At 71.9% G+C, this 230686-nt stretch carries 179 protein-coding genes and 7 pseudogenes (1 of these 186 cut by a window edge); 98 read left to right on the top strand and 88 right to left on the bottom strand.

Features of this window, described 5'->3' with window-relative positions; genetic code table 11:
* The 8 genes from ACFWRT_RS09895 to ACFWRT_RS09860 all read right to left on the bottom strand — a co-directional run.
* Window positions 1-493, bottom strand: the start of a protein-coding gene (locus ACFWRT_RS09895; protein ID WP_380951481.1) for a sugar transferase. It extends 1061 nt beyond the left edge of the window; 493 of the gene's 1554 nt are visible here — the first part of the coding sequence; it begins with the start codon at window positions 491-493; the stop codon falls past the left edge of the window.
* A 376-nt stretch (window positions 494-869) separates the two neighbouring features.
* A complete protein-coding gene (locus ACFWRT_RS09890) occupies window positions 870-3146 on the bottom strand; it encodes a hypothetical protein (RefSeq protein ID WP_380951482.1) in 2277 nt (758 codons plus the stop codon).
* A 112-nt stretch (window positions 3147-3258) separates the two neighbouring features.
* Window positions 3259-3795, bottom strand: a complete 537-nt coding sequence (locus ACFWRT_RS09885; protein WP_380951483.1) for a hypothetical protein — start codon at window positions 3793-3795, stop codon at window positions 3259-3261.
* 133 nt (window positions 3796-3928) lie between these two features.
* Entirely contained in the window at window positions 3929-6451 is a 2523-nt protein-coding gene (locus ACFWRT_RS09880; RefSeq protein ID WP_380951484.1) for an ATP-binding SpoIIE family protein phosphatase, read from the bottom strand.
* 140 nt (window positions 6452-6591) lie between these two features.
* Window positions 6592-7221 carry an alpha-ketoglutarate-dependent dioxygenase AlkB gene (locus ACFWRT_RS09875; protein WP_380951485.1) on the bottom strand — a complete coding sequence of 210 codons (630 nt, stop codon included), beginning with the start codon at window positions 7219-7221 and terminating at the stop codon, window positions 6592-6594.
* 56 nt (window positions 7222-7277) lie between these two features.
* Window positions 7278-8870 (bottom strand): GMC family oxidoreductase, encoded by a 1593-nt coding sequence (locus ACFWRT_RS09870; RefSeq protein WP_380951486.1) that lies wholly within the window; start codon window positions 8868-8870, stop codon window positions 7278-7280.
* Window positions 8871-8885: 15 nt separating this feature from the next.
* The gene (locus ACFWRT_RS09865; RefSeq protein ID WP_380951487.1) at window positions 8886-10466 is read right to left on the bottom strand and encodes an APC family permease; all 1581 of its coding nucleotides are present in this window, start codon (window positions 10464-10466) and stop codon (window positions 8886-8888) included.
* Window positions 10463-11932 carry an aldehyde dehydrogenase family protein gene (locus ACFWRT_RS09860; RefSeq protein WP_380951488.1) on the bottom strand — a complete coding sequence of 490 codons (1470 nt, stop codon included), beginning with the start codon at window positions 11930-11932 and terminating at the stop codon, window positions 10463-10465. Before ACFWRT_RS09860 ends, ACFWRT_RS09865 begins: the two co-directional genes overlap by 4 nt.
* Window positions 11933-12351: 419 nt before the next feature.
* Between ACFWRT_RS09860 and ACFWRT_RS09855 the strand changes: the two genes are divergently transcribed.
* From ACFWRT_RS09855 to ACFWRT_RS09835, 5 genes are all read left to right on the top strand, one after another.
* A complete protein-coding gene (locus ACFWRT_RS09855) occupies window positions 12352-12816 on the top strand; it encodes an anthrone oxygenase family protein (RefSeq protein WP_380951489.1) in 465 nt (154 codons plus the stop codon).
* Window positions 12817-12943: 127 nt separating this feature from the next.
* A complete protein-coding gene (locus ACFWRT_RS09850) occupies window positions 12944-13771 on the top strand; it encodes an NAD(P)H-binding protein (RefSeq protein WP_380951490.1) in 828 nt (275 codons plus the stop codon).
* 140 nt (window positions 13772-13911) lie between these two features.
* Window positions 13912-14547, top strand: coding sequence for a hemerythrin domain-containing protein (locus ACFWRT_RS09845; RefSeq protein ID WP_380951491.1), 636 nt, complete (start codon window positions 13912-13914; stop codon window positions 14545-14547).
* Window positions 14548-14674: 127 nt separating this feature from the next.
* Window positions 14675-15187: an anthrone oxygenase family protein gene (locus tag ACFWRT_RS09840; RefSeq protein ID WP_380951492.1), complete on the top strand. Its 513-nt coding sequence runs from the start codon at window positions 14675-14677 to the stop codon at window positions 15185-15187.
* A gap of 184 nt (window positions 15188-15371) precedes the next feature.
* Entirely contained in the window at window positions 15372-16364 is a 993-nt protein-coding gene (locus ACFWRT_RS09835) for an AraC family transcriptional regulator (RefSeq protein WP_380951493.1), read from the top strand.
* Here ACFWRT_RS09835 and ACFWRT_RS09830 read toward each other — a convergent pair.
* The 6 genes from ACFWRT_RS09830 to ACFWRT_RS09805 all read right to left on the bottom strand — a co-directional run bounded on the left by ACFWRT_RS09830 (window position 16354) and on the right by ACFWRT_RS09805 (window position 22781).
* The gene (locus ACFWRT_RS09830) at window positions 16354-17121 is read right to left on the bottom strand and encodes a 4'-phosphopantetheinyl transferase family protein (protein ID WP_380951494.1); all 768 of its coding nucleotides are present in this window, start codon (window positions 17119-17121) and stop codon (window positions 16354-16356) included. The genes ACFWRT_RS09835 and ACFWRT_RS09830 overlap by 11 nt on opposite strands.
* A 208-nt stretch (window positions 17122-17329) precedes the next feature.
* Window positions 17330-18211: an alpha/beta fold hydrolase gene (locus tag ACFWRT_RS09825; RefSeq protein WP_380951495.1), complete on the bottom strand. Its 882-nt coding sequence runs from the start codon at window positions 18209-18211 to the stop codon at window positions 17330-17332.
* A complete protein-coding gene (locus ACFWRT_RS09820; protein ID WP_380951496.1) occupies window positions 18208-18762 on the bottom strand; it encodes an SRPBCC family protein in 555 nt (184 codons plus the stop codon). The genes ACFWRT_RS09825 and ACFWRT_RS09820 overlap by 4 nt, the downstream gene beginning before the upstream one ends.
* A 68-nt stretch (window positions 18763-18830) precedes the next feature.
* Window positions 18831-20339: an FAD-binding protein gene (locus tag ACFWRT_RS09815; RefSeq protein ID WP_380951497.1), complete on the bottom strand. Its 1509-nt coding sequence runs from the start codon at window positions 20337-20339 to the stop codon at window positions 18831-18833.
* A 40-nt stretch (window positions 20340-20379) separates the two neighbouring features.
* Window positions 20380-21891 (bottom strand): flavin-containing monooxygenase, encoded by a 1512-nt coding sequence (locus ACFWRT_RS09810; RefSeq protein ID WP_380951498.1) that lies wholly within the window; start codon window positions 21889-21891, stop codon window positions 20380-20382.
* A 5-nt stretch (window positions 21892-21896) separates the two neighbouring features.
* A complete protein-coding gene (locus tag ACFWRT_RS09805) occupies window positions 21897-22781 on the bottom strand; it encodes an SAM-dependent methyltransferase (protein ID WP_380951499.1) in 885 nt (294 codons plus the stop codon).
* A 203-nt stretch (window positions 22782-22984) separates the two neighbouring features.
* On the opposite strand from ACFWRT_RS09805, the gene ACFWRT_RS09800 reads away from it, so the two are divergent.
* From ACFWRT_RS09800 to ACFWRT_RS09790, 3 genes are read left to right on the top strand one after another with little or no spacing between them, the layout of a single operon-like run.
* On the top strand, window positions 22985-23245 hold the full coding sequence (locus ACFWRT_RS09800) for a hypothetical protein (RefSeq protein ID WP_010064097.1): 261 nt from the start codon (window positions 22985-22987) through the stop codon (window positions 23243-23245).
* A 9-nt stretch (window positions 23246-23254) separates the two neighbouring features.
* Window positions 23255-24238, top strand: a complete 984-nt coding sequence (locus tag ACFWRT_RS09795; RefSeq protein ID WP_380951500.1) for a 3-oxoacyl-ACP synthase III family protein — start codon at window positions 23255-23257, stop codon at window positions 24236-24238.
* Window positions 24235-24990, top strand: coding sequence for an SDR family NAD(P)-dependent oxidoreductase (locus ACFWRT_RS09790; RefSeq protein ID WP_380951501.1), 756 nt, complete (start codon window positions 24235-24237; stop codon window positions 24988-24990). Before ACFWRT_RS09795 ends, ACFWRT_RS09790 begins: the two co-directional genes overlap by 4 nt.
* A gap of 146 nt (window positions 24991-25136) precedes the next feature.
* Here ACFWRT_RS09790 and ACFWRT_RS09785 read toward each other — a convergent pair.
* Window positions 25137-25499, bottom strand: a pseudogene (locus tag ACFWRT_RS09785) (AfsR/SARP family transcriptional regulator); the annotation flags it as partial.
* Between the two features lie 717 nt (window positions 25500-26216).
* Between ACFWRT_RS09785 and ACFWRT_RS09780 the strand changes: the two are divergent.
* The 14 genes from ACFWRT_RS09780 to ACFWRT_RS09715 all read left to right on the top strand — a co-directional run bounded on the left by ACFWRT_RS09780 (window position 26217) and on the right by ACFWRT_RS09715 (window position 41666).
* Window positions 26217-27431 carry an aminotransferase class I/II-fold pyridoxal phosphate-dependent enzyme gene (locus ACFWRT_RS09780; RefSeq protein ID WP_380951503.1) on the top strand — a complete coding sequence of 405 codons (1215 nt, stop codon included), beginning with the start codon at window positions 26217-26219 and terminating at the stop codon, window positions 27429-27431.
* Between the two features lie 230 nt (window positions 27432-27661).
* Window positions 27662-28921 carry a beta-ketoacyl-[acyl-carrier-protein] synthase family protein gene (locus ACFWRT_RS09775; protein WP_380951504.1) on the top strand — a complete coding sequence of 420 codons (1260 nt, stop codon included), beginning with the start codon at window positions 27662-27664 and terminating at the stop codon, window positions 28919-28921.
* Window positions 28918-29850 (top strand): MaoC family dehydratase, encoded by a 933-nt coding sequence (locus tag ACFWRT_RS09770; RefSeq protein ID WP_380951505.1) that lies wholly within the window; start codon window positions 28918-28920, stop codon window positions 29848-29850. The genes ACFWRT_RS09775 and ACFWRT_RS09770 overlap by 4 nt, the downstream gene beginning before the upstream one ends.
* Window positions 29847-31391, top strand: coding sequence for an AMP-binding protein (locus ACFWRT_RS09765; RefSeq protein WP_380951506.1), 1545 nt, complete (start codon window positions 29847-29849; stop codon window positions 31389-31391). Before ACFWRT_RS09770 ends, ACFWRT_RS09765 begins: the two co-directional genes overlap by 4 nt.
* Before the next feature lie 80 nt (window positions 31392-31471).
* Window positions 31472-31735 (top strand): acyl carrier protein, encoded by a 264-nt coding sequence (locus ACFWRT_RS09760; protein WP_380951507.1) that lies wholly within the window; start codon window positions 31472-31474, stop codon window positions 31733-31735.
* Between the two features lie 3 nt (window positions 31736-31738).
* Window positions 31739-32764, top strand: a complete 1026-nt coding sequence (locus ACFWRT_RS09755) for a hypothetical protein (RefSeq protein WP_380951508.1) — start codon at window positions 31739-31741, stop codon at window positions 32762-32764.
* Window positions 32754-33593, top strand: a complete 840-nt coding sequence (gene trpA / locus ACFWRT_RS09750; protein ID WP_380951509.1) for a tryptophan synthase subunit alpha — start codon at window positions 32754-32756, stop codon at window positions 33591-33593. Before ACFWRT_RS09755 ends, trpA begins: the two co-directional genes overlap by 11 nt.
* Window positions 33580-33954: an ectoine synthase gene (locus ACFWRT_RS09745; protein ID WP_380951510.1), complete on the top strand. Its 375-nt coding sequence runs from the start codon at window positions 33580-33582 to the stop codon at window positions 33952-33954. Before trpA ends, ACFWRT_RS09745 begins: the two co-directional genes overlap by 14 nt.
* A gap of 142 nt (window positions 33955-34096) precedes the next feature.
* Entirely contained in the window at window positions 34097-35242 is a 1146-nt protein-coding gene (locus ACFWRT_RS09740; protein WP_380951511.1) for an acyl-CoA dehydrogenase family protein, read from the top strand.
* Window positions 35239-36060 (top strand): phosphoribosylanthranilate isomerase, encoded by an 822-nt coding sequence (gene trpF, locus ACFWRT_RS09735; protein WP_380951512.1) that lies wholly within the window; start codon window positions 35239-35241, stop codon window positions 36058-36060. Before ACFWRT_RS09740 ends, trpF begins: the two co-directional genes overlap by 4 nt.
* Window positions 36057-36902 carry a beta/alpha barrel domain-containing protein gene (locus ACFWRT_RS09730; RefSeq protein WP_380951513.1) on the top strand — a complete coding sequence of 282 codons (846 nt, stop codon included), beginning with the start codon at window positions 36057-36059 and terminating at the stop codon, window positions 36900-36902. The genes trpF and ACFWRT_RS09730 overlap by 4 nt, the downstream gene beginning before the upstream one ends.
* Window positions 36899-37825 (top strand): alpha/beta hydrolase, encoded by a 927-nt coding sequence (locus ACFWRT_RS09725; RefSeq protein ID WP_380951514.1) that lies wholly within the window; start codon window positions 36899-36901, stop codon window positions 37823-37825. The genes ACFWRT_RS09730 and ACFWRT_RS09725 overlap by 4 nt, the downstream gene beginning before the upstream one ends.
* 150 nt (window positions 37826-37975) lie before the next feature.
* The gene (locus ACFWRT_RS09720; RefSeq protein WP_380951515.1) at window positions 37976-38548 is read left to right on the top strand and encodes an anthrone oxygenase family protein; all 573 of its coding nucleotides are present in this window, start codon (window positions 37976-37978) and stop codon (window positions 38546-38548) included.
* Window positions 38549-38825: 277 nt separating this feature from the next.
* Window positions 38826-41666, top strand: coding sequence for a tetratricopeptide repeat protein (locus ACFWRT_RS09715; RefSeq protein ID WP_380951517.1), 2841 nt, complete (start codon window positions 38826-38828; stop codon window positions 41664-41666).
* Here ACFWRT_RS09715 and ACFWRT_RS09710 read toward each other — a convergent pair.
* A complete protein-coding gene (locus tag ACFWRT_RS09710) occupies window positions 41635-42072 on the bottom strand; it encodes a hypothetical protein (protein WP_380951518.1) in 438 nt (145 codons plus the stop codon). The two genes, ACFWRT_RS09715 and ACFWRT_RS09710, sit on opposite strands and share 32 nt — an antisense overlap.
* Window positions 42073-42449: 377 nt before the next feature.
* Here ACFWRT_RS09710 and ACFWRT_RS09705 point away from each other — a divergent pair, with 377 nt between their 5' ends.
* The 4 genes from ACFWRT_RS09705 (at window position 42450) to ACFWRT_RS09690 (ending at window position 47234) form a co-directional block, all read left to right on the top strand.
* Window positions 42450-42560, top strand: a complete 111-nt coding sequence (locus tag ACFWRT_RS09705) for a class III lanthipeptide (protein WP_380951520.1) — start codon at window positions 42450-42452, stop codon at window positions 42558-42560.
* A 109-nt stretch (window positions 42561-42669) separates the two neighbouring features.
* Entirely contained in the window at window positions 42670-42780 is a 111-nt protein-coding gene (locus ACFWRT_RS09700; protein WP_380951521.1) for a class III lanthipeptide, read from the top strand.
* A 114-nt stretch (window positions 42781-42894) separates the two neighbouring features.
* A complete protein-coding gene (gene lanKC, locus ACFWRT_RS09695) occupies window positions 42895-45591 on the top strand; it encodes a class III lanthionine synthetase LanKC (RefSeq protein WP_380951522.1) in 2697 nt (898 codons plus the stop codon).
* On the top strand, window positions 45588-47234 hold the full coding sequence (locus tag ACFWRT_RS09690) for an ATP-binding cassette domain-containing protein (protein WP_380951523.1): 1647 nt from the start codon (window positions 45588-45590) through the stop codon (window positions 47232-47234). Before lanKC ends, ACFWRT_RS09690 begins: the two co-directional genes overlap by 4 nt.
* 71 nt (window positions 47235-47305) lie before the next feature.
* Here the strand turns inward: ACFWRT_RS09690 and ACFWRT_RS09685 are convergent, their stop codons facing one another.
* From ACFWRT_RS09685 to ACFWRT_RS09675, 3 genes are all read right to left on the bottom strand, one after another.
* Window positions 47306-50461, bottom strand: coding sequence for an ATP-binding protein (locus tag ACFWRT_RS09685; RefSeq protein ID WP_380951524.1), 3156 nt, complete (start codon window positions 50459-50461; stop codon window positions 47306-47308).
* A gap of 395 nt (window positions 50462-50856) precedes the next feature.
* Window positions 50857-51510, bottom strand: a complete 654-nt coding sequence (locus ACFWRT_RS09680) for a response regulator (RefSeq protein WP_380951525.1) — start codon at window positions 51508-51510, stop codon at window positions 50857-50859.
* The gene (locus tag ACFWRT_RS09675) at window positions 51498-52592 is read right to left on the bottom strand and encodes a sensor histidine kinase (RefSeq protein ID WP_380951526.1); all 1095 of its coding nucleotides are present in this window, start codon (window positions 52590-52592) and stop codon (window positions 51498-51500) included. Before ACFWRT_RS09675 ends, ACFWRT_RS09680 begins: the two co-directional genes overlap by 13 nt.
* Window positions 52593-52903: 311 nt before the next feature.
* Here ACFWRT_RS09675 and ACFWRT_RS09670 point away from each other — a divergent pair, with 311 nt between their 5' ends.
* The gene (locus ACFWRT_RS09670) at window positions 52904-53305 is read left to right on the top strand and encodes a TetR family transcriptional regulator (protein ID WP_380951527.1); all 402 of its coding nucleotides are present in this window, start codon (window positions 52904-52906) and stop codon (window positions 53303-53305) included.
* An 830-nt stretch (window positions 53306-54135) separates the two neighbouring features.
* Here ACFWRT_RS09670 and ACFWRT_RS09665 read toward each other — a convergent pair.
* A complete protein-coding gene (locus ACFWRT_RS09665; protein ID WP_380951528.1) occupies window positions 54136-54765 on the bottom strand; it encodes a prefoldin domain-containing protein in 630 nt (209 codons plus the stop codon).
* A 40-nt stretch (window positions 54766-54805) separates the two neighbouring features.
* Here ACFWRT_RS09665 and ACFWRT_RS09660 point away from each other — a divergent pair, with 40 nt between their 5' ends.
* Together ACFWRT_RS09660 and ACFWRT_RS37615 are read left to right on the top strand one after the other, a co-directional pair.
* Window positions 54806-55330, top strand: coding sequence for a restriction endonuclease (locus ACFWRT_RS09660; RefSeq protein ID WP_380951529.1), 525 nt, complete (start codon window positions 54806-54808; stop codon window positions 55328-55330).
* Window positions 55331-55437: 107 nt separating this feature from the next.
* Window positions 55438-56372 (top strand): annotated as a pseudogene (locus tag ACFWRT_RS37615) (transposase).
* A 7-nt stretch (window positions 56373-56379) separates the two neighbouring features.
* Here the strand turns inward: ACFWRT_RS37615 and ACFWRT_RS09645 are convergent.
* The 4 genes and pseudogenes from ACFWRT_RS09645 to ACFWRT_RS09630 form a co-directional block, all read right to left on the bottom strand.
* Window positions 56380-56748: a hypothetical protein gene (locus tag ACFWRT_RS09645; RefSeq protein ID WP_380951533.1), complete on the bottom strand. Its 369-nt coding sequence runs from the start codon at window positions 56746-56748 to the stop codon at window positions 56380-56382.
* A gap of 142 nt (window positions 56749-56890) precedes the next feature.
* The gene (locus ACFWRT_RS09640; protein WP_380951534.1) at window positions 56891-57220 is read right to left on the bottom strand and encodes a hypothetical protein; all 330 of its coding nucleotides are present in this window, start codon (window positions 57218-57220) and stop codon (window positions 56891-56893) included.
* 155 nt (window positions 57221-57375) lie between these two features.
* The gene (locus ACFWRT_RS09635) at window positions 57376-57492 is read right to left on the bottom strand and encodes an Lsr2 family DNA-binding protein (protein ID WP_380951563.1); all 117 of its coding nucleotides are present in this window, start codon (window positions 57490-57492) and stop codon (window positions 57376-57378) included.
* A 320-nt stretch (window positions 57493-57812) separates the two neighbouring features.
* Window positions 57813-58154 (bottom strand): annotated as a pseudogene (locus ACFWRT_RS09630) (DUF3732 domain-containing protein); the annotation flags it as partial.
* Window positions 58155-58229: 75 nt separating this feature from the next.
* On the opposite strand from ACFWRT_RS09630, the gene ACFWRT_RS09625 reads away from it, so the two are divergent.
* The gene (locus ACFWRT_RS09625; protein WP_380951535.1) at window positions 58230-58391 is read left to right on the top strand and encodes a hypothetical protein; all 162 of its coding nucleotides are present in this window, start codon (window positions 58230-58232) and stop codon (window positions 58389-58391) included.
* A gap of 47 nt (window positions 58392-58438) precedes the next feature.
* Window positions 58439-58633 carry a hypothetical protein gene (locus ACFWRT_RS09620; protein WP_380951536.1) on the top strand — a complete coding sequence of 65 codons (195 nt, stop codon included), beginning with the start codon at window positions 58439-58441 and terminating at the stop codon, window positions 58631-58633.
* Window positions 58634-58687: 54 nt separating this feature from the next.
* Here ACFWRT_RS09620 and ACFWRT_RS09615 read toward each other — a convergent pair whose 3' ends face one another.
* Entirely contained in the window at window positions 58688-61309 is a 2622-nt protein-coding gene (locus ACFWRT_RS09615) for a hypothetical protein (protein ID WP_380951538.1), read from the bottom strand.
* Window positions 61310-61457: 148 nt separating this feature from the next.
* Between ACFWRT_RS09615 and ACFWRT_RS09610 the strand changes: the two genes are divergently transcribed.
* The 3 genes from ACFWRT_RS09610 to ACFWRT_RS09600 all read left to right on the top strand — a co-directional run bounded on the left by ACFWRT_RS09610 (window position 61458) and on the right by ACFWRT_RS09600 (window position 63331).
* Entirely contained in the window at window positions 61458-61661 is a 204-nt protein-coding gene (locus ACFWRT_RS09610; RefSeq protein ID WP_380951539.1) for a hypothetical protein, read from the top strand.
* 590 nt (window positions 61662-62251) lie between these two features.
* Window positions 62252-62554, top strand: a complete 303-nt coding sequence (locus ACFWRT_RS09605) for a WhiB family transcriptional regulator (RefSeq protein ID WP_380951540.1) — start codon at window positions 62252-62254, stop codon at window positions 62552-62554.
* A gap of 345 nt (window positions 62555-62899) precedes the next feature.
* On the top strand, window positions 62900-63331 hold the full coding sequence (locus ACFWRT_RS09600; RefSeq protein ID WP_380951541.1) for an integrase: 432 nt from the start codon (window positions 62900-62902) through the stop codon (window positions 63329-63331).
* A gap of 136 nt (window positions 63332-63467) precedes the next feature.
* Here the strand turns inward: ACFWRT_RS09600 and ACFWRT_RS09595 are convergent, their stop codons facing one another.
* The 3 genes from ACFWRT_RS09595 to ACFWRT_RS09585 all read right to left on the bottom strand — a co-directional run bounded on the left by ACFWRT_RS09595 (window position 63468) and on the right by ACFWRT_RS09585 (window position 66302).
* The gene (locus ACFWRT_RS09595) at window positions 63468-64997 is read right to left on the bottom strand and encodes a helix-turn-helix domain-containing protein (RefSeq protein WP_380951543.1); all 1530 of its coding nucleotides are present in this window, start codon (window positions 64995-64997) and stop codon (window positions 63468-63470) included.
* Between the two features lie 151 nt (window positions 64998-65148).
* Window positions 65149-65346 (bottom strand): DUF4236 domain-containing protein, encoded by a 198-nt coding sequence (locus ACFWRT_RS09590; RefSeq protein WP_380951544.1) that lies wholly within the window; start codon window positions 65344-65346, stop codon window positions 65149-65151.
* 119 nt (window positions 65347-65465) lie between these two features.
* The gene (locus ACFWRT_RS09585) at window positions 65466-66302 is read right to left on the bottom strand and encodes an alpha/beta fold hydrolase (protein WP_380951545.1); all 837 of its coding nucleotides are present in this window, start codon (window positions 66300-66302) and stop codon (window positions 65466-65468) included.
* Between the two features lie 236 nt (window positions 66303-66538).
* On the opposite strand from ACFWRT_RS09585, the gene ACFWRT_RS09580 reads away from it, so the two are divergent.
* The 3 genes from ACFWRT_RS09580 (at window position 66539) to acnA (ending at window position 73010) form a co-directional block, all read left to right on the top strand.
* Complete coding sequence (locus ACFWRT_RS09580; protein WP_380951546.1) at window positions 66539-69334, top strand: alpha/beta hydrolase; 2796 nt, start codon at window positions 66539-66541, stop codon at window positions 69332-69334.
* A 200-nt stretch (window positions 69335-69534) separates the two neighbouring features.
* Entirely contained in the window at window positions 69535-70068 is a 534-nt protein-coding gene (locus ACFWRT_RS09575; RefSeq protein ID WP_380951547.1) for a hypothetical protein, read from the top strand.
* A gap of 221 nt (window positions 70069-70289) precedes the next feature.
* Complete coding sequence (acnA, locus tag ACFWRT_RS09570; RefSeq protein WP_380951548.1) at window positions 70290-73010, top strand: aconitate hydratase AcnA; 2721 nt, start codon at window positions 70290-70292, stop codon at window positions 73008-73010.
* A gap of 93 nt (window positions 73011-73103) precedes the next feature.
* On the opposite strand, the gene ACFWRT_RS09565 is transcribed toward acnA, so the two are convergent.
* The 5 genes from ACFWRT_RS09565 to ACFWRT_RS09545 form a co-directional block, all read right to left on the bottom strand.
* Window positions 73104-74282, bottom strand: a complete 1179-nt coding sequence (locus ACFWRT_RS09565) for an amidase domain-containing protein (protein WP_380951549.1) — start codon at window positions 74280-74282, stop codon at window positions 73104-73106.
* A 149-nt stretch (window positions 74283-74431) separates the two neighbouring features.
* Window positions 74432-75718 (bottom strand): polysaccharide deacetylase family protein, encoded by a 1287-nt coding sequence (locus tag ACFWRT_RS09560; protein WP_380951550.1) that lies wholly within the window; start codon window positions 75716-75718, stop codon window positions 74432-74434.
* A 50-nt stretch (window positions 75719-75768) separates the two neighbouring features.
* Window positions 75769-78033: a transglycosylase domain-containing protein gene (locus tag ACFWRT_RS09555; RefSeq protein ID WP_380951551.1), complete on the bottom strand. Its 2265-nt coding sequence runs from the start codon at window positions 78031-78033 to the stop codon at window positions 75769-75771.
* Window positions 78034-78688: 655 nt separating this feature from the next.
* Window positions 78689-84772, bottom strand: coding sequence for a DNRLRE domain-containing protein (locus ACFWRT_RS09550; RefSeq protein ID WP_380951552.1), 6084 nt, complete (start codon window positions 84770-84772; stop codon window positions 78689-78691).
* 539 nt (window positions 84773-85311) lie between these two features.
* Entirely contained in the window at window positions 85312-85926 is a 615-nt protein-coding gene (locus ACFWRT_RS09545) for an FxLYD domain-containing protein (protein ID WP_380951553.1), read from the bottom strand.
* A 95-nt stretch (window positions 85927-86021) separates the two neighbouring features.
* Here ACFWRT_RS09545 and ACFWRT_RS09540 point away from each other — a divergent pair, with 95 nt between their 5' ends.
* Window positions 86022-86639: a histidine phosphatase family protein gene (locus tag ACFWRT_RS09540; protein ID WP_380951555.1), complete on the top strand. Its 618-nt coding sequence runs from the start codon at window positions 86022-86024 to the stop codon at window positions 86637-86639.
* Between the two features lie 98 nt (window positions 86640-86737).
* Here the strand turns inward: ACFWRT_RS09540 and ACFWRT_RS09535 are convergent, their stop codons facing one another.
* Complete coding sequence (locus ACFWRT_RS09535; protein ID WP_380951556.1) at window positions 86738-90610, bottom strand: GH92 family glycosyl hydrolase; 3873 nt, start codon at window positions 90608-90610, stop codon at window positions 86738-86740.
* A 507-nt stretch (window positions 90611-91117) separates the two neighbouring features.
* Between ACFWRT_RS09535 and ngcE the strand changes: the two genes are divergently transcribed.
* From ngcE to ACFWRT_RS09490, 9 genes are all read left to right on the top strand, one after another.
* Window positions 91118-92563, top strand: a complete 1446-nt coding sequence (gene ngcE / locus ACFWRT_RS09530; RefSeq protein WP_380951558.1) for an N-acetylglucosamine/diacetylchitobiose ABC transporter substrate-binding protein — start codon at window positions 91118-91120, stop codon at window positions 92561-92563.
* A 49-nt stretch (window positions 92564-92612) separates the two neighbouring features.
* Window positions 92613-93533: a carbohydrate ABC transporter permease gene (locus tag ACFWRT_RS09525; protein WP_380951559.1), complete on the top strand. Its 921-nt coding sequence runs from the start codon at window positions 92613-92615 to the stop codon at window positions 93531-93533.
* A complete protein-coding gene (locus tag ACFWRT_RS09520; protein ID WP_380951561.1) occupies window positions 93533-94462 on the top strand; it encodes a carbohydrate ABC transporter permease in 930 nt (309 codons plus the stop codon). Before ACFWRT_RS09525 ends, ACFWRT_RS09520 begins: the two co-directional genes overlap by 1 nt.
* A 234-nt stretch (window positions 94463-94696) precedes the next feature.
* Window positions 94697-95896, top strand: a complete 1200-nt coding sequence (locus tag ACFWRT_RS09515) for an ROK family transcriptional regulator (RefSeq protein ID WP_380951668.1) — start codon at window positions 94697-94699, stop codon at window positions 95894-95896.
* 120 nt (window positions 95897-96016) lie between these two features.
* On the top strand, window positions 96017-97129 hold the full coding sequence (locus ACFWRT_RS09510; RefSeq protein ID WP_380951667.1) for a sugar ABC transporter substrate-binding protein: 1113 nt from the start codon (window positions 96017-96019) through the stop codon (window positions 97127-97129).
* 318 nt (window positions 97130-97447) lie between these two features.
* The gene (locus ACFWRT_RS09505; protein ID WP_355868765.1) at window positions 97448-98236 is read left to right on the top strand and encodes an ATP-binding cassette domain-containing protein; all 789 of its coding nucleotides are present in this window, start codon (window positions 97448-97450) and stop codon (window positions 98234-98236) included.
* On the top strand, window positions 98233-99546 hold the full coding sequence (locus ACFWRT_RS09500) for a sugar ABC transporter permease (RefSeq protein WP_380951666.1): 1314 nt from the start codon (window positions 98233-98235) through the stop codon (window positions 99544-99546). The genes ACFWRT_RS09505 and ACFWRT_RS09500 overlap by 4 nt, the downstream gene beginning before the upstream one ends.
* A 165-nt stretch (window positions 99547-99711) precedes the next feature.
* Window positions 99712-101625, top strand: a complete 1914-nt coding sequence (dxs, locus tag ACFWRT_RS09495) for a 1-deoxy-D-xylulose-5-phosphate synthase (RefSeq protein WP_380951665.1) — start codon at window positions 99712-99714, stop codon at window positions 101623-101625.
* 217 nt (window positions 101626-101842) lie between these two features.
* On the top strand, window positions 101843-103345 hold the full coding sequence (locus tag ACFWRT_RS09490) for an amino acid permease (RefSeq protein ID WP_380951664.1): 1503 nt from the start codon (window positions 101843-101845) through the stop codon (window positions 103343-103345).
* Here the strand turns inward: ACFWRT_RS09490 and ACFWRT_RS09485 are convergent.
* The gene (locus ACFWRT_RS09485; protein WP_380951663.1) at window positions 103342-103758 is read right to left on the bottom strand and encodes a PIN domain-containing protein; all 417 of its coding nucleotides are present in this window, start codon (window positions 103756-103758) and stop codon (window positions 103342-103344) included. The two genes, ACFWRT_RS09490 and ACFWRT_RS09485, sit on opposite strands and share 4 nt — an antisense overlap.
* A 37-nt stretch (window positions 103759-103795) precedes the next feature.
* Window positions 103796-104875 carry an LCP family protein gene (locus ACFWRT_RS09480; RefSeq protein ID WP_380951662.1) on the bottom strand — a complete coding sequence of 360 codons (1080 nt, stop codon included), beginning with the start codon at window positions 104873-104875 and terminating at the stop codon, window positions 103796-103798.
* A gap of 179 nt (window positions 104876-105054) precedes the next feature.
* Here ACFWRT_RS09480 and galE point away from each other — a divergent pair, with 179 nt between their 5' ends.
* The 7 genes from galE to ACFWRT_RS09445 all read left to right on the top strand — a co-directional run bounded on the left by galE (window position 105055) and on the right by ACFWRT_RS09445 (window position 116369).
* The gene (gene galE / locus ACFWRT_RS09475) at window positions 105055-106065 is read left to right on the top strand and encodes a UDP-glucose 4-epimerase GalE (RefSeq protein WP_380951661.1); all 1011 of its coding nucleotides are present in this window, start codon (window positions 105055-105057) and stop codon (window positions 106063-106065) included.
* Between the two features lie 148 nt (window positions 106066-106213).
* Window positions 106214-107311, top strand: a complete 1098-nt coding sequence (locus ACFWRT_RS09470; protein WP_380951660.1) for a PLL family lectin — start codon at window positions 106214-106216, stop codon at window positions 107309-107311.
* Complete coding sequence (locus ACFWRT_RS09465; protein WP_380951659.1) at window positions 107308-108834, top strand: hypothetical protein; 1527 nt, start codon at window positions 107308-107310, stop codon at window positions 108832-108834. Before ACFWRT_RS09470 ends, ACFWRT_RS09465 begins: the two co-directional genes overlap by 4 nt.
* A 184-nt stretch (window positions 108835-109018) precedes the next feature.
* A complete protein-coding gene (locus ACFWRT_RS09460; RefSeq protein WP_380951658.1) occupies window positions 109019-110278 on the top strand; it encodes a CDP-alcohol phosphatidyltransferase family protein in 1260 nt (419 codons plus the stop codon).
* A 10-nt stretch (window positions 110279-110288) separates the two neighbouring features.
* Window positions 110289-114821 (top strand): bifunctional glycosyltransferase/CDP-glycerol:glycerophosphate glycerophosphotransferase, encoded by a 4533-nt coding sequence (locus ACFWRT_RS09455; RefSeq protein WP_380951657.1) that lies wholly within the window; start codon window positions 110289-110291, stop codon window positions 114819-114821.
* Window positions 114811-115611: a rhamnogalacturonan acetylesterase gene (locus tag ACFWRT_RS09450; protein WP_380951656.1), complete on the top strand. Its 801-nt coding sequence runs from the start codon at window positions 114811-114813 to the stop codon at window positions 115609-115611. The genes ACFWRT_RS09455 and ACFWRT_RS09450 overlap by 11 nt, the downstream gene beginning before the upstream one ends.
* 14 nt (window positions 115612-115625) lie before the next feature.
* Entirely contained in the window at window positions 115626-116369 is a 744-nt protein-coding gene (locus ACFWRT_RS09445) for a hypothetical protein (RefSeq protein WP_380951655.1), read from the top strand.
* A 68-nt stretch (window positions 116370-116437) separates the two neighbouring features.
* On the opposite strand, the gene ACFWRT_RS09440 is transcribed toward ACFWRT_RS09445, so the two are convergent.
* The 5 genes from ACFWRT_RS09440 to ACFWRT_RS09420 all read right to left on the bottom strand — a co-directional run bounded on the left by ACFWRT_RS09440 (window position 116438) and on the right by ACFWRT_RS09420 (window position 122993).
* Window positions 116438-118567 (bottom strand): 3-hydroxyacyl-CoA dehydrogenase NAD-binding domain-containing protein, encoded by a 2130-nt coding sequence (locus tag ACFWRT_RS09440; RefSeq protein ID WP_380951654.1) that lies wholly within the window; start codon window positions 118565-118567, stop codon window positions 116438-116440.
* The gene (locus ACFWRT_RS09435) at window positions 118564-119790 is read right to left on the bottom strand and encodes a thiolase family protein (RefSeq protein WP_380951653.1); all 1227 of its coding nucleotides are present in this window, start codon (window positions 119788-119790) and stop codon (window positions 118564-118566) included. Before ACFWRT_RS09435 ends, ACFWRT_RS09440 begins: the two co-directional genes overlap by 4 nt.
* Before the next feature lie 276 nt (window positions 119791-120066).
* Window positions 120067-121341 carry an HRDC domain-containing protein gene (locus ACFWRT_RS09430; RefSeq protein ID WP_380951652.1) on the bottom strand — a complete coding sequence of 425 codons (1275 nt, stop codon included), beginning with the start codon at window positions 121339-121341 and terminating at the stop codon, window positions 120067-120069.
* Between the two features lie 116 nt (window positions 121342-121457).
* Complete coding sequence (locus ACFWRT_RS09425) at window positions 121458-122120, bottom strand: helix-turn-helix transcriptional regulator (protein ID WP_018491682.1); 663 nt, start codon at window positions 122118-122120, stop codon at window positions 121458-121460.
* A 213-nt stretch (window positions 122121-122333) separates the two neighbouring features.
* On the bottom strand, window positions 122334-122993 hold the full coding sequence (locus tag ACFWRT_RS09420) for a DUF3000 domain-containing protein (RefSeq protein ID WP_380951650.1): 660 nt from the start codon (window positions 122991-122993) through the stop codon (window positions 122334-122336).
* Window positions 122994-123085: 92 nt separating this feature from the next.
* Between ACFWRT_RS09420 and hemE the strand changes: the two genes are divergently transcribed.
* On the top strand, window positions 123086-124171 hold the full coding sequence (hemE, locus tag ACFWRT_RS09415; RefSeq protein WP_380951649.1) for a uroporphyrinogen decarboxylase: 1086 nt from the start codon (window positions 123086-123088) through the stop codon (window positions 124169-124171).
* 33 nt (window positions 124172-124204) lie between these two features.
* On the opposite strand, the gene ACFWRT_RS09410 is transcribed toward hemE, so the two are convergent.
* Together ACFWRT_RS09410 and ACFWRT_RS09405 are read right to left on the bottom strand one after the other, a co-directional pair.
* Window positions 124205-125584, bottom strand: coding sequence for an FAD-dependent oxidoreductase (locus ACFWRT_RS09410; RefSeq protein WP_381121251.1), 1380 nt, complete (start codon window positions 125582-125584; stop codon window positions 124205-124207).
* A 73-nt stretch (window positions 125585-125657) separates the two neighbouring features.
* Window positions 125658-126656: a DUF4349 domain-containing protein gene (locus tag ACFWRT_RS09405; RefSeq protein WP_380951648.1), complete on the bottom strand. Its 999-nt coding sequence runs from the start codon at window positions 126654-126656 to the stop codon at window positions 125658-125660.
* 127 nt (window positions 126657-126783) lie between these two features.
* Here ACFWRT_RS09405 and hemG point away from each other — a divergent pair.
* Window positions 126784-128285: pseudogene (hemG, locus tag ACFWRT_RS09400) on the top strand (protoporphyrinogen oxidase).
* A gap of 4 nt (window positions 128286-128289) precedes the next feature.
* Complete coding sequence (gene hemQ, locus ACFWRT_RS09395; protein ID WP_380951647.1) at window positions 128290-129018, top strand: hydrogen peroxide-dependent heme synthase; 729 nt, start codon at window positions 128290-128292, stop codon at window positions 129016-129018.
* Between the two features lie 168 nt (window positions 129019-129186).
* Here hemQ and ACFWRT_RS09390 read toward each other — a convergent pair whose 3' ends face one another.
* The 5 genes from ACFWRT_RS09390 to ACFWRT_RS09370 all read right to left on the bottom strand — a co-directional run bounded on the left by ACFWRT_RS09390 (window position 129187) and on the right by ACFWRT_RS09370 (window position 135162).
* Window positions 129187-130752: an alpha/beta hydrolase gene (locus ACFWRT_RS09390; protein ID WP_380951645.1), complete on the bottom strand. Its 1566-nt coding sequence runs from the start codon at window positions 130750-130752 to the stop codon at window positions 129187-129189.
* 148 nt (window positions 130753-130900) lie between these two features.
* Window positions 130901-131950: a TIGR04222 domain-containing membrane protein gene (locus tag ACFWRT_RS09385; RefSeq protein WP_380951644.1), complete on the bottom strand. Its 1050-nt coding sequence runs from the start codon at window positions 131948-131950 to the stop codon at window positions 130901-130903.
* A gap of 5 nt (window positions 131951-131955) precedes the next feature.
* Window positions 131956-133323 (bottom strand): MbnB/TglH/ChrH family RiPP precursor modification enzyme, encoded by a 1368-nt coding sequence (locus ACFWRT_RS09380; RefSeq protein ID WP_380951643.1) that lies wholly within the window; start codon window positions 133321-133323, stop codon window positions 131956-131958.
* A 141-nt stretch (window positions 133324-133464) separates the two neighbouring features.
* Window positions 133465-134211, bottom strand: coding sequence for a DUF4142 domain-containing protein (locus ACFWRT_RS09375; protein WP_380951672.1), 747 nt, complete (start codon window positions 134209-134211; stop codon window positions 133465-133467).
* Between the two features lie 153 nt (window positions 134212-134364).
* Window positions 134365-135162, bottom strand: coding sequence for a peptidyl-tRNA hydrolase (locus tag ACFWRT_RS09370; RefSeq protein WP_380951642.1), 798 nt, complete (start codon window positions 135160-135162; stop codon window positions 134365-134367).
* A gap of 71 nt (window positions 135163-135233) precedes the next feature.
* On the opposite strand from ACFWRT_RS09370, the gene ACFWRT_RS09365 reads away from it, so the two are divergent.
* Both ACFWRT_RS09365 and ACFWRT_RS09360 read left to right on the top strand, forming a co-directional pair.
* On the top strand, window positions 135234-135908 hold the full coding sequence (locus tag ACFWRT_RS09365; protein ID WP_317816775.1) for an AIM24 family protein: 675 nt from the start codon (window positions 135234-135236) through the stop codon (window positions 135906-135908).
* A gap of 26 nt (window positions 135909-135934) precedes the next feature.
* Window positions 135935-136117, top strand: a complete 183-nt coding sequence (locus ACFWRT_RS09360; protein WP_380951640.1) for a hypothetical protein — start codon at window positions 135935-135937, stop codon at window positions 136115-136117.
* A gap of 265 nt (window positions 136118-136382) precedes the next feature.
* On the opposite strand, the gene ACFWRT_RS09355 is transcribed toward ACFWRT_RS09360, so the two are convergent.
* The 6 genes from ACFWRT_RS09355 to zapE form a co-directional block, all read right to left on the bottom strand.
* Complete coding sequence (locus tag ACFWRT_RS09355) at window positions 136383-137204, bottom strand: barstar family protein (RefSeq protein WP_380951639.1); 822 nt, start codon at window positions 137202-137204, stop codon at window positions 136383-136385.
* Window positions 137205-137274: 70 nt separating this feature from the next.
* A complete protein-coding gene (locus ACFWRT_RS09350; protein WP_380951638.1) occupies window positions 137275-137922 on the bottom strand; it encodes an HD domain-containing protein in 648 nt (215 codons plus the stop codon).
* A 393-nt stretch (window positions 137923-138315) separates the two neighbouring features.
* A complete protein-coding gene (locus tag ACFWRT_RS09345) occupies window positions 138316-139161 on the bottom strand; it encodes a polysaccharide deacetylase family protein (protein ID WP_380951671.1) in 846 nt (281 codons plus the stop codon).
* A 99-nt stretch (window positions 139162-139260) separates the two neighbouring features.
* Entirely contained in the window at window positions 139261-140664 is a 1404-nt protein-coding gene (locus ACFWRT_RS09340; RefSeq protein WP_380951637.1) for an alkaline phosphatase PhoX, read from the bottom strand.
* 138 nt (window positions 140665-140802) lie between these two features.
* Window positions 140803-141228: an OsmC family protein gene (locus ACFWRT_RS09335; protein ID WP_380951636.1), complete on the bottom strand. Its 426-nt coding sequence runs from the start codon at window positions 141226-141228 to the stop codon at window positions 140803-140805.
* Between the two features lie 153 nt (window positions 141229-141381).
* Window positions 141382-142476, bottom strand: a complete 1095-nt coding sequence (gene zapE / locus ACFWRT_RS09330) for a cell division protein ZapE (RefSeq protein ID WP_380951635.1) — start codon at window positions 142474-142476, stop codon at window positions 141382-141384.
* Window positions 142477-142513: 37 nt separating this feature from the next.
* Between zapE and ACFWRT_RS09325 the strand changes: the two genes are divergently transcribed.
* The 4 genes from ACFWRT_RS09325 to msrB all read left to right on the top strand — a co-directional run bounded on the left by ACFWRT_RS09325 (window position 142514) and on the right by msrB (window position 145889).
* Window positions 142514-143281, top strand: a complete 768-nt coding sequence (locus tag ACFWRT_RS09325) for a pyrimidine reductase family protein (RefSeq protein ID WP_380951634.1) — start codon at window positions 142514-142516, stop codon at window positions 143279-143281.
* 216 nt (window positions 143282-143497) lie between these two features.
* Window positions 143498-143950 carry an indole-3-glycerol phosphate synthase gene (locus tag ACFWRT_RS09320; RefSeq protein ID WP_380951633.1) on the top strand — a complete coding sequence of 151 codons (453 nt, stop codon included), beginning with the start codon at window positions 143498-143500 and terminating at the stop codon, window positions 143948-143950.
* An 80-nt stretch (window positions 143951-144030) separates the two neighbouring features.
* Complete coding sequence (gene murC / locus ACFWRT_RS09315) at window positions 144031-145431, top strand: UDP-N-acetylmuramate--L-alanine ligase (protein ID WP_380951632.1); 1401 nt, start codon at window positions 144031-144033, stop codon at window positions 145429-145431.
* Between the two features lie 50 nt (window positions 145432-145481).
* Window positions 145482-145889: a peptide-methionine (R)-S-oxide reductase MsrB gene (gene msrB / locus ACFWRT_RS09310; protein ID WP_380951631.1), complete on the top strand. Its 408-nt coding sequence runs from the start codon at window positions 145482-145484 to the stop codon at window positions 145887-145889.
* 106 nt (window positions 145890-145995) lie between these two features.
* Here msrB and ACFWRT_RS09305 read toward each other — a convergent pair whose 3' ends face one another.
* Window positions 145996-146142 (bottom strand): hypothetical protein, encoded by a 147-nt coding sequence (locus tag ACFWRT_RS09305; RefSeq protein WP_010072536.1) that lies wholly within the window; start codon window positions 146140-146142, stop codon window positions 145996-145998.
* Between the two features lie 88 nt (window positions 146143-146230).
* Window positions 146231-146701, bottom strand: coding sequence for a hypothetical protein (locus tag ACFWRT_RS09300; protein WP_380951630.1), 471 nt, complete (start codon window positions 146699-146701; stop codon window positions 146231-146233).
* Window positions 146702-147058: 357 nt separating this feature from the next.
* On the opposite strand from ACFWRT_RS09300, the gene ACFWRT_RS09295 reads away from it, so the two are divergent.
* The 5 genes from ACFWRT_RS09295 (at window position 147059) to ACFWRT_RS09275 (ending at window position 154172) form a co-directional block, all read left to right on the top strand.
* Window positions 147059-147820 (top strand): DUF3159 domain-containing protein, encoded by a 762-nt coding sequence (locus tag ACFWRT_RS09295; protein WP_380951629.1) that lies wholly within the window; start codon window positions 147059-147061, stop codon window positions 147818-147820.
* 55 nt (window positions 147821-147875) lie between these two features.
* Window positions 147876-149261 (top strand): mycothione reductase, encoded by a 1386-nt coding sequence (locus ACFWRT_RS09290; RefSeq protein ID WP_380951628.1) that lies wholly within the window; start codon window positions 147876-147878, stop codon window positions 149259-149261.
* A 158-nt stretch (window positions 149262-149419) separates the two neighbouring features.
* Complete coding sequence (locus ACFWRT_RS09285; protein ID WP_380951627.1) at window positions 149420-149953, top strand: hypothetical protein; 534 nt, start codon at window positions 149420-149422, stop codon at window positions 149951-149953.
* A gap of 5 nt (window positions 149954-149958) precedes the next feature.
* Window positions 149959-152745 carry a vWA domain-containing protein gene (locus ACFWRT_RS09280; RefSeq protein ID WP_380951626.1) on the top strand — a complete coding sequence of 929 codons (2787 nt, stop codon included), beginning with the start codon at window positions 149959-149961 and terminating at the stop codon, window positions 152743-152745.
* The gene (locus ACFWRT_RS09275; RefSeq protein WP_380951625.1) at window positions 152742-154172 is read left to right on the top strand and encodes an extracellular solute-binding protein; all 1431 of its coding nucleotides are present in this window, start codon (window positions 152742-152744) and stop codon (window positions 154170-154172) included. The genes ACFWRT_RS09280 and ACFWRT_RS09275 overlap by 4 nt, the downstream gene beginning before the upstream one ends.
* A gap of 38 nt (window positions 154173-154210) precedes the next feature.
* On the opposite strand, the gene ACFWRT_RS09270 is transcribed toward ACFWRT_RS09275, so the two are convergent.
* From ACFWRT_RS09270 to ACFWRT_RS09260, 3 genes are all read right to left on the bottom strand, one after another.
* Window positions 154211-154432 carry a hypothetical protein gene (locus tag ACFWRT_RS09270; protein WP_380951624.1) on the bottom strand — a complete coding sequence of 74 codons (222 nt, stop codon included), beginning with the start codon at window positions 154430-154432 and terminating at the stop codon, window positions 154211-154213.
* Between the two features lie 322 nt (window positions 154433-154754).
* Window positions 154755-155000, bottom strand: coding sequence for a DUF397 domain-containing protein (locus ACFWRT_RS09265; protein WP_380951623.1), 246 nt, complete (start codon window positions 154998-155000; stop codon window positions 154755-154757).
* On the bottom strand, window positions 154997-155872 hold the full coding sequence (locus ACFWRT_RS09260) for a helix-turn-helix domain-containing protein (RefSeq protein ID WP_380951622.1): 876 nt from the start codon (window positions 155870-155872) through the stop codon (window positions 154997-154999). Before ACFWRT_RS09260 ends, ACFWRT_RS09265 begins: the two co-directional genes overlap by 4 nt.
* A 154-nt stretch (window positions 155873-156026) precedes the next feature.
* On the opposite strand from ACFWRT_RS09260, the gene ACFWRT_RS09255 reads away from it, so the two are divergent.
* Window positions 156027-156491: an ATP-binding protein gene (locus ACFWRT_RS09255; RefSeq protein WP_380951621.1), complete on the top strand. Its 465-nt coding sequence runs from the start codon at window positions 156027-156029 to the stop codon at window positions 156489-156491.
* 21 nt (window positions 156492-156512) lie between these two features.
* On the opposite strand, the gene ACFWRT_RS09250 is transcribed toward ACFWRT_RS09255, so the two are convergent.
* The 6 genes from ACFWRT_RS09250 to ACFWRT_RS09225 form a co-directional block, all read right to left on the bottom strand.
* Complete coding sequence (locus ACFWRT_RS09250) at window positions 156513-156872, bottom strand: hypothetical protein (protein WP_380951620.1); 360 nt, start codon at window positions 156870-156872, stop codon at window positions 156513-156515.
* Window positions 156873-156989: 117 nt separating this feature from the next.
* Entirely contained in the window at window positions 156990-159218 is a 2229-nt protein-coding gene (locus ACFWRT_RS09245; protein WP_380951619.1) for a SpoIIE family protein phosphatase, read from the bottom strand.
* Window positions 159215-159625: an STAS domain-containing protein gene (locus ACFWRT_RS09240; protein ID WP_380951618.1), complete on the bottom strand. Its 411-nt coding sequence runs from the start codon at window positions 159623-159625 to the stop codon at window positions 159215-159217. The genes ACFWRT_RS09245 and ACFWRT_RS09240 overlap by 4 nt, the downstream gene beginning before the upstream one ends.
* A 76-nt stretch (window positions 159626-159701) precedes the next feature.
* Window positions 159702-159983 carry an STAS domain-containing protein gene (locus ACFWRT_RS09235; RefSeq protein WP_380951617.1) on the bottom strand — a complete coding sequence of 94 codons (282 nt, stop codon included), beginning with the start codon at window positions 159981-159983 and terminating at the stop codon, window positions 159702-159704.
* Window positions 159983-164155 (bottom strand): SpoIIE family protein phosphatase, encoded by a 4173-nt coding sequence (locus ACFWRT_RS09230; protein WP_380951616.1) that lies wholly within the window; start codon window positions 164153-164155, stop codon window positions 159983-159985. Before ACFWRT_RS09230 ends, ACFWRT_RS09235 begins: the two co-directional genes overlap by 1 nt.
* 285 nt (window positions 164156-164440) lie before the next feature.
* Complete coding sequence (locus ACFWRT_RS09225; protein WP_380951615.1) at window positions 164441-166882, bottom strand: GTPase-associated protein 1-related protein; 2442 nt, start codon at window positions 166880-166882, stop codon at window positions 164441-164443.
* 230 nt (window positions 166883-167112) lie between these two features.
* Between ACFWRT_RS09225 and ACFWRT_RS09220 the strand changes: the two genes are divergently transcribed.
* The 3 genes from ACFWRT_RS09220 (at window position 167113) to ACFWRT_RS09210 (ending at window position 169842) form a co-directional block, all read left to right on the top strand.
* Window positions 167113-168591, top strand: a complete 1479-nt coding sequence (locus ACFWRT_RS09220) for a hypothetical protein (protein WP_380951614.1) — start codon at window positions 167113-167115, stop codon at window positions 168589-168591.
* 113 nt (window positions 168592-168704) lie between these two features.
* Window positions 168705-169034, top strand: coding sequence for a hypothetical protein (locus tag ACFWRT_RS09215; protein ID WP_380951613.1), 330 nt, complete (start codon window positions 168705-168707; stop codon window positions 169032-169034).
* A 1-nt stretch (window position 169035) separates the two neighbouring features.
* Window positions 169036-169842 (top strand): inositol monophosphatase family protein, encoded by an 807-nt coding sequence (locus ACFWRT_RS09210; protein ID WP_381121249.1) that lies wholly within the window; start codon window positions 169036-169038, stop codon window positions 169840-169842.
* A gap of 18 nt (window positions 169843-169860) precedes the next feature.
* Here ACFWRT_RS09210 and ACFWRT_RS09205 read toward each other — a convergent pair whose 3' ends face one another.
* The 9 genes from ACFWRT_RS09205 to ACFWRT_RS09165 form a co-directional block, all read right to left on the bottom strand.
* The gene (locus ACFWRT_RS09205) at window positions 169861-171195 is read right to left on the bottom strand and encodes a protein kinase domain-containing protein (RefSeq protein ID WP_380951611.1); all 1335 of its coding nucleotides are present in this window, start codon (window positions 171193-171195) and stop codon (window positions 169861-169863) included.
* A complete protein-coding gene (locus ACFWRT_RS09200; protein ID WP_380951610.1) occupies window positions 171192-172091 on the bottom strand; it encodes a protein phosphatase 2C domain-containing protein in 900 nt (299 codons plus the stop codon). Before ACFWRT_RS09200 ends, ACFWRT_RS09205 begins: the two co-directional genes overlap by 4 nt.
* Complete coding sequence (locus tag ACFWRT_RS09195; RefSeq protein WP_380951670.1) at window positions 172088-172750, bottom strand: vWA domain-containing protein; 663 nt, start codon at window positions 172748-172750, stop codon at window positions 172088-172090. Before ACFWRT_RS09195 ends, ACFWRT_RS09200 begins: the two co-directional genes overlap by 4 nt.
* Before the next feature lie 118 nt (window positions 172751-172868).
* Entirely contained in the window at window positions 172869-173015 is a 147-nt protein-coding gene (locus tag ACFWRT_RS09190; RefSeq protein WP_380951609.1) for a hypothetical protein, read from the bottom strand.
* A 61-nt stretch (window positions 173016-173076) separates the two neighbouring features.
* Entirely contained in the window at window positions 173077-174726 is a 1650-nt protein-coding gene (locus ACFWRT_RS09185) for a TRAFAC clade GTPase domain-containing protein (protein WP_380951608.1), read from the bottom strand.
* Window positions 174723-177395: a GTPase-associated protein 1-related protein gene (locus tag ACFWRT_RS09180; protein WP_380951607.1), complete on the bottom strand. Its 2673-nt coding sequence runs from the start codon at window positions 177393-177395 to the stop codon at window positions 174723-174725. Before ACFWRT_RS09180 ends, ACFWRT_RS09185 begins: the two co-directional genes overlap by 4 nt.
* Before the next feature lie 32 nt (window positions 177396-177427).
* A complete protein-coding gene (locus ACFWRT_RS09175; RefSeq protein ID WP_380951606.1) occupies window positions 177428-178693 on the bottom strand; it encodes a TRAFAC clade GTPase domain-containing protein in 1266 nt (421 codons plus the stop codon).
* A gap of 1 nt (window position 178694) precedes the next feature.
* A complete protein-coding gene (locus ACFWRT_RS09170; RefSeq protein ID WP_380951605.1) occupies window positions 178695-180995 on the bottom strand; it encodes a hypothetical protein in 2301 nt (766 codons plus the stop codon).
* A gap of 155 nt (window positions 180996-181150) precedes the next feature.
* Window positions 181151-184195, bottom strand: a complete 3045-nt coding sequence (locus ACFWRT_RS09165; protein ID WP_380951604.1) for a 3-keto-alpha-glucoside-1,2-lyase-like domain-containing protein — start codon at window positions 184193-184195, stop codon at window positions 181151-181153.
* Between the two features lie 740 nt (window positions 184196-184935).
* Here ACFWRT_RS09165 and ACFWRT_RS09160 point away from each other — a divergent pair.
* The 6 genes from ACFWRT_RS09160 (at window position 184936) to ACFWRT_RS09135 (ending at window position 192296) form a co-directional block, all read left to right on the top strand.
* Window positions 184936-186348 carry a family 2B encapsulin nanocompartment shell protein gene (locus ACFWRT_RS09160; protein ID WP_380951603.1) on the top strand — a complete coding sequence of 471 codons (1413 nt, stop codon included), beginning with the start codon at window positions 184936-184938 and terminating at the stop codon, window positions 186346-186348.
* A gap of 79 nt (window positions 186349-186427) precedes the next feature.
* Entirely contained in the window at window positions 186428-187756 is a 1329-nt protein-coding gene (locus ACFWRT_RS09155) for a family 2 encapsulin nanocompartment cargo protein terpene cyclase (RefSeq protein WP_380951602.1), read from the top strand.
* Window positions 187757-187773: 17 nt separating this feature from the next.
* Window positions 187774-188661, top strand: coding sequence for a geranyl diphosphate 2-C-methyltransferase (locus ACFWRT_RS09150; RefSeq protein WP_380951601.1), 888 nt, complete (start codon window positions 187774-187776; stop codon window positions 188659-188661).
* A gap of 375 nt (window positions 188662-189036) precedes the next feature.
* Entirely contained in the window at window positions 189037-190065 is a 1029-nt protein-coding gene (tdh, locus tag ACFWRT_RS09145; RefSeq protein WP_380951600.1) for an L-threonine 3-dehydrogenase, read from the top strand.
* A gap of 64 nt (window positions 190066-190129) precedes the next feature.
* Window positions 190130-191329 carry a glycine C-acetyltransferase gene (locus ACFWRT_RS09140; protein WP_380951599.1) on the top strand — a complete coding sequence of 400 codons (1200 nt, stop codon included), beginning with the start codon at window positions 190130-190132 and terminating at the stop codon, window positions 191327-191329.
* A 43-nt stretch (window positions 191330-191372) separates the two neighbouring features.
* The gene (locus tag ACFWRT_RS09135; RefSeq protein WP_380951598.1) at window positions 191373-192296 is read left to right on the top strand and encodes a LysR family transcriptional regulator; all 924 of its coding nucleotides are present in this window, start codon (window positions 191373-191375) and stop codon (window positions 192294-192296) included.
* A 22-nt stretch (window positions 192297-192318) separates the two neighbouring features.
* Here ACFWRT_RS09135 and ACFWRT_RS09130 read toward each other — a convergent pair whose 3' ends face one another.
* Window positions 192319-193569, bottom strand: a complete 1251-nt coding sequence (locus ACFWRT_RS09130; RefSeq protein WP_380951597.1) for a low temperature requirement protein A — start codon at window positions 193567-193569, stop codon at window positions 192319-192321.
* Between the two features lie 62 nt (window positions 193570-193631).
* Window positions 193632-194024 carry a VOC family protein gene (locus ACFWRT_RS09125; RefSeq protein WP_380951596.1) on the bottom strand — a complete coding sequence of 131 codons (393 nt, stop codon included), beginning with the start codon at window positions 194022-194024 and terminating at the stop codon, window positions 193632-193634.
* Window positions 194025-194092: 68 nt separating this feature from the next.
* Between ACFWRT_RS09125 and ACFWRT_RS09120 the strand changes: the two genes are divergently transcribed.
* Complete coding sequence (locus tag ACFWRT_RS09120) at window positions 194093-194758, top strand: nucleoside/nucleotide kinase family protein (protein WP_380951595.1); 666 nt, start codon at window positions 194093-194095, stop codon at window positions 194756-194758.
* 148 nt (window positions 194759-194906) lie between these two features.
* Window positions 194907-196046, top strand: coding sequence for a M24 family metallopeptidase (locus tag ACFWRT_RS09115; protein ID WP_380951594.1), 1140 nt, complete (start codon window positions 194907-194909; stop codon window positions 196044-196046).
* Window positions 196047-196065: 19 nt separating this feature from the next.
* Here the strand turns inward: ACFWRT_RS09115 and treZ are convergent, their stop codons facing one another.
* Window positions 196066-197826 carry a malto-oligosyltrehalose trehalohydrolase gene (gene treZ / locus ACFWRT_RS09110; RefSeq protein WP_380951593.1) on the bottom strand — a complete coding sequence of 587 codons (1761 nt, stop codon included), beginning with the start codon at window positions 197824-197826 and terminating at the stop codon, window positions 196066-196068.
* 220 nt (window positions 197827-198046) lie between these two features.
* Between treZ and ACFWRT_RS09105 the strand changes: the two genes are divergently transcribed.
* Entirely contained in the window at window positions 198047-199444 is a 1398-nt protein-coding gene (locus ACFWRT_RS09105; protein WP_380951591.1) for a GH1 family beta-glucosidase, read from the top strand.
* A 14-nt stretch (window positions 199445-199458) separates the two neighbouring features.
* A complete protein-coding gene (locus ACFWRT_RS09100) occupies window positions 199459-200589 on the top strand; it encodes an alpha-L-fucosidase (RefSeq protein ID WP_380951590.1) in 1131 nt (376 codons plus the stop codon).
* Here the strand turns inward: ACFWRT_RS09100 and ACFWRT_RS09095 are convergent.
* Window positions 200561-201490, bottom strand: a complete 930-nt coding sequence (locus tag ACFWRT_RS09095) for a GNAT family N-acetyltransferase (RefSeq protein ID WP_380951588.1) — start codon at window positions 201488-201490, stop codon at window positions 200561-200563. The two genes, ACFWRT_RS09100 and ACFWRT_RS09095, sit on opposite strands and share 29 nt — an antisense overlap.
* 295 nt (window positions 201491-201785) lie before the next feature.
* Between ACFWRT_RS09095 and ACFWRT_RS09090 the strand changes: the two genes are divergently transcribed.
* Together ACFWRT_RS09090 and ACFWRT_RS09085 are read left to right on the top strand one after the other, a co-directional pair.
* Window positions 201786-202352 carry a DUF1707 and FHA domain-containing protein gene (locus ACFWRT_RS09090; protein ID WP_380951587.1) on the top strand — a complete coding sequence of 189 codons (567 nt, stop codon included), beginning with the start codon at window positions 201786-201788 and terminating at the stop codon, window positions 202350-202352.
* Window positions 202353-202608: 256 nt separating this feature from the next.
* Entirely contained in the window at window positions 202609-203676 is a 1068-nt protein-coding gene (locus tag ACFWRT_RS09085) for a cytochrome P450 (RefSeq protein WP_380951586.1), read from the top strand.
* Here the strand turns inward: ACFWRT_RS09085 and treY are convergent, their stop codons facing one another.
* Complete coding sequence (treY, locus tag ACFWRT_RS09080) at window positions 203677-206076, bottom strand: malto-oligosyltrehalose synthase (protein ID WP_380951585.1); 2400 nt, start codon at window positions 206074-206076, stop codon at window positions 203677-203679.
* Window positions 206077-206156: 80 nt separating this feature from the next.
* A complete protein-coding gene (gene glgX, locus ACFWRT_RS09075) occupies window positions 206157-208286 on the bottom strand; it encodes a glycogen debranching protein GlgX (RefSeq protein WP_380951584.1) in 2130 nt (709 codons plus the stop codon).
* Between the two features lie 490 nt (window positions 208287-208776).
* On the opposite strand from glgX, the gene ACFWRT_RS09070 reads away from it, so the two are divergent.
* Both ACFWRT_RS09070 and ACFWRT_RS09065 read left to right on the top strand, forming a co-directional pair.
* A complete protein-coding gene (locus tag ACFWRT_RS09070; RefSeq protein ID WP_381121247.1) occupies window positions 208777-209916 on the top strand; it encodes an SAV2148 family HEPN domain-containing protein in 1140 nt (379 codons plus the stop codon).
* A 163-nt stretch (window positions 209917-210079) separates the two neighbouring features.
* Window positions 210080-210793: a 3'-5' exonuclease gene (locus ACFWRT_RS09065; RefSeq protein ID WP_380951582.1), complete on the top strand. Its 714-nt coding sequence runs from the start codon at window positions 210080-210082 to the stop codon at window positions 210791-210793.
* A 38-nt stretch (window positions 210794-210831) separates the two neighbouring features.
* Here the strand turns inward: ACFWRT_RS09065 and ACFWRT_RS09060 are convergent, their stop codons facing one another.
* On the bottom strand, window positions 210832-211188 hold the full coding sequence (locus ACFWRT_RS09060; RefSeq protein WP_380951581.1) for a hypothetical protein: 357 nt from the start codon (window positions 211186-211188) through the stop codon (window positions 210832-210834).
* A 66-nt stretch (window positions 211189-211254) separates the two neighbouring features.
* Complete coding sequence (locus ACFWRT_RS09055; RefSeq protein WP_380951580.1) at window positions 211255-212121, bottom strand: phosphotransferase enzyme family protein; 867 nt, start codon at window positions 212119-212121, stop codon at window positions 211255-211257.
* 126 nt (window positions 212122-212247) lie between these two features.
* Between ACFWRT_RS09055 and ACFWRT_RS09050 the strand changes: the two genes are divergently transcribed.
* The 12 genes and pseudogenes from ACFWRT_RS09050 to ACFWRT_RS08995 form a co-directional block, all read left to right on the top strand.
* On the top strand, window positions 212248-213186 hold the full coding sequence (locus ACFWRT_RS09050) for a carbohydrate ABC transporter permease (RefSeq protein WP_380951579.1): 939 nt from the start codon (window positions 212248-212250) through the stop codon (window positions 213184-213186).
* Window positions 213183-214022, top strand: coding sequence for a carbohydrate ABC transporter permease (locus tag ACFWRT_RS09045; protein ID WP_380951578.1), 840 nt, complete (start codon window positions 213183-213185; stop codon window positions 214020-214022). The genes ACFWRT_RS09050 and ACFWRT_RS09045 overlap by 4 nt, the downstream gene beginning before the upstream one ends.
* Window positions 214023-214057: 35 nt before the next feature.
* Window positions 214058-215359 (top strand): ABC transporter substrate-binding protein, encoded by a 1302-nt coding sequence (locus tag ACFWRT_RS09040; RefSeq protein ID WP_380951669.1) that lies wholly within the window; start codon window positions 214058-214060, stop codon window positions 215357-215359.
* Between the two features lie 18 nt (window positions 215360-215377).
* Window positions 215378-216614, top strand: a pseudogene (gene mgt / locus ACFWRT_RS09035) (macrolide-inactivating glycosyltransferase); the annotation flags it as partial.
* A gap of 579 nt (window positions 216615-217193) precedes the next feature.
* Complete coding sequence (locus ACFWRT_RS09030) at window positions 217194-218399, top strand: S8 family peptidase (protein ID WP_380951577.1); 1206 nt, start codon at window positions 217194-217196, stop codon at window positions 218397-218399.
* Window positions 218400-218573: 174 nt separating this feature from the next.
* Window positions 218574-219122 (top strand): DUF1697 domain-containing protein, encoded by a 549-nt coding sequence (locus ACFWRT_RS09025; protein WP_380951576.1) that lies wholly within the window; start codon window positions 218574-218576, stop codon window positions 219120-219122.
* A complete protein-coding gene (locus ACFWRT_RS09020) occupies window positions 219115-219498 on the top strand; it encodes a nuclear transport factor 2 family protein (protein ID WP_380951575.1) in 384 nt (127 codons plus the stop codon). Before ACFWRT_RS09025 ends, ACFWRT_RS09020 begins: the two co-directional genes overlap by 8 nt.
* A gap of 116 nt (window positions 219499-219614) precedes the next feature.
* Window positions 219615-220283, top strand: a complete 669-nt coding sequence (locus ACFWRT_RS09015) for a hypothetical protein (RefSeq protein ID WP_380951573.1) — start codon at window positions 219615-219617, stop codon at window positions 220281-220283.
* A 72-nt stretch (window positions 220284-220355) separates the two neighbouring features.
* Window positions 220356-221156, top strand: coding sequence for a DUF1775 domain-containing protein (locus ACFWRT_RS09010; protein WP_380951572.1), 801 nt, complete (start codon window positions 220356-220358; stop codon window positions 221154-221156).
* Window positions 221157-221368: 212 nt separating this feature from the next.
* Entirely contained in the window at window positions 221369-223060 is a 1692-nt protein-coding gene (locus ACFWRT_RS09005; protein ID WP_380951570.1) for an ABC transporter ATP-binding protein, read from the top strand.
* On the top strand, window positions 223057-224886 hold the full coding sequence (locus ACFWRT_RS09000) for an ABC transporter ATP-binding protein (RefSeq protein ID WP_380951568.1): 1830 nt from the start codon (window positions 223057-223059) through the stop codon (window positions 224884-224886). The genes ACFWRT_RS09005 and ACFWRT_RS09000 overlap by 4 nt, the downstream gene beginning before the upstream one ends.
* Window positions 224887-224996: 110 nt before the next feature.
* Window positions 224997-225377, top strand: a pseudogene (locus ACFWRT_RS08995) (mycothiol-dependent nitroreductase Rv2466c family protein); the annotation flags it as partial.
* A 16-nt stretch (window positions 225378-225393) separates the two neighbouring features.
* On the opposite strand, the gene ACFWRT_RS08990 reads toward ACFWRT_RS08995, so the two are convergent.
* From ACFWRT_RS08990 to ACFWRT_RS08965, 6 genes and pseudogenes are all read right to left on the bottom strand, one after another.
* Window positions 225394-226149 (bottom strand): sirohydrochlorin chelatase, encoded by a 756-nt coding sequence (locus ACFWRT_RS08990; protein ID WP_380951567.1) that lies wholly within the window; start codon window positions 226147-226149, stop codon window positions 225394-225396.
* Between the two features lie 8 nt (window positions 226150-226157).
* Window positions 226158-227084, bottom strand: a complete 927-nt coding sequence (locus ACFWRT_RS08985; protein WP_380951566.1) for an ABC transporter permease — start codon at window positions 227082-227084, stop codon at window positions 226158-226160.
* Window positions 227071-227862 (bottom strand): ABC transporter ATP-binding protein, encoded by a 792-nt coding sequence (locus ACFWRT_RS08980; protein WP_018514603.1) that lies wholly within the window; start codon window positions 227860-227862, stop codon window positions 227071-227073. Before ACFWRT_RS08980 ends, ACFWRT_RS08985 begins: the two co-directional genes overlap by 14 nt.
* Window positions 227863-227910: 48 nt before the next feature.
* Complete coding sequence (locus ACFWRT_RS08975; RefSeq protein WP_380951565.1) at window positions 227911-229026, bottom strand: aliphatic sulfonate ABC transporter substrate-binding protein; 1116 nt, start codon at window positions 229024-229026, stop codon at window positions 227911-227913.
* Between the two features lie 230 nt (window positions 229027-229256).
* Window positions 229257-230591 (bottom strand): sulfate adenylyltransferase subunit 1, encoded by a 1335-nt coding sequence (locus tag ACFWRT_RS08970; RefSeq protein ID WP_380951564.1) that lies wholly within the window; start codon window positions 230589-230591, stop codon window positions 229257-229259.
* Window positions 230592-230686, bottom strand: a pseudogene (locus tag ACFWRT_RS08965) (sulfate adenylyltransferase subunit CysD); the annotation flags it as partial.

Below are 230686 nucleotides of genomic sequence, written 5' to 3'. Positions count from 1 at the left end.
CGGCGGCGGCGACCAGCAGCCCCGGCGCCACGGCCACGACGGCCGTCGCCGGGTCCACGGAGCCGCCCGCCGCCGCGTGCAGGACGGCCAGCACCCCGAGCAGCACCAGCCAGTCCCCGAGGGCTCCGGACGCGCCGCCCGGCTCGGCCCGCACCGGGTCGGCGTACCGCCCGCGCGCACCGCGTAAACCGGTCCAGAGCACTCCGGCGACCGTGGCGGCCAGCCACGGGCGGGGCTGCTCGCCCAGGTGCAGCAGCAGCCAGGCCGGCCCGGTCAGGGCCAGCAGGTCGGTCAGCGCACCGACCGACGCGCGGTGCACCGGCTTCCGGCGGGCCGGAGTCCGCTCGGCCGGATCGCGCGGTGCTGTCGGGGCCCTCCACAGCTGTTCCAGGGCCGCCGTACGATTCCGGGAGGCGGCGGTGCGGGGACGCGGCGCGCCCCGGAGCCCCACCGGCCCGGATATGTCAGTTTCCGGTATTTCGACATGCCCCATGAACCCCCCAGTCACAGTCGCACCCCCACAAACGCGACGCATCCGCCGATCCCATGGACTGACGGATGCGCCCTCGCTCGGTGCACGATATCCACACACGTGCCATTTCGCTGGAGTTCTCGTGAAGTTCAGGCGGCTCGGTCCAGAGCCCCGCGATCCGGCGTATCTCGCCGATCTCGCCAGCAGGGGGCGGTAGTTGACGGCTCAACAGGTCGGCAAGCGCTTGTGGGGCGGGGCCGACGGTGGTCCTGCGCGGAGGTGTTCACTCCGGCGCACGCCGGAGTGAACGTACGCACCCCCTGGCGGCGACCTGCGCTGCCAGGGGGTGCGTGGTCCGTGGGCGGCCCACCCGGGGTGGAAGGGGGCGCCCACGGGGTCAGGTGAGCGAGGTCGTGCGCCTCCTCGCCTGGCGGTGGAGCAGCAGCCCGCCGCCAAGGAGCGCCGCCGCAAGGAGAGTTACCGAGATCACAGTGAGCCCGGTCGCCGCGAGGCTGCCGCCGGACGTCGTCTCCGTACCGGAAGAGCCCCCGACGCCACCGCCGACCGTCGAACCTGCGCCGCCCGCCGATGAGCCGGCGGAACCGGAGGAGCCGGACGTGCCGCCGGAGGTGCCGGCGGTGGACCCGCCGTCGCCGCTACCGCCGTCGGAGGAACCACCTGTCGCAGCGTCACCGCCCGTTCCGCTGGCACCACTTGACGCGTCACCGGAGCCGCCACTGCTGTCACCGCCGCTGTCGCCGCCCACGGCTCCGCCGTTCTGGCCGCCGTTCTCCCCGCCTCCGGTCGCCTCGGTGACCGTCAGCGTGACGGGCGCGGTCCGCGTGGTGCCGACGTCGTTGCGGAACTCGGCGCGGTAGCGGTAGCCGTCCTGGGTGCTCTTCGCGGTGAACGTCAGCACGGGCTCGGTGGCCCCCTCCACCTCCCGCCAGGTCTGCGAGCCGTCGGTGCTGACCTGCCAGCGGACCGAGGGCTCCGGGGTGCCCTCCGCGCGTGCGGTGAGGGCCACCTCCTCCCCGGCCTTCACCGAGCGGTCGGCGGGCGCCTGGGTGACCAGGGGCGAGACCTGCCGGGTGAGCCGGGTGATCTTCCCCTCGGCGGGGCTGGTCACGAAGACCGTGGCCCCGCCGGGCACGACGGCGAGCGAGGCGGCGCCGAGCTGCGACTGGTTGCCGGGCAGCGAGAGGTCCTTCGCCGCCGGGGTGAACTTCGCGCTGTCGTAGACGGTGAGCGTGCCGTTGTTGTCGTTGGCCGGGTCGGAGAGGTCCCCGCCGTCCTGCCGGACGACGAAGGCGCGGCCGCTCTCCGCGTCGAAGGCGGCGTCCCGGGCCAGGTCCTTGCCGATGAGCGTCTTCACCAGCTTGCCGGCGGCGTCGAAGACCAGCACGGACCGGTTGACGCCCACCCACACGGCACCGCTCGCCGGATCGGCCTGGATGAACCCGGCCAGGCCGTCGGCGGCCGGCAGGTCGAAGGTGTCCGACACCGTGAAGGAGACGAGATCGACCCGGTGCAGCTTCCCGGCCGCGACATCGCTGAACCAGACCGCGCCCCGGGCGTGGTCGGCGGCGAACCGGCTGCCGCCCGGCACCGTGACGCTCCGGGTGGCCGTCCCGGTCGCCGTCACGATCTCGGAGAGCTTCGCCCCCTGGGCGACCAGCACCGTGCCCGCCGCCGTACCGGGCGCGATGTCCGTGACCGTCGACCCGGCCAGCCAGACGCCGGAGGCGGCCTTGTCGCCCGTCTTGGCGCTCCCGACGCCCCGCAGCGGATAGTTGTAGACCACGCCGTCGCCCGGCAGCGGGCCGGAGATCCGTGCCGCCGTCGAGGCGCGCGGCTCACCGGTCGGCCCGGGGGCCTGGCTGATCCAGCTCTCGGCCTTGCCGTCCTCCGGGTTCAGCACGTACAGGCCGCGCTCGTCGGCGTCGGCCGTGTCGGGGAGGTTGTCCGCGCCGACGTACAGCTTCTTCGAGTCGGGGTGCAGCAGCAGGTCCAGCGGCTTGCCCGCCGAGGTGAAGTCGGCGACGGGCTTGTAGGAGACGGTCCCGGCGGGTACGTCGACACCCTCGCCGCCCGGTTCGCCGGGTCCCTGGCCCGCGAAGGTCACGGGTATGCGCACGTCCTGCGTACGGTCGCCGCTCGACCGGTGGTCGGCCCGGGTGACGACGGAGCACGGCACGTCGGCGCAGTCCAGGCCGTCGCCCTTGGACCGGATCTCGATCTCCACGTCGAAGGTGCCGCCGGCGCCGAAGGGCAGGGCGAGCTCACCCTCGTACGGATCGCCCGGAGGCACGATCCACTGCGAGGTCTTCGAACCGCCGCTCATGTCGGCGCCGCCGAGGCAGGGGGAGGGGACCCGGTTCGCCCCGTTGTCCTTGCAGAGCGCGACGTAGATGCCGCCCTTCTGCCCGTACCCCTCGCCGGTGACCCGGATCTTCTCGCCCGCCGGGTCGAGCCCGGTGGTGGCGGAGACGGTGAGCTTCTGGCCCTCGGGGCCGGTGGCGCTCTTCGGGGTGGCGGCGTCGGCGCCCGTCGCCGCGCCCGCCGGGACCGCGGCGAGGAGCAGGGCGGCGACGGCGGCCGCGGAGAGGCGGCGCGGGCCGGGTCTGCGGGGTCTGCCGGGGCCGGTCGGCGGGGTGCCCGGGGTGGGTGTCATGTCATTCCTCGTCACGACGCGGGGAACCCGGCCCCGGCGAGGAACGCCGGGGCCGGGCCGATGGCTGGGTGGTGCTGTCCTGCGGGAGGGGTGTCCCGCACGGACCGGGGTCCTACACGAAGTCGATCGGCGTGTGGACGTCGTACTTGCGGTCGTTGGTGTCGGTGTGGTCGGCGCGGGTCACGATGGCGCACTCGACGGTGTCGCCGCAGATGTTGCCGCCGCCGAGGTCGGCCTTGACGTGTATCCGCACGCTGAAGGTGCCACCGGCGCCGAACGGCGAGGTGTTGGGAAGGCCGCCGCCGAGGCTGGACACCCAGTGGGACGCTCCGGTCGTGCCGGACTCGTCCTGGCCGCCGAGACACGGGGAGGGCTTGTTGGCGCCCTGTGCCCCGTTCACCACGCAGAGGCTGACGTAGACGCCCTGGCCGGGGTTGTAGCCGCTGCCGGAGACCGTGATGTTCTGCCCGGTGGCGGTCGCCGTGTTCGGGGCGGTCAGCGACAGGTTGTAGGTGGTGCCGCCGTCGGTGATCGTGCGGGTCCCGGTCGCCGCGGCGGCGGGGGAGGCGAGGGAGAGCGCCAGGGCGGCGGCGGAGAAGAGGGCGAGGCCCGTGCGGGCGACGGTACGGGTGGAGGGAACAGCACTCATCGAATGAGCACCTTTCTCGGCATCGGAACCAGAACCACGGACACCCAGTCGACTTAGGTAAGGCACACCTAAGTCCAAAGATGTTGAGGTTGTCAACAAAGTGGCTCAGGAGGACCGGTCGAAGCGATCGGATTCAGCCGAACTCGACCGGCGGAAAGGCCTGTTCCGTCCAGATGGTCTTCCCGCCCGGGGTGTAGCGCGTCCCCCACCGCTGGACGAGCTGGGCGACGATGAACAGCCCGCGCCCGCCCTCGTCGTCCTCCGCGCTGTGGCGCAGATGCGGCGAGGTGTGGCCGGTGTCCGCGACCTCGCAGAGCAGGGTCCGGTCCCGGATGAGGCGCAGCCGCAGCGGCCCGCCCCCGTACCGGACCGCGTTGGTGACCAGCTCGCTGACGACCAGTTCGGTGGCGAAGGACAGCTCCGCCAGCCCCCAGGCGTCCAGTTGGCGGGTGGCCAGTTCGCGCGCCCGCCCCACCGCCACCGCCTCCGCCGGCAGCTCCCACTCCGCGACCCGTCCCTCGTCCAACTGCCGCGTCCTGGCCAGCAGGAGGGCGGTGTCGTCGGCGGTCGTGGCGTCCGGCACCAGCTCGGAGACGGCCCGGTCGCACAGCTCCTCCAGCGAGGCGGACAGGCCCCCGAGCACCCGGCCCAGCGCGTCCAGCCCCTGGTCGATGTCGTGGTCGCGGGCCTCCACCAGACCGTCCGTGAACAGCGCCAGCAGGCTCCCCACCGGCAGCTCGATCTCCATGGACTCGAAGGGCAGGCCCCCCAGCCCCAGCGGCGGCCCGGCCGGCAGGTCAGGGAACGTGACCCGCCCGTCGGGGTGCACGACCGCCGGCGGCAGATGTCCGGCGCGCGCCATGACGCAGCGCCGCGAGACCGGGTCGTACACCGCGTACAGACAGGTCGCCCCCGTCGTCAGTTCGTCGTACGCGTCGAAGGCCGCGCCGTCCCGCGCGCCCGGCCGCTCGTCCAGCGGCTGCCCCACCAGGTCGTCCAGCCGGGTCAGCAGCTCGTCCGGGGCCATGTCGAGCTGGGCGAAGGCGCGCACGCTCGTGCGGAGCCGGCCCATGGTGGCGGCCGCCTGGAGGCCGTGGCCGACCACGTCCCCGACCACCAGGCCGACCCGGGTCCCGGAGAGCGGGATCACGTCGAACCAGTCGCCGCCGACCCCCGTCACATCGTCCGACGGCAGATAGCGGTAGGCGATCTCGACCGCGGACTGCGGCGGCACGTGGTGGGGCAGCAACTGGCGCTGGAGGGCGAGGGAGGCGGAGCGCTCACGGGTGAAGCGGCGGGCGTTGTCGATACAGACTGCCGCCCGGGCGGCCAGCTCGTCCGCCAGGGCGACCTCACCGTTGTCGAAGGTGTTGGCGGGACCGCGGGCGAGCGGCCGCTCCGACACCTCGGGGCGCGGACTCCGTACGAAGGTGACGAGCCCCAGCACGCTGCCGCCGACGCGCAACGGCACGACCAGGACGTTGTCGTGGAGCACCAGACCGCCGGAGGCCAGGGAGCGGTCCTGCGGCGAGCCCGGCGGATAGGTGACCGGGGGATAGCGGTCGGCCCGGCTCCCCGGCGCCCCCGGATACAGCGGCTCCGCCGCGTCCGCCGCCGCCGGGTCCACGGAGTGCTCACCGACCCGCAGCAGGTCCATGGCCGCCGAACTCCCGGTCGCCGGGAGCTCCCCGCTCAGCACCGTCACCCGCGCGATGTCGACCCGTACGGCGGCGGCGAACTCCGGCACGGTCACCTCGGCGATCTCCTCGGCGGTGGTGACCACGTCCAGGACCGTGCCGATCCGGCGGCCGACCTCCACCAGCAGGGCCAGGCGCTGCTGGGCGCGCTGGCGGTCGGAGATGTCGAAGGCGTCCTCGCAGACCCCGAACACGTGCCCGTTCGCGTCCTGCAGCCGGTAGTAGGAGCAGGACCACAGGTGCTCCGTACCGGGGTCGCTCGGCGGAATCCCCTGGAAGTGCAGGTCCATGACGGGTTCGCCGGTCTCGATCACGTGGTGCATCACGGCGTCGAGCGTCTTCGGGTACCCGGGGGTGACGAAGGTGCCCCCGGAGTACAGCTCGTCGGCCCGCATGCCCCGGTACTCGGCGAGCGGCTTGCCGATCTCCCGCTCGTAGGCGGTGTTGCTCCAGGTCAGCCGGAGACCGGTGTCGTAGATCGCGAGGCCGACGGGCGACTGGGTGGCGAGCCCCTGGAGCAGGGCGAGCCGGGACTCCCACTGCCGCAGCGCCCCGAGCTCGGCCGCGACCAGCACCCGGCCCGGGGAGCCGGCGCCGGGCCCGTCCGCCCCGCCCGCGCCGCCCGCGAGCGGGCACACCGTCGTCGCCACCAGCAGCTCATGACCCTCCCGGTGACGCGCGAGCCGGATCTCGTTGGCGCCGGACGGCGGGTCGGGCCTGGACCCGGGGCCGGGGCGGTCCGAGGCGGCCGGGAGGGGCCCCTCGGCCGGCAGCGGCGACAGGAACGCGCTCAGGGGCCGTCCGACGGCCTCGTGGGCGCCGAAGCCCAGCAGCTCGGTGGCGGCGGGACTCCAGCCGACGACCGTGTCCCGGCCGTCCAGAACCACCGTGGCCGCCCTGGCGATGTCCAGGGGGCCACGGAAGTCGTCGGCGGCATCCGCCGCTCCGGACGCGCTCACCGCGCCACACCGGCCTGGTCCATGGTCTTCAGAATCCGCCCTGGCCACGGCGGGCACAACTGCGGTACGCCCGCGCCACGGCCGATCGGGGCGCGATCCGGCACCCGCCGGGGCGGCCGGCGGTGAGGTCGGAGGTGAGGTCAGCGCACCCCGTCGGGCCGGAACTGGACGCTGATCCGCGGCCCCGCCGCACGGGCCGTCTTGGGGATCGCGTGCTCCCAGGTGCGCTGGCAACTGCCGCCCATGACGATCAGGTCGCCGTGCCCGAGCGACCGGCGTACGGGGACGGGGCCCGGGCGGCGGGGCCGCAGCGCCAGGTGCCGGGGGGCTCCCACGGAGAGGATCGCCACCATGGTGTCCTCGGTGGAGCCTCGGCCGATCGTGTCACCGTGCCAGGCGACCCCGTCCCGGCCATCCCGGTAGTAGCAGAGCCCCGCCGTGGTGAACGGCTCGCCGAGCTCGGCCGCGTAGTGCGCGCCCAGCGCCGTACGGGCCGCGTCCAGCGCGGGGTGCGGCAGGGGATCGCCGCCGCCGAAGAAGGCCAGCAGGCGCGGGACCGCCACCACCCGCTCGTACATGACCCGCTGCTCCGCACGCCAGGCCACGTCGCGTGCCAGCGTCTCGAACAGGGCGTCGGCCCCCTGGAGCCACTGCGGCAGGACGTCGATCCAGGCGCCGTGGCCGAGATGCTCACGGCGCACCCCGGCCAGGGGGCGGACGGCGACCTCGTCCCCCTGGTCGAAGAGCGAGGTCTGGAGGTGTACGGACATGGGACGAGCCTAACGTTATTCGTACGAGTGTGCGAATGACGTTCGACGGGAGCGGCTCAGCTCTCCTCGATGAGGTGCTCCCTGATCAGATCGGCGCACTTCTCGCCGATCATCATGGTCGTGATGCACGGATTGGCCGTGGTGAGCACCGGCATCACCGACGCGTCGGCCACCCGCAGCCCGGTGACCCCCTTGACCCGCAACTGCGGGTCGAGCGGGGAGTCCGGGTCGCCGGCCGGGCCCATCCGCACCGTCCCCGCCGGGTGGTAGACGGTGTTGTGCGTCTCGCGGATGTAGGCGAACAGCTCCTCGTCCGTGGTCGCGCCCGGTCCCGGGGCCAGCTCGGTGCCCGCCCAGGCGGCCATCGGCGGCTTCGCCACGATCTCCCGGGCGAGGCGGAGCCCGTACGTCATCACCCGTACGTCGTGCTCGTCGGTGAAGTAGCGCGGATCGACCCGGGGCTTGTCCCGGAAGTCCCGGGTGCGGAGGCGGACCGTGCCCCGGGAGCGGGCCCGGGTGACGTTCGGGGTGAGGCAGAACGCGTTCTCCGAGGTCGGGTAGCCGCGCCGGTAGGTGTTCAGGTCGAACGGCACCGAGCCGTAGTGGAACATCAGGTCCGGCCGGTCCAGGCCCGGTTCCGTGTCGGCGAAGATGCCGATCTCCCACCACTGGGTGGAGGCGGTGACCATGGGCTGCTTCGCCTCCCACATGATCACGCCCTCCGGATGGTCCTGGAGGTGCGAGCCGACGCCGGGGGAGTCCACCCGGACCTCGATCCCGGTCTCCCGCAGATGGCCGGCCGGGCCGATGCCGGAGAGCATCAGCAGCTTGGGTGAGTCGATCGCCCCGCAGGCGACGATCACTTCGCGCCGGGCGTGCACCCGGCCGCTGTGGACGGTGTCGGGCTCCAGGTACTCCACTCCGGTGCACCGCTTGCCGTTCGCGCCGTTCTCGCCGTCGAACAGCAGCCGCTTCGCCTGGAGCCCGGTCCGCAGCTCCAGGTTGGGCCGCTTCCCGAGGACGGGATGGAGGTACGAGACCGAGGCCGAGGAGCGGGTCCCGTCCTCGCGGGCGTTGATCTGGAACCAGTGCGCGCCCCGGACGACGGTGGTGCCCGTGTTGAACGGGGTGGTGGGGATCCCGGCCTCCGCGCACGCCGCCAGCAGCGCCGTACCGCACGGGTCGTCGGCCGGGACCGTCCGGAGGGTGACCGGGCCGGACCGGCCGTGGTGGTCGCCGGGCGCGTCGTTCGTCTCCAGCCGCTGGTAGAGCGGGAAGCAGTCCGCCGCGCTCCACCCGGTGCAGCCCAGCGCGCCCCACTCGTCGAGGTCCTCGGCCGGGGCCCAGAAGGCGATGCACGAGTTGTGCGAGGAGCAGCCGCCGAGCACCTTGGCGCGGGCGTGCCGCATGAAGCTGTTGCCGTACTCCTGCGGCTCCACCGGATAGTCCCAGTCGTAGCCGGACTCCAGCAGCTCCATCCACCGGTCCAGCCGCAGGATGCTGTCGTCGCCGACGTCCGAGGGGCCGGCCTCCAGGACGCAGACGGTGACGTCCGGGTCCTCGGTGAGCCGGGCGGCGACGACGGCACCGGCCGTACCGCCGCCGACCACGACGTAGTCGTACGTGGGCGCAGTGCTCTCTTCGGGCATCGGGATCTCCAGGATTCAGGCGGCCGGCGGGGGCGGGGGAGCGGTGGGGTCGGCGGGCTCCGCGCCCTCGGAGCGGTGCTCGGCGAGCACGCCCGTACGGTGCCGCTGGACGAACCAGTAGTAGGCGAAGCCGCCCAGCGCGACGACGCCGATGAAGAGGAAGGCGCCCCACCGCAGGTACCAGTGCTGCGGGCCCGTCGCGTTGTAGACCTCGGCACGCGGCCAGGCCAGGTTGAGGGACATCGCGGTGCCCCAGAGCACGGCGAGGATGTTGACCGGCAGCCCGAGACGGCCCAGCGAGAAGGCGCCCTCACGCGGCTCCCACGTGCCGCGCAGCCGGCGCAGCAGCATGGGCACGGTGACCAGCAGATAGGCCACGTAGATCATGATGATCGCGATGCTGGTGATCACCGAGAAGATCTGCGGCTGGTTGATGTTGACCACCAGGATGACGACGCCCACCACGCCGATCAGCACGGCGGGCACCACGGGCGTCTTGAACCGGGGGCTGACCCGGGCGAGCACCGACCCGGCGGGCAGGTTGTTGTCCCTGGCCATGGCGAACATCAGCCGGATCCCGGCGGCCTGCACGGCCAGCACGCAGACCGTGATCGCGACGACCACCGCCCAGAGGAAGATCTCCCCGATCGTGTCGCCGAGCGTCGCCAGCACCACGTACTGAAGTCCGCCGGTGGACAGCTCCTCGGCCTTCAGGTCCGGCACCGAGAGCAGTGCGAAGAGCAGGATGAACGCGCCGATCAGGAACGAGGCGATGAGCGCCCGCAGGATGGCGCGGGGCGCGTTGCGGCCCGGGTTGTGCGACTCCTCGCCGAGCGAGGACGCGGTGTCGAAGCCGTACATCACGTAGGCGGAGGCCAGCGACGCGGTGAGGAACGCCCCGAAGTAGCCCAGCGACTGGCCGCTTCCGAGGCCGTACGTCTCCGTCAGCGCGGTGCTGGGGCCCCGGGTGATGTGGGCGGCCAGGAAGATGATCAGGGCGACGGCGGCGACCAGTTCGATGAAGACGCCCGCGGAGTTGATCCGGGCCATCAGCTTGACGCCGAACGCGTTGACCAGCGTGGAGAACAGGATCAGCACGGAGCCGAGCAGCACGGCGTTGGCCGCCTGGTCGTTCTTTCCGCTGCCGTCACCCACGAACTGGAACCAGCCGTCGATCTGCGGCAGCGTGATCTGGTACGCCAGCGCCACCGCCGAGAGCGTGACCATGGTGGCCGTCATCATCATCCAGCCGCCGAGCCACCCCACATGCGGGCCGCCCATCTTCTTGGCCCAGTTGTAGACCGAACCGGCCACCGGGTAGCGGGCCGCCAGCTCGCAGAAGCACAGGGCCACCATCAACTGCCCGCAGAAGACCATCGGCCAGGACCACCAGTAGGCCGGACCGCCGAAGCTGACGCCGAAGTAGAAGAGCTGGAAGGTGCCGGTGAGGATCGAGATGTAGCTGATCCCGGCGGCGAAGGTGTGGAAGTTGCCGAGGGTGCGCTTGAGTTCGGGTCTGTAGCCCAGCTCACCCAGCGCGGCGTCGTCGTGGCCGCTGTCCGCCACCCGGTCCTCGGATCCCCTGGCCCGGCTCATTCGAACCACCGCTGCGGGGTCGCGGCGACATTGCGCCAGATGTGCTTGGCCTCCTGGTACTCCGCGAGCCCCGCCGGTCCCAGCTCACGGCCGAAGCCGGACTGCTTCATACCGCCCCACTCCGCCTGCGGTACGTAGGGGTGGAAGTCGTTGATCCACACGGTGCCCGCCCGCAACCGCGAGGCCACCCGGTGGGCGCGCCCCGCATCCTGGGTCCAGACCGCGCCCGCCAGCCCGTACACGGTGCCGTTGGCGAGCCGTACGGCCTCGTCCTCGTCCCGGAACCGCTCCACCGTGAGCACCGGCCCGAACGACTCGTCCCGCACCACCGACATGGAGGACGTGCACGCGTCCAGCACGGTCGGCGGGTAGTAGAAGCCGTCCGCCAGCGCCGGATCGTCGGGCCGCACACCCCCGCAGCGCAGTACGGCGCCCTCCGCGATGCCCTCGGCCACGTACGCCTCGACCTTGTCGCGGTGGGCGGCGGAGATCAGCGGGCCGCTCCGGGCCTCCTCGTCGAAGGGGCCGCCGAGTCTGATCCGGCGGGCCCGCGCCACCAGCTCGTCCACGAACCGGTCGTGCAGCTCGTCCTGGACGAGGAGCCGCGCCCCGGCCGAGCAGACCTGGCCGGAGTGGAGGAAGACCGCCATCAGCCCGTAGTCGACGGCGGTCTCGAAGTCGGCGTCGGCGAAGACGATGTTCGGGTTCTTGCCGCCCAGCTCCAGGGCGACCTTCTTCACGGTGGGCGCGGCCGCCGCCATGATGGCCCGCCCGGTGGCGAGACCGCCGGTGAACGACACCATGTCCACCCGCGGGTCCTCGGTGAGCGGCGCGCCCACGGCCGCGCCCGCCCCGAGCACCAGGTTGGCGACCCCCTCCGGCAGTTCGGCCTCGACGAGCAGCCCCATGAGCAGGACGGCGGTGTGCGGGGTCAGCTCACTGGGTTTCAGTACGAAGGTGTTGCCCGCCGCGAGCGCCGGGGCGACCTTCCACGCGGTCTGGAGCAGCGGATAGTTCCACGGGGTGATGAGCGCGCAGACCCCGACGGGCTCGTGCGTGATCCGGCTGTCCACATCGGCGAGCCCGGTGTCGACGACCCGGTCGGTGGACCCGGCGGCGACGAGGTTGCCGAAGTACCGGAAGCAGTTCGCGATGTCGGCCATGTCGTACGTGCTCTCGACCAGCCGCTTGCCGGTGTCCAGCGACTCGGCCCGCGCGAAGACGTCCTTGTCCCGCTCCAGCAGCTCCGCCACCCGCAGCAGCAGCCGCCCGCGCTCGGCCGCCGGCGTACCGGGCCAGGGCCCGTCGTCGAAGGCGGCCCGGGCGGCGGCGACGGCGGCCTCGGCGTCCTTGCGACCGCCCTCGTCGACGGTGGCGACCAGGGTGCCGTCGGCCGGGCAGCGGATCTCGCGCGTGCCCCCGTCGGCGGCGGCGGTCCACCGGCCCCCGATGAACAGCTCCGGCATGGGCTCCTCCTGTACGGGTTCCTGTGCGGGGGTCTGGCGCCGGCCGCCGGGCTTCGGTGGGCCCGGCGGCCTCGTCGTGGCGGTCTCGGGCATCCGGTGGTGCCGGTGGGCCCCGGGAGCCGGTGGTGCCGGTGGGCCCCGGGAGCCGTCCGTGGCTGCTCCAGGACCGACAGTAAGGCGGGTCGGACGGACCCGCAGCGCGGACGTGGCCCCGGTGCGCGCTCCGCGCCGGTGGCGTTACGCCGAAGGGGTGCCCGGGCCCGCCGGGGTGCGCCGGTCCGCCGTCCCCGTCGGCGAGGGCAGGCACCGAGCGGATGCACCACCGGCGGGTCGCCGGAGGCCGAGAATTGGCCGCGTGCCCCCGGCTCGTCTCAAAGATGGCCTGCGAAGGGGCGCCCCGGGCGGCGATGATGATCGCCATGCCGGAAGCTCTGGAGATCCTCGCCCTCGCCTGTACCGGTCTGTACGCCGGGTACATGCTCTCTTTCCTGTCGGGTGTCATGCCCGCTCTCAAAGAGGTGGACGACGCGTCGTTCACCTCCGTCATGCGGACGGTGAACCGGAAGGTGCCCGGTCCGCTCTTCCTGTTCCTCTTCCTCGGATCGCTCGCGTTCCCCGCGGTCTCGTTCTTCGTCGCGCCGGACGGCCGGGCCGGTGGCGACACGACCCTGGTGGGCGCCGCGGCGCTCTGCGCGCTGGTGGGCCATCTGATCACCTCGGGCGGCAACGTCCCGCTGAACAACGCGCTGGAGTCGTCGAAGGGACGGGGCGACGAACGGAGCGCCCGTGCGGCGTTCGAGGGCCGCTGGAACGCCCTGCACGCCCTGCGCACCCTGTTCGCCCTCGCCGCCTTCGTCCTGGTGGCGGTGGCCGTCACCGGTTGAGCGGCTGCCGATGTGGCGCCGAGGCGACCGCGTACCTACGTGAAGCTTCGGGAGAATGAGACGATGGCGAATGAAACTGAGTCTATGAGCTATTCACCGTCTGAGTTCCGGAGACTTTAATGAAGTCATGAGCACTCACGGACAGAACACAGCGCCCATCCTCGTCATCGGCGGCACCGGCAAGACCGGGCGGCGCGTCGTGGAACGACTGGAGACCCTGGGCCGCCCCGCCCGCGTCGGCTCGCGCTCCGGCGAGACCCCCTTCGTCTGGGAGGACGAGAACACGTGGGAGGCCGCTCTCGACGGAGTCTCCGCGGCCTACGTCACCTACTACCCGGACCTGGCGTTCCCCGGCGCCAAGGAGGCCGTCGGACGGTTCGCCGCCGTCGCGGTGGAGCGGGGCGTCAAGCGCCTCGTCCTGCTCTCCGGCCGGGGTGAGGAAGGGGCGGTCGCGAGCGAGGACGCGCTCAAGGCGTCCGGCTGCGACTGGACCGTCGTCCGCTGCAACTGGTTCAACCAGAACTTCAGCGAGAGCTTCTTCCTCGACCCGGTCCTCTCCGGCGAGCTGGCGCTGCCGACCGGTGACGCCGTCGAGCCCTTCGTGGACGCCGACGACATCGCCGACGTCGCGGTCGCAGCGCTCACCGACGACCGCCACATCGGCAGGACGTACGAACTGTCCGGACCGCGGCTGCTGAGCTTCCACGACGTGGCCCGCGAGCTGTCCGCCGCCACCGGCCGGACCATCACCTACATCCCGGTCGGCATCGACGACTACCGTTCGGCGCTGCGGCAGTTGGGCGAGCCGGAGGAGTTCGCCGACCTCTTCACCCTGATCGTCGACGGCCGCAACGCCAGCATCGTGCACGGCGTCCGCGAAGCGCTCGGGCGGGAGCCCAAGGACTTCGCGGACTACGCCAAGGAGGCCGCGGCGGGCGGCGCCTGGAACGCCTGACCGCCCCTGTCCGAGCAGGGTGGTCCGCGGACCGGGAATGCCGGTCCCCGGACCACCCTGCCGACCGGGTGTCGCCACATACCGACGAGTCGGGGGTCCGGCAGCACAGCGCCGGAACGCCCGGAGAAAAGAGGGACGCGATGGACGGGCCGGCGTGGGAGGGCAGAGGGGTGGACGCGTTGCCCCGCCACCTCCGCGGATTCGCTCAGACGCATCTCGCGCTGCGACGCGACTCCCGCCGCCTGGTAGCCGCGGCACCGCTGCTGACATCGGCCGGCCTGCCCGCGGTCGCGCAGTGGTGGCGGCAGTTCCGGGCCATCGTCGACTGGCACCACCGCACCGAGGACGAGATCCTCTGGCCGGGGCTGATCGAGCACGCGCCCCAGATAGCCGCCGGATCCCACCGCATGGTCCAGGACCACGTGGCCCTGGACGACTCGATGCTCCGGGTGACCCGGGCGCTCGAAACGGGCCGGGCCGAAGCGCTCGCCGGACCCGCCGGGATGTTCGACTCCGTCCTCCACCAGCATCTGCACGAGGAGGAGGAGCTGACCTTCCCGGTCTTCGCCCGGGTGCCGCCCGACGTCTTCGCCGCCCTGGAACGCCGGGTCCTGGCAGCGGCGCCCTTCGCCGTCAAGCGGATCCTGCCGCCCTGGCTGCTGGACGGACTCCCCGACCCGGACGGAGTGATGCCGGGACCGGTGCGGCTGATCGGCCGCACGCTGCTCCTGAAGTCCTACCGCCGCTCCGTCACCGGGCTGCTGGAACCCACCTGACCCCGGACCCGCGGCCGCCCGGACCTGCTGCCGCCCGGACCTGCTGCCGCCCGGACCTGCGGCCGCCCGGAGCCGGCGGCCCGATCCACCGACCGACCCGACCGACCCGACCGACCGGAGAGACACCATGAGCCCCACCTCCCCCCGACCCGACCCCGCGCTCCTCGCGGCCACCGTCGGCACCGGTCTGATGGCCGGGCTGTACCTCGCCTTCGACGTCGGTGTGATGCCCGCGCTGGCACGCCGCGAGGACGAGCGGTTCGTCAGCACGATGCGCCGGGCCAACGACGCCCTCGACGACAGCGCCTCCTTCGGGGCTCTCTTCCTCGGGGTGTTCGTGGCCACCGGGGTCGCGGCCCGTCGGCTCCGCCGCACCGAGCGGGGCGAAGCCGCCCGGCGCGCCCGGGCCGCCGCGGTGCTCTACGGCCTCAGCATCGCGGTGACCCTCGGCGCCAGCCTGCCGCTGAACCGTCGCCTCCGTAACGCTCCCGTGGCCACATCGGCCGCGGCCACCGCCGCCAGGACCGCCTACGAGCGGCCCTGGCGCACGGCCAACGCCGTCCGCACGGCCGCCTGCCTGGGAGCCCTCGCGCTGCTCGGGGACGCGGCCCGGCGGCGGACGGTTGCCCGGGCCCGGTGACGGGAAGTGTCGTGCGGAGCGTCGGGAACCGCCGCCGGGTCCGGGCCGTTGGCAGGACGACCCGGGAGCGTGACCGGGCTCCCGGGACCGGTCCGCGCGGGGGCCGGCGATCCGTACGAGGGCGGCGGCCGGAGCTGTGCCGGCTCGCGGGGCCACGATGGCGAAACGGTATGAGGTGACTGTGGTGGATGCGTTCAGCGGCCTGCTGGGAAGTCCCAAGGCACGGGGGGCCTTTCTGCTGAAATCCGTGTTCAACCCCCCGTGGGGCCTGCGCATCGAGGACCGCGCCCCGCTGTCGCTGGTCACCCTGCTGCACGGGTCGGCGTGGGTGCTCCGCGAGGGCGGGGAGCCGGTCAAGCTGGCCGCCGGGGACGTCGCGGTCCTGCGCGGCCCCGAGCCGTACACCCTCGTCGACGACCCGGCCACCCCGCCCGGCGTCACGGTCGCCGCCGAACAGCGGTGCAGCACCGCCGACGGCGAGGACGTCACGGAGACGATGTCGCTGGGCGTCCGCACCTGGGGCGAGCCCCACCGCTCCGGCTCCACGGTGATGCTGAGCGGCACCTACCAGGCGCCCAACGAGGTCGGCCGCCGGCTGCTCGCCAGTCTGCCCGCCCTGCTGGTGCAGCCCGCCTCGGCCGCCCGGACGCCGCTGATCGGCATGCTGGCCGCCGAGATGGACCAGGAGGACGTCGGCCAGGAGGTGGTCCTGGACCGGCTGCTCGACCTGCTGCTGATCAATGTGCTGCGCTCCTGGCTGGTCGAGCCCGGCACCGGTGCGCCGCTCTGGTTCCGGGCCCAGAGCGACCCCGTCGTCGGCCGGGCGCTGATGCTGCTCCACGACCGGCCGGGCGAGCCCTGGACGGTCGCCTCGCTCGCCTTCGCCGTGGAGGTCTCCCGGGCGAAGCTGGCGCGCCACTTCACCGAGCTGGTCGGCGAGCCGCCGATGTCCTACCTGACCGGATGGCGGCTCACCCTCGCCTCCGACCTGCTGCGCGACCCCGATCTGTCGGTCGCCAAGATCGCCGAACAGGTCGGCTACTCGGGGCCGTTCGCGCTGAGTGCCGCGTTCAAACGCGAACGTGGCGTCAGCCCTCAGGAGTACCGCCGGGGGAAACGCTCGGAGGGGGTCCCGGCCACCGGTTCCGACGGCCGGACCGTGATGCTCAGGCGCTGAGTCGCGCCGTCGGCCGCGACGGAGCGTCCCGTGCCCGTGCGCCGCTCCCGGTGCCGGGCACGGCCACGGCCGTGAGCAGCAGTCCGCCCCCGACGTGCCAGCGGCCCGTGTAGGGGTACGCGCCACGCACCGGTCGCGGCAGGCCGCTGCCGGGCGCGGTCGCGGCGGGCCGCCGGACCGCCGGGGGCGGCTGGGTGCGCTCAGGACGCACCGAGGCCGTGAGCAGGCCGTCGGCGGTGAACGCCACCTCGACGGCGCGGGTCCCGATCCAGCGGCCCGTGGCCGGGTGCCAGGCCTTGTAGACCGATTCCTTCGCGCTGAACAGCAGCCTGTCCCAGGGGACTTCGGGAACCCCTCGGGACAGCTCGGCCACCATCCGCCGCTCCGGTTCCGTCGCCACGAGGCCCAGCACCCCCGGCGGCAGCGGCAGGGCCGGCTCGGCGTCCACGCCGAGCGCCGCCCACACGTCCGCGCGCGCGGCCACCGCACCCCGGTACCCGGCGCAGTGCGTGATGCTCCCGACGACGCCGGACGGCCACGCCGGGCCGCCGTCCGGGGTACGGAGCAACGGACCCGGCGTCACCGAGAGTTGACCCAGGCACCGGTGGGCACAGGCTCGTGCGGCGGCGAACCGCCGCACGGTCGCCTCGGGCCGCCCACGCAGCAGCGCGAGCTCCCGGGGGTCGGGCAGGCGGGGCAGCGCGTCGTCGAACGCCTCCGCCCGCGCGACCCCTTCCGGGAGGACGCGCCCGATCACGGCGCGCCGCCCGCTCGGAGCACCCCGAGGGCGTGTGCCGGGCGGCGCGGACCGGGCGTGCCCGCCTGCGGCGTTCCGAGGGCGTGCCCGGCGAGCCGCCTGCCGGGCATGCCCACCCGGAGCACCCCGGGGCCGGGTCCGGAAGGGGGCCTGCCAGGCGCGCGCCTGCGGGCCCGGCCCCGGGGCACCGGGCGCTGCGGGGCACCCGTCACCGGGAGCCCGCCCGCTTCACTGTCCCCTCGCCCCGGGGCTGCCCGGCGCTCTCCCCGTACACCCGGAGGACCGCCGAGACCACCGCGTCCGGGCTCTCCAGCGGCAGGACGTGTCCGGCGCCGGGCACCGGCGTGAACACGGCGTCCGGCAGCGCGGCGGCCAGCTCCCTGCCCAGCTCCGGCCGGATGACCTTGTCCTTCTCCCCGGCCAGGACGGCGGCAGGCACCCGGACGGAGGCCAGTGCCGCCCGCAGGTCCATGCCCCGGGAGGACCGGAAGCAGGCGGCCCGCACCGCCGGCGAGGTCCCCGCGAACACCTGGCGGTTGACCTCGCGGAGCCGCGGATCCAGCGCCGTACCCGTCATCTGACCGAGCAGCAGCCGCCCGAGCGCGGGCCGCCGCAGCGCCCACGAGAACAGCGGCGCCTCCATCATCCGGGCTTCCTTCTCCGGCGTGTCCTGGTCGTATGCGGCCGAGCCGGCCAGCACCAGGCCCACCGGTCCGCCGCCCGGCCCGGACGCGGCCGCCAGCGAGAGCGCCGCGAACCCGCCCCCGGAGTGGCCGACGACGATCGACGCGCCGCCGGCGTACTCGACGACCGCCGCCAGGTCGGCGGTCATCGCCTCGGCGCTCACTCCCAAGGAGCCCACGGTCGAGGCGCCGTGGCCGCGCAGATCGTAGGCGATCACCGGGAAGCCGCCGCGCAGCAGCCGGTCGGTCACCGGGCTCCAGACCCGGCGGCTCCCGCCCCAGCCGTGCGCCAGCACGACCACGGGCAGCTCCCCGCCGCCGTGTTCCAGCGGGCGCAGCGCGGAGACCGCGATCCGCCCGCCGTCTTTGGTGGTGAGGAGGACCTCCCCGGCGGCGGGCGCGGTCACCGCGAACCCCCGGCGGCCGGAGCGGCGGGCGCGGCCGGAGCGGCGGGGGCCGTGGACGCGGCAGGCGCGGCAGGCGCGGCCGGAGCGGTGGCGGTCAGCAGCCGGTCGAGCCTGCCGAACGCCGCCCGGGTGGCCCGGGTGTGCATCGCCCCGACGTCCACCAGGCGTGCCAGAAAGGCGAGTTGGCCCTGCGGCACGGCCCGGAAGGACATCGCGAGCCGGGTGCCGCCACCCTCCAGCGGGGTGAGCGTGAACTCCGCGGTTCCGCGGAACGCCCCCTCCACGTACTCCAGCGCCAGCCGTTCCGCCCGCTGTACGGCGGTGGTGCGCGCGGTGAACCGCAGCTTCTTGCCGCCCCTGTCGACGCCCTTGGTGTGGACGGTGACCCGGGTCAGCGCGCCGACCCGGTCCGGGGCGCCGGCCACCGGCTCGAAGGTGTTGTCCGGCACCCACCACCGCGCCTGGCCCGCGAGTTCGCCCAGCAGGGCCTCCCAGACCGCGTCCGGACCGGTGGCGAGCAATGCCTCGTCGACGAGCTCGTACTTCTTCAACTGCTTCTCCTCCTGCGGATGAACGGGAAGGGGCCGCTCCCGTAGGAGCGGCCCGGGGCCGTGCTCGGTCAGCCGAAGAATCCCTGGCCGGGGGTGAGGACGTTGCCGGGGTCGAAGCGGCGCTTCGCGTCGCACAGCTCCCCGTAGCTGCCGCCGAAGTGGCGCCGCCAGTCCGCAGCGGTCAGGTCAGGCACCGCCCCGACGAGGTAGCGCTTGGCGCCCAGCTCCACGGCCCGGTCGTACAGCCAGCGGTTCTGCTGGACCATGCGCGCGATCTCGGTGTCGCCGGTCCCCGGGTTCGGGAAGCGCAGCAGGTCGAAGAGGTAGCCGGTCCGGTCCTTCGGCTGGACCGCCATGGGCGCGGTGATCTTGGACGTCGGGTACGGGTAGGTGAGCAGCACCCCGGCGCCCAGGCTCTCCGTGGTGAGCTGGCTCTCCACCAGGCGCAGGAAGCGGGCGGCCGAGGAGCGCGGCAGAAAGAGGCTGAGCCACGGCTTCGCCTCGAACCAGTGACCGGCCTCCTTGAGGAAGGCCTCGTAGCCGTCCAGCCGGAAGAGGTAGTCGCGCAGCGCGTAGTCCTCCATGTGGGCCTCGGCACGCAGATCCCTCAGGCCCGACAGCAGCCGTGTCCGGTTGGGGACGCGCCCGCCGGAGTACGTGGCGACCGCCTCGATCTTGTAACGCCAGCCGCTGTCGTCCGGCTTGCGGACCATCTCGCCGCCCTGCATCTGGAAGCGGCGGTCGGCGAGCAGGATCTCCGAGTCCTGCATGAAGGCCGTGACGTCGCTGTAGAACAGGCTGAAGACGGTGGCCCGTTCGGCTGACGGCACGGTCCGCAGCGTCACGCTGACGATGACGCCGACCTGGCCGCCGCCGGCCAGCGCGGCCCGGAAGAGGTCGGAGCGCCGCGTCCTGGACGTGGTGACCACCTCGCCGGTGCCGGTCACCACGGTCATCGCGGTCACGGTGTCCGCGATGAGGCCCTCGGTGCCCATGGTCAGGCCGATGCCGCCGACGCTGATCGTGCCGCCCACCGAGAGCGGCAGGTAGTCGGGCAGGGCCGGCAGGGTGCGGCCGCGGGGCAGCAGGTGGTCGGTGATCTCCGCCCAGGTCGCCCCGGCCTCCACGGTGATGGAGTCGCCGCCGGTCGACAGGATGCGCGCCATGCCCCGGGCGTTGACCGATATGCCCCCCGGTACGGCGGCCTGGCCGTAGCAGGAGTGGGACTCCAGGTCGCCGCCGGTGCCGCTGCGCCCGTTGACCGCGAGCTTCAGCCGGTTGGTCCGTGCGTAGCCGATCATCTTGGCGATGTCCTGGACCGAGCCGGGGGTGAGGACCGCCCAGGGCACGGTGTCGTTGACCAGCCGTCCGAAGTCGTGGCTGTAGGAGCCGAACTGGCTGGTGTCCGTGGTGAGCGTGCCGTCCAGCGGCGGCACGGCCACGACGCGGTCGCCGGGGCGGCGCGCGGGATCGGCGGCGAAGGCCCAGCTTCCGGTGGTGGCGTTCCAGCCGATCACCGTGGCGGCGGCGCCGACCGTGCCGAGCACTGCTCTTCGGGAAGGGGTGTGCAGGTTCACGAGGAAGGACTCCAAGTCTCGTCGGTCACGCGTACGGCGGTCAGGAAGCGGCGGGCACGCCGGCCCGCAGGTCCTCGCTGGTGGTCAGCAGGTGCTCGGCGGGGTCGAAGCGGCTGGTGGCCCGCCGGAAACGCCAGGTGTAGGTCGGCCAGATGGACGGGTTGCGGCCATGCTCGTCGAGGTACCAGCTACGGCAGTTGCCGGCGTTCCACACGGTGCCGTCCAGCCGCCGGTCGAGCTTGTCGTTGTAGGCGCGCTGCGCCTCGGGCAGCGGCTCCACGCCGGCCAGACCGCGCTTCTCCATCGTCGTCAGGGCGTCGAGGAGGTAGGCGATCTGCGCCTCGATCATGATCACCTGGGACGAGTGGCCCAGGGTGGTGTTCGGCCCGAGCAGCATGAACAGGTTCGGGAACCCGGCCACGCCCGTACCGCGCAGCGCGCTCATGCCCTCGCTCCAGGCGTCCTTGAGGCAGACGCCGTCCCGGCCGAAGACGCGCTCCGCGATCGGGCGGCGTACCGCCTCGAACCCCGTCCCGAGCACGATGGTGTCCACCGGGCGCTCCCGGCCGTCGGCCGTGACCACCGCGTCCGCGGTGACCTTGGCGATGCCGTCGGTGACCAGCTCCACGTTGGGCTGCTGGATCGCGGGATAGTACGTGTTCGAGAAGAGCAGCCGCTTGCAGGCCATCACGTAGTCCGGGGTGAGCCTGGCCCGCAGCGCCTCGTCCGGCACGCTCTTGCCGAGGTGGTCGGACGCCATCTTCTGCATCTTCCCGGCGACGGCGGGACGCGCCATCACGAAGGCCAGGATCTCCCGGCCCCACATGTTGAAGTTCCGGCGGAAGCGCTGGTAGCCGGGGACGGAGGTCAGCAGCCTGGTCTGGAGGGCGCTGTTGGCCTTGTCGTTCTTCGGGCCGATCCAGGGCGGGGTGCGCTGGTAGAGGTCGAGCCGGCCGACCTCCGGCTGGATGGCGGGGACGAACTGGATGGCGGACGCCCCGGTGCCGATGACGGCGACCCGGCGGCCGGTGAGGTCCAGGTCGTGGCGCCACCGCGAGGAGTGGAAGACCTCGCCCTGGAACTCGGGGAGACCGGGGATGCCGGGGATGGCCGGCTCGCTGAGGTAGCCGGTGCCGGTGACCAGGACCCGCGCGGTGTAGTCGCCGCCCGTGGTGGAGATCAGCCACCGCTTGCGCAGGTCGTCCCAGCGCGCCTCGGTCAGCTCGTGCCGGAAGCGGATGCGCGAGCGCACCCCGAACCGGTCGGCGCAGTCACGCAGGTAGTCCAGGAGCTCCCGCTGCTTGCCGAAGGTGCTCTTCCACTTCGGGTTCGGCGCGAAGGAGAAGGAGTACAGGTGCGACATCACGTCACAGGCGCAGCCCGGGTAGGTGTTGTCGCGCCAGGTGCCGCCGACCTCGTCGGCCCGCTCGAAGACCAGGAAGTCGTCGATGCCCTGCTGCGTCAGCCGGATCGCGGTGCCGAGCCCGGAGAAGCCGCTGCCGATCACCGCCACCCGCAGATCGCGGGCCGGGTCCAGGGATTCCTGAGCCATCCCGGTCACCCCTTACGGGCCAGCGTGAGGCGGAAGTTGTTGAAGAAGCGGTCCTCCAGCGTGTACGCGAAGATGTCCAGGTAGCGCTCGAAGCGGGCCACCACCTCCTCGCTCTCCAGCGCCACGGCCTCCGCGCGCCGCTCGGCGAGCAGCACCAGCCAGGCCCGGCAGGCCCGGGCGAAGGCCTCACGCTCGTTGACCAGCTCCACCACCTCGAACAGGCCCTCGGCGGCGGCCGCCAGCTCGTGCAGGTGCGGGATGTGCATCCCGGCGAACTCGGAGCGCTGGAGGAACTTCAGGTCCGCCAGGATCTTCCGGCCGATCGGCTGGGCCTCGGCGGTCATCGTGTGCAGGACGAACCGGCCGTCCGGCACGAGCGCCTCGTGCACCTGCTGGAAGAAGAACCGGTAGCGCTTGGTGCGCTCCTTCGGCGACAGGCTGGAGGGCACGAAGTGCTCCAGCGCGTTGACGCAGAACGCGGCGTCGTACGCGCCCGGGGCGCTGTGCTCCGACCAGCTCTCCACCCGGGTGGTGAGGGCCGGGTTGTCCAGGCCCGCGATGAAGTCGGCCTGGGTGCGGCTCAGCGTCAGACCGACCGCCTCGCGTACGCCGTGCTTCCGCGTCAGCCGGTCCATCAGGGTGCCCCAGCCGCAGCCGATGTCCAGCACCCGGCCCTTGCCCGCCGCGTCGGCCAGCTCGGCGAACGCGTCGAGCTTGCGCTCCTGCGCCAGGTCCAGGGCCTCGGTCAGGCCCTCGCCCTCCTGCCAGTAGCCCCCGCTGTACATCATGCTGGGGCCCAGCAGCAGACGGTAGAACTCGTTTCCCACCTCGTAGTGGTGGCGGACTGCGTCCACCTCCGGCTCCGCGGTGTGGGAGGCAATCGTCGCCATCCTCGCCCTCTCCTCGCAGCTTCTGCCGACCGGGCGCTGGAGCGCCGTACGGCTGTCCGGTCCTGAACCGTGCTGAGAGGGAGCCAAGCGGACCTGTGCAATCCACCCGCAACAGCGGCGTGTGACCGCCCTGTTGCGGTCCGATTGCGAGCAGCGGCTTGCATGCCGACTCGACCGTCCGTCGCGTTGAGAGAGGAACAATCATGGCACTGCCGACTGTCGAGGTTCTCTCGGAGCAGCTCGCCGCCGTCTCCGGAGCCACCGAGGTGACGCCCGACGCGCCGATCCGGCACATCCCGGGTGTGGACTCGCTGGACCTGATGGAGTGGCTGTACAACTTCCAGAACGAGCACCCCGACATCCCCGCCGACGAGTCCCTCTTCGCGGAGCTGGACGACAGCACGACCATGCGGGACGTGTACGCGAAGCTGGTCGACCTGGCGCCGCAGCCGGCCGAGGCCTGAGGCGGACCCATGAGTGGATTCGCCATCGCCGGGTGGGGCAAGGCCCTGCCCGAGCGGGTCGTCACCAGCGCCGAACTCGCGGCACGCTTCGGGGTCGACGAGCACTGGGTGGTCAGCCGCTGCGGGATCCATGAGCGGCGGGCCGTCGACCCGGGGCAGACCACCGCCTCCCTGGCCGCCGACGCGGGCCGCGCCGCCCTGGCCAGGGCGGGGCTGACCGGCGCCGACATCGCCCATCTGATCGTGGCCACGGCCACACCCGAGCAGCCGTCCCCCGCCACCTCCGCCTTCGTCCACCATGAACTGGGCATCGGCGGCGGGGCGATGGACGTCAACTCCGAGTGCGCGGGCTTCGTCTACGGGCTGGTCGCGGCCATGGGCATGCTGCGCATGGACCGCCGTCCGATCCTGCTGATCGGCTCGGACACGCACACCCTGACCGCCAACCCCGCCGACCGGGACCTCTCCATCCTGGTCGGCGACGGTGCGGCCGCGGTGGTGCTCGTACCGGGTCCGGAAGATCCCGTTCTGGCCTGGAACCTGGGCGCGGACGGATCGTGTGCAGATGCACTCAAGGTCCCGGCGGGCGGAAGTCGGATGCCCACAACACCGGAAACGGTCGCGCAGGGGCTCCACTATGCCCGGATCAAGGGCAACGAGATCTACCTCAACGCCGTCCGCTACACGGTGCGGACCGTGCGCGAGACGCTGGAGAGCGCGAAGGTCGCCCCGGCGGAGGTGGATCACGTCATCCCGCACCAGGCGAACATCCGCATCATCAACTCCGTGGTGCAGCACTCGGGTCTGCGCCCGGAGTCCCTGATCACCAACCTGGACCGGTACGGCAACACCGCGTCGGCCTCCATCCCGCTGGCGCTCACCGAGGCGCTGGACGCGGACCGGATCAAGACCGGGGAGCTGGTGCTGCTCGCCGGGTTCGGGGCGGGGATGACCTGGGGATCGGTCCTGATGCGCTGGGGAGGCGCCGCGTGAGCGGAGGGAAGCAAGCGGGCAAGCGGCCCGACGCGCCGGTGGCCCTGGTCACCGGCGCGTCGGGCGGGCTCGGGCAGGCACTGGCGGTCGAACTGGACGCGCTGGGCTGCCGGGTGGCCGTCCACTACCGCAGCTCGGCCGGCCAGGCCCGGGCGGTGAGCGGGAAACTGTCGAACGACTCGGTCGTCGTCGGCGCGGACGTCGGCTCCTGGGAGGAGACCCAGCGGCTCTACCGGGAGGTCGAGGAGTCGCTCGGGCCCATCGACGTGGTGGTCAACAACGGGGCGGTCCGCAAGGACGCCCTGATGGCGATGCAGTCCCCGGACGACTGGCACGAGGTCATCCGTACCAACCTGCTGGGCTCGTTCCACACCAGCCGGGTGGCGCTGCCGTCCATGCTGCGCAGGCGCTGGGGCCGGATCGTCAACGTGGTCTCGCCGTCGGGTCTCATCGCCACGGCGGGGCAGACCGCGTACTCCGCCTCCAAGGCCGGCGTCATGGGGATGACCCGTGCGCTGGCGGCGGAGTGCGGCCGACGCGGGGTCACGGTGAACGCTCTGTCACCGGGATTCATGATCACCGGTATGACCGATCAGCTACCGGAGAGCATCGTCTCCGACATGGCGCGCAAGGCGCCCGTTCCGCGGTTCGTCACGGTGGAGGAGGTCGCCCGCAGCGTCTCCCTCTTCCTCGACCAGGACTGCATGACCGGGCAGGTGGTCAGCATCGACAGCGGTGTCTCCATCATGTGAGCCGGTACACGGCGGTGGGTCGACATCGCCTGCCGCTCCGCCCGGACGGGGGCCACCGGGAGCCGGGTCCGGTCGAGCAGGCCGAGGTAGGCGGCCTCGCTCTCCGGACTCGGGTCGCAGCCCAGCTCCTCGGCGAGGACGACGCGCAACTGCTGGTATATCCGCAGGGCTTCGGCCCGGTTGCCGGCCAGGCGGTGCGCGGTCATCTGGCAGCGGTAGGCGCTCTCCCGGAACGGTGCCTGGCGCACCGCCTCCTCCGCGTACCGCAGGGCGTGGTGGGTGTCGCCGAGCGCGGACGAGGAACTGCTCGCGGTCTCCAGGGCCGAGACCCGCAGCTCCTTGAGGTGGCGTCGTACGGACTCCACCCACTCGCCCTCGTGGGAGGCGAGGAACGGTCCCCGCAGCAGGGACACGGAGGTGGTCGCGAGCCGTTGCGCGGTGCTGTGGTCGCCCTCACGGTGGGCGACGGCGGCGGTGAAGGCGGCCTGCTCCGCACGCTCGACGTCCACCTGCGCGTCCTTCGACAGCCGCAGCAGATAGCGGCCGCCTCGTGCGATCACCGCGGGCTCGGCGTCCTCTCCCTCCGAGAGGAGCGCCCGAAGGCGGCTGACGACGCTGCGTAACGCCGAGGCCCAGGTGCTGGGCAGGCCGTCCGGCCATATGGTGTCGGCGAGTTGCTCCCGGCCTATGCCGGACGGACGTTCCACGCAGAGCCGGGCCAGGGCGATCTGGGCCTGATGACTGGCCAGTACCCGCGGGGCTTCGGATTCATGTTCGATGGAGACAAGGCCGACAAGCCTGATGAGCACGGTGGATCCCCCCAAGAAAAGGTTGAGGCGACTTCCTCGGCGGCATGGATGACGGAAGTCGACTTTCTGACGTGCGTGCGGTTCCGTGCGCAGGGCCCAGGACGTGACTCATGGACCGAGTGGCGCACGTGAGGATCCCGTGCGAGGCCTGCGGTCGTCCGGAACGAGCTTGGTCAAATCTTCTCCACGGCTGAGTAAACAGCATTCTCGTTCAAAAATTAGGTGTGTCAACTACACCATAAAGTTGCATCAGTTAACGCTTGGTGAATCGGAGTTCCTGGCACATGCCAAATCCAATGGTGACTGTTTGATCTTGCTCCCGTGTTGCGCCTCGATTGCGAGCGGGCCGTTGAATTCGGGGCGCGTCAGATTCGTTGCACTTGTGTGCAATGGCGGTCACGAATGAGAGGACGGCCGATGGCATCCGCAGCGTGGGGGAGAATCACGCACAAACTGGAGGCGACGGAGCGCCGCGTGGCCTCCCTGGAGTGGGAGCCCGAGCGCCGCAACAGCTTCGTCCCCTACACCGCCGAGCGCGACACGGCCTACGTCGACCTCGACGGCCGGCGGCTGCTGATGATGTCCGGCTACAGCTACCTGGGCCTGGCCGGCGACGAGCGCGTGGTCGCGGCGGCCCAGGCCGCCGCCGGCCGCTACGGCACCGGCAACCACGGAGTGCGCGCGCTGGCCGGGTCGATCCCCCTCCACGAGGAGCTGGAGGCCGAGGTCGCCGCCGTCGCCGAGCGCGAGCGGGCCATCGTCTTCGGCTCCGGCTACGCGGCCAACGTCGGCACGATCGGCGCCCTGGTCGGCCCCGGCGACACCGTCTTCGTCGACAAGTACGCCCACGCCAGCATCGTCGACGGCTGCCGCCTCAGCGGGGCCACCGTGGTCCGCTTCCGGCACAACGACACCGAGCACCTGGCCCGCCGCATGGAGGCCGCGGCCCCCGGCGGGGTGCGGCTGGTCATCGTCGACAGCGTCTACTCCATGGACGGCGACATCGCGCCGCTGCCCCGGCTGCGCGAGGTCTGCGACGCCCACGAGGCGCTCCTGATGACCGACGAGGCCCACGCCCTCGGCGTCATCGGCCGCACCGGCCTGGGCATCGAGGAGCACTTCGACCGCCGGGTACGGGTGGACGTCAAGCTCGGCACCCTGTCCAAGGCCATCCCGTCCATGGGCGGCTGGGTCGCGGGACCGGCCGAGCTGATCGGCCACCTCCGTTACGCCGCACGGCCGTTCCTCTTCTCCGCCGCCCTCGCACCCGCCTCGGCGGGCGCCGCCATGGAGGCGCTGCGCGTGCTGCGCGCCGAACCCGAACGTGTCGCCCGGACCCAGCGCCACGGTGTCCGGTTCCGCGAGCTGGTGACCGCGGGCGGCCTGCGGACCGGCGACAGCGAGACCGCCGTCGTCCCGCTCATCGCGGGCAGCGACGAGGCGGCGTACGACCTGGCCACCGCCGCCCGCCGACTGGGCGTGATCGGGCTGCCCGTGGTGACCCCCGCGGTCCCGCGCGACCTGGCCCGGCTGCGGATCGCCGTCACCGCACGGCACACGGACGCGGACGTGGACCTCGCCGCCGAGGCGTTCCTCAAGGCCGCGGGGGAGTGCGGCCTGCTGACGGGCTGAGCCCCGTCGCCGCCCGCGCACCCCACGCGGGGGCGGCCACCGCTTGTACGGCCCACGGCCTCCGCTGCTCACGGCCTCCGCGGCCCACGGCCGGGGCGGCCACCGCTTGTACGGCCCACGGCCGGGGCGGGCACCGCCTGTACGGCTCACAGCCGGGACGGCCAGCGCCGTCCCGGCCGTCCTCCACGGCCCACGGCCGGCCACCGGAACGGGAAGGAACCCCACGGACCATGCGCACCGAAGCGGAACGCTCCGCCCGGCCGGACGTCGCCATCAGCGGGATCGGCGCCGTCACCCCGGCCGGACTCACCACCGAAGACCTGTGGACCGCGGTGTCGGCGGGCCGCTCCCTCGCGGTCGCCCTCACCCACTTCGACACCGCCGCCCACCGCATCCGGATCGGCTGCCGGGTGCCGGAGCTCACCGGCCACGGCCTGCCCTGGCAGGAGGCCCTGGCGAGCAAGGCCGCCCGGCGGCTGGACCCCTTCGCCCGCTACGGGCTCGCCGCCGCGCTCGCCGCCCACGCCGACGCCGGGCTGCCGCAGGCGCCTGCCGCCCGCTGCGCCATCGTCGTCGGCAACGCCGTCGGCGGGCGCGCCACCAGCGACGCCGAGTCCGTCAACTTCGCCGCGAAGGGCCCCGGCGGCGTCCGCCCGCTGATGCCCCTGATGACGATGCCGAACGCGGCCGCCGCCCAGATCGCCCTCCAACTCGGCTGGCACGGACCGGCCATCACCGTCTCCACCACCTGCGCCAGCGGAGCCGACGCCATCGGTCTCGGCGCGGCGATGCTCCGCGACCACCGCGCCGATGTCGTGATCGCCGGGGGCTGCGAGGCGACCCTCACCCCGATCACGCTCGCCGGGTTCGGCAACCTCAACGCCGCCTCCCTCCGTACCGAGGCCGCCACCGCGTGCCGCCCCTTCGACGAGAGCCGGGACGGCTTCGTGATGGGGGAGGGCGCCGCCTTCGTGGTGCTGGAGAGGGCGGCGGACGTACGGGCCCGGGGCGCCCGGACGCACGGCCTGGTCGCCGGGTACGCCGCCACCTCCGACGCCCACCACCTCTCGGCCCCGCACCCCGACGGGGCGTATGCCGCCGAGGCCATGGCCGGAGCGCTCGCCGATGCCGGACTGACGCCCTCCGACATCGCGCACATCAACGCCCACGGCACCGCCACCGTGCACAACGACCGTGCCGAAGCCGCCGCCCTCGCCAAGGTGTTCGGGCCCGACGGCCCTCCGGTCACCGCCAGCAAGGGCGTGCTCGGCCACCTCATCGGAGCGGCCGGAGCCGTCGAACTCGTGGTGGCCCTGCTCTCGATGAACGCCGGTGCGGTGCCGCCCACCGCCAACCACACACGAACGGAACCCGAGATGGAGATCGACGTGGTCCACGGCACCCCGCGGACCATTCCCACCGGCCCCGCGCTCACCAACTCCTTCGGCTTCGGCGGCCACAACAGCAGCCTGGTGGTGACCCCCGCATGACGACAACGCCCGGCTCCGCACTCGACCCGGCCGGTCGGCTTCTCGACCCGGCCGGCGCCGCTCTCGACCCGGCCGCACCGCTCCTGGACCGGCCCGGCTCCGCACTCGACCCGGCCGCACCGCTCCTCGACGCGGACGCCGTCCGCCGCTACCGCACCGTCACCCGCCGGGCGCTGGGCCGGCCGGCGCCCGACCGCGCCGGTGCGGGCCCCCTCGCCGCCTTCGTCCTCACCCACCCGCTCGCCGAACGCACTGTCGCGGGCCTCGCCGCCGGGCACGGCCCGTACTCCCTGGTCCACCTCGCCCAGGAGATCGAGCTGCACCACCCGCCGCTCCCCGGCACCCCGCTCGACGCCGTCGCCGGAGTGGAGGCCGTACGGGTCGAGCCCAAGGGCACCCGGCTCGTCCTGACCACCACGCTCACCGACCGGGCGACCGGCGCCGAACAGGCCCGGCTCACCGCCCACATCCTGCTCGTCGGCATCCGGGCCGCCGAACCGCACGGCACGCTCCGGCCCACGACCGCGCCCCGTCAGGAGGCGCCGGGCGCCACGATCACCCGCGGCCTCCGCGTCGACCGGGAGTGGATAGCCGACTACGGCCACGCCGCCGGAGACCTCAACCCGGTCCACCTCGATCCCGGGGCCGCCCGGGAAGCCGGGTTCGCCGACGTCATCGCCCACGGCATGGGCCTCGTCTCGCTCGCCGTGGAGGAGGCCGCGGAGCGCTACGCGGACGGGGACGCCGACCGGGTCCTGGCCGTCGGTGCCCGCTTCGCCCGCCCCGTCCTGCCCGGCGAGGAGACCACCCTCGACCTCACGCCCTCCGCCGCCGGGGACACCGTCGCCTTCACCGTACGGTCCCAGGGCGCCGCGGCCGTCAAGGGCGGCCTGCTCCGCCTCGGCCCCGCGACGGGAGCGGGCCGATGACGACCGGGACCGATCGGTACGGCCGGACAGCCGACTCCGTGCTCCGCTGGGCCGGGAAGACCCCCCACGCACCCGCCCTCTGGTGGAACGGCGCCCCCACCAGCTACCGGGAACTGGCCGACGCGACCGCCGCCGCCCGCGCCCGGCTCGCCGAGCACGTCCCCGTCGGCGCCACCGTCGCCGTGCTCGACGACAAGTCGCCCGGCACCATCGCCACCGTCCTCGCCTGCCTGGCCTCGGGCCGCCCCGCGCTGCTGCCCTCACCCACCCTGCCGCCCGACCACCTCGCGGCGGTGATGGCGGAGGCGGGCTGCCGGTACGCGCTCACCGGGGCGACCGTCACGGCGACCGGCACCGAGCGCCCCGGGGCGGCGGTGCCGCCGGGCACCGCGCTCGTCCTCACCACCTCCGGCTCCACCGGCATCCCCAAGGCCGTCCCGCTGCCGCACCGGGCCGTGGACGCCTTCACCGACTGGGCCGCCGAAGCCTTCGGCATCACCGGGTCCACCCCGGTCCTCAACTACGCCCCGCTCAACTTCGACCTCTGCCTGCTCGACGTCTGGACCACCCTCGCCCACGGCGGCCAGGTGGTCCTGGTGGACGCGCCGACGGCGGCCGCCGGCCCCCGGCTGCTCCGCCTGCTGCGCACCCACCGGGTCGAGGTGGTCCAGGCGGTGCCCCTCTTCTACGCCCTGGTCTGCGCCCAGGCCCGCGCGGAGGGCGGCGGCCCGCTGGAGACCGTCCGGCACGCGGCGTTCACCGGCGACGTGCTGCCCGAGCAGGTGCTCGCCAACCTCGCGGAACTCGCCCCCGGGGCCCGGCTGCACAACATCTACGGCTGTACGGAGACCAACGACAGCCTGATCCACGAGGTCGACCGGAGCCTGCCGTCCCCCGTCCCGATGCCGCTGGGCCGCGCCCTCCCGGGGGTACGCCTGCGGCTGCGGGAGCCCGACGGCGGTCTGCTGACCGGGCCCGGACGCGGCGAACTGGAGGTCTCCACGCCTTTCCAGAGCACCGGGTACGCCGATCCGCGCCGGGCCGCCGAGAAGTTCGTCCCGGACCCTGTCCCGGACCCTGCCCCGGACCCGGATCCTGCCCCTTCCCCTGCCCAGGACGGCGGCGCGGGCGCCTGGTGGTTCCGCACCGGGGACCTGGTCGAGAGGGACGCCGACGGCACCCTCCGGCTCGTCGGCCGGCTGGACCACCAGGTCAAGATCCGGGGCGTCGCCGTCAACACCGGCGAGGTCGAACAGGTGCTGCTGGAACATCCCGAGGTGCTGGAAGCCGGGGTGACCACCGTCCCCGACCCGGTCGAGGGCCGCCGCCTGGTCGCCGTCGTCCGGCTGGCGGCCACCTCCACCGCCACCAGCCTCGACCTCAAACGGCACTGCACCGCCCGGCTGGCCCGGGGCTGGGTGCCGGGTGTCCTCACCCCCCTACGCGAGCCCCTGCCGCGTACCAGCACCGGAAAGGTGGACCGCCGCGCGCTCGCGACGGCGGCCCGCCCTGCCGGTGCCGTATCGGCCGCCGCTCCCTGACCGGCTCCGCCCCGCCGCCCCCCGTCCGCAGGTCCGACGGTGTCCGACACCCGTACGAGCAACCCGCCAAGGAGTACCCCGTGAGCAACACCGACCAGATCAGCCAGTACATCGTCCGGGAGTTCCTGCCCGATCTCACCCCCGCCCAGCTCCCGCACGACCTGGACCTCCTGGCCGACGGCGCGATCGACAGCCTCGGCGTCCTCAAGCTGATCGCCTGGGTCGAGCACCACTTCCGGCTCGCCGTCGGCGACACCGACCTCGACCCCGACAACTTCCGCAGCGTCAACGCCATCGACGCCTACATCGCGCGCTCCCGGAGCGCCGCCGCCACGGGCGGCTGAGCCGTGCACCCGGCCCTCGTCCCGATCGTCGACCGGCGCGCGCCGGCCGACGCGGACCAGTGGGACGCGCTGTGGCAGGCGCTGGCCGACGGCGCCCTGGACCGCGGTGACGCGCTGGCGCTCCTCGCCTCGCTCACCGCGGCCCTGCCCGAGCCCGACGGCCTGCTCGCGCTGCTCGACGCCCTGGACCGGCGGCGCCCGGCGCGGCCCGCGACGCCGTGGCCCGGCACCGTCAACGTGGTGGGCACCGGCGGCGGTCCGCCCACCGTCAACCTCTCCACGGCCTCCGCGCTGGTCGCCGCCGCCTGCGGGGTCCGGGTCGTCAAGTCCGGCTCCCGCGCCCACACCGCGCGCACCGGCTCCATCGACCTCCTGGACCGGCTGGGCGTCCCGCTCGCCGCCTCCCTCGACCAGACGTACGGCCGGCTCGACGCCCACGGCATCGCCTTCACCGGGCCGTTCGTCTACCCGGTACAGCTGGCCCGGCTCGCCCTGCTGGCCGTCCCCACGCCGATGCGGGTGTTCGGCCGGTTCCTCAACACCGTCGGCCCCTTCCTCGCGGCGGTCCCGGTGGCCGCCCAGGTCACCGGGGTCAGCGGGGCCGACGGCGGTGGGCTCCTGCCCGCCCTGCGGGCCGTCGCCGCCCGCCCGGGCGCCCCGACGACGTGGCTGGTCACCAACCCGCTCGGCGCGGACGAACTCCTCAGCATCTGCGACAACACGGTCCACCTCCCCGACGGCACCACGCTGACGCTCCGCGCGGGCGACCTGGTCCCCGCCGACGGAAGGCTCGACGACCTCGTCCCGGTCTCCCGGGACGCGGCCGCGGACCACTTCCGTACCGTCCTCGCCGGCCGGGCGGGCGGCCCCCTGCGCGCCACCCTCCAGCTCAACGCGGCCGCGCTCACCCTGGCGTCCGGCCACCGGGACGACTGGGCGAAGGCGGTCGCCGAGGCGGGAGCCGCACTTGACGACGGGGCGGCGCTCGACCTGCTGGAGCGCCTGAAGGGGGCGGACCGTGCCCGCTGACTTCTTCGCCGAAGCCCGCGCCCGCCAGGAGCTGGGCCTGGCGTTCTTCCTGAACGCGGGGGACCCGCCGCTGCCCGTCCTCACCGACCTCGTCGCCCTCCTGGACGAGTCGGGCGTCGACTGCCTCGAACTGGCCGTCCCCTTCCCCGACTCGCCCACCGACGGGCCCGTCGTGCGCCGCTCCGCCGACCGGGCGCTGGCCCAGGGCGTCGGACTGGACGAGACCCTGGCCTTCGTCGCCGCCGTACGGCCCGGCCTCAAGCGGCTGCGCATCGCGGTGCTCGCCGACTGGAGCCACAGCCTGCGCACCGCCCCGCCGACCGAGTACGCCCGCGCCGTCGCGGACAGCGGCGCCGACGCCCTGCTGGCCCACGGCCTGCCGCCCCGGCTGCGGCAGGCCCACCACGAGGCGCTGCGCGCGGCGGGCCTGCCCGAGGTCACCACCTGCTACCCGGCCAGCTCCGCGGCCACCGTCGCCGAGGCGGCGGCCCACGCCACCGGCTACCTCTACCTGGTCGCGCGCTACGGGCGCAGCGGCGCCGGAACGCCCGACGGCGGCCACGCCGGCCTGGCGCCGTTCGTCGGCTCCCTGCGCGACCTCACCGCCTCCCCGATAGCCGTCGGCTTCGGGGTGTCCACCGCCGGGGATCTCGCCTCCGTCGCCCGCAGCGGCGCGGACGCGGCGATCGTCGGCTCCGCCGGAGTGGCCGCGCTGGAACGGGGTCTGGAGGCCGGGTCCGACCCGGTCGAGGGCTACCGCTCCTTCGTCGCCGCGCTCGGCCGTCCCACCACCGCCCGTCCGAAGGAGGACACCCGTGCTCATCCGTAACATCGAGACCGTCAAGACCGTCGACTGGGGCAACGGACTCAGCCGCAGATTCGTCCTGGACGCCGACGGCCTGGGGTACAGCGTCACCGACACCACGGTGCGGGCCGGGACCAAGTCCCGCCTGGAGTACCGCAACCACCTGGAGACCTGCTACTGCATCGAGGGCTCCGGCGAGGTGGTGGAACTCGACGGCACCAGTCATCCGCTGACGCCGGGCGTCCTCTACTCGCTCGACAACAACGACCCGCACTTCCTGATCGCCTCACCCCACGAGGACCTGCGCCTGGTCTGCGTCTTCGCCCCGGCGCTCCGCGGCGACGAGGTGCACAGCCTGGACGAGAACGTCTCCTCGGCCTACTAGACGGCCCAGCCGCCCACCCGACGGGCGCCTGAACCACGGGCGCCCGCCGACCTGACGACGACGGAACACCGAAACACCGCCGTCACCCCTCCGCCCGTCATCGACCGAGGCCACCCGCACGGCCCGTACGGAAGGCTCCGCCATGAGGAACCGCGACGCTGACCAGCAGGCGCTCTGCGCCGGCATGGCCCAGTGGGGCAAGATCCTGAGCGAAGGACACATCGACGCGGACGCCCGGTCCGCGTTCGAACCGGACCGCTGGCGGTCCCTCGCCGGCAGCGGCGTCCTCGGGCTGCCCTTCCCCCGGCAGTGGGGAGGCGCGGACCAGTCCCTCCTCACCACGCTGCACGTCCTGGAGACCCTCGGCGAGACCTGCCGGGAGTCCGGTCTGAACTTCTGCGCCACCACCTCGATGGCCAGCACCGGCGTACCGCTCACCGCCTTCGGCAGCGACGCCCTGCGCGAGCGCTACCTGCCCGGCATCTGCTCGGGCGAGCTGATCGGCGCGCACGCCATCACCGAACCCGACAGCGGCTCCGACGCCATGGCGATGACCACCCGAGCCGAACGCGACGGCACGCACTTCACCCTCACCGGCGGCAAGGCGTTCGTCAGCAACGGCCCCATCGCCGACGTCTTCGTCGTCTACGCGCGTACGCGCCCGGAGGGCGGCCCCCTCGGCACCACCGCCTTTCTCGTGGACCGGGACACCCCCGGGCTCTCCGTCGGCGGCACCACCGCCAAGATGGGCCTGCGGACCGCCCCGCTGTCCACCCTCCACCTCGACGGCTGCCGGATACCCGCCGACCGGGTGCTCGGCCGGGTGGGCGGCGGACTGCTCGTCCTGGACCACGTGATGAAGCGCGAGATCCTGTTCGGCTTCACCGTCCAGCTCGGCGAGATGCGCCACCGGCTGGAGCGCACCGTCGCCTACGCCCGGGAACGCAAGGCCTTCGGCCACCCCATCGGCGACTACCAGGCGGTCTCGCACCGCGTGGTCGACATGAAGATCCGCACCGAGACCGCCGCCAAGTGGCTCTACGACACCGCCGAGCGGCTCGCGGCGGGCGAGGACGTCACCGCCGACCTCGCCATCACCAAGATCCTCGCCAGCGAGGCCGCCCTCGCCACCAGCCTCTCCGCGGTCCGGGTCTTCGGCGGCGCGGGCTACCTCACCGAGGTCGGCCTGGAGAAGGAGGTACGGGCCGCGGTCGCGGGCACCCTCTACTCCGGCACCAACGACATCCAGTACAACCACGTCGCCTCGGCCCTGGGGCTGGGCGGATGAGCGCCCCGGCCCTGCGGCCACGGCCGCTGCTCAAGGTGTGCGGCGCCACCGCCCCCGACGAGGCCGCCGCCGTGGCCGTACGGGCCGACCTCGTCGGCCTCTGGTACGGGGTGGAGAGCGGCGCCCGCGACCTGACCGGCGCTCGGCTGGCCGAACTGGCCGACGCCGTCCGCGCGTCGGGCCGGGCCGAGCCGGTGCTCGTCACGTTCCTGCACGACGCCGAACGGATCGCGGCGGCCGCCCGCGCCGCCCGGGTGCGCTGGATCCAGCTCCACGCCTACCAGCCGCCGGCCGCCGTCACCGCCCTGCGCGCGGCCCTCCCCGAGGCGGTGCTGGTCAAGGCGGTACACGTGCTCGACGGGGCGTGCGTCGAGCGGCCCTTCCTGACGGCGTACGCCCGTGCCGGGGTGGACCTGTTCCTCGTCGACGCGGCGACCCGGGGCGGGGCGGTCGGCAGCACCGGCCACCGGGTGCCGGCCGAGGCGCTGGATCCCCTGCTGCCCGCACTGCCCCTGCCCTTCCTCCTCGCCGGCGGCCTCACCGAGGCCGACGCCCCCGGCCACGCCTTCGCGGCCCACCCCGGATTCCGGGGCGTCGACATCGACAACGCCGCCCGCTTGGGCGGCGGCCCGCTCGACCCCGCCCGGGTCGCCGCGCTCGACCGAGCCTGGACCGGAACTCCCGCTCCCAACTCCATGAGCAACGCCGGCCACTACGTGAGCAACGCCGGCCACTACGTGAGCAACGCCACGCCATTCCACGAGCAACATCCCCACTCCGCGAGCAACCCCCGCCACTCCGTGAGGAAAGCCCGATGACGCAGTCCTTCCTCTCCGCGCTCCTCGGCGCGGAGCGCCCCGTGATCATGGAAGTGAAGTCCCGCGACGCGCACGGCGCCGACCTGTTGCGGGGCCGCGCCCCCGGCGACGTCGCCGCCGCCTACCAGCGGGCCGGGGCCCCCTGCGTGTCGGTCGTGACCGGCCGGTGGTTCGGCGGGACGGCCGCCATGCTGGACGAGGTGACCGCCCGGGTCGATGTCCCGGTCCTCCTCAAGGACTTCGTGACCCGGCACGACCAGATCGCCGCCGCCGCCCGCTCAGGCGTCTCGGCGGTCCTGCTGACCGCGGCCCTGCTGCCCCGCGAGTCCCTGCACGGCCTGGCCCGCGCGTGCCAGGAGCACGGGCTGACCCCGTTCGTGGAGGTCACCCGCGCCGATGAGGCGGTCGGCCTGCCCGACCCGCAGGGTTGTGTCGTCGCGGTCAACAACAAGGACATCACCGCCCGCGAACGGGACGCCGGGGACCTGGACCGCAGCCGGGCGCTGCTGCCCGCCGTGCGGGCCGCTGGCACCCTCTGCCCCGTCAGCGCCAGTGCGGTGAGCGACCCCGCCACCGCCGCCGGTCTGCTGGAAGAGGGGTACCGGGGCCTGCTCATCGGCACCTCGCTCCTACGCGCCCCGAGCCTGGAGGCCTGGCTGGCCGAGTTCGACGCCCACCGGGCCGTGAGCACCGAGGCGGCCGGGCGCAGCGTGGTCCCGCTGACCGTCGACGCGCTCTCGATCCTGCCGCACCCCGCCCCCGTACGCACCACGGCGACCACCGGGCCCGAACGCCCGGCCGGTCCCGTCGGCGAGGCCGAGGCCGAGGGCGTGCCCGCGTGAGCACCGCGCCGACGGAGCCGGCGGCCCCGCAGACCACCCCCGTCCCCGCGGGCGTCGAGCAGATCGTGCTCGGGCACGGCCCCCACCGCCTCGGCGCCTGGCGGAGCGAACCGGCCACCGGGGCGCCCAGGTCCGTGCTCGTCGCCGTCCACGGCCGGGCGATGTCGCCCGGCTACTTCGCCGGACCGATCGCTCCGCACACCTCGCTGCTCGCGCTCGCCACCGCCCTCGGCCATACCGTGCTCGCGGTGGAACGGCCCGGCTACGGCCTCTCCCGCGCCACCCTCCCGCGCGGTCTGCCACTCGCCGAACAGGCGCGGTTGCTGCGCCTCTCGCTCGCCGACTACGCCGAACCGAACCCCGTCGGGGCCGGGTTCTTCCTCCTCGGCCACTCCGACGGCGGCAAGACGGCCCTGCACCTGGCTGGAGAGCCCTGGCCCGGAACGACGCCCGCCGACCGCCTGCTCGGGCTCGACCTCAACGGCTGTGGCTGGCACTACGCACCGGCCGCCGCGCACTTCCCGGACACGCTGGGCGATGGTGCCGGGGAGCTCAACTGGGGTCCGCTGCGCCTCTACCCGGGCGGCACCTTCCGGGCCAGCCGCGCCCTGCTCCGCGAGGTCCCGGCCGCCGAGGAGGAGGAGACGGCCCGGTGGCCCGCCCGGTTCCCGGCCGCCGCCGCCCGGGTCCGCTGCCCCGTCCGGCTCACCTTCGGCGAGCACGAGGGCTGGTGGTGCCTGGACCGGGACGAACTGGGGGCCGTGGCCGCCTGCTTCACGGGTACGCGCCGCCCTGTCGTCGAACGCCTGGCGGAGGCCGGGCACAACCTCAGCCTCGGACTGGCCGCCCCGCTCTACCACGCGCGGGCCCTGGCGTTCCTCGAGGAGTGCCTGGCGGCTGCCCCCTCCGACCGCCCGGGATGACGTTCTCGTATGCGCGTGAGCGTGTGAGATATGGACCTGGGCGCCCTGAACCTGCTGGGATGATCGCGGGCGCCATGCGCATGCTCTCTTCAGCCGTGTGCACCCGACGCCACCGCCCGGGAGAGTCCATCCGATCGACAGGACCGCGACATGAGCCACCACCCTCCCCATGCCGCTCCGCACTGGTCGGGCCCGGCCCGGCCCGCAGGTGATCGGCCCGCCCGCGACCGGATCACCGTGCCGTTACTGGTGGGTTCGGTGCTCTGCACGGGGCTGATGGCCGGGCTGTTCTTCGCCTACGACATCTCCGTGATGCCGGGCCTCGCCGAGCTGGACGACGCCTCGTACGCGGCGGCCATGCGGCGGTTCAACGCGGCGATCGACGGCAGCGCGCTGTTCGGCCTGGTCTTCCTGGCCACGCTGGCTCTGACGGCAGCCGCCGCGATCGTGGCCTTCCGCCGCAAGCGCCGAACGGTGGCCCTGCCGCTGACCGTCGCGGCCGCCTGCTATCTGCTGGTGCTCGTCGTCACCGTCGCGGTCAACCTTCCCCTCAACGCGGACCTGGCGGCGCTGGGCGACCCGGCGTCGGCCGAGGACCTCCACGCGGTGGTCGACGACTTCAAATCCGTCTGGGTGCCGGCCAATGTCTTCCGAACCCTTTTCTGTGTACTGAGCCTGGGCGCTCTGTGCGCCGCGCTGCTCCGGCACGGACGGGCGGAATAGTCCGCGGCGCCCCGATGGAAAGAACCTCGGAACCGCATTTTATTTGACGGTCGCCGTCCCTCGGTGAAGTAACGCCACCGTGCTTTCTTCTCTTTGCGTTCGCACAGAGTGAGAGCTCTCGTCGTGGTCCGCGTCGGATGACCTGCCGGCGGCGGCTGCGGGACTGGAACGGGACCCTGTGCGGTAGGGCGTGCGGCAGTCCTTTCTGCTGCGGACCTCCGGTCGCATCGGTCATAGTTCTTCCAAGGACAGCGGTGACGAGGTGACAGGGCGCCAGATGCCGGACAGTGCCGAGCGGGGATTCGACGACGCGCAGTGGTCAGGCCAGAGCATCCGCTCCGGCCGGGACTCCTACGGCGCTGCGCGCGACGTCAACGTCTACACGGCCGGCCCGCTCCGTCGAGTCGGTGGCCCGGGGCTCTTCTCGGTGCGGCCTCCGTACGGACGCCTGCCGACCGAGGTGCGCGGGCGGGACGCATTGATCGGACTTCTGTGCGCTGAGCTGTCCGCGCCGAACACCCGTATGTCCGTGCTTCACGGCCTCGGCGGCTGCGGAAAGTCCACCGTGGCGCTGAGCGTCGGGATGCGGGCGGCGAAGGAGGGCCGTCAGGTGTGGTGGGTGTCCGCCTCCGACCCCACCACGCTCCACAGCGGACTGCGGCAACTGGCGATCGAGCTCGGCGTCGAGCCCGCGCTGGTCCAGGCCGCCTGGGAGGGCGAGCTCAGCGCGCCGGACCTGCTGTGGCGGAGCCTGGACGCGCAGGACCGGCCGTGGCTGCTGGTCGTCGACGAGGCTGACGATCCCGGTTCGCTCGCCGCCCCGGACGGACTGCCGACCGACGGCAACGGCTGGCTCAGGGAGAGCCCCCTCGGAGCCGTCCTGGTCACCACGCGTGACGGGAACCCGGACCTGTGGCGGCGCGCCGCACTGCATCCGCTGCGGGAGCTCCCCACATCGCAGGCGGCTCACATCCTCCTCGACCAACTGCGCACCGCCGGGGTGGAGCACGCGTCCGACAACGCTGGGCCGGTCCCTCCCGAGGGCGACCCGCCGACGGGTGACGGGCTTTCGGAGACCGCGCTCCGGCTGGCCGACACCCTGGGTGGGCTGCCACTGGCGCTCGAGATGGCGGGCAAGTACCTCGGGGTCCAGTGCCGCCGGCAGTTCCGCCGGGCCGGCCTCGCGGACACGGCCGGCTTCGCGGCCTCCGCGGTGGAGGAGTACGACGCGCAGGTGCGGGTCAACGTCGCCCTGCTCGACAACGCGACCGGCCGCCGCACGGCCGGCGTGCGGCACTCGGAGAACGCGGGGGAGGTCCGTGTGACGGCGACCTGGGAACGGTCTCTGCAACTCATCGAGGACCGCGGCCTTCCGGAGGCCCGGCGCCTGCTGCAGATCCTGGCCTGCTACGAGTCGACCCCGGTCCCGTTACGGACTCTCGATCCCGCCATCCTCGCGAGGTCGCGGCTGTTCCCGGCCGACACGGACGCGCTGCGCAGGGACGACGCCCTGGAGGCCCTGGTGGACCTCGGCCTGGTGGAGGAGCGCCTGGTGCCGTCCGACCGGGGCACCATCGCGTGCGTGAAGCTGCACCGGCTCGTCGCGGAGACGGTGGCGGCGCAGACGGCGGCGGGCGAGGGACACGGGGAGGTCTGGTCGCTGGCGGCGTCGCTGCTGGCGGAGGCGGCATCGGGTGCGGAGGATGTCGAGGGCGAGGTGGCGTGGTGGACGCTGGTCGCGCCGCACTGCCTGCGGCTGCTGGCGAGGTGCCCGGAGGGGGCGGAGGTGCTGCCGGGGCTGCTCGGCAGTGCTCGGACGGCGGCCGGGGTGCTACGGGAGGCCGGCTCGTTCGTGAGCTCGATGGCCCTCTCCACGGCGTCCTACGAACTCGCCGCCCGGTTGCTGGGACCGGAGGACCGGGAGACCTTGCTCTGCCGCTTCGCGTACGCGCGGGCCCTGGGCTTCGACAGCCGGGGTCCGGAGGCCACCGTCGAGATCCGAGCCACCTGTCAGGTACAGGAATCGCTGCTCGGCCCGGAGCATCCGGACACACTCGCCAGCCGTTCCCTGTATGGGGACCGCATCTGCCTGGAGGGTCACTACACGGAGTCGGAGCGGCTCCTCGCCGACACCGCGGAAACCTGCACCCGTGTCCTCGGGCCGGATCACGCCGTCACGCTCCAGACCCAGAGCCGGTACGCGATCACGCTTCGCGCCCTCGGTCGCTGCGAGGAGTCCATAGCCCTGCATCGGCAGGTCCTGGCCGGACGCGAACGGACCCTCGGCAGAGACCATATCGAGGTCAGCCGCAGCCGGAACAACCTCGCCTACACGCTCGCCTACACGGGCCGCTTCCGTGAGGGGGAGGCTGAGCACAGGACAACTCTGGAGGCCCGGCGCCGGCTCCTGGGCCCGGAGCACGCGCTCACCCTGGTCACCGAGTCCAATCTCGCGATGCTCCTGCGCGACACCGGCCGACTGGAAGAGGCGGAGCCGCTCTTCCGGAAGGTGATCGAGGTTCGCTCCAGAACGCGCGGCGCGGACCACACGGCCACGCTCATCGCGCGCAACGGCATGATCGGCCTACGACTGCGGCAGCGACGTGCCCCCGACATCCTTGGAGAGGCGCGCGAGGTTCTCGCACTGCGGCGTCGCAAGCTCGGCCTCACACACCCGTCCACTCACTTCTCCGTGCGAGCCCTCGGAGCTGTCCTTCTCGCGCTCGGTCACCTGGCGGAAGCAGAGACGCTCCTCACGGAACTCCATGCACAGCGGCTGAGCACACTCGGCACGGAGCACCATCTGACGCTCACCAGCGCGCTGGAGATGTCCCGGCTGCGCGACGCCCAGGGCCGCCACGCCGAGGCCCTCGACCTGGCCCGCTCCGCGAGCGAGGTCTGGGCACGTAGCGAGCGGACGACCTACTTCACCGCCTTCGAACTCCGGTTTCAGGTCGTCGCCTTGGAGCACACCACCGGCGAACTCCATCCGCCCGCCCATGCGTCGGCGCTGCGCGCCCTCCTCACCGAGATCGAGGCCGCCGACCTCGGAGAGGCGGAGGTGGCGCGGTCCGTACGCCACGAACTCACGCGTCCCGGCTCCCGTCACGCTCCCTGACACCGACGTGGAGATCCCGCGCGGCGGTGTACGCGTCCCGGCCCGCGCGAACGTTCTGCACCACGGAGCCCGCACCGGACGCGGTCAGCCCGGAGATGACCTCAGCCGTGGCCCGGAGGTCCGCCGCCACCCTCCCGGACTCCGCGGCCTCTTCCAACAGCCGCTCCAGCCGCCCCTGCCACCGGCCCTCCATACGCGCCCGCAGCAGCTCCTCGGACTCCGCGCCCGCAGCCAACTCCGCCTGCGAGGAGACCAGTTCGGCTTCGACCGCTTCCGCCTGGGCGGGACGGTGCCGACGCCACAGGCCGACGGCCTGACCCCGGGCCTGCGCCCAGGCATCCGTCACCATCGCGCCGACGAGCGCGCTCGCGCCGCTCGCCGCGAGCGCCACCAACTGTGCGTCCATACGATGCCCCCTCATTGCCCGATCGTCTTCAGGGAACCACATCGCTCCGGGCAACGGGGGCAGGTCAGCCGTCCGGGCTGCGCCGTGGTCGGCCGCCGGGTGCGGTCACGGGCGGCTGACCGCCTCGTGAAGCTGCGGCCGATGTCCTTGATGCCGGCCGCCACCGCTAAGGCGGGATGGGGCACCCGCCCGCCGGAGGCGGGTGGGTCGTTGGTACCCACATTCGTGGGTGGGGAAGAGGCGGCCGGGTGGGGCTGGGGGGACCGGATTACGGGGGCGAAGCTCCCATGTGGCGGGCGGTCGCCGGGCGTTGACTCGGGATCGCCGCCCGCCCGGGCGGCGATCCCACCGCAGCCGTACCCCAAAGGAGGAGTCCCATGAGTGTGCTCAAGCTCCAGACCCTGCAGCCGTCCACCTCGGCGGCGAACCGCGGCCCCGTGAGCCTCACCAGCAGCAGCAGCACCTGCTGCACCACCCAGCCGAACTGATCGCGCGCGGTCCGGGCGGAGCCGCACGGGCGTCTCCGCCCGGACCGCCACAGCCGGCGATCCGGGGGTGTCCACCCCCGCCCCCATCCGTACTCCGGGAGGAATCCAGATGAGTGTGCTGAAGCTCCAGACCCTGCAGCCGTCCACCTCGGCCTCGGCCCGTGGCCCGGTCAGCCTCACCAGCAGCAGCAGCACCTGCTGCACCACGAAGCCGAATTGATCCCCGGGCGGTCCGGGCGCGGGCGTCGACTGCCCGTGCCCGGACCGCTTCGCCCGTGCCCCGCCGGCCACCGCTTCGACCCGCGGCCCCCGGACGACGACCACAGAGGCTGACATGCGTGACGAACGTTGGATCAACCGCTTCCTCTTCGCCTGGAACGACACCCTGTTCTTCGACCCGCTGGACGTCTACTACCACCCGCGGGAGGACCACTTCCTCGCCGGGTTCGACGAGCGGACCCGGGCGCGCTTCGTCCGCAGCGGGATCTGGTGGAGCCACCGGCACAACCCCGAACTGCCCGCGCAGGGCTGGAAGATCCACGTGTCGGCGGACCACCGCAGCGTGTACCGGGTGGCGAACGAGGTGATCCGCCATCTGGTCGACCGGGAGGCCGACTTCAAGATCGCGCTCGACCTCAACGTGTACGAGATGCTCAACTCCAAGGGCATGTCCCGGGGCAGCGGCGGCAAGCTGGTCACCGTCTACCCGCGCGACGACGCGGAGTTCCGGTCCTGTCTGGCCGACCTGGCCCGGCTGCTGGACGGCGTCGAGGGCGCGTACGTGCTGTCCGACACGCGCTACCGGGACAGCCGGGCGCTGTACTTCCGCTACGGCCAGTTCCTGCACTCCCGGGCGGTGGACGTGCTCGGGCGGCCGGTGGCGCACATCGAGGGTCCGGACGGGCCGGTGCCCGACGACCGGCAGCCCGGATACGCCCAACCCTGGTGGGTGGAGTGGCCGTTCGCCGACTGGAAGCCGGCCGAGGAGCCGGAGGACGACGGGCTGCTGGGCGGCCGCTTCCGGGTGACCGGGGCGATCCAGTTCTCCAACAGCGGTGGGGTCTACACCGCCGAGGACACCGCGGACGGGGACCGCAAGGTGGTGCTGAAGGAGGCCCGCCCGCACACCAACCCCAATCCGCGGCAGGGCCACGACGCGGTGGACATCCTGGCCCGGGAGTGGATGTTCCTGAACCGGCTGGCCGACGTGGGGGCCTATCCGCGGCCGATCGCGTACTTCGAGCACTGGGAACACCACTACATCGCGGAGGAGTTCGTAGAGGGCGCCGACATCCGTACGGTGCTGCTCGCCGACAACCCGCTGGCCCGGCCCGGTTTCGACCTCGAGCGGTCGCGCGACTTCCTGCGGCTCTTCGTGGACGTCTTCCGCGCGCTGGCCCGGGCGATCCGCGCGGCCCACGAACACGGTGTGATCCTGGGCGACTTCACCCCGGCGAACCTGCTCATCGACACCACCACCCACGAGGTGACCATCGTCGACCTGGAGGCGTGCCGGCTGATCGAGGCGCCGGGCCCGGAGGCGGGCGACGACGCGGCGCTGGCGAAGCCGGTTGAGCTGTTCACCCCGGGGTTCAGCCTCTCCGGGCACCACTACCGGGCGGCGGGTCCCGAGGGCGACCTGTTCGGCCTGGCGACCACCATGGCGTACTTCGTCTTCCCGATCGCCGCCATGTCCTATCTGCGCACGGACATCCTGGACAGCTACCGGGTCTTCGTCGACGCGCTGGGCTGGCCGGAGCGGATCCACACCCTGATCATGGACCTGGCCGCGAACCGGATCACCCTCACCGACGTACTGGAGGAGCTGGGCGACGGCTCGGAGCTGGTCGACCGGGTGACGGTCGCGCCGTCACCCCCGGCGCTGCCGGAGCCGGCGCGGCTGGTGGAGGCGGAGGCCGGGGTGGCCGCGTTCGTCACCGCGGTGGCCGACCCCGAGCGCGCCACGCTCTTCCCGGTGGACCCGTTCGCGCACGTCACCAACCCGCTGAGCCTGGGCTTCGGGGCGGGCGGGGTGCTCCGGGCGCTGCACGCCTCGGGTGTGCCGGTACGGCCGCGGTGGCGCGACTGGCTGGCCAAGCGGATCGCCGACCTGGACGTACGCGACTACCCGGACGGGCTGATGGCCGGTCTCGCGGGCATCGCCTGGGCGGCCGACGATCTCGGACTGGGCTCGCGAGCAGGGGAGTTGCTCGGCCACGCCAACCGGCGGGCGCTCGCGGTCGGTGACCACACCTTCTACTACGGCCTCAGCGGCCTGGGCGTGACCAACCTCCGGTTCTTCCACCACGGCCGGGACCCGGGCGACCTGGCCGCCGCCCGGGAGTGCGCGCGGGCGCTGCGCGAGCGCGCGGTGCGCTCGGACGGACTGGCCCACTGGCGCAACGAGTTCACCGGGGAGGAGCCGCTGACCGGGCTGGGCTTCGGCCAGGCCGGGGTGGCGCTCTTCCTGCTGCGGATGCACCAGGTGACCGGCGAGGAGGAGTGGCTGCGGCTCGGACGGGAGGCGCTGGCCTGGGAGATGAGCCGGCTCAAGGAGCTGGACGACGAGGGCCGGAAGATGTTCGAGCACGAGGGCACGATGGAGCCGTACGTGGAGGTGGGGTCGGCGGGCGTGGCGCAGGTGCTGCTGCGCTACGGCGACCTGGACGCCGCCCGGGAGGTGCTGCGCGGTCTGGAGGTGCGCTTCTCGGTGCTGCCGGCGTACTGCTTCGGGCTCACCGGAGTGGCCGACGCGCTGCTGGATGCGGCCGAGTTCACCGGCGACCGCGCCTACCGGGACACCGCGTTGCGCCAACTCGACTACGTACGGTCGGTCTTCCTCTTCGAGCCGGCCGAACGCTTCGGGGTGCCACGCGGGGACGACGGTCCGGTGCCGCTGGGCGTCCCCGGCGAGGGGCTGCTGCGCTGCTCCACCGACTACCTGACCGGCTCGGCCGGGGTGCTGCGGGTGCTGCACCGGGTCAACCACGGCGGTCGGCCCGACTTCCTGCTGGACGAGGTGGCGCCGTGAAGGAGCTGTGGGAGACCCTGCGCGGGCACCGCCCGCGGTTCCTGGCGATCCTCATCGCCGAGGCGAGCACCGGCGGGATCGAGGCGCTGCTGCACCCGCTGTTGCTCAAGGCGCTGTTCGACCAGGCGATCATGACCGCCGACCTGCACCGCTTCGTCTTCCTCGGCGGCTGCTACCTGGTGCTCGGCATCAGCCTCAACCTGGCGGCGTTCTGGATCTCCGCGTGGCGCAGGCGCTTCGAGAACGCGTTCATGCTGACGCTGGAGACCGAGCTGCTGGACCGTACGCTCGGCCTGGACAGCCGCAAGCTGACCGGGCCCGGGAACGCCTCGTACGTCAGCCGGATCCACAACGACGTCAGCGAGGGCGTACTGCCCGCGATGGACGTCTGCATCCGGATCGGCCGGACACTGGTCTCCTCGCTGGTCTTCGTCGGTGTGCTGCTCTACCTGTCCTGGCAGGCCAGCCTGATCCTGCTGGTGATCGTGCCGCCGCTGGTGGTCGTGAGCAACCGGCTGGCCAAGCGGATCGAGGACAACACCGAGCCCGAGCGGGAGGCCGAGGCCGGCTACGTCAGCCGGCTCACCCGCACCCTGGAGTCCTTCCACGCGCTGCGCGGCCTGCCCGCGCTGCTGCCGGGCACCCGGGCGGTCAACCGGCGGGCGCTGGGCGGCTTCCTGGACCTCACCTACGTCAACTACCGGCTGTCGCTGAAGCAACGGACCCTCAGCGACCTGGTGATGAACCTGTCGGACACCGCGTCGATGGTGGTCGGGGCGTTCTTCGTGTTCACCGGCCGGATGTCCTTCGGCAGCTTCCTCGCCTTCGTGAACTCGCTGTGGCGGGCGGTCTCCGGGATCTTCGACCTGATCAACATGATTCCGCAGGTCCGGCGGAGCAACGCGGTGCTGCGGCGGATCCGGTCGCTGCGCGACTCCCCCCGGTCCGGCTACGCCGACGAGGGCCCCGCGGTACGGCTGCGCGAGGTACGGGTCCGCTACGACGGCACCGCGGAGGTGCCGGACACCGAGGAAATGCCGGACGCCAAGGAAGTGCGGGTCGCCGACTTCGACCTGGGCACCGGTGAGCGCGTCCTGCTCCGCGGCCCCAACGGCTGCGGGAAGACCACCCTGCTGCACGTCGTCGCCGGGACCCTCGCCCCGGACGCCGGTACGGTCGTCCTCCCGCCGCGGGTGGCGAGCCTGACCGCGCCGGTGAACCTCCCGCCGCTGCCGGTGGGTGAGTTGGTGCCGGACGAGGAGCTGCGGGCCGCGCTCGGCCTGGACGGGCTGACCGGCCGGCTCCCCTCGCACCTCTCCTCCGGACAGCGGCAACGGGTCGGGGTGGGCGCGCTGTTGAGCGAGGACGCGGACGTCTACCTCGCCGACGAGCCGTTCGCCAACCTCGACGAGCTCGGCCGGGACGTGGTGTTCCGGGCGCTGAGCGGGCGGACCGAGGGGCGGGCGCTGCTGGTGGTGCACCACGGCGACGAGGGCCTGGACAGCCACTTCGACCGCGTGGTCACCCTGACCCCACCGCCGAAGCCGGGCCCGGCACCCGGGCCGGCGCCGGGCACGGGGGCGGCGGAGCAGCCCACCCCGCGCCGGCTGACCTCCGCCCACCCACCGGTCTCCTCCCCGTGAACCGGCCGGCACCACAGCACCCCGAGCCGGTGTCCGGGCTCCCCGGGGGGCCTGGGTCCGGGCGTGGGCTGTCAGCAGCCGTCGGCGGTGGTGACCGCCGGGCGGGCGGGCGGGGTGAGCCGGACCGTACCGGTCCCCGTACCCGTGCCACTGCCGGTCCCTGCGCTGATGCCTATACCCGTGCCCGTGACGAGGGTTGGGGTGGTGCGGGTGGCGGTGGCGAAGGCCGTGCGGTCGGGGTGTCCGGTCTTCTGAAGCAGGCTCGCCACGTGCTTCTCCACGGTGCGTGGGGAGATGTGCAACAGAACGGCGATGTCCTTGTTGGCGACCCGCTCGGCGAGCAGCCTGGCGACCTCGAACTCCCGGGCGGTGATCCCGAACCGGCGCAGCACCGGCGGCACCTGCTCGGTGCCGGTGCGCCGCTGCCGGACCGTGGCCCCCATGCCGCGCAGCAGCGCGCGGCAGGCGCCGGCGGGGGCCCGCAGCCCGGCGCCGTGGAAGTACTCCTCGGCCTCGCGCAGCCACTCCACCGGGGCACCCCAGCCGTCCCGGTGCGCGGCCGAGGCGACCAGGCGCACCGCCAGGTGGCGGGCGACGGGGTGGGCGGCGGCGGCCTCCAGCGCGGCCGCCGCCGCGGCGGTCGCCTCTCCGGCGCGGCCTTCACGGCCCAGCAGTACGGCGTGCGCCAGCCCGGCGAACTGACGGTTCCAGCGGGTGCCGCCGGCGCCTGCGGTGCCAGGCAGGTGTTGCCGGCCCAGCCGCCCGGCCAACACGCCGAGCAGCACCGCCAGTCCGTAGCGGCCGAAATCGGCGGTCGCGGGGTTCTCCGCGTCGAGGGCGAGAGCCTGGGCGAGTTCCCGCTCGGCGTCGCCCGGCCGTTCCTCCAACAGTGAGCAGACGGCGCGCGCCAGCCCGAACGCCACCTGGCGCAGGCCGGGGGCGGCGTCAGGGGCCAACTCCATCCGCTCCAGGGTGTCTTCCAGCTCCAGGCGGCGGCCCTGGTGGGCCAGGCGCACCGCCTCGGCCATCCGCAGCTCGGCCAGCGCCCCCGCCAGGCAGAGCCGTTCGGCCTCGGCGGTCGCCGCGCGGATCCGCTTCCCGGCGGCCGCGAACTCGCCGCGCCGGATCTGCTCCAGGGTCAGCGCCAGACCGAGGCGCTGTGCCAACGGGGGTAAGCCCCGGCGGACCGCCTCCCGGTGGGCGTGTTCGAGCGGGGGCAGATGGCCGTCGCGGTCCGCGGCGAGCCGGGCCAACTCGGCCTCCGCGGCCAGCCGGAGCACCGGGAGGCGGTGGGCCCGGGCCAGCGTACGGGCCTCCTCCAGCCGCGCCCGGGCACCCGACTCGGCGTGTTCCTCGGCGAGTCGGGCGAGGAGGAGCAGTGCCCGGCAGGCGAGGGCGGGCAGTTCGGCGCGCTGGGCGGCGGCCCGGGCGCGTTCGGCGAGTTCGGCGGCGCTCCGCAGTCGCTCGGGCGCCAGCCGGTGGAGCTGCGCGTGCGCGGCGGCAAGGTCGACCGCAGCGGTGTCGGCGTCGGCCGGTTCACCGCCGAGCAGCCAGTGGGCGGTGTCGAGGTGCCGGGCGGTGGCCGCTAACCGGCCGGTGAGCAGGAAGAGTTCGGCCAGTCGGGCGTGGAGCCCGGCCCGGGACGAGGCGGGGAGGTCCTCGGCCGGCGCCTCCTCGCCGGTGAGCAGCGCTGCCACCGGTTGGAAGCGGGCCGCGCAGGCCGTGGCGTCCAGCAGCCGGGCCAGTACGGTGGCCCGCAGCTCGGGCGGGGTGTCCGGACCGGCCAGCCGGTGCGCCCGGTCCAGCAGGACGACCGCGCCCCCGACCCCCGTCGTACGCTCGCCCGCCGTACCGCCCCCGACCTCCGTACCCTCACCCGCCGCATCTCGGTCAGCCCCCGCACCTCGCTCCGCCCCCGCGCTGCGCTCCGCCGCGGCGCAGTACAGCCGGACGGCCTGCGCGGTGTCGCCGGCCTGGGCGTGGAGGTCGGCAGCGAGTACGCCCCAGCCGCCGGGAAGTTCCGGGTGGAGTGCCACCAGGGCGGCGACGACCCGGCGGGCGTGGCCGACGCGGCTGCCCGGTCCGAGATCGGCCAGCAGCGCGTAGCCCACCAGCGGGTGCCGGAAGGCGTACCACCGCGGGTCGTCGGCGTCCGGCACGATCAGGTGGGCGGCGGTCGCCGCCCGTACCACCGCAGTGAGTTCGGCATCCGTACAGCCGAGCGCCCGGTGCAGCACCGGCAGCGGGAAGCGCGGGCCGCAGAGTGCCGCCGCGCTCAGGAACTCCGTACCGAGCGGGGCGAGCCGGGCGGTGCGACATCGGATGCTGTCGGCGACCGCGGCGGGCGCCGCCGGTCTCCCGTGGTGGTGATGGTGGAGGTGGGGCCGGCGGAGTCGGTGGTCGTCGTCGCCACCGGGCTGCTGGAGCAGTTCGACGGCGACGAACGGGATGCCGCCGCTGTACTCCCGTACCCGGTGGGCCATTTCGGCGTCGACCTCGGCCGGGGGGATCCGGCGTACGGCGGCGACCAGCCGTCGCACCTCGCCGAGGTCGAGCGGGGCCAGGTCCAGGACGACCGCGGCGCCGCGCTGCCGCGCCCGGGCGGCGAGTTCGGTCGCCACGCAGGGCTCGCGTCGGGCGGTGAGCAGCAGGACGGCGGGCAGTTGCCCGAGGTGGTCCAGCAGGTACTCGACCACCGCCAGGGTGCCGGGGTCGGCGTCGTGCAGGTCGTCGAGGACCAGCAGCAGTGCCCCGTGCCGCCGTCCGACGACGGCGATCAAGCGCAGTACGGCCTCGGCGACCGCCAGCGGGGAGCCGGCGCCGACTCCCCGGGCACCGGTCAGCAGCCCAGTCAACACCCGGCCGTAGCCGCCGAGTTCGTCCTGCTCGGGCAGGAGTCCGGCGCGGGCCAGCGACAGCAGCGCCTCGACCAGCGGGCGGTACGGGACGACCGAGCCGACCGTGCTGGCCCGGCCGCTCGCGGTGGCCAGGTCGTGGCCGGCCGCGGCGAGCGCCACGGCGGCGAGCCGGGTCCGCCCCGCACCGGGCTCGCCGGTGACGAAGAGCGCCCCGCCCCGGCCGGCCCGCGCGGCGACCAGGGCGGCGGAGATATACCCCCGTTCGGCCTCCCGGCCGACGAACTCCGGTTGCCCGGACGGAGGTTCACCACCGCCGGAGACGGCGGGGACAGCGGGGACAGCGGCGGGGCGGACGTGGAGCTGCGTCATCTGTCTCTCCTGGGGTGGGGAAGAGAGGGCTCGGCCCGATCGGCCGTGCGGTTCCGCGGACGCGCGGGCGCGGCGCCGGGCGGAGCGAAGCGGAGGAAGCAGGCGGTACGGACGGAACAGAGCAGCGGGACGTCAGGGCGGCAGGGGCGCCGCGGGCGGGCGCCTCCCGTACCGTCGGCGCGAGGCCGGACACCGGCTCGCCCTCCCGTCGCCCCGGTGCACCGAACAGCCGGGACCGACAATAGGAGCGACGGACAGGCACTCTGTAGCCATCCGTTTGGGGGGCTTGCACGCCCCCCTCGCCCACGTAGCCCGGAACCGGAACCGACGCCAACGCCGGAACCGGCACCACCACCGGAACCGGCACCACCACCGGAACCGGCACCACCACCGGCTCACTGCCCGTCCAGGCTGTCCTCCCGCACCAGCCGGGCCAGGTCGATCTTCGTGTACGCCGGCCGGCCCGCCTGCCGGTATTTGGCCTTGACCCGGTCCAGGTAGTCCTTGGCCGTGTGCACCGTGATGCCGGCGCGCCGGGCGGCGGACTTCAGCGTCATCCCGGACGCGTAGTCGAGCAGGATCTGCCGCTCCCGGGGCGAGAGCCGGGGGCGGGTGGGGCTGTCGTCGTGCGCGCAGGCGAAGGCGAGTTCCGGGGAGTGGGCGCCGCGGCCGGCGGCGACGTCCTCGATCGCGGCGACCAGGGTCGGCAGGTCGTTGTCCTTGGTCAGATAGCCGTCCGCGCCGGCCCGTACCGACTCGATGATCCGGACCCGGTCCGGGACGGTGCTGATCACCAGCACCCGGCTCCCGGAGCTCAGCAGCAGCCGGATGTTGTCGACCGGGTCGGACCCGTCGCCCAGCCGGAGGTCGAGCAGGACCACGTCGGGCGGGGCGTACGGCAGCTCCGGGTCCGGCGGGCGTAGCAGCTCCGCGGGGGTGGTCGCGGTGGCCACCAGCCGCAGTCCCGGCACCCCGCCCAGCCAGACCCGCATGCCGTCGGTGAGCATCCGGTCGTCGTCCACCAGCGCGAGCGTGATCACCCGGGCCATCTCAGCTCCACCCGTACGCCCTCGCCGGGTTCGGTGTCCAGCTCGGCCCGGCCGCCCACCGCGGTCATCCGCTTGCAGACCGAACGGCGCAGCCCGAGGCCGGGTTCGCACCGCTCGGGATCGAATCCGCATCCCCGGTCGACGACGGTGACCACGACGGCCCCGGGCCGTTCGGGGTCCCCGGTGGCGGTGAGGTAGGCGTGGTCGGTTCCCGCGTGCCGGTGCACGTTGTTCAACGCCTCCCGGACCGCGTCCGCGAGGGCGACGGAGACCTCCGGCGGCACCTCGGGCAGGGCGTGGTAGCGGACGGTGACCCGCAGCCGCAGGCTCTCCGCGGCACCGACCACCTCCTCCAGGGCCTCGCCGATCCCCCGGTGGTGGACCTCGTCGGCGGTCTGTTCGATCAGCCGGCGTAGATACGCCGCCTCGCGGGCGCAACGCTCCTGCACCTGGGGGGTGTTGGCGTCCACCCCGCCGGTGGCGAGGGTGGTCAGGGTGGCGAGGACGGTGTCGTGCAGCAGCCGGTGGTGTTCCAGCCGCTCGACATAACGGGCCCTGGTCGCCTCGGCGGCCAGCGCGCGGGCGTTGGCGTCGTCCAGCAGGCGGCCCTGGCGGCGCAGGTACCACCAGAAGACCCAGGCCATCGCGGCGGAGGACAGCAGCGAGTTGGTGTGACCGAGGACGACCGCGGTGCTGGCGTCCACCAGCCGGTAGCCCAGCAGATGGGTGGCGGCGAGGAGGACGACCACGCCGATGACCTGGAGCCGGTCCAGGACGAGTGCGGCGGTGGCGCACCCCGAGCCGCCGAGCAGCATCGCCCAGCCGAGCGCGGCGGAGTCCTCGGCGCCGCCCCAGGCGTACAGGGTCAGCGGCAGCGCGACCCCGTTGACCAGGACGTCCGCCCAGATGTGCCGCCGCTCGAACCAGCCGCGCCGCAGCGCCGTGCCGTGGACGAGCGCGCTCAGCCCCAGGGCGAGCGCGAGCAGCGCGTACGGTACCGGCTGGTCGCGTTGGTGCTGCAGGACCGCGACCAGGCCCACCGCCAGATGGCTGACCCGGTAGAGCAGGGTGGCCAGCACCATGAAGGACCTGGCCCGCTGCAACCCCGAGCCCGCCGCGGTCCGTTCACGCGGCAGTCCGGGTCGCCGTAACCATAAGGGCACCGCCGACAAAGCCATGCCACGCCTCCCTCTCCGTGGCGCCGCGCGGCCCGGTGCGGGACGGGACGGGGGCCGCGGCGCCGGTACGTGTCCACGACGCCACGTATTCTGCCCCAGCATGTCCATGCCGAGCGCATTCCGTCGGGGACCGGCCATGTCCGGAAGATCCACTTCCGCAACGCTGCCGTAAAACGCCGGCGGTAGCGGCGACGGGAGCAGCCGGCGCAGCGGCGATGGCGGGCACCGCGACAGGCAGCGCGGCGGCACGGCGTACGCAGGCCGAGCGCCGGGCGCACAGCCGGGACGCGCTGCTGGCGGCCGCGGCGCGCGGCCTGGCACACCACGGGTACGCCGAACTCTCCCTGACCCGGGTCGCCGCGGAGGCCGGCTACACCCGCGGCGCGCTCCACCACCAGTTCGCCGGCAAGGAGGATGCGGCGCCGGCGGTCGTGGGCTGGGTGCGGCAGACCTGGTGGGAGAAGGTCGGCCGGGTACTCGACTCTCCCGCCGGCCCGGGTGGCCCCGGCGATCCCGGTGCCCCGCCGAGGTCACCCTCACCGAGCGCGCCGTACGAGGTGTCCCTCGGACTCCCCCCGGCCACACCGTCCTCGGCCGCACCGCGCTCCGGGGCGTGACCGCGCCCTGCCCCGGGGGCGTAACCGGACCGCCCTCCGCGGCCTGCAGTGGGGAACAGGACTGAGAACGGGGGCGGCGCGGCGATGGAGCGGGTGGAGCCGATCGGCCCGTGGGGCGCGGTGTTCGTGGCGACCTTCGGGCTGGGGAAAGACCGGCCAAGGTGTACGAGGTCGTGTCAACGTAGACGACTTTGCAAGAAATGCCAGGTCAGAGAGGTGATTACCCGTGGCCGTGGCCCTTGCCAACGTTGGTTTCTCCACCGCTGTCGAAGCCCTGCGGCTGCGCGAACGGCAGCCTGCCCCGACAGCCCTCACTCCGGCCGCCGCACCCCTCCCTGACCCGCTGAGTAGCAGGCCGAACGGGGTGCGGCGGCATCCTCACATCAAATGTCGCGGAAGAGACCAGCGAGCGCTGTGACCTGCCGTGATGAGTGCGCAATGGTCGCTGACCTGCGTGAATGGTCTTTCGGTTCTTTCACGCTCGTGCCGGTTGATGGAGCTGGAAGTCCCAGAAAAGTCCCAGAGGGATCCCACTACTGACGGGTGCCTTTCGGCTCTATACGGCACTACGGGCTCGTCGGCCGCCTCCTTCGCCACGAGAGCGAACCTGCTCGTCGAGCACCGGCGCTCATGATGCCTTGTGGGATCGTCCTGATGATCGACGACAACTCCCCGGCCGCCGATGGCAGTGAGCCGACAGTGTCGGTCGACCCTCGCGCGACCTGGGGACGAGCGGCCTGTCGCGCGAGCCCGGCGAGCGAAGGCACAGGAGCTGACGGAGCGGGCTATCGCCGAGGGCTGCGTGCGCAGAACTCCCAATGAAATGATCTTTAGGGGGTCAGGCGCCGAACCGGGCGGCGATGGCGTCGCGCGGGGGAGCGGACCGGCGCTCGCCCGTCGGGGCGTCGTTGCGCTCGGCGCCGCCGCGCGGCGGTCCGGTCGGGGCCGCGTGTTACAGGTGGGGGCGTCCTCAACCGCAGCATTGTTCGCAGCGCCGAGCGTGCCGTCTCCTCGGCCAGATCAAGTTCGGAGATTGCCGGGACGAAAGAGTGGCTGTTCAGCAGCCGGTCGGCGCGGGGGCCCTGCTCGCCCGCGGCCCGGTAAGCGGCGAGCTTGACCGGGTCCTGCCCGGCCTCGGCCCCGTCGGGGTTGAGCGCCTTGTTCACGGGTTCGAGCGCTGCCTGCAATTGGTCGCGCTGCTCGGCTGCCTCGGGCGCCTGCTGCTGCGCGGTGACGAGCTGCTGCTCGTCGGCCGGGTCCGCGGTGGGCGGTGCGGGCGGGGCGTCTCGTTCCGTGTTCGGCAGGTGCGAGCCCTGCTCGCCGGACGGGGCTGGCGGTGCGCTCGGGTCACCGCCCGTGCTCGAGCCGCCCTTGATCGGCCAGATCGGGCGGCTGTCGCGGCGGAAATCGAGGGCACTCCCGCCCGCGCGGGCGTGGACGGGCAGAGCGGAAGTGTTCATCTGAACAGTTCCTGTCAGAGGGGCGGGGTACCTTCAGCCCGTGCGAGATGCAACGGGACAAGAAGCAGAAGCCGAATGGCTGCGGTTCGAAAAGCAGATTGCGGAAGAGGCGCGCCGCATGTACCCGGATGCGCGGGTGGAGCACAACGCCAACGTCATGGGGCGGATCAGCAGGAAGCCGCGGCAGATAGATGTTTTGGTGACAGCGAACGTCGGGCCGCACGAGATCATGATTGTGATCGAGTGCAAGTGGCGTCGCCGACGGGTCGACGTCGGTGTCATCGACGGGCTGATCGGCAAGCTGGAAGACGTTGGCGCCGACCGAGGTGTGCTGTTCGCGAACCTCATCCCGACAGAGGCGGCGCGTCAACGCATGGAGAATGCGACCCAACCGCGCCTTGAGGGCTATGTCTTCAGGCTTGAGCCGCGCCTCTCAAGAGCTGAGGCAGAAGAGATTGTGTTTCAACATGACCTGTACCATTTCGACGATGATTCGATCCCGTCGGCAACTGAGGCCAAGCTCAAGGATGCCTTTGAACGGTTGCGGTTCGACGCTACTTGGTGAACGGCTTACGTGGCCGAGCGTCTCGGTCCGGGTGGCGTGCTACTGAGGTTGAACTCGTGGAGTCGTAGGGGCTGACGAGTGGTTGTCGGCTGGGGTATCACCGATGTATGCGGTATCCACAAGGGGGCGGGTTGACCGCCGAACGGCAGCGGTTTCGCGAGGAGTTACGGCTTCAGGCGGGCGAGAGGTTCGCCGGCGGTGAGTCGAGTTCGGCCATCGCCAGAGACTTGCGGGTCAGTGTGTGGTCGGTGCAGCGGTGGCGGCAGATATGGGAGGGCGGTGGTCCGCGGGCACTGCGGTCGCAGGCGCCGGCGTCGCTGCCGAGGCTGAGCGAGCGGCAGTTCGCCCAGCTGGAGGGGGAGCTGGCCAAGGGGCCGGCCGCGCATGGCTGGGAGGATCAGCGCTGGACCCTGAGCCGGGTGAAGACGGTGATCGGCCGACGGTTCCACCTCACCTACACCATCCAGGGTGTGCGCAAACTGCTGGTGCGTAACGGCTGGTCCTGCCAGGTCCCCGCCCGGCGGGCCATGGAGCGTGACGACGAGGCGGTCGCCGGGTGGGTCAAGGAGGTTGGGAAAACGAGCGCGTGACCTGCCCGAATGGTCGCACCAGTAGATCGTGGGCCGTTCACAACTCACAGCGGCGGATGCCTGTGCTCCGGGTCGGCTTCTCGGTCCTGGACTGCCGCCCCTGCCCGCACCGGCGTGACTGCCTGAGCACACCAACAACGCAGCGACGACAGATCACGCTCCGGCCACGCGCAGAGTACGACACCCTCCGGCAGACTCGTGTTCTCCAGCAGACCGACGAGTGGAAAGAGCGCTACAAGATGCGTGCCGGCGTCGAGGGCACCATTGCTCAAGGCGTCCAACGTTGCGATATGCGTAGGTCCCGCTGTCGCGGCCTGACCAAGACCAGCCTCCAGCACCAACTCACGGGCGCCGCCATCAACCTCGCCCGCATCGACGCCTGGCTCTCCGGTACCAGCCATGCCCGCACGCGCGTCTCACACTTTGCGGCTCTTCAGCAGAGTGAGGGCTGAGCAGTGCTCACGGATTGATGGCTCCAGTACCGCTTACGGCTTTGCCGATGTCGGATGGCCAATTGGGCCTGTATCGGGCAACGAAGTCGGCGAAGTCCTCGCACAGGAACCGCGGGTCAGAGGGCTTCAGCCGTATCTGCTGGTGACCGCTGTGCACCCACCAGACCTCGAACTCGGTCACTGTTCCCTCGACAGGCCAGTCTTCGCTTCGCCGACGAGGCAAGAGCACGACGTCGACGAACCCTCCGACACTGAGGCCAATGTCCACGAAGACACCAATCGCCCCCGGCCTGGGCACCCGGACGACAGTGCCCATGAAGACCTGACCGAAGCGCAGCTCACCTTGAACTCGCTCCCACTCTGCTTCCGTCACCACTTACGCATCCTCGCACCTCAGCACTGGCCTGGACAGGAGAGCCCGGTGCGAGCTTCAACTCACACCGGGCTCAACTTCTGAATTCGCCAACAGCGTCCTCTCGGTCGGGGCACGGCGCTGGGGTTGGTCGGGTGTGGGTGGGTCACTCGCCGCTGGTGGACTGGCGCTGCTCGAACACGTGGAGGAGGTCGTCGATCTCATCCGGTGCGGGCGCGGTGCCGACCCAGGTGCCGGTCTCGGTGAAGACGTCCGCGGCGTCGGTGCCGGCGTCGAACCAGCAGACGTAGAGGCCGTACCGCTCCAGCACCGCCGTGAAGGCGCCCGGGTCGGTGAGAAGGGGCGCGGTCTCCAGTACGGCGAGTGTGCTGACGGCCAGCCACACCGGATCGTCCGGTGTGCGGGGAAGGTGGAGGTGGCCGGTGACGCGGAGCTTGTCGCCGGGGACCAGGTCGTGGAGGACGTGACCCCGCACGGCAGCACCATCTCGTCGGTGCGCTCGTCGGTGCGCTCGTCGGTGGGGGAGACGGTGTTTACGGAACCGGGCCGTGCTGCCGTGCAGGTTGGTTGCCGGGCACGGAGGCCTCCTCCAGGAAGCCATCCAGGACTATCGGTTCGGTGTCCACGAGGTCAGCCGCCCTTCCGGGAAGGGGCCGGGTGGGTGGCGTCGTACGCCTCCTGGACTCGCTTGGGCACCTTGCCCTGGTCGGCGACCTGGTGGCCGTTCTCCCGCGCCCAGGACCTGATGGCGGCGAACTCCTGGCGGCTGCGGCCGCTGCCCGATCCCGTACGCGGCGGGGGGACCGGGGGCCGTGGTGCAGGTTCCGGTCTTCACCGTGCGCAGTTCGTGCTGCGCCTTCTCCAGGTCGGCCTTGGCCCTGGCGACCTTGTCCTCGGCCTGGCACCGTGTGGCTTCGGTGTCGCGGCGCTCGCGGTTGGCGCGGTTGCGTACGACGGCAGCCAGGTGGGCGGTGGCCCACTCCAGGGGTTCCGGCACCGCGTTGGAGACGCTCCCTGACGACTTGATGCATGAGTTCGAAGAGGCGGGTGACGGTCACGCGGTCTTCGTCCAGGGTGGTGTCCTCCAGGCGTCCGCGCTGCTTGGCCGTGTCGGAGGGGTAATAGGGCTGGGCCGGCTGGTCGAGCATGAGGAAGCGGGGGACGGGCCGGCTGTTGGCGACGAAGTACTGGTGGAGAGCGAGGTGGGCGGCCACGTGGTAGCCGCCGTGGTTCTTGCCGCTGCCGATGCGGAGCAGTTCGGTGATGCCCTCGAGCGTGTTGGCGACTACGGTGAGCTTCTTGAGGTCCAGACGGATGAGACGGTCGCCGTGTTCGAGTTTCAGGATGCGGGCGTGGCCGGTCATCTGGCCGCCGAGGTAGCTGAGACCGTGAGTGAGTCTGTCGTCGATGGTCTCGGTGTCGAGCTGCTCCTCGAGGCCGTCGACGAGCCGCCGGGCGGCGGCATCTGATTCCAGGCGCTGCAGGTGTCCGCTATCGGAAGCGACGCCTATCTGGCCCAGGTAGGCACTGATCCTGCCGCGGGTGTAGGCCAGGGCTTCGGCCTGTCCTTGAAGGCCGACCAGCTGGTTGCGCCGTTCGGCGATGATGCTGAGGGCGCCTTCGATGCCGCGGAGGTGTTCGCGTAGGCGCGTCGCCGTCTGCTCGATCTCGCGGAGGGCCTGCTCGCGGCGGGTTGGACGGTCTGGACGCTGTCGAGCTGCCCTCGGAGGTCTGCGAGCCCTACCGGGGCGTGCGCCCGATGTACTTCCCCCTGCTCACCCACGAGCCGGTCGACGTCCGGCTCCTCGCCCTCGGGCTACACCGCGACCCGACGCTGCGCTGGATCGGCATGATCCCCGCCGACCCCCACACCGCCACCTTTGCCTGAGACGCTGCGAGGCTTCTGCCGTCCGTCAGATGGCCGCTGGGCGACAGGACGGGGTCACTCCCACGGGGGAGTGGCTGTTCCGTCTGGCTCAAGACCCCAGGGTCCCAGCGCGCGCAACACATCAATGAGCACTTGCGAGTCGCCGTCGAGCCCGCGGTCGGCGGCTTCGAGGGCCAGAGTCTCGGCGCCCACCTGGTCTCCTGCCTCCACCCGCCATTCGGCCAGGAAAGCCAAGGCATCGGTGTTACCACGGTCGGCGGCTTCCCGCATCATGGTTTCGGCGCCCGCCAGGTCCCCGTCCCTCGCCAGCCATTCGGCCAGGCGCGTCAGAGCGTCGGTGTTGCCGCGGTCGGCGGCTTCGCGGGCCAAGGTTTCGGCGCCCACCTGGTCCCCGGCCTCCGCCAGCCAATGAACGACGAAGACCAGGGCTCTGGTGTAACCGTGGTCGGCGGCTTTCCGCATCATGGTTTCGGCGCCCACCAGGTCCCCGGCCTCCGCCAGCCATTCGGCCAGGACGGTCAGGGCGAAGGGCTCACCGCGGTCGGCGGCTTCGCGGGCCATGGCCTTGGCACCCGCCAGGTCCCCCTCCTTCGCCAGCCATTGGGCCACGAAAGCCACGTGTCTGGTGTCGCGGTGGTCGGCGGCTTTCCGCATCATGGTTTCGGCGCCCGCCAGGTCCCCGTCCTTCGCCAGCCATCCAGCCAGGAAAGCCTGGGCGAAGAGGTCGCCGCGGTCGGCGGCTTCGCGGACTAGGGCCTTGGCACCCGCCCGGTTCCCCTCCTTCGCCAGCTCTACGGCCCGAACAACCAGATGTAAGGAGTCGCCAAGTTCAGCGGCTTCGCGGGCCAGGTTCTCGGCGCCCGCCAGGTCGCCGTCCTTCGCCAGCGATACGGCCAGGACGGTCAGGCCGAAGGGGTCACCGTGGTCGGCGGCTTCGCGGGCCAAGGGCTCGGCGCCCGCCCAGTCCCCGAATAGCCCCCGCCGGACTGCCAGGACGGCCAGGACGTTGGCGTCGCCGCGGTCGGCGGCTTCACGGCCCAGAGCCTCAGCCCCCGCCCGGTCCCCTGCATCCTCCCGCCATCGGGCCAGGAGGCCTAGGGTGCCGGTGTCGCCGTGGTCGGCGGCTTCGAGGGCCAGGGTCAGGGCGCCCGCCCAGTCCTCGGCATCCTCCCGCCATTCGGCCAGGGAGGTCAGGACGTCGGTTTTGGCGCCGTGAGCGGCGGCGCGTAGGCCGAGGTGGCGGGCCCATCGAAGGCGGTGACGCTTGAAGGCTGCGCTGGTGAGGGTGTTGAGATCGTCGGGGTCGGTGAGGTGGGTGTGGGCGGCGTGCCAAAAGGAGGCGGGCGGGCAAAGGCGGTGGCGGTGGGTGCGGCCGTGCTGTTCGAGGTAGTCGGCGAGACGCAGCAGCGGTCCCGCGAGGGACGGAGTAGAGCGGGCGGCGGGGGCTGGCACGGCGGGGTTTCGCGGGGGACGGGTGTTGGTGTGGCGCAGGGGAGCTTGTTTGCCGTGGACGGGTTCGGCGACTTCGGCGTAGGCCTGTTCGGCCCAGTCGTCGGCGAGGTGGTCGTAGTCGGTGTCGCTGAGGTAGTCGGTGGCCGCGTCGGTGAGGAACGCCTGGGGCAGGTGCAGCCCGACATCGAGGCGGCGCGCGTCCATCGCCGCCTCCAGCAAGGCCTTCCCCCCTGGGCTTGCGTTGTTGTACCGGTCCAGCAGAGCGGGGGCGCCCGCGAGGTCCTGGGTGACGCGACCGTGATCGCGGGCGCGGGTGAGGGCATCGGTGAGGAGTTCATCGCCCGCCTCCGCGAGCCTCGTGGCTGCGGCAAGGGCAGGACCGTCGAACATTTCGGGGACGGTCAGGGTGCGGCCGGCGAGGAGTTCCCGCACCCGGCTGAACGGATCCCGCCCACCCGGCGCGGGCAGAGCCGTGTACTCCTTCGCATACTCGGTCCAGAGCGTCCCCAGCACGAGGACCGGCCCGCGTTCCGGTGCGACGAGGAGATTGTGGAGGGCGGCGGCGATCCGTTCCCCGGCTTCGCGGTCGCCCAGGTAGTGCTGGGCTTCGTTAAGCCATACGACCGTGCGGGGCGCGACCTGGTGCAGGTCCTCCAGCGCGGCTTCCGCGCGGGTCGGGTGGAACGGATGCCACAGCCGCCACCCCGACTCAGCAGCGAGGGGCTGCACGGCCTCCCAGCACGCCCGGGTCTTGCCCGTCGACGAGCTGCCCACCAGCAGTACCAGCCTGCTGCGCCCGGCCCTCACGTCGGACACCGCGGCGGCGAGCACCTGGTCGTGTGCGCGCGGCACGTATCCGGGCAGTCCGTGCGCGGCCCGCGCGGCGCCGCCGGATCGTGACACCGGCTCGCCAGGGCCCGCAGGGTGGACCTCCAGGTCGTGGGGATTCCAGTCTCCGACCGGCCGCCCCGGCCCCTCCGCCGGTGGGGCCCCAGCCTCCTGAGCAGCCGTCCGACGGAGGTCCAGCAGTTCGTCGACCGGGAGCTTCAAGACGCGGGCGATCCCTGCGACCGTCTCCGCGGACGGGACCGGTTTCCCGGCCGAGAACGCCTCCGACACAGCTGTGCGCTTCCGCCCTGACCTGGTGCCCAGTTGGCTCTTGGTCAGCCCGGACTTGGCCAGTCCGTCTTCCAGCCGCGCACGCAGTTCGTCGAGTGCCGACACGCGGCTGCTTCCTTCGTCGTCCATCGATCCGCCCCCGGGGGTGCCTGTCTGTTCGTCGTTGTTCATCTTCGTCCCTGCGGCCCACGGCGAACACCGTTTTCGCGACCTTCGAGCACGTCAGCACCCCACCACGTTCAAGGAGTCCGCCGTGCTCGCCACCGTCGTCATCGCCATCGTCCTGGTCACCGTCATCGCGCTGCTGATCGCCGCCGGCGCGGCCAAACTCGCCCGCCTGGACGGCGCCACCTACCCCGCCGCCCTCACCCGCGCCGCCGCCGCGTTCGCCACCGTCCTCACCCTCGCCGCCGCGGTCACCGCTGCCCTCGCCGCTCTCGCGGCGTTGCTCGGCTGACGACGAGGCGGGGCCACCCCGTCGTGGATGCGCCGGAAGGTCCGAGCCTTCGGTGCTCGGCGGGTTCAGCCACGCCGCAGATCGCGGCGCCGCACCCAGCCGCCGCAGCCCGCGGGCGGGGGAGAGGTCCTCCCGGCAGGCGTCGAGGAACACATTCCGGGCGGCGACCACGGCCTCAGCGAGTTGCTGGAAGCGCGCACGGTTCTTGGTCGCCAGGTCGATGTCGCTGGTCGCCGCGACCACAGTTTCCGCCGCCGCGATGGCGGGCTCCGTCGCGCACAGTCGGACCCCGTGGAGGGTCACCCTCAAGCTGGTCGGTCACCTCACCTGCCGGCTGCGGCTGATCGCGATTCTCGCGAAGGGTCCACAGCGATCTGTCACAGAGGTGTAGCGGGGTTGTTGCTGCCGGAAGCTATCGCTGAAAGGAGTAGGGGCACACCCTTGCGATCACCACCCGAGTGGTGATCGCGGAGGATGTACGTTCGCTGACCGGGTACTGGGGGTGCCTGGCGGTACGGCGTGGGCGTTTCTTCGCCCGATCCGCCGACGACTACGCATCACGCCGAAGCTGCCCCCGGGAGAGAAAGAACGTGACCTACGCAAGGACATCGTGGAGCGAGAACGCGGCTTGCCGTAACACCGACCCGGAGGCACTGTTCGCGGACAGTGCCACACAGAACCGTGCCAAGGCGATTTGCTTGGGCTGCTCGGTGCGCGCCGAGTGGCTGGCCGAAGCGCTCGACAACCGCGTGGAATTCGGGCTGTGGGGCGGCATGACGGAACGCGAACGCCGGGCCCTACTGCGGCGCCGACCCGATGTCGAATCCTGGCGGCAGCTCCTGGAGATCGCACACTACGACCACGACCGGCCACGAAGGCCGCAAGCCTGCTGACTCTCGAGCCACCACTGCGAGCCGGTGCGCGCTCACAGACGCGGCCCAGCTGCGCGCACGGCGCAGTTCCCGTTGCCGAAGTGCCGTACCGCTGTCCCCAAGAGGCCGAAGCGGGGCACCACCGCCGTTCTTCGCCGTGACGGCCGACGGGCAGAAGGTGATAAGCAGAGGAGTGGACCCCTCGGCCCGAAGCGACGCTTGGTCTCTCGACCTGCCCATCTACAGGCCACGGCATGAAAACGGTCCGCCAACTCCGTCGGCGGACCATCGTGAACCTTCGAACTGAGCCGTGCTTTTCAGGACGGGCCACTGCCGGCCAGCGTGGCCCGGGCCATCCGGCAACACATGGAGCAGTTCGCGCCGGTCCCGGTCACGCTGCCCTGGGACGACCCGACTCCTGCCGAGAGGCCGGTGGAAGCCAAGCACCGACGGCCCAGGGCCCACAGCCTCCTGGTGACGGGACGCGAGCGGAAGGCCATCAGCCAGGACTACTTCAACTCCCACGTGTGGAAGCCCGCTCTGGCCACGGCCGGTGTGATCGCCGCGCTGGACGAGGGCACCGATGGTGCTCGCGTGTGGGAACCGTCCCGAGAACACGGCTTCCACGCCCTGCGCCACTTCTTCGCCTCCGCGGAGCTGGCGGCCGGCGAATCGGTCGTCTCCCTGGCACGCTGGCTGGGGCACTCCGACCCCGGGTTCACGCTGCGGAAGTACTCCCACTTCCTGCCCCGCGCCGGCGCACGGGGAAGCGCCGCCATCGACGCGATCTTCGCGTAGCCGCGACCGGTCCGCTGGGCCCGTGGCTCGTAGCCCGCCGCAGGCCCAAAGTCCCGGAGAAGTCCCAGACATGCCGCCCCACCCCTCCCTGACCCGCTAAATGTCAGGTCAGATGGGGTGCGGCGGCATCGTCGTGTCAAATGTCCCGGAAGATCTCGATCTGCGCCCCCACCGAGTTGAGCCGCTCCGCCAGCTCCTCGTACCCCCGGTTGATCACATAGACGTTGCGCAGTACGGAGGTGCCCTCGGCCGCCATCATCGCCAGCAGCACCACCACGGCGGGCCGCAGTGCGGGCGGGCACATCATCTCGGCGGCGCGCCAGCGGGTGGGGCCTTCGACCAGGACCCGGTGCGGGTCGAGGAGTTGGAGGCGCCCGCCGAGGCGGTTGAGGTCGGTGAGGTAGATCGCGCGGTTGTCGTAGACCCAGTCGTGGATCAGGGTCTGGCCGTGCGCGGAGGCCGCGATGGCCGCGAAGAACGGGACGTTGTCGATGTTGAGGCCGGGGAACGGCATCGGGTGGATCTTGTCGATCGGCGCCTCCAGCTTGGAGGGCCGGACCGTCAGGTCCACCAGCCGGGTGCGGGTGTTGTCGGCCGCGTACTCCGGGGTGCGGTCGCAGTCGACGCCCATCTCCTCCAGGACCGCGAGCTCGATCTCCAGGAACTCGATCGGCACCCGCCGGATGGTGAGTTCGGACTCGGTCACCACTGCGGCGGCCAGCAGGCTCATCGCCTCCACCGGGTCCTCGGAGGGGGAGTAGTCCACGTCCACGTCGATCTGCGGGACCCCGTGCACGGTGAGCGTCGTCGTGCCGATGCCGTCGACCCGTACGCCCAGCGCCTCCAGGAAGAAGCACAGGTCCTGGACCATGTAGTTGGAGGAGGCGTTACGGATGACCGTCGTGCCGTCGTGGCGTGCCGCGGCCAGCAGGGCGTTCTCGGTCACGGTGTCGCCGCGCTCGGTCAGCACGATCGGCCGGCCGGGGGAGACCGAGCGGTCCACCTGTGCGTGGTACAGCCCCTCCGTGGCGGCGATCTCCAGGCCGAACCGGCGCAGCGCGATCATGTGCGGCTCGATCGTGCGCGTACCCAGGTCGCAGCCGCCCGCGTACGGCAGGGTGAACTGCTCCATCCGGTGCAGCAGCGGGCCCAGGAACATGATGATGGAGCGGGTCCGGCGCGCGGCGTCGGCGTCGATCGCCTCCATCTCCAACTGCGCGGGCGGCACCAGCTCCAGGTCCACGCCGTCGTTGATCCAGCGGGTGCGCACCCCGATGGAGTTCAGCACCTCCAGGAGCCGGAACACCTCCTCGATCCTGGCGACCCGGCGCAGGACCGTGCGGCCCTTGTTGAGCAGCGAGGCGCACAGCAGCGCGACACAGGCGTTCTTGCTGGTCTTGACGTCGATGGCGCCGGAGAGCCGGCGGCCGCCGACGACCCTCAGGTGCATGGGACCGGAGTAGCCGAGCGACACGATCTCGCTGTCGAGGGCTTCGCCGATGCGGGCGATCATCTCAAGACTGATGTTCTGGTTGCCGCGCTCGATGCGGTTGACGGCGCTCTGGCTCGTGCCGAGTGCCTCGGCCAACTGCGTCTGTGTCCAGCCCCGGTGCTGCCGGGCGTCACGGATGAGCTTGCCGATGCGTGCGAGGTAGTCGTCTGACATGGCGGCAGGTTATCTCAGATATGAGATGAGGCTGATGCGGGGGTGTGCTGTTCGAGTGAGGCGAGTGCAACGATCGCCCCGCGCCGCCATCGTCCCCCGAACGGGGCGGTGAGGCGCGGGGCGATCGGCCGTACGGGGGGCGCGGCCCGGCTCAGCTCCGACGCTTACGGGTCGTCTTCCGCCAGCCGAACGGGCCCGGCAGGTCCATGGACGTGGTGCGCCGGCCGGTGCTGCTGACCGTGCGCCGCGGACCGCGACCGCCGCCGGTGGTGACCGACCAGGAGCGGCGGTTGATGTTGAGCCGCACCCCGGGAAGGATCTGGAAGCTCTTACGGAAGGTGATCGCCATGTGGGTCTCCTTGTGTCAGAACCCACAGGTATCCCGAAGCGGCGGGGATATGCCTGCCCGCCCCTACGAGGCCCTGGCTGCCCCCGCCCCGGCCGCCCCCGCCCCGGCCGTCCCCGACCTCAGCCCGCCCGGGCCGCCAGCCACTCCAATGCCTCCGCGCCCGCCCCGAGCACGGAGATGTGCCCGTCCGCCGGGCGCACCCGCAGCTCCGCCGTCGGGCAGCGCTCCGCGAGCCAGCGGCTGTGGGCGGCCGGTGCTATCCGGTCCTGGCCGCCGTGGAGCAGGAGCAGGGGCGCGGTGATCCGTGCGGGGTCGAAGCCCCAGGGTGCGACGTACGCCAGGTCATCGGTGATCAGGCCGTCCGGCCCGGCCTCCAGAGCGGGCCCCACCACCTCGTCGAACCAGGACCAGTCACCGGCCAGCGCCTCGTGGTCGGCGTCCGTGAACATCTCCGGGCTGTAGCCTGCGGCCGCCTCGTACGCCTCCTTCGCCGCACGCCCTTGGGCGGCCGCCCGCAGCGAGGCGGCCGAGGACGGCACCATGCCCGCGAACCAGTCAAGCCCCTCGGCGCCGTACGGGGCGAGTCCCGCAGCCGTCACCACAGCGAGGACCCGGTCGGGCAGCAGGGCGCCGCAGGCCAGTGCGTGCGGGCCGCCGCCGGAGTGGCCGAGGGTGGCGAACCGGTCGATGCCGAGCGCGTCGGCGACCGCCCGCGCGTCCGCTGCCGCCGACGCGACGTCCCGGCCGGGGAGCGGGGACGAACCGCCGTAGCCGGGACGGTCGTACGACACCCAGCGGACGGACAGCCTCTCGGCGGCGGCGAAGAGCGGCGCGGGCGGCGAGCCGGTGTTCGGCGTGCCGTGGTGCCAGAACACCGCGAGTCCGTCGCCGCCGGTGTCGTACACATGGAGCGTGCGGCCGTCCTCCAGCCGTAGATCGCTCTCCGTGACCCTCACTCCGCCACCCCTCCGCCGCGCAGAACATTCCCGGCGCACGACCTTATCGACCGGCTATGACAACACCGACCGGCTGTGACTACACCGACCGGCTACGACGACAGAGGTCTCGCCGATCACTCCGCCCGCAGAGGCAACCCACAGGTTCGCCTCCCCGTCTCGATCTCCGAGAGCGCGTTCGAACCGGTACAGACCGCCGGAACGGACGTGCGCACGACCAGGGTTGAGGAGGAGCTTTGATACGTGGCCGGAGAGCATGGGCCACCGCGATAGCGGTGCTGACGGTGGCGGGGGTGGCGCCGACGGGGGCGTACGCCGCCCCGGTGCCGCCGGAGATACCCGGCGCCACCGCGCCGGCCCAGCCCGGCGACGCGCTGCCGCCCGGCTGGCGCATCGCGGGTGAGGCCGGGCAGAACCACCTGGAGTGGCGCGCGCCCGAGCAGGTCCCCATGGGCGACGCCCGCGTGGAGTTCCGCGCGAACGGCGAACTCCTGGGCGTACCCGAACCGCAGGACGACGGCCGGACCTTCCGGCTCCCCATGGACGAGGTCCGTACCGCCGACCTCGGCGACCTCGCGGTCGAGGCGGCCGGGCGCCGGCTCGACGAGGCCCCGGACGCGGACGCGGGCGCGAGCCGCCAGGCCAAGCCGCCTGCCCCGAAACTCCCGCCCAAGCTGCCCGCCGGCACCGTCGACCCGGGCAAGGCCGGCAAGTACGCCACCACCACCGGCGAGTACAGCCTCGCCTCCGTCAAGCTCCCCGGCTTCCCCGCACCGGTCGAGATGCGCGGTGTCGTCGTCGCCCCGAAGAAGGCACCCGGCAAGCGTCCCGTCGCCCTCTTCCTGCACGGCCGCCACGCCACCTGCTACGTCCCCGGCAAGAAGGACGAGGTCTCCGGCGACTGGCCCTGTGCCAAGGGCTACAAGCCGATCCCGAGCCACCGGGGCTATCTGCGCGACCAGAAGCTGCTGGCCTCGCAGGGGTATGTGACCGTCTCCATCTCCGCCAACGGCATCAACGGCCAGGACTGGAACGCCGAGGACGGCGGCGCACAGGCCCGCTCCTCGCTGATCCGCAACCACCTCGGCCGCTGGGCCGACTGGGCCGCCAAGCCCTCCTCCGCGCCCGCCGCCGTACGCAAGGGCCCGAAGACCGACCTGTCCAAGGTGCTCCTCGTCGGGCACTCGCGCGGCGGCGAGGGCGTCAACCGCGCGGTGATGGACAGCCTGTACAAGCCGCCGGCCGCCCAGGACGGCTACCGGTCCAAGGCTCGCTGGAACATCCGCGGCACGGTCCACATCGGCCCCACCATCTTCGGCCAGAACCCGGTGCCGGACGTCCCCTCGCTGACCATCCTGCCCGGCTGCGACGGTGACGTCTCCGACCTCCAGGGCCAGGTGTTCACGGACGGCACCCGAGGCGTCAGCGGCGGCAAGGCCCTGCACAGCTCGGTCTACATGATCGGCGCCAACCACAACTACTTCAACACCGAGTGGACGCCCGGCCAGGCCCAGGCCCCGGCCGACGACGACTTCTGGCACGACCCCGAGGCGCGCGACCCGCTCTGCTCGCCCGGCGCCGCCGGCCGGCTCTCCGCGAACCAGCAGCACAAGGCGGGTGCGACCTACATCGCCGCCGCCGCACGGCTGTTCGTCGGCGGCGACGACCGCGTACGCCAGCTCGTCGACGGCACCGGCCGCCGCGCCCCCTCCGCCGACCCCGCCCGGGTGCTCACCCACGCGGTCGGCGGCAACCGCGGCGCGGCCTTCCTCCCCGACAACCCCCAGGGCTCACCGAAGGTCAGCGGCGCCAGGCTGTGCGACGCCATCGCCCCGGGCCGGTCGGCCTGCATGGGTGAGAAGGACCCCGGTTCCTCGCCGCACTTCGCCTCCTGGCGCGCCGAGCACGAGGCCGGCCGCCGCGCGGTCGCCCTGGACTGGAAGAAGCCGGGCACCATCGCCCGCGTCACCCCGAAGAAGCCGGTCTCGGTCAAGGGCGCCCAGAGCCTCGCGCTCCGTGTCGCCGTCCCGGCGAACACCCGCGGCACCCGCTTCGACGTCCATGTCAAGGACGCCACGGGCAAGCGGGCCAAGCTGGGCAGCGTGAAGATCGACGGCCTCCCCGGCACCGACCGCACCGCCTCGTACTGGGCGCAGGAGGTCCGCGTCCCGCTGACCGCCGCGACCCGCGCCAAGCTGAACCTCGCCAAGATCGCCTCCCTGGAGCTGACCCCGAAGTCCTCCTCCGGCAAGGCGTGGCTGATGGACGCCTGGTCGTGGAAGCCGGGCACCCCCGCGGTGAGGGCCGCCGCGCTCGCCCGCGTCGACATCGGCAGCCTCACGGTCAAGGAGGGCGACTCCGGCTTCCGTACGTACCAGGTGCCCGTCCGCACCACCGGCAGGAACGCGGGCGCGGTCCGGCTGTACGTCGACGACCCGAAGACCGGCAGGTCGACCGGCCGGCTGGTCGAGGTCGGCCCCGGCACCGCCGGGATCAAGGTCACGGTGAAGGTCGAGGGCAACAAGCGCTACGGCTGGGACAAGACCCACGGGGTCGCGGTCAAGGCGGTCCGCGGCACGGTCGTCGGCGCGGACGCCGGTGGCGTCATCGCCGAGAACGACGACCCGATGCCGAAGGTGAGCATCGAGCCGGTGGCCGACGACGTCACCGAGGGGGAGCCGCTGACCTGGCGGATCTCGCTCTCGGAGGAGGCGGACGTCGAGATCTGGACCGTGGCCCAGCTCGTCCCCGTCCCCGACGGCCGCCCGGAGCTCTCCACGGCCGACGTCGACCAGGAATGGCTCTCCCAGCACGTGGAGAAGATCCCGAACCCGGCTGTCCCGCTCTCGCAGGTCGACTACAACACGCTGTGGACGGAGGTCGAGGCGGGCCGGAAGTACACCGACCTGACCGTCCCGACCATCCGTGACCAGGTGAAGGAGCCGGCCGAGTACGTCCGCTTCGAGGTCACGGACAGCGACGACGCGCCGCTGGGCCCGCCCTTCGAGGGCACGGTCCGCGACACGCCGTAACCCCCGTCCGCTGTACCGCGTCCGGCCCCTCCGCGACCCTGCGGAGGGGCCGGACCGCTTGCCGGGACGCGGGGCTGCCCGGGCTGCCGGAGGACGACCGCGCCTCCGCCGCCCGGCCGACCCCTCCGCGTCCCCCTCGTACCGGAGGCTCATGAGGTCCGCCGCACGGGCTGATGAACGTCGCCGGCACGGCGGCCAGGATGAGCCGCATGACCTTGGAAGCAGTCCCCAGCGCCTCCGTACCGCCCCCGCCCCGCTGGGCGGTCGTGGCCGCGCACCTCACCGCGCTGGTGGTCCTGCCGAGCGGGCTGTGGCGTATCGCCTTGGTCCTCGGTCACCCCGCCGGCTACACGGAGGCGGGCTTCGAGCCCTTCACGGCGGTCGACGACAAGGTCTGGATGCTGGCCCTCAGTGTGGTCAGCGAGTTGGTCGCCCTCCTGACCCTCGGGCTGGTCCGCCCGTGGGGCGAGGTCGTACCGCGCTGGATCCCGCTGATCGGCGGGCGGAGGGTCCGCCCCCTGGCCGCCGTCGTCCCCGCCGCCCTCGGCGCGGCGGGTCTGACCCTGATCTGGGCAACCGTCCCCCTCTGGTGGGCCTACCCGCACGAAGACCTGACGGCCACCGGGAACCTGGTCGTCGGCATCCTCTATCAGCCGCTGTTCCTCTGGGGCCCGCTGACCGCGGCCGTCACGGTCTCCTACTACCGCCGGCATCGCGTACGAGGGCGCGGGTAGGAGCGGGAGAGGGCACCTGGGCATGACCGAGCGGCGGCTATGTACTAGAGTTATCTCGACATCGAGATATCTGCCGAGGCGCACCGCAGCCGCCGCCCGGTAAGGCATACCTAACTAAGCCTTACCTTAGCGGATGGTCGGGGCCGTAGGCGGCACAACGCGGCGCCCGCTGCCAATGAGGCGCGGCGCGGCAGACGCGCACATCGAAGAAGGAGACTGTCGTGTCGGCGAACAGCTTCGACGCCCGCAGCACGCTGCGCGTGGGCGACGAGTCGTACGAGATCTTCAAGCTGGACAAGGTAGAGGGCTCCGCGCGCCTGCCGTACAGCCTGAAGGTCCTGCTGGAGAACCTGCTCCGTACCGAGGACGGCGCGAACATCACCGCCGACCACATCCGTGCCATCGGCGGCTGGGACTCCCAGGCGCAGCCCAGCCAGGAGATCCAGTTCACGCCGGCCCGCGTGATCATGCAGGACTTCACCGGCGTGCCCTGTGTCGTGGACCTCGCCACCATGCGTGAGGCCGTCAAGGAACTCGGCGGCGACCCGGCGAAGATCAACCCGCTGGCCCCGGCCGAGCTGGTCATCGACCACTCCGTCATCGCCGACAAGTTCGGCACCAACGACGCGTTCGCCCAGAACGTCGAGCTGGAGTACGGCCGCAACAAGGAGCGCTACCAGTTCCTGCGCTGGGGCCAGACCGCCTTCGACGAGTTCAAGGTCGTCCCCCCGGGCACCGGCATCGTCCACCAGGTGAACATCGAGCACCTGGCGCGCACCGTCATGGTCCGGGGCGGTCAGGCGTACCCCGACACCCTCGTCGGCACCGACTCGCACACCACCATGGTCAACGGCCTCGGCGTGCTCGGCTGGGGCGTCGGCGGCATCGAGGCCGAGGCCGCGATGCTCGGCCAGCCGGTCTCCATGCTCATCCCGCGCGTCGTCGGCTTCAAGCTGACCGGGGAGCTGACCCCCGGCACCACCGCCACCGACCTGGTGCTGACGATCACCGAGATGCTGCGCAAGCACGGCGTCGTCGGCAAGTTCGTCGAGTTCTACGGGGAGGGCGTCGCCGCCACCTCGCTGGCCAACCGCGCCACCATCGGCAACATGTCGCCGGAGTTCGGCTCCACCGCGGCGATCTTCCCGATCGACGACGAGACGCTGAACTACCTGCGCCTGACCGGCCGCGACGCCCAGCAGGTCGCCCTCGTCGAGGCGTACGCCAAGGAGCAGGGCCTCTGGCTGGACCCGGCCGCCGAGCCGGACTTCTCCGAGAAGCTGGAGCTCGACCTCTCCACGGTCGTCCCCTCCATCGCCGGCCCGAAGCGCCCGCAGGACCGCATCGTCCTGGCCAACGCCGCGCAGCAGTTCGCCTCGGATGTGCGCAACTACGTCTCCGACACCGGTGTCGACGAGGCGGGCAAGGAGTCCTTCCCGGCCTCCGATGCCCCGGCCGTCTCCAACGGCATCCCGTCGAACCCGACCACCGTCACGGCCCCCGACGGCTCGACGTACGAGATCGACCACGGCGCCGTCACCGTCGCCGCGATCACCTCCTGCACCAACACCTCGAACCCGTACGTCATGGTCGCCGCCGCGCTCGTGGCGAAGAAGGCGGTCGAGAAGGGCCTGACCCGCAAGCCGTGGGTCAAGACCACCCTCGCCCCGGGCTCGAAGGTCGTCACCGACTACTTCGACAAGGCGGGCCTGACCCCGTACCTCGACAAGGTCGGCTTCAACCTCGTCGGCTACGGCTGCACCACCTGCATCGGCAACTCCGGCCCGCTGCCGGACGAGGTCTCCAAGGCGGTCAACGAGAACGACCTCGCGGTCACCTCGGTGCTCTCCGGCAACCGTAACTTCGAGGGCCGGATCAACCCCGACGTCAAGATGAACTACCTGGCGTCGCCGCCGCTGGTCGTCGCGTACGCGATCGCCGGCTCGATGAAGGTCGACATCACCAAGGACGCCCTCGGCGTCGACCAGGACGGCAAGCCGGTCCACCTGACCGACATCTGGCCCACCGAGGCCGAGGTCAACGACGTCGTGGCGAACGCCATCGGCGAGGACATGTTCAACAAGTCCTACCAGGACGTCTTCGCGGGCGACGCCCAGTGGCAGGCGCTGCCGATCCCGACCGGCAACACCTTCGAGTGGGACTCCGAGTCCACCTACGTGCGCAAGCCCCCGTACTTCGAGGGCATGACGATGGAGACGACCCCGGTCGAGGACATCACCGGCGCCCGCGTCCTCGCCAAGCTCGGCGACTCGGTCACCACCGACCACATCTCCCCGGCCGGTGCCATCAAGGCCGACACCCCGGCCGGCAAGTACCTTAACGAGCACGGCATCGAGCGCCGTGACTTCAACTCCTACGGCTCGCGCCGTGGCAACCACGAGGTCATGATCCGCGGCACGTTCGCCAACATCCGCCTGCGCAACCAGATCGCGCCGGGCACCGAGGGCGGCTACACCCGCGACTTCACCCAGGCCGACGGCCCGGTGTCGTTCATCTACGACGCCTCGCAGAACTACCAGGCCGCCGGCACCCCGCTCGCGATCCTCGCGGGCAAGGAGTACGGCTCCGGCTCGTCCCGCGACTGGGCCGCCAAGGGCACCGCGCTCCTGGGCGTCAAGGCCGTCATCGCCGAGTCCTACGAGCGCATCCACCGCTCGAACCTCATCGGCATGGGCGTCCTCCCGCTCCAGTACCCGGAGGGCCAGAACGCCGAGACCCTCGGTCTCACCGGCGAGGAGGCCTTCTCCTTCACCGGCGTCACCGAGCTGAACAACGGCACCACCCCGCGCACGGTCAAGGTCACCACCGACACCGGTGTGGAGTTCGACGCGGTCGTCCGCATCGACACCCCCGGCGAGGCGGACTACTACCGCAACGGCGGCATCCTGCAGTACGTGCTCCGCAGCCTGATCCGCAAGTAGGCGCACCGGCGGCCGAGTGAGAAGGCCGGCCGAGACACCACAGCGCCCCTCGTCCACGGACGAGGGGCGCTGTGGTTCGGGGGTGGCCGACCGTCAGGTGCGGTAGGCGTAGTACGCGGCGTTCGGGTAGGACGAGATGATGCTCGTCACCGAACGGCGCAGGGTGTTGGTGGAGTGGTACGTCAGGTACGGCACGCCGTTGCGGCGCGACGTGACGATCATGGTGTGGTCCTTGGACCCGTCCTTGTCGAAGTCGACCTGGAGGACGTCTCCGACGTCCATCTGGTAGACGTTGGCAAGGCTGGTGGTGCGCTTGGAGTTCTGCGCGAACCAGGACCACTCGTTGACGCCGACGAAGGAGTGCGACTGGATGTCGGCGGTGCCGAACCAGCGCGTGTAGTCGTAGACGTAACCGGGCACGTGCTTCCAGCCGCCGGCCTTGAGCGATTGGCTGACGAAGTTGGTGCAGTCGCCGCCCGCGCCGGCCCCGTTGAAGTTGGGGTAGGCCGGGTTGTAGTTCGTCCAGTACTTCTCCGCGTACGCGGCCATCGCCTGGTAGTCGTACTCGCCGCCGGTGAGCTTCTTGGGGACGGCCGTCGGGCGCTTCGTGATGGCGGCGCGGGGCGCGGCCGGAGTGGTGGTGGTGGTCTTGGCCGCCACGGTCGTGGTCTTCGGCTGGGCGAGCTGGTTGACCGCGAGGTAGCCGTCGCCGGTCTCGCGGATCTTCGTGACCTTCCAGGTGCCCTGCTTGTCCGCCTTGAAGGTCAGTTCGTGGTGGGCCTGGAAACCGGTGGTGCCCGGCTCGCCGCCGGTGACCTTCGCGTAGGTCAGGGTGGTGTTCTCGGTGACCACGACGACGGCGGTGCGGCCCTTGACCTCGGTGCGGTCCAGGGTGACCGTGGTGCTGCCGGCGCTGTACTTCTCGCCGTTGCTCGCCAGCCGGTTCCTGCGGTCGTCGAGCTGCTTCCGGGCGGCGTCCTCGGTGCGGCCGATGCCGGAGGAGAGCTCCACCTTGCCCGAAAAGCGTCCGGCGAGGGCCTTCTTGCCGCCGTGGCGCGGCTGGTCGACCAGCGCGTTGGTGCGGTCGGTGAAGACCGCGTCGGCCAGACTCTGGAAGGCGGCCTTGGTCTTGGCGTCGACCTGGGGCTCGGCCGCCGTGGAGGCGCCCGCGTTCCAGTTGGGCAGCAGTGCGACGCCCGCGACGGCCGATGTGGCGGCCGCCGTGAGTATCGTCGCCCGGCGTCGCGTGTGCTTCAGTTTTCTTGACTTCACTGGCGTTCTTCCCTCTTTTCCCGGCATGGGACCGCCGAGCTAAGCGGCATCTTCGCATGCCTTGTGCGGCTGGTGTGAAGGAGGTGGGCGACTGTTGCAAGGAGGATTTCGGACTGTCACCGCCCGTGAGGTTGACGGCCGTTGGCCGGTCACTTCACGACGGTGGACCAGTCCGGGGACTGGGCGGGGTCCAGGCTGCGCAGCCGCTCCAGGGTGGCGGGCTTCTGGACGTCCATCCAGTCGGCGAGCTCCTTGAAGGAGACGCACTTGACGTCTTTCTTGGTGCACACGGTCTCTATCATCCGGTCGACGGCCTTCATGTATATGCCGCCGTTCCACTCCTCGAAGTGGTTGCCGATGAACAGCGGGGCGCGGCTGCCGTAGTAGACGCGATTGAACCCGGCTATGTAGGTGTCCAGGGTCTCCTGCTGCCACTTCGGGTGCATGGCCGGGTCGCCGTCGGTCTTGCCGTCGGACTGGTTGTAGAGGAAGTTGAAGTCCATGGACAGGCCCTGGTACTTGCCGCCCTCGTACGGGAGCATCTGGAGCGGGAAGTCCCATATGCCGTTCTTCTTCTGCGGCCATATCTGGAAGTCACCGGCGGAGCTGGCGTCGTAGCGCCAGTTGTAGCTCTTGGCGGCCTTGAGGAGGTTGGCCTGGCCTTCGAGGCAAGGAGCCCGGCCGCCGGTGACCTCGCGGCGTATGTCGAACGGCAGCGGGTCGAGGTCGGTCCTGCCGGTGTTCGTCTTCCACTTCTCGACGAAGTCGTAGAACTGGTCGATCTCGCTCTTCCACTCCGGCACGCTCCAGTCGCCGCCGCCCTTCGGGCCGCAGAAGTGCCCGTTGAAGTGGGTGCCGATCTCGTTGCCGTCCTTCCAGGCCCCGGCGAGCTGCTCCAGGGTGGTGTAGACGTGCTCGTCGGTGGGGAAGCTGATGGCCGCGCTGCCCCGGGAGTGCTGCGGCGGGTCGTACAGATCCTTCTTGCCCTTGGGCAGCAGGTAGATGCCGGTGAGGAAGAAGGTCATGTGGGCGTCGTGCCGGTTGGCCATCTCCCGGTAGTGCGCGAACAGCCCGTCATCGCCCTGGAGGGCGCCGTCCCAGGAGAAGACCACGAACTGCGGCGGCTTCTCGCCGGGCTTGAGGGGCCGGGGCTTGAGCTGTCCCTTCTGCGGGCCGGTGTAGGAGGTCGAGCCGTCGCCGATCACCTCGACCTTGCCGTCCCAGGCCGGTTCCCGCGAGGCCCCGGACAGCGGCTGGCGCTCCGAGCGGTTCGTCGCGGACGCGGTCGGGGTGGTGTCGTCGGTGCCGGACAGGACCAGGTAACCGCCGAGGGTGGAGGCGACGACGAGGACCGCCGCCACGGCGAGCGTTCGGGGGTGGGCGGGGAGACGGCGGGGTGCGGGGTCCTTGCGACGTCGGCCCGACGGCTTGTTCATCTGCGGCTCAATCTCTCGGGGGCGTGGACGGTGCCGGTCGGCGCCGGTGGTCAGCCGAGCGGTCTCAGGGCTTCCGACCAGATGCCGTAGGGGACGCTGTCGGCGATCGTGCCGCCCAGTCCCTCCAGCGGTAGGGGTTCGAGGCTCTTGGCCAGGTCGATGCGGTAGACGACGACCGCGGTGGAGACCTTCTTCTCGGTGCCGACGTACCAGGCGGCGGTGTCGCCCTCGGTGGTGCCCCGCTTTCCGGCGACCTCGCCGCCGGCCTTCGCGGCGGTCTCCGGATAGGCGGTACGGAAGGCGTCCGTCAGGGCGGACTGCACCTCGGCGGCGGTGCCGGCGTCCATGGCCCGGCGCGGGTCCGGGGTGTCCGTGGCGACCTTGTGGCCGTTGCGGGTGACCTTGAGGATCGTGTACGGCTCGGTGTGCCGGCCCTCGGCGGCGAAGGTGGTGTAGCCGCTGGCCATCCGGATGGCGCTGGGTGTGGAGCTGCCGGCGGCCAGTGCGGGGACCTGGGCGCCGAGGCTGGAGCGCAGCAGTCCGGCGGACTGGGCGGTGGCGCGGACCTTGTCCAGTCCGGTGTCCAGGCCGAGCTGCATGAAGGTGGTGTTGACGGAGTTGGCGAGGGCCCGGTGCAGGGATATCTGCCCGTAGGACCGCCCGCCGTCGTTCTTCGCGGCGACCTTGCGGCCGCCGCGGTCCCAGTAGGGCCCTTCCGGCGTGGTGACGGGCACCTTGTCGTCGCCTACGTACACCGTCTCGCCCGTCACCGGCTCGGGGGCGCCGTCCCGGCTCTTGCGTACGCCGTGTTCCAGGGCGGCGGCGTAGACGAACGGCTGGAACGCCGAGCCGGCGGGCACAGTGGTCGCGTTGGACTCGTTGTAGCCCTGCTTACGGTGGTCGGGCCCGCCGTGGATGGCCAGGATCCGTCCGTCCACGGCGACGGAGGCGGCGCCGTAGTGGACGTGCTTCGCCGCCTTCGGGTTGTCCTTGCGGGCCTTGTCGCGGGCCGCGCCGACGGCCTTCGTGAGCTGGTCCACGCGCTTCTTGTCGAACGTCGTGTAGATCTGGTAGCCGCCGCGGTCGAATTCCTTGTCGGAGATGTCCGCCGCCTTCTTGGCGTGCTGGGTGGCGAGTTCCACCAGGTAGTCGCTCTGCTCACCGGTGTTGTAGAGCGGGTTGCTCTCCAGCGTCTCCGGGAAGGTCCGGTAGCCGGCGCGCTCCTGCGGCGACAACTTGCCGATCTTCACCATCCGGTCGAGCGTCCACCGCCACCGCTCCTGCGCGCGCGTGCGGTTGGCCGCGCCGAGCGTCGGATCGTACAGTCCGGCGCCCTTGAGGAGGGTGGCGAGGAAGGCGCCCTCGCTGGCGTTGAGCTCGCTCACGTCCTTGCCGTAGTACGCCTGGGCGGCGCGCTGGATGCCGTAGGTGCCGCGGCCGAACCAGCTGGTGTTGAGGTACCCCTCCAGGATCTCGTCCTTGCTCATCTTGTTGTCGAGCTTGAGCGCCATCATGGCCTCGGTGAACTTGCGGCTGTAGGTCTGCTCCTGGCTGAGGTAGACGTTCTTGACGTACTGCTGGGTGATGGTCGAGCCGCCCTGGGTGCTGCCCTGTCCGAAGGTGCGCAGGATGGCGCGGGTGAGACCCTTGGCCGAGATGCCGGGGTCGCTGTAGAAGCTCTCGTTCTCGGCGGCGAGCACCGCCCAGCGCACATCCTCGGGAACGTCGCCCAGCTCCATCTCCTGCCGCTGCACCCAGCCGGCGCGGGCCATGGGGGTTCCGTCGGCCCAGAAGTAGACGGTGTCCTGCTGGGTGGCGTAGGAGTTGAGGTTTTCCGGGATGTCGGTGGCGGCGTAGGCGACGGTCAGGGTCAGGACACTGAGCCCGAACGAGGCGAGGGCCGCGCCTCCGGCCTGCCGCCAGGTGGGCACCCAGCGCTTCCAGCCGGTCCGGCCGGGCCGGGGGTAGTGCGGCCGCACGCGGCGAAGCCAGGGGCCGAGCACGGCGACGACGGCGGCGGTGGCGGCGGTGACCGCGGCGGTGAGGCGGGCGGCGGGCGCCGACTCGGGCGCCTTACGGCGGCGCCGGGTACCCGGCCGGCCGGGCAGGGCGGCTTTGGTGTCCGCGCGGCGGGAGGCGCGGGATCCGGAGGCGGTCGTCGGGGAGTCGCCGGTCGGTGCGGCCCGTCCGGCTTCATCCGGTTCGGAGGGTATGCCGGCGATGTCGTCGGATATCTCGCGCCGCCCTCCGCCGGGTATCGACGGCTCTCCGGAGGGGGCGGTGGGTATGCCGCCTTCGGGTACGCGGAGCTGCATCGTCTCGTCGGGTACGAGCCGCTGCCCGAGGGAACGCCTGCTTGCCGAGGGACGGGACTCCGAGGGGTCTCCCTCACCTCCCTGAGCGTGCGCTCCCTGCCCTGCCTGGGTCACGATCGGCCTCTCTCCGTACTCCCTGCGCGCGCTTAGGCAGGCAGGTATTACAGACGTACGAGGGCTTGATCCGGTTGCCGTACGGCGGTCGCAAACCCTGACTTCCCCCCGACCTCACGGGATCGCGGCTCTCAAATTACCAGCGTGCTTCGCGCGATCTCCACATGATGCTCGGGCGAATCCGGTCACATCATGGCTGAGCGGCGCCTGTCGGGCCCGCGCGGCGCTCTCCTCCGGTGGGGCGAGCGGTCCTGCCGCCCCCCTGGCCGGGCCGGATCGTCCACAGCAGGCCGGCTTCATGAGGAAGCCGGCCTGCCGTGATCGGATGTGAGTTAAGCGCGCCGTCTCTTTCGGGCTCTACGCAGGATGTCTCCCACGTACGTCGCACTTCCCACCCCGAAGATGACCGCGAGGACGGCTTCTCCCCGTACGGCCAACCACAGGGTGAGGGCGGCCAGGAGGATCGCCATCACGGCTTCCCCTAGGGGCTGGACCCTGCCGTTCTTGAGGTCCACCATCTTTCCCCTCCCGATGAATTCTCTCAGCACTTGACCGTGTAGACGTTCCACGTGGCAAGCACGGTCGCTTTCACCGCGCCGGCGTATATCTTGGTGCATCTACCACGGGCGACGGCGATGGCCGAAACACTGGCGATATACCAGGCCACTGCTCGCAGGGCGTATATGACGTGCTTGAAGCTCTTCGGGAGATTGTCCTTGATGACGCTCAGATAGGTTCCGACAACCCCTCCGCCCAGCGCCATGGCCTTCGTTTCCTTCCTATTGAATTTCACGGTCACGTAGTAGACCGGCGAGTACCACGGACTCCACCGCGAGATCTTGTAGGCACCGGTCAGGTCGGTGCAGCCGATGGGATCCGCTGCGCAGTACTCGTAGGCGGTGGCGTTACCGTTCGGTACGGGGTCCACCGACAGGAATCGCCCGATGGCGGGATCGTAGAGGCGCACGCCCATGAGCGTCGCACCGCTGGGAGTTTCGCTGGAGCGCTGCTTGCCACCGAGCCAGCCGTAGCGGGTGGGGTCGGTGCCGGGCAGCAGGTTGCCGTACTCGTCGTAGGCATTGACCACCGGGGTGGAGCCGGAGACCAGCGGGATCTGCGTGGCGACGTCTCCGTGAAGGTTGGTCAGCTGCAGGACGACGTCCCCGGTCGCGCCGGTGGTGGCGATCAGATCGCCGGTCAGGTCCTTCACGCTGCGGCTGACGCCGCCGTTGTCTCCTGCGGTCCAGTCCGGGCTGTCGCTGCCGTTGCCGTAGTGGTTGGTCAGGGTGGCGGAGTTGCTCCAGGTGCCGCTGTCCGCCTGTTCCTCCGTGGTCCAGGAAGCGAGGCGCCCAGCAGGGTCCAGGTTCCAGGTCGTGCGCTTGGAGTTCGCCGTGCTCTGGCGAACCATGTCGTTGGCGTAGTAGGCGTACTGGGCCCCGCCGGCCTGGGAGGTGGTACGGCCGAGGGCGTCGTAGGCGATGCCCGTGCCGATCAGCCGGTCCGCACTGTCGTATCCGTGGTTGACGGTCTTCGTGTCCGCTGTGCCTCCGTCGACGTCATCGACCGTGGTGGTCAGAGCGGTGCGGTTGGTGTTGTCGTCGAAGGTGTACGCCCGGTGGGTGGTGACGCCCGCCCGCGAGTCGTCCACGCGAGTGAGGCGGCCGGCCGCGTCGTAGGTGTGCTCCTGATAGGCGCCACCGCCGGTGTAGGTGGTGCGGTTGGCGATTTGGCCGTGGATGCTCCGGCTGGTGGTTTCGCCCTGGACGGTCCAGCCGGACTCCCAGTGCCAGTAGCGGGAGGTTTCGGCGCCGGTGGGGTCGATGTTGAACTCGACGTCCATGTTCCACGGCAGCTTCTGCTTGTAGAGGCGGCCGTCGGAGTCGTAGAAACCCGTGACGTCGCCGATGGTCCCCATCACGGAATCGTGGATGCGCGTGGGCATACCGCCGAGGTCGTCGTAGTCGTAGGAGACCGTCGACGGCGCCGAGTCGTGCACCCGGATCTTGCGGTCGCGGTTGTCGTACTCGGTTCGGGTGGTGTTGCCCGATCCGTCGCCGTAGCTGATCTCCCGGCCGAGCAGGTCGATCGTGTGCCGGATGGTGCTGGTGCCGTCGGAGGCCGTGGCCACGGCACCGCTGGCGGGGTCGTACGTGGTGGTCTGGGGCGCCACCGCCGTGCCCACGCCGCCGGTGATCTGGGTCTGCGTCGCACGCCCTGCGGCATCGGAGGCGTGGACGGTCGTGCGGGTCACACCGTTGGCGGTCTCGGTGATTTTGGCGGGGTTGCCCCACCGGTCGTACTCGATGGTGCTGGTCGGCAGTTCATTCGGGTTCGAACCGCCGCCGGTGATCTGGCCGGCCGGACCCGTCGAGCAGACCAGGTCCGCCCATTCCGGGCGCCCCTCGCACGTACCGGTTCCGGTGCCGGACCAGTAGCGCGTAACGGTCGCGCCGGCGTCCGCGCCGTTGGACTTCGGTGCCGTCGTCCTGACCGTGCGGCCCTGGGCGTCGTAGCTCGTGGCCGACTTGAGCTTCAGACCGCTGGGGTCCACCACGACGGCGGTCTGCAGTCCCTTCGCCCAGTCGTGGACGATGGCTGTGCTGCGGGTGTCTCCGTCGGTCGGGTAACCGTCGATCGCCGCTCCGACCGTCGTGCTGGTGATCTGGTCGGACACGGTGGCAGTGCCATCGGTGGGACGGCCTTCGTCGTACTTGTTGTTGGTGTGAGCCCGGGCCGCCACCTGGACTCCGGCGGGAAGGGCGGGGCTGTCCACGTCACCGTTGAGGGCCTTGGCCAGAGTGACCAGGTGCAGGGGCCCGTACTCCTCCAGCTTGCGCATTCCGTCGGCGGAGTACACCGAGACGGTACCGAGCTGGCGGGCGCGTTCCGCCGGGGAGTCGGCGAGGATGCCGAGTTCGCTCTGCTCGTTGACCTGGTAGTCCTCGCTGCCGGTGGCCAGCTCGAGGTTGGTGGCGGGCAGTTCGAAGACGGTGTTGCCGAACCGGTCGTACTGCGTCACGGTCAGGTGCCTGCCGGGCAGTCCGGTGTTGACCGCTCGCCCGGAGGCGTTGGTGTAGGTGATGGTGGCCTTGCCGTAGTTGGTGGCCGCCAGATCACTTCCGAGGTGTGAGGCGGGAACCTGGTCGACCGGGAAGACCGCGGTGGCGTCCGTCGGCGCGTCCGTCTGGCCCCACTTGGCAGCCTGGTTGGGCGAAACCGCGTTCGGTGCCTTGTCACCCGAGAGCGGGACTTCGTAGACGAGGGAGGTGATCGCCTTGCCGCCGTCCTGCTCGTCCTTGGTGCCGGCCTTCAGCGTGGGACGGGAGAGAGCCAGCAGCATGCCGTCGCCGGCCACCGCGTTGGAACCGGCCTTGCCGTACGTGAACGTCCACGGCAGTTCGCCGGGAGGGGTCTGGGTCAGCACGCGGCCGGCGCTGTCGTACGTGTACGCGGTCTTGAGCGCGGGGGAGATGCGCGGGTCCCACTGCTCGCGCAGTCGGCCCTGGCTGTCGTACGCGTACTGGGAGACAGCCGTTGCGGTGGAGGTGGACGCCCCCGGGAGGGTGGTCCAGAGACGAAGCCCTGAGACCTGCCCGGCGACCGTGCCCAGCGAAGTGGCGCTCGCCGTGGTGGCGGTGGCGTACTGGTACTCCAGGATCCGGCAGCCCTTGGTCGACGGTGTGGCCGCACACGTGGGTGCCGACACGGCCGAGGACGGAGCGATCACATACTTGGGGCGGGCCAGGGTCTTGCCGCCCACGGTGACCTTCTCCGAGATCACGGTCGTGGTCGAGTTCTCCGTGGGAAGGAAGGTCCGGGACAACTGCCAGGCGGTTGCGGCCGGATCGACCTTGGTGAACACCGAAGTGGACCCCTCGGTGTCCTTCAGGGTGAAGGAGCCCGCCGGCGTACCGGTCAGCGTCAGGCCGTTCGCACGTGTCTCCGGCTTCCATCCGCCACCGGTGGTCGCGGTGAACCCGATCTCCGTGCCTGCCACGTCCACCACGGCCAGCGAGGTCGCCGAGGTGGCGCGCACGTACGCCCAGTCGCTGTCGGAGAGCTTGGCCAGGGTTCCCGCGGTCCACTGCGGACCGAAGATGGCCACCTGCCCCTCCTGCTGAGAGCCGTTGGCAGGCCGCCGGGAGGAGAAGGAACGCGTGGCGGTCAGGTCGAAGCCGGAGGCGTCGGTCGCGGAGAGACCGAAGTCTCCTGTCAGCGTGTTCACGCTGCCGGGGCCGACATCCTCGCTGGGAGCCTCGCCGGCATTGCGGTCCACCGTGATCGTGGTGGGCGGGGACGTGTCGGTGGTGGTGGCGTCGGTGAACACCGCGCGCAGGTCCACCGGACCGTCTTCGCCGAGGGTGTCGGTGATGTTCCAGATCAGCGCCTCGGCGTTCCCGCCGGTGACCGTCGCGGGCCAGGCCGGCAGCGCCGAGCCACCCGCCTTACGCCGCACATCCTGGGCGGGAACGTTCTTCCAGGTGTCCGTCTCGCCACGGCGGTACTGGTAGCTCACCCCGGTGTCGCTCGTCTTGCCCTGGCCGGTCAGCTCGGTACGGCGAGCAGGGCGGTCACCTTCCCCGGGGGTGAGCAGAGCCGCACCGGACCCTGCCGAGAAGGTGTAGCCCGTCTCCGCCGAGACATTGCCGGCCGCGTCCTTGGTCCGGGCGGTCACGGTGTGCTTACCGGCCCGGAAGACCGGCTTCGTGGTGACGGCAGCGCCCGTGGTGGGCACCGACTGCCAGGCGCCCGAATCCAGCTTCCACTGGACTTCCCTCACATCGCTGGTGGGCGGGGTGAAGCGGAAGGTTCCGGTGAAGTTGCCGTCGCCGTCGGGCGTACCGGACCATTGGCCGGCGGGGAAGTCGGTGGAGGACACCGCGGTTGCGGCAGGTGCGGTGGTATCGACCGTGAGGGTGCGGAACGGGGAGTAGGCGCTGTTCGCCGTGGCGTCGGAGGAACGCGCACGCCACTTGTAGCTGCCCACCGGCAGGGCTGCCGGCTTCCAGGACGCCTGCGCGCCTGAGGCCACGTATGCGCTGGTGCCTGTGCGCAGGGCTGAGGTGCCGTTGGAGGTCCAGACCTCGAAGTCGAACTTCACCTGCGAACCGTCGCCGTCCAGAGCCTTCGCCGACAGCGTGGGTGTGGTGACGTTCGTCGCGGCCGCGGTCGCGGGGGATATCAGGGTCGGGACATCGGGAACGGAGTTGTACGTCACCGAAAGGTACGGGGTGTTGCTGGCGGCGTTACCCGAGTTGAACCGCTTCCACCCATAGGGGTCGGACTCGTCGGAGGCACGCAGTCCCAGGTGGTTGGTGGTGTTGCCGTTGGCAGCCCAGGCCTGTGCCAGCGACGTCGCGTCGACATTGACCCAGCCGTCGTTGCACGAACTGGAGAAGCCCTTGGTCTGTGTGCTGGTGGCGTGCTTCGTGCCCCAGCTCGGCTGGGCCGTCCACCGAGTGCTCGTCGAGGCGGCACCCGTGCTGTACAGGTCCCAGCCCTTGGCCGTGCACGACCACGAGTGGTACGCGAACAGGTTGAGCTTCGCGGCGGTGACCTGCTTCCCGGTGATGTTCTTCATCGGGAAGGACAGGAGGGAACGGGCGACCTGACTCGACCCGTTGTTGCCGATCTTCAGGTCGGTGGAGGTGGACTGGTCGGTGGTGTATCCCTCCTGGACGAAGGTGTCGAAGCTGGCTCCGACGTTGATCGACGGATCGATCGTGACCGGGAACCGGGTCTTCTCGTCGGCCAGGAACCCTGCGTCCGGCGTCAGGACGAGGGTGATCCTGTCACCGTCCTGGGTGACCTTCACTCCGACCTTCGCGGTGCGGGTGTGCTCACCGGAGTTCTTGTCGACACGGGCGTCCCACATCACCGGCGACGGCAGAACCCCTGCGGCCTTGCCCTTCGAGTCGGTGAAGGTGACCGATCCGTCGTCGTGCGCCTCGGCCTTCAGGCCCTTGGCCTGCAGGCTGTAGGAAACCTGGCCGTTGGCGTCGACGGCGGAGCGGTCCTTCAGCTCCAGGAACTGCTCGTAACCGGTCCGCGTGGACTCGATGAGCATGTCCGTCGCCGGCATCACGTTCTTGTACCGGGCAACCGTGTCCTCGGCACCTTCGACGGTGGGCGTCGGCAGAGCCCCGTACCAGCCGAGTTCCATGGGCCGGCCGGAGCGGTCCTCCACCTTCACCAGCGGCACGCCCGCAGATGCGTTGGCCACCCCGGTGGCCCTCAACGCCTTCGGAGCAGCCTTCCTGCCCGCGAGAGTCAGCCCGTGCGGATGTCCTTTCGCACTGATCGAACCGTCTGCGGACACGGTCAGCGACGGGTCGACGTCGTGCCACGAGCCGTCGTCCCCCTTGAAGCGGATCGGGCCCGAGTACATCTCAGCCGTGACCGTGCCGTCGGCGTTCACGAAGGTGGACGACGTCTCCGAGCGAGCGTCAGTGACCTCGATCCTGCGGTTCTGGATCTTGGCCTTCAGCCGGGCAGCGGCCTCCGAAGCGGCAGTTGCCGGGCCCAGGTCCTCGGACTTGACCGGCGGCTTCGCCCCCTCGGTCTCCTTCGCCAGCGCGATCGCCACACCGGTGCCCTCGACGAACACACCCGCCTGCACGGCCATCAGGAGTGTCACCGCCAGGGCAACAGGCCGCAGGCGCTGCTTGGGCGGGCGGAGTGGTTGGCCGGAGTCCGCGGGTCTGAGTCGCGTTCCCTTGTTGAAGCTAGACAACATGTGAAGTCCCTTACTGGTGTAGACGGTCTGCACCAACGAGTGATCTTCACATGTTCATTACGCCATGTCATTACCTTTCCATGGGAACTGCTCAGGCTCTATTTACCGAATCTGGCCATTTAGGCTGAAAATCAACGCACGGGTTGTAGCCGATGTCTTGGGGAGGGGAGGGGAGGGGAGGGGAGGAAACTTCGCATAAGTGAGAAAAATTCCGACAGCTGACAATTTTGCCGCGACCCCCTTCCGGGCGAAAGGTGATGGGTCACAGGTTTTTATCGACCCTCGTGACCTGCTTTGTGCAGCGGCTCGACAGTGGTCTTTTCGGGGTGATGTGCCGGAAGCGCCCCTGTCGCACCGCGGGTTGCGCGAGTCGGTGCCTCTTGCGGCCCTTTCCGCGTACCGGCGGCACCGGACACGGCACCGGAGCGCTACATCGCGTCCCGTGTCACCTGCTTGACGCGGCACTTCGTGCCCGTCGGCACCTCGCCGACGCCCTGCGCCTTCACCTTCACCGACGCGCCGGGGGCCAGGTCGTCGGTGGTCGCGATGCCGTCGGTCAGCACCGCGCCCTTCGCATCCAGGAACTCGACGAACACGACGTAACCCGCCGGGCTCCGGCTCCCGTTCACGATCGTCAGCTCGGCGTGCTGCCAGCCGATCAGCGAATCCCGCGCGCACGTGGTGATGGTGACGTCCTTCTCGGCGGCCGGCCCGGACACGACAGGCTCGGGCTCCTCCTCCACCGGCTCCTCCTCCACCGGCCCCTCTTCGTACGGCCCGTCTCCGTACGGCTCCTCCTCGTACGGGTCGGAATACGGTGCGTCCGACCGCGCGGGCGGCAGCGCGATGGAGTCCGAGGCCGAGTCCAGCAGGGAGTAGACGAGCGCCACCAGCGCCCCCGCCACCACCAGCCCCCCGCCCACGGCGAGCGACACGATCAACCCCGTACGCTGCTGCCTGCCCGGCGGCGCGGCGGGAGGCGCCCACGGCGACGGGGACGGCTGCGGCTGTTCGGGCGGCGGAGGCGGCAAGTTGTCGGACATGAGGTCCCCCCACGGGAAGTCGGCCAGGTGAGGGACTTACGGTACGTGGCTCCACCCCCGCCACCACCACCCGTACCGAGAGTGAACGGACCACCATGGGCGAGCTGATCCTCATCCGGCACGGCGAGACCGAATGGTCCCGCTCCGGGCAGCACACGAGCTGGACCGACCTCCCCCTGACCGCCACCGGCGAGCGCCAGGCCCGCGCCCTCGTGCCGCTGCTCGCCGACCGGAACATCGGGCTCACCCTCGTCAGCCCCTCGATCCGGGCCCGCCGCACCGCCGAGCTGGCCGCTCTCCACGCCCCCCGGGTCACCCCCGAGCTGCGGGAATGGGACTACGGCGGCTACGAGGGCATCACCACCCAGGCGATCCGCCGCACCCGCCCCTTCTGGAACCTCTGGACCGACGGCGTCGACCCCGGCTCCGACGAACACCCCGGGGAGAGCCCCGCCGATGTCGGGCAGCGCGCCGACCAGGTGCTCGCGGGCGTCCGGTCGGCCGCCGAGGGCATCGGGAGCGCGGACATCGCGCTCGTCGCCCACTCGCACTTCCTGCGCGTGCTCACCGCCCGTTACCTCGGACTGACCCCCGCCGAGGGACGGCTCTTCCAGCTCGCCACCGGGGCCGTCTCCCGGCTCGGCACCGAACACGGCCGGCCCGTCGTCGCCGCACTCAACGTGGCCCTGCCCGAAAACCTGCAGGAGGCCTGAGACGCCAAGGGCGCCGGAGCCGCCCGGACGCCTGGGACGCCGACGGCCGGCACCCCGTACGTTCGGGGTACCGGCCGCCTGCGTGCGTCAGTCACGGATCAGGAGAGCAGCTCCACCTCCGCCAGCGTCGCCGCACCCGTCAGCACCAGCCGGTACGTGGCGTACGTGCCGGACCGGTCCACCGAGAAGGCCCGGGTCTGCTTGTCCCAGGCGAAGGACTGGCCGGAGCGGCGGTCCAGGTCCGTCCACTTCGTGCCGTCCGCCGAACCCTGGAGCGTCCACCCCTTCGGGGCCTTGTCCGCCGCCGCCGACGTCAGCGTGTACTGGACCCCCTTCGTGGCCGAGTCCACCGGCAGCTCGACCGACGTGACCTCCGCCGACGTCGCCGACGTGTTGTCGAACAGCGCGCCGTCACCCTTCAGCACATCGCCCTTGGGCGCCGGGGCCCGGTCGTCCTGCTGGATGGAGACCGGTGCCGCGTCCTTGCCCGTACCCCAGGCCGACGGCTTCGGACCCATGTCGAACTCCAGCGTGCCGCCCTTGGCCAGCACGTCGTGCGGGAGCGCGGTGGAGGTCCACTTTTTGCCGTTGACCTTCACGCCCTGCACGTAGATGTTCCGGTCGCTGTTCTTCGGGGCCTTCACGGTCAGCTTGCGGCCGTTGTCCATCCGGACGGTGACCTTCTTGAAGAGCGGTGAGCCGATCGCGTACTCCCCGCTGCCCATCACCAGCGGATAGAAGCCGAGCGCGGAGAAGAGGTACCAGGCCGACTGCTCGCCGTTGTCCTCGTCGCCGTGGATGCCCTGCCCGATCTCGCTGCCGACGTACAGGCGGCCCAGCACCTCGCGGACCTTCTCCTGCGTCTTGTACGGCTGCGAGGCCGCGTTGTACATGTACGTGGCGTGGTGGGCGACCTGGTTGCTGTGCCCGTACTGGCCCATCCGCACGTCACGCGCCTCGGTCATCTCGTGGATGACCCCGCCGTAGCTGCCGACGAACTCCGGGCCCGCCGTCTCCGGCGTCGAGAAGTACGTGTCCAGCTTCTTGCCGAGCCCCGCGCGGCCGCCGTACAGGTTGGCCAGGCCCCGGCTGTCCTGCGGGGCGGTGAAGGCGTAGCCCCAGCCGTTGGTCTCGGTGTAGTCGTAGCCCCAGACGCGGGGGTCGTAACTGTCCGAGGGGAGACGCCAGTCGCCGTTCGGCTTCCTGCCCTGGAAGAAGCCCGCCTTCTCGTCGAAGAGCTTGACGTACTTCTGCGCCCGGTTCAGGAAGTAGGCCGACTCCTCCTTGTACCGCGCCTTCTTCGTCTTCTTGTAGAGCTCCTGGCCCATCCGCGCGATGCCGTAGTCGTTGAGGTATCCCTCCAGCGACCAGGACAGGCCCTCGTGCGTCGCGGTGTTCGCGTAACCCGTGAAGACCGAGGTCTCCATGCCCTTGCGGCCGACGCCGGAGGACGGCGGGGCCACCGTGGCGTTCTTGACCGCCGCGTCGTACGCCGCCTCCGCGTCGAACTTCACGCCCTTGACGTACGCGTCGGCGAAGGCCACGTCCGAGCTGGTGCCGGTCATCAGGTCCGCGTAACCGGGGGAGGACCAGCGGGAGGTCCAGCCGCCGTCCTTGTAGTGCTGGACGAAGCCGTCCACCAGCTCGCCGGCCTTCTTCGGGGAGAAGAAGGAGTAGGCGGGCCAGGTCGTGCGGTAGGTGTCCCAGAAGCCGTTGTTGACGTACACCTTGCCGTCGACGATCTTCGCGCCGGTCTGCGTCGGGGTGTCCGTGCCGGTCGGCTTCGAGAACGGGCTCGCGTACTTGTTCTTCCCGTCGACCTTCTCGTGGCCGGAGTTCGGGTAGAGGTAGAGGCGGTAGAGGCTGGAGTAGAGCGAGGTGAGCTGGTCCTCGTTCGCGCCCTCGACCTCGATCGTGCGCAGGATGTCGTCCCAGGCCGACTGCGCCTTGCGCTGCACCTTCTCGAAGGAGGTGGACGCCGGGATCTCCATCGCCAGGTTCTTCTTCGCCTGGTCGACGCCGATCAGCGAGGTCGCCAGCCGCAGGTCGACCGTGCGGTCCTTGCCCGCGTTGAAGCGGAAGAAGCCGGTGACGTCGTCGCCGCCTCCGCCCTTCAGCTTGCCGCTGTCCGTCACCGGCGCGTCGAAGACGCCGTAGACGAACATGCGGGTGGCGCCGGTGGAGAGGCCGCTCTTGACGTCCGTGTAGCCGGAGAAGGAGCGGGTCGCCGGGTCCAGGGTCAGACCGCCGGCGTTCGACACGTTGTCGAAGACCAGGCTGGCGTCCTTGCCGGGGTAGGTGAACCGCATCCGCGCCGCGTGGTCGGTCGGCGCGATCTCGGTCCTGAGGCCGTTCTCGAACGTCACGCCGTAGTAGTGCGGCTTCGCGACCTCGTTCTCGTGCCGGAACGGCAGCGCGCGGGCGGTGCGGGCGGCGTCCGGGGTGCCGGAGGCGGCCGAGGGCATCACCTGGAAGGTCTGCCGGTCGCCCATCCAGGGGCTCGGCTCATGGCTGGCGCTGAACGCCTGGAGCGTGGGCAGGTTGTCCTCGTTGTTGCCCCGGTGGTAGTCGTACAGCCAGCTCAGCGAACCGGCGTTGGTCACCGGCGTCCAGAAGTTGAAGCCATGGGGGACGGCGGTGGCCGGAATGTTGTTGCCGCGCGAGAAGCCGCCGGAGGAGTTGGTGCCGCGGGTGGTCAGCGCGTAGTCGGAGAGGTGCGCCTTGCGCTTCGCCGGCTTCTTCGGCTCGATCACGATGTCGTCGACCCAGCCCTGGAACTTCGCCGGGCCCTTGGGGGAGTCGTACGCCACCAGGATCCGGTCCACGGTCTTGCCCGCCGCGACCGTGCCGATGCGGGAGGCGACCTTGTTCCACTGGTTGACGTAGAGGCGCTTGGCCTCCGCCTGGCCCTGCGGGGTCAGCAGCCCGCCGTGGCTGTCGGTGGCCTTCAGCCCGCTCAGGTACGTGCCGTCGGTGAAGGCCAGGTCCACCGCGATGTGCGTGGCGGGGTAGTTGAGGTCGCTCTCGCCCATCTGCGGGTAGACGAGGTAGGAGAGCTCGGTGTCCTTGGTGACGGCCGTGTTCACGTCGAAGACCTTGTTGTACGCGTACGCCCGGCCGTCCGGCTTGTGCGTACCCGCGTAACGCAGTGCCTTCTTTCCGGTGAATCCCGCGCCCGCCTTCGCGGTGGGTGAGCCGGAGGGGCCGCGGTCGGGCTGGCTGCGCATCTCGTCGGGGACGGGCGCGGAGGTGTCACCGTTCGAGAACTGAACGTCGGCGAGCTGGATGATGTCCGACGCGCCGTTGTTGGCGGTGATCTCCAGCCGGAAGTGCCGGTAGGCGGTGTCGGAGGCGAAATCGTACGACTTGGTCTGGTGCCGCTTCTCGAACGTCTCCCCCTTGCGGGTGTCGAGGTCGGTCCACTCCTTGCCGTCCGCCGAGCCCTTGAGCGTCCAGTCCTTCGGATCGCGCGGGGCGTGGTCGTTGGCGGAGGTGAGCGCGTACGTCACCACCTTGACCGGCTCGTCCAGGTCGAACTCGACCCAGCCGGTCTTCGCGAACGCCAGCCACTTGGAGCCGGGTTCGACGTCGACCAGGTTCTCCTTGACCTCGCCTCCCGCGGTGTTCTCGGCGCTGGCGCGGACGTCGGTCACCCGGTCGGTGACATTGCCCGGTATTCCGGTGGAGAATCCGCCGTCGACGCCCGACGAGCGCTCGGTGCCGTCCGGTCCTTCTTCTACCGTGTTGCGCCAGTCCGGCTGCTTCTCGTCCGCCTCGAACGAGGAGCGGAACGTCCGCTCACCCGAGGGCTTCTGCGGCGCCTGGGACGGGCCGGCGACGGCGGCCGTGGGGGCCGCGAGGGCCAGGGCGAGTGATGCCGCGAGGACGGCGGCCGTGCGGCTCCGTCTCGTACGGGCGGCGCTGCTGAGGACCCTCTCAGCGCCATGGTGGAGACCTCGTGGTGGCTGCATACCGAGCCATTCCTCCCCGGAGCGTGCTTGGACAACGTTGTCATAGCGGGATGCAAGGTCCAGTAGGGAGCCAAGTGACAGGGCGTGTCAAGGGTGTTGCCGCAGGTGCGGCGCGCGAATCGGCCGAATGGGGAGAAAGTCTCCCCTGGGTGAGGGCGCACGGTGCCGAGCAGTCCGCGAGGTCTCAACTCGGGAAAGACTGCCCTTCCAACCTGCATTCGATCTTGCCCAGTTGGCGGCAAGTGGACTATACCTGTCGCCATCCGCGCAGCCGTTTCGACGGAGGTGCGAGGGGGAAGAAGGGGTGGCCCGCGAGCGCGTCATGGACGCGCTGGCGGTACGGTTCCCCGACCACCCCCACTCCGCCGGTTCTTCATCTCCGGTACACCTGCATATCTGCACCACCCAAGCGCAACTGACCGCGGTGGCGGGGCCCTTCGCCTGAGGCGAATTTTCGACGGGTGACCGGTACACCGCCTGAGTCCTGGAGAAGGCGAGGACTTGAGCATGGGATCCACCTCCGCTCAGAACAATGAGGGCCTTGGCCGTCGCGATCTGATCAAGCGTTCTGCCGCACTCGGCCTGATCGCTGTTCCGACGATGAGCTTCCTGTCCGCCTGCGCGAGCGGCGACAGCGGCACCGACGACAAGGTCGAAAAGGGCGAGAAGACCGACAAGAACCCGCTGGCCGTCAACGGCAGCGCCCCGCTGGAGATCGTCATCTTCGACGGCGGGTTCGGCACCAAGTACGCCGAGGACGCCCGGGACGTCTACAAGAAGACCTACCCCGAGGCGCAGATCAAGTTCTCGGCGACGCAGAAGATCCAGTCGGTCCTCCAGCCGCGCTTCAACGGCGGCACCCCGCCGGACCTGATCGACAACTCCGGCGCCCAGCAGATGGACATGGGCGTCCTGGTCGGCAAGAAGCAGCTCACCGACCTGACCCCGCTGCTCGACGCCCCTTCGGTCGACGACCCCGCCAAGACGGTCCGCGACACCCTGCGGCCGGGCATCGTCGAGATGGGCCAGTTCGACGGCGACCCGGTCTGGATCATGTACTACGCGTACACGGTCTACGGCGTCTGGTACTCCCAGACCGCGCTGGACAAGCTCGACGCCACGTACCCGGAGACCTGGGACGACATGCTCGCGCTCTGCGCGAAGGCGAAGAAGAAGGACATCGCCGGCTGGACCTACCCCGGCAAGCACCCTTACTACATCCCGTTCTCGCTCTACCCGTTCATCGGGAAGATCGGCGGCGTCGAGGTCCTCGACGCCATCGACAACCTGGAGCCGAAGGCCTGGGAGCACCCCGCGGTCAAGGCCGCCTTCGAGGCGTACTACGAGCTCGTCGCCAAGGACTACATCCTCAAGGGCTCCCCCGGCCTGGACCACCGCGGTTCGCAGGGCGCCTGGGCCCGCGGCAAGGCGCTGTTCATCCCGAACGGCTCCTGGGTCGAGAACGAGGAAGCGGCGATCATCCCCAAGGACTTCAAGCTGTCCGTGGGCGCCCCCTCCTCCCTCGACTCCTCGGACAAGCTGCCCTTCGGCACCATCTGGGCGTCCGGCGGCGAGCCGTTCATCGTCCCGGCCAAGGCGAAGAACCCGGCGGGCGGCATGGAGCAGCTGCGCATCATGCTCAGCGAGGCCTCCTCCAAGTCCTTCACCAGCAACACCAAGTCGCTCTCCGCCTTCAACGGCGGCACCGACGGCATCGAGCTCTCCGACGGCCTGAAGTCCGGTGTCGCGGCTCTGGACAAGGCGGGCACCAATGTGGTCAACCCGCGCCTCCAGGACTGGTACGTGAAGCTCCAGAAGGAGCAGATCGGCGTCGCCGCGATCGGCGAGATGATGGCCGGCCGCGCCACCCCGGCCGAGACCATCAAGAAGATCCAGGCGTTCGCCGACGCGGCCGCCAAGGACCAGTCCATCAAGCACTTCAGGCACCAGTGATCACGCGTCACCAGCGGCGGCAGCTCGGGGAAGGTCGGAGTCGGTAACGATGCAGCACGGTAAATACCGGTTCATAATCGGGTTCCTGGTGGTCCCGATGACGTTGTACGTCGTCTTCGTCATCTGGCCGTTCATCCAGTCCATCTACTACTCGTTCACGGACTGGACGGGTCTGAGCCCCGACTTCAAGATGGTCGGGTTCGACAACTACACCAAGATGCTCGACGACGACATCTTCTGGAAATCGCTCCAGCACAGCGTGCTGCTGGCGATCCTGCTGCCGCTGGTGACGCTGGGCCTCGCGCTCTTCTTCGCCTTCATGCTCAACGTGGGCGGCCGGCGCCGCAAGGGCGCCGCCATCGCGGGCGTACGGGGCTCGGGCTTCTACAAGATCGCCTACTTCTTCCCGCAGGTGCTCTCGATCGCCATCGTGGCCATCCTGTTCCAGTTCGCCTTCGACCCGGCCCAGGGCATGATCAACGGCACGCTCAAGGCCGTGGGCTTCGACGACGTCCCCGACTGGCTCGGCGACCCGGACCTGGCCCTGTGGGTCATCATGGGGGTCCTCGTCTGGTGCACCGTCGGCTTCTTCGTGGTGCTCTTCTCCGCGGGCATGGCCTCCATCCCCAAGGACTTCTACGAGGCCGCCCTGCTGGACGGGGCGAGCCGCTTCACGACCTTCTTCCGGATCACGCTGCCCCTGCTGTGGGACACGGTCCAGTCCGGCTGGGTCTACATGGGCATCCTGGCGCTCGGCGCCGAGGGCTTCGCCATCGTCCACATCATGAGCGTCGGCCCCGGCGGGCCCGACTACTCGACCACCGTCCTGCCGCTGTACGTCTACCAGTCGGCGTTCCGTGACGGACAGGCGGGCTACGCGACCACGATCGGTGTCGCCCTGCTCATCGTGACCCTGGCGTTCGCCGCCATCGTCATGCGGGTGGGCCGGCGCGAGCGGCTGGAGTTCTGATGAAGACCACTGACACCCCCGCGTCCGGCGCCGACGTGTCCAAGGTGCCCGGCCAGCGCACCGGCACGGCCCCCACGCGCCCGTCCGCCCCCGCGAGGAAGAGCGAGGGCCAGGTCCTCAACGTCTTCTCGCACGGGATGCTGATCCTGTGGGCGATCATGGTCGTCCTGCCGCTGTTCTGGGCGGTGATGTCCTCGTTCAAGACCGACGCGGACATCTTCAACACCCCCTGGTCGCTGCCGAGCTCGCTGAGCTTCGACGCCTGGGGCCGGGCCTGGACCCAGGCCCATATGAGCGAGTACTTCCTGAACACCATCCTGGTGGTGGGCGGGTCGCTCACCGGCACCCTGGTCCTGGGGTCGATGGCCGCCTACGTGCTGGCGCGCTTCGAGTTCCCGGGCAACCGCTCCATCTACTTCCTGTTCGTCGGCGGCATGAGCTTCCCGGTCATGCTGGCGCTGGTCCCGCTGTTCTTCGTCATGGACAACATGGGGCTGCTGAACACGATCCACGGTCTGATCCTCGTGTACATCGCGTACTCGCTGCCGTTCACCGTCTTCTTCCTGACCTCGTTCTTCCGGACGCTGCCGACCTCGGTGGCGGAGGCGTCGATCATCGACGGGGCCTCGCACACCCGGACGTTCTTCCAGGTGATGCTGCCGATGGCCAAGCCCGGCCTGATCAGCGTCGGCATCTTCAACTTCCTGGGGCAGTGGAACCAGTACATGCTGCCGACGGTGCTCAACACCGACCCGGAGAAGCGGGTGCTCGCCCAGGGCCTGGTGGAGCTGGCCTCCAGCCAGGGGTACAAGGGCGACTACTCCGGCCTCTTCGCCGGCCTGGTGATCGCGATGCTCCCGGTGCTGGCGGCGTACATCATCTTCCAGCGCCAGGTCGTCTCCGGTCTGACGGCGGGTGCGCTCAAGTAGGTCACGCGTGAGCCTGAGAAGGTCACATATCCACAACGGCCCGGTGCCCCGGCGGACTCGATCCGCCGGGGCACCGGGCCGTTGTGGGTGCGCCGGTGCTCAGGTCTTGACGGAAGGTACCCCCGAACGGTCAGCTTAGAGTTCACATGTTGGAGGAAGCCGGGGTGTCGTCGCTGCTGCCCCGGCCGGGGCGGTCCTCTGGACCGCCCGCCAAGGGCAGGAGTGGATGAGTCGATGGAGACTCCCGGGTCGCAGACATCGCTGCACAGGGCCAATCTGGAGCGGGTCGTACGCGCCGTACGGATGGCGGGCTCGCTCACCCAGGCGGAGATCGCCCGGAGCACCGGGCTCTCCGCGGCCACGGTCTCCAATATCGTCCGGGAGCTGAAGGACGGCGGAACGGTCGAGGTGACGCCCACCTCGGCGGGCGGCCGCCGGGCCCGCAGCGTCTCCCTCAGCGGGGACGCGGGCATCGTCATCGGCGTCGACTTCGGCCATACGCACCTGCGGGTCGCCGTCGGCAACCTGGCCCACCAGGTGCTGGCCGAGGAGTCCGAGCCGCTGGACGTCGACGCCTCCTCCGCGGAGGGGTTCGACCGGGCCGAGGTGCTGGTCAACCGGCTGATCGCGGCGACCGGTATCGGCCCGGACAAGATCATCGGCATCGGCCTCGGCGTGCCGGGCCCCATCGACGTCGAGTCCGGAACGCTGGGCTCCACCTCGATCCTGCCGGGCTGGACGGGCATCAACCCCAGCGAGGAGCTCTCCGGCCGCCTCGGCGTCCCGGTGTACGTCGACAACGACGCCAACCTGGGAGCCCTCGGCGAGCTGGTCTGGGGCAGCGGTCGGGGCGTCAAGGACCTCGCGTACATCAAGGTCGCCAGCGGCGTCGGCGCCGGTCTGGTGATCGACGGGACCATCTACCGGGGCCCCGGCGGCACGGCCGGCGAGATCGGCCACATCACGCTCGACGAGTCGGGCCCGGTCTGCCGCTGCGGCAACCGCGGCTGCCTGGAGACCTTCACCGCCGCGCGCTACGTCCTGCCCCTGCTCCAGCCCAGCCACGGCCCCGGCCTCACCATGGAACGGGTGGTCCAACTGGCCCGTGAGGGCGATCCGGGGTGCCGCCGGGTCATCGGCGACGTCGGCCGCCACATAGGCAGCGGTGTCGCCAACCTGTGCAACCTGCTCAACCCCAGCCGGGTCGTGCTCGGCGGCTCGCTGGCGGAGGCCGGAGAGCTCGTCCTGGGGCCCATACGGGACTCCGTGTCGCGTTACGCGATCCCCAGCGCCGCCCGGCAGCTCTCGGTGCTCCCCGGGGCCCTGGGCGGCCGTGCCGAGGTGCTGGGCGCCCTGGCCCTCGTACTGAGCGAGATGGGGGATTCAACCCTTTTGGAGAGCACCCTCCCCACAGCGACTCCTGCCTTCACTTAGATAACGAATGGCACCGTTGTCATCTCGTTAAGGATTTACTCCTTGACGCTGGCGCTGCGGCCGAGTTGACTTCCAGCCACCTCGGCCGCAACGTCGCGGCCTCGTCAGGGAGGTTCGAGAATGAACACGCGTATGCGTCGTGCCGCCGTTGCCGTTGCCGCCACCACGATGGCGATCTCGCTGGCCGCTTGCGGGAGTGCCAAGGAGTCCGGCGACAAGGCCGAGCAGGGCTCGGAGAAGAAGGGCGACGACCTGAAGATAGGTCTGCTCCTCCCCGAGAACCAGACGGCCCGTTACGAGAAGTTCGACCGCCCGATCATCGAGAAGAAGATCGGCGAGCTCACCGGCGGCAAGGCGAAGGTCATCTACGCCAACGCCAAGCAGGATGCGAACACGCAGTCGCAGCAGGTCGACACCATGATCACCAACAAGGTCGACGCCCTCATCGTGGGCTCGGTCGACTCCAAGGCGATCGCCAACAGCGTCAAGAAGGCCAAGGACGCCGGCATCCCCGTCGTCGCCTTCGACCGCCTCGCCGAGGGCCCCATCGACGCCTACACCTCCTTCGACAACGAAGAGGTCGGCCGGGCCCAGGGCAAGGCCCTGCTGGAGGCCCTGGGCGACAAGGCCGACGGCGGCACGATCGTGATGATGAACGGCGCGATCACCGACCCGAACGCCGCGCTCTTCAAGAAGGGCGCCAAGTCCGTCCTCGACGGCAAGGTGAAGTACGGCAAGGAGTACGACACCAAGGAGTGGAAGCCGGAGAACGCCAACGCCAACATGGAAGCGGCGATCACCGCGCTCGGCAAGGACAAGATCGACGGCGTCTACTCCGCCAACGACGGCATGGCGGGCGGCATCATCACCGCCCTGAAGGCCGCCGGCCTGCCGAAGCTCCCCCCGGTCACCGGCCAGGACGCCGAGCTGGCGGGCGTGCAGCGCATCGTCACCGGTGAGCAGTTCATGAGCGTCTACAAGTCCTACCCGGCCGAGGGCATCGTCGCCGCGGAGATGGCCGTCGCCCTCGCCAAGGGCGAGAAGCTCGACTCCATCGCCACCTCGAAGGTCGACAGCGCCACCACGAAGGGCATCCCGACGGTCCTCGTCCCGGTCATCTCGCTGACCAAGGACAACATCAAGGACACCGTCATCAAGGACGGCATCTGGACGCTGGACGAGATCTGCTCGGGCAAGTACAAGGCCTCCTGCGACAAGATCGGCCTGAAGTAGGCCCTGGGGGCATCCGGCGGATCTTGACCGGGTCCACGACGCCTGGACCGGCCGCCCGCGCGGCCGGTCCAGCCGGCCCCCCCGCCGTACCGCCCGACGCGTCCGCGCGAAGGCGCCACGGCACCCCTGCCGCGCACGCGCCCGCCGCACAGCCGGCCCGCGCGCGCCACGAAGCCTGTCCGGTGTCCCGCCCACCAACCGTCCCGCTACCGGGCGGGGCGCCGGACGGAACGCTTCACCCCCTTTTTCTTTTCTTCTGCTCGACCGCCGCGCCTTCCCCCGGGCGCGGCATCCCCCGCCGGTCAGGCGGCGAAGGAGATGGTTCACGTGACCGCTACGCCCGTGTTGGCGTTGCGAGGGGTCTCCAAGCGATTCGGTGCCGTCCAGGTACTCACCGATGTAGAGCTTGAGGTCCACGCCGGTGAGGTGGTCGCCCTGGTGGGCGACAACGGCGCCGGTAAATCAACGCTGGTCAAGACGATCGCCGGAGTGCACCCCATCGATGAGGGAGTCATCGAGTGGGAGGGCAGGGCCGTCCAGATCGACAAACCGCACGACGCCCAGAACCTCGGCGTCGCGACCGTCTATCAGGACCTCGCGCTCTGCGACAACATCGATGTCGTCGGCAACCTCTACCTGGGCCGGGAGCTGCGCAGGTTCGGCATCCTGGACGAGGTGGAGATGGAGCGCCGCTCCCGCGAGCTGCTCTCGACGCTCTCCATCCGCATCCCGAGCGTCCGCATCCCGATCGCCTCGCTCTCCGGCGGCCAGCGCCAGACGGTGGCCATCGCCCGGTCCATGCTCGGTGAGCCCAAGCTCGTCATCCTCGACGAGCCGACCGCCGCCCTCGGCGTCGAGCAGACCGCCCAGGTCCTCGACCTCGTCGAGCGGCTGCGCGAGCGCGGCCACGCGGTCATCCTCATCAGCCACAACATGGCCGATGTGAAGGCCGTCGCCGACAAGGTCGCCGTGCTCCGGCTGGGCCGGAACAACGGGGTCTTCGATGTGAAGACCACCTCCCAGGAAGAGATCATCTCCGCCATCACGGGCGCCACGGACAACGCCGTGACCCGACGTGCGGCGCGCAACGCGGAGGTTTCCAAGTGACCACCGACAAGTCCGGGACCTCGCTGGACAAGACCCCCGCCCCGGCGGACGCGCCGCCGGTCGGCAACCCGGACGCGGCCGAGGGCGCCGCCACGGTCGTCGACCCCCGCCTCCTCATCCGTGAGCAGGGCTTCGCCGGTTACCTCACCGAGTTCAAGCGCAAGATCAGCGGTGGCGACCTGGGCTCGATCCCGGTCGTCGTCGGCCTCGCGATCATCGCCATCGTCTTCCAGAGCATGAACTCCGAGTTCCTCTCCGCGAAGAACATCAGCGACATCGCCACCACGATGGTCGCCACCGGCATGATGGCCGTCGGCATCATCTTCGTGCTGCTGCTCGGTGAGATCGACCTCTCGGTCGGCTCCGTCTCCGGTGTCTCCGGCGCCCTGGTCGCGGTGCTCAGCGTCACCCAGGGCATGAACGAGTGGCTGGCGATCCTCGTCGCCATCGTCAGCGGCGCCGTGATGGGCGCGATCCACGGCTTCTTCTTCGCCCGGATCGGCGCACCCGCCTTCGCCGTCACCCTGGCCGGCCTGCTGTTCTGGCTCGGCTTCATGCTCCAGCTCCTCGGCGACTCCGGCACCATCAACCTGGACGGCGACGGGGTGGTCGGCAAGCTGACCACGTACTACTTCTCCGACGTCGCCGCCGCCTACGGGCTCGCCGCGATCGCGGTCATCGGCTACTTCGCCGCCGCCTTCCTGGACACCCGCCGCCGCGAGGCCGCGGGCATCCCGTCCCGGCCGATCGCCGACATCGCCGTGCGCACCGGCGTCCTCGCGGTGTTCGCGTTCGCCGCCGCGTACATGTTCAACCAGTACCGCGGCCTGCCGCTGGCCCTGGTCCTCTTCCTGATCGTCCTGGTCGGCACGGACTTCCTGCTGCGCCGTACGGCCTACGGCCGGAAGATCTTCGCGCTCGGCGGCAGCGTCGAGGCCTCCCGCCGCGCCGGTATCAACGTCACCGCGATCCGGATCTCCGTCTTCTCCATCGCGGGCACCTTCGCGGCGATCGGCGGCCTCTTCTGGGCCTCCAAGATCGCGGCGGCCAACCAGGGCTCCGGCACCGGCGACCTCCTGATGAACGTCATCGCGGCGGCCGTCATCGGCGGCACCAGCCTCTTCGGCGGCCGCGGCCGCACCTGGAACGCGCTGCTCGGTGTCATGGTCATCGTCTCCATCCAGTACGGACTGTCGCTGGAGGGCATCGCCACGCCGATCCAGTACATGGTCACCGGCGCCGTGCTGCTCGCCACGGTCGTCATCGACTCCGTCACCCGTAAGACCCAGAAGACCGCAGGCCGCGCCTGACCCGCGGATCCGCGCAGGTGCCCGGTGCCCCGAAGGGGGTGGCCGGGCACCTGCGCATGTCCGGGTACGGCTACGAACAGGGCCGCCCGCTGCCCACGTCCGGTAGCGGAACATTAGACTCATCGGATCGGCACGCTCGATCAGCTCAAACGCAAGGAGGCACGGGTGGATCTGCTGACCCGCATCAAGGGACCGCGCGACCTGGACCGGCTCAGCCTCGACGAGCTCGACCAGCTCGCGGAGGAGATCCGCACCTTCCTCGTGGACGCGGTGTCCAAGACCGGCGGACACCTCGGCCCCAACCTGGGCGTGGTGGAGCTCACGATCGCCCTGCACCGGGTCTTCGAGTCGCCCCGCGACAAGGTGCTGTGGGACACCGGCCACCAGGCCTACGTCCACAAGCTGCTCACCGGCCGCCAGGACTTCTCCCGCCTCAAGATGAAGGGCGGCCTCTCCGGCTACCCCTCCCAGGCCGAGTCCGAGCACGACATCATCGAGAACAGCCACGCCTCCGGCGTCCTCGGCTGGGCCGACGGCCTGGCCAAGGCGAACGAGGTCCTGAAGAGGGACGACCACGTCGTCGCGGTCATCGGTGACGGCGCGCTCACCGGCGGTATGGCCTGGGAGGCGCTGAACAACATCGCCGCCGCCAAGGACCGCCCGCTCGTCATCGTCGTCAACGACAACGAGCGCTCGTACGCGCCGACGATCGGCGGCCTGGCCAACCACCTCGCCACGCTCCGTACCACCGACGGCTACGAGCGGTTCCTGGCCCGCGGCAAGGACATCCTGGAGCGCACGCCGGTCGTCGGCCGCCCGCTCTACGAGACGCTGCACGGCGCCAAGAAGGGCCTCAAGGACTTCATCGCCCCGCAGGGCATGTTCGAGGACCTCGGACTGAAGTACGTCGGCCCGATCGACGGCCACGACATCGAGGCCCTGGAGTCCGCGCTCCAGCGCGCCAAGCGCTTCGGTGGCCCGGTCATCGTGCACTGCCTCACCCAGAAGGGCCGCGGCTACACCCCGGCCCTGGAGGACGAGGCCGACCGCTTCCACGCCGTCGGCAAGATCCACCCGGACACCGGTCTGCCGATCTCCACCTCCGGCCTCGACTGGACCTCCGTCTTCGGCGAGGAGATGGTCAAGCTCGGCCACGAGCGCGAGGACATCGTCGCGATCACCGCGGCCATGCTCCAGCCCGTCGGCCTCGGCAAGTTCGAGGAGGCCTTCCCGGACCGGATCTACGACGTCGGCATCGCCGAGCAGCACGGCGCGGTCTCCGCGGCGGGCCTGGCCACCGGCGGCCTCCACCCGGTCTTCGCGGTCTACGCGACCTTCCTCAACCGTGCCTTCGACCAGGTCCTGATGGATGTGGCCCTGCACAAGTGCGGCGTCACCTTCGTCCTGGACCGGGCCGGCATCACCGGCACGGACGGCGCCTCGCACAACGGTATGTGGGACATGTCGATCCTCCAGTGCGTGCCCACCCTGCGCATCGCCGCCCCGCGCGACGCCGACCAGGTCCGCGCCCAGCTCCGCGAGGCCGTCGCCGTGGATGACGCGCCCACCGTGGTCCGCTTCTCCAAGGGCGCGGTCGGCCCGGCGGTCAAGGCCGTCGGCAAGGCCGGCGGCATGGACATCCTGCGCGAGCCGAAGGCCGCCCGCCCCGACGTCCTGGTCGTCTCGGTCGGCGCGCTCGCCCCGATGTGCCTGGAGATCGCCGACCTGCTGGACGCCCAGGGCATCTCCTCCACCGTCGTCGACCCGCGCTGGGTCAAACCGGTGGACGAGGCGCTCGCCCCGCTCGCCGAGCGCCACCGCGTCGTCGTCACCGTCGAGGACAACAGCCGTGCCGGAGGGGTCGGCTCCGCCGTGGCCCAGGCGCTGCGCGACGCGGGCATCGACGTACCGCTGCGCGACTTCGGCATCCCGCCGGTCTTCCTCGACCACGCCTCGCGCGGCGAGGTCATGGCCGAGATCGGACTGACCGCCCCGGACATCGCCCGCCAGGTCACCGGTCTGGTCGCCAAGCTGGACGGCCGGTTCGAGAGCCGCGCGGTGGAGCCCGCCCGCGACTGACCTGCAATTGAATTGACCGGTACTGAGCGGTACCGAACTGTTTTCGGGCCGATGGGCCGGGAAGACGACCCCTGTCCGGGTGGTTCTCCCGGCCCATTCGCATGAAACGGGCCAGATGGCGTGTTCCTGCGTATTCCGGTCCTCATCATTGCGTTCACAACGAGTGCGTGGAGGTACGCAGGTGAGCGCGCAGGTCACACCACCCCGCGGAAAAGGTATGTTCCGCACCAAATCCGTCGAGCAGTCGATCCGCGACACCGAGGAGCCGGAACACGGCCTCAAGAAGACCCTCTCCGCCCTGGACCTGACGGTCTTCGGTGTCGGCGTCATCATCGGCACCGGCATCTTCGTCCTCACCGGCCAGGTGGCCAAGGAGACGGCGGGCCCCGCCACCGCGATCGCCTTCGTCGTCGCGGGCGTCGTCTGCGGTCTCGCCGCGCTCTGCTACGCGGAGTTCGCCTCCACCGTCCCGGTGGCCGGGTCCGCGTACACCTTCTCCTACGCCTCGCTGGGCGAACTGGTGGCCTGGATCATCGGCTGGGACCTGGTGCTGGAGTTCGCGCTCGGCACCGCGGTGGTCGCCGTCGGCTGGTCCGGCTACATCCGGTCCCTGATGGACAACGCAGGCTGGGCGCTGCCCGACGTGCTCTCGGGGACGGACGTGGCGGAAGGATTCGGCTTCGACATCCTGGCCTTCGCCCTGGTGCTGGTGCTGACCGTCATCCTGGTCATCGGCATGAAGCTCTCCGCCCGGGTCACCTCGGTCGTGGTGGCCATCAAGGTCGCCGTGGTCCTCATGGTGATCATCGCCGGCCTCTTCTTCATCAAGGCCGAGAACTACAAGCCGTTCATCCCGCCGGCCGAGAGCCAGGAGACGGGCGGCGGCTGGGACGCCCCGCTGGTGCAGCTGATGTTCGGCTACGAACCCACCAACTTCGGCGTGATGGGCATCTTCACCGCCGCCTCCATCGTGTTCTTCGCCTTCATCGGCTTCGACGTGGTCGCCACCGCCGCCGAGGAGACCAAGCTTCCCCAGCGCGACATGCCGCGCGGCATCCTCGGCTCGCTCGTCATCTGCACGGTGCTCTACGTGGCGGTCTCGATCGTGGTCACCGGCATGCAGAACTACAAGGACCTGTCCGTCAGCGCCCCGCTCGCCGACGCCTTCAAGGCCACCGGGCATCCGTTCTACGCGGGCCTGATCAGCTTCGGCGCGGCGGTCGGGCTCACCACGGTCTGCATGATCCTGCTGCTCGGCCAGACCCGGGTCTTCTTCGCCATGAGCCGCGACGGCCTGCTCCCGCGCTTCTTCTCCAAGACCCACCCGCGCTTCCACACCCCGTACCGCCCCACGATCCTGCTCGGTGTGCTGATCGCGATCATCGCCGGGTTCACCAGCATCGAGGAGCTGGCGACCCTGGTGAACATCGGGACGCTCTTCGCGTTCGTCGTCGTCGCCCTCGGTGTGCTGGTCCTGCGCCGCACCCGCCCGGACCTGCCCCGCGCCTTCCGCACCCCGCTGGTCCCGCTGCTCCCGATCGTCTCCGTGGCGGCGTCGGTCTGGCTGATGCTGAACCTGCCGGTGGAGACCTGGGTGCGCTTCGGCGCCTGGATGGTGCTCGGCGTGGTCATCTACCTCGTCTACGGGCGCACCCACAGCCGGATGGCCAAGGAGGAGCGCCGGGGCGTGTCCGGCGGATCAGGGCCGGACACCCTCTAGGGCGTGTCCGGCGAGCGCTCGTCGTTCGAAGCCGGCCGTACCGAACGGGGCCCGACGCACCGGGCCCCGTACGCCTCGACCCGCTGCCGCAGCCCGCGGTCGGCGGTGACGACGACGCACTCCCGGTCCGGGCCGGCGGCGGCCGCCAGCCCGGCGATCAGGTCGTCACCGCTGCCGGGGGCCGACTCGACCCGGACCCCGGCCACGGACGCGACGCCCCGGGCGGCTCCCTCGACCACGAGCACGATCTCGACCGGGCCGGCCACCCCCGGCAGCCCGGCCGCCGCGTACGGGACCAGCGAGTCCCGCAGCCGCTCCGCCGCCCCGCGCCGGTCGCGCCACCAGCCGTCGGGCACCGACCCGACCACGTTGGCCCCGTCCACGATCACCAGTACCGCCGCGTCCTCGCTCATCTCGGCAGGGTGTCACGAGGAGCGGCGGGACAGGCCGTCAGCCGCCGGTGGCGGGGGACTTCTTCGCTTCCTCGGGGATCGCGGTGTCCTCGCGGATCGCCTTCCACAGCTGACCGGCCCGCGGTTCGGCGGCGACCACACGGTTCGGGTCGGCCTTGTCGTACGCCACCGGCAGCATGATGGTCTCCATCGAGGCCGGGTCGACGCCGTTCATCGAGCGGCCGAACTCCGCCAGCGAGGTCAGCGAGGCGAGCCCCGAGTCGGTGGTGAGCGACTTGGTGGCCGACTTGGCGATCTTGTACGAGTTCGCCGGACTGCCCAGCAGGTCCTGGGACTTGACCTCGCTGAGCAGGGCGATCAGGAACTGCTGCTGGAGTCCGATGCGGCCGAGGTCGCTGCCGTCGCCGATGCCGTGCCGGGTCCGGACGTACGCGAGGGACTCGGTGCCGTCCAGCTTCTGCGGCCCGGCGGTGAGGTTCAGCCCGCTCGCCTTGTCCTGGATGTCCTGCGGTACGTCGACGGTGACGCCGCCGATGGCGTCGACCAGGTCCTTGAACCCGGCGAAGTTGATCTCCAGGTAGTGGTCGATGCGGACGCCTGACATCTTCTCCACCGTCTTCACCACACAGGCCGGACCGACCTGGGAGTAGACGGAGTTGAACATGACGCGGTCCTTGGCGGGCACCGTCGATCCGCCGTCCTCGACGCACTCGGGCCGGGTCACCAGGGTGTCCCGCGGTATGGAGACGGCGACGGCCTTGGCGCGGCCCTCGGGTATGTGGACGACCAGCGCGGTGTCGGAGCGGGCGCCGGCCACGCTCCCGCCGCCGCCCAGCTCCTCGTTCTCCGCCCCGGCCCGCGAGTCCGAGCCCAGGACCAGCAGGTTCTGCCCGCTGGTGGGGAGCTTCTCCGGACGGTCCTCGCCGAGCGCCGTGTCGATGTCGACGCCCTTGATATTGCCGTCGAGCTGACTGTAGAGCCAGTAGGCGGTGCCCCCGCCGGCGAGCAGGAGGACGAGCAGGACACCGAGGGTGATCTTCAGGCCACGGCGGCGCTTGGGCGGCTTCGCCGCGCGTCGGGAGGCGCGGGGGCCGGGTGTCGTCTCGTCATGGCTCATCGTGCTCGAGTCCTCAAATCTCTTCGCCCAGGGCAGCAGGGGAGTGCGGGGGACTCGGGTGGGGGGTGTGACCGGTCCGTGAATGTTCGACTGACCGAGCACTATAGAACAGATGAGCGCTGGCGCGGATGGGTCGACGCGGATAGGGGACCGTGGGCGCGTCGAACTATTATTCGCTCATGACTTGGTTGATAACGGGCGGTGCAGGTTACATCGGGGCCCATGTCGTGCGCGCCATGACGGCGGCCGGTGAGCCCGTCGCCGTCTACGACGACCTCTCCACCGGAGACCGTGCGCGCGTTCCCGACGGCGTGCCCTTCGTGCACGGCTCCACCCTCGACGCCTCCTGCCTGCGGCGCGCGATGAGCGATCTGTCCGTGCGCGGAGTGGTGCACCTCGCGGCGAAGAAGCAGGTCGCGGAGTCCATGGAGCGGCCCCTGCACTACTACCGGGAGAACGTCCAGGGGCTCGGGACGCTGCTGGAGGCGGCGGCGGACAGCGGGGTGCGCGCGTTCCTGTTCTCCTCGTCGGCCGCCGTGTACGGCATGCCGGATGTGAAGCGGGTGACGGAGGAGACGCCGTGCACCCCGGTCAACCCGTACGGGGAGACCAAGCTGGCCGGTGAGTGGATGGTGCGGGCGGCGGGGCGGGCCCACGGCATGGCGACCGCCTCGATGCGCTACTTCAACGTGGCGGGCGCGGCCTCCCCCCACCTCGTCGACCCCGGGGTCTTCAACCTCGTGCCCATGGTCTTCGAGAAGCTCACCCAGGGCGCGGCGCCGGTGGTCTTCGGCGACGACTACGACACCGCGGACGGCACCTGCGAGCGTGACTTCATCCACGTCGAGGACATCGCCTCGGCTCATCTGGCGGCGGCGCGGGCGCTCCTCGGCCGCGGTCCCGGAACGGACCTGACGGTCAACATCGGCCGTGGTGAGGGCGTTTCGGTACGCGAGATGATCGACCTGATCGGCGAGGTGACCGGGTACGGCCCCGCCGCCGAGCCGGTCTCCGCCCCGCGCAGGCCGGGCGACCCGGCCCGGGTCGTCGCCTCGGCGGACCGCATCGGGCGGGAGCTGGGCTGGTCGGCCCGCCACGACGTCCGCGCGATGGTGACCTCGGCCTGGGAGGGCTGGTGCGGGCTCCACCCGGCCGCGCGCCGGACGTCCGCCGAGCCCCCCTCCGCCTGAACGCCCCCGGCCTCGGCTTCGCGAAGAACGCCCCCCGCGACCTGACCCCGCCCGGCCCCCACGACCTACCTGCCCCCTCGCCCGGCCCCACGACCGAACCGCCCCCTCGCCCGGCGAGGACCACCAGCCCCGGAGGGTGACCACCAGCATGCCAAGCGCCTCCCCGCGCCTCGCCGGACCCCGGACCGCCTCCGCCCCGACCGGCTCCGCCCGCCCCCTGGGCGGCCCGTGGCTGGTGACCGGATACGACGGCAGGCTGACGGCCTACGTCCATGCCGAGGACACGATCCTGCGGTGGACGCAGACCGCGGCGGGCGGCTCCCGGTGGCAGGGCCCGGAAACCCTCCCCGCACCGGGGATCACCCACCTCGGCGTGGTGCACGGGCAGAACCGCTACGTGCACTTCCTCGGGCTCCGGACCCGCCCGAGGGCCGACGGCTGGTCGCACGTCGACGTCATGTACGCCACCCAGTACCAGACGGGCCGGCCCATGACCCCGTGGCGCTCGCTCGGGAACCCCTTCAAAGAGATCGGGAAGGCCGCGGAGGTGGGGGCGCCGGCGGGCGCCGTCCGGACCGACGGCGCTCTCTACGTCTGTGTCCCGACGGGCCCCGGCGGTGTGGCGCTGCGCCGGGAGAACCGGAAGGGGGCCTGGGTCCCCTGGACCGTGCTCGACGCGGCCGGGGCGACGGACGGCCCGGCCCCGGCGGCGACCTCCGACAGCGTGGTCGAGCTTCTCGTGCCCACCCGGGTGTCGGCTCTGCACCTGCGCCAGGCGAAGCTCGGCGGGCCGATGGAGCGGGGGGACGAGGCGCGGGTGGTTCCGGTGCCGGGTTCGGTGACCCCGCTGGAGACCGCGGCCGGCCGGATCACGTACTACCTGACCGACGCGGCCGGCGGGGGTGTGGTCGCGCTGCGGCCCGGTTCGTGGCCCCTGCCGCTGGGCGGAGCCCCGGCGGACGGCCGTATCGCCGCTCTGCGCACCGAACTGGACGGCCTCGACTGCACGGTGCTCGCCGTCAGGGGGATCGCCGGGACCGTCACCCTCGGGGTGTGCGCGACCGAGGGCGAGCAGTCCGGTGTGTGGTGGACCGACACCGCGATGCGCTGCCAGGGGGATCCGTCGCTCGCCCGCGATGGCCAGGGGCGCGTGGTGGTCGCGGCCCTGGACGCCGAGGGCCGGCCGGCGGTCGCCCGCCAGGAGGACGGCCAGGGTCTGACCCTCAGCGACTGGAGGCGGATATGAGTACCGCCGCTCTCCCGAGGGTGACGGTCGTCGTCGCGAAGCACCGGGACGCGGTGCCGCTCGTCGCCGGGCAGCGTGCTGTCGCCATCGGTGTGATCTGCTCCGAGGAGGACGACAAGGAGGGCCGGGCGGCCCTGGGCCGGGCTCTCGCCGAAGCCGAGGGGCGCGGTTGCCGGGTGGTCCACGCTCCGCGCACGCTCGGCGGGCAGCAGGGGCGTGGCCAGGAGAGCCTGCTGAAGGAGTTCCACGAGGTCCGCCCGCAGCGGCTGCTCGTCCAGGACCCCGACCCGGTCCGGTCGGCGTACGACGAGAGCACCGGCGTCCCGGCGTACGACGTACCGCCCGGCCACGCCACCACGGCTCTCGACGCGCTCGCGGCCGCCCGTGACCACCAACTCGCCACCGGGGAGCCGGTCTTCGTCGAATGCCGCAGGGCCGGTGCGGACGAGCGGGGCGACCTCCTCGCGCCGCTGCGCCACCCGCGTACGGTGAACTGGCTGGCCGAGGGGTTCGACGGGAGGCTGACCGCCTTCCTGCCCTCCGCGGGGGGAGTGCTGCGCTGGACCCAGGCCGAGCCGGGCGGCGGCGTCTGGCAGGGACCCGAGACCCTGCCCGGCCCCCGGCTGATGCCCGCCCTCACCGTCTGCCGTGACCCGCACGGATTCGTGCACCTCTTCGCGCTCCGCAGGACGCGGCGGAAGGGCGGCGGCGAGGACGTCTCCGTCGTACGGGCCGCGCAGTACCGCACCGGCGGCCCCCTCACCCCCTGGCACTCCCTCGGCAGCCCCAACCCCGGGGACCGGTACAAGAGCCGCGAGGGCGGGTTCCCGGCGGCGGGCTTCGACGCGTCCGGCGCGCTCCTCGTCTTCGCCCGGAACTTCGGACACAGCGTCAGCTACCGGATGCAGGGGGCGGACGGGGAGTGGACGCCGTGGCAGCACCTGAGCGGTGTCCGGATCGCGGACGAGATCGTGACCGTCGTCACGGCCCGGGGAGACGTCGAGGTCTTCGCCCGCGCCCGGGACTCCGCCGCCGTGGTGCGGTGGTTCCGGCCCGGGGCCGGCGCGGCCTGGACCGAGGACCGGAGCCTCGCGCTCTCCCCGGCGCCGGGATCGCTGGCGGCCGGTCCCGAGCCCGGCACGCTCCTCTTCCGGGACCTGCGTACGAACGAGCCCTGCGTCTGGCAGCCGGACACCGCGTCCGTGCTCCCGCTCGGCGGCGCCGACGGCGTGGGGCCGGTCACCGGGGTGCCGGGCGTCGAGTCGGAGGGCTGGGCCTACTCCGCTCTCGTACGCTCCGGGCCCGACGGCACGTGTGTGGTGGGCGCCCACGCCCAGGGGCGGCCCGACGCGGGGGTCTGGTGGAACGACCTCGGCGCCCCCTCCCGCCTGATGCCCGCGATGGTCCGCGACCGCACCGGGGGAGTGACGTTGGCAACCGCCGGCGAAGGGGGCCGGCTGTCGGTGGCGCACCGTCTGTCACCGACCGGGGCCTTCCACTTCGGCGCGTGGAACACAGTGTGACGACGGCTCTACATTCTTGATCCTTCGGAAATCTTACTGATAACAAACCTGGCGGTTTTCTGTTCAGGTTTTGATAAAGTCCACGTGTCTCTCATGTGAAGAGCCCACGGGGGTTACGTGAACATGGAGGCCCCCTGTGCGAGGCCCGGGGGGTGTTCGCCGTCGTTCTCGTGACTGAGGGGTCATGGCCAAACTCTCCCTGCGTGCTGTCCAGAAGCTCACCTGCAAGAAACGTGATGCCTGGTGGACGGTGGCCCTGGTCGACCCGGTCGCGACCCGCATGCTCATCGTCATGGCGCGGTTCGACTTCATCACCCCCAACCGGGTCACCTGGGCGGCGCTCTTCATCGGCCTCGGCTCGGCCGGGTTCTTCCTCAAGGGGGACACGCAGTCCCTCGTCATCGGGGCGGCGCTGTACCACCTGAGCTTCATCCTCGACTGCATCGACGGAAAGCTCGCGCGGCTCAAGGGCAACGGCACGGTCTTCGGCGGCTGGCTCGACTACGTCTTCGACCGTATCCGGGTGCTGTTCTGCGCCCTGGCCCTGATGGGCGGCCAGTACCTCCGCACCGAGGACGAAAGGTTTCTCCTCGCCGCCCTGGCGGTGGTCTTCCTCGACATGCTCCGTTATGTCGACGCCCTTCAGATCTACAAGATGCGCATGTCGATGCGGGCGAAGATCGAAAAGGTCACCAAGGAGCAGCGGGAAGCGGAACGGGCCGCCGAGGCCTCCCGGGCCGACGAGGAGGCGCCGCAGGTCCAGTTCATGGAGGACCTCCTGCGCGACCACCCCGAGGCCGAGGCCGAGCTGCTCAAGCAGGCCGGCGCCGGCCAGGTCGTCGACCTGCACGCCCAGTTCCGCCACCGGTTCCCCTGGTACCGCAGGGTGCGCCAGGCCCTGCTGCGCAGCCGGATCAGGCCGCACCTCATCAGCGGCATCGAGTTCCAGATGTTCATCTTCATCGTGGGCCCGCTGATCGGCCAGATCCTGATGACGGTCCTGGTATCGGCCGTGCTGATGGGCCTCTTCGAGCTCATCATCATGTACAAGTTCTGGCTCTCCACCCGTGACTTCACCCAGGTCATGGCCGAGCTGAACGCGAACGCCCCCAGCACGTCCGGGACCATATCCCCCCACCTCCACCGCGGCCGGCACCGCCGCGGGGTGCCGGAACAGATCCTGGCCGACGCCGAGCTGCTGAACCCGCAGCCGGAGGACGACCCGGGCTTCCACCCGTACCCCCAGCCCTACACGGACCAGCCCTACACGGACCCCTACGAGCCGCCGGTCCGCGACGAGTGGCCGCCGCCGTACGCGTACGACGTCCCGCAGGCCTACGAGCGGCCCTACGACCACGGGGCCGCCACCCGGACCCGGATCCGGCCCCTGTACGCAGCCCCCCACACCCACCAGCCGCAGCAGCACGGTCACCCGGGCGAGTGAGGGAGCCTCGATGAGCTACGAACAGGACACCCCCGACGTCTGGGTCACCGTCGTCATCCCCGCCTACAACGCGGCCACGACGATCGGGAAGGCCCTCCAGTCGGCCGTCAACCAGGCGTACGAACTGGTCGAGGTGATCGTCGTCGACGACGCCTCCACCGACGGCACCCTCGACGTCGTGAAGAGCTTCGCGGGTGACGACCACCGGGTCCGCGTGCTGCGCAGGCCCACCAACAGCGGCGGTGTCGGCGCGCCCCGCAACCTGGGCATCGCACAGGCGGCCGGCCGGTACGTGACGTTCCTGGACGCGGATGACGAACTGCCGCCGCGGGCGTGCGAACTGCTGCTCGCCGGGGCCCTGGAGAGCGGCAGCGACATCACCGCCGGCCGGGCGGTCCGGGTCAACCGGGCCACCGGCGACACCGAGGGATGGGCACCGGAGGTGTACGCGATGGCGCGTACGGTGCCGGGCCTCGCCGAGTTCCCCCTGATGCTGACCGACCCCATCGCGGCGGCGAAGCTCTACCGGGTGGACTTCCTGCGCGGATCGGGTGTCTGGTTCCCCGAGGGAGTGTTCTACGAGGACACCTACTTCTCCACCGTCGCGGGCTGCCTGGCCGACGGCATCACCATCGTCACCGACCCCGTGTACCGGTGGATGTGGGAGCCCGACGGCGGATCCATCACCGGCCGCACCGGTGAGCTGCGCAGCATCACGGACCGGGTCGCCGTGCACCGAGCCACCGACGCCTTTCTCCTGGACCGGGGGCTGTGGCAGCTCAAGGTGCGCAAGGACTCCAAGTTCCTCGCGCACGACCTCCGGCTCTACATGCGGGCGCTCTCCGAGGGCGACCCCGAGTTCCAGCAGGGCTTCGCCGAGATCGCGAGCAGCTACCTCCGCACGGTCAGCGACGAGGCCTTCGAGCTGTGCGACCCGGTGGACCGCGTGCGGGCGTACCTCGTCATGTACCAGGAGATCGAGGCGGCGCTGACGACGCTGGACTACGCCCAGCGCAAGAGCGTGCTGTCATCCTTCCTCCTGGAGGACGAGGGCCGCGTCTACTGGTCGGGCGACCACCTGCACCTGCCGGACGCCCGGCGCATGCTCGACGTCACCGAGCTCGGGCTGACGCAGGACAAGCTCGCCCGTGAGCCGCTCTTCGCCCAGCTCGACACCTGGTCGCTGGACGCGCCGTCGAAGTTCCGGTTCCAGGGCCGGCTGGTCAACCGGTTCGGGCGCATCAAGGCCGGTGACGACCTCAAGCTCACCCTGGCCGTGCGCAACCGGCACACCAAGAAGGACATCACCGCCCCCGTCCCGGGCGTCGAGATCGACGACCGCTTCGTCTCCTTCGGCGGGGCGGTCGACCTTGCGGCCCTCATCGGTGACACGTACGCGGACAGCACCGTCTGGAACGTCTCCCTCGTCGTCGAATGGAACCGGACCCGGTCGCGCTCCCCCCTCAACGTCCGCGACGCCGAACTCGGCGGGCTCGGCTTCACCTCGGACGGCGAGGAGTTCGAGGGCTACCGCACCGTCAGCGGCAACCTGGCCCTGCGCGCCGCGACCGCCGGCCGCCGGACCTTCGAGTCCGCGCAGAACGACCCCGGCGCACCGTGGATGTGGTGGCGCGGCCGGCTCCACCGGCCGTTCGCCACCCAGGACCACCCCTTCGAGATGGCCGTCGTCGTCCCCTGCTACAACGTCGCCCAGTATCTCGACGACTGCCTCTCCTCCATCGCGGCCCAGGAGGGCTTCGCCGCCACCCAGGTCATCCTGGTCGACGACGGAGCGACCGACGAGACCCCGCGGATCCTGGACGACTTCGCGCGCCACTACGCCAACGTGACCGTGGTGCACCAGGAGAACGGCGGGCTCGGCAACGCCCGTAACAACGGCCTCGACCTCGTCACCGCCCCCTACGTCACCTTCCTCGACTCCGACGACATCCTCGGCGAGCAGGCCCTGTCCCTGATGCTCCAGGCCGCCTGGCGGGACGGCTCCGAGGTGGTCGTCGGGGACCTGGTGAACTTCCCGGACCGCCCCTACGGCCCCTGGAAGGAGTACTTCGGCAGCGGGGACCGCCGGATCGACGACCTGGCCTCGGTGCCGGACCTGGTCTTCAGCGGGTCCGCCTGCAACAAGGTGTTCAGCACCGGCCTGCTGCGGCGTCTGGGGGTGCGCTTCGGCGAGGGGGTCCACTTCGAGGACGCCTGGGTCACCCTGCCGAGCATGCTGCGGGCCGAGGCGATCAGCATCGTCGACCGGCCGGTCTACTACTACCGGGGCCGCCCGGACGGGTCGTCCATCATGGACTCCCTGTGGAGCAAGCCGGCGAACTACCGGGACCACCTGCGGCTCAACCACTTCCTGCTGAACTACACCGTCACCGAGCCGGCCGACATCCGGCGGATGTTCCAGCGCTATGTGACGCGTACCTACAAGGGCTTCCTCTGCAACGCCCGCAGCGTCATGGGCCGCAAGCAGTTGGAGGAGATGTTCCCGGACATCCACCGCCACTACGCGGAGATACCCGACGACATCATCCTGGAGTACGCGACCAACCCGGCCCAGCAGCTCGACCACTACGCGGCCAAGAGCGGCAACCTGGAGCTCTTCCGCGATCCGGCGCCCGCCCTCGCCGCGGCGCCCCTGCGGCTGGAGATCGACGACGACGGGTTCCACCGCGCCTTCGACGGCGGTGCCGGGAACACCCGGGCCGCCCGGGTGAACGACCCCAACGTCGTGGTGGAGTCGGTCCGTACCCGCGGTGATGTGCTGGTGGTGGAGGGCTGCATGGCCTTCCCCGGCATGGACATCAGCGGCCCCCTGCACAACCGGCTGGAGTTCGTCCACCAGACGGCGAAGGCCAAGATCAGCGTCCCGCTGCGGCAGGTGGCCCGCCGCGACCTGTGGAACACCCGCAACAACCGTGACCTGTACGCCGGCTGGTACGCCGAGATCCCCCTCGTGGACCTGGTCCGCGGCGGCTTCGGGGTCGGTGACTTCCGGCTCCGCGTCCACCGGGTGGACGGGGTGCGCCACCGCAACGTCGTCATGAAGGCCCGGCTGCCGCTCCACCGGCTCAAGGGCCCCGGGCGGATCGGCCGGCACCCCTACATGCTCACCATCGGCGGGCAGGAGGCGCTCCACCTGCGGCTCGTCGACCGGTGGCTCCGCGCCCGGGCCAAGCACGCGCTGTGGCGCACGGCCCGCGAGATCCGCATCCTCAGGACCCGCAACCCGGGCTGGCGGATGCGGCTCGCCTACTGGCTGACCTACCCCTTCCTCAACTCCCGGGAGATCTGGCTCATCGGCGAGCGGTCGGACACCGCCCAGGACAACTCGTACCACTTCTTCAAGTGGATCCGGACGAACCGCAAGCGCCGCAAGGCGTACTACGTCATCGACGGGAAGTCCCCGGACTACGCCAAGGTCGCCGGGTTCGGCAGGGTGCTCAAGCTCGGTTCGTTCAAGCACCGGATGTACCTGCTGCACGCGACCAAGCTGATCGGCTCGTACGACTCCGAGTCCTATCTGGTGCCCGACGGCTACCGGAAGGTGCTCTTCCTGCACCGCTTCGGCGAGCTGGTGAAGTACCAGCGGGTCTTCCTCACGCACGGCATCAGCTACAACGACGTGACGTCCGGGATCGACCAGCGGATCACCAGCTACGACCTGATCGTCGCCGCCGGCCGCCAGGAACGCGAGTACCTGGCGCTGGAGGCCGGGTTCGGCGACCGTGCGGTGCTGGCCGGCCTGCCCCGCTTCGACGCCCTGCGCCGGGAAGCGACGGAGCGGCCGCGGATCCTGCTCATGCCGACCTGGCGGCAGTGGATCGTGACGGCCTCCTACAAGAAGGCGGCCGGACCGGCCAAGACGGCCTTCACCCAGTCCGAGTACTTCCGGTTCTACCGGTCGCTGCTCTCCGACCGGAGGCTCGCCGAGGCGCTGGAACACTTCGGCGTCGACCTGGAGTTCTTCCCCCACTACGAGATCCGCCCGCACCTGCACCACTTCCGCCTGGACTCTCCCGCCATCCAGGTCGCCGACCCGAAGACCCGCAACGTCCAGCAGGCCATGAAGGAGTGCTCCCTCATGGTCACGGACTACTCCTCGGTCTTCTTCGACGTCGCCTACATGGGAATCCCGCTGGTCCATGTCCCCTTCGACGAGGAGGACTTCTACGGACGGCACTACAAGCGGGGCTACTTCAACCTGTCGGAGGACGGCTTCGGCCCGGTCTGCCGCACCGTCGACACCGCCGTCGACGAGATCATCGCGGCCATGGCCCGGAAGTTCACCGTCCAGAGCCCCTACCGGGAGCGCGCCGAGTACTTCTTCGCGCACCGGGGCGGCGGGAACTGCGAGCGGGTGTACGGGGAGATCGACGCCCTCGGCGATGCCGGCGCCATCGCCCTCGGCCCGTCCGGCCCGGTGGCGGAGCTGCTGCCGGCCCCCGAGGTGGCACCGCTCGCCGACGCGGGCCTCCACGGCGCCCCGCACATCCAGGAGAAGGGCAGGTGGGAGCGTGCTGTCTGAGGGAATCCATCAGCCGCCGCGGCCGCCCAGGATCTTCCTGGCCGGTGGTTCGTCCACCGTGACACGCGAGGCCGGCATGGCCCCCATGACCGGCTGGGGGCAGGTGCTGCACCTCTTCCTCGCCCCCGGGATCGAGGTCGTGAACTGTGCCCGGGCCGGGGCGAGCTCGCGGACCTTCCACGAGCGGGGCCGGCTCGACTGGATCCTGGCGAACATCGCCCCGGGCGACTACCTGCTCATCTGCTTCGGGATCAACGACGCCAAACCGGAGAAGTGGCTCCGCAGCGAGGCCTACGGCGACTACCCCGTGCATCTGCGGGCGTTCATCGACGGGGCCCGCGAGCGCAACGCCCACCCGGTCCTCGTCAGCCCGCCGGAACGCGACACCCACGACGTGCACGGCAACCTGCCGAGGAGCATCACGGAGTACCCGATGGCGATGGCCGACGTGGCGGCCGAATGCAGCGTCCCCTACATCGACCTGTACAACCGGAGCCACCACTGGTGGGCGCAGCTCGGGCCCGCGGGCGTACGGCCCTTCTTCATCAACCTGGAGCCGGACGAACACCCGAACTTCCCCGAAGGGCTGCGCGACCCCATCCATATGACGCCGGCCGGTGCCATAGCCTGCGCCCGCTTCGTCGCCTACTCGCTGGTGGCGGAACAGGTCGTTCCGGCGCACTGGGCCGTCGACCTCGACCGCGAGCACTTCCCGCCGGACGCGGTGACCTGGCTCGACGACGCGACCCACCACGAGCTGACACAGGCACGCACCCTGGGCACGGGCTGAGAGGCGGAAGAACCATGAGCACCTTCACTCTGGCACGCCTGCACAGCGTCCAGCAGGACAACCCCCAAATCGTCTGCCGCTCGGAGCTGCGCTGCGACCGGGACCCCGCGCTGCCGGTGCGGCCCGGTGAGCAGATCGCCTGCGAGTGGATCCTCACCCCGGAGGGCGACGGCGCCCGCTTCTACGGCTACCTGATGGCGGACTCGTTCACCCGGGTCGCCACGATCGAGAACCTGGCCGGTCTCAAGCTGCTGCCCACCGGCGACCGCTACGCCACGTCGACCACGCCCGGCGTGGAGCGGATCGCCAGGTTCACCCTCCGGGTGAACGCCTACGTGCCGCCCGACGCCTTCCTGGTCCCCGTCCTCCGCGCGGGCATCATCGCCGGCAACGGCACGGGCCTCACCTCCACGACCGCCTCCCTCAAGGACCGCGGCTTCCGGATCGCCGCCCTGCCCCCGCAGGGCCGCAGCATGCTGCTGCTGCCGGGACACCGAGGGGTCCTCAAGGGCCTCGCCGACGGGCTGGGGGAGGGCGTACGGCTCATCGGCGTCGGCCCCGCCCGCCACGGGGTCACCGCGGCCGAGCCGGACGGATCGGTGATCTACGACCCGTTCCACGGCCACCTGGGGTACGACTGGTTCGACTACGTCCTCGATCCGGGCACCGGCGTCCCCGTGCGGGGACGGGTGACGGTCCACGTCGGAGACCTGGGCGCCGCACCGGGAGTGCTCCGCACCACGGCACCGGGACGCTGACGCCGTAGCGAGACGCAAAGGGGCCCGGCGCACCGTACGGTGCGCCGGGCCCCTTCCCGTACCGGAGGCTAGGCCGGGACGCTCGCCACGCCCTGCGCCAGGAACGGCTTGCCGTTCACCCGCTGGGAGACGCCCTCACGGTCCAGGTACGGCGTGATGCCGCCCAGGTGGAAGGGCCAGCCCGCACCGGTGATCAGGCACAGGTCGATGTCCTGCGCCTCGGCGACGACACCCTCGTCCAGCATGAGGCCGATCTCCTGCGCCACGGCGTCGAGCACGCGGTCGCGGGTCTGCTCCTCGGTGAGGACGGTGTCGCCCTGCTTGAGCAGGGCGGCGACCTCGGGGTCGAGGACCGGCGCACCGGAGTCGTAGACGTAGAAGCCGCGCTTGCCGGCCTTGACGACGGCAGCGAGGTTCTGCGAGACGGTGAAGCGCTCCGGGAAGGCGCGGTTCAGGGTCTCGGAGACGTGCAGGCCGATGGCCGGGCCGACCAGCTCCAGAAGCACCAGCGGGGACATCGGCAGGCCGAGCGGCTCGACGGCCTTCTCCGCGACCTCGACCGGGGTGCCCTCGTCGATGACGTTCTGGATCTCGCCCATGAAGCGGGTGAGGATGCGGTTGACGACGAACGCCGGGGCGTCCTTCACCAGGACCGCGGTCTTCTTCAGCTTGCGGGCCACACCGAACGCGGTGGCCAGCGAGGCGTCGTCCGTCTGCTCGCCGCGCACGATCTCCAGCAGCGGGAGGATCGCGACCGGGTTGAAGAAGTGGAAGCCGACGACCCGCTCGGGGTTCTTCAGCTTCGACGCCATCTCGGTCACCGAGAGCGAGGAGGTGTTGGTGGCGAGGATCGCGTGCGCCGGGGCGACCGCCTCGACCTCCGCGAACACCTGCTGCTTGACGCCGATCTCCTCGAAGACGGCCTCGATGATGAAGTCCGCGTCCGCGAAGCCCTCGGCCTTGTCCAGGACACCGGAGACCAGGCCCTTGAGGCGGTTGGCCTTGTCCTGGTTGATGCGGCCCTTGCCGAGCAGCTTCTCGATCTCGGCGTGGACGTAGCCCACACCCTTGTCGACGCGCTCCTGGTCGATGTCCGTGAGGACGACCGGGACCTCCAGGCGGCGCAGGAACAGCAGCGCGAGCTGCGAGGCCATCAGACCGGCCCCGACGACGCCGACCTTGGTGACCGGGCGGGCCAGGCTCTTGTCCGGGGCACCGGCCGGGCGCTTGGCGCGCTTCTGGACCAGGTTGAAGGCGTAGATGCCGCTGCGCAGCTCGCCGCCCATGATCAGGTCCGCGAGGGCATGGTCCTCGGCGTCGAAGCCGGCGGACAGGTCGCCGTCCTTGGCCGCCGCGATGATGTCCAGCGCGCGGTACGCCGCCGGGGCCGCGCCGTGCACCTTGGAGTCGGCGACGGCCCGGCCGCGGGCCACGGCCGCGTCCCAGCCCTCGCCGCGGTCGATCGCGGGCCGCTCGACGGCGAGTTCGCCCCTGAGGACGGCCGCGGTCCAGATCAACGACTGCTCCAGGAAGTCCGCGCCCTCGAAGATCGCGTCGGCGATCCCGAGCTCGTAGACCTGCTTGCCCTTGAGCTGCCGGTTCTGGTTGAGCGAGTTCTCGATGATCACCGAGACCGCGCGGTCCGCGCCGATCAGGTTCGGCAGCAGCGCGCAGCCGCCCCAGCCGGGGACCAGGCCGAGGAAGACCTCGGGCAGCGAGAACGCCGGGATGGCGGTGGAGACGGTGCGGTAGGAGCAGTGCAGACCGACCTCGACACCGCCGCCCATCGCCGCGCCGTTGTAGTACGCGAACGTCGGGACCGCGAGGCCGGAGAGACGGCGGAAGACGTCGTGGCCGCCCTTGCCGATGGCGAGCGCGTCCTCGTGGCGGCCGAGCAGCTCGACGCCCTTGAGGTCGGCGCCGACGGCGAAGATGAACGGCTTGCCGGTGATGCCGACGCCGGTGATGGTGCCGTCGGCGGCCTCCTTCTCGACCTGGTCGATCGCGGCGTCCAGGTTCGCCAGCGACTGCGGTCCGAAGGTGGTCGGCTTGGTGTGGTCCAGGCCGTTGTCCAGCGTGATGAGCGCGAACCGCCCGGCGCCGGACGGCAGGTCCAGGTGGCGTACGTGCGCCTGCGTGACGACCTCGCCGGGGAACAGCTCGGCCGCACCCTTCAGAAGCTCAGTGGTGGAGCTCACTTGTTGCCTCCGTCGGCGTTGAAGTGCGGGTTCTCCCAGACGACCGTGGCGCCCATGCCGAAGCCGACGCACATCGTCGTCAGGCCGTAGCGGACCTCGGGCTGCTCCTCGAACTGCCGGGCCAGCTGCGTCATGAGCCGGACACCGGAGGAGGCCAGCGGGTGGCCGTACGCGATCGCGCCGCCGTACTGGTTCACGCGGGCGTCGTCGTCGGCGATGCCGTAGTGCTCCAGGAAGGCGAGCACCTGCACGGCGAACGCCTCGTTGATCTCGAAGAGACCGATGTCGTCGATGGACAGACCGGCCTGGGCCAGCGCCTTCTCCGTCGCCGGGATCGGGCCGTAGCCCATGACCTCCGGCTCGACGCCCGCGAAGGCGTAGGAGACCAGCCGCATCTTGACCGGGAGGCCCAGCTCGCGGGCGACGTCCTCGGCGGCGAGCAGCGATGCGGTGGCGCCGTCGTTGAGCCCCGCGGCGTTGCCGGCCGTGACGCGGCCGTGGGCGCGGAACGGGGTCTTCAGGCCCGCCAGCGACTCCATGGTGGTGCCCGGGCGCATCGGCTCGTCGGCGGTGACCAGGCCCCAGCCCGTCTCGCCCGCCTCGGCGTTGGTGCGGCGCACCGATACCGGTACCAGGTCCTGCTGGATCTTGCCGTTGGCGTACGCCTTGGCGGCCTTCTCCTGCGAACGCACCGCGTACGCGTCGGCGCGCTGCTTGGTGATCGTGGGGTAGCGGTCGTGGAGGTTCTCCGCCGTCATGCCCATGAACAGGGCGGACTCGTCGACCAGCTTCTCCGACACGAACCGCGGGTTCGGGTCGACGCCCTCGCCCATCGGGTGGCGGCCCATGTGCTCGACGCCACCGGCCACGACGACGTCGTACGCGCCGAAGGCGATGGAACCGGCCGTCGAGGTGACGGCGGTCAGCGCGCCCGCGCACATGCGGTCGATCGAGTAGCCGGGGACCGACTGCGGCAGACCGGCCAGGATTCCGGCGGTACGGCCGAGGGTGAGGCCCTGGTCGCCGATCTGCGTGGTCGCGGCGATGGCGACCTCGTCGATCTTCTTGGGGTCCAGGTCCGGGTTGCGGCGCAGCAGCTCCCGGATGGCCTTCACGACGAGATCGTCGGCGCGGGTCTCGTGGTAGATGCCCTTCGGGCCCGCCTTGCCGAACGGGGTGCGGACGCCGTCGACGAAGACGACGTCCCGGATGGTACGAGGCACGATGGCTCTCCTCCAGGGTGCGGGATGGCACTGCTGCGGGGCACGCCCGTGGGGCGCGCCGCCTGACCTCATGCTACTTGCGGGTAACCAGACTGCCCACCCCCCATGGCCGGAGCGTCGAAGGTCACACCGCTCCCGTACCCGCCGAGGCGCCCGCGAGACGGCGGAGAGGCCGGAGAACCTGGCGCGATTTCGACCATCGGTTCGCCGGGCGAACCGGGCCTGGACAGCGGAAAACCCCCGGCCGGTGACCGGGGGTGTCTTCCGCGCGGAGGCTCAGGCGCTGGTGTCGAGCGCCCGGACGAGCAGCGGCCCGACCTGCTCGATCTGCCAGTTCCGCGCCCCGTACGCCGCGAGCGTGTCCTCGACGGCGCTCGGCGTCAGGGTCTTCGGCGGCTCCCAGCAGACCCGGCGCACGGTGTCCGGGGTGATCAGGTTCTCCTGCGGCATGTGGAGCCGCTCGGCCAGCTCGGAGACTGCTGTACGGGCCGCCGAGAGCCGGGCGGCGGCCGCCGGGTCCTTGTCGGCCCAGGAGCGCGGCGGCGGCGGACCGGCCGGCTGCTGGCCGGGCTGCGGCAGCTCCGACTCCGGCAGCGCCTTCGCCCGCTCCACGGCCGCCTGCCACTGCTCCAACTGCCGGCGGCCCATCCGGTGGCCGAATCCCGGCAGTGCGGTGAGCGCAGCCACGTTGGCGGGCACCGCGAGAGCCGCCTCCACGATCGCGGCGTCGCCGAGCACCTTGCCGGGGGAAACGTCGCGGCGCTGGGCCACCTGGTCCCGGGCGTTCCACAGCTCGCGGACGACCGCCATCTGCCGGCGGCGGCGCACCTTGTGCATGCCCGAGGTGCGGCGCCAGGGGTCCTTGCGCGGCGGGGCGGGCGGCGCCGAGGCGATCGCGTCGAACTCCTCCCGCGCCCACTCCAGCTTCCCCTGCTGCTCCAGCTCGTCCTCCAGCGCGTCGCGCAGGTCGATGAGGAGCTCCACGTCCAGCGCGGCGTACCGCAGCCAGGGCTCGGGCAGCGGGCGGGTGGACCAGTCGACGGCGGAATGGCCCTTCTCCAGGGCGTAACCGAGGACGTTCTCCACCATGGCGCCGAGGCCGACACGCGGGAAGCCCGCGAGCCGTCCGGCCAGCTCGGTGTCGAAGAGCGAGGTGGGAGCCATGCCTATGTCCCGCAGACAGGGCAGGTCCTGGGTCGCGGCGTGCAGGATCCACTCGGAGCCGTCGAGGGCGGTGGACAGGCCGGAGAGGTCGGGGCAGCCGACCGGGTCGATGAGCGCGCTGCCCGCGCCCTCGCGGCGCAGTTGCACGAGGTAGGCGCGCTGGCCGTAGCGGTAGCCGGAGGCGCGCTCGGCGTCGACGGCCACCGGTCCGGTGCCCGCGGCGAAGGCCGCGATCACCCGGGCCAGGGCGTCGTCGGAGGCCACCACCGGGGGAATGCCCTCGCGAGGCTCGAGCAAGGGGATCGGCGCCGGGGCGACGTCGTCCGGGGGAGCGCCCCCGGTGGTTCGCAGTGAACTGTCTGCTGCGGTCTCTTGGGCGTCGGTCACGCGTCAAGGGTATCTGTGTATACGAGCCACCCGTCGACGGAACGTTCCGTCGACGGGTGGCCATGCGCGTAATCCAGCCGGGGACGCATCGGTGCACGTCCCGGCGGGGGTGGGGGTCAGTGGATGATGCCCGTCCGCAGGGCGACGGCGACCATTCCGGCGCGGTCCCCGGTGCCGAGCTTGCGGGCGATGCGGGCGAGGTGGGACTTGACGGTCAGGGCGGAGAGGCCCATCGAGACGCCGATGGCCTTGTTGGACTGGCCTTCGGCGACCAGGCGGAGCACCTCCACCTCGCGTCCGGACAGTTCGCGGTAGCCGCCCGGGTGGCTCGGGGACCCGGGGGGCCGGCGGTGCATACGGGCCGCGTTGGCGCCGATGGGGGCGACGCCGGGGCGGCCGGGGTGGCCGATGTTGGTTCGGGTGCCGGTGACGACGTACCCCTTCACGCCGCCCGCGAGGGCGTTGCGAACGGCGCCGATGTCGTCGGCGGCGGAGAGGGCGAGACCGTTCGGCCAGCCTGCGGCACGGGTCTCGGACAGCAGGGTCAGCCCGGAACCGTCGGGCAGGTGGACGTCGGCAATGCAGATGTCGCGCGGGTTGCCGACGCGGGGACGTGCCTCCGCGATGGACGACGCCTCGATGACGTCACGTACTCCGAGGGCCCACAGATGGCGGGTGACGGTGGAACGGACGCGCGGGTCGGCCACGACGACCATGGCCGTCGGCTTGTTCGGGCGGTAGGCGACCAGGCTTGCGGGCTGCTCAAGGAGAACGGACACCAGGCCTCCTGGGGGAGTGGCGGGACGGGGGGCCGGCTCGGGGGATGAAGCCGGGGCGAACCGTGCTTGAAGGGTCATTGACCTCTTCGGCAGCAGACCCGTCCTCCTTTAGAGGAAGATCACGATTTGGTGAGTAACAATTCGGGCAAATAGGACGCGCGATCGATTGTACGAAAAGAGAGTCGGCGTATGTGCGAAATGGGTGACGCGGTGTTACGAAACCTGCGGCCCGCGCCGCTGCGGCAGCGTCACCACCGCCGCGTCCGCCGGGTCGGACGGCGGCAGCCCCGCGATCTGGCAGAGCAGATCACCCCAGGCCATCAGGTGCGACGCTGCGTCCGGCACCCCGCCGCGCCCCTCGCGCGGCGTCCACGAGGCGCGGATCTCGATCTGCGTCGCCGGACGGCGCGCGGAGAGCGCACCGAAGTAGTGCGATCCGGCGCGTGTCACCGTCCCTCCGGCTTCCCCGTACGACAATCCGCGCGCGTCCAGCGCCCCGGTCAGCCAGGACCAGCACACCTCCGGCAGCAGCGGATCGGCGGCCATCTCCGGCTCCAGCTCCGCCCGCACCAGCGTCACCAGCCGGAAGGCGCCCTTCCAGGCGTCGTGGCCCGCCGGATCGTGCAACAGGACGAGCCGGCCGTCCGCGAGATCGTCCTCGCCGTCGACCACCGCCGCCTCCAGGGCGTACGCGTGGGGCGCCAGGCGCTGCGGGGGCCGCGTGGTCTCCACCTCCAGCTCCGGGCGGAGCCGGGCCGAGCGCAGCGCGTCGACCGCCGACCGGAACGCGGGCGGGACGGGAGGACCCTCCGCACCGTCCTTGCTGTCAGCGCCATCGGAATGATCGGAAAACTGTCCCTGAGCCGGAGCCATGCCGGGAAGAGTAGGCGGAACGTGGGCCTCGTGCAGGGAGAGACACCCGTGCGGCGCCGGGCTCCTTCGCCATGCGTGCGAAGATTTGGTGCGTGAGTGCCAACACCAGCCCCACGGGCCAGCAGACGACGACCGCCGCCAGCAACGACGCCACCCGCGACTCGGCGTTCCTCAAGGCCTGCCGGCGGGAACCCGTGCCGCACACGCCGGTCTGGTTCATGCGGCAGGCGGGGCGCTCGCTGCCCGAGTACCTGAAGGTCCGCGAGGGCATCGCGATGCTCGACTCCTGCATGATGCCGGAGCTGGTCACCGAGATCACCCTCCAGCCGGTCCGCCGCCACAAGGTCGACGCCGCGATCTACTTCAGCGACATCGTGGTGCCGCTGAAGGCCATCGGCATCGACCTCGACATCAAGCCCGGCGTCGGCCCCGTCATCGCCGAGCCGATCCGCACCCGCGCCGACCTGGCCCGGCTGCGCGACCTCACCCCCGAGGACGTCCCGTACGTCACCGAGGCCATCGGGATGCTCACCGCCGAGCTGGGCGCCACCCCGCTCATCGGCTTCGCCGGGGCCCCGTTCACGCTGGCCAGCTACCTCGTCGAGGGCGGCCCCTCGCGCAACCACGAGCGCACCAAGGCCATGATGTACGGCGACCCGCAGCTCTGGGCCGACCTCGTGGACCGGCTCGCGGAGATCACCGGCGCCTTCCTCAAGGTCCAGATCGAGGCCGGCGCCTCCGCCGTCCAGCTCTTCGACTCCTGGGTCGGCGCCCTGGCCCCCGCCGACTACCGCCGCGCCGTGCTCCCCGCCTCCGCGAAGGTCTTCGACGCCGTCGCCCCGTACGGCGTGCCCCGCATCCACTTCGGCGTCGGCACCGGCGAGCTGCTCGGGCTGATGGGCGAGGCCGGGGCGGACGTCGTCGGCGTCGACTGGCGGGTCCCGCTGGACGAGGCCGCCCGCCGCGTCGGCCCCGGCAAGGCGCTCCAGGGCAACCTGGACCCGGCCGTGCTCTTCGCCCCGACCCCGGCGGTCGAGGAGAAGACCCGCGAGGTGCTGGACCAGGCCGCCGCTCTGGAGGGCCACATCTTCAACCTGGGCCACGGCGTCATGCCGAACATGGACCCTGACGCGCTGACCCGGCTCGTCCAGTACGTGCACGAGCAGACCGCGCGCTGACTGCGGGGCGTCCGGGGTGCGGGAGGCTCAGTGTCAGCTTCCCGCGCCCCGCACCGCCGCCACCGTCTTACGGGCCGCCACCAGCACCGGGTCCCACACCGGTGAGAACGGCGGCGCGTAGCCGAGGTCCAGCGCCGTCATCTGCTCCACCGTCATCCCGGCCGTCAGCGCCACCGCCGCCACGTCCACGCGCTTGGCGGCCCCCTCGCGGCCGACGATCTGCACCCCGAGCAGCCGCCCCGTACGCAGCTCCGCGAGCATCTTCACCGTCATCGGCTTCGCCCCCGGGTAGTACCCCGCCCGCTGCGTCGACTCGATGGTCGCCGTGACATAGCGCAGGCCGACGGCCTGCGCGTCCTTCTCCCGCAGCCCGGTCCGGGCGATCTCCAGGTCGCAGACCTTGCTCACCGCCGTACCGACGACGCCCGGGAACGTGCCGTAGCCGCCGCCGACGTTGGAACCGATGACCTGGCCGTGCTTGTTGGCGTGGGTGCCCAGCGCGATGTGGCGGGTGCGGCCCGCCACCAGGTCCAGGACCTCCACGCAGTCGCCGCCCGCCCAGATGTTCTCGTGGCCCACGGCCCGCATCGCCAGGTCGGTCAGGATCCCGCCGTGCGGCCCCACCGTGAGCCCCGCCTCCCGGGCCAGCTCCGCCTCCGGCTCGACGCCGATGCCGAGGACGACCACGTCCGCCGGGTAGGTCCGCTCCTCGGTCGCCACCTCGCTGACCCGGCCGTCCGGACCCGTGAGGATCTTGGTGACGGACGCGCCGTTGACCGTGGTGATGCCGAGTCCGTCCATCGCGTCGTGGACGAGCTTGCCCATGTCCGGGTCGAGGGTGGCCATCGGCTGCTTCCCGCGGTTGAGGACGGTCACCTCGAAGCCGCGCTTCAGCATCGCCTCGGCCATCTCGACGCCGATGTACCCGGCGCCGACCACGACCGCCCGCCGACCGGGGGCGTGGTCCAGCGAGTCCAGCAGCGCCTGCCCGTCGCCCAGGGTCTGCACCCCGTGCACGCCTGGCGCGTCGATGCCCGGCAGCTCCGGGCGGACCGGACGCGCCCCGGTGGCGATCACCAGCTTGTCGAACCCCGTCCAGTACGACTCGCCGCTCTCCAGGTCCACCGCGCGCACCCGCTGCCCGGCCACGTCGATCCCGGTGGCCTCGGTGCGCATCCGCAGGTCGATGTCCCGCTCGCGGTGCTCCTCGGGCGTACGGGCGATGAGGTCGTCGGGCCCCGCCACGTCCCCGCTCACCCAGTACGGGATGCCGCACGCGGAGTAGGAGGTGAACCCGCCGCGCTCGAAGGCGACGATCTCCAGCTCGTCCGGCATCTTCAGCCTGCGGGCCTGCGACGCGGCGGACATGCCCGCCGCGCCGCCGCCGATGACCACGAGTCGCTCCGCTGCCATGTCTCCGGGTCCCTTTCGCCGTGCCGGCCGGCCGTATCAGCCGTCAGGGAGCCCAGGCTACGGCGGAGCGGCCTCAGGGGGCCGGTGTGGTCTCCGGCTTCGGTTCCGATTCCGGCTTCGGTGCCGCCGGGGCCGTACGGGCCGTCCGCCGGGCGCGCAGCACCCGCCACAGCACCAGCAGCAGCGCGGCCGTCGCCAGGAACGGGGCCGAGGCGCCGATCGCCACCGCGATCCACCGGAACATCGTCACGAACGCGTCCCAGCCGCCGCCCAGCGCGTCCAGGAACCCCGGGTCGTCGTCCTTCCCGTCCTTGCGCGGGGCGTCCGCCTCGGTAAGGTCCAGCGTGATCGTCGCCAGCGTGGTGCGGTCCGTCAGGCTCGACTGCTGGGCCAGCAGGGACTCCAGATCGGCCTGACGGCTGCTCAGCTCACCTTCGAGCGTGACGACATCGCTGATCTTCTCCGCCTGGTCCATCAGCTCCCGGACCCGCTTCACGCTCGCGCGCTGCGTGGCGATCCGGCTCTCCACGTCGACGACCTGGTCGGTGACGTCCTTCGCGTTCGAGGAGCGGGAGAGCAGCTTCCCGGCGCCGGCCAGCTTGCCGAGCACCTCCTGGTAGCTGTCCTGCGGCACCCGCAGCACCAGGTGCGAGGACTCGTGCTCGTCGTCGATCCGCTCGGTGGTCTCGGTCGCGACCAGGCCCCCGCTCGCCTCCACCGTGCTCCGGGCGGTGGCCGCCGCCTTCGGCGCGCTCTTCACCTCCACCGACAGCTCGGCGGTCCGGATGACATGGCTGCCCGCCGCCCCCGGCTTCGGCGCCTTCTGCCGCTCGCCGCCCTTCGCCGCCTCCGGAGCCGCGGAGGCCGCCGCCCCGTCGCCCGGGGCGTACTGATCGCCCACGATCCCCTTCTCCCCGCTCGCCTTGAGGTCGTTCGACCCCGCGCTCGCGTCGGACGCGTCGCCGGCGCCGCAGCCGCCGGCGAGCAGCACCGCGCCGAGAGCGCCGGCCGCCAGCGCGGCACGGAGACGGGAGCGGCGGTGGTGGAAGCGGTGATCGATATCGGTGTGCATAACAGGTCCCCCCAGGACGTGTGGTGATACTGCCGGTTCGACGCGGGCCCTCCCGAACCGGTTTCCGGCCGTGGGTTGCGAAGTGGTCACGGCCGGTGCTCGGAGAAGGGTTTGAGAGAGTGGACCCATGCAGCGCTCACATCAGGATGCGGACCCGCCCGCCCGCCACGTCGTCGTCATCGGCGGCGGCATCGCCGGACTGGCCGCCGCCCACCGCCTGGTCGCCACCGGCCTGCGGGTCACGCTCCTGGAGGCCACGGACCGGCTCGGCGGCAAGCTCATGACCGGCGACGTCGCGGGCGTCCAGGTCGACCTCGGCGCCGAGTCGATGCTGGCCCGCCGTCCCGAGGCGGTCTCCCTGGCCGAGGCGGTCGGCCTCTCCGGCCGCCTCCAGCCGCCCGCCACCGCGACCGCCTCCCTCTGGACGCGCGACGCGCTGCGCCCGATGCCCAAGGGCCACGTCATGGGCGTCCCCGGCGACCCGGCCGCCCTCGACGGGGTGCTCACGCCGGAAGGCCTCGCCCGGATCGCCGAGGAGCGCGACCTGACCCCGACGCCCGTCGGCGAGGACGTGGCGGTGGGCGCGTTCGTGGCCGACCGGCTCGGCCGCGAGGTGGTCGACCGCCTGGTGGAGCCCCTCCTCGGCGGGGTCTACGCGGGCGACGCCTACCGGATCTCGATGCGCGCCGCCGTACCGCAGCTCTTCGAAGCGGTGAAGGAGGGCGGCCCGCTGCTGGAGGCCGTCCGCCGTATCCAGGAGCGAGCGGCGGCCCGGCAGCAGACCGGGCCCGTCTTCCAGGGCATCGCGGGCGGCATCGGCACCCTGCCGGACGCCGTGGCCGACGCCGTACGGGCCTCGGGCGGCGCGATCCTCACCGAGACCCCGGTCCTCGGTCTGACCCGTACGGACACGGGCTGGGCGGTCCGCACCGACACCGGGGTGATCACCGCCGACGGCATCGTCCTCGCCACCCCCGCCTGGTCCGCCTCCGCCCTCCTCGCCGCCGAGTCCCCGGCCGTTTCCGCCGAGCTGACCGGCGTCGAGTACGCGTCGATGGCCCTGGTCACCCTGGCCTTCCGCCGTACCGACATCGAGGCGTACGAGGCCCTGCGCGGCCGCTCCGGCTTCCTCGTACCGCCGGTCGACGGGCGCACCATCAAGGCGTCCACCTTCTCCAGCAACAAGTGGCAGTGGGTCGCCGACGCCGCCCCGGACCTCTTCGTGCTCCGCACCTCGGTCGGCCGGTACGGCGAGGAGGAGCACCTGCACCGCGAGGACGGCGAACTCGTCGCCGTATCCCTGCGCGACCTCCGGGCGGCCACCGGACTCGCCGCACGCCCGGTCGACAGCGAGGTCACCCGCTGGATCGGCGGACTGCCGCAGTACCCGGTCGGCCACCACACCCGGGTCGCCCGCATCCGCGACGAGGTGGCGAAGCTGCCCGCCCTGCGGGTCTGCGGCGCGGTCTACGACGGGGTCGGCATCCCGGCCTGTGTCGCGAGCGCGCAGCGGGCGGCGGACGAGATCATGAGCGAGTTCGCCGGAGAGATCACGAAGGAGAGATCATGAAGGAGATCATCGCCACGCCGACCCTGGTTCAGGGCACCGGGAGCGAGGCGGGACAATAGCCGTATGAGTGCTCCTGAGACTGTGACATCCAGCAAGAGTCCGAACGCCGGAAAGAAGGCCAAGGACCTCAACGAGGTCATCCGTTACACCCTCTGGTCGGTCTTCAAACTGCGCGACGTCCTGCCGCTGGACCGGGCCGGGTACGCGGACGAGGTCCAGGAGCTGTTCGACCAGCTCGCGGCCAAGGACATCACCGTGCGCGGCACCTACGACGTCTCGGGTCTGCGCGCGGACGCGGACCTGATGATCTGGTGGCACGCGGAGACCTCGGACGAGCTCCAGGAGGCCTACAACCTCTTCCGCCGCACGAAGCTCGGGCGCGCTCTGGAACCGGTCTGGTCGAACATGGCCCTGCACCGGCCCGCCGAGTTCAACAAGTCGCACGTCCCGGCGTTCCTCGCCGACGAGACGCCCCGCGACTACATCAGCGTCTACCCGTTCGTCCGGTCCTACGACTGGTACCTGCTGCCCGACGAGGACCGCCGCCGTATGCTCGCGGACCACGGCAAGATGGCCCGGGGCTACCCCGACGTCCGCGCCAACACCGTCGCCTCGTTCTCGCTCGGCGACTACGAGTGGGTCCTCGCCTTCGAGGCGGACGAGCTGTACCGCATCGTCGACCTGATGCGCCACCTGCGCGCCTCCGAGGCACGGCTCCACGTGCGCGAGGAGGTCCCGTTCTACACGGGCCGCAGGAGGAGCGTCGCAGACCTGGTGGCCGGGCTCGCATAGCCAGCGAGTTCCCGCACCACCCCAACCCGGAAGATCAGAAGACGGGCATCGGGCACCGACCGTGCCGCCCGCCGTTCCAGCGACACCGGGTTCGGCTTGAGGGCCCTGCCGGAGTGCACTCACCGCACTCCGGCAGGGCCCTTCCGCGTTCCTGGCCCCGTTACCTTTCTAGTCCAGCGAGACCGGGTTCGGCTCCGCGCGCGGGGCGCACTCCGCGTCCCCGTCGGGTGTCGCGCCCGTCAGCAGATAGCGCCTCAGGTACTCGTCCACGCAGGCGTTCCCGGCCCCGCCGACGCCGTGCGTTCCCGCGTCCCGCTCGGTCACCAGCACCGCGCCGCGCAGCCGCCGTTGGAGCTCCAGCGCCCCCCTGTACGGGGTCGCCGCATCGCGCTCCGCCGCCAGGATCAGCACCGGGGGCAGCTCGCCCCACCCGGTGGAGACGTCCAACGGCTGCTGCCGGGGCGCGGGCCAGAAGGCGCACGGCAGGTTGGTGAAGGCGTTGTCCCACGTCTGGAAGGGGGCGATGCGGGCGAGGTCGGTATGGTCGCGGTCCCAGACCTCCCACTCCTCGGGCCACGGCGCGTCGTTGCACTCGACCGCGGTGTAGACGGCCCGCTCGTTCTCGTCGTCCTTCGCCGTGATCGCGCGCGGCGACATCTGGGTGACCAGCGGCTCCGGGTTGCCCCGGACGTACTCGGAGAGGGCGGTGGCCCGCATCGCCCAGTAGTCGTCGTAGTACGCCGCCTCCCGGAACGCCGCGTGGAGCTGCCCCGGACCCACCTTCCCGCCCGCCGGCTCGGTGGCGAGGGCGGTGCGGACGGTGTCGTAGTGGCGCTGCACGGCCTCGGGCGTGGGGCCGAGCCCGTACACAGCGTCGTGCTTCGCGACCCACCGCCGGAAGTCTTCCCAGCGGGACTCGAAGGCCAGCGACTGGTCGAGGTTGGAGCGGTACCAGATCTGCTCCGGGTCCGGGTCGACCGCGGAATCGAAGACCATACGGCGCACGCGTGAGGGAAAGAGGGTCGCGTACAAGGAACCCAGGTACGTGCCGTAGGAGGCACCCATGAAGGTGAGGCGCTCGTCCCCGAGGGCGGCGCGCAGCACCTCCAGGTCACGGGCGTTGTTGAGCGAGGTGTAGTGGCGCAGCGCCTCGCCCGCGTGCTTCTCGCACCCTCGCGCGTACGCCCGCGCCTGCGCGATCCGCTGCTCCTTGTACGCGGCCGTGGGGTGGGCGGGGGAGTCGGTGGGGCTCTTCGCGAAGGCGGCGGGGTTCTGGCAGGAGAGCGGGGCGGAGGCGCCGACCCCGCGCGGGGCGTAGCCGACCATGTCGTACGCCTCGGCGACCTCCTTCCACTCGGACATCTCGCCCATCAGCGGGAAGGTGATGCTGGAGGCGCCGGGGCCGCCCGGGTTGTAGACGAAGGAGCCCTGCCGGCCGGCCGCCGGTCCGGTGGCCAGGGTGCGGCTGACGGTGAGGTCGATGGTCCGCCCGTCCGGCCGCGCGTAGTCCAGCGGGACGCTGACGGTGCCGCACTTCAGGGTGTCCGGCAGCATCTCCTCTTCCGGGCACGCGCCGAAGGAGATCCCGGCGGCCGAGGCGCGGGCCGCTGCCACCGCCGTACCGCGCTCCTCGGCGGAGGCCGGTCCTGCGCCGCCGTCGGCGGTGGCGGGGACGGCGGCCAGGGCGGACAGGACCAGGGAGCCGATCGTTGCGTACAGCGGTACTGCTCTCACGGCGGGACCTCTCTGCGGATGCGGAGAGGGGAGGATGGAGTGCGGGGAGGGTGAAGTACAGCACCGGGCCGGTGTGTTGCGGGGAACGACCCGGTTGCCGCACTTCTTTTTTACGGCTTGTGGCTCAGGAGCCTTCACGGTTCGTGACTCAGGAGCTGCTGCCGCAACTGGAGCCGCCCGAACTCCCGCCGCAGCTCGAACCCCCCGAGCCGCCCCCGCAACTGGAGCCCGAGCCGCCGCAGCTCGACCCGCCACCGCCACCGCACCCGGAGCCCCCGCCGCAGCCGCTTCCGCCCCCGCCTCCGCAACTCGTGTGCCCGGGGCCCGCGTCGGCGCACCACACCGTGGTCGCCGCGAAGGCCGACGCCCCGGCCGCACCTCCCACGTACCCCGTGGACCGGCGCCCCGAGGAGCCGGACCGCGACCGACGGGTCCGCGTGTGCTGCCGGGCCGCCGCGATGAGCTGGGCCTGGAGCCCGGGGTCGGGCAGTGCGCGCAGCCCCCGGTTGGCGACGAGGTACGGCGGGGTCAGCACGTAGGCGTTCGCGGCCCGGAACGCCTGCGCGGCCCGGCGGCCCGCCCGGGTGATCCGGTTCGTGGTGGACGCGGCCACCACGAACCCGCTGATCCCGCCGAGCAGGATCGCGGGCAGCATCTTCAGGACGAACGGGACCGGCGTGGAGTACGGGTCGTCCAGCGACACGTACTGCACGACCGTGAGGATGATGGAGAGCGGGAACGCGACGAAGCAGCTCACGCCCTGGATCAGTGCCCACCGCCGTACGGGACGGCTCTCGGCGGGCCGGACGAGCAGCCCGCGCTGGGCCAGCCCGTCGCCGATCTCCTGCACCGCCGGGTGGTGCATCACCGCCTCCCGCACCGCGTGCAGCGCCCCGCTCGGGGCGGCCGACAGCGCCTGGAGCACGGCGCGTTCCACCGGGTCCTGCGCGTGCGCACGCTGTACGGAGATGATGCCGGGGCCGCCGATGAGCACCCGGCCGTCCGCGTACAGCGCGGTGAGCGCGGTGTCCGTGACCCTGGCCGGGCCGCCGTTCAGGAACGCCGCCTCGTAGAGGTCGTGGACGGCGGGGGAGGGGCCGGCCGAGGGGCGGCGGGACCGGGAGACGACCACCTTCGCCAGGAGCAGCACGGTGGAGAGGGCGACCGCGAGGGTCAGTGCCAGAGCGAGCGTGTTCATGGCGGTCACTTCCCTGCGAGGACGGCACGCGCCGCCCGGACGATACGGGTGGTCCGGCGCGGCGGGCGGGGCCCGCAGCGGTCCTCCCACCAGTGGGTCAGCCGGCGCTGCGCCACGGGGTCGGGGAGGCCGCCGGAGATCAGGATCCGCTCCGCGAAGTCCAGGGCGTCGCGCCGGTATCCGTCGCTCATCGGGCGGGACCTGGCGTAGTCGAGGAAGGCGGCGCGGTAGCCGTCGCCGAGGATCTCCGGCAGCTCGGGCGCCACCTTGGCGACGACATCGGCGCGCTTCGCGGCCAGCGCCCGGCTCTGCACGCGCAGCCGCCGGTGGTCGAAGCCCTCGGGCGCCGGGGTACCCGCGACGAGCGCGGAGAGCAGCGCGGCCTGGGCGACGGCGGTACGGTCGCGGGCTCCGGGGCGTACGGGGGCGGGCGTCGTCCCCGTACGCGGCGCGGCGATGCGCGACCCGGAGCCGTGTCGCCCGGTCTCGCACGGGCCGGTCCCGCCCGGGCCGCCCGCCGCTCGCAGCGTGGCTCGGACGGTCTCCAGCTCGCCCGCCGTCCGCAGCGTCTCCCGGATCGTCTCCAGCTCGCCCGCCAGCTCCGCGCCGGGCGGGAAGGCGTCGTCGCGCTCCAGCAGCACGCCCGGCGGGTCGACCCGGGAGCGCAGCTCGGCCAGCACGTGCAGGACCGGGGCGGTCACCGGGTGGGCGTGGGTGTCGTGCCAGACGCCGTTCTTCTCGACGCCGCCCGCGACATGGACGTACGCGATGGCCTCCACCGGCAGCTCGTCCAGCGCCTTCGCCGGGTCCTCGCCGAGGTTGACGTGGTTAGTGTGCAGGTTGGCCACGTCGATCAGCAGCCGCACCCCGGTCCGCTCGACCAGCTCCGCCAGGAACTGCCCCTCCGTCAGCTCCTCGTCCGGCCAGGAGACCAGCGCCGCGATGTTCTCCAGGGCCAGCGGCACGGGCAGCGCGTCCTGGGCGATCCGCACGTTCTCGCAGAGCACCTCCAGCGCGTCCCAGGTGCGCGGCACCGGCAGCAGGTGGCCCGCCTCCAGCCTCGGCGAAGCGGTCAGCGGCCCCCCGGCCCGTACGAACGCGATGTGCTCGGTCACCAGCGGCGTCCCCAGCAGCTCGGCCCGCGCCGCGAGACCGGCGAGCCGCTCGGCGTCCGGGCGGTCCGCGCCGCCCAGGCCGAGCGACACGCCGTGCGGCACGACGGTCACGCCCCGTTCCCTCAGACGCACCAGGGAGTCCGGGAGGTGGTCGGCGCAGAGGTTCTCCGCCACCACCTCGACCCAGTCGACCCCCGTGAGCGCCTCCACCTCGGCCGCGATCTCCGGCCGCCAGCCGATCCCGATGCCCAGCTTCATGGTGTCCCCCTCCTCCGCTCTGTCCCGGGGTGATGGCCCCGGCGAGCGGCGTCCAACCCGAACGGGGGGACGTTCAGAGGAGGATTTGAGGTTCCGATGCCTCGGTGTCGTTACGGCATCGGCTCGGCATCGGCGGCCGCGTCACGGCATCGGAGGCATCGTCGGCGGCACCGGGCGCGAGGTGAAGGACTGGTCGCCGGTCGGCGTCACCGGTACCGGAACCGGCGGCACCTGCCCGCCCTGCGGCATGGACGGCCCCGAGGGACTGGTGGTGGACCCGCCTGCCGCCTCGCGCGCCAGGGCGTCGAAGTCGACGAAGCCGGTGCCCTCCAGCATGGTGATGTGGTCCAGCACGGTCTGGTTCGCGTCGCTGGCGAGCTGCCGGATCAGGGTGTTGCGGGTGGTGTGCCGGACCTGGCCTATCAGGCCGAAGACCTTGCCGTGGGCGGCCCGCAGGATGTTGGCGAACTTCCGCTCGTACTCGTCCCCGCTCGCCGCCGTCAGCTCGTTGAGCCAGACCTGCTGCTGTTCGGTCGGCTGGTTGGGCAGCTCGACCCCGAGCTTCGCGGCCACGTCCCGGGCCCGCCGGTCCAGGTCCGTGTGCCCGACGACCAGGTGGTCCCCGGCCGCCTTCGTCGCCTCGCTGGGCGCCCGCTCGATCGCCTGCTGCCCCGCCGGCAGCTCCCACAGCCCGGCGAGCCGCACCTTGACCAGGAAGTCCCGGTCGGTCGCGGAGAGCGGGCCCCACTGGGTGGCGACGCTGGAGGCGTTGAGATTCGCCTCGCCGGTGCCCGAGCGGTCCGCGTAGGACCAGACGGGGAAGGCGAGTGCGCCCACCGTGGCGACCAGTGCCGCGATGATGAGGGCCGTTCCGTTGATGCGTCGCAACAAGGTGTCTCCCGGGACGAGGCGTGACAGCGTCGATCAGGCGTCGGACCACCGCCAACCGACTCGCGGTGCAGGCTACTTGGTGGTAACGCCGGTGGGGCGGTATCGGGAGATACGTCAGCGGGCGCGGAAACATTCAGCCGCGGTGTGCGTTCACCGGCGGGTCCGTACGCCCGGGAGCGGACAGAACCGCAGCCCGCCTTCCGCCACGACCGTAGGTCCGGGGGCGATCTCGGTGAACCCCGCGTCGCGCACCACCGGCAGGCCGCCCGTGGTCAGCTCGCGCCAGCGCTCCGGGGTCGCGGTGGCCACGGACAGCGGGAACCCCGCCTCGCGCCACGCCTTGCGCTCGGTGTCGGACAGCTCCCACCAGGCGAGCTGGGCGCCGTGGCCGACCTGCGCCATCGTCTTGCCCGCCGACATCTCCAGCTCCGGGTTGAGCCAGAGCACCGGGCCATCGGGGTCGGGGGCGGCGGGCGGCTCGGGGTCGTCCAGGTCGGTGCCCGACACCTGGAGTTTGGCCAGCTCCTTGGGCCAGCCGTCCAGGGGGATCGGCGGGTACACCCGTACCTCCGCGCTCCCGCCCGTCACGGTGATCCCGGGCAGCGCGGCCGCCTTGCGCCACTCCGCGCCGCGCGCCCGGCGCACCACCTTGCGGATGCGGGCGTCCTCCCAGTCCCGCATCGCCCCGGCCCACTCGCCCTCGCCGGTGGACCGCTCGTCGGCCAGGATCGTGAGCACCGCCCGGGCGGCGGTGCGCAGGGCATCGGTCCGGGCGGGCGGGGCCGTCTTCTCCAGGTGCACCACGAGGGGGAGCACGTACTGGGGGGCCGCGTCCCGGTCGGTCGGACCGTGGTGGAAGGGGCTCGGGGAGTCCGGGGCCGGGGAGGCGGGGCTCGGGGAGACCGGGGCCGGGGAGACGGGGCTCTGGGGGGTGTCGTCGCTGCTCACCGTCCCAGTCTGCCAGGCGGCGGGTGTCACCTCCTTGGCGTAACGGGCCGGTCCGGGTGAGGATGCTCCGCATGAAGAGCGATCTCTTTTCCAGCGAGCACATGGCCCAGCCGGCCACCGCCCCCGGCATGACCCTGCAGAACTCCAAGTCGATCAAATACGCCGTCAACGGGGAGATGCACGCCCGCCAGGGCTCGATGATCGCCTTCCGCGGCAACCTCCAGTTCGAGCGCAAGGGCCAGGGCATCGGCGGCATGCTCAAGCGCGCGGTCACCGGCGAGGGCCTCGCGCTCATGGCCGTACGCGGGCAGGGCGAGGCGTGGTTCGCGCACGAGGCCGCCAACTGTTTCATCCTGGAGATGGACCAGGGCGACCAGATCACCATCAACGGCCGCAACGTCCTCTGTTTCGACGCGACGCTCTCGTACGAGATCAAGACCGTCAAGGGCGCCGGAATGATCGGCGGCGGCCTCTTCAACAGCGTCTTCACGGGGTACGGCAAGATCGGCCTGATGTGCGAGGGCACCCCCATCGTGATCCCGGTGACGGGCGCCCAGCCGGTGTACGTGGACACGGACGCGGTCGTCGGCTGGAGCCAGCAGCTCACGACCACCCTGCACCGCTCGCAGAGCGTCGGGTCGATGGTGCGCGGCGGCTCGGGCGAGGCCGTGCAGCTGATGCTCCAGGGCGAGGGGTTCGTCATCGTGCGCCCGAGCGAGGCCCGGCCCGAGAAGACGGCCAACTGACCGCCGCGTTACGTAGGCTCGTGGACATGGACGACGCCTCGTACTGCGCAACGCCCGCACCCGCCGCTACGGAAGCGGACGCGGGCCCGCCGTTCGCGGAGTGCGTGCTGTGCCGCGAGCCGACGGAGTACCCCGAATCCGCCAAGGGCGCCACGCTCTGCCCGGTCTGCGCCTGGCAGGAGGCGGGGCGCTCGGCCTGCTCCGGCTAGGGGGTTGTTCCCAGGGGGCCGGGCGGTGAACGACGGGTACCGGCGTGCTCAGGATCCGCTTCATGCTGGAGAACTGCCGCCACTGGGAGCCGCCGTGCGCCCGGTGTCCGACTGGCGGTCGCCGGGCAGCACGCACGGCTGGTCCGGGATGCCCGGCGGCGCGTGTGGCCCGGCTGACCCCGGCGGGCCGGGACGCCTACCGGGGCCACCTCGCGGCGCTGCGGGCGATCGTGGGGCCGCCGGATCCGGTGGCCTGATCGAGCGGTCACCGAAGGACGACGCTCACGCCCCGCTCCTCGAAGATCTCCAGGATCAGGTCGAAGAGCGTGACCTCGCGCTCTCCCGAGCGCACACGCTCTCCCAGCCATGCCCTGGACCGGGCCGAGAAGTCCCAGTGCACGGTGCACGGCGTGGTGGCACCCCAGCCGCCCCTCAGGCAGTCGTCGAGAGCATCGAGGTTCCAGCCGAAATACCCGCCGGGGCCGTTGACGGCTTCACCGATCGCGCAGGAGAAGCTGTCCCGGTCGACGATGTACCGACCGTCCAAGGTGAACACCTGGCCTGCGGGAGCGTCGGTCCGTCCCCGGCGGCTGCACTCCCGGGACCACAGCGCCACCGACAGCCACGCGTGTCTGTCCTCGGGGGCGAGTTCGTGCCACATGCCGGTGCGGTTCAGCCGGCCCGTGCGGATCAGGTCCCATACGCGTTCCGCTCCGACCAGGGCGTTCTCGCACCACAGGGTCACCGTGAGGTCGACGAGGCCGCCCCCGCAGGCGGAGGGCTCGACATCGATGACGGTGACGTCATCGACGAAGTAGGACCCCATGGGGGTTCCGGCTCCGTCGAGGAGTTCGAACCAGGCGTTCCCCGCCAGGGCGCGACGACTGCCGACGCGTCCGGCGCTCTTCAGCAGGCCGCCCTGAGGGAGACAGCCCGTGAGGCGCACCCGGCGTACTCCCTCCTCGTCCGGCAGCGGCGTGAAGAATCCCTCCGCCTCGCGGGCGGAGCCCCAGAAGTCTGCGTGGTCCTCGTCCGAGGTCAGCGCGTACCTCTGCCCCTTACCGCCCCGCCCTGATGATGTGCGCATCGCACTCCCCGTAAAAGCGCTGATCCTACCGGCGCCCGACGGCTGCCCACCCGGTCACCCGGTCACCCAGTCACTCCGGCCAGTCGGATCCCTTGATGACCTCCACGAAGTCGCCCCGCTCGAAGCCGGGGACGTAGTGGGCGAGCACATCCGCCTTGACGTTGCCGAAGGTCGTTGCCGGCCGGTCCCGGATGCCCTCGGTGAAGGCTGCGAGGATCCCGTTCTTGAAGTCCGGGCGCGGATGCGCCGCGACCACGGCCGCGCGCTGCTCGTCGGTGACCGCGTCGTAGCCGATGCCCAGGACGTCCAGCTCCACGCCCCGGGTCACCAGGGCCACCTCGGGCGCCATGTGCAGCGGGATCTCCGGCGTGGTGTGCAGGGCGATGGCCGTCCAGACCCGGTCGGCCGGGTCGCCGGTGATGCCGTGCGTGCTCAGGAAGCGGCGGGCCTCGTCCGCGCCGTCGATCTCGAAGCGCTGGTCCGTACGGCGGAACCGCCCGGTCAGGCCCAGGTCGTGGAACATCGCCCCCACGTAGAGGAGTTCGGGATCGAAGTCCAGACCCAGTTCCCGGCCGCGCAGCGCCCCGAAGAGGAACACCCGCCGGGAGTGGTCGAAGACCAGCGGCGTGGCGGCCTCACGCACCAGCTCGGTCGCTTCCTTGGCCAGGGCGCTGTCGGGGATCCGTACGCCCGCGATCGTTCCGCTGGTGACGCTCATGGTGGGAGCCTCTCCGTGTTCCGTCGGTGGCTGTGGTGCCTGTGGCGTTCGTGCGCCTGCTACCAGCCTCGCGCCCTCACGTACGCTGGACCATCTCCATTCGGCCGAGTGAACCACGATCCGGACATGACCCGCCGCGTCGCCTTCCCCGTCCTCGACGGAGTGACCCTCCTCGACGGACACAGCATCACCGCGGCGGCGCTCCCTGCGGTCTCGGCAGCGACGAGAGCCTCCGCCGCGCCTTCGCCCGCCACCTGGGTACCACGCCGAGCGAGTACCGCAGACGGTTCACCACGACGCGCGCCACGGCGCAACCCTCCTGTCCGGAACCCTCCGCCTGAAGCGACGGGCCCGGTCAGCCCTCCACCAGGCCCTCACCCTCCATCAGGGCCCTCAGCCCTCCATCAGCTCCGACACCTTCACGAAGCGGTAGCCCCGCTTCCGCAGCTCCGGAACGATTCTGCTGATCGCCTCCGCCGTGACCGGCGCCGCGCTGCGCGTGCAGTGCATCACCACCAGCGACCCCGGCCGCACCCCGTCCAGCACCTGTTCCGCCACCGCGCCCGCATCCGTCGCGAACGCGTCACCGCTCACCACGTCCCACTGCACCGCCGTCACGTCCGCCGGGGTCAGCGCGCGCAGGGCCGCGTCGTCGTAGCAGCCGCCGGGGAAGCGGAAGTAGGGCACCACGTTCCGCACCCCGGCCTGCCGGAACGCCGAGAAGGCGCGCTCCACGTCGCGGGCCATGGCGTCCTTCGCGACCACCGGCAGGCCGTAGCAGTCGGCGGTGAACGCGTGGTGGCTGTACGAGTGGTTGGCGACCTCGAACAGGTCGTCCGTGCCGATCCCCTTCGCCTGCGCCGGGTACTCCTCCGCCCACCGGCCGGTCATGAACACGGTCGAGGGAACCTTCAGCCGCCGCAGCAGCGCGATCAGCTCCGGGTTGTCGAAGCGCTCGCCCGCCTTCGCCCGGGGTCCCTGATCGGCCGTCATGTCGGCGTCGAAGGTGAGCGCGACGACCTTCTCGGCCGCGCCCTTCTCCGCGCCCCCTCCTGTTGCCGGCCGCCGCTCGAAGACCGGCGTGCGCCCGGCGGGGCCGGGGGCCATGGTGGGCGGCTTCTTCGGCGGCGGGGGAGCGGCGGCGGAGGCGGGAGTCGTGGGGGTGGGTACGGGGGTGGGTGCGGAGGCGGCGCCCCCGCACCCGGCCAAGGCGCCACCGATCAGCACCCCCGCGACCATCAGGACAGTCGTCTTCCGTTTCCGTGCAGTAGTGATCACTCACGGAAAATATCTGACAATCTGCCCTTAGGGTTTATATGGCGCTCCGGTGTCGCCCCCTCAGCACCACGGCCCCGTCACCGCGAACGTCGTCCCCGGCGTGTAGCAGTTCACGTACATGGTCGAGCCGTCCGGCGAGAAGGTCACCCCCGCGAACTCGCCCCACTCCGGCTCCTCGGGCGTCCCGATGTTCTGCCGCCCGCGCGCCATCGTGTACACCTCGCCCCGCCGGGTCACCCCCAGCACGTGCTGCGCGCCGCCGCCGTCCTCGCAGACCATCAGGCCCCCGTCGGCGGTTAGGCAGATGTTGTCCGGGGACTCTCCGGGGAGCTGGATGTCGGTGTCCGGGCCGAAGACCACGACCAGGGTGAGCCGGCGCTTCTTCGTCTCGTACCGCCAGACCTGGCCGTAGTGGTCGGCCGCCGAGCCCTCGTCGCTGCGGGCGAAGCTGGAGACGAAGTAGACGGACGAGCCGCCCCAGTAGCAGCCCTCCAGCTTCTGCGCGTGCGTGATGCCCTTGCGGCCGAAGTCCTGGAGCCGGATCGGGGTCTCGGCCGCCAGCGGGTCCGGTACGGGCACCCACTCGACCCGGTCGAAGCTCGCCCCGGTCTCCTGGACCACGGAGAGGTCGGGCAGGCCCGGTACCCGCATCGCCTCCAGCGCCCCGCCCGCCCGCAGCGAACCGGTGCCGCCGAGCGGCTTGGTGGGGAGGAAGCGGTAGAAGAGGCCGAACGGTTTGTCGAACGCGTCCTCCGTCTCGTACACGATCCCGTTCTTCGGGTCGATCGCGATCGCCTCGTGCTGGAAGCGGCCCATCGCGGTCAGGGGGACGGCCCCGGTGCGGCGCGGGTCGGCGCCGTCCACCTCGAAGATGAAGCCGTGGTCCTTGGTGTACCCGTTGGTCCCGGCCCTGTCCTCGGTCTCCTCGCAGGTCAGCCAGGTGCGCCAGGGGGTGGGCCCGCCCGCACAGTTGACCGCCGTACCGGCGATGGCGACCCGTTCGCCGAGCACCCTGTTCCGGCCGTCCAGCTCCAGGGACGTACAGCCGCCCTTGGCCGCCGGGTCGTAGGTCAGGCCGGCGACGGTCGGGACGCCGATCTTCGCCGTGTGCCGGTTCTCGTGGTTGCGGACCAGATGGACGCGGCCGTGGCGGCCGGCGAGGGCGGTCATGCCGTCGTGGTTGCTCGGCACCTTGCCCTCGCCGGAGCGCAGCGGGTCGCCCTCCCGGGACAGCACCCGGTAGCGGAAACCTTTCGGCAGGTCGAGCAGGCCGTCCGGGTCGGGGACGAGGGGGCCGTAGCCGCTGTGGCCACGGGCGGTGGCCGTGCCCGCGAAGAGTTCGGAGAAGGCCCCGGTGAAGGCGATCGCGGCCGCTGCGCCGCTCCCTGCCAGGACCTGTCGTCGTGTCGCGGTGTTCCGGGGTGCGGTCGCTGCGGTCGCTGTGTTCCGGGTTTCGGAGGACATGAGGCAACTCCCTGTTGGCGGACAGGTGACGTGACCCGCATGTGTGTAGCACGCACAGAGGCGCGGGGGAACCATGCGCGCCCCCGCGCCTTGTGTTGCTGCTGGGACGGCCCACGGAGCCGGGCCGCCCCGTGCGGGTCAGGCCAGCGAGGCCGACAGCGTGATCGTCGTACCCGTCAGCGCCTGGCTGACCGGGCAGTTCGCCTTGGCGTCCTCGGCGGCCTTCACGAAGGCGTCCTCGTCGAGGCCGGGGACCTCGCCCACGACGGTGAGGTGGATGCCGGTGATACCCGTGCCGGGCTGGAAGGTCACCTCGGCCTTGGTCTCCAGCCGGGTCGACGGGGTGCCGGCCCCGGCGAGTCCGTGGGAGAGGGCCATCGAGAAGCAACTGGAGTGCGCGGCGGCGATGAGCTCCTCGGGGCTCGTCTTGCCGTTCGGCTCCTCCGAGCGGGCCGGCCAGGAGACGGGATACTCGCCGATGCCGGAGGAGTCGAGGGTGACGACCCCCTTGCCGTCGAGCAGGTTGCCTTCCCAGTTCGTGTGCGCCTGACGCGTGGTAGCCATGCTGGATCCCTTCAAACGGTGTACGCGGTTGTACGGGGCTGGTACGGAACTCGTACGGGACTCGTATGGACGCGTACGGGAGCCGTACGCGCTTGTACGCGAACGGAGTTACGGGCACGCCGCCGAACGGGCACCCGGTGTCACCCCCCGAACCTACTGCGCCACCAGGCCCTTCGCGTCACGTGCCAGTGCCGTCAGCCGCGAGATCGCCCGGAAGTATTTCTTCCGGTACCCGCCGTTCAGCATCTCGTCGCTGAACAGCTGGTCGAACGGCAGCCCGGAGGCCAGCACCGGCACCTCGCGGTCGTACAGCCGGTCGGCCAGCACCACCAGGCGCAGCGCCGTCGATTGGTCCGGCACCGCGCTCACCCCGGTCAGGCAGACCGCCCCGAGCTCGTCGGTCAGCGCCCCGTACCGGCTCGGGTGCACCTTCGCCAGGTGATCGAGGAGCCCCGGGAAGTCGTCCAGGGACGCGCCCGGCGTGGCGTACGCGGCGCGGGTGACCTGCTCGTCGCTGTACGGCGGCGGGGCGTCGGGCAGTCCGCGGTGCCGGTAGTCCTCACCGTCGATGCGCAGCGGGCGGAAGTGCGCGGACAGGCCCTGGATCTCGCGCAGGAAGTCCGCGGCGGCGAACCGGCCCTCGCCGAGCTTGCCCGGCAGCGTGTTCGAGGTCGCGGCCAGCGCCACCCCGTGCTCCACCAACCGGCTGAGCAGCGAGGAGACCAGGACGGTGTCGCCCGGGTCGTCGAGCTCGAACTCGTCGATGCAGAGCAGCCGGTGCCCGCTCAGGGTCTGCACGGTCTGCTGGAAACCGAGCGCGCCGACCAGATTCGTCAGCTCCACGAACGTGCCGAACGCCTTCAGCGACGGCTCGGCGGGCGTGGCGTGCCAGAGGGAGGCGAGCAGGTGGGTCTTGCCGACGCCGTAACCGCCGTCGAGATACACCCCGCGCGGCCCGGCCGGCGCGGCCGGCTTCTTGCTCCCGAACCACTTACGGCGCCCGGAACCCGTCGCGTGCGACCCGCCGAGCCCGGCCGCGAAGCCGGACAGCACGGTCACGGCCTCGCTCTGGCTCGGCTGGTTCGGGTCGGGTACGTAGGTGTCGAAGCGCACCGAATCGAAGCGCGGCGGCGGCACCATCTCCGCCACCAGACGGTCGGCGGGGACGCGCGGCTCGCGGGCGCACAGGGACAGCGGGGCCGTTTCGGCAAGGGGGCTCTGCCCCGGAAACGCGGTGGAGGACGACACAACTCTCCACCCTAAGGCCCGTGCCAGACTGCAACCCATGCGAAGCCTGTTCCCTGTGACGGACCTGACAACAACGGCCGCCGCCGCCGACCGCGAGTGGAGTTTCGACGAGCTGGCCGAGGCGTACGCGTACCCCATGACGGGCGCCTCGTGGCTGCGCGCCAACATGGTCTCCACCCTCGACGGCGCCGCCCAGCACGACGGCCGCTCGCAGCCCATCTCCTGCACCGCCGACATGCGGATCTTCGGCACCCTGAGGGCCCTGGCCGATGTGGTGATCGCCGGAGCCGAGACCGTACGTCTGGAGGGGTACCGTCCGGCCCGCGCCCGGGAGGCCTTCGCGGCGCGGCGGGCGGCGGCCGGGCAGGGGCCCGCGCCGGCTGTCGCGGTGGTGAGCGGCTCGTTGGACCTGGACTTCGCGCTGCCGCTGTTCACCGAGCCGCTCGTCCCGACCCTCGTGGTGACCGGTTCCGGGGCTCCCGCCGACCGGATCGGGGCGGCCCGGCAGGCGGGCGCGGAGGTGGTGATCGCGGGCGAGGGCACCCGGGTGGACCCGGCGCGCGCGGTGCGCGAGCTGGCGGACCGGGGGCTGCGGCGGCAGCTCACCGAGGGAGGGCCCCGGCTGCTCGGCCAGTTCGTGGCGGCGGGGGCGCTGGACGAGCTCTGCCTGACGCTCTCCCCGATGCTCACGGCCGGGGACGCGCAGCGGATCGCCGGAGGTCCCGGGGTCGCCGTGCCGGAACGTTTCGCCTTGGCGTCGCTGCTGGAGGAGGACGGGTTTCTCTTCGGCCGCTACCGACGGTAAGGAGCCGGGTGACCGGCGACGGCGTGCACGGTCATCAGTGCGGGGACACTTAGCGGAATTACCCGTTCCGCTTAGCTTCGGCTGGGCACACTTACCTCTGCAGTCCCCGTGGAATCACGGGGAAGGATGGTTTCAGCAAACGACCGTCGACGGCCGAGCCGGCTGTCGGCGAGACGCAGAAGCGGAAGGGCGCCTGTCGTGTTCACAAGCGTTTTGATGATCGAGAAGCCGCTCACTCCCGAGGACGTGGACTTCGTCACCACCCTCCACGGCGAGGAGCGGATCTCGTTCGTCGTTCTGTTGCAGCCGCGCGGCGACCAGGCCGATGTCCTGCTGCGCGCGATCGACGACGTGGCGATGGGGGAGCTCAGGGACGCCGTCCGCGAGGGCGAGGAACCGGAGGGCAAGGAGGCCCGCGAACCCGCCGAGATCGGCCTGGAGTACTCGCTACGGGCCCTGCGCGAGGCGGGCGCCGAAGCGGTCGGACAGGTGATCGAGGACCACCCCCTGGACAAGCTGAAGACCGTCGTCGAAGACGCGGGCGCGGACGAGGTCATCGTCCTGACCGCCCCGCACTACGTGGAGGAGTTCTTCCACCGCGACTGGGCCTCACGGGCCCGGCACAAGGTCGGCGTCCCGGTGCTCAAGCTCTTCGCGCACAGCGAATAGGCTGAAGGCCGCGCGGGCCGCCGGAGGGCAACCCGGAACCGCGCAGGACTCTCACCAGCAAGAGGATGGAGAACTCAACGATGGCACCCGGAATTCCCGCCGCCATGGAACGACCGCACTTCATCGGCATCGGCGGCGCCGGAATGTCGGGCATCGCGAAGATCCTCGCCCAGCGCGGAGCGAAGGTGGCGGGCAGCGACGCCAAGGAGTCCGCCACCGTCGAGTCGCTGCGGGCGCTGGGGGCGACCGTGCACATCGGGCACGAGGCCCGGAACCTGGCCGACGACGCGTCCTGCGTGGTCGTCTCCAGCGCCATCCGCGCCGACAACCCGGAGCTGCTGCGCGCCGCCGAGCTGGCCGTCCCGGTGGTGCACCGCTCCGACGCGCTGGCCTCCCTGATGAACGGCCTGCGCGCCATCGCGGTGGCCGGCACGCACGGCAAGACGACGACCACGTCGATGCTGGCCGTCGCCCTCTCCTCGCTGAGCCTGGCCCCTTCGTACGCCATCGGCGGCGACCTGGAGGGCCCCGGCACCAACGCCACGCACGGCGAGGGGGACATCTTCGTCGCGGAGGCGGACGAGAGCGACCGCAGCTTCCAGAAGTACGACCCCGAGGTCGCGATCGTCCTCAACGTGGAGCTGGACCACCACGCGAACTACGCCTCGATGGACGAGATCTACGACTCCTTCGAGACGTTCGTCGGCAAGGTCGTCCCCGGCGGCACCCTGGTCATCTCCGCCGACCAGCCCGGCGCGGTCGAGCTGACCCGCCGGGTCCGCGACCTCTCCGACCTCAAGGTCGTCACGTACGGCTCCGCCGAGAGCGCCGACGTACGCGTCCACAAGGTCACCCCACGCGGCCTGACCAGCGAGGTCACGGTCCTCCTCAACGGCAAGTTCCTCACCTTCACCGTCTCGGTCCCCGGCGCCCACTACGCCCACAACGCGGTCGCCGCGCTCGCCGCCGGCGTCGCCCTCGGCATCCCCGCGCACAACCTGGCCTCGGCCCTCGGTTCGTACACCGGGGTCAAGCGCCGCCTCCAGCTCAAGGGCGAGGCGGCGGGGGTGCAGGTCATCGACTCGTACGCGCACCACCCCACCGAGATGACCGCCGACCTGGAGGCCATGCGCGGCGCGGCCGCCGACGCCCGCATCCTGGTCGTCTTCCAGCCGCACCTGTTCTCGCGTACCCAGGAGCTGGGTACGGAGATGGGCCAGGCCCTCGCGCTGGCCGACGCCTCCGTGGTCCTGGACATCTACCCGGCCCGTGAGGACCCGATCCCGGGCATCACCAGCGCCCTGATCATCGACGCGGCGAAGGCGGCGGGCGCCGAGGTCACCGCCGTCCACGACCAGGCGGACGTCCCCGCCGCCGTCGCGGGAATGGCGGGGCCCGGTGATCTCGTTCTCACCATGGGAGCGGGCGATGTCACCGACCTCGGCCCGCGCATCCTGGACCACCTGTCGAGCGCCCGGTAGCCGAGGGGCGACCGGACCGAGCGACCACCTGTCGAGCTGAGGAGCGAGCCGTGCCGTACGACGTCGAGAAGCCGGACGAGCAGTGGCGGGCGGAGCTGTCCCCCGCCGAGTACCAGGTCCTGCGCCAGGCCGGCACCGAACCCGCCTTCCGCGGTGAGTACACCGACACCAAGACGGCGGGCGTCTACTCCTGCCGGGCCTGCGGGGCGGAGCTGTTCCGCTCCGACACCAAGTTCGAGTCGCACTGCGGCTGGCCGTCCTTCTACGACCCGAAGGACACGGACGCGGTCGAGCTGATCGAGGACCGCGCCCACGGCATGGTCCGCACCGAGGTGCGCTGCGCCCGCTGCGGCTCGCACCTGGGCCATGTCTTCGAGGGCGAGGGCTACCCGACCCCCACGGACCAGCGCTACTGCATCAACTCGATCTCGCTGACGCTGGCACCGGACGAGAGCTGAACCGCACGCTGACGGAACGCGAAGATGCCCGCACAGGGAGACCTGTGCGGGCATCTTCTGCGTACGCCTCCCGGCACCGCTCCGGCCGTCCGCCGAAGCGCCGGCGTCACCGGCGTCCGCGCAACCGTCCGAACAGGCTGCGGGCCTGGGCACGCTTGCGGGGGTCGGCGGCGGCGCGGCGGGCCGACTCGATGGTCCGGCGGCCCTGGGGGCTGCGGGTGAACTGGGTGATGCGGGCGATCAGGCGGGACATGATTCCTCCTTGAGGGGCCTGCCTCTCGCTTACCCCGAAAACGGCCGACCGCACGCTCACGGTGACGGGGTGTGCACCGAGGGGCGCCTCACTGCTGGTGGGGGTCCTCGGCGGCCTCCGAGCGCAGCAGCGGGTGGATGACCCCGGGGAAGACCCGGGCCCGTACGACCTCCTCGGCCGACCCGCCCTGCACGACGGTCTCCGCGACGCCCCAGGGCCGCCCGGCCAGGTGGACGGTCAGGGTGTACGAGGAGGAGCAGCCGGTGCACTCGTAGCGGTCGGCCCAGGTCTCGACCTCGGTGGTGGAGCCCGGGTAACGCTTCACATGGCGGTGGCGGGCGTGGCAGTGGTCGCAGGTCTCACCGGGTTCACAGGTCCCGCCGCACGGACAGGGCACGTCGAAGCTGTCGGCGGGGGTCCAGCGCTGCACGAGGACGGCCTCGCGGGTGGCGCCCATGTCCTTCATGGCCTTGAGGTTGCGGGCGGCGACGTTGTACGACTCGCCGGTGGCGGCCATCCGGTCGCGGATGACGTCCTTGCGTCCACGGTTGGTCGTCATGCGGCTCCTCCTGGGTTCACGCAGCCCGCCAGGAGGCCCATGAGAGACATCGGTACGTCTTTACCGTACCTGTCCGGTATCGGTACGAGGACCGGGCGGCCCGGCGGCCGGCCGCGGACTCCGGAGCCCGCAGGACCCGGTGGTGCGCGCCCCGGCCGTTCGGCCGCCCGAAACGGGTCCGATCCGGGCCCCGGCGGCGGCGATCCGGAGCGTTGCCGCGCCTGACCGGGCGCCTGCCGGGGCATTGGCCGACCTGGTCCGGTCTTTTCGACATGGTGCCCGGCTTTGGGGATAGCAGGTGGCCCAGAGCGCACCACGTCCCACGTCCTTTCGTCCTACCTCCGAAAGAAGGTCACCGTGGCGATCAACCAGACGCAGCAACCGCTGGACGACGGGCGGCCGGTCCCGGACCCCGCTGAGAGGCGGTCCGCTATCGATCCCCGTGACCCGGCCGAGGCCGGGACCGTGCTGCCGGGGCAGCCGGAGCCTGCCCCGCGACAGCGGCCGTCCGCCCTGGAACAGGCCGGTGGAGTCCGTGGCGTGATCTACTCCGCTCTGCCGGTCCTCGCCTTCGTCATCGGCAACGCCATCGGCGGACTCACGACGGCGATCATCGCCGCTGTCGCCCTCGCCGTGGTGATCGCCGCCGAGCGGCTGATCCGCAAGGAGTCGGTCATGCCCGCCATCGGCGGGGTCTTCGGGGTGGCCATCGCCGCTGGGATCTCCTGGTGGACCGGGTCGGCCAAGGACTACTTCCTCATCGGGATCTGGTCGAACCTGGCGCTCGCCCTGATCTTCGGTCTCTCCGTCCTCGCGGGCCGTCCGCTGGCGGGCGTTCTGTGGTTCTCGCTGCGGGGCAAGGGTTCGACCTGGCGGGACGACCGGCGTGCGCGCCGGTACTTCGGCGTCGCGACGATCGTGCTCACGGTCATCTTCGCCGCCCGCTTCGCCGTCCAGCAGTACCTGTACCAGGCCGACGAGGTCGGCTCGCTGGGCACCGCGAAGATCGTCATGGGGTATCCGCTGCTGGCCGTGGGCGTGCTGGCCGTCGCCTGGGCCGCTCGCGCCGCCTCGCGCCGGTCCTCCGAGGCAGACGAGCCCGCCTCGCGGCAGCCCTAGGGCGCGTGTCCGGCGGGAGAGGTGTACGCCCGGCCCCAGCGGTTACCTTCCCGCTATGCGACGACATGACCTGATCGTTCTGGGCGCCGGTACCGGCAACGCACTCATCGACGACCGCTTCGCCGATCTCGACATCGCCCTGGTCTCCGCCGGACCGTTCGGCGGTACCTGCCTGAACGCCGGCTGCATCCCGAGCAAGATGCTCGCGGCCACGGCCGATGTGGCGGACTCCGTCCGGGAGTCGGAACGCCACGACATCGACGCCGAACTGCGCGGTGTCCGCTGGCGGGACATCCGCAGCCGGGTCTTCGGCCGACTGGACGCGGCGGCCGAGGAGGGCGAGAAGGGCCGTCGCGACTCCGAGTACATCACCGTCTACCGGGGCACAGCCCGCTTCACGGGCCCGCGTCGGCTCACGGTGGAGACCGACGACGGGCCCGTCGAGATCGAGGCGGAACGGATCGTGATCGCCGCCGGCGGGCGGCCCGTCGTCCCTCCGGTGGTCGCCGACTCCGGGCTGCCGTACGAGACGTCCGATACGATCATGCGCCTGGAAGAGGTGCCGCGACGGCTCGTCGTCCTCGGCGGCGGGTACATCGCCGCGGAGCTGTCACACGTCTTCCACTCCCTCGGCAGCCAGGTCACCGTCATCGAGCAGGCGGACCGGCTGCTGGCCCAGCAGCAGGACGAGCTGGTCTCCCGCACCCTCACCGACCTCGTGCGCGACCGGTGGGACCTGCGGCTCGGGCGCGAGCTGACCGAGGTCTCCGGCAGGCCCGGCGATCTCCGCCTCACTCTGGACGACGGCACCGAACTGACCGCCGACACCTTGCTGGTGGCCGTGGGCCGCCGGCCGAACAGCGACCGGCTGGGTGTGGCCGCGGCGGGTGTCGAGACCGGTGACGGCGGACGGATCACCGTGGACGAGCACCTGCGCACGACCGCCGACGGGGTCTGGGCCCTCGGCGACATCTCCACGCAGGTCCCGCTGAAGCACGTCGCCAACCGTGAGGCGGAGATCGTCGCCCACAACCTGCTCCACCCCGACGACCGGCGGACCATGAACTACGACGCGGTGCCGTCGGCCGTCTTCACGCGTCCGCAGATCGCCCAGGTCGGGCTGACCGAGCAGGAGGCCCGTGAGCAGGGTCTGGACTACGCGGTCGCGGTCCACCGGTACGCGGATGTGGCCTACGGCTGGGCGCTGGAGGAGACCGACGGATTCTGCAAGGTGCTGGCCGACCGGCGCACCGGACGCCTGCTGGGCGGACACATCCTCGGGCCGCAGGCCGCCACCCTGGTACAGCCGCTGGTCATCGCGCTGACCAGCGGCATGACCGTACGCGAGCTGGCCGAGCAGCCCCTGTGGATCCACCCCGCCCTCACCGAGGTCGTCGAGAACGCGCTGAAGGACCTGGACCTGGGGCCCGACGGGACGTGAGGCGAGGCGGTCCGGGGGCGGCCACCGGGGTATCGGAACGGTGTGCCCGGGGACGGGCGCGCAACTGGCACCGAACCCATGCCCGGGTGCAATCCCCGTGAAATACTTGTGAGTTACGGGCGTGAGCGGATGGTTCGCGCCGGGAGGGGGCGGGTTTCGTGGCGGACGACAGCGAAGCGTTGGCGGGGGAGCAGGGGGCCTCGGGCGGACAGCTCGTGTTCCGGGTCGAGGTCAGCGGTACGCACCGGCGGCGGGAGGATCTCGCGGCGCTGCACCAGTGGCTGGAGGACGCTCCGATCCTGACGGAGGCCCGGGACGAGGGCGGGCTCGACGTCAGGCTGGTGGACTCACGTCGGCAGAGCCCCTCCATGGGCGGCGAGTTGGTGCAGGACATCCTGCTCGTCGTCACCGCCGAGGTGGCCCGGTCGGTGATCGAGAACGTCTGGCGGGCGGTCCTCGCCTGGCACCGCAACCGGCGCAGGCTCGCGAACGCCGAAGAGCTTCCCCGGGTCACGCTCGACGCGGACGACGGCGACGGCGACCCCACGCTCCGACGGGACACCAGGACGGGTCCCGGTGCCCGGGACGAACCCGGCTCCGGCGAGACGGAGCGACGCCCGGCGGATGCGGCGGACGGGCCGAACACGGACGGACAGGACGAGGACGGGCGGGACGCGGACGGGCGGGGCTAGGCGTTGTGCCCCCGTACAACGCGCGTAGTCCGCAGAACCGGTCCAAGACCCATCGCGCGGTGCTCATCGGCGTCGACTCCTACGCCTACGAAGCCGACCTGCCCGCGGTCGCGCGCAGCCTCCGGCTCATGGCGGAGGCGCTGACCGCCGAGGGCACGGGCGTCATGGCACCCGGAGAGCTGGTCGTCCTGCCGGGCCCGACCGGGAGCGGCCCGGGCACGGTAGACCCGCTGGAGGCGGTCCGTGCGTTACGGGACGCCCGCGAGCAGGTCGACGGGCTTCTCGTCGTCTACTTCGCCGGGCACGGCGTGGTTCGGGCTGACGGAACGGATCTGCATCTGCTGTTCAGCCCCTCGCGGGTCATCGCCGATCCGCACCGCCCTTTCGTCGACGCGCTCTCGTGGCGCGATCACGTCATGGCCGAGCTGCGGCTGGCGCAGGCCGACTGGGTCGTGGTCGTTCTCGACTGCTGTTTCGCCGGGAACGCGCGGCTGGACTTCCACCCGGAGGAGCAGCAGAGCTTCGCACTCCTGATGGCGGCCGAGCAGAACGTGGAGATCCCACCCGGCGACGCCGCGACCGGCACGGACTTCACCGTCGGGCTCCACCGCCTGCTCACCGGGCGGACGTGGGCCTCGAAGCCCGCCACCTTCACCCGGCTGGTGGGGGAGATCCGCGAGGTGATGGCCCCTCTGAAAGCGGTCCACGATCACCGCTGGATCCCGGGGGAGCGCCGACACGGCGACGACGTGCTGCTCGCCATCCCCGGCAGGAGCCACGGGCGGGAGCACAAGCCGTCGGAGTCGGGCGGGACAGCGCCGGAGGCCGGTCGTCCGGCGCTCGCGTCCACCGGAGTGGGTGGTGCGGTCGAGACACCGGGGCGGCCCGGGGAGGGCGAGGCCGAGTACGGGGCCGAGGTCGAGAACGAAGCCGAGGCCGGCCCGGTCCACCCGGCTCGGGCCGTCGGCGCGACACCGAGGCGGCGTCCGTCCTCCCGGCGCTACCGGGCGTTGTGTGCCGCCCTCGCGCTCGCCTGCCTCGCCGGAGCCGGCGTCCTGCTGAGCCTCGGCGGCGGCCCGGACCGCGGCTGCGCGCCGCCTCTGGAACTGCGCGTACTGGTGGATCCCGACATCCGGCCCACCGTGCAGAAGGCCGCCGATGTCTATCTCGACCGCGACACCGGCGGCTGCCGGGCCGTGGGCATCAGCGTGTACACCGGCAACGCCACCGATGTCGTCGACGCGCTCCAGGCCGCCCCGCTCTGGCAATCCCCTCCCGCCTCCTGCCCGCCCTCCGGCGACTGCCTGTTGCCGCAACGCGATCTCGGGGCCCAGCCCGACGTCTGGATCCCGGCCGCCACGGTCACCTCTCTGCGCGTGCTCGCCGAGCGGAGCATGGCGGCCGGAACAGTCGCGAAGCTCGACTCGCTGGGCTCTGTCGCGTACACCCCGATGGTCCTCGCCGTCCCCGCCGACGCGGGCCGGAAGCCCGGCCCTGCCGATCGCCACGCACCGCTGGCCGACCTGGTCGCCCGAGTCCGGGACGGCGGCACGGACGGTCCGGAGCCCTACCAGGTGTTACGTCCCGACCCCGAGGGCGGAGACGGCGCGCTGCTGTCGACCACCGCGCTGTACGGGACCGGCGACCGCCGTCCAGGCGACGTCGAGGCCGCCCTCACCGATGACCGGCTTCCCCCGCAGCCCACGGCGCGCGATCTGATGTGCGGCCTCGCCGACGGGTCCCGTAACGCACTGGAGGACAGGGCCGCGGTGCTGATTCCCGAGCAGACCATGGCCCTGTTCAACCTGCCTTCCGCGAGCGGGGAGGCCGGCACCGTGGGACGACCGGCCTGCGCCAGCGACGTCCTGGAGCACCGTGCGGCCCGCTACCCCACCGACGTTCCCGTACTCGACCTCCCCTTCTTCCGTGTCACCTGGGCCGGGGCCGACCGGGACGCGACCGCGCGCGGGCAGGCCGTGCGGGACTTCTACGACTGGCTGGCCAAGGACCCCGAGGCCGGCGCGGTCTTCGTGCGGGACGGCTTCCGCACCGGGCCGAGCGGGAAGCCGTCGCTTCCTCCCGCCGCCTCCCCGCTCACGGCGAAGGCCAACGAAGGGGCGGTGAGCCTCCTCCTGCCGCCCTCGAACCCGCCGACCTCGGCCTCCGAGGTCACCGAGGCGCTGCGCGACTACCGCCAGGCGCTCGGCCCCGGCCGCGTCCTCTACCTGCTGGACGACTCGACCTCGATGGAGGACAACCGGGTCTGGTCAGGGCCGGGACGTGCCAAGGACCTGGTGGCCCGGTCCACCGCCCCGATCGGCCCCGAGGACACGTTCGGGGTGTGGGGGCTCTCACCGGGAAGCGCCGCGAACCACACGGAACTGGTCCCCTTCGGCAGCGCCGGCCCGGACCCGGGCCGGGCCCGCGCGGCGGTCGGCCGGGCCCCGGCGGTGAACAAGAACGCGCGCGTCCTGGACGGCCTGCGCGACGGCCTGTCCGAGCTCCGGTCGGGCTCCGAGGGCCCCGTGCCTCGGCTGCTCGTGCTCGTCACGGACGACGAGGACTCCGCCGACCTTCAGGGTGAGGACGTCCTCGCCCTGGTGGAGACCGCGACCGAGGGGGCGCCGGTACGCGTGGTCACGGTCGCGCTGCGCGGCGGCGGATGCGCACCCGGACTGCTGAACCAGCGGCTCGCCGAGGCGACCGGCGGCCGTTGCCTGGACGCCTCCGACGACCTGGCCACCGAGCTGACCGCCGAGGTCGCCAAGACCGGGACGGGGGATGCCCGGTGAGCGGCACGCGGTCCCGTCGCCCTTCCCGCTCCCGCGTCCTGGGGTGCCTGCTGCTCACCCTGTCGGCCGCCTGTACGGGGAGTGGCACGGACGGCCCGTCGCCGACGGCCGGCACCCAGGCACCGGGCCCGATCATCGTGGCCAGCGGCCTCGACGTGACCGGCTCCGGCGGAGTGCGCCAACAGCTCATCGCCGAATGGAACCGCCAACACAAGGACGACCCCGACCTGCGGGCGCAGATCGTCGAGCTGCCCGGCGGCGCCGACCAGCAGCGCAGCCAGTTGCTCGGCGCACTCCAGTCCGGCAGCGCCGCGTACGACATCGTCAACCTCGACGTCACCTGGATACCCGAGTTCGCCGAGGCCGGACTGATCCAGGCGCTGCCGGACCCCGACCCCGACGACCCCGACGTCATCCCCGAAGTACTGAGCACCACCCGGTGGAAGGGCCGGACCTACGCCCTGCCCTTCAACACGGACGTCGGCCTGCTCTACTACCGCAAGGACCTGATCGAGCAGAGCGGCATCAACGAGAACCGCCAACCGACCGGCGACTGGTCCTGGCAGAACCTCTACGACTCCATCGCGACCCTCGGCAGCGGGCAGCCGGAAGGCGATGACCCGCAGAAGGGCTGGACCACACAGCTCGCCCCCTACGAGGGCCTGACGGTCAACGTGATGGACGCCTTCGCCGCCGCCGACGTGCGGATCGCGAGCGCTGACGGCAAGTACACCGCCACGCCGGACACCCTGAAGGACGGCCTCCAGGAGTTCCTCAGGCATGTCGACGACAACCGCACGCTGCTGCCGAGGGCGCTGACCTCGAACGAGGACGCCACCCTGGACGACTTCGCGCAGGGCCGGGTGGTCTACATGCGGAACTGGCCCTATGCCTTCGGCGCGCTCCAGAGCCGGTTGGCACCGGAGCGGTACGCCGCCGTCCCGCTCCCCGGCCGCTCCGTGCTCGGCGGCCAGAACCTCGCCGTCTCCGCCGCGTCCCCGCGATCCGCCGCCGCCCGGAAGCTGCTCGCGTTCCTCACCGGGCCGCGCAGCGAACGCTGCCTCCTGGACGCCGGTTTCGCCGCGACCCGTCTCTCGTCGTACACCGCGGAGAAGACGACCGGGGCACCGGCGGCCTGCTGGGAAGCGGTCACCGAGGCGCTGCGGCCCGGCACGGCCTCCGCGGACCCGGTGCCACGGGAGGGCAGCGCCCGCGCCCCGTCCGCGCGGGAGCGGTCGGAGTACATCGGGAGCGTACGGCGGGCGCTGGAGGAGGCGGTGCAGCGTCCGCGCACGCCGTACTACGGAGCGTTCACCCAGGCCCTGCAATCGGCGGTGTACGGACTCCTGACGGACGAGTCGCCCGATCTCGACGAAGCGGCGGAGCAACTGGACGAAGCCTTGAGGGAGGCGTTCGCGGGCCGCTAGCGGCCGCCGGGGCGACGCGCTGTTGTTGCGGTGGCCATCTACCGCGCCGGAGCTACCGCCGTCGCGGTGACCTTCGCGGCGGCCCTGGAGGACAGCTCCGAGGCGAAGGAGGTGGACGCGGGGAGGGAGTAGCCCGCCGCGTCGTGGCCCTCGCAGAAGCGGCTGTCCGCCAGATACCGACGGCGTACCGTGCCGGTCCCGGCCACGGCGGGCTGGGGCAGCCAGGACCGGTCGGGGTGCCGGAAACGTAGATGCGACATGGCCCGGCGCACCACCCGTCCCTCGGACAGGGACAGGGGAACACGCGTGGTGGTCATCTGACCGGCCGGGCAACGGTCGCAGAGCCGGTAGGAGAACTCACCGATCACTTTGCGGTGGTGGACCAGGAGCAGATGATGCTCGCTGGTCCCGGCCGAGGGCGGACAGGCCGTCCACTCCAGACGATCGAGCAGACGCGCGTGACCCCGCTTACGCGCCCAGTGTCGCCGAACAGCTTCGAACCGACGGTTCCCGACCATACCCATGCGTGACGGGTGCCCCGGCGCGCTCGCGTCATGCTTCCCTGTCCGGGAGCCGCAGGGATCAGCCCTGGGAGGCGTACGCGAGGAAGTGCGTCCAGGTGGTCGGGGTGAGGGCGAGCTGCGGGCTCTCGTCCAGCTTGGAGTCGCGGACGTGGACGGTGGAGGGGCAGGCGGCGACCTCGACGCAGTCGTCACCGGAGCCGCCGCTGTAGCTCGACTTGTGCCATTCCAGGGCGACTTCCACGCAGGAGTCGCCGGAGCCGCCGCTGTAGCTGCTCTTGAACCAGGCCAGGTCTGTGGTGCTCATCTCGCTCCTCGCATACGCCGCATCAGGCTCTTGGATTCGTCCAACGAGTGAGCCTGTGAACGCATACTGGCACACCGCATCTGGAGTGCGCTGATCACCTTGGGGTCGGAGATGAACTGTCCGTGCTCCTGTCCCTCCAAGTAGCCCAACCACTGGTGGTCCTGTGTCTCCAGCAGTTGCATCGGTCCGTCCAGCCCTGCGTGGTGATGCCGTACCAGCGGCATGATCTGGATGTCCACGTTGCCCAGCTCGGACAGGTCGAGAATGTGGTCGATCAGCTCCCTGGTGACCTCCTCGCCGCCCAACTGGCGCAGGAACAGGTGCTCTTCGAGGATGAAGGTGAACGCGGTGTTGGGGCGGTTCCGCAGGAGTTCCTGGCGCTCCAGTCGGGCCGTGAGCTGTGCCTCGATCTGCTCGTCGCCGAGCGGCGGCAACTGGTCCGTGAACAGCGTCCGCGCGTACGCCGGTGTCTGCAACAGGCCCGGAATCAAACGGCACTCGTACGTGTACAGGCTCAGCGCCCCCAACTCCAGCAGCGCCCACTGCCGGAACCAGCTCGCCAGCCCCTTCCGTCGCGTCAGATGCTTCGCCGCCGCCAGAATCACGCCGAAAGCGTCGAGAATGCTGTCCGCCCGCTCCGCGAAGTCCGGCGGCGGGAGGCGGCGGCCCTGTTCGATGGAGGCGATGGTCTCCAGTGAGTACCCGACGAGCGGAGCGAGCTCCTCCTGCGTCAGCCGGGCCCGCTTGCGGAAGGTCTTGACGATTTCTCCGAACATCTTGAGGTTGTAGTGCGGTTCGGATCCAGGGCGGATCGCGCCGTCGTTGCCGAAGGTCCCGTACGTGCTGTCGATGCCATCCGTGCCGTGCGTCATGTACGGCCACCTCCCCGTGCGCCTGTCCTGGTTCGCCAACCCGTCCATGCTCACGGAACGTGATTCGTACTGTCTACCCTTTGCGCCCGTACGCTGACTCAGCGTACGGGTTGCTGACCTGGTGAAGGAGGCCTCGGGCCCGGAATCTGGGGGCATGGAAGCACCTGCGAAGATCCAACCCGCCGTAACCGTACGTGTGTTCAGGCGGCAGTTCAGCTCGAATCCGCGCGGTGCCCGGCTCGCCCGTCGCGTCGGCCTCTACCAGCTGCACACCTGGGGCATCCCGTACCTCAGTGACGCCTCGGAGTCGGCGGCGCTGATCATCGGGGAGCTGACGGCCAACGCGGTGACCCATGGGCGGGTCCCCGGACGCGACTTCGAGCTGCGCCTGACGCACACGCCCGGCGACCGGGAGATCCTCGGGGTGCTGCGGATCGAGGTGTCCGACACCCGGGGCGAGTGCCGGCCTCCGGGGCCCGGCGAGATCGCCGTACCGGCCGACGGTGACGACAGCGGGCGCGGCCTGCTGATCGTGGACGCGCTGGCGGACCGGTGGGCGGTTCTCGACCGCGTACCGCAGCCGGGCAAGACCGTTCGGGTGGAGCTGGACCTGCTGTGACGAACGCGGTCGCGCGTGGGGTCAGTGGTCGGAGTAGCTGAAGTCGCCCATCGTCCAGGCGCTGACGTCCTCGATCGCCACGCGGTACATCCCGCCCGTCTCGGGGATCCCCACCGAGCCTTGCAGGATCCGCGCCACGTGGAAGTGCAGATGCGTGGGCGGGCCTTCCACGCGCGCGGTGGCGGTGAAGGCTGCGGCGAACTCGCCCAGCCGGGCCGAGTCCGCCAGGACCTCCGACACCCGCTGCCGCCAGACGGCCTCGGGAGCCAGCCGGCCGGTGATGACGGCACCTCCGGCGACGACGGTCAGCGACATCTGGTTGCTGTGCCCGGACTCCACCAGGGCGGCCACATCAACGAGCAACTCGTCAGGCTTCGACATGGAAGCCGATTCTAGTCGGCGGCTCCGGCCGCGGTCCCTGCGGTCCGGTCCAGGTGGTGCGCGCCTCTTCGCGGGGCGGGTGGAGCCGTAGATCGGCGTGCTGACGGACCGTGGGGGTCATCCGGTGGCGGTCAGGACGAGGATGGCCTGGTCGTCGTCGATGCCGTGGCCTCCGGTGAAGGCGTGCACGGCGTGGGTGACGGTGTCGATCAGGTGTTGGGCGGTAGGTCTCGCCGGTGCGTCCGCCAAGGCCTCGGCGAGGCGCTGGTCGCCGAAGAGGTCGTTGTCGTGGCGGCGGGCCTCGGTGATGCCGTCGGTGTAGAGCACCAGGCTCTCGTTCGGGCGCAGACGCAGGTTGCGGGCGGTGAGATGGGTCTGGGGCCCGATGCCCAGCAGGACGCCTGGCGCGTCGACAGCGCGGACGGTGCCATGGGCGTCCAGATGGAGAGGGAGGGTGTGGCCGGCGCGGACGAGTTCGATGTCGAGGCCGTCGTCGGTGGGGGTGATCCGGCCGTAGACGAGGGTGACGAATCCGGTGCCGTGTCCGACGGGCCGGTTGCACAGGGCCTGGTTGACCGCTTCGACGACCTCTTGGGGACCAGGGACGAGAGGGGCGACGGCGCGGGCGGTGTGGCGTACCAGGGCGGTGGTGGTCGCGGCGATGGCGCCGCGGCCGCAGACGTCGCCGAGCAGGAACGCCCATCGGCCGTCGGGCAGGGGGAAGACGTCGTAGAAGTCGCCGCCGACGTCGAGTCCCTCACCGGCGGGGTGGTAGTAGGTGGCCACCTCGGTGCCGGGCACGCAGGGCAGTTCCGGCAGGAGGAGCCCTGCCTGAAGATCGCGGGCGAGGACCGCGCGGTGGGTGTACTGGCGGGCGTTGCGCGCGGCCAGGGCGGCGCGTCCGGCGAGCTCCTCGGCCAGGGCGACGGTGTGTCCGTCGAAGGTGTACCCGTCGGTGGACAGCAGCGTCACGGTGCCGACGACGCTGTCCCGGTCGAGCAGGGGGATGCACAGATAACCGGTGACGCCCAGATCGTGCCAGGGGCCGGGGCCGGTAGGGGTCCGCCGGGCCACTTCGGTCACGCCGGAGGCCAGGACGCGTGCGACGGCGTCGTCGGTGTCGTCGTAGACAGGGGCGTGGCCGGCGAGCAGATCCTGCTGCCACCGGTCGGGGGCGGCGGTGGCCACACGGCGGACCCGGCCACCCTCGATGACATCGACCGCGCACAGCGGTGCCAGGCGCGGGCTGCAGGCCTGAGCCAGGCGGTTGAGGGTCTGGGCGACATCGAGGTCGGTACTCAGGAGGGTGCTGGCGTTCAGGAGGAAGGCCAGGTCGTCGCGGGCGGTCTTCTCGCGGGCTTCGGCCGCCTGATACGCCTGTTCGGCCTGGTGGCGTTCGATGGCCAGGGCAGCGGTGCCGGCGAAGACCCGGGCGAGGGCGAGGTCGGCCTCCCGCGCGACGCGCGGGACGCGGTGATACATCGCGAAGGTGCCCAGCAGCGAACCGTCGCGGGCCAGGATCGGGGTGGACCAGCAGGCGGCGACACCGGCCTTGTCGGCCAGGTCGCGAAAGTCGTCCCAGAACGGGTCGGTGGCGATATCGGAGACGATCACCGGCCGGCGGCGGTGCGCGGCGGTGCCGCAGGAGCCGACGCCCTCCCCTGTGGCGATACCGTCGATGGCCTGGTTGTAGAAGTCGGGCAGGCTCGGTGCGGCGCCGTGGCGCAGGTGTCGGCCGTCGGCGTCGGCGAGCAGTACCGACACCAGCACTTCCTCAGGAGTGAGATCCTCGATCGCCCGTGCCATGCCTTCGAGCACCTCGGAGAGAGGGGCCTGGCGGGCGATCTGCTCCAGCAGGGCCCGGTGCTCGGCCGTCAGCCGCTGCGCTTGTTTGACCTGGGTGGTCTCCACCCCGATCATCCGCACGCCCATGACGTTGCCGCCGGAGTCCAGACGAGGCTCGTAGGTGAAGTCGAAGAACGCCTCGCGGGCATCCGCTCCCTCGCCCAGCATCACGCGGGCGTCCCGGCCGGTGTAGGCCTCACCTGTGCGGAAGACACGGTCGAGCAGAGCGATGAAGCCCTGCTCGACCAGTTCCGGCATGAGCTGTCCCAGCGGCACGCCGGTACGGGTGCGCTCGATTCCGCCGATCGCCGCGAAGAACGCCGGGTTCGCCGCCTCCAGCAGGTGGGCCGGCCCGGCCATGGAGGCGAACAAGGCCATCGACTGCCCGAACAACGACCGGAGATCGTCATCCCCGCCGCCACCGGCTGCGGCGGTGCGGGCCGGCGGCACCGCGCCCGCCTGGGCAGGCGGGCGTGCCTGCTGGTCCGGTGTGCCCGTCATCTGCCGTGCTCCGTGCCGGTCCGTGCCGCGCTGTCGGCGCCGGCCGCAACGGCTCCGGGAACATGCAGGTGGGCGTTGAGGGCCTCTTCCGCGTCGGTGTGCAGACAGAAGATCTGCTTCAGCCCGGTCAGTTCGAACAGGCGGTTGAGGTTGTCGGTCACGGAGGCCAGGCACAGAACCCCGTCCTGCGCGGACATCTGGTGGTACAGCTTCAGCAGGGCGCTGATGCCGGTGGAGTCGCAGTAGGCCAGGTGGGCGCAGTCGATCACCACGGCCCCTGTCACCCTGCCGGTGCCCAGTTCCTCCTCGCCGGCCTCGTACAGCTGCACCACGCTGTGGAAGTCGAGGTCCCCGCGCAGAGCGAACACCACTCCTCGTGTGTCCCGCCTGACGTCTACCGTGAACACTTCGGTTTCCTCCACATGGGTTCTCCGTGACGCCCAGGATATGGGTCGGTCTCTGCAGGCAGGGACGGTGCGGTCCTCAGTGGTGTGTGGTCAGGTCGGTGAGTCCGGAGATGCTCAGTACGGGCTCCAGGACCGGGTTGGCGATGAGTTCGAGGCGTTCGGCGTGCGGGAACAGGACGCTCAGGCCGGCGCTGTCGAGGTACTCGACGTCGCTCAGGTCCAGGACGAGGGGGCCGGGTGCGTCGTCGAGGGCGGCCGCCAGGCTCTGGGCGTTGCTCATGTCGATCTCACCGACCGCGGTCAGCACGGTGGTGCCGTCCGGCCGCCGACCGGCAGTGAGGGTCAGGGGCGTAGTCATCAGGCGATCCTCGTGTGCATGTCGACGGTGGTACCGGCCGGTCCTTGTGTGACGGTGACCTGCTGCATCAGGGCACGCATCAGCCCCATACCGCGGCCGCGGTGGGCGTTGAGCTCGGGCTGGGGCACTTTCCACCGGCCGGTGTCGGCGATGGTCAGGCGCAGGTTGTCGACGGACGCCTCGGCGCGGAAGTAGACGGTGTCGCCGGGGGCGTCGCGGTGTCCGTGTTCGATGGCGTTGGCACAGGCTTCTCCCGCTGCCACCAGGACGCTCTGCGCGGTGCGCGGCGGCAGGTCGCACTGTTCGAGCCAGCCGCGCAGAGCTTTCCGGACGGGAGCGAGCTGGCCTGATTCCGCCGGGAAGGAGATCTCCAGCGGAGCCGGGTGACGGTAGAGCAGCAGGGCGACGTCGTCGTCGTAGCCGCCGTCGGGAGCCAGCCGGGACATCACGTCGCTGGCGAGATCGTCGACCGCGGTGTTCCGGCCGTCCTGAAGGGCCTCGCCGGCCCGGTCGATGCCCGCGCTGAGCGGACGGCGGCGGCGTTCGACCAGTCCGTCGGTGTACAGCAGCAGGGTGGAACGGGCGGAAATGGTGCAGTTGCCCTCGGGCCGCGGCCGGTCGGGCCGCACGGCCAGGGGGAGGGAGCGTCCGTCCTCGAGAAGCCTGGTGGTGCCGTCGGGCTGGACGAGAATGCCGGGGGGATGTCCCGCGCTGGAGTAGGTGAGTTGCCCGGTCCGGGTGTCGAGAACTCCGCAGAAGACGGTGGTGCACATCGCGCCGGGGACACCGACGGCGAACTGGTCCAGGGCCATGAGCGCCCGGGCGGGACCGGCATCCTGGAGCAGCAGGGCGCGGCAGGCGCTGCGCAACTGCCCCATGACGGAGGCCGCCTCCAGGCCGCGGCCGACGCAGTCGCCGACGACGATGCCGATGCGGCCGTCGGGCAGGGCGACGGTGTCGTACCAGTCGCCGCCGACCTCCAGGGGACGGGTGGCCGGCTCGTAGCGCACGGCGAAGCCGTCCGGGAGCCGGGACGGGCCGAGGATGGCTCGCTGCAGCGCGATGGCGGTCTCGCGCTGCTGGTCGATCTGGTGGGCGCGGGCCAGGCCCTGGGCCAGGTGGCCGGCCAGCAGGGACAGCAGGAGCTGGTCCTCGCCGGTGAAGGGGCGCGGCTCGCCCAGGGCGATCCACAAGGCCATGGTGCCTTGGGGGTGTTCCAGGACGACAGTGGCCTCGCCCTGGCCCGGAACGGCGGTCAGCGCGGGCTGTTCACGCAGACCGGTGAGCATCCGGCGGCGTTCGACGGGCAGGTCCTGCCAGACGAGGCCGGTGTCGGTGCCGGTGAGGGCAGGCTGGTCATGGGCACCGAAGACCACAGCCGTCACCTGTTCGGCGCGCCACAGCTTCTTCAGTTCCCCGAGAGAACCTTCGAGTGCATCGGCCAGGCTGGGGGCCTGGGACAGGCGCGTGCTCAGAGAGGCCAGAGCGGTTTCGCGCTGGATGGCGTAGTGCTCGGCGCTCACGTCGCGGAAGGTTCCGACGATCACCTTGCGGCCGGTGTCGGGGTCCTGGACCTGGTTGAAGGTGGCCGTCACCCACAGGCGATGTCCGTCGCGGTGGGTGACGGGAATGGTGTAGCTACCGCGTTCCTGGCCGGTCAGCGTGGCGAAGGCCTCGGCAACCTGGCGGTGGGCGTCGGGGTCGGTGGCTCCATCCGGCCACCACGGGTGTACCGGCTGGTAGGGCAGATTCTCGGGGCCGTATCCGAGGATGCCGGTGAAGGAGCTGTTGATCTCGATGACCGCGCCGTCCTCGTCACAGACGAAGAACGCCTCCTGGAGCGAGTCGATCAGGGCGGTGCGCCACCGGGCGTGGTGGTTGCGCAGCCGGGCCAGTCGCACGTTGGCCTCGACGCGGGCCAGGAGTTCGGCGGCGGCGAACGGTTTGACGAGGTAGTCGTCCGCGCCCGCCCGCAGACCCTCGATGGACGCCTCCTGCCCCGCGCGGGCCGACAGCAGCACCACCGGCACCGAGGCGGTACGCGAGTCGGTGCGCAGCGCTCGCACCAGGGACAGGCCGTTCAGGCGGGGCATCATGACGTCGCTGACCACCAGATCGGGGGCCTCCGCGCGAATGGCTTCGAGAGCCCGCTGTCCGTCGTCGACCGCGTCGACCTGGTAGCCGGCGCCGCGCAGCAGCCGGCTGAGGTACTCGCGCATGTCGGCGTTGTCGTCGGCGATCAGTACCCGCGCCTGAGCCGACAGGCGGGGCGCAGGCCCCTCGCCGACAGCTTGCGGCACTCCGTGCGGTTCGCCGGCCGGCACACCGGTCTGCCCGCTCGGCAGCCAGCGCAGGGCCTCCTGGACGAAGGGGGCGGCGGTGCCGGGAGAGGTGTCGTCATCGCCCGCTGTGGTGCGGACGGCGTCGGCGGGCAGGTGGGCGGAGCCGAAAGGCAGACGGATGGTGAAGCCGGTGCCCTCGCCCACGGCGGAGACCGCCGTGATGACTCCGCCGTGCAGGTCGACCAGTTCCTTCACCAGCGCCAGGCCGATGCCGCTCCCCTCGTTGGAGCGGGAGCGGGCGTTCTCGATACGGTGGAACCGCTCGAACAGCCGGGGCATCTCCTCGGCTGCCACACCGATCCCGGTGTCGGTGATCCGCACCACGGCCCCGTCGTCCTGGACGCCCGTGCTGATCCGGATCGAGCCGTCGAAGGTGAATTTCAGCGCGTTGCTGAGCAGGTTGAGGACCACCTTCTCCCACATACCGCGATCGACGTACACCGGCTCAGGCAGGGGTTCGCAGTCGACACGGAAGTCCAGGCCGGCGTTTTCGACGGCGGAACGGAACACGCTGGCCAGCGCGCCGGTGACCGAGGCCAGGTCGACCGGCTCGTAGCTCGCCTGCATCCGGCCCGCCTCGATGCGGGAGAAGTCCAGCAGCGTGTTGACCAGCTTGCCCAGCCGCAGACCGTTGCGGTGTACGGCCTCCAGCTCCTCGCGCACGCGCGGCTCCGCGTCGGCGAGCTGTTCCCGCAGTTCCTGGACCGGCCCCATGATCAAGGTCAGCGGGGTGCGGAACTCGTGGCTGATGTTGGAGAAGAACGCCGTTTTGGCCCGGTCCAGCTCCGCCAGCTCCTCGGCGCGGCGCTGCTGTGCCTGGTAGCTGCGGGCGCTCGCGACGCCGGCGGCCATGTGTCCGGCGACCAGGTCCAGGAAGCCCTGGTAGTCCTCGTCCAGGGCAAGGAAACGGTTCAGACCCGCCACCATGAATCCGTACGGCGTTCCCCCCTGCTGCAGCAGGGGCACGACCAGTGCCTGAACCGGCGCCTGCTCCCAAGCCCCGGCGGGCAGGTCCGTGAACGGCTCGCCGTCCAGGGACACCAGCACGGATTCGCCCCGCGCAGGGATGTCGGCGGGCCAGCACGGGGCGGAGCCCGCGGGAAGGATGTCCGGCGCGGCGGGATGAGCGGCCCCGAACCCGGTTGTCGAGGCGCGACGGGCACTCCCGTCGTCCTGGAACAGATAGGTCAGGGTGAAGGGCAGGTCATACGGGTTACGACTCAACTGCTTCCCGGCGAAGTCGAGCATCTGCTGCTCGGTGCGGATGACGCTGGGGTCGGAGCCCAGGTCGCGCAGGGTCGCCATCCGGCGATCGCCGATGACCCGCTTGGTGTCCTCGCTGACCACGCACAGCAGGCCGACCACGACGCCGCCCTCGTCGCGCAGGGGACTGTAGGAGAAGGTGTGGTAGCTCTCCTCGGTGTAGCCGGAGCGCTCCAGGAACAGCTGCAGTCCCTCGTCCCAGGTGGCCTCGCCGCTGTTCAGGACGGTGTCGACCCGAGAGGCGATGTCGTCCCAGATCTCCGACCACACCATGGCGGAGGGCCGGCCGAGCGCCCAGGGGTACTTCTGGCCCAGGGTGTCGCGCCGGTAGGCCTCGTTGCAGAAGAACGTCAGCTCCGGTCCCCACGCCATCCACATGGCGAACTTCGACGACAACAGAATGCTCACGGCCGTCCGCAGACTCTGCGGCCAGTCCTGCGGCTCTCCCAGCGGCGTCGCCGACCAGTCCACCCGGGCCAGTTCCCGGCCGATGTTCGGGTCGGCTGTGAACACCTCGTCCATCCCAGCCGAGGGAATGGTGAGCTCGCTGTCCTCCGAGCGCGTCACAGCAGACACTCCTTCACTTGCCACAGCCTCTCCATGCGATACCGCCCGAGGCTGCTCCACAGCACCGGCGACCGGCAGACGCGCCCACCTTCTACCCCGCGGAGAGCACCCAGCGCTCTCCCACCGCCCGAAGATCCGCCGGCGCATTACGTAGGATAAGACAACTGCGCCCCGGTACGGATGCCGCGGTAGGCAGCACCTGGCGGAAGCCCTGGGGCGGCGGCACGGATCGCGAAGTGGAACGTATGCAGGGGCGATGCGCGCGGCCGAGATCGACGGTCCGGATCAGCCCCGCCGTACCTTCCCCGCGATCCGCCGCCCCAGCCGGCCCAGCGCGCGCGAGCGGTTCCAGTCGCGGAAGGCGTTCGCCCGGCCACTGCTGCCCGTGCGGCCCACCGTCTCCTCCACCTCCGCCACGGCCTCCGCCGTCATCCCGCGCACCGCAGGGCGCAGCACCTCGTCCAGGAGGGCGGCCGCCGTCGTCGTCCAGGCGGTGCCCGCGTGGGGGTGGGCGGTCCAGTTGGTGAAGCAGTCGGCCGCGTAGGCGGGGTGGGTACGGAGGCGGGTGCGGGTCGGCTCGGCGCGGGCCGCGCGGTCGTAGGCGGCGATCAGGTCGGCGTCGTCGCTCCGGACGAAGGCGTACAGCTCCGCGCCCGGGCGGTCCGGGGCCAGGAGGCGTTCGGTCAGGGCCGTGAACGCCCGCTCCTGGACTGCCGGTTCGAGGGGGGCGGCCCGGTCGCGCAGGGTGCGGACCTGCTCCGTCCAGCCGGGCTCCGGTGCGCCCGAGCGCAGGTCGCGGCAGAGTTCGAGGAGCTGGAGCGCGGCCCGCTCCCGGCCGCCGATCTCCTGCGGGAAGGCCCGCAGCAGGTCGTGGGCGAGCGCGGTGCCGTCCTCCGAGTCCGCCGGCGCGCCGAGCGCCGCGTCGACCAGGCGGGCCCACGTCCCAGCCGCCCGGTGCGCGTCCGAGGTCGCCGCCTCCAGCAGCAGCCGGGCCTCCTCCACCGTCGGCGCCCGGTCCTCCCAGACCAGGCCCACCGCCGTACGCAGGACCAGGGGCTCGGCGAAGGGGGAGAGGCCGGCCGCCCGCAGGACCCGGTGCCAGACCGCCGACCGGTCCCGGCCGAGGGTCGTCATCGCCCCCGGTGCCTCGGCGCACATCCTCAGATGCGGCAGGGCCTGCGTACCGGTGAACGGCAGCGCCACCCGCTCCAGGAACCGGGCCACCGCCCCGGGGTCCTCCGGCGCGATCCGGTCCAGCGCGCCCAGCAACGCCGTCCGTACGTCGAACTGCTCGTCCAGCAACTCCAGGAGCGCCGGGGCGAAGGCAGGTGCCCCTTCGCTCCCGTCCGCCTCCGTCAGGAGCGTCCGGGCCAGCCGGTCCACGACCGCCGGCAGCACCTCCGTACCGTTCACGCCCAGCAGACGTGCCACGCGCAGGAGTTGTACGGTCCGTGCCACCGGGCGCGCCCCGCCCGCACCGCTCTCCAGCTCCGCCAGGATCTCCGGGCCCAGCACCCCCGCGATCGCCTCCCCTTCCGGGCCCGTGAACGCGTCCCGGCGCGGCAGTTCCAGCGAACCGTTGCCGCCCCGCACCGCCTCCGTCACCAGCATCGCGGCGAGCGGCGCCGTGACCGAGGCCGGACACCGCCCGTCCAGCGCGCCGAACAGCCGCCCCACCGCGTCGAATTCGGAGCCCGTACGGTCATCGATCCCCGGCGACGTCAGCGCCTCCACCAACTGGCCGGTCCGCTTCGCGTCCAGCGCGTACGGCCGCTCCGCCGCCCAACCGGCCGCCGCCGCACGCTCCTCGGGCCCCAGCGCGACCCCCGCGCACAGCGCGATCACCGCCAACGGACCGGCCGCGAACGGGTCCCCGGGCAGCCCGCGCGCCTCCTCGAACAGCTCCGGCGCCCGGCTCCGCCACACCCGCGCCGCCGTCCGCGCCCACGTGTCCGGCGCGCCGTCCACCGGGGGCCGGTCCGCGCACACGTGGACCCGCAGCCCCGACCCCCGCGCCGCCGCCGCGTCCTCGGGCGGCGCCCCCACCACGCGTAGCGGCGAACTCCCCGGCGTCCGCGTGTACGTGGTGAACGTCAGCCGCTCCACGCTCTCCCTCGGCAGGGTCACCGCCGCCAGTCCCAGCCAGCGCGCCACATCCGCGCTCTGCCTCTCCACCAGCACCACCGGCCCGCCCGCAGGGGCCTTCTCCTCGCTCGCCCGGCGCAGATCGGCGAGGACGGCCGCCAGCCACGGACCGCGCGACACGGCGAAGTCGTCGAGCCCCTCCCGTACGGGCGCGGGGCCCGGCGGCAGCATGCCGAGCGGGTCGGACAGAGGGCCGCCGCCGGCCGGCGTCGCGGAGACCCAGTGCGGCGAGCGCCACGCCTCCACCGGCAGCCGGTCGCCGGGCAGCGGGACGCCCGGGGGCAGGTGCACCGCGTGCGTGTGGAAGCGGACCGGTGCCGTGCCGTCGCCGCGCGCCGGAGCCGTACGGCCGACGAGACGGCTGCCGTCGGACAGGGCCGCGTACGTGAACGCCTGTGGCAGCGAGCGGAGTTCGGCGTCGGCGGGGCGGTGCGAAGCTCCGTCGGGGAGCGCGTAGCCGATCAGCGGCTCCAGCTCCGCGAGCAGCGCCGCCGACACCCCCGGACCGACCGCCGTGAACCGGCCCGTCTGCTCCGCGTCCCCCGGCGCGGCGGAGATGTGGTGCACCTGTGCAAGGCTCAATTGTCGGCCCTCTTCGTCCTGCCGCGACCGGGTCCCCGCTCCACCCACACGCGACCGGGTCGGGGGAGAAGTCCACGGCCGCGGGGGCGACGTTATCAAGGACGGGGCCACCGTCCCTACGCTGCGTCAGGTGCTGGCCTCAGGAACGATCCGCGACGTGCGAGAGGCCGTTGTGTAGAAGACTGTGGGGGGGGGCGCGCCGGACCGGGCGCGCCGGAAGGGGGGAAGCGATGCGGCAGGTGCCCAATCTGCCCACGTACGACAAGGACGCGACCACCAGACTGCTCTGCTCGTCGGTGCACCTGGACGACGCGTTCGCCCGGTACGCGCACCAGGAGCTCTCGGGGGACCGTCTCACCGCGACCGGCCTGCCGCTCGGGGTGAACCTGCTGGCCCTGGCCCGCCACGCGAGCCGCGCGACCCGGCGGACCGACCTGCGCGACCGCAGGCTGGCCTGGCTCTGCGCGGTGTGGTGGCTCGCCGTGCTGAGCGTGATCGGCGGCCTGGTGAGCGGTGCGCCCGGCCTGGCGGAGGCGGCCTTCGCCGTGCTGCTGCTCGTGGTCGGCTGCGCCTGGTGGCTGGTGCACCGGGCCGAGACCCAGGCCCGCGCCGATGCCGTCGCCGTGCGCTACTTCGCCGTCCGCCCCCAGGATCTCGCGCCCGAGATGGCGGACGAGGCCGAGCGGCGGCTGCGCGGGCTGCGGCGCCCGAACATGGTGCCGTACACGCAGAGCGCCGAGCGGCACAATCCGTTCGTCGGCAGCGGGGACAAGATCAAGGAGACGGTCTGGCAGCCGATCGACATCAGCCGCCCCGCCGACGCCCCCGGCGGCGGCAAGGCGACCCTGGTCCCCTTCGATGCCGTCGACCTCCACACGTACCTGGCGCGGGAGTTGGGCAATCTCGCCGGTCTCGAAGGGCTGCGGCCACAGAACCGGCTCTACGTGCTCGGCCCCCAGGTCTTCTACCTCGGTGACGACGTGCTGCCCGACCGGCTGCGGCCGCCCAAGAGCGAGATCCCGTCGCCGTTCGTCAAGGCGGGGCTGCTGAAGCCCGGCGCGGGGATGCGGACCTATCTCAGCCTGGAGCGGGTCGGCGAGGGCGGCCGGGTCATCGTCTCCATGCACCTGCGGGCCCGGCTCCAGCACCCCAGCCTCTCCTGGGAGGTCGCGGCCTACTGCATCCCGCCGCTGCACGCCCGCTACTACGGCGCGGACTACCTCCCGCGCGACGGGTTCGAACGCTGGTGGAGCCTGGTCCGGTTCGCCACCTCGCACACCTGGTCCGGGCTGGTTGGCGCCCCCGGGCGGATCGGCCGCCGCAACGCCGAGCACAAGCGGCGCGCCCGCGAGCTGGAGAAGGCGCGCAAGGAGATCACCAAGAAGCACGCGCTGTACGACTACGGCACCACGGACAGCCTGCGGGAACGGGTCGCCTCCTGGGACCAGTTGGGCCACTCCGAGCGCACCGACTCGCAGGACTTCCTGCACCGGCTCCAGCAGGGCGTGCTCATCGCGACCGAGCGGTTCCTGAAGGACCACAACGTGGACACCAGCTCCTTCGACCAGGCCCAGCAGGTCATCAACACCCAGACGTACAACATCTCCGGCGACATCACCGGACCCGCCAACATCGGCAACAACGGCCAGATCTCCGCCGCTTACGGGCAGGGAGCCCAGGCCCCGGCGGCCGCAGGCCCCACCCCATGAGCCCCACGCTCTGAGCCCCATGCCCTGAGCCGGACGCCTTGAGCCGGACGCCTTGGGCCCAACGCCTTGAGCCTGGCGCCTTGAGCCCGCACCCGCCGATCACCAGGAGCGACATGAGCACGTACAACTTCCACGGCGACATCTCAGGACCGAGCAACTTCGGCGACCACGGAAAGATCGAGGTCACCTACGGCACACCCCCGGCCGAGGCGCTGAAGCTGGCCGCCGACCTCGTCCAGCTCGTCCGCCAGGAGGCGGTGCGGCCGGAGCTCGCGGCGCAGGCGGAGATCGTGCGCGGTGAGCTGGTCCGGGCGGGGGAGGAGGGGCGCCCCGCCGACCAGGGGCGGATCCGGCAGGCGCTGGAGACGCTGACGGTGGGGCTCGCGGCGGGCAGCGGCGGGATCGCCCTGGCCCAGGAGATCGGCCGGCTGGTGGGGCTCTGAGATGGTGCTTGCCGATGTCGACGTCGCGACAGCGGGCGCGCGGGCCGGTGCCGAGGTGGTCCGCTCCCTGTACGGGCGGCGGCTCGACCGTATCGACAAAGGGGCGGGGGACTTCGCCACCGCCGCCGATGTGGAGGCCGAGAAGGCCATCCTGGAGGTCCTCCGCGCCGCCCGGCCCGGTGACGCGGTGCTGGGCGAGGAGGGCGGGCAGCAGGGGGCCGGTCCTGCCGAGGCCGTACGCCAGTGGCTGGTGGACCCCCTGTGCGGCACGCTGAACTACGCCGTCGGCAACCTCCTGGTCGCCGTCAACGTGGCGCTGCGCGGTGGGGCGGCGGCGGTGGCCGACCCGTTCGCCGGGGAGGTCTACTTCACCGACGGGGAGACCGCCCACGTACGGCGGGAGGGTGCCGGTGACGCGCTGCTGGCACCCACCTCCGCCACCCGGCTGGTGGACGTCAACCTCGATCCGCCGTTCCCGGGCGCGCCGGGGTTCCGGGCCGTGGAGCTCCTGGCCCAACCCCGGTTCGCCGGACACTTCCGGCCGCGCGTCGTCTCCACGACCCTCGCGCTGGCCTGGGTCGCGGCCGGGAAGCGCGCCGCGTACGTCACCGACGGCGGCGACCTCTCCGGGAGCGTGCACTTCGCCGCCGGTATCGCGCTGTGCCGGGCAGCGGGGTGCGTGGTCACCGGGGTCGACGGCGCCCCGGTCGGCGAGGGCGCCTTGGGCGGTGGCGGCGGCCACGGGCTGGTGGCCGCCGCCGACGAGGAGACGCATGAGCTGCTGATGTCGATGATCCGCGGCGGCTGAAGTGCGTTCACCCCGGGGCTACTTCGCGTGGACCGCCGCCTGCGCCCCGCCGAGGTCGAGCCGCAGGCCCGCCCGGAGCGGGACCGTCTGGCCCGGGGCGATCTCCTGCGAGGTGCCGTCGGAACGCGTCCCCGTCCAGGTGGTCGACGACCGGTTGGCCAGCCCGAACTTCCCGGGTCTGCTCGGGTGTTCGGTCAGCTCCGCCACCAGCGTGGCGTCGCTGTAGTCGTGCCGGGACGGCTCCGGCGCCAGGTGGTGCTCGTGCACCCGGGCGTCCCGCCGCAGCCGGACATGGCGCTCGGAGCGGGGCAGCGGCGTGATGATGCTCAGCCGGGGCGGCAGGATCAGCGAGCTGCCGCAGGACCAGCACGTCCCCGCCGTGGTCGCGGCGGGCTGCGTCATGTTCTGGCGGCCGCAGTCGGCGCAGTCCACGATGGCGTCCAGGACCGAGCGCAGGGCGTCCCGCCACTGCGACTCCCGCACCCGGGCGGTCGGCTGGTGCAGGCCCACGGTGAAGTTGTGCGTGAACAGGTCCTGGAGCACCGGGGGAGCCGCCGCCCAGGTGTGCAGGACGGTGGACTGCTCGACGGGGTCGGGGGCGTTCGCCTGGTCGGCGGGGTCGAAGACGAACAGCGGCTGCTTCCCGTACAGCCGCTTCTCCGCCGCCTCGTCCAGGCAGTGAATCTCCAACTCCCGCTTGCCCTTCAGCGGGTGATGGTTCATCAGCAGCATGAACAGCAGCACCGACAGCGAGTGGAGGTCGGACTGGGTGCCGGGCCTGGCCCCCTGCTCGCCGCGCACCAGCTCGGGCGCCATGAACTCCATGGTCCCCGAGATGCCGGTGGCGTCCCCCTCGACCACGGCGTTGTCGTTGTCGCAGACCAGGACGTCGCCGGTGGCCGGGTCGAAGAAGATGTTGCCCCAGGAGATGTCCCGGTAGGCGATCCCCCGCGAGTGCAGGGCCTGGTAGGCCTCCACCGTGTAGAGCGCGGCGGCCAGCAGAGCGCGCGGCGTGGTCCGCATCCTGCGGCGGAAGAGGTCGGGCAGCCCCTTGAACCGGTCCGGCCGCAGGTCCATAAGATAGCCGAACGCGCTGCCTGTCCCCGACGGTACGTACGCCGTCGGCCACAGGAACCGGTCGTCGTCGAAGTCCCGGGTGACCAACTCCCTGACGATGTCGGACTGCTCGGGCGTCGCACAGGACGGGTAGTACCACTTCAGGGCGCGTTCGCCGGACGCGGTCGCCACCCGGTACACCTCCCCCTGACCGCCGGCGCCGAGCATGTCGATGACGCGGACGGACTCCCCGTCGTCAGCGGTGAGGAGCGTTCCTCCGTCGAGCATGCCGGTCATGCGTCACTCCGTGGTCTGTCTGCCGCGGCGCCGTGGTCCGCCGCGTCGGGGCCGGGTCGCCGGGCGGCGACCAGGGTCGTGTCGTCGCCGGAGTAGCGGGCCGCCTCGGCCAGCCACCCGGGCAGGGCGTCGCGTACGTCGTCGGGGCCGCCGTCCTTCGCGAGGCGCTGTTCGAGCCCGGCCATGAACTGGGCGAAGCCCTCGTCGGAGGCGAAGCTCTTGGAGAGCCCGTCGGTGGACAGGGCGACCAGCCGCGGGGTGCGGTCCCGAGCGACGACCGGCGCCCAGTGCACCCGGACCATCTTCCAGGCCTGCCGGCTGCACAGGGACTCCGTCTCGTCGCCGAGATCCGCCTCCACGGGGGCCAGCGGCAGCGCGATCGCCCCGTCGGCCCCGATCACCGTCAGCTCACCGTCGCCGAGCTGCCAGGCCGCGAACACCTGCGGGGTGAGCACCGCACCGACCAGCGTCGCCCCGTACAGCAGCAGCTTCCGCCCCTTGTGCGGTGGCTCGGCCGCCGGGTTCACCGTCTCCGGGTAGCGGTCCCAGTGCGCGAGCACCTGCTCCTGCCAGGCGGCCACCAACTGCCGGGGCAGCTCGTTGCGCGCGTAGTTCATCAGCCAGCTCAGGCTGTGCGTCGGCCCCTCCGGGCCCTCGGAGCGCGCCAGTTCGGCGAACCTGCGGGCCTGGACGGCGAACAGGTCCACCGCGCACCGCGCCCCGATATGGCTGCGGGCGTGCGCCGCCGAACCATGGCCGTCCGCCACCGCGAGGATCAGCGGATCGGCCTGGGACCCGGACCCCTCGGTGACGTACCAGTCCTGGTTGATCTGCTTGTTGACCCCCTGCACGCTGTGTTCGAGCGTCTCCCACAGCGGCCGTTCAGGAGCGCTCACCAGACGTCGTCATCGTCGTCGTCCAACTGCGGCGGCGCGTAGGGCGGTTGCTTCACCGTGGCGTCGGTGGGGGCCGCCACCGGCTGGGACGCTGCCTTGACCGCGGCGGTCGAGGCCCAGCGGATCGCCGCCGCCAACTGCTTGGGGCTGTTGGCGTCCAGCGGCTGGAGCTCGGGGTTGCCCAGGAACTCCTGGAGCACGCCGCGGTCCGCGTCCGCCCCGATCGCGATGGCCACCCGCACGGCCTTCCTGCCCCACGGGGTGGCGTCCAGCGCCCGCAGGCCCGACTTCCAGTCGTCGGTCGGCACCCCGTCGGAGACCAGCGCCAGCACCGGCTTCAGGGCCCGCTGCGGCATCGGCGGGGTCTGGAACTCCCGGGAGACCACCTCCAGCGCCTCACCCAGGTTGGTCATGCCGTCGACCTGGACGTCCTGCCAGGTGAAGTCGTCCACCGGTACCGGGTCCTTGTGATGCCACCGCGCCTCCGTGGAGAACGTCAGCGTCCGCAGCAGGAGTTGGGCCGCCGGGTTGTCGTGCGCCACCGACCGCATCTCGGGAACGGCCTCCCGGATCGCGTAGTTGAGCTGTCCGATCTTCTCGCCCTGCATGGAATAGGAGCAGTCCAGCAGCCAGATGAAGTGGACCGGCCGGTTCGCCATGGGACCGCCGGGGATGTCACTCACTCGAAGCCCTCCTTCTGATGGTGTGTGATGCGTGGTGCTGTCGGCGTGCGGTTGCCGTGCTGTCGTGGTGCCGTCGAGGAGACGCGCGGTGCCGTCAATCGCTCAGCCATCCGGTCAGCAGCTCTCCGAGGTTCGCCAAGCCCCAGGCCAGGAGCCCGGCGAGCGTGAGCACGGAGGCGATGACGAACAGGGTGAGGAGCAGCCGACGCCCTCGCGCGATGTTCGGTGTGACGACCGGCATGGGCGTGGACCGTCCCTCTCTTCTCGGACGTGACCGACCTTAACGACCACGTCAGGCTCCGTCAGTTGGTTGAACGATCTTGTACGGGGGCATCGCGCGGACCGGGCACGGACGGGGCGGCTCGCGCAGCCCCAGGGTCCCCGTACGAGCCCTCGGAGAGCAGCTTGCCGACCCGCAGGCCCGTGCGGGCCAGAATCCACAACACCGCCTCCGCCGCCCGCCGCTGCTCGCTCACCAGGGGGCCCGTACCGGTGGCCGCGTACGCGCTGAGCGCCCAGTACCGCCGGGTCCGGAAGCGGTGCCCCAGGTCCCGGACGAGCGGGTCCAGACCGATCGTGGCCAGCCAGGGGCCGATCCCCGTCGCGGGCACCCGCAGGCGGTCGATCCGGTCGAGCACATCCCGCTTGGTGACCACGACCGCCAGCGGCAGCCGGCCGCGCCGGCGCTGTCCGGCCAGCGCCGAGAGCTCGCCGGTGAACGTCTGGTACGTCTGCCACGGCCCCGGCTCCGAGGGGTTGGCCGCCCGCGCCAGCTCCTCCTCGGCGGCCGTGAGGGACCGGCGTACCTGGGGCTCGGCCAGGACGTCGACGACCAGGACCACCCCGTCCGCGTGGGCCAGATACTCCTGGCGGCGCGTGGAGTCCACGTCGTACAGCGACTCGCCCATCGGGTCGTAGAGGTAGAGCAGCCGGCGCCTGCGGCGGTGGGTGACCCGCAGCATCAGGGCCCGGGGCTGGCCGCCCTGGGTCTTGCGCACCCAACCGTCCTGCTTGAGCTGCCCGTTGAGGTCCACGATGTCCCGCCGGTCGTCGTCCGTCGCGAACTCGACCTTCAGCGGGCTGTGTCCGGTGCTCGCGTGCAGCCCGGTGACCGCCGCCGCCATCAGCATCGTCTTGCCCGAGGAGGTCCCGCCGATCACCGGCACGTGCACGATCCGCAGCCGCCCGATCCCGGCCGGGAGCGACCGGTCGCAGTGCGGGCACTCGACCGCGAGCCGGTCGCGGCCGGCCAGGGAGACGGTGGTGAGCCGGCGCCCGCACGAGCAGACGTGCCACAGCGCGCCGAACCGGCCCGGCCGCAGCTCCCGGTGGGCCCTGCTACAGCCCGGGCAACGGTGCACGGCGAGCGGGAACGCCTGGTAGCAGCCCGGATAGGGGCACTTCATCCGGACCCGCCGCACCAGCGCCCCGGCCCGGTCCGCCCCGCGCAGGACGGCGACCCCGGCCACCGCCACGAGCAACACCAGGGCCACCAGCAGCCACAGCACGAGGTGGACCAGCACCAGGACCGCCGAGGCGAGGAGCGCCCCGGTGATCGCCCCGAGCGCGGTGCCGGGGGCCAGGAGGCGGACCACGCAGCGGGCGATCCAGTGGTCGAAGCGGTAGCCGGTGGACGGCTGGCGGCCGGTGAACATGCGGCGGGCGGTGACCGCCATCCAGCGGCCCAGCAGCCGGTGCCGTACGGCCGAGGCGGCGGCCCGGGTGGAGGTGTACGTGTCCACCCACATGAGCTGCGACCAGTACGCGCGCTGCACGGGCTCGGTCCCGACGGGCGGGATACGGGGGTCGGGTGTGCCGGGCGTCCGGGGCCGGAGCGCCTGCCCGGAGGCGCGCAGCGCCAGCGCGAGGAACTCCCAGAACGCGCGGAACAGGCACACGCCCGCCCAGACGGCCACCGTCAGCCAGGCCGCCGCCGAGAGAAGCCCGCTCATCGGCTGCCCCCGTCCCGGTACCGGTCGCCGGAATCAGGGCCAGGACCAGGACCTGAGCCCGGGCCGGCGCCAGGACCGGAACCGGAACCGGAACCCGGGCCGAAGCCGAAGCCGAAGCCCGAACCGGAACCGGAACCCGCGCCGGAGCCTCGGCGGCGGGCGGCGGCCTTGCCCGGGCGGCTGTCCCGGCCGCCGAACCGCAGCCCGAGCCGGCCCAGCGCTCCCGGCCGGTTCCAGGCGCGGAAGTCCTCCGCGTGCCGGGCGCCCCGCTTGGCGAGGGCCGCTTCGACGGCGGCCAGCTCCTCGGCGGCCAGCGCCCGAGCGGCCGGCCGTAGCACTCCGTCCAGCAGGGAACCCCGGACCTTGGCCCAGGCGCCGCCTGCCTGAGGATGGGCGTTCCAGTCGATGAACCGGTCCGCGAAGTAGCGGGGGTCGCGGAGGAGTTGGCTGTGGACCGCGTCCTCGCGGGCGGCCCGCTCATAGGCCGCGCAGAGCTCGGCGTCGCCGCTGCGGATCAGGTCGTCCAGCTCTCGGCCCGCCCCGGGATCGGTCAGCAGCCGCCGGACGATGCGGCCGCAGACGTGCTCCTGCACCGTCGGATTCAGCGGTTCGGCGGCCCGGCTCAGGCCGAGGTACCGGTCCACCCAGCCGGGTCCCGCGCCGCCCGCCCGCAGGTCCCGCGCGAACTCCAGCAGCAGGAGCGCCGCCCGGTCGCGGGGCGCCACCTGCGTACCGAAGGCCGCGAGGAGCTCGTGTGCGAGCTCGTCCGCGTGCGGGTCCCCCGGCCGGCCGTTCAGCGCCGCCGTGACCAGGAAGGGCCACGTCTCCGCCGGGCGGTGGACGTCGGCCCCGGTCTCGGCGAGGACGTACCGGGCCTCCGCCGGCGTCGGTGTGCCGGCCCCCCACACCAGGCGGAAGGCGACGCGCAGGAGCGGCGGATGGGCGAAGACGGAGACCCGGGCCGCCTCCAGTACGGCATGCAGCTCAGCGTTCCGGTCGCCGCCCGCGCCTCCGGCCGGGCCACGCGCCTTCCAGCCGCACATGCGCAGATACGGCAGCGGCTCCCGGCTCTCCAGCTCCACCGGAGCGCGCTCCAGCAGCACGGTGACCGAGGCGGGACCGGCCAGGGCCGCCGCGTCCAGCTCCCGCAGCAGGGCGGTGTGCAGGTCGGGCCGGTCCGTCAGTGTCTCGTGGAGCTCACCTCCGTACGCGGACGGATCGGCCAGCAGCGCTGCCACCAGCCGGTGCGCGAGCGGGGCGAGGAGGTCGGAGCAGTCCACCGCGAGGAGACCGGCCACCCGCAGCAGCCGTAGCGGACGCGCGAAGCCGTCCGCCGGGTCCGCGATCCCGGTCCGCAGCTCGGGGCCCAGCTCGGCCGCCAGGTGCCGGGCCACCTCGTCGGTCAGCGCTCCGCGCTCGGGCGGGCGTACCGGCTCGGCCGAGCGGACGGCGGCGGTGAGCAGGCGGGCGGCGAGCGGTGCGGCGGTCTCCGGCCGCAGGTTCGCGCCGACCCGGGCGAACAGCTCGGCCAGGGCGGCGGTCTCGGCCGCCGGTACCGCCGCTTCCCGCCGGGGCGCCGTCTCCGGCCGGGTTGCCGCCAGGGTCTGTACGAGCCCGTCCAGCTCCTGCTCGCCCAGCTCGGCGGGGTGTTCGCACGCCCACCGGGCCGCCGCCGTGCGGTGCGACGACGGCAGGTCGATCCCGGCGCACAGGGCGAGGGCGGACAGGGCTCCCGCCGAGAACGGCTCTCCGGGGAGGCGGTGGGCGTGCTGGAAGAATTCGAAGGCACCCGCCGACCAGATGCCGGCGGCGGCCACCGCCCAGGGCGCCGGTTCCGATCCGTCAGGTCCGGACGCCGATCTGTCAGGTCCGGGCGCCGACCCGTCGGGCCCGGACGCCGGCCCGTCCGGGGCGGGCGGCGGGGCGGAACAGTCGTGGACCCGGTAGCGGCGCCCCGAACCGGCGAGCCCGTGCGCGTCGTCCGGCAGCACGCCGACGATCCGCTGCCCGGCGAGGTGCGGGCGCCGGGTGTACGTGGTGAACGTCAGCCGGTGGGCGGCCTCCCGGGGGAGCGCCGCGCTCGCCAGGGCCACCCAGCGGGCCACATCGGCGCTGTCCCGCTCCACGAGGACGACCTGCGGCGCCGTCTCGTCCTCGGCCTGGCGCTGGAGGTCGGTGAAGACGGCGGCCAGCCAGGGCGCCCGGGAGGCGGCGAAGGCGATCAGTCCGGCCGGGTCCAGCAGGGTGGAGGGCGGCAGCGCGGCCAGGGCCGGCGGCGTGCCCCCCTCCGGGCTCGTCGCGGCCCACCCGGGGGACTCCCAGGCGCTGACGGGCAGCGCCCCGTCCGGCAGGTGCCGTCCCGGGGCCAGATGCACGGCATGGGCGTGGAAGTTGCCCCAGCGGCCGCTGTAGTCGGCGCCCGTGTAGACCGTACGGGCCAGCAGCCGGCTGCCGTCGGACAGCTCGCTGTAGCTGAACGCCCTGGGGAAAGCGTCGAGTTCGGCGGGGGAGGGGCGCGAGGGGGCGTTGCGCGGCGGCTCGTAGCCGATGAGCTGTTCGGCCTCCCGGAGGACCGACTGCGGCAGCCCCGGGGTGAGCGCGGTGAAGCGGAACCCCGAGCCGTCCGGGCCGGGCGGCGCCGAGGTGTAGTGCAGCTGTCCCAGGCTCATGCGTCGGCCTTCCCCGTACGGTTCTCCCAGGCTCATGCGTCGGCCTTCCCCGTACGGTTCTCCTTCTGGCCCTCCGGCCGGCTCCTGCGCACCGGGACCAGACCGCGCCGCCCCAGCAGCCACAGCAGCGGATCCTCCACCCGCAGCGGCTGCGGACCCGACTTCGGGGCGTCGGCCGGTGCGTCGGCGGGCGGCGGTGCGCCCAGCGCGGAGAGGCCGAAGTACGACAGCTCCGCGAAGTCGTTCTCCAACTGGCGGCAGAGCACCCCGGAGTCCCAGTCGCTCAGCAGGGAGCGCAACTCCTCGTGCACGGCCAGCCGGTCGTCGTCGTCCAGTTCGCCGCCGGTGTGGGCGGCGTTGCGCAGCAGCGGCGAGTGCGGCCCCAGCAGTGCCCGCAGCGCGTCCGTCTTCGTCACGGCGACGGCCATCGGTGTGGTGACCCGGCCCCGCGACACACTCCGTCCGTGGGAACGGAGTTGGGCGGCCAGGTCGGAGGCGATCTGCTGCGGGGACGTCTCGACGGCGGGCAGCGGCGGCCCGTCGGCGGAGGCGCTGCGGTCCCGTACCGAACCCATCTGGAGCGGGTCGACGAGCAGGATGATCCCGTCGGCGGCGGCCAGGTACTGGGTGTAACGGGCCATCGCCTCCGCGCTCTTGAGGTCCTCGCCCGCCGCGTCGAAGAAGACCAGCGTGGTGTGCCTGCTGCCCTTGGCGTACCGGCCCCGGCGCGGCACGCTCAGCCGGTAGAGCAGCGGGTCGTTGAAGCCCATCGCGGCCGGACGTGTCGTGTCCGGGAGCCGCAGCCGCTCGTACAGGTCCTCCTCCATCTCCCGGTCGCGGCGCTGCGTTTCGGCCCCCATGGCGGGCAGCGAGATGGTGTACTCCCGGCCCACCCGGCCCCGCAGTTCGTTGACGAGCACCGAGACGTAGGTGCTCTTCCCGGAGGCCTTGGCGCCTACCAGGGCGATGATGCGGCTGTCCTGGTCGCAGTACTCGCTGGGGAAGTCGTTGTGGCAGCCACGGCAGACCCGTACCGAGGTGGCCACTCCGCACCGTGGGCACGGCTGCCGGGCAGAGGGGGAGCGCAGGGCCGAGAGACTGCGGGGCGCGGGGAAGACCGGGCCGCGCAGCCGCCGGGACGGTGGCAGGCTCGGACCCATGAAGTCGGCCCATACGTCGTCGGGTTCGGCGTCGCACGGGGTGCCGCCGCGTACCCCGGTGGCCATCATCAGACAGCGGTAGGGCAGGCGCGCGGCCGGTGCGCGGTCGAAGCAGTAGGGACAGATGACAGTCGTCATGTCAGCGCACCACCAGGGTCGTGGGAGAGGGTTCGTCGAGGCGTATGTCGGCGGCCCCTTCGCCGAGGAGGAAGCCGCGCAGGGCGTACGGGGGCCGGAGGCCGGCGGGCACGGGCAGTTCGACGGGGTTGCCGGGGCTCAGGGTGCCGCCGCCGACCCGGAGCAGGGTCGTGCCGTCCGTGGGGGTGCGCGGCCGGACCGGGTCCCGGCCGGTGCCCGGCCTGGCCACCAGGACGAACTCCGGCAGATCGGGCGGGACTTCACCCGGGCAGGACAGGGTGACCCGCAGCAGCGAGGGCCCGCGCCGCAGCGCCCGGCGGGCACCGGGGACGATGCGGTAGCTGACGGCGATGTCGGCGGGCACCCGGACCGCGCCGCCCGGCGGGGGCACGACCACCGCGTCCGGCGTCCGGGGTGCGGCGGACAGGGTGAGCGAGAACGCGGAGGGCGCCACGTCCACGTACAGCCCCTCCCGTACGTAGGTGCTGCGGGCCACCACCCGGTGCACGGTGCTCGCACCGTCCTGCTCCACGGTGGCCGCGACCTCGCCCGCCTCCCCCGGCCAGTCGAACGTGACCCGGGCCCGGCCCCCGCCCACCCGCTCCACCCGGGCCCCGGCCACAGCGGGCGGACACTCGACGACGAGACCCGGCCCCGCCACCGCGCGCGGGCCGAGCGCGGCCAGGGCGGACACCCGGGTGACCGAGCCCGGGGGCGGCACCAGACCGCCGCCCGCCGCCGTCTTCCAGGGCAGCGGGGCGGGCCAGGGCCGCGCCGGGTCCTCGGTCAGCTCGGCCCCCGGTTCCGGTGGGCCGGCGGGCCAGGAGACGAGGCGTACGTCGGCGTCCTGCCCACCGCTCCAGGTGAACCGGACGGCCCCGTGGGCGGCGGTGGCGTCGAGCCGGTCCACCGGGGCGGGCCAGGGATCGACGGAGACGGGGTGCTCCGCCCCCGCCGACTCGATGGCGGTCCCGTCCGGCGACCGGTAGCGGCAGCGGAGGCGGAGCACGTACGCGCCGACGCCCAGACCGGTCGCGGTCAGCGCCCCCGTACGCACGACGACATCGCCCACCGGGCCCCCGGGGCCGTCGAGTCGAACGCGTACGCCCAGCGCACCCGACGGCTCGGTCCAGGTGGCCTCGATACGGCCCCGGCCCGTGGTGGACCGCAGCCCCGACACGTCCGGGGCGACGAGCAGCACGTCCGAGACGACGGGCGGGCCGTCGATCCGGCCGTCCCGCAAAGGTAGGGCGGCGTAGCGGACCTCGTGGCCGAACGGGGGGCTGTGATCCACCCAGCCGCCCGACGGGGAGGCGTCCGTGATCTCGGCGATCCCGGTGGGGCCGCCCGGCACGCGGGTCAGCCGCAGGACCCGGGTGCCGTTCACCGCGTCGGCGGCCGGGGGCGCGGGGGAGAGCGCCACGGTCACGCTCTCGGGTGCGGGGGAGAGGGCCACGGCCACGCTCTCGGGTGCGGGGCGGACGGCCAGCACCTCACCGACCCCGGCGCCCTCGGCATCCTCCGCTTCCGGGCCCGCACCGCCCCCCGGCCGGTGCAGCCGTACCAGGCCGAGCAGGGCGCGGGGGCAGTCCGAGGCCAGGCGGGCGGCCCGGAGTGTGCGGTCCTCGGCCGCCCGCGCATCGCCCGTCCGCTCGGCGTCCCGCGCCGCGTCGAGGGCGTCGTCGGCCTCCTTCACCCGCTCGGCGATCTCCGCCAGCCGTCGGCGCAGCAGCGCGTCGCCCCCGCCGCCCGCCGGAAGCAGGGCCGCAAGCCCGGCGGCGCGCCGCACCTTCCCGTCGGCCCACGCGTCCGCCAACTCCTCCACCGCACGCCGCTGTTGCTTATCCAGCCGCAGGTGGGCGGCGGCCACGCGGACGAGGGGGCCCGCCTCCTGCGGACAGACCCCGAGCGCGACGGCGGTCGCGGGGTCGGCGCCCTGCGGGTGGGCGTGGAGGAGTTCGACGAGCTGGTAGAGGAGGATGCGGCGCAGGGCGGCGGGATCCTGGAGCTGCACCGCCTCAAGCTGGGCGAGGAGCGGCCCGTACGCCCCACCGCGCGCGGCGCCGATCCGACGCAGCCGGTCGGCGCCGATGTGCTGCCGGCGGCGCGCGCCACCCTCCTCGAAGACTCCGTCGAGCACCCACAGCACCCGCCCGCGCTCGACCAGCGCGTCCCCGATGTGCCGTAACCCCAGGGCCCGTTGCCGAGCGACCAGCCGGCCGTACCCCGTGACGAGCGGGGAGAGCGGCAGCCCGCGCAGGGCACGGCGCAGCCCGAGGTTGTGCCCGAACTCCAGCCCCACCGTGCGCCCCCGTGCTCACCACTCGTGCTCCCACCACCTATCCCAGCAGATCCGGGGCCCGCGCGACGGCGTTTCGCCATGTTGCGGCCCGAGCGGGACCGGCAAAGGGGCGGCGGCCCGAAGCGGCCGCCGCCCCACTCATGGCCCTCCGTCCCTTACGTCAGCGGCTCCACCCACACATTCCGGTACTTGATCTTGCTGCCGTGGTCCTGGAGCTTGATCGCCCCCGCCGTCGCGGCCTCGGCCGCTCCGCCGCCGGTCGGGCCGTCGACCGCCACGTCGTCGTGGACGGTGACGCCGTTCCAGACGACGCTGATCCGCGCGTCCTCCGTCTTGTTGCCGGAGGAGTCGAAGCGGGCCGCGCGGAAGGTGATGTCGTACGTCTGCCAGGTCTCCGGCGCGGTGGCCGCGTTCACGTCCGGGGCCTTCTTCGTGTAGATCGCCCCGGCCTCGTTGTCGGCGAGCGTGTCGTCACCGTACGAGTCCAGGATCTGCACCTCGTACCGCTCCTGGAGGTAGACCCCGCTGTTCGCCCGGTCCTGTCCGGTCACGTCCGGCGGGAGGTTCGGCAGCCGGAACTCCACGTGGACGCGGAAGTCCTCGAACCCCTGCTTCGTCCGCAGATCGCCGTTCCTGATCTCCATCTCCCCGCCGCTCACCGGCCATTCGGGCGTGCGGCCGTCCGGGTGCTGCCAGTTCGCCTGGCCGGTCCCGTCGAAGAGCGGGATGCGGGCGCCCTTGGGGTGGACGGCGATCATGTCGAGGTTCACATGGCCGGTGTCGCCGCTGTCGTAGGAGTACGTGATGGTGTTGCGGCCCTCGGCCAGCTCCAGTTGCTCGTTCTTCGTCGCCCACGTCTTCCAGTCGGTGGTGGAGGCCAGCCTCGTCTGCCGGACCTTCTCGCCGTTGACGTGGAGGCTGATCGTCTTGGTGCCGGGGGCCGGGTTCGGGCCGTTGGAGTAGCGAAGGCCGACGTCGTACGTCCCCGCCTTCTCCGTCCGCACGTCGAAGGTGACCGCCGCACCCTGGTTGCCGAAGTTGTCGACGAAGCCGCCGCCCGAGTAGCCCGCGTGCTCGGTGTCGACGCCCGCGCCGCCGGTGAGGGCCGCCTCCTCCGCCTCGTACAGGGTGGGCGAAGGCTGTTCACCGGGAAGGGAGTTGAGCGTGTACCAGGCCTCCGTGGACCACAGCTCCGTGCCGCTCGCGGAGGAGAAGGGGCGCGGGGAGCGGACGTGGACGACGCGGTTCGCCTTGAGGCCGGGGAGGGCGAGCGTGACCTTCCTGCGGTCCTCGGAGAGCGTCGCCGAGCCGACCTGGAGGGTCTCCTCGTCGATCTTGGGGCCGCCGTACTGAGGGGTGGGCGCGTACGTCCACTGCTCGACCTGGTAGCTCTCTGCGAGCTTCGCCGCCGTCTCGTCCGAGAGCGGCTCGGTGTACTCCAGCTCGAAGCCGCCGGGCTTCGCCCGCATCGCCAGGATGTCGAACGCCTTGTCCCCGCTGGGGGAGAGCTTCTGGAGGCCGTAGTTCAGCTTGCCCTCCTGGCCCCAGTTGCCGCCCGCGCCGAGCCCACCGGCGTAGATCGCGCCGTCCGGCCCCATGCTGATCCGGTTGACGCCTGCCTCCAGACCTTGGGTGAAGCGGAAGACCGCGCCCTGGTACTCGCCGTCGACCTTCTCCAGGTAGGCGCGCTGGATACCGCCGTACGTGACGTCCCCGAACAGCATCTGCCCGGCGAACCGCCCCTCGGTCAACTGCAGAGGTGTGCTGGGCGAGTTGGCTATCTCGTTCTGCGGGAGCCAGAGCACCGGCTTGGTGACCGGCTTCGCGTCGAAGGGGCCGGACGGGTTGGTGTAGTGGTTGAAGAAGCGGTCCTGCTTGACGTGGACGAGCTTCGAGGAGGGCAGCCAGCCGCCCTGGTTGTCCAGGACGAACAGGTCGTTCTCCGGTCCCCAGCCGATGCCGTTGGGCGTGCGGAGTCCGCCGGCGATGTAGTCGACCTTGCCGGTCTCCTTGTTCACCTTGATGGTCGTGCCGCGGTTCTCCGCCGGCTGCGGGTCGGTCGTCGCACCGCCGTAGTCGATCGCCACGGAGAGGTTGAGGTAGAAGTGGCCGTCCCGGTAGAGCAGGCCGAAGGCGAACTCGTGGAAGTTGCCGCCGTACGGCCAGGTGGCCACGGTCCGCAGCTCGTCGGTGACGTCGTCGCCGTCGGTGTCGGTGAGCTCGGTCAGCTCGTGCTTCTGCGAGACGTAGAGCTTTCCGTCGACGGCCTTGATGCCCATGGGCTCCTTGAGCCCCTCGGCGACCTTCTTCGCCTTCACCTGGCCCGGGCCGGTCTCGCCCTGGACGTCGTCGAGGAGGTAGACCTCACCGGTCTCGTTGTCCGTGCCGCCCCAGGTGGTCACGGCGAGGCGGCCGTCCGGCAGCCAGTCCATCGCGGAGACCTGCGGCTCGAAGCCCGCCGGGCGCAGATCGGTGAGCGCGTAGTCCGGGTGGACCTCGTTGAGCGGCAGCCCGTCGCCGGGGGAGTCGAGGGCGCCCTCGCACTCCTTGCGGCCGGGCGCCGTCACCCGTACGACGTCGGCGTCGGTGGACAGCACGGAGTTCGGTACGACGGTGAAGCCACCGGCGCCCGGCGGCTGCCAGGCGAGCGTGACCTGCTGGCCGCCGGTGCGGTCGAAGTGGTCGATACGGAGGGAGTGGTAGCCGGTCGTGAGGGTGACCGTGCCGTCCTTCGGGTCGGCGCCGTGCAACCCGTCGTGGTCGATGACGAGTCGGTCGTCGATCAGCAGCCGCGATCCGTCGTCGCTGGTGAGCCGGAACGTGTACGAACCGCCCTCGGGCACGTCGATGTTGCCCGTCACCTGGGAGACGAAGCGGTCCTCGAAGCCGAAGTCGTCCGCCGCGTCCCAGTCGATCTGCGGCATCAACTTGTCGACGTTCGGCGTCTGGCCCGCCTTGATGTCGCACAACTCGTCCAGAGGCACCTGGACGTCGAAGACGCGGAGGGTCACCCCCGGCTCCTGCGGAGGGAGTTCGGCCGGCGCGGCGGGGGCGGCGGTGGCCGGGACGGCGGAGAAGGCGCCGATGAGGAACGACGAGACCAGCAGACCGGTCAGATGCCTGCGGAACGGTCGGTGCCTGAGGGCGGGGGGTCTGAGGGCGAGGTGTCTGCGGGAGCGGTGGAACGGCCGTGGATGCATTCTTCCTCCTGGCCCCTCGCAGCGAGGGGCACGTCGCGGCGGTGGGTGGGGCCACCCGGCGCCCGGGGGTGAACGGTGCGGCTCGTGCGGGTCGGGCTGGTGTGACCCGGGTGTAACTCCGGCGGGTCGCGACCGAAACAGTAGGAGGCTTCTGCTGACGCCGTCCATACTTCGTCACCACTGTGTTCAAAGTTCGCCGGTCTTCGTGCAAAGGTCTGAACGTGGCGGGGCCTGAGTGTTTCTGTTGGGTCGTCAGCCCTGTCTCTGTACTGCCTTGGCCGGACACCGCAGGCCGGTGGCGCCACCGGCCTGCGGCCTCCTCGCGTCCTGCGAGGCGTTCGCCAACTACCCGGCAGGGCCAACTACCCGGCAGGAACGGGCCCGGCCCGGGTCCGTCTACCGTGTCCCACCTGTCCCTGCCGCCGTCGATCCGCCCCCGCAGGCCGGATCTCGTCGCGCATACGCAGCGCCGGGCATCGTGACCCGCAGGGCGGCTGTGGGCGCCCTCCTCGATCACGGCTGAAATCCATCGGCACAGGGCCAAACGTCCCTCGGGCGCGATCATCGTATCGAGCGAATGTCGGCGGATTCCCTTGGTCCGTAGGGCTGAAGGGCCCTTAGTGTTCCCGTGGATCTGGAGGGGATTCTCCCGCTTACCAGGCCATTTCTTCGCTTTTCCACGCTGATGAACGGTCGCGTCCGCTGACGCGCGTCCTCGCCCACCAAGGAGAGCTTGCCCGATGACTGTTGACTCGAGCTCGGAAGCGCGACTGGAAGTGCCCCGGCAGTCGAGCCTCGGCACGGCCGCTGCCCGCAACCTCGCCAGCACGACGAAGTCCGCCCCGCAGATGCAGGAGATCACCTCCCGGTGGCTGCTGCGAATGCTTCCCTGGGTCGAGACCAAGGGCGGTGCCTACCGGGTCAACCGAAGGCTGTCCTTCACCGTGGGTGACGGGCGGGTGGAATTCGTCCAGGACGGGGCCGCGGTCCGGGTCATCCCCCACGAGCTGGGCGAACTGGCCCCACTGCGGGACTTCGACGACATCGAGGTGCTGACAGCCATCGCCGACCGGTGCGTACAGCGTGACTTCCGGGCGGGGGAGACGCTGGTCGAACGGGGCGCGGCCGCGGACCGGCTCCACCTGGTCGCGCACGGCCGGATCGGTCAGACCTCCGTCGGCACCTACGGCGACGAGGTCACCCTGGACGTCCTGGCGGACGGGGACCACTTCGGGGAGCACGTCCTGCTGGACGACGACGCCCGGTGGACGCAGACCGCCACCGCCGAGACCGCGGGCACGCTGCTCACCCTGTCCCGCGCGGACTTCGCGGCGATCGTGTCGACCTCGCCGGAGCTCCGTTCCCACCTCGCCGAGTTCACCGCACGCTCGCGGCAGCGGCAGAACCACCGCGGTGAGGCGGAGATCGCGATGTCGGCCGGCCACGTCGGCGAGCACGAGTTGCCCGGTGCGTTCGCCGACTACGAGCTGAAGCCGCGTGAGTACGAACTCTCGGTCGCCCAGACCGTTCTGCGGGTCCACACCCGGGTCGCCGACCTCTACAACGGTCCGATGAACCAGACGGAGGAACAGCTCAGGCTCACCATCGAGGCACTGCGGGAGCGCCAGGAGCACGAGCTGATCAACAACCGGGAGTTCGGCCTGCTCCACAACGCCGACTTCAAGCAGCGCATCCAACCGCACTCCGGCCGGCCGACCCCGGACGACCTGGACGAGCTGCTCTGCCGCCGCCGGGGCACCAAGTTCTTCCTCGCGCACCCCCGGACCATCGCGGCGATGGGACGAGAGTTCAACGCGCGCGGCCTCTACCCGGATCACACCGACCTGGGCGGCCAGCAGGTTCCCGCCTGGCGCGGTGTGCCGATCCTGCCCTGCGGCAAGATCCCCATCACTCCGGAGAAGACCAGCTCGATCCTCGCCATGCGTACCGGCGAGGAGAACCAGGGCGTCATCGGCCTGCGGCAGACCGGCCTGCCGGACGAGTACGAACCGGGCCTCTCGGTCCGCTTCATGGGCATCGACGAGAAGGCGATCATCTCCTACCTCGTCAGCACCTACTACTCCGCCGCCATCCTCGTCCCCGACGCCGTCGGCGTGCTGGAGAACGTACAGATCGCCCACTGGCCCAGGTGATGGCCGCGGCGCAGCACCGTGAACCGGCCCGTACGCCCGGACGCCGTCGAACACCTGCCACCTCATCAAGGAGTCACGCATGCCCGTGCCCGAGCTGCCGCCTCCCCGGTCGAGCCTGCCGGAGGCCGTCACTCTCTTCGGGGTGACGGCACTCGGCGAGGCCGCGGCTCGCGCCCATGAGACCAGCGACGCCTTCGGCACCTGGTCCGGCGCGCCCACACCACCGGCCCCGCCGGCCGGCCTCCCCTCCGGCCCGTCACCGAATGCCCTGTCGCCGACTGCTCCAGCGGCGACCGGCGTACCGGCGAACGAAGCGCCCGGGGCCGGCCCCGGACTGGAGCGGCTGCTGCGCGGGCCCCATGGTCTGGGTACGACCGGTCTGCGGCTGGCTCCCCGCGACAAGCCCCCCGCGCCGGTGGCCGCGGCGAAGGGCCGACCGGTCCCAGGCCTCCACCACCACCCGGTGGCCGAGCCCGACCCGGGGCGCGTCGACGAGGTCAGCCGCAGGATCAAGGCCTGGGCACTGGACGAGGTCTCCCTGTACCCCGAGGAGTGGGAGGAGCAGTTCGACGGCTTCTCCGTGGGCCGCTACATGGTCGGATGCCATCCGGACGCGCCCACCGTCGACCATCTGATGCTCGCCACCCGCCTGATGGTCGCCGAGAACGCTGTGGACGACTGCTACTGCGAGGACCACGGCGGGTCACCCGTCGGCCTCGGCGAGCGGCTCCTGCTCGCGCACACGGCACTCGACCCGCTGCACACCGTTCGGGAGTACCAGCCGGACTGGGCGGCCTCCCTCCACGCGGACGCCCCGCGACGCGCCTACCGCTCCGCGATGGACTACTTCGTCCGCGCGGCCGGACCCTCCCAGGCGGACCGGCTCCGCCACGACATGGCCCGACTGCACCTGGGGTATCTCGCCGAAGCGGCCTGGGCCCAGCAGGATCAGGTCCCGGAAGTCTGGGAGTACCTGGCGATGCGCCAGTTCAACAACTTCCGGCCATGCCCCACCATCACCGACACCGTCGGCGGCTACGAACTCCCCGCCGACCTGCATGCCCGGGCCGACCTGCAGAAGGTCATCGCCCTGGCCTCCAACGCCACGACGATCGTGAACGACCTCTACTCGTACACCAAGGAGCTCGACGCTCCGGGCCGGCATCTGAACCTGCCCGTCGTGATCGCCGAACGCGAGGGGCTGTCCGACAAGGACGCCTACCTCAAGTCGGTCGAGATCCACAACGAGCTGATGCACGACTTCGAGACCGAGGCCGCGGCCCTGGCCGCCGCCTGTCCCGTCCCGAGCGTGGCGCGCTTCCTGCGGGGCGTCGCCGCCTGGGTCGACGGCAACCACCACTGGCACCAGTCCAACACCTACCGCTACAGCCTGCCCGACTTCTGGTAAGAGAAAAGGAACCATCTGTGACCAGCGCCGAACTCACCACCGCCCCCACCCCCTCCGCACTGCGCATCCCCGGCCCGGCCACCCCCTACCAGGGAGACATCGCCCGCTACTGGGACGGTGAGGCCCGTCCGGTGAACCTGCGCCTCGGCGACGTCGACGGCCTCTACCACCACCACTACGGCGTCGGTGAGGTCGACACCGCCGCGCTCGGCGACCCGGACGACAAGGAGAGCGAGAAGAAGCTGATCGCCGAGCTCCACCGGCTGGAGTCGGCGCAGGCCGACGTCCTCCTGGGGCACCTCGGTGACATCGGCCCCGGCGACACCCTGGTGGACGCGGGCTGTGGCCGCGGCGGCTCGATGGTGATGGCGCACCAGCGCTTCGGCTGCTCGGTGGAGGGCGTGACCCTGTCGGCCAAGCAGGCCGACTTCGCCAATGGGCGCGCCGCGGAACTGGGCATCGACGACCACGTCCGCGCGACAGTCTGCAACATGCTCTCCACACCCTTCGCCACCGGCTCCGCCGCGGCCTCGTGGAACAACGAGTCGAGCATGTACGTGGACCTGGACGACCTCTTCGCCGAGCACTCCCGGGTCCTGAAGGCCGGCGGCCGCTACGTGACCATCACCGGCTGCTGGAACCCGCGCTACGGCCAGCCCTCGAAATGGGTCTCGCAGATCAACGCGCACTTCGAGTGCAACATCCACTCGCGCCGGGAGTACCTGCGCGCCATGGCCGACAACCGCCTCGTGCCGCAGGCCGTGGTCGACCTCACCCCCGACACCTTGCCCTACTGGGAGCTGCGGGCCACGTCCTCACTGGTCACGGGGATCGAGGACGCGTTCATCAATTCCTACCGGGACGGATCCTTCCAGTACGTCCTCATCGCGGCCGACCGGGTCTGAGGGAGACCTGCCCATGGCCGGCCGGACGGCCGGCCATGGGCAGGTCAGCGAGTCCTGGAACACGCCCCAGGTGAATCGAAGGCGCGCGGACGGCAGCGGTCCGTGAAGCGTTGCCCAGGCGTGAAGATCTCCTGCGACCCCGCTTAAGAAATCCTCGATGGACCCGGGACCCCGCCGTACGGCAGCCTTCTGGGTGACGGTCGGGGACGGCGCGTGGAACCCCACGGGCGTGTTCCGTCCCGTCCCGCCGTGCCTCCGCCCCCACCATGGGGGCGGGACCCCCCCCAGAGCCACCCCGGGCCGCAGGGCTCCTCCGACAGGCCCCCAGGCCCGGGGTATCCACCACCCGCGTACCACGTGCAGGGAGCCGCAGCCGTGAAGGCACTCGTCAAGCAGAAGGCCGAACCGGGACTGTGGCTGATGGACGTGCCGGAGCCGGAGTACGGCCCCGGAGACGTCCTGATCAAGGTCCTGCGTACCGGGATCTGCGGCACCGACCTGCACATCCGCGCCTACGACGGCTGGGCCCAGCAGGCGGTCACCACCCCGCTGGTCCTCGGCCACGAGTTCGTCGGCGAGGTCGCGGCGCTCGGCTCCGGCGTCGCGGACATCGCGGTGGGCGACCTGGTCAGCGGCGAGGGCCACCTCGTCTGCGGCAAGTGCCGCAACTGTCTCGCCGGCCGCCGCCACCTCTGCCGCTCCACCATCGGCCTCGGCGTCGGCCGGGACGGGGCGTTCGCGGAGTACGTGGTCCTGCCCGCCTCCAACGTGTGGGTGCACCGGGTCCCCGTCGACCTCGACATCGCGGCGATCTTCGACCCGTTCGGCAACGCCGTGCACACCGCGCTCTCCTTCCCGCTGGTCGGCGAGGACGTCCTGATCACCGGCGCCGGACCGATCGGTATCATGGCCGCCGCCGTCGCGAAGCACGCCGGCGCCCGCAACGTCGTGATCACCGACGTCAGCGAGGCCCGCCTCGCCCTCGCCCGCAAGGTCGGCGTCAGCCTCGCCCTCAACGTCGCGGACCGCACCATCGCGGACGGGCAGCGCGAGCTGGGCCTGCGCGAGGGCTTCGACATCGGCCTGGAGATGTCCGGCCGCCCCGAGGCGATGCGCGACATGGTCGCGAACATGACGCACGGCGGCCGCATCGCGATGCTCGGCCTGCCCGCCGAGGAGTTCGCCGTCGACTGGTCCCGCATCGTCACCTCGATGATCACCATCAAGGGGATCTACGGCCGGGAGATGTTCGAGACCTGGTACGCCATGTCCGTCCTGCTGGAGGGCGGCCTGGACCTCGCCCCCGTGATCACCGGCCGGTACGGCTTCCGCGACTTCGAAGCGGCTTTCGACGACGCGGCGAGCGGCCTCGGCGGCAAGGTCATCCTCGACTGGACCGCCTGACCCGTCGAACCCCTTTCCCGCACCCCCTCGGACCTCTTCTCGCATCCCTGTTAAGGAATCCAGCATGTTCGAATCCGTACGCGACGATCTGCGCACCACCCTCGACGAGATCCGCGCCGCCGGCCTGCACAAGCCCGAGCGGGTGATCGGCACCCCGCAGTCCGCGACCGTCGCCGTCACCTCCGGCGGCCGCGCCGGGGAGGTCCTCAACTTCTGCGCCAACAACTACCTGGGCCTCGCCGACCACCCCGAGGTCGTCTCCGCCGCCCACGAGGCGCTGGACCGCTGGGGCTACGGGCTCGCCTCCGTCCGCTTCATCTGCGGAACCCAGGAGGTCCACAAGGAGCTGGAGGCGCGCCTTTCGGCCTTCCTCGGCCAGGAGGACACGATCCTCTACTCCTCCTGCTTCGACGCCAACGGCGGCGTCTTCGAGACGATCCTCGGCCCCGAGGACGCGGTCATCTCCGACGCCCTCAACCACGCCTCGATCATCGACGGCATCCGTCTCTCCAAGGCCCAGCGCTACCGCTACGCCAACCGCGACCTGGCCGACCTGGAGAAGCAGCTCAAGGAGGCGTCCGGCGCCCGCCGCCGGCTGATCGTCACCGACGGTGTGTTCTCCATGGACGGCTACGTGGCCCCGCTCCAGGAGATCTGCGACCTGGCCGACCGCTACGACGCGATGGTCATGGTCGACGACTCGCACGCCGTCGGCTTCGTCGGCCCCGGCGGCCGCGGCACGCCCGAGCTGCACGGCGTCATGGACCGGGTCGACATCATCACCGGCACCCTCGGCAAGGCGCTCGGCGGCGCCTCCGGAGGTTACGTCGCGGCGCGCGCCGAGATCGTCGCCCTGCTGCGCCAGCGCTCGCGTCCGTACCTCTTCTCCAACTCCCTCGCCCCGGTCATCGCCGCCGCCTCCCTCAAGGTCATCGACCTGCTGGAGTCCGCCGGCGACCTGCGCGAGCAGCTGGGCGCCAACACCGCGCTCTTCCGCACCCGGATGACCGAGGAGGGCTTCGAGATCCTGCCCGGCGACCACGCCATCGCCCCCGTCATGATCGGGGACGCGGCGAAGGCGGCCCGGCTGGCGGAGCTGCTCCTGGAGCGCGGGGTGTACGTGATCGGGTTCTCGTACCCCGTCGTCCCGCAGGGGGCCGCGCGCATCCGCGTCCAGCTCTCCGCCGCGCACTCCACCGCCGACGTCAACCGCGCCGTGGACGCCTTCGTCGACGCCCGGGCCGCGCTCGACGCGGAGGCGTGACCGCCAGGTCGGGGCCACGGCCGCGACCTGGGACAATAGGCACATGATCGATGCGCGGCGGCTGCGAATCCTCCGTGCGGTGGCCGACCACCGCACGGTGACCGCGGCCGCCGCCGCGTTGTACCTGACGCCCTCCGCCGTCTCCCAGCAGCTCGCCGCCCTGGAGCAGGAGACCGGCCACCGCCTCGTCGAACGCGGCGCGCGCGGCACCCGGCTCACCGCCGCCGGGGAGATCCTGCTCAGCCACGCCAACGTGGTCCTGGCCCAGTTGGAGCGGGCGGAGGCGGAGCTCGCGGACTACGGCGCGGGCGTCGCCGGTACGGTCACGGTCGCCGCGTTCGCCACCGGCATCGGCCTCGTCCTCGCCCCCGCCCTCACCGAGCTGGCCCGCACCGCGCCCGGCATCCGGGTCAAGGTCCAGGACGCGGAGGGCGACGCGAGCGTGCCGATGGTGCTGGACCGGCAGGTGGACGTGGCGGTGGCGGTGGAGTACCGGGGCGCCCCCGCCGAGGACGACCGCCGCCTCACTCGTGTCCCGCTCTACTCGGAGCCGTTCGACGCCGTCCTCCCGGTGGACCACCGCCTCGCGGACCAGGACCAGGTGGCGGTCGCGGACCTCGCCAAGGACTCGTGGATCGGGCCGTACCCGGGCAACCCGTGCCATGAGGTGGTGGTCCTGGCCTGCGAGTCCGCCGGGTTCGAGCCGCGCCTGGAGCACTCGTCGGACGACTTCCGGGCGGTGGTGGCGCTGGCCGGGGCGGACGCGGGGGTGGCGCTGGTACCGCGCTCGGCGCTGCGCGGGATGGAGCTGACCGGGGTGGTCGTCCGCCCGGTGGAGGGCAGCGCCCCCACCCGCCGCGTCTTCGCGGCCGTACGCCAGGGGGCCGAGGGCCATCCGCTGATCCGGCCGGTGCTGGCCGCGATGGAGGCGGTGGCGGTACGCGAGGCGGGGCTGGCGCGGGCGTGAGCCCGGAGCCCGCGCCCGCCGCTCAGCCGGTCCGGGCCCTGTGCCGGATCCTCCCGCCCCACCACCGCCCACCTGCCGGAGACGCCTCCGCCCGCCCCGGGTCGTAGAGGATCTGCCAGCCCACCAGCGCCACCAGGATCCAGATGGTGGCCCAGGCCGGGAGCCGTACCCCGAACAGGGCGAGCGCCACGGACCCGGCGAGACAGGGAAGGGCCCACCCCATCAGCCACACCCGGTCGGACCGGTCCGCCGGTGGCAGCGCCGCGACCAGCCCCGCCGCGAAGTATCCGGCCATCGCTCCGCACAGCAGCCAGTGCCGGCCCCTCGGCAGGACGTCGTCGACGTGGGTGATCGCCGAGCCCAGCGCGGTGGCCAGCGCGACCAGGAAGCCGGTCATCAGGGCGTGCAGCAGCATCGCCAGCCTCGGCGCGAGCGCGCCCTTGCGCAGCCGGGGGATCCCGTTGGTGCCGTAGAGCAGGCTGAGCGTGCAGATCGCGGCCAGCAGCCCGAAGGCGCCGAGCCCGGTGGCGGCGAGCGGCCCGTCCCACGCGTCCCGCTGCGACGCGGCGTCGATGATCTGGATGACGCCCTCGCCGAGCACGATGATCACGTACAGCCCCAGCCGCTCGCCCATATGGGCGGAGTCGACGCGGGACTCGCTGAGCCGGGGCGGCGCGGGGGCCGGGGAGTGCGCGGGGCCCGGGGGCGGCCGGCCGTCGTGGCGGCGAGCGGCCCGTTCGCCCGCCCGTCGCAGGGTGCGGTCACGGGTGGAGACCAGCAGGGTGACGATGTCCAGGGCGATGCCCAGCGCCCACAGCCAGTAGCGCAGCGGCGCGTCCACGAAGAGCGAGACCAGCCAGGGCACCGCACCCGACCCGAACTGGGCCAGCGGCCAGTCCACGACGATGCTGCCCCGCTGCCAGACGCGCCCCGCCTGCCAGCGCAGGGCCACGTAGGCGATGACGAAGGCGGTCGCGTGGCTGGTCTGCACCGCGTGGACGGAGGCCGCCATCACGGCCATCCCGAACATCGCGACCAGCAGCGTCCCGCCCCGGGTCGCGGAGGCGGCGATGTCCCCGTAGACCGCGAATCCGGCCCAGGCGGTCCAGAAGGCGAGGTAGAGGACCCCGTACAGCGCGAGGTCCGCCAGGTGCGGGCCGTCGTGCAGGAGGTGGGCCAACTGCCCGGCCCCGGCGACGACCACCAGGTCGAAGAACAGCTCGTTCCAGCCGGCGTGCCGCTCGGCCGGGGCGGCGCTCTCCGTGGACTCCATGACCTCATGGTCGGCGCGGGGCACCCGGACGCGCCTGAGACCGTGGGCCGAATGGCGACGGCTCAGCCCGCAGGCTGGAGCAGGTCCCACCGGTTGCCGTACAGGTCCTCGAAGACCGCGACCGAACCGTACGTCTCGTGCCGGGGCTCCTCCAGGAAGCGCACCCCGGCCGCGCTCATTCGGGCATGGTCGCCCGCGAAGTCCTCGGTGTGCAGGAAGAACCCGACCCGCCCACCGGTCTGCGCCCCCACGCTCGCCTCCTGCGCCCCGTCCTTCGCCCGGGCCAGCAGCACCCCCGTACCAGCCCCCGCCCCACGCGGACGCACCACCACCCAGCGGGAGCCGTCGCCCCGGTCGGTGTCCTCGACCAGCTCGAAGCCGAGAGCGTCGCGGTAGAAGGCGAGGGCCTCGTCGTAGTCGAGGACGACCAGGGTGACCAGGGCGATGTGGGACATGTGCCTCTCCAGAGGATCAAGAAGTAGTTATACGTAACACTAACGCTTCTCGTCCCCGCCCCCGCACAATGCCCCGCATGGAATCCCTGGACATCCTGGACGCCACGACCCCCCGCGGCCTCGCCGACGCGACGGCCCGGGCGCGCCGCCTCGCGCAGGCCGGCGGGCGCCGCATCCTCGGCATCGCTGGGCCGCCCGGGGCCGGGAAGTCCACCGTGGCGCGGCGGCTGGCGGAGGCTCTGGAGGGGCGTGCCGCCCTCGTCCCCATGGACGGCTTCCACCTCGCCGGGGCCGAGCTGGAGCGGCTGGGCCGGGCCGACCGGAAGGGCGCCCCCGACACCTTCGATGCGGCCGGGTACGCGGCCCTCCTGCGGCGGCTGCGCGACCCGGACCCGGGCCACGCGGTGTACGCCCCCGCCTTCGACCGAGCCTTGGAGGAGCCGGTCGCCGGGGCCCTGGCCGTCAACCCGGACGTCCCCCTCGTCATCACCGAGGGGAACTACCTGCTGCTCGACCAGGGGCCGTGGGCGCCGGTGCGCGGGCTGCTGGACGAGGTCTGGTTCCTGGACCTCGATCCGGAGGTCCGGGTGCGCCGGCTCGTGGAGCGCCATGTGCGGTACGGGAAGCCTCCGGCGTACGCGCGGGCGTGGGTGGAGCGCTCCGACGAGGTGAACGCCCGGCTGGTGGAGAGCGGGAGGGGCCGGGCCGACGTGGTCGTGCGGCTGTCGTCGTGACCGTACGAGGTCGGCCCGACCTCGTGGTGCGGTTGCCGTCGTGGCCGTACGGCCACCAGCTCGATCGGGCGGTTCGCTCGAACCCCGTCCGGCGGGCAGGATGCAGGGAGCCACGCCCTGCCGTACCCCCGCACCGCCAGGAGGCCTGATGTCCAGCCCGAACCCGCCCGCGCCGCCCCCCGTGCCCTTCACCGCCGAGGTCTACCGGGCCCGGATGGCGAAGGCGGCCGACTCCGCCGCCGAGGTCGGGCTGGCCGGGGTGATCGTCGCGCCCGGGCCCGACCTCGTCCATCTCACCGGCTACCAGCCCGTCTCCACCGAGCGCCTCACCCTCCTCGTGCTGCGGGCCGGGGAGGAGCCCGTCCTGGTGGTCCCGACCCTGGAGGCGCCCGACGCGGCCGCCGCCGCCGGGGCGCCCGTCCTCGCCCTGCGGGACTGGACCGACGGCGTGGACCCGTACGCGGTGGCCTCCCCGCTCCTCGCCGAGCAGGGCCGCTTCGGCGTCAGCGACAACGCCTGGGCCATGCACCTCCTCGGCCTGCAACGGGCCCTGCCCGGCACCACGTACACCGCCCTCACCGAGGCGCTCCCGATGCTCCGGGCGGTGAAGGACGCCGCCGAGCTGGAGCGCCTGACGGCGGCGGGGGCGGCGGCGGACGCCACGTACGAGGAGATCCTGAAGGTGCGGTTCTCCGGCCGCCGGGAGACCGACGTGGCCGCCGATCTCGCCGCGCTGCTCCGGCACTTCGGCCACTCCCAGGTCGACTTCACCGTCGTCGGTTCCGGCCCCAACGGCGCCAACCCGCACCACGAGGCGGGGGAGCGCACCATCGAGCGCGGCGACATGGTGGTCCTGGACTTCGGCGGCCTCAAGCACGGTTACGGCTCCGACACCTCCCGTACGGTCCATGTCGGGGAGCCCACCGCCGAGGAGCAGCGGGTCCACGACATCGTCCGCGAGGCCCAGCAGGCGGGGTGCGCCGCCGTCCGGCCGGGCGTCGCCTGCCAGGAGATCGACCGGGCCGCCCGCGCGGTGATCACCGAGTTCGGCTACGGCGACCGGTTCATCCACCGCACCGGCCACGGCATCGGGGTCACCACCCACGAACCCCCGTACATGATCGAGGGGGAGGAGCAGCCGCTCGTGCCCGGCATGTGCTTCTCCGTGGAGCCGGGTATCTACCTCCCCGGCCGCTTCGGGGTCCGCATCGAGGACATCGTGACCGTCACCGAGGACGGCGGCCGCCGCCTCAACGCCACCGCACGCGAGTTGGCGATCGTCGAATAGCCCTGCGGAAAAGGGGAGTTCAGTCGTCGGCCAGCACCACGCACGACTCCGGCGGCAGATGCAGCACCCCGTCCGCCCCCGGCGCCCCGACCGGCTTCCAGGCCGCCACCACCCGTCCGCCGACGCGCCGGTGGCGGCCGGAGCCGAGCGGGATGGCGGCCGGCTGGTCCGCCAGGTTGACCGCGACCCGCAGATCGCCGCGCCGGTACGCGATCCAGCGGGCGTCCTCGTCGAACGCGGTCTTCACCGCGGCCAGGTCGGGGTCGTGGAGGTCGGGCAACGTCCGCCGCAGGGCGATGAGTTGGCGGTACCAGGCCAGCAGTCGGGCGTGCGGTTCGCGCTCCGGCTCGGACCAGTCCAGGCAGGAGCGGTCGCGGGTCGCCGGGTCCTGCGGGTCGGGGATCTCCTCCTCCGCCCAGCCGTGCGCGCCGAACTCCCGCCGCCTGCCGTTGCGTACGGCCTCCGCCAGCTCCGGGTCGGTGTGGTCGGTGAAGAACTGCCACGGGGTCCGCGCCCCCCACTCCTCGCCCATGAAGAGCATCGGCGTGAACGGGCCGGTCAGGACGAGGGTGGCGGCGCACGCCTGGAGGCCGGGGGAGAGGGCGGCGGCGAGGCGGTCGCCGAGGGCCCGGTTGCCGATCTGGTCGTGGGTCTGGGCGTAGCCGACGAAGCGGTGGGCGGGGGTGCGGGACACGTCGACCGGGCGGCCGTGGGCGCGGCCCCGGAAGCTGGAGTACGTTCCGTTGTGGAAGAACGCCGACGTCGCCGTCTTGGCCAGGGCAGCGAGCGGGGCCCGGGCGAAGTCCGCGTAGTAGCCCTGGGACTCGCCGGTGAGCGCGGTGTGCAGGGCGTGGTGGAAGTCGTCGTTCCACTGGGCGTGCAGCCCGAGACCGCCCGCCGGGCGCGGGGTGGTGGTGCGCGGGTCGCAGAGGTCGGATTCCGCGATCAGCCCCAGCGGCCGGCCCAGCTCCACCGCGAGCGTGTCGACCGCCGTCGACAGCTCCTCCAGGAAGGTGAGCGCCCGGGTGTCGGCGAGCGCGTGCACCGCGTCCAGCCGCAGCCCGTCCAGCCGGTAGTCCCGCAGCCAGGCCAGCGCGCTCCCCAGCAGGAACGCCCGCACCTCGTCCGAGCCCGGCGCGTCCAGGTTGACCGCCGCGCCCCACGGGGTGTGGTGGGTGTCGGTGAAGTACGGGCCGAAGGCGGGCAGGTAGTTGCCGGAGGGGCCCAGGTGGTTGTGGACCACGTCCAGGACCACCCCGAGCCCCAGCCCGTGTGCCGTGTCGACAAAGCGCTTAAGCCCCTCAGGGCCCCCGTACGGCTCGTGCACCGCCCAAAGTGAGACCCCCTCGTACCCCCACCCGTTGGTGCCCGGGAACGGACAGACCGGCATCAGCGACACATGGGTGATCCCCAGCTCCGCCAGATGGCCCAGCCGGGCCGCCGCCGCGTCGAACGTGCCCTCCGGGGTGTACGTCCCCACGTGCAACTCGTACAGGACCGCGCTGGTCAACCGACGCCCCGCCCACCCGTTGCGCCAGGCGTACGCCCCCTGGTCGACGACCGCGCTCGGCCCGTCGGGCCCGTCCGGCTGGCGCCGCGAGCGAGGGTCGGGCAGCAGCGGCCCGTCGTCCACCCGGAACCCGTACCGCTCCCCGTCCGACGCCTCCGCCTCGGCGCTCCACCACCCCTCCCGCTCCGGGTCGCGCTCCATCGGGAAGCGGATCTCCGCCGCCTCCAGCACGACCGTGTCCGCCTCGGGGGCCCACACCTCGAACCGCATCCACCACTCCTCGTCCGTAACGTCCGCCACGTGCGCGACAGGCAGACCGTCAGGCCGCCCCGGTGTCCGGAGGCGGTCCCGCGCCCGGCTCACCACCATCCATGACCGCCGACCTCTGGAACCGCCGGTTACCGGCCATTAAGGTCTGGTCCTGATCATTGCCCGGACTGCTCCCCGCTCATACAGGTTTCGTTCATCCGTACGGCTCATGGAGGCCGCGATGCCCGTACCGCAGTTCCCGCCCGGCTTCCTCTGGGGAGCCTCCGCATCCGCCTTCCAGACCGAGGGGGCGGTGGACGCCGACGGCAAGGGCCCCTCGGGCTGGGACGCGTTCGCCGCCCAGCCCGGGCGGATCAAGGACGGCACCGACACGACCCGGGGCACCGGCTTCCACGCCCGCTACCGCGAGGACGTCGCCCTGCTCTCCGGGCTCGGCGCCGACGCCTTCCGGTTCTCCATCAGCTGGCCCCGCGTCGTCCCGGGCGGCAGCGGCGCCGTCAACGCCGACGGCCTCGACTTCTACGACCGGCTCGTCGACGAGCTCTGCGCCCACGGCGTCACCCCCGCCCCGACCCTCTACCACTGGGACACCCCGCTCCCGCTGGAGGAGGCCGGCGGCTGGCTCGACCGGGACACCGCCTACCGCTTCGCCGAGTACGCCGGAATCGTCGCCGAACGCCTCGCGGACCGCGTCCCGATGTGGATCACCGTCAACGAACCCGCCGAGGTCACCATGCTCGGCTACGCGCTGGGCGAGCACGCCCCCGGCCGCACCCTCCTCTTCGACGCCCTGCCCGCCGCCCACCACCAGCTCCTCGCCCACGGCCTCGCGGTCCGCGCCCTGCGCGCGGCGGGCGCCGACAACATCGGCGTCGCGCTCTCCCACGCCCCGGTCTGGACGGCCGGCGACGCGGACGAGGACCGAGCAGGCGCCGAGCTGTACGACACCCTCACCAACTGGCTCTTCGCCGACCCCGTCCTCACCGGCCGCTACCCGGACGAGGCCATCGCCGCCCTGATGCCGGGCCCGGTCACCGACGACCTCAAGGTCATCTCCACCCCGCTCGACTGGTACGGCGTCAACTACTACAACCCCACCCTCGTCGGCGCTCCCCGGCCGGATGCCCTGGAGACCTTCTCCGGCTTCGCGATGCCCGCCGAACTCCCCTTCGGGATACGCGAGATCGAGGGGTACGAGAAGACCGGCTTCGGCTGGCCCGTGGTCCCCGAGGGCTTCACCGAGATCCTCACCCTCCTGCACCGCCGCTACGGCGACCGCCTCCCCCCGCTCCACATCACCGAGAACGGCTGCGCCCTGGACGAGCCGCTCGCCGACCACCGCCGGATCGCCTATCTGGAGAGCCACCTCACCGCCCTGCGCGCGGCGATGGACGCCGGGGTCGACGTACGCGGCTACTTCACCTGGTCGCTCACCGACAACGTGGAGTGGACGGAGGGGGCCTCGCAGCGGTTCGGCCTGGTCCACATCGACTACGAGACCCTCACCCGTACGCCGAAGGCCTCGTACGCCTGGTACCGCGAGCTGATCCGGACCCAGAAGCAGCAGAAGCCTCAGATCCTGGCGGCCGAAAGGGCTTACGCACAGCCCTCCGAATGATCAATACTCCCGCCATGGTCGCTTCATGGTGGTCCCGCGCCCGGCTGGGAATCTTCGTCCACTGGACACCCGCCTCCGTTCCCGGCTGGGCCCCGCCCTACGTCGCGCCGGACGGACTCCCGGCGGCGGGCCGACGTGCGCCGCTCGGCTGGACCTCGTACGCGGAGTGGTACGAGAACTCCCTCCGCTTCCCCGGCTCCCCGGCCGCCGCCCACCACCGCGCCACCTACGGCACCCGCCCCTACACCGACTTCGGCCGCGACTTCGAGGACGGGCTGAGCACCTGGGACCCGGCCGCCTGGGCCCGCTCCTTCCGGGCGGCGGGCGCCGGTTACGCGGTGCTGGTCACCAAGCACCACGACGGCTTCTGCCTCTGGCCCTCCGCGACGGAGAACCCGCACCGCACCGGCTGGCACACCGGCCGGGACGTGGTCGGCGAGTTCGCCGAAGCCGTACGGGCCGAAGGCCTGCGCTTCGGCGTCTACTACTCCGGCGGACTCGACTGGACCTTCGACGACCGGCCCATCGGCACCGCCGCCGACATGTTCTCCGCCGTCCCGCGCGACCGCTACCCGGCGTACGCCGACGCGCAGCTGAGGGAGCTGATCCGGCGCTACCGCCCCGACATCCTCTGGAACGACATCGCCTGGCCGGCCTCCGCCACCGAGATCCGCTCCCTCACCGACTTCTACCGCTTCACCGTCCCGCACGGCGTCGTCAACGACCGCCTGCTCCCGTACGCCCCGCACTGGCGGGCACTGTCCCTGCCCGGCGCCAAGTCGCTCTACAACTGGTGGGACCGGCGCACGGTGGCGCAGGGCGAGGGCTTCGTGCCGCGCACCCCGCCGGACTTCGACTTCCGTACGCCGGAGTACGCCCGGTACACCGGCTCCGACCCGTACGAGATCACCCGGGGCATCGACCACAGCTTCGGCTACAACCGCAACTCCGGCCCGGGCGCCTTCATCGGCCGCGAGGCCCTCACCTCACTGGTCCGCGACACCGCGGCCGACGGCGGGAACCTGCTGCTCAACGTGGGGCCGCGCGGCGAGGACGCGACGATCCCCGCCGAGCAGCGGCTCCGGCTGGACTGGCTGGCCGAGGAGGCCGGGGCCCTCACGCCAGATGGACCCACTCCTGGATGACCGGGTACCCGGCGCGGGCGAACGCGGCGGCCATCGGCGCGTTGCCCTGGTCCGTCGCGCCCGCGACGAACTCGGCGCCCTGCTCGACCAGGAAGCGGGTGCACTCCACCAGCAGGTCGTAGCCGTACCCGTGCCCGCGCGCCTCGGGCACGACCCCGATGAAGCCGACACACGGCCCGGACGGGTTGTGCGCGGGCACCTGGATGCCCGCCACCTCGCCGTCCGGCGTGTACGCGAGGCGCCACCACTCCCTCGGCGAGGGGCACCAGTGGAAGAAGTCCAACTCCTCCTGGGCCGCCGCCTCCAGACCTCCCGGTCCCTCGATGGCCTTGCGCGCGTGGGCGTCCAGCGTCGCCGAGTGCACCCGGCGCAGCACATCGAGGATGACGGCGTCGTCCGGCTCCGGGCGGAAGGTGAGCCGTCCCGTCCGCTCGGGCAGCGGACAGCCGGGGGTCCACCGGTAGCGGTAGCGCTCGACCAGCGGCTTCATACCGGCCGCCGTGGCGGCGGCGACCCGCACCTCGACGGCCGCCCGCACCGCCGGGTCGTCCCGCCACCCGGCGGGCGCGATCAGCTCGTACTCCTTGTCGAACGGGGCGCGGCGCAGGAGTTCGGCGCCCGCCTCCGCCTCCCCGTCCGCGAAGTCGAACCAGTTGAGCACGACGGGCTCGGTGTCCTCGGGCCCGCCCCACCAGGCGGCCCTGGCCACCACCTTGCCGTCGCGCAGGGCGACCCAGGTCCAGTCGGGGCGGTACTCGCCGCCGTCCGCCACGGTGGCGTAACGGTGGCCGAACGCGCCACGGCCGACGAGGGCGGTGTCCTGCGCGGCTGCGGTGTTCTGAAAAGCGTGGAACAGATCGGCGTCGCTCGGTGTGAGCGCGCGAATGACCAGATCGGTCATGGAGAAAGCCTCCGGGAAGAAACGCGGCGCTCCCGGTCAGACGGAGTCCGACACCGTCCGGTGGACGGGGCGGGAGCGCAAGGGTGAGAAGCTGCTGATGCCGGTGGTACCGGTGGTGTTCGCACGCACGGTCCCACCCCCTTTCCTGACCTCGACCGATGTCGGTGCCGACCGTAGCCGCAGCCCGCACCTGCCGTCCACCGACTAACGCGCCGGGCCCCGGCGCAGGTCAGGACGGGCGGGATGCGGGGGTGCTTCTGGACACCCCGGCCCCCTCGGCCCGACAATCGTCGGTGTGACGTCCTCCTTCGAGTTCCACACGTATCCCGCGCGGCTGTCGGACGCCCAGCGCGACCGTGTCCTCGGCGTGCTCAGAGAGGGTGCCGCACAGGGCAAGTTGTCGCACGACACCTTCATGCGGCGTATGGAGCTCGCCCTCGTCGCCCGCCGCCCCGAGGAACTGGCGGCCCTGACCTCGGACCTGGACACTGGCAGCCGCTTCTCGCAGGGGCTCGTCCGCGCGGTCGGCGGGATATCCGCCTTCCCCGGACGGCTGCGGCGGGCCTGGCAGACCGAGCGGCTCCCGAAGCTGCTGCTGCCCGCGCCGGGCCCGTATCCACTGCTCATCGGCCGCGACCCGGGCAACGGACTGCGCCTCAACCATGAGACGGTCTCCCGGCTGCACGCCGAACTCACCGTGCAGCACGGCCGCTGGGTGCTCCGCGACCTCGGCTCCACCAACGGCACCTGCGTCAACGGCCAGCGGCTCGTCGGCTCCCTCCCGGTGCGCGACGGGGACCAGGTGAGCTTCGGCCGGATGAGCTTCCGGCTGACCGCCCCCTCGCTGCGCCCGCCCGCCTGATTCGCCGGGCGCCCGGCCCCGCTGCCGCTGGTGCGGCCCGTCTCTCCCGCTGCCGCTCGTGCGGGGCCGCTCTCCGTGCCGCTGGTGCAGGCCGGGCGGCGTCAGGAACACCGCGCCGACCGCCTCCGTACCGCCTCCGCCCCGGCGACCCCTCACCCGAACGGGCGTACGCCGACTGCGCCGGGCCCCCGGCGGTGGTCCGCTGAGAGACAGGTGCGTCGACAGCCGACGCCACGACCGCAGGGGGCGACGAGGGATGCCGGCCGACCGCTCCGAGGCCCTGCCCACCGCCCGCCGTCCGCACCGGCTCGCGGGCGGACAGCCGGGACTGCTGGAGCCGGGCGCCTCGACCGACCCGTACCGCCTGCGCCTCTACCGGATCCTCCGCACGGACTTCCCGCTCGGTTACGACCCGGGCCTCGGCGCCTGGCTGCTGAGCCGGTACGCGGATGTGGCCCTGGCTCTTACCGACCCCCGCTTCACCGGCTACCCGCGCGACGGCGCCCCGCGCGGCCCGGTCCCCGCCCCGCTGGGGCTGTGCCGGGGCAGCCTGGTCTGCACGCCGCTGCCCGGCAGCGGTACGGACCTGGTTCCCGGCAGCGGCATGGACCGGGTCCCCGGCAGCACACCGGCCTCCGCCTCCGCCTCCGCCAACGCCTCCGCCGTGGAGCGCGCCGCGTACGTCCTGGCCCGCCGGATAGCCGGGCGGGACCAGGCCGACCTGGTCGGCGAGTTCTGCCGGTGGCTGCCCGCCGGGCTCACCACCCCGGAGCGGAACGCCCCGGTCCGGACCGGGGCGGGAACCGCCGACTGCGCCCGGCACACCGGACTCCGGGAGCGGGCCCTCGCCTCGTTCCTCGCCAACATGCTGGACGACCCGGACCTGCTGGCCGCGGTGGCGGGCGGAGCGGGACCGGGCGCGGAGGCCGGGACCGGGATGCTGCTCGGCCGGGCCTGGGCGGAGACGATGCGCCGTGACCCGCCCGTCCAGATCGTGCTGCGCCGCACCCGCACCGAGGTCCGCGTCAGCGGCGGCACGCTGCCCGCCGGGGCGCCCGTCGCCTGCCTCATCGGCGCGGCGGGGCGCGACCCGGCCCGGTTCGCCGCCCCCGACCGGTTCGACCCGCTGCGCGCCGACGCCGACCCGCTGCTCACCGGCCCGGCCGGCTGCCCCGCCGCCCTGCTCGGCCGGCTGGAGGCCGAACACGGACTCCGCGCCCTGCTGACGGCGATGCCCGGCATCCGCTGGGCCGACGGCTTCCGCCCGGCGTCGACCGGGGTGCTCACCCGGGGACCGCGGACCCTCCTCGTACAGCCGTCCTGATCAGTCCTTCTCCCGGCGCACCCGGCGCAACAGCGCCACCGGCCGCTCCCCGAACAGCTCGCCCGCCGCCACCGCACCCCCCGCGAACTCCCGCCCCGGCTCAGGGTTCAGCGCGTCCCGCCACGGCCCCCCGTCCGGCAGCTCCACCACCGTGTCCCGCCACCCCCCGTCCTCCGCGAGCCGCAGCGACAGCCGGGTCACCGCCACCACCACCTCGCCGGACCGGCCGAACGCCACCACATGCCCGGCCGCCGCACCCCGCGCCTCCAGCGGCACGTACGTCCCCGACTCGCCGAACACCTCCGGCAGCTCCCGCCGCAGCCGCAGCGCCGCCGCCGTCACCACCTGCTTCTCCTCCTCCGGCCCCTCCGGCCCCTCCGGCCGCCGGAACGGGCTCCGGTTGTCCGGGTCGACCAGGGCCAGATACTCGCTCTCCGCGCCCTGGTACAGGTCCGGGACGCCCGGCATCGTCAACTGCACCAGCGCCGCCCCCAGCACATTGGCCCGGACATGCGGAGCCAGCGACTCCGCGAAGCCGGTCACCAGCCTCCGGGCCGCCCCGGACGCGCTGCCCGGGCCCGCCGCCACGAAGTCCGTCACCGCCCGCTCGTACGCCTCGTCCGGCTCCGTCCAGCTCGTGAACAGCCCCGCCTCGCGCACCGCCTTGAGCAGCGCGGGCTCCAGCCGCGCGCCCAGCTCCTCGGCGGGCAGCGGCGCGCAGCCGTACGACGACTGCCAGGCCTGCCAGGCCAGTTGCGGGTCCGGCGCCGCGACGGAGGTGGCACCCGTCACCTCACCCACCAGCCCCGCCCACCGCTCCGGACACTCCGACAGCACCGCGATCCGGGCCCGTACATCGGCGCTCCGCTTGGTGTCGTGCGTGGTCAGGACCGTCCCCGTGGTGGGCCAGTCCCGGGCGATCCGGGTGGCGAAGGCATGGAACGCGTCCACCGTCACCGCCGGCTGCCCCGGGTCCCCGCCCACCTCGGTCGCCGAGATCAGCGGCACGTACCGGTAGAACGCCGTGTCCTCCACGGACTTGGCGTGCAGCGCGGACGCGGTCTGCGCGAACCGGGCGCAGAAGGACGCCTGTTCCTCCCCGTCACCCAGCCGCCCGAGCGCCAGATCCCGTACGACGTCGACGGCGGCGGCCTCCTCGGGCACGGAGAACACCGCCTTCGCATCCCGTACGGCATCGTCCGGAAGGGTCTCCTCCGCGATCCGGGTCGGCGGTACGCCCGCCGTGACGTACGGGCGGTAGACCGGCACCCGTACCAACAGCTCCCGGATCGCGGTCCGCAGCGCCCACGGCGCGTGGTCGCGCAGGGCCGGGTCGGCGGCGCAGACGGAGGTGGCGAGCCGGGTCAGCCAGGCCGTCTCGGACGCCAGTTCGTGGGTGGCCACGCGGTACGCGGCCCGGCGGACGGTCGCCTTCCAGTAGCCGCCCCGGTCGCCGGGCGGGCCCGCGAACTCACGGTAGTGGCCGAGCAGCTCCGCGGCGCCCGCCGGGTCGGTGAACAGTCCGTCGATCCGGTGCAGCGCGTCGTAGCCGGTCGTCCCGGCGACCGCCCAGCCGGCCGGGAGGGGCTCGTCGCCGGTGAGGATCTTCTCCACGACCGTCCAGCGGCCGCCGGTGGCCTCGTTGAGCTGCCGCAGGTACGCGGCCGGGTCGGCGAGGCCGTCCGGATGGTCGATGCGCAGGCCGTCCAGGACTCCGTCGCGGAGGAGTTCGAGGACCTTGGCGTGCGTGGCGTCGAAGACCTCGGGGTGTTCGACGCGGACCCCGATCAGCTCGGAGACGGTGAAGAAGCGGCGGTAGTTCAGCTCGGTACGGGCCAGGCGCCACCAGGCGAGCCGGTAGTGCTGGGCGTCGAGCAGTTCCGGAAGCGGAAGCTCCGCCGTGCCCGCCCGCAACGGGAACTCCTGCTCGCCGTAGCGCAGCACCTCCGCGTCGGCGTCCACGGTGAACGCGTCCAGCTCGCCGCCGAGCGGACCGGCCAGGACCGGCAGCAGCACCTTGTCGCCGCCCGCCGCCCAGTCGATGTCGAACCAGCGTGCGTACGGCGAGGCCCGGCCCTCGCGGAGCACCTCCCGGAGCTGCCGGTTGTGGCGGGGCACGGCGGCCATGTGGTTGGGCACGATGTCGAGGACGAGCCCGAGCCCGTGCTCCCGGGCGGTGGCGGCGAGGCTGCGCAGCCCCTCCTCGCCGCCCAGCTCCTCCCGTACGCGGCTGTGGTCGACCACGTCGTAGCCGTGCGTGGAGCCGGGGACGGCTTCCAGGACGGGCGAGAGGTGCAGATGGGAAACGCCGAGCGCGGCCAGGTACGGCACCGCCTTCTCGGCCGCCGGGAAGGGGAAGTCGGGCTGGAGCTGAAGCCGGTACGTGGCGGTGGGCGTCATGCCCTTCTACGTACCCCGCCCGGGGCGACCTGTGTCACCCCGGGCGGGACGCTCACCCTTGCCGATGCTGCCGGCAGGCCTCAGGCGGGTCGCTTCAGCACGGTCAGGCTGCGCCCGATCAGCGTCACCTGCTCGCCCTCGGCCACCTTCGGCCCCGACCCCGGGGGCACCCCTGCGGGCAGTGCGGTGTCCACGACGACCTGCCACTGCTCGCCGTGGTCCACCGGAACCACGAACTCCAGCGTCTCGGCGCTCGCGTTGAACATCAGCAGGAACGAATCGTCGGAGATCCGCTCCCCGCGTGGCCCCGGCTCCGAGATCGCCTCACCGTTGAGGAACACGGTCATGGCCTTGGCGTGGGCCGCCTGCCAGTCCTCCTGAGTCATCTCCTCACCCTCAGGAGTGAACCAGGCGATGTCGGAGAGCTCGTCGTGCGTGCCCTCCACCGGCCGTCCGTGGAAGAAGCGGCGGCGCCGGAAGACCGGGTGGTCGCGGCGGAGCCACACCATGGAGCGGGTGAACTCCAGCAGATTGCGCCGGAACTCGTCGTCGGGGGCGTTCGGGTCGGGCCAGTGGATCCAGGCGAGCTCGTTGTCCTGGCAGTAGGCGTTGTTGTTGCCCTTCTGCGTCCGGGCGAACTCGTCGCCGTGGCTCAGCATCGGCACGCCCTGCGACAGCATCAGCGTGGCGATGAAGTTCCGCATCTGCCGGCCCCGCAGCTCCAGGACCTCCGGATCGTCGGTCTCTCCTTCCGCACCGCAGTTCCAGGACCGGTTGTGGCTTTCACCGTCCCGGTTGCCCTCGCCGTTGGCGTCGTTCCGCTTGTCGTTGTACGACACCATGTCGTGCAGCGTGAAGCCGTCGTGGCAGGTGGTGAAGTTGATCGAGGCGAGCGGGCGGCGCCCGTCGTCCTGGTAGAGGTCGGACGAGCCCGTCAGCCGCCCGGCGAACTCCGCGAGCGTGCGCGGCTCGCCCCGCCACAGGTCGCGGACCGTGTCGCGGTACTTGCCGTTCCACTCGGTCCACAGCGGCGGGAAGTTGCCCACCTGGTAGCCGCCCTCGCCGACGTCCCACGGCTCGGCGATCAGCTTCACCTGGCTGACCACCGGGTCCTGCTGGACCAGGTCGAAGAAGGACGAGAGCCGGTCCACCTCGTGGAACTGGCGGGCCAGCGTCGCCGCCAGGTCGAAGCGGAAGCCGTCCACATGCATCTCGGTCACCCAGTACCGCAGCGAGTCCATGATCATCTGGAGCACGTGCGGGGACCGCATGAGCAGCGAGTTCCCGGTGCCCGTGGTGTCCATGTAGTAGCGCTGATCGTCGGTCAGACGGTAGTACGAGGCGTTGTCGAGGCCGCGGAAGGAGAGCGTCGGCCCGAGGTGGTTGCCCTCGGCGGTGTGGTTGTAGACGACGTCGAGGATGACCTCGATGCCCGCCTGGTGCAGCGCCTTCACCGCCTGCTTGAACTCCAGCACCTGCTCGCCCCGGTCGCCCCAGGAGGCGTAGGTGTTGTGCGGGGCGAAGAAGCCGATGGTGTTGTAGCCCCAGTAGTTGGCGAGCCCCATGTCCGCCAGGCGGTGGTCCTGGATGAACTGGTGGACGGGCATCAGTTCGATCGCCGTGACGCCCAGTTCGGTGAGGTGGGCGATGACCTCGGGGTGCGCGAGCCCCGCGTACGTACCGCGCAGCTCGGGCGGGAGCCCCGGATGGAGCATCGTCAGGCCCTTGACGTGGGCCTCGTAGATCACGGTGCGGTGGTAGTCCGTACGGGGGCGGCGGTCGTCGCCCCAGTCGAAGTACGGGTTCACCACCACCGAGCTCATGGTGTGCGGCGCCGAGTCGAGGTCGTTGCGGGCGTCGGGCTTCCCGAACGGGTAGCCGTACACCGCCTCGCCCCACTCGATCTTCCCGGAGACCGCACGGGCGTACGGGTCCAGGAGCAGCTTCGCTGAGTTGCACCGCTGCCCGTTCTGCGGTTCGTAGGGCCCGTGCGCGCGGAAGCCGTACCGCTGACCCGGCATGATCCCGGGCAGGTACGCGTGGCGCACGAAGGCGTCGGTCTCGCGGAGCTCCACCGCCGTTTCTGAACCGTCGTCGTGCAACAGGCACAACTCGATCCGATGGGCGGCCTCGGAGAAGACCGCGAAGTTGGTGCCGGCGCCGTCATAGGTGGCGCCGAGGGGATAAGCGTGTCCCGGCCAGACCTGCATAGATGAGACTCTTCCACTTCTGATCCGGGTGCGGTGGCTTTCCTCGGCTCGTTACCCATCGAATATTCCCCGAAAGAGCGGCGCACACCTAGTACGCCGTGCGGCGCGGCCGAGTCCCGTCGCCGCTCTCCGGCCACACCGGTCAACTTCGGACACCGGGGTTCCGCCCCGGACGCGATTGCGGACGCGCCCGGCCGGACGGCGTCCGGATCGCGGCCTTCGTCGGGGTGCCTAATCACTATGAATCCGCTCACTCCACCCGATCTCGCCACAAGGAACAGGCCGCCGCGAAAGGGGAGTTGAGAAACCGGCCCGGCCATCGGGCTGCACCGGATCCCGCTCCCGGAGTACCCTTCCTTGATCGTTGGGTGGGGGAGTGGAAGGCGGTACGCGGGTGAGCTCGGGAGGGTTCGAGCTACCCCCAGGTGACGCAGGTCACGAGGGGGAATCGACCGATGCGCCGCCCGGGGCGGTGTCCCTCGCGCAGCCCATGGAGATCGGTGCCGAGCTGGACTGGGGCGCCGAGGCCTGGAGCGAGGTACGTACCCGGGCGCAGCGGGCCGGGCGCGCCTATATCTGGCTGAATCTGGTCGAACAGAGACTGCGCGCGGTCGTCGCCGCGGTGCTCCGGCCGATCTACGAGCCGGTGCACGGCGAGGACTGGGTGGTGGCCGCGGCCGGACCGGCCGGGCAGGAGTGGGTGCAGCGGGCCGTCGCCGTACGCGAGGTGTCGCGCCGCAAGGGATACCTGCTGGACCCGGCCGACGACAACGTCCTCAGCTTCCTCACGCTCCCGCAGCTACGGGAGCTGATGGTCCAGCACTGGCCGTGCTTCGAGCCGTACTTCGACGATCGGCGGGATGTCGAGCTGGCCCTCGACGAGCTGGAGGTGACCCGCAACGTCGTCTCCCGCAACCGCGCCCTGAACGAGGCGGTGCTCGCCCAGGCGGAGCGGGCCTCCGCCCGCCTCCTGGACATCCTCGGCAGCGGGGCCTCCGTGCCCTCCGCCGACCGGCTGCCGGTGGACGCGGTGGAGGAGCTGGTCGGCGACCGGTACGCGGACGTGGTCTCCGTCCACCCCGACCGGGTGCGGCTCCAGCGCCAACTGCCCGCAGAGGACCTGTTCGGCGGGGCGCGGCGGCTGGACGCCATCGGCATAGGGCTCAACCTGCTGGTGCAGAACTTCTCCGGCCGCCGGCTGGTCCGGCTCGCCGAGTCGGGGTGCCGGGTGCGGCTGCTCTTCATCAACCCGGCCAGCAGCGCGGTGAAGCGGCGGGAGCGGGAACTGGGCCTCAAGAAGGGCGAGCTGAGCCGCTCGGTGGAGATGAACATCCTCCACATGCGCCGGGTCCGCTCCAAGCTCCGCGACCCGGGCGCCTTCGAGATCCAGGTCTTCGACGAGACCCCGCGCTTCACCGCGTACCTGGTGGACGGCGACGGCTCGGACGCGGTGGGCGTCGTCCAGCCCTACCTGCGGCGGGCCCGGGGCATGGAGGCGCCGGTGCTGGTCCTGCGCGGCGGCGGACGGCGGACGGTGGTGCGGGCGGGGCAGGACAGCGAGGGCGGCCTCTTCGAGACGTACCGGGAGGAGTTCGAGTCGGTCTGGACGGACTCGCGCCCGGTGTCGTAGGGCTCCTTGCTTCCCCCCGCTTCCCTCTTGCTTCCCCCCTGCTTTCCCCCTCTTGCTTCCGCCTTGCTGACACCCCGTCCCGCGTTGTTGTCAGTGCTGCGTGCGAAGGTGGTCATCACTCGGGGGGAGCACCACGGGGGAGCACCACGAAGGAGGTATCGGGATGAGCTGGCATCAGGGACCACTGGTCGGCTTCGACCTGGAGACGACGGGGACCGACGTCGAGACCGACCGGATCGTCACCGCCGCGTTGGTCCGGCTGGAGCCGGACGGCACGGTCGCCGAGCAGCGGACCTGGCTGCTCGACCCGGGGGTGGCGATACCCGAGCAGGCCTCCGCGATCCACGGCATCGGCACGGACCACGCCCGCAAGCACGGCGCCCGGGCGGCCTCGGCCGTGGCGGAGATCGCCCACGCGGTCGCCGAGGTGCTGCGCTCCGGGGTGCCGCTGGTGGTGATGAACGCGCGCTACGACCTCTCGCTCCTGGACCGCGAATGCGGGCGGTACGGACTGGACTCCGTCGAGCAGCGGATCGGCGGCGTGCCCTCGCCCGTCATCGACCCCCTGGTGATCGACAAGCACGTCGACAAGTACCGCAAGGGCAAGCGCGCCCTCCAAGCCCTGTGCGAGCACTACGGGGTGACCCTGTCCGACGCCCATGACGCGACCGCCGACGCGGTGGCGGCGGTCCGCGTGGTGCGGCGGATGGGCGAGCGCCACCGCCCGGTCAGCACCCTGCCTCCGGCCGAACTCCACACCCTCCAGGTCCGGGCGGCCGCCGAGCAGTCCGCCTCGCTCCAGGCCTACCTCCGCCGCACGGCGAACCCGACGGCGGTGGTGGAGCAGGCCTGGCCGGTGATCCCGCGGAGTAGGTGACCGGCGGGGGCTCTGGCCGGAGGGGCCCGTAGGCGGACTCAGAGCTTGCCGAAGACCACTCCGCGCCAGGTCCAGCCCGCTTCCAGGGTGCTGGTGCGCAGGGGGTCCGTCAGTTGCGCGCTGTCGAAGCTGAAGGACTCGGTCGCTTCGAGGCGGCCGCTCTCGCCCCGCTGGAGCGTGTACCGGCGCGAGACTGTCCTGCCCCCGCCGCGGGCGTACGTCGCCGAGATCCTCAGCCGCGAGGGATTCCCGACGCGGGTGACCTCCCCACTCTCCTCGACGGCACGCACCTCGGGGACGTCCTCGGCCAGCCGCATCCTGATCCGGATGGCATGCGTCAGTTGGGACGCGAGGAAGAAGGGCTGCCAGGCGGGCAGCTTGTCGAAGAGTCCCATGAGGTCCAACCTACGCTCCGCGAACCCGACCGGTCGCAGGAGCACCCGTCCTGCCGTACCGGCCGGTCAGAAGGGGTACCAGCGGACCTCGGGGTCTCCCTCGCGCAGCGAGGCCACCCTGCGGCGGAATTCGGTGAGCGCCTTCGGGTTGGCCGGGGCGTGCTGGGCGACCCAGGCGCAGCTTGCCGTTTCGCGGGCGCCGCGCAGGACCGCGCAGCCGTCCCACTCCCGGACGTCCCAGCCGTACGTGGCCGTGAAGGCGTCGTAGGCCGCAGGGTCGAGGCCGTAGCGGTCGCGGGAGAGGGCGAGGACGACCAGGTCGTGTTCCCGCAGGTCCGTGGAGAAGGTCTCCAGGTCGACCAGGACCGGGCCCTCGGGGCCGACATGGACGTTGCGGGGGAGCGCGTCGCCGTGGATCGGGCCCGGAGGCAGGTGCGGGGTCAGGGCGGCGGCCGCGGCCGCGAAGCCGTCGCGGCGGCCGCGGAGGTAGTCGGCGTCGTCCGGGTCGATCGTGTCTCCGGCGAGGGTCAGCCAGCGCTCCACCCCGCCGAGCAGTTCGCGGCGAGGGAGCGTGAAGTCCGCCGGGGCGGGGAGCGCGTGCACCCGGGAGAGCAGGGGCGCCAGGTCGCGCGGCTCCGTGGGGCGTACGGGGTCGGGCAGGCGGTGCCACACCGTCACGGGGTGGCCTTCCACCAGCCGCATCCCGCGCTCGGCGGCCCGTACCGCCGGAACGCCCGATGCGGCGAGCCACTCCGCGACGGCCACCTCCCGCTCCGCCCGGGCCGCCAGCTCCGGGTGGCCGGTGGCGCCCCGGCCGACCTTCACCACCAGACCGTCGGCCGCGAAGACCGCGTTCTCGCCCAGCGCCAGCAACTCCGCCGCGCCCGTAAAGCCGGCGGCCGTCAGCACCTCACGCGCACGCATCTCGTCCATGGGTGTGATTTTCGCATCCGCGCAGGCCACCTTGACGAACCGACGGCCCATCAGCACGATGGCCTGGGCCACCAGGACGGCCAGAACGGGATGAAGTATTCCTGAAGCGCGCAGAGAGGATTATTTGTGGCGTTAGCGGGCGTGAAGCGGCGGTCCGGGGCGGATGGCGCACGCCCCAGGCCCGCCCCCGCGGCCCGGGACCGGGCCGCCTGGTTTCTCGTACTCCCCGCCCTCCTCCCGATCCTGATCCTCAGCGTCGGCCCGCTCCTCTACGGCATCGCGCTCGCCTTCACCGACGCCCAGTCCGGCCGCACCCGCTCCACCCAGTGGATCGGCACCCTCAACTTCCAGGACCTCCTGCACGACACCTTGTTCTGGGACTCCTTCCGGATCGGCCTCCTCTGGGCGTTCGGCGTCACCGTCCCGCAGTTCCTCCTGGCCCTCGGCCTCGCCCTGCTGCTCAACCAGAAGCTACGGCTGCGCTGGCTGGCGCGGGCGCTCGCGATCATCCCCTGGGCGATGCCCGAGGTCGTCGTCGGCATCATGTGGCGCCTGGTCTACAACCCCGACGCCGGCATCCTCAACGAGACCCTCCGCGACCTCGGCCTCGGCGACGGCCGCGACTGGCTCACCGGTCTCGCCACCGCGCTCCCCGCCGTGATCCTCGTCGGCATCTGGGCCGGCATGCCCCAGACCACCGTCGCCCTGCTCGCCGGACTCCAGAACACCCCGCACGAACTCCACGAGGCGGCCGCCCTGGACGGGGCGGGGGCCTGGCGCCGGTTCCGTACGGTCACCTGGCCCGCGATCAAGCCCATCGCCCTCGCCATCACCGCACTCAACTTCATCTGGAACTTCAACTCCTTCGCCCTGGTCTATGTGCTGACCAGCGGTGGGCCCGGCGGGCGGACCCGGTTGCCGATGCTCTTCGCGTACGAGGAAGCCTTCCGGTACGGGCAGTTCGGGTACGCCGCCGCCATGGGGTGCGTGATGGTCGCGGTGATCTCCGTGATCCTCGCCTTCTCTCTCGTCGGACGGATCCGCCGAGGAGGCGAGGAGCAGTGAGTCTTCCGACCAGCAGGGCCGCGCGCGCCGGGCAGTACCTCGCGCTCCTCGCGTACCTGGTGTTCCTGGCCTTCCCGTTCCTCTGGCTGCTCTCCACCGCCTTCAAGCCCGCCCGCGAACTCGGCTCCCTGCACCCCACCTGGATCCCCGAGCAGCCCACCCTCGACAACTTCCGCCAGGCCTTCGACGAGCAGCCGCTGCTCCAGGCCGCCGCCAACTCGCTGATCGCCGCCGTCTCCGCCGCCCTGATCGCCGTCGTCATCGCGACCCCGATGGCCTATGTGATGGCCCGCCACCGGGGCCGGCTCGCCACCGCCGCGACCGGATGGGTCGTGGTCAGCCAGGCGTTCCCGTTCGTGCTGGTGATCATTCCGCTCTTCCTGGTCCTGAAGAACCTGCATCTGATCAACACCTTGTGGGGGCTGATCCTGGTTTACGTCGTCTGGTCACTGCCCTTCGCGCTCTGGATGCTCGCCGGGTACGTACGCGCTGTGCCGGCCGAGCTGGAGGAGGCCGCCGCCGTGGACGGGGCGGGGCGGGTACGAATCCTCGTCTCGGTCGTCGCCCCGCTGCTCGCGCCCGGGATCATCGCCACCGCCCTCTTCGCGTTCATCACCGCGTGGAACGAGTTCTTCTTCGCCCTCGTTCTCCTCAAGACCCCGGAGAAGCAGACCTTGCCGGTCGTCCTCACCCACTTTCTCGGCGCGGAGGGCGTGGCCGACCTCGGACCGCTGGCCGCCGCCGCGTTCCTCGCCACGCTGCCCTCCCTCGTCCTCTTCGCCTTCATCCAGCGGCGGATCACCGGCGGGATGACGGCCGGGGCGGTGAGGGGCTGATGCGCGGTGAGGGGCTGGTGCGTGGTGAGGGGTTGATGCGCCGCGCCCTGGCCCGGCGGGCCGCGGCGGCCGCCTCCGTCCTGGCCCTGCTGCTCACCGGCTGCTCGGGCAGCAGCGGCGACGGCAGGGACGCCGACGGCACCATCCGGCTCAGGTTCCAGTCGCTGGCCTGGCAGAAGGAGTCCGTCGACGCCAACAAGCAACTGGTGAAGGAGTGGAACGCCGCCCACCCCGACGTCCAGGTCGACTACGTCCAGGGCAGTTGGGACAACGTCCACGACCAACTGCTCACCTCCTTCGAGGGCGGCGAGGCGCCCGACATCATCCACGACGCCTCCGACGACCTAGCGGACTTCGCCTACGGCGGCTACCTCGCCGACCTGCGCCCCCTCCTCCCCGAGCGGCTGAAGGCCGACATCCCCGAGCAGTCCTGGCGCACCACCACCTTCGACGACGGGATCTACGGCGTCCCCTTCCTCCAGGAGCCCCGCGTCCTGATCGCCAACACCAAGATCCTCAAGGCGTCGGGGGTGCGGATCCCGACGCCGGAGCGCCCCTGGTCCTGGGAGGAGTTCCGCGAGGTCTCCAAGGAGCTGACCGGCAAGGGCCGTCACGGGGTCGCCTGGCCGCTCAAGGAACCCGTCTCCGTCACCCTCAACCTGGGCCTCTCCGGCGGCGGGCAGCTCTTCCACCGCGACCCGGACGGCAAGGCGGAGCTGCGCTTCGAGGAGGGCGACCAGGTGGTGACCGGCACCATCCAGGACCAGGTCAACACCGACCGCAGCGCGGCCCGTACGGCGCTGGGCATGGGCGGATCGGACGCCCTGCCCGGCTTCTTCGGCGGCCGGTACGCCATGCTCCCGCTCGGCTTCGCCTACCGCCAGCAGGTTGTCGAGCAGGCCCCCGAAGGCTTCGCATGGACGGTCCTGCCCGCCCCGGCGGGCAGCGGGGGACTGGCTCAAGGGGTGAGCCCGCAGACCCTCTCGCTCGCCGAGGACAGCCCGCACAAGGAGGAGGCCGTCGCCTTCATCGACTTCCTGCTGCGCCCGCCGAACATGGTCCGGCTGGCCCGGGGCGACTGGATGCTCCCCACCGGCACCACCGCCCTCGCCCACCCCTCCCTGCACACCGACGAGCACGGCTGGGCCACCGGGACCGCGCTCGCCCAGTACCTGCGCCCGGCGCCCGCGCAGACCGTGCGGGGCTACCCCGAGTGGAAGGACAAGGTGGCGACCCCCGCGCTCCAGGAGTTCTACAGCGGCGCGATCGACACCGACGAGCTGCGGAAACGGCTGGTCGACGACGGAAACCGGGTGCTGGCTCGCTATCAGCGCTGAAGAGGGTGGCAGAAGTAGCTAGACGAGACGTTCCGTCTCGTCTATGGTGAAGCGCATGACCCCATCGCCGCGCGCCCACATCGCCATGTTCTCCATCGCCGCCCACGGACATGTGAACCCGAGTCTCGAAGTGATCCGCGAGCTCGTCCGCCGTGGGCACCGTGTCAGCTACGCCATCCCCGCCTCGTTCGCGGACAAGGTCGCGGCCACCGGAGCCGAGCCGGTGATCTACACCTCGACCCTGCCGACGGACGATGACCCCGAGGCGTGGGGCACGGAGCTGATCGACAACATCGAACCCTTCCTCGCCGACGCCATCCAGGCCCTCCCGCAGCTGATCGCCGCCTTCGAGGGCGACGAACCGGACCTCGTGCTGCACGACATCACCTCCTATCCCGCCCGCGTCCTCGCTCATCGCTGGGACGTCCCCGCCGTCTCGCTCTGGCCCAATCTGGTGCCCTGGGAGGGGTACGAGAAGGAGGTCGGCGAGCCGATGACGGCCGAGCTCAGGCAGACCGAGCGCGGCAAGGCGTACTACGACCGGTTCGCGAGCTGGCTCGCAGACAACGGCCTCGGCCATGTCCCCAGCGACGACTTCGTGGCCCGCCCGCGCCGCGGCCTCGTCCTGATCCCCGAGGCGCTCCAGCCCAACGCGGACCGGGTGGACCGCGACACGTACACCTTCGTCGGCGCCTGCCAGGGCGACCGCGCCGACCAGGGGGAGTGGGAGCGGCCGGCCGGGGCCGGGAAGGTGCTTCTGGTCTCGCTCGGCTCCTCCTTCACCAAGCAGCCCGCCTTCTACCGGGAGTGCGTCGCGGCCTTCGGTGACCTGCCCGACTGGCACGTGGTGCTGCAGATCGGCGCGCATGTCGACCCGGCCGAGCTCGGTGACGTACCGGCGAATGTGGAAGTGCACGCGTGGGTACCGCAGTTGGCGGTGCTGAAGCAGGCCGACGCGTTCATCACCCACGCCGGGGCGGGCGGCAGCCAGGAAGGGCTCGCCACGGGGACGCCGATGGTGGCCGTGCCGCAGGCCGTCGACCAGTTCGGCAACGCCGACATGCTCCAGGCGCTCGGGGTGGCCCGGCACGTCCCGATGGAGGAGGCCGACGCGGCGACGCTGCGCGAGGCCGTGCTCGCCCTGACCGGCGACCCGGAGGTGGCGGAGCGGTCGGCCAGGCTGCGCGAGCAGATGGCGAAGGAGGGCGGCACGCTGCGCGCGGCCGATCTCATCGAGGCCGAACTGCCGCTCTGAGCTGGTCCGAACTGTCGCTCCTGTCGCTCCTGTCGCTCTGAGCGGATCGGCCGGAATGATATCCGGACGTTGTGCGCCCCGTCCTGCCCGCCGTGCGACCCGGTGGTGCGGGGCGGGGCGTCCGTATGTGCGATGCCGGTCGTCGTTGCATCTGCACGCACCCCCCGGGTGACTCCACATCTCCGGCAGGGGACTTCACCTCCTTCGCGCACTTCTTCACGCACGTTCACAGGTCTTCACGCATACCCGTCTGCGCCCGGCGGTGTCCCTTCCGAGTCCGCGCGGGTGCGGTTCGCAGTGGCGCAAGGGGCCGGGAGGCGCCCCTGAGCTGGTGATTCACCGATGGGCGAGCGTCTTCGCGACGCGTCGATCCGGCTTTGTTGCCTGCGTGTTGACGCCCGCCGCCCGTTGTGACCCGCCATGGCCGATTTCTTGTTACGAAACCTTGTTGAGTAAGTCACAGCTGCAAGGGGGTCTTGATCTGCGCTCGTCAATCGGTCAGGGTTTCGAGCCAACCCCCGGAGATCTTCCGGCCGGAGGTCAATCCCCCCACAGAGATTGACGAGGAGACCCCTCTTCATGGCCAAGCACCAGCGCACCATCACTCGCCGGACCAAGCTGACCGCCGCGATCACCGCCGTGGCAGCCGCAGCCGGAGTCACCCTGCTCGGAACCTCGTTCGCCGGAGCCGCGCCGGCCCCCATGGGCACGGTCTACGGCGCGGACGCCAAGACCGCCGTCTCCGGCAGCTACATCGTCATGCTGGGCGAGAAGGCGGACAAGTCGAAGCTCGCGAAGGAGTACGGCGGCAAGCTCCAGCGCAACTACTCCTCCAGCATCAACGGCTTCTCCGCCAGCGGACTTTCGGATACCGAGGCCAAGCGCCTCGCCGCCGACCCGTCCGTCGCCAAGGTGGTGCAGAACAAGAAGTTCAGCATCAACGCCACCCAGGAGAACCCCCCGTCATGGGGTCTGGACCGGATCGACCAGGCCGAGACCGCGGGCGACAAGGCGTACAACTACCCCGACGCCGCCGGTGAGGGCGTCACCGCGTACGTCATCGACACCGGGGTCCGCGTCACCCACGAGGACTTCGAGGGCCGCGCCACCTCCGGCTTCGACGCCGTGGACAACGACGACGACGCCGACGACGGCAACGGGCACGGCACCCACGTGGCGGGCACCATAGCCGGGGCCGCGCACGGCGTCGCCAAGAAGGCCAAGATCGTCGGCGTCCGCGTCCTGGACGACAACGGCTCGGGCACCACCGAGCAGGTCATCGCCGGCATCGACTGGGTCGCCGCCAACGCGTCCGGCCCGTCCGTCGCCAACATGAGCCTCGGCGGCGGCGCCGACCCGGCCCTCGACGAGGCCGTCCAGAAGGCCATCGCCGCCGGTATCACCTTCGGTGTGGCCGCGGGCAACGAGTCCAGCGACGCCGGCCAGGGCTCGCCCTCCCGCGTCCCCGAGGCGATCACCGTCGCCTCGTCCACGGAGGGCGACGAGCAGTCGGACTTCTCCAACTTCGGCTCCGTCGTGGACATCTACGCCCCCGGCTCGGACATCACGTCCACCTGGAACGACAGCGACACCGGCACGAACACCATCTCCGGTACGTCCATGGCGACCCCGCACGTCGTCGGCGCGGCCGCCGTCTACCTGGCGGGCCACCAGGACGCCACCCCGGAGGCCGTCGCCACGGCGCTCACCGAGGGAGCCACCCCGGACGCCATCTCCAACGCGACCGAGGGCACGGCGAACAAGCTCCTCAAGATCGTCGAGTAGGACCCACCGCCGGGTCGAGTAGGACCCACCGCCGGGTCGAGCAGGACCCACCGCCGGACGGGTGCGCCCCACCGTCCCCGTCCGGCACCGCTCGCGCACAGCAGCCGCCGCGCCCTCCCCCACGGGGCGCGGCGGCTGCGCGCCCGAGGACGGACCGCTCTAGGGTGTGGGCCCATGACGACGACGTACGCGGCTCTGCTGCGCGGGATCAATGTGAGCGGCCACAAGAGGGTCCCGATGCCGGAACTGCGCACCGTGCTCGGTGAACTGGGGCACACCGGCATCGCCACCCATCTGCAGAGCGGCAACGCCGTCTTCCGCAGCGAGGACCAGGACGAGAGCGCGCTCGCCGCCGCCCTGGAGCAGGCGATCCACGAGAGGTTCGGGTTCTTCGTCGACTGCATCGTCCGCAGCGGCTCCTACCTCGCCGCCGTCGCCGACGCCTGCCCCTTCCCCGCCGCCGAGCTGGAGGGCAAGCAGCTCCACGTCACCTACCTCGACCGGGCGATGGACGCCGAACGCCTCGCCGGCCTCGACGCACCGGCCTACCTGCCGGAGGCTTTCGAGCTCGGTGACCGCTGCGTCTACCTGTACGCCCCCGACGGACTCGGCCGCTCCAAGCTGGCCGCGGCTCTGGCGCGTCCCCACCTCACCAAGGGCCTCACGGCCACCACCCGCAACTGGAACACCGTGGCCAAACTGGTGGAGATGACACGTGTCTGAGCCGTCGCCCGCCGTGGCCCAAGCCATCGAAGGCGAACTCCGCCTGCTGGACCCGGTGGTACGCGCCTCCGCGGATCTCCTCGCCGCCCTGCTCCACCCCGGGTTCCGGGAGATCGGCACCAGCGGACGGCTCTGGGACCGGGAGTCGATCATCGAGGCGCTCACCGCCGACGACGCCCCGCGCCCCGGCCCGCTGACCGCCTCCCGGATGCGGGGCACGCAACTCGCCCCGGATCTGGTGCACCTCACCTTCGATACGGAGTCCAAGGGGCTCCGCTCGCACCGCAGCTCCCTGTGGCGGCTGACCGGGGAGGGGTGGCGGCTCTACTTCCACCAGGCGACCCCGTTCGTCGACGACCCGTTCGCGGAGGTCTGAGCCTCTGCGGCAGTTCGAGCCTCTCCGGCGGGTGGCCGGGGGCGAGTTCGGGAGGACCACCGACTTCCCCGGCGGGCTGACGGGCCGGGCCCGCCGTGCCCCATGATGGGGCAGCCATGTCGAGGGCCGCAGAGATACGCGACGGACGCTCCGCCCGGGATCCCGGGGCCGGAGCGGCGGTCGCCGCTGTCCGGGCCCTTGTCTTCGCGGCGACCGGCACGGCCCTCGCACTCTGCGCCCACCACCTGTCCTCCGGGCAGGCGGTGCCGGGGTGGTCCGTGCCGCTCGCGGCCGGGACGCTGTTCCTCGTCGCGCTGTTCGTCGCGCGGTTCCTCGCCCCGTTCGTCGCGCGACGGGGCGGGGCGCTGCCTGTGGTGCTCGCGGCGACCGGCGCCGGACAGGCCGCACTGCACCAGCTCTTCGCGGCCGTACAGAACGACACCGCCGCCGCGCCGCCCGCGTCGCACCGGCACGGCACCGGACTGGACGTCCACCAGGCCTGGCACGCGGACCACCGCCTCGCGGTGGTGATGGCGGCCGGACACACGGTCGCCGCGCTGCTGGTGGGCTGGTGCATGCAGCGCGCGGACGCCTCCTGCCGGACGGTGGCCCGGCACCTGGACCACACGCTGGACCGGTGGCTGGGCGGGCCCGCCCCGGCGGGCCCGTTCCCGGGGCGCCGGCCCCGGACCGGGCCGCCGCGGGCGTGGTCCCCGCCCTCCCCGTACAACCGCACAGCGCTGAACCACACGGTGGTACGCCGGGGGCCTCCCGCGACGCGCTGATCCGCGCCGCCCGCCCGCCCGGGGCGCGCTTCCGCGTGCCCGCGACACCGCCACCTCACCTGGGAGATCCCCGTGTCCACCTCCGTACGCGTACGAACCATCGGCCGCTGCGCCGCCGTCGCTGCCGCGACCGCCGCCACCCTCCTTCTCGCCACCCCGGCCTCCGCCCATGTGGAGGTCGCCTCCGAGGGCGCCCGTGCGCTCGCCGAGAACGTCACGCTGAACTTCGACGCGGCGACCGAGTCCGACGCGGCGGGCATCACCAGGCTGGAGGTGTTCCTCCCGAAGGGGATCGCTCCCGCCGACGTCACCTACGGCAAGGGCCCCGCCGGCTGGAAGCTCGCCCCGACCGACAAGGGCTTCACCGTGTCGGGTCCGCCCGTGGCGGTCGGCAAGGACGTCACGTACTCCGTCGTCGTCCGGCAGCTTCCGGACGCGAAGTCGCTGGTGTTCAAGACGCTCCAGACGTACGACGACGGCCGCGTCGACCGCTGGATCGAACTGGAGGAGTCGAGCGGCGGCGGGCACGGACACTCCGCGCCCGTGCTGGAGCTCCAGGAGGCCGCCCCCGGCGCCGAGCCGGTCGCCCCCACCCCGAGCGCGAGCCCCACCTCCGCGCCCCCTTCGCCGTCCGCCCCGCCCACCACCGAGCCCGCGGACGCGAAGCCGACGGCATCGGACGGGGTGACGGCCTCGGACGGGGTGACGGCCTCGGACGCGGCGGCGGCGGAGGACGAGGCGAAGGCCTCGGCGGCGGAGGACGACGGCTCGTCGCCCGCCCTGCCGATCGGCATCGCCGTCGCCGTCGCCGTACTGGCGCTGGCCGGCGGCCTGTGGTGGTTCCTCAAGCGCCGCCGCTCCGGCACCGCCTGACCCGCCCCGGCCCGCCCGGTCCCACGGCCCCTGCCCCCGGGCCGTGGGGCCCCGCCGCCAGTCCGGACGCCCGCGGCCGGAGATCCCGCAGGGGGGGGCGGGGGCCCCGGCCGTGGCGGATGCAGGTTAGCCTTGCCTTCGTTTTGGCTGGAGAAGGATGGCTGGAAGTCGCCTCTCCGCCCTTGTCCGGCTACACGCTGAGGAGCAGGTGAGTGGGGGCTGACATGTCCGGGCGCGGTGTCATCCGCCGCGCCGTCGCGGGGCAGCGCCGGGACGTCGTCGTCGGTTCGCTGCTGGGCGCCGCCCATCAGACCGGCGAAGCACTCGTCCCCGTACTCATCGGCCTGATCGTCGACCGTGCCGTGGTCCGCCCCGACGGCGGTGCGCTCGCCCTCTGGCTGGTCGTCCTCGCCGTGGTCTACGCGATGCTCTCGTACGGCTTCCGCTTCGGCGCCCGGGCCGGTGAGCGCGCCGCCGAGCAGGCCGCGCACCACCTGCGCCTGGACGTCGTACGCCGGGTCCTCGCCCCGCACGGCGGCGCCGAGGCCGGGCGGCCGCCCGGCGCCCTGGTCAACGTGGCCACCGAGGACGCCCGGCGGGTCGGGGCCCTCAACATGGCCCTCACCCTCGGCATCGCCGCCGTCGTCGGCGCCGTCGCGGGGGCGGTCCTGCTGCTCCGTGCCTCCGTCCCCCTCGGGCTCCTCGTCCTGATCGGCGCCCCGGTCCTCATGGCGCTCGGCCACTACCTCGCCCGCCCCCTGGAACACCGCAGCGACGCCGAACAGGAACGCGCCGCCCACGCCTCCGGGGTCGCCGCCGACCTGGTCGCCGGGGTCCGCGTCCTCAAGGGCCTCCGCGCCGAGGCCGCCGCCGTCGCCCGGTACCGCTCCACCAGCCAGGCCTCCCGCGAGGCCAACGTGCGCGCCGCCCGCGCCGCCGCACTCCAGACCGGCCTGATGCTCACCCTCACCGGCGCCTTCATCGCCCTGGTCGCCCTCGTCGGCGGCCGCCTGGTGCTCAGCGGCTCCATCGGCCTCGGGGCCCTCGTCTCCGCCGTCGGCCTCGCCCTCTTCCTGCCCGGCCCGATCGCCGTGCTGGCCTGGGTCGGCGCCGAACTCGCCAAGGCCCGCGCCTCCGCCGCCCGCATCGCCGACGTGCTGGCCGCACCCGGCGAGAGCACCGGCGGCACCACGGAGCCGGCCGCACCGAGTGCAGGAGAGCTGCGCCTGCACGGCCTCGGCCACGCCGGGCTCCACGGCATCGACCTCACCGTCCGGCCCGGCGAGCACCTCGGCATCGTCGTCACCGACACCGCCGACGCGGCCACCCTGCTGCACTGCCTGGCCCGCCGCTGCGACCCGGACCGGGGACGCGTCGAACTCGACGGCACCCCGGTCACCGAACTCGCCCCCGCCGCCCTGCGCTCCGCGCTCCTGGTGGCCGAGCACGACGCCCAGCTCTTCGACGGCACCCTCCTCGACAACGTCACGGCCGCCGCCCCCGCCGGAGCCGACCCGCAGCCGGCCATGGACGCCGCCGCCGTCGACGAGGTCGCCGCCACCCTGCCCGGGGGCACCTCCGGGCGTATCGGCGAGCGCGGCAGCTCCCTCTCCGGCGGCCAGCGCCAGCGCGTCGCCCTGGCCCGCGCGCTCGCCGCCGACCGCTCGGTCCTCGTCGTCCACGACCCGACCACCGCCGTCGACGCCGCCACCGAGGCCCGCATCGCCACCGGCATCCGCCGCGCCCGCACCGGCCGCACCACGGTCCTGGTCACCAGCAGCCCGGCCCTCCTCGCCGCCACCGACCGGGTCGTGCTCATCGACGGCGGCACCATCACCGCCGAGGCCCCGCACGAGGACCTCGTACGCGACCATCCCGTCTACCGCACGGCGGTGCTCACATGACCCCCACCGATATGACCGATGTAGCGGACGACAGCGCCGAACTGCTCCCCATCGCCACCGGCGCCCGCACCCGCGCCGCCCTGCGCACCCTGATCCGCCCGGACCGGGGCCGCGCGATCCTGGGCCTCGGCGTGCTGGTCGGCGCCACCGCCGTAGGGCTCCTGGTCCAGCCGCTGCTCGGCCGCGTCGTCGACATCGTCGCCGACGGCCGCCCCGCCGACGCCCTCACCCTGCCCGTCGTCCTCCTGCTGGCGGTCGCGGTCGTCCAGGGCGTCACCACCACGCTCGGCCTGACCCAGGTCGCCCGGCTCGGTGAGACCGTCCTGGCCCGGCTGCGCGAACAGTTCATCGAGCGCGCCCTCCAGCTCCCCGCCGACCGCCTGGAGCGGGCCGGGGCCGGCGACCTCACGGCCAGGGTCACCGGAGACGTCGCCCGGGTCGCGGAGGCCGTCCGCTCGGCACTCCCCGAGATGGCCCGCTCGGTCCTCGCGATCGTGCTGACCCTCGGTGCGATGGCCCTGCTGGACGTACGGTTCCTCCTCGCCGCGCTCCTCGCCGTACCGGTCCAGGCGCTCACGGCACGGTGGTACGTGACCCGCGCCGTCACCGTCTACGCGGACCAGCGGGTCGCCAACGGGGCCCAGCAGCAACAACTCCTGGAGACCATCGGGGGAGCGGCGACCGTACGCGGCCACCGGCTGGAGGAGCAGCACACCGAGAAGAGCGCGGCGCGCTCGCGCAGGGCCGTCGAGCTGACCATGCGCAGCGTCCACCTGGTGCTCGGCTTCTACGCTCGCCTGCACATCGCGGAGTACGTCGGCCTGGCCGCCGTCCTGGTCACCGGGTTCTTCCTGGTCCGCGACGGATCCGTCTCCATCGGTACGGCGACGGCCGCCGCCCTCTACTTCCACAGCCTCTTCGGACCGGTCAACGCCGCCCTCGTACTGCTCGACGAGGCCCAGTCGGCGGCGGCCGGGCTGGCCCGGCTGGTCGGGGTGACCGACCTCCAGGAGAGCACCAGCCTCCAGGAGAGCACCGGCCCCCAGGCGAGCACCGACCTCAAGGCGAGCGCGGTACGGCTGCCGCACCAGCGGACCACGTCCGACGCGGCCGTCACCGTCGACGCCGTGAGCCACGCGTACGGCCCCGGCCGCACCGTCCTCCACGACGTCTCCCTGACCCTGCGCGCGGGCGAACACGTGGCGCTCGTCGGGACCAGCGGGGCCGGGAAGTCCACCCTGGCCCGGCTCGTCGCGGGCGTCCTGCAGCCGACCGGCGGCACGGTCTCCGTGGCACCGAGCCCGGCCGGCCCCTCCGTCGTCCTGGTCACCCAGGAGGTCCACGTCTTCACCGGCACCCTCGCCGAGGACCTCCGCCTCGCCCGCCCCGACGCCACCGACGCCGACCTCCGTACCGCCCTCGCCACCGTGCACGCCCTGGAGTGGGCCGAGGCCCTGCCCGAGGGGCTCGCCACCGTCGTAGGCGAGGGCGGCCACAGCCTCGACCCGGCCCGCGCCCAGCAACTCGCCCTCGCCCGGCTCGTCCTGGCCGACCCGCCGGTCGCCGTCCTCGACGAGGCGACCGCCGAGGCGGGCAGCGCCGGCGCCCGGACCCTGGAGCGCTCCGCCGAGGCCGCCCTCGCCGGCCGCACCGCCCTGGTCGTCGCCCACCGCCTCACCCAGGCCGTCGCCGCCGACCGGATCGTGGTGCTGGAGGCCGGCCGGGTCGTCGAGAGCGGCACCCACGACGAACTGCGCACCGCCGAAGGCCCGTACGCCACCCTCTGGCACGCCTGGTCCGGCAGCCGCGCCGCACCCCACCTCTGACCCCCCAGTCCCCGCCGCCCCCCGGGCACGCCCACCCTCCGAAGCAAACCGCCATGTCCCGCCTGGCCCGCCGCCTCCCCCCGCGAAGGGACGGTGACCCTGGACAGCCGGGCCCTGCACTCCACCCCCACCAGGGAGTCGGCCCAGCAGCTCTGACGGCTGCCGCCATCCCGAAGTGGCCCACCGCACTGGACCGTGACTGGTACCGCGCCGAACCGGCCCTGCCCGCCGAGCTGCTGGAGGCCGCGCACTCCACGGCGTACGACGAAGAGGTGGCCCGCAGCCACGACGCGGGCAAGGATCCGGAGCAGGACGCGTACGTGGGCACGCCGACGATCCACGTGGACGGCACGGTCTGGTTCGGCCCGGTCATGAACGCGATCCCGCGCGGCGAGGAGGCGGCCGAACTCTTCGACAGCTTCCGGGTCCTCGCGGGCCACCAGGGCTTCTTCGAGCTGAAGCGGGCCCGCTCTGGCGGTCTGTCCTACGACTGGCCGGCAGCCGCCCTCACGCCGACAGCGACGACGCCCCCACCATCACCCGCGCCTCGTCGTACCGGTCCAGCAGCAGCCGCGCCAACTCCGGCGCCGGGCCCAGGACATCGGCCAGCACGTCCGCACCGGCCGCCTCGGCGCCTGCCGCGATGCGGTCCGGGAGGCGGCCGGGGGCGATGACGTACGGCGCCACCGCCACCCGCTCCGCGCCCTCGGCGCGCAGGGCCCGTACCGCGTCCTCGGTGCGGGGGAGAGATGCGGAGGCGAACGCAGGCCGCACGGCGCACCAACCGGTGTGCCGCAGCTCCCGCGCGATTTCAGCGATCACTGCGATCGCCTCCGGGTCTGAGGATCCCGCCGAGGCCAGGACGAGCCCGGTCCGGGGGAGGTCGCCGGGGCGGACCCCGGCCTCCCGCAGCCGCCGCTCCAGGGTGGCGTTGAGCAGCGGGGACGGGCCGAGGACGTCGGCCTGGCGGATGTGCAGGCGGGGCAGCCGGGCGCGGGCCTCGCGCAGCACCGACGGGATATCGGTCTTGGCGTGGAACGCCCGGGTCAGGAGGAGCGGCAGGGCGACGATCTCGTCCGCCCCCTCCGCGGCCAGGCGCTCCAGCACCCGGGGCACGGAGGGGGCGTTGAACTCCAGGAACGCCGTCTCCACGCGCAGCCCCGGCCGCTCGGCCCGCACCCGCTCGGTGAGGGCGTGCACGGTCGCGGCGTGCCGCGGGTCGCGGCTGCCGTGGGCGATGACGAGGAGGACGGGATGGGACATGGCGTGACTCAGTTCTTGACGAGGAGGCCTCGGCTGCGCAGCACCCACCGCTCCAGCGGACTGAAGATCAGCAGGTCGATCGCGATGCCGACGAACAGGATGAGCAGGATCGAGAGGAAGACCCCGGGCATGTCGAAGTTGCTGCGACCGTTCTCCAGCAACTGCCCGAGTCCCAGACCCAGTTCAGGGGAGGAGGCGATGATCTCGGCGGCCATCAGCGAGCGCCAGGAGAACGCCCAGCCCTGCTTGAGACCCGCCAGGTAGCCGGGCAGCGCGGCCGGCAGGACGATGTGCCACGTGCCCCGGATGCCGGTGGCACCCAGCGTGCGGCCCGCCCGCAGGAACAGCGGCGGCACCTGGTCGACACCCGAGACCAGCCCGTTGGCGATCGAAGGCACCGCACCCAGCAGGATCACCGCGTACATCATGCTGTCGTTCAGCCCGAGCCAGATGACCGCCGGGGCCACCCACGCGACCGACGGCAGCGACTGGAGCCCGGACAGGATCGGCCCGATCGCCGCCCGGATCAGCCGCACCCGCGCGACCAGCAGCCCCAGCGGCGTACCGATGGCCACCGCGAGGAGGAAGCCGAGCAGACCGCGCGAGACGCTGGTCCAGACGACCTCCAGGAGCGTGCCCTTGAGCCACATGTCCTTGGCGCTGTCCCACACCGCGGACGGCGGCGGCAGCTTGTAGACCTCGGTGACCTCGGCGCGGACCAGCAGCTCCCAGACGATGAGGACCAGCGCCACCGCTACCACGGGCGGCAGCACCTTGCTCTTCAGGACCTCGCGGACCGGGGTGCGGCGGATCTGCACCGCGTCCAGGGCGTCGAGACCTGCCTCCAGACCGGCCAGGTCGTCCGGCTTCGCGTCGACCGGTCCGGCCGCCGCGTCCGGCCGTTTCCGGTCGGACGTGATGTCAGTGCTGGCCATGTCGGCGGATCTCCCCACGCAGTTCTTCGGTGATCTCGACGGACAGCTCCGCCACGGCGGTGTCCTCGATACGGCGCGGCTGCTCGATGTCGACCGTCCATTCGCGGGCGATGCGGCCCGGCCTGGACGAGAGCAGTACGACGCGCTGCGCGAGCCGTACGGCCTCGCGCACGTTGTGCGTGACGAAGAGGACCGAGGCGTTCGTCTCCCGCCAGATCCGGGTCAGCTCGTCGTGCAGCACATCGCGCGTGATGGCGTCGAGCGCCGCGAACGGCTCGTCCATCAGCAGCAGTTGGCTGTCCTGGGCGAGTGCGCGGGCCATCGCCACCCGCTGCCGCATCCCGCCGGAGAGCTCGTGCACCCGCTTGCCGTACGCGCCGCCGAGGCGGACGAGTTCGAGCAGCCGCTCCGCCTCGGTGCGGCGCTCCGACTTCGGGACCCCGCGCAGCCGCAGGGCCAGTTCGATGTTCTTGCCCGCGGTCAGCCACGGGAAGAGGGCGTGCTCCTGGAACATCAGGGCCGGCCGCCCGCCGGGGGTCTCGATGGACCCCGCGGACGGGCGGTCGAGTCCGGCCACCAGATTGAGCAGCGTCGACTTTCCGCACCCGGAGGCTCCCAGGAGGGTGACGAACTCACCCGGAGCGACATCGAGGGTGATGTCGTCCAGGACGAGCTGCTGCCCCGTGGGTCCGGCGAAGGACTTCGAGACGTGCGCGAGACGGGCGGCGTGCTCGACCGTCGTACGGTCCTCGGCCTTGGTGAGGGTGGTGGTCGCCATGGTCGTCACCTCCTGGGAATCCGATGGGTTCCGGTGCGGATGGGCGGGTTACTTGACGCCGAGACCGGCGTCGGAGACCTCGGGCCGGCCCTCAGCCTTGAGGATCTTGTTCAGCGGGCCCAGGTCGTAGATGCCCTCCAGCTTCGGGTTCTCCAGCAGACCGGCCTTCACCGAGAACTCCGACTGGGTCTTGAGCGTGGTGGCCAGCGGGTCGTTGGTGAACTCGACGGACTCCCACGCCGGGTCGAGGATCTCCTTGGGCAGTGCCTTGCCGCTCAGCTTCTCCAGCGCCTTGTTGGCGGACGCCTTGGCCTCCTCCGGGTTGGCGTTGATCCACTTGTTGGTGGACACCGAACCCTTGACCACGGCCTCGACCACGTCGGGGTGCGCGTCGAGGAACTTCTGCGACACGATGATGTGCGTGATCACGAACTTCTTGTCCGGCCACAGGTCCTTCTCGTCGAGGAGCACCTTCGCGCCCTCGGAGACCAGCTTCGAGGCCGTCGGCTCCGGGACCCACGCGCCGTCCAGCGAACCGGACTTGTAGGCGTCGGGCGTCACCTTGTTGTCCGAGCGGACCACGGAGACGTCGCCCTTGCCGCTCTGCGGGTCGACCTTCCAGCCCTTCTCGGAGATCCAGTTGAGGAAGGCCACGTCCTGCGTGTTGCCGATCTGCGGGGTCGCGATCCGCTTGCCCTTGAGGTCGTCCAGCGTCTTGATCTTCTTCGGGTTGACGACCAGTTTCACGCCGCCGGAGGCCGAACCCGCCACGATCCGCAGGCCCTTGCCCTGGGACTTGACGTAGGCGTTGATGGCGGGGGAGGGGCCGATGAAGCCGATGTCGATCGAACCGGCGTTCAGCGCCTCGATCTCGGAGGGGCCGGCGTTGAAGGTCGTGGACTCGACCTTGGTGCCGCCCAGCTCCTTCTGGATGGTGCCTTCCTGGATACCGACCAGGGCGGTGGCGTGCGTGAGGTTCGGGAAGTAGCCGATCTTCACGGTGTCCGCGGAGAGCTTCTTCCCTCCGGCGGAGACGTTCGCCTTCTTCGCGTCGTCGTCCTGGGCGTCGGAACCGTAACCGCAGGCGGTGGCGGTCAGGGCGAGCAGCGGCAGGGCCGCGACGGCGGCTATGGAGCGGCGAACGGTGGAACGGTGCGCAGGCACGGGAGGCTTTCCTCTCGTTGGCCCGGTACTCGCGTCCCGCTGCTGGTCAGGGGGGCGCGGCCGGGAGGTCGGCAGGTCTTCGGCGGTACGGGTGCGGGGGGTTCAGGGCGCGCGAGCGGTGCGCGTACGTCATCACGCACATCGCCCCACGCCTCCCTGGCCGCTGCCGAGGGCGCCGCTGCCCACCCGGCCGCCCTCCTTCGCGAAGGTGGAGAAGAAGTCACCGGTCATCAGAAGTCCCACTCGGCGTCGTCGTCGGCCGCCACGAACGCTTCGGCCGCGGCGGCGAACGCGGCTCCCGCCATGCCGGCGCTCAGCGTCGTCCCGTCCGCCGGGTCGATCAGCAGGAACGAGCCCGTGCGCCGGGAGTCCTCGTACGCGTCGAGCGCGAGCGGCTCGGCGGTCCGCACCACGACCCGGCCGATGTCGTTGGCGACGAGCTGTCCGGGCGCCGGGTGCTGGGAGAGGTCGTCCAGGGTCAGCCGCGAGGGGATGTCCTTGACGATCGCCTTGACCGTACGGGTGGTGTGCTTCAGCAGCACCCGCCGGCCCACCGAGAGCGGCTGGTCCGCCACATGGCAGACGGTCGCCTCGATGTCCTGGGTCACCGGCGGCACATCGGCGGCGGGGGCGATCAGGTCGCCGCGCGAGATGTCGATGTCGTCGGCCAGCCGGAGCGTCACCGACTGCGGCGCCCACGCGATGTCCACGCTCTCGCCGAGCGCGTCGATGCCGGTGATCGTCGTCGTACGCCCGGACGGCAGTACGGAGACGGCCTCGCCGACCCGGAAGACCCCGGCGGCGATCTGACCGGCGTACCCCCGGTAGTCCGGGTGCTCGGCGGTCTGCGGCCGGATCACGTACTGCACGGGGAAGCGCGCGTGGCAGGCGGTGAGGTCATGGCTGACCGGCACCGTCTCCAGGTGCTCCAGGACGGTGGGGCCGCCGTACCAGTCCATGTGCGCGGACGGCTCCACGACGTTGTCCCCGGCCAGGGCGGAGATGGGGATGGCGGTGATCTCCGGGACGCCGAGGGAGGCGGCGTAGGCGGTGAACTCCTCGGCTATGGCTGCGAATACGGGCTCCGCGTAGTCGACGAGGTCCATCTTGTTGACGGCGAGGACGACGTGCGGGACACGGAGGAGTGCCGCGACGGCGGCGTGGCGGCGGGTCTGTTCGACGACGCCGTTGCGGGCGTCGACCAGGACCACGGCCAGTTCGGCGGTGGAGGCGCCGGTGACCATGTTCCGGGTGTACTGCACGTGGCCGGGGGTGTCGGCGAGGATGAACCGGCGGCGGGTGGTGGCGAAGTAGCGGTAGGCGACATCGATGGTGATGCCCTGCTCACGCTCGGCCCGCAGTCCGTCGGTGAGCAGGGCCAGGTCCGGGGCCTCCTGGCCGCGGCTGAGCGAGGCCTGCTCGACGGCCTCCAGTTGGTCGGTGAGGATCGACTTGGAGTCGTGCAGCAGACGGCCCACCAGGGTGGACTTGCCGTCGTCGACCGAACCGGCCGTGGCGAAGCGCAGCAGGGTGGTGGCGCTCAACTGCTCAGCTGTGGTGGTCATTTAGAAGTACCCCTCGCGCTTGCGGTCTTCCATCGCGGCTTCGGACATCTTGTCGTCGGCGCGGGTGGCGCCCCGTTCGGTGAGCCGGGAGGCGG

This window comes from Streptomyces cyaneofuscatus (assembly GCF_042718795.1).
In the GTDB taxonomy this organism is placed as follows: Bacteria; Actinomycetota; Actinomycetes; order Streptomycetales; family Streptomycetaceae; genus Streptomyces; species Streptomyces cyaneofuscatus_A.
This window is presented reverse-complemented; position numbering and strand designations above follow the sequence as displayed.

Excerpts from the sequence above, each read along its gene's own strand:
- ACFWRT_RS09890 (WP_380951482.1), bottom strand. The coding sequence starts at position 3,146 with ATGACACCCACCCCGGGCACCCCGCCGACCGGCCCCGGCAGACCCCGC.
- ACFWRT_RS09885 (WP_380951483.1), bottom strand. The coding sequence starts at position 3,795 with ATGAGTGCTGTTCCCTCCACCCGTACCGTCGCCCGCACGGGCCTCGCC.
- ACFWRT_RS09875 (WP_380951485.1), bottom strand. The coding sequence starts at position 7,221 with ATGTCCGTACACCTCCAGACCTCGCTCTTCGACCAGGGGGACGAGGTC.
- ACFWRT_RS09870 (WP_380951486.1), bottom strand. The coding sequence starts at position 8,870 with ATGCCCGAAGAGAGCACTGCGCCCACGTACGACTACGTCGTGGTCGGC.
- ACFWRT_RS09865 (WP_380951487.1), bottom strand. The coding sequence starts at position 10,466 with ATGAGCCGGGCCAGGGGATCCGAGGACCGGGTGGCGGACAGCGGCCAC.
- ACFWRT_RS09860 (WP_380951488.1), bottom strand. The coding sequence starts at position 11,932 with ATGCCGGAGCTGTTCATCGGGGGCCGGTGGACCGCCGCCGCCGACGGG.
- ACFWRT_RS09855 (WP_380951489.1), top strand. The coding sequence starts at position 12,352 with ATGCCGGAAGCTCTGGAGATCCTCGCCCTCGCCTGTACCGGTCTGTAC.
- ACFWRT_RS09850 (WP_380951490.1), top strand. The coding sequence starts at position 12,944 with ATGAGCACTCACGGACAGAACACAGCGCCCATCCTCGTCATCGGCGGC.
- ACFWRT_RS09845 (WP_380951491.1), top strand. The coding sequence starts at position 13,912 with ATGGACGGGCCGGCGTGGGAGGGCAGAGGGGTGGACGCGTTGCCCCGC.
- ACFWRT_RS09840 (WP_380951492.1), top strand. The coding sequence starts at position 14,675 with ATGAGCCCCACCTCCCCCCGACCCGACCCCGCGCTCCTCGCGGCCACC.
- ACFWRT_RS09810 (WP_380951498.1), bottom strand. The coding sequence starts at position 21,891 with ATGGCTCAGGAATCCCTGGACCCGGCCCGCGATCTGCGGGTGGCGGTG.
- ACFWRT_RS09805 (WP_380951499.1), bottom strand. The coding sequence starts at position 22,781 with ATGGCGACGATTGCCTCCCACACCGCGGAGCCGGAGGTGGACGCAGTC.
- ACFWRT_RS09800 (WP_010064097.1), top strand. The coding sequence starts at position 22,985 with ATGGCACTGCCGACTGTCGAGGTTCTCTCGGAGCAGCTCGCCGCCGTC.
- ACFWRT_RS09795 (WP_380951500.1), top strand. The coding sequence starts at position 23,255 with ATGAGTGGATTCGCCATCGCCGGGTGGGGCAAGGCCCTGCCCGAGCGG.
- ACFWRT_RS09780 (WP_380951503.1), top strand. The coding sequence starts at position 26,217 with ATGGCATCCGCAGCGTGGGGGAGAATCACGCACAAACTGGAGGCGACG.
- ACFWRT_RS09775 (WP_380951504.1), top strand. The coding sequence starts at position 27,662 with ATGCGCACCGAAGCGGAACGCTCCGCCCGGCCGGACGTCGCCATCAGC.
- ACFWRT_RS09770 (WP_380951505.1), top strand. The coding sequence starts at position 28,918 with ATGACGACAACGCCCGGCTCCGCACTCGACCCGGCCGGTCGGCTTCTC.
- ACFWRT_RS09765 (WP_380951506.1), top strand. The coding sequence starts at position 29,847 with ATGACGACCGGGACCGATCGGTACGGCCGGACAGCCGACTCCGTGCTC.
- ACFWRT_RS09740 (WP_380951511.1), top strand. The coding sequence starts at position 34,097 with ATGAGGAACCGCGACGCTGACCAGCAGGCGCTCTGCGCCGGCATGGCC.
- trpF (WP_380951512.1), top strand. The coding sequence starts at position 35,239 with ATGAGCGCCCCGGCCCTGCGGCCACGGCCGCTGCTCAAGGTGTGCGGC.
- ACFWRT_RS09730 (WP_380951513.1), top strand. The coding sequence starts at position 36,057 with ATGACGCAGTCCTTCCTCTCCGCGCTCCTCGGCGCGGAGCGCCCCGTG.
- ACFWRT_RS09720 (WP_380951515.1), top strand. The coding sequence starts at position 37,976 with ATGAGCCACCACCCTCCCCATGCCGCTCCGCACTGGTCGGGCCCGGCC.
- ACFWRT_RS09715 (WP_380951517.1), top strand. The coding sequence starts at position 38,826 with ATGCCGGACAGTGCCGAGCGGGGATTCGACGACGCGCAGTGGTCAGGC.
- ACFWRT_RS09710 (WP_380951518.1), bottom strand. The coding sequence starts at position 42,072 with ATGGACGCACAGTTGGTGGCGCTCGCGGCGAGCGGCGCGAGCGCGCTC.
- ACFWRT_RS09705 (WP_380951520.1), top strand. The coding sequence starts at position 42,450 with ATGAGTGTGCTCAAGCTCCAGACCCTGCAGCCGTCCACCTCGGCGGCG.
- ACFWRT_RS09700 (WP_380951521.1), top strand. The coding sequence starts at position 42,670 with ATGAGTGTGCTGAAGCTCCAGACCCTGCAGCCGTCCACCTCGGCCTCG.
- lanKC (WP_380951522.1), top strand. The coding sequence starts at position 42,895 with ATGCGTGACGAACGTTGGATCAACCGCTTCCTCTTCGCCTGGAACGAC.
- ACFWRT_RS09685 (WP_380951524.1), bottom strand. The coding sequence starts at position 50,461 with ATGACGCAGCTCCACGTCCGCCCCGCCGCTGTCCCCGCTGTCCCCGCC.
- ACFWRT_RS09680 (WP_380951525.1), bottom strand. The coding sequence starts at position 51,510 with ATGGCCCGGGTGATCACGCTCGCGCTGGTGGACGACGACCGGATGCTC.
- ACFWRT_RS09675 (WP_380951526.1), bottom strand. The coding sequence starts at position 52,592 with ATGGTGCTGGCCACCCTGCTCTACCGGGTCAGCCATCTGGCGGTGGGC.
- ACFWRT_RS09670 (WP_380951527.1), top strand. The coding sequence starts at position 52,904 with ATGGCGGGCACCGCGACAGGCAGCGCGGCGGCACGGCGTACGCAGGCC.
- ACFWRT_RS09665 (WP_380951528.1), bottom strand. The coding sequence starts at position 54,765 with ATGAACACTTCCGCTCTGCCCGTCCACGCCCGCGCGGGCGGGAGTGCC.
- ACFWRT_RS09600 (WP_380951541.1), top strand. The coding sequence starts at position 62,900 with ATGGAGCAGTTCGCGCCGGTCCCGGTCACGCTGCCCTGGGACGACCCG.
- ACFWRT_RS09595 (WP_380951543.1), bottom strand. The coding sequence starts at position 64,997 with ATGTCAGACGACTACCTCGCACGCATCGGCAAGCTCATCCGTGACGCC.
- ACFWRT_RS09590 (WP_380951544.1), bottom strand. The coding sequence starts at position 65,346 with ATGGCGATCACCTTCCGTAAGAGCTTCCAGATCCTTCCCGGGGTGCGG.
- ACFWRT_RS09575 (WP_380951547.1), top strand. The coding sequence starts at position 69,535 with ATGAGCCGCATGACCTTGGAAGCAGTCCCCAGCGCCTCCGTACCGCCC.
- ACFWRT_RS09560 (WP_380951550.1), bottom strand. The coding sequence starts at position 75,718 with ATGAACAAGCCGTCGGGCCGACGTCGCAAGGACCCCGCACCCCGCCGT.
- ACFWRT_RS09555 (WP_380951551.1), bottom strand. The coding sequence starts at position 78,033 with ATGCAGCTCCGCGTACCCGAAGGCGGCATACCCACCGCCCCCTCCGGA.
- ACFWRT_RS09550 (WP_380951552.1), bottom strand. The coding sequence starts at position 84,772 with ATGGCCGTGCAGGCGGGTGTGTTCGTCGAGGGCACCGGTGTGGCGATC.
- ACFWRT_RS09545 (WP_380951553.1), bottom strand. The coding sequence starts at position 85,926 with ATGTCCGACAACTTGCCGCCTCCGCCGCCCGAACAGCCGCAGCCGTCC.
- ACFWRT_RS09540 (WP_380951555.1), top strand. The coding sequence starts at position 86,022 with ATGGGCGAGCTGATCCTCATCCGGCACGGCGAGACCGAATGGTCCCGC.
- ACFWRT_RS09535 (WP_380951556.1), bottom strand. The coding sequence starts at position 90,610 with ATGCAGCCACCACGAGGTCTCCACCATGGCGCTGAGAGGGTCCTCAGC.
- ngcE (WP_380951558.1), top strand. The coding sequence starts at position 91,118 with ATGGGATCCACCTCCGCTCAGAACAATGAGGGCCTTGGCCGTCGCGAT.
- ACFWRT_RS09525 (WP_380951559.1), top strand. The coding sequence starts at position 92,613 with ATGCAGCACGGTAAATACCGGTTCATAATCGGGTTCCTGGTGGTCCCG.
- ACFWRT_RS09520 (WP_380951561.1), top strand. The coding sequence starts at position 93,533 with ATGAAGACCACTGACACCCCCGCGTCCGGCGCCGACGTGTCCAAGGTG.
- ACFWRT_RS09515 (WP_380951668.1), top strand. The coding sequence starts at position 94,697 with ATGGAGACTCCCGGGTCGCAGACATCGCTGCACAGGGCCAATCTGGAG.
- ACFWRT_RS09510 (WP_380951667.1), top strand. The coding sequence starts at position 96,017 with ATGAACACGCGTATGCGTCGTGCCGCCGTTGCCGTTGCCGCCACCACG.
- ACFWRT_RS09505 (WP_355868765.1), top strand. The coding sequence starts at position 97,448 with ATGGTTCACGTGACCGCTACGCCCGTGTTGGCGTTGCGAGGGGTCTCC.
- ACFWRT_RS09490 (WP_380951664.1), top strand. The coding sequence starts at position 101,843 with ATGTTCCGCACCAAATCCGTCGAGCAGTCGATCCGCGACACCGAGGAG.
- ACFWRT_RS09485 (WP_380951663.1), bottom strand. The coding sequence starts at position 103,758 with ATGAGCGAGGACGCGGCGGTACTGGTGATCGTGGACGGGGCCAACGTG.
- ACFWRT_RS09480 (WP_380951662.1), bottom strand. The coding sequence starts at position 104,875 with ATGAGCCATGACGAGACGACACCCGGCCCCCGCGCCTCCCGACGCGCG.
- galE (WP_380951661.1), top strand. The coding sequence starts at position 105,055 with ATGACTTGGTTGATAACGGGCGGTGCAGGTTACATCGGGGCCCATGTC.
- ACFWRT_RS09470 (WP_380951660.1), top strand. The coding sequence starts at position 106,214 with ATGCCAAGCGCCTCCCCGCGCCTCGCCGGACCCCGGACCGCCTCCGCC.
- ACFWRT_RS09465 (WP_380951659.1), top strand. The coding sequence starts at position 107,308 with ATGAGTACCGCCGCTCTCCCGAGGGTGACGGTCGTCGTCGCGAAGCAC.
- ACFWRT_RS09460 (WP_380951658.1), top strand. The coding sequence starts at position 109,019 with ATGGCCAAACTCTCCCTGCGTGCTGTCCAGAAGCTCACCTGCAAGAAA.
- ACFWRT_RS09455 (WP_380951657.1), top strand. The coding sequence starts at position 110,289 with ATGAGCTACGAACAGGACACCCCCGACGTCTGGGTCACCGTCGTCATC.
- ACFWRT_RS09445 (WP_380951655.1), top strand. The coding sequence starts at position 115,626 with ATGAGCACCTTCACTCTGGCACGCCTGCACAGCGTCCAGCAGGACAAC.
- ACFWRT_RS09420 (WP_380951650.1), bottom strand. The coding sequence starts at position 122,993 with ATGGCTCCGGCTCAGGGACAGTTTTCCGATCATTCCGATGGCGCTGAC.
- ACFWRT_RS09410 (WP_381121251.1), bottom strand. The coding sequence starts at position 125,584 with ATGGCAGCGGAGCGACTCGTGGTCATCGGCGGCGGCGCGGCGGGCATG.
- ACFWRT_RS09405 (WP_380951648.1), bottom strand. The coding sequence starts at position 126,656 with ATGCACACCGATATCGATCACCGCTTCCACCACCGCCGCTCCCGTCTC.
- hemQ (WP_380951647.1), top strand. The coding sequence starts at position 128,290 with ATGAGTGCTCCTGAGACTGTGACATCCAGCAAGAGTCCGAACGCCGGA.
- ACFWRT_RS09385 (WP_380951644.1), bottom strand. The coding sequence starts at position 131,950 with ATGAACACGCTCGCTCTGGCACTGACCCTCGCGGTCGCCCTCTCCACC.
- ACFWRT_RS09380 (WP_380951643.1), bottom strand. The coding sequence starts at position 133,323 with ATGAAGCTGGGCATCGGGATCGGCTGGCGGCCGGAGATCGCGGCCGAG.
- ACFWRT_RS09365 (WP_317816775.1), top strand. The coding sequence starts at position 135,234 with ATGAAGAGCGATCTCTTTTCCAGCGAGCACATGGCCCAGCCGGCCACC.
- ACFWRT_RS09360 (WP_380951640.1), top strand. The coding sequence starts at position 135,935 with ATGGACGACGCCTCGTACTGCGCAACGCCCGCACCCGCCGCTACGGAA.
- ACFWRT_RS09355 (WP_380951639.1), bottom strand. The coding sequence starts at position 137,204 with ATGCGCACATCATCAGGGCGGGGCGGTAAGGGGCAGAGGTACGCGCTG.
- ACFWRT_RS09350 (WP_380951638.1), bottom strand. The coding sequence starts at position 137,922 with ATGAGCGTCACCAGCGGAACGATCGCGGGCGTACGGATCCCCGACAGC.
- ACFWRT_RS09345 (WP_380951671.1), bottom strand. The coding sequence starts at position 139,161 with ATGGTCGCGGGGGTGCTGATCGGTGGCGCCTTGGCCGGGTGCGGGGGC.
- ACFWRT_RS09340 (WP_380951637.1), bottom strand. The coding sequence starts at position 140,664 with ATGTCCTCCGAAACCCGGAACACAGCGACCGCAGCGACCGCACCCCGG.
- ACFWRT_RS09335 (WP_380951636.1), bottom strand. The coding sequence starts at position 141,228 with ATGGCTACCACGCGTCAGGCGCACACGAACTGGGAAGGCAACCTGCTC.
- ACFWRT_RS09325 (WP_380951634.1), top strand. The coding sequence starts at position 142,514 with ATGCGAAGCCTGTTCCCTGTGACGGACCTGACAACAACGGCCGCCGCC.
- ACFWRT_RS09320 (WP_380951633.1), top strand. The coding sequence starts at position 143,498 with ATGATCGAGAAGCCGCTCACTCCCGAGGACGTGGACTTCGTCACCACC.
- murC (WP_380951632.1), top strand. The coding sequence starts at position 144,031 with ATGGCACCCGGAATTCCCGCCGCCATGGAACGACCGCACTTCATCGGC.
- ACFWRT_RS09305 (WP_010072536.1), bottom strand. The coding sequence starts at position 146,142 with ATGTCCCGCCTGATCGCCCGCATCACCCAGTTCACCCGCAGCCCCCAG.
- ACFWRT_RS09300 (WP_380951630.1), bottom strand. The coding sequence starts at position 146,701 with ATGACGACCAACCGTGGACGCAAGGACGTCATCCGCGACCGGATGGCC.
- ACFWRT_RS09290 (WP_380951628.1), top strand. The coding sequence starts at position 147,876 with ATGCGACGACATGACCTGATCGTTCTGGGCGCCGGTACCGGCAACGCA.
- ACFWRT_RS09270 (WP_380951624.1), bottom strand. The coding sequence starts at position 154,432 with ATGTCGCATCTACGTTTCCGGCACCCCGACCGGTCCTGGCTGCCCCAG.
- ACFWRT_RS09265 (WP_380951623.1), bottom strand. The coding sequence starts at position 155,000 with ATGAGCACCACAGACCTGGCCTGGTTCAAGAGCAGCTACAGCGGCGGC.
- ACFWRT_RS09260 (WP_380951622.1), bottom strand. The coding sequence starts at position 155,872 with ATGACGCACGGCACGGATGGCATCGACAGCACGTACGGGACCTTCGGC.
- ACFWRT_RS09255 (WP_380951621.1), top strand. The coding sequence starts at position 156,027 with ATGGAAGCACCTGCGAAGATCCAACCCGCCGTAACCGTACGTGTGTTC.
- ACFWRT_RS09250 (WP_380951620.1), bottom strand. The coding sequence starts at position 156,872 with ATGTCGAAGCCTGACGAGTTGCTCGTTGATGTGGCCGCCCTGGTGGAG.
- ACFWRT_RS09245 (WP_380951619.1), bottom strand. The coding sequence starts at position 159,218 with ATGACGGGCACACCGGACCAGCAGGCACGCCCGCCTGCCCAGGCGGGC.
- ACFWRT_RS09235 (WP_380951617.1), bottom strand. The coding sequence starts at position 159,983 with ATGACTACGCCCCTGACCCTCACTGCCGGTCGGCGGCCGGACGGCACC.
- ACFWRT_RS09220 (WP_380951614.1), top strand. The coding sequence starts at position 167,113 with ATGCGGCAGGTGCCCAATCTGCCCACGTACGACAAGGACGCGACCACC.
- ACFWRT_RS09215 (WP_380951613.1), top strand. The coding sequence starts at position 168,705 with ATGAGCACGTACAACTTCCACGGCGACATCTCAGGACCGAGCAACTTC.
- ACFWRT_RS09210 (WP_381121249.1), top strand. The coding sequence starts at position 169,036 with ATGGTGCTTGCCGATGTCGACGTCGCGACAGCGGGCGCGCGGGCCGGT.
- ACFWRT_RS09205 (WP_380951611.1), bottom strand. The coding sequence starts at position 171,195 with ATGACCGGCATGCTCGACGGAGGAACGCTCCTCACCGCTGACGACGGG.
- ACFWRT_RS09195 (WP_380951670.1), bottom strand. The coding sequence starts at position 172,750 with ATGGCGAACCGGCCGGTCCACTTCATCTGGCTGCTGGACTGCTCCTAT.
- ACFWRT_RS09190 (WP_380951609.1), bottom strand. The coding sequence starts at position 173,015 with ATGCCGGTCGTCACACCGAACATCGCGCGAGGGCGTCGGCTGCTCCTC.
- ACFWRT_RS09185 (WP_380951608.1), bottom strand. The coding sequence starts at position 174,726 with ATGAGCGGGCTTCTCTCGGCGGCGGCCTGGCTGACGGTGGCCGTCTGG.
- ACFWRT_RS09180 (WP_380951607.1), bottom strand. The coding sequence starts at position 177,395 with ATGAGCCTGGGACAGCTGCACTACACCTCGGCGCCGCCCGGCCCGGAC.
- ACFWRT_RS09175 (WP_380951606.1), bottom strand. The coding sequence starts at position 178,693 with ATGACGACTGTCATCTGTCCCTACTGCTTCGACCGCGCACCGGCCGCG.
- ACFWRT_RS09165 (WP_380951604.1), bottom strand. The coding sequence starts at position 184,195 with ATGCATCCACGGCCGTTCCACCGCTCCCGCAGACACCTCGCCCTCAGA.
- ACFWRT_RS09160 (WP_380951603.1), top strand. The coding sequence starts at position 184,936 with ATGACTGTTGACTCGAGCTCGGAAGCGCGACTGGAAGTGCCCCGGCAG.
- ACFWRT_RS09155 (WP_380951602.1), top strand. The coding sequence starts at position 186,428 with ATGCCCGTGCCCGAGCTGCCGCCTCCCCGGTCGAGCCTGCCGGAGGCC.
- ACFWRT_RS09140 (WP_380951599.1), top strand. The coding sequence starts at position 190,130 with ATGTTCGAATCCGTACGCGACGATCTGCGCACCACCCTCGACGAGATC.
- ACFWRT_RS09135 (WP_380951598.1), top strand. The coding sequence starts at position 191,373 with ATGATCGATGCGCGGCGGCTGCGAATCCTCCGTGCGGTGGCCGACCAC.
- ACFWRT_RS09130 (WP_380951597.1), bottom strand. The coding sequence starts at position 193,569 with ATGGAGTCCACGGAGAGCGCCGCCCCGGCCGAGCGGCACGCCGGCTGG.
- ACFWRT_RS09125 (WP_380951596.1), bottom strand. The coding sequence starts at position 194,024 with ATGTCCCACATCGCCCTGGTCACCCTGGTCGTCCTCGACTACGACGAG.
- ACFWRT_RS09120 (WP_380951595.1), top strand. The coding sequence starts at position 194,093 with ATGCCCCGCATGGAATCCCTGGACATCCTGGACGCCACGACCCCCCGC.
- ACFWRT_RS09115 (WP_380951594.1), top strand. The coding sequence starts at position 194,907 with ATGTCCAGCCCGAACCCGCCCGCGCCGCCCCCCGTGCCCTTCACCGCC.
- treZ (WP_380951593.1), bottom strand. The coding sequence starts at position 197,826 with ATGCGGTTCGAGGTGTGGGCCCCCGAGGCGGACACGGTCGTGCTGGAG.
- ACFWRT_RS09105 (WP_380951591.1), top strand. The coding sequence starts at position 198,047 with ATGCCCGTACCGCAGTTCCCGCCCGGCTTCCTCTGGGGAGCCTCCGCA.
- ACFWRT_RS09100 (WP_380951590.1), top strand. The coding sequence starts at position 199,459 with ATGGTCGCTTCATGGTGGTCCCGCGCCCGGCTGGGAATCTTCGTCCAC.
- ACFWRT_RS09095 (WP_380951588.1), bottom strand. The coding sequence starts at position 201,490 with ATGACCGATCTGGTCATTCGCGCGCTCACACCGAGCGACGCCGATCTG.
- ACFWRT_RS09085 (WP_380951586.1), top strand. The coding sequence starts at position 202,609 with ATGCCGGCCGACCGCTCCGAGGCCCTGCCCACCGCCCGCCGTCCGCAC.
- treY (WP_380951585.1), bottom strand. The coding sequence starts at position 206,076 with ATGACGCCCACCGCCACGTACCGGCTTCAGCTCCAGCCCGACTTCCCC.
- glgX (WP_380951584.1), bottom strand. The coding sequence starts at position 208,286 with ATGCAGGTCTGGCCGGGACACGCTTATCCCCTCGGCGCCACCTATGAC.
- ACFWRT_RS09070 (WP_381121247.1), top strand. The coding sequence starts at position 208,777 with ATGGAGATCGGTGCCGAGCTGGACTGGGGCGCCGAGGCCTGGAGCGAG.
- ACFWRT_RS09065 (WP_380951582.1), top strand. The coding sequence starts at position 210,080 with ATGAGCTGGCATCAGGGACCACTGGTCGGCTTCGACCTGGAGACGACG.
- ACFWRT_RS09060 (WP_380951581.1), bottom strand. The coding sequence starts at position 211,188 with ATGGGACTCTTCGACAAGCTGCCCGCCTGGCAGCCCTTCTTCCTCGCG.
- ACFWRT_RS09055 (WP_380951580.1), bottom strand. The coding sequence starts at position 212,121 with ATGGACGAGATGCGTGCGCGTGAGGTGCTGACGGCCGCCGGCTTTACG.
- ACFWRT_RS09040 (WP_380951669.1), top strand. The coding sequence starts at position 214,058 with ATGCGCCGCGCCCTGGCCCGGCGGGCCGCGGCGGCCGCCTCCGTCCTG.
- ACFWRT_RS09030 (WP_380951577.1), top strand. The coding sequence starts at position 217,194 with ATGGCCAAGCACCAGCGCACCATCACTCGCCGGACCAAGCTGACCGCC.
- ACFWRT_RS09025 (WP_380951576.1), top strand. The coding sequence starts at position 218,574 with ATGACGACGACGTACGCGGCTCTGCTGCGCGGGATCAATGTGAGCGGC.
- ACFWRT_RS09015 (WP_380951573.1), top strand. The coding sequence starts at position 219,615 with ATGTCGAGGGCCGCAGAGATACGCGACGGACGCTCCGCCCGGGATCCC.
- ACFWRT_RS09000 (WP_380951568.1), top strand. The coding sequence starts at position 223,057 with ATGACCCCCACCGATATGACCGATGTAGCGGACGACAGCGCCGAACTG.
- ACFWRT_RS08990 (WP_380951567.1), bottom strand. The coding sequence starts at position 226,149 with ATGTCCCATCCCGTCCTCCTCGTCATCGCCCACGGCAGCCGCGACCCG.
- ACFWRT_RS08985 (WP_380951566.1), bottom strand. The coding sequence starts at position 227,084 with ATGGCCAGCACTGACATCACGTCCGACCGGAAACGGCCGGACGCGGCG.
- ACFWRT_RS08980 (WP_018514603.1), bottom strand. The coding sequence starts at position 227,862 with ATGGCGACCACCACCCTCACCAAGGCCGAGGACCGTACGACGGTCGAG.
- ACFWRT_RS08970 (WP_380951564.1), bottom strand. The coding sequence starts at position 230,591 with ATGACCACCACAGCTGAGCAGTTGAGCGCCACCACCCTGCTGCGCTTC.